The 230,686-nt window shown below is 43.8% G+C and carries 170 protein-coding genes and 1 riboswitch; of the genes, 101 read left to right on the top strand and 69 right to left on the bottom strand.

Going from position 1 to position 230,686, the window contains the following annotated elements; all coding sequences use genetic code 11:
- The first annotated feature begins 261 nt into the window (after nt 1-261).
- The 3 genes from QE357_RS19460 to QE357_RS19450 all read left to right on the top strand — a co-directional run bounded on the left by QE357_RS19460 (nt 262) and on the right by QE357_RS19450 (nt 2,190).
- The gene (locus QE357_RS19460) at nt 262-1,383 is read left to right on the top strand and encodes an acyl-CoA desaturase (RefSeq protein ID WP_309710978.1); all 1,122 of its coding nucleotides are present in this window, start codon (nt 262-264) and stop codon (nt 1,381-1,383) included.
- Nucleotides 1,384-1,529: 146 nt separating this feature from the next.
- Nucleotides 1,530-1,787, top strand: coding sequence for a hypothetical protein (locus tag QE357_RS19455; protein WP_106636942.1), 258 nt, complete (start codon nt 1,530-1,532; stop codon nt 1,785-1,787).
- Nucleotides 1,788-1,932: 145 nt separating this feature from the next.
- The gene (locus QE357_RS19450; RefSeq protein WP_106636941.1) at nt 1,933-2,190 is read left to right on the top strand and encodes a hypothetical protein; all 258 of its coding nucleotides are present in this window, start codon (nt 1,933-1,935) and stop codon (nt 2,188-2,190) included.
- A gap of 65 nt (nt 2,191-2,255) precedes the next feature.
- Here QE357_RS19450 and QE357_RS19445 read toward each other — a convergent pair whose 3' ends face one another.
- A complete protein-coding gene (locus QE357_RS19445; RefSeq protein ID WP_307141461.1) occupies nt 2,256-3,965 on the bottom strand; it encodes a GMC oxidoreductase in 1,710 nt (569 codons plus the stop codon).
- Between the two features lie 75 nt (nt 3,966-4,040).
- Complete coding sequence (locus tag QE357_RS19440) at nt 4,041-4,613, bottom strand: gluconate 2-dehydrogenase subunit 3 family protein (protein WP_106636939.1); 573 nt, start codon at nt 4,611-4,613, stop codon at nt 4,041-4,043.
- A 789-nt stretch (nt 4,614-5,402) separates the two neighbouring features.
- Here QE357_RS19440 and QE357_RS19435 point away from each other — a divergent pair.
- Nucleotides 5,403-6,329, top strand: coding sequence for a hypothetical protein (locus QE357_RS19435; protein ID WP_106636938.1), 927 nt, complete (start codon nt 5,403-5,405; stop codon nt 6,327-6,329).
- A gap of 193 nt (nt 6,330-6,522) precedes the next feature.
- Nucleotides 6,523-8,676, top strand: a complete 2,154-nt coding sequence (locus QE357_RS19430) for a hypothetical protein (protein ID WP_309710970.1) — start codon at nt 6,523-6,525, stop codon at nt 8,674-8,676.
- 133 nt (nt 8,677-8,809) lie between these two features.
- On the opposite strand, the gene QE357_RS19425 is transcribed toward QE357_RS19430, so the two are convergent.
- The 7 genes from QE357_RS19425 to QE357_RS19395 all read right to left on the bottom strand — a co-directional run bounded on the left by QE357_RS19425 (nt 8,810) and on the right by QE357_RS19395 (nt 22,225).
- Nucleotides 8,810-10,732, bottom strand: coding sequence for a glycoside hydrolase family 97 catalytic domain-containing protein (locus QE357_RS19425; RefSeq protein WP_309710967.1), 1,923 nt, complete (start codon nt 10,730-10,732; stop codon nt 8,810-8,812).
- Nucleotides 10,733-11,601: 869 nt separating this feature from the next.
- Nucleotides 11,602-16,395 (bottom strand): LamG-like jellyroll fold domain-containing protein, encoded by a 4,794-nt coding sequence (locus tag QE357_RS19420; protein WP_309710962.1) that lies wholly within the window; start codon nt 16,393-16,395, stop codon nt 11,602-11,604.
- A gap of 810 nt (nt 16,396-17,205) precedes the next feature.
- A complete protein-coding gene (locus QE357_RS19415) occupies nt 17,206-17,652 on the bottom strand; it encodes a helix-turn-helix domain-containing protein (RefSeq protein WP_309710959.1) in 447 nt (148 codons plus the stop codon).
- A 12-nt stretch (nt 17,653-17,664) separates the two neighbouring features.
- Nucleotides 17,665-19,272 carry a hypothetical protein gene (locus tag QE357_RS19410; protein WP_309710956.1) on the bottom strand — a complete coding sequence of 536 codons (1,608 nt, stop codon included), beginning with the start codon at nt 19,270-19,272 and terminating at the stop codon, nt 17,665-17,667.
- Entirely contained in the window at nt 19,269-20,354 is a 1,086-nt protein-coding gene (locus QE357_RS19405; RefSeq protein ID WP_309710952.1) for an HlyD family secretion protein, read from the bottom strand. Before QE357_RS19405 ends, QE357_RS19410 begins: the two co-directional genes overlap by 4 nt.
- Before the next feature lie 19 nt (nt 20,355-20,373).
- On the bottom strand, nt 20,374-21,690 hold the full coding sequence (locus QE357_RS19400) for a TolC family protein (RefSeq protein ID WP_309710950.1): 1,317 nt from the start codon (nt 21,688-21,690) through the stop codon (nt 20,374-20,376).
- A 76-nt stretch (nt 21,691-21,766) separates the two neighbouring features.
- On the bottom strand, nt 21,767-22,225 hold the full coding sequence (locus QE357_RS19395; RefSeq protein ID WP_157830340.1) for a MarR family winged helix-turn-helix transcriptional regulator: 459 nt from the start codon (nt 22,223-22,225) through the stop codon (nt 21,767-21,769).
- Nucleotides 22,226-23,428: 1,203 nt separating this feature from the next.
- On the opposite strand from QE357_RS19395, the gene QE357_RS19390 reads away from it, so the two are divergent.
- Nucleotides 23,429-23,755, top strand: a complete 327-nt coding sequence (locus tag QE357_RS19390) for an ankyrin repeat domain-containing protein (RefSeq protein ID WP_307143535.1) — start codon at nt 23,429-23,431, stop codon at nt 23,753-23,755.
- 96 nt (nt 23,756-23,851) lie between these two features.
- Entirely contained in the window at nt 23,852-25,543 is a 1,692-nt protein-coding gene (locus tag QE357_RS19385) for a hypothetical protein (protein ID WP_309710945.1), read from the top strand.
- A gap of 58 nt (nt 25,544-25,601) precedes the next feature.
- Here QE357_RS19385 and QE357_RS19380 read toward each other — a convergent pair whose 3' ends face one another.
- The gene (locus tag QE357_RS19380) at nt 25,602-26,132 is read right to left on the bottom strand and encodes a transposase (RefSeq protein ID WP_309710943.1); all 531 of its coding nucleotides are present in this window, start codon (nt 26,130-26,132) and stop codon (nt 25,602-25,604) included.
- A gap of 689 nt (nt 26,133-26,821) precedes the next feature.
- Here QE357_RS19380 and QE357_RS19375 point away from each other — a divergent pair.
- Nucleotides 26,822-28,498, top strand: a complete 1,677-nt coding sequence (locus QE357_RS19375; RefSeq protein ID WP_309710940.1) for a T9SS type A sorting domain-containing protein — start codon at nt 26,822-26,824, stop codon at nt 28,496-28,498.
- A gap of 1,089 nt (nt 28,499-29,587) precedes the next feature.
- Here the strand turns inward: QE357_RS19375 and QE357_RS19370 are convergent.
- Both QE357_RS19370 and QE357_RS19365 read right to left on the bottom strand, forming a co-directional pair.
- Nucleotides 29,588-30,016 carry a hypothetical protein gene (locus QE357_RS19370; protein WP_106636927.1) on the bottom strand — a complete coding sequence of 143 codons (429 nt, stop codon included), beginning with the start codon at nt 30,014-30,016 and terminating at the stop codon, nt 29,588-29,590.
- A 405-nt stretch (nt 30,017-30,421) separates the two neighbouring features.
- Nucleotides 30,422-34,690 (bottom strand): two-component regulator propeller domain-containing protein, encoded by a 4,269-nt coding sequence (locus QE357_RS19365; RefSeq protein ID WP_309710937.1) that lies wholly within the window; start codon nt 34,688-34,690, stop codon nt 30,422-30,424.
- Nucleotides 34,691-35,349: 659 nt separating this feature from the next.
- On the opposite strand from QE357_RS19365, the gene QE357_RS19360 reads away from it, so the two are divergent.
- The 5 genes from QE357_RS19360 (at nt 35,350) to QE357_RS19340 (ending at nt 45,349) form a co-directional block, all read left to right on the top strand.
- A complete protein-coding gene (locus tag QE357_RS19360; protein ID WP_106636925.1) occupies nt 35,350-36,429 on the top strand; it encodes an RICIN domain-containing protein in 1,080 nt (359 codons plus the stop codon).
- Nucleotides 36,430-38,428: 1,999 nt separating this feature from the next.
- Complete coding sequence (locus tag QE357_RS19355; protein WP_309710933.1) at nt 38,429-39,040, top strand: thioredoxin fold domain-containing protein; 612 nt, start codon at nt 38,429-38,431, stop codon at nt 39,038-39,040.
- Nucleotides 39,041-39,279: 239 nt separating this feature from the next.
- Entirely contained in the window at nt 39,280-41,541 is a 2,262-nt protein-coding gene (locus QE357_RS19350; protein ID WP_309710929.1) for a response regulator, read from the top strand.
- Nucleotides 41,542-42,264: 723 nt separating this feature from the next.
- On the top strand, nt 42,265-44,379 hold the full coding sequence (locus tag QE357_RS19345) for a PAS domain-containing protein (protein ID WP_309710926.1): 2,115 nt from the start codon (nt 42,265-42,267) through the stop codon (nt 44,377-44,379).
- On the top strand, nt 44,342-45,349 hold the full coding sequence (locus tag QE357_RS19340) for a response regulator (RefSeq protein ID WP_309710923.1): 1,008 nt from the start codon (nt 44,342-44,344) through the stop codon (nt 45,347-45,349). Before QE357_RS19345 ends, QE357_RS19340 begins: the two co-directional genes overlap by 38 nt.
- A 421-nt stretch (nt 45,350-45,770) precedes the next feature.
- Here the strand turns inward: QE357_RS19340 and QE357_RS19335 are convergent, their stop codons facing one another.
- The 3 genes from QE357_RS19335 to QE357_RS19325 form a co-directional block, all read right to left on the bottom strand.
- The gene (locus tag QE357_RS19335; RefSeq protein WP_309710921.1) at nt 45,771-46,748 is read right to left on the bottom strand and encodes a ScyD/ScyE family protein; all 978 of its coding nucleotides are present in this window, start codon (nt 46,746-46,748) and stop codon (nt 45,771-45,773) included.
- 670 nt (nt 46,749-47,418) lie between these two features.
- Complete coding sequence (metX, locus tag QE357_RS19330; protein WP_309710918.1) at nt 47,419-48,789, bottom strand: homoserine O-acetyltransferase; 1,371 nt, start codon at nt 48,787-48,789, stop codon at nt 47,419-47,421.
- A gap of 88 nt (nt 48,790-48,877) precedes the next feature.
- Nucleotides 48,878-50,182 carry an O-acetylhomoserine aminocarboxypropyltransferase/cysteine synthase gene (locus QE357_RS19325; RefSeq protein ID WP_309710915.1) on the bottom strand — a complete coding sequence of 435 codons (1,305 nt, stop codon included), beginning with the start codon at nt 50,180-50,182 and terminating at the stop codon, nt 48,878-48,880.
- Nucleotides 50,183-50,384: 202 nt separating this feature from the next.
- Nucleotides 50,385-50,502, bottom strand: a riboswitch (SAM riboswitch).
- 220 nt (nt 50,503-50,722) lie between these two features.
- Between QE357_RS19325 and QE357_RS19320 the strand changes: the two genes are divergently transcribed.
- The 16 genes from QE357_RS19320 to QE357_RS19245 all read left to right on the top strand — a co-directional run bounded on the left by QE357_RS19320 (nt 50,723) and on the right by QE357_RS19245 (nt 69,154).
- Nucleotides 50,723-51,355 carry a NeuD/PglB/VioB family sugar acetyltransferase gene (locus QE357_RS19320; RefSeq protein ID WP_106636918.1) on the top strand — a complete coding sequence of 211 codons (633 nt, stop codon included), beginning with the start codon at nt 50,723-50,725 and terminating at the stop codon, nt 51,353-51,355.
- A 712-nt stretch (nt 51,356-52,067) separates the two neighbouring features.
- The gene (locus QE357_RS19315; RefSeq protein WP_232793699.1) at nt 52,068-52,985 is read left to right on the top strand and encodes a tyrosine-protein phosphatase; all 918 of its coding nucleotides are present in this window, start codon (nt 52,068-52,070) and stop codon (nt 52,983-52,985) included.
- 280 nt (nt 52,986-53,265) lie between these two features.
- A complete protein-coding gene (locus QE357_RS19310) occupies nt 53,266-54,093 on the top strand; it encodes a polysaccharide biosynthesis/export family protein (RefSeq protein WP_106637090.1) in 828 nt (275 codons plus the stop codon).
- A 51-nt stretch (nt 54,094-54,144) separates the two neighbouring features.
- On the top strand, nt 54,145-56,457 hold the full coding sequence (locus QE357_RS19305) for a polysaccharide biosynthesis tyrosine autokinase (protein WP_309710908.1): 2,313 nt from the start codon (nt 54,145-54,147) through the stop codon (nt 56,455-56,457).
- 352 nt (nt 56,458-56,809) lie between these two features.
- The gene (locus tag QE357_RS19300; RefSeq protein ID WP_106636917.1) at nt 56,810-57,508 is read left to right on the top strand and encodes a sugar transferase; all 699 of its coding nucleotides are present in this window, start codon (nt 56,810-56,812) and stop codon (nt 57,506-57,508) included.
- A gap of 46 nt (nt 57,509-57,554) precedes the next feature.
- Nucleotides 57,555-58,502 carry a GDP-L-fucose synthase gene (locus QE357_RS19295; protein ID WP_106636916.1) on the top strand — a complete coding sequence of 316 codons (948 nt, stop codon included), beginning with the start codon at nt 57,555-57,557 and terminating at the stop codon, nt 58,500-58,502.
- 111 nt (nt 58,503-58,613) lie between these two features.
- Entirely contained in the window at nt 58,614-59,711 is a 1,098-nt protein-coding gene (gene gmd / locus QE357_RS19290; protein ID WP_106636915.1) for a GDP-mannose 4,6-dehydratase, read from the top strand.
- Between the two features lie 133 nt (nt 59,712-59,844).
- On the top strand, nt 59,845-61,407 hold the full coding sequence (locus QE357_RS19285; RefSeq protein WP_232793698.1) for a hypothetical protein: 1,563 nt from the start codon (nt 59,845-59,847) through the stop codon (nt 61,405-61,407).
- Entirely contained in the window at nt 61,370-62,266 is an 897-nt protein-coding gene (locus tag QE357_RS19280) for a polysaccharide pyruvyl transferase family protein (RefSeq protein ID WP_309710896.1), read from the top strand. The genes QE357_RS19285 and QE357_RS19280 overlap by 38 nt, the downstream gene beginning before the upstream one ends.
- Before the next feature lie 7 nt (nt 62,267-62,273).
- Nucleotides 62,274-63,272 (top strand): glycosyltransferase, encoded by a 999-nt coding sequence (locus QE357_RS19275; RefSeq protein ID WP_309710893.1) that lies wholly within the window; start codon nt 62,274-62,276, stop codon nt 63,270-63,272.
- A gap of 60 nt (nt 63,273-63,332) precedes the next feature.
- Nucleotides 63,333-64,325 carry a glycosyltransferase gene (locus QE357_RS19270; protein ID WP_309710890.1) on the top strand — a complete coding sequence of 331 codons (993 nt, stop codon included), beginning with the start codon at nt 63,333-63,335 and terminating at the stop codon, nt 64,323-64,325.
- Complete coding sequence (locus tag QE357_RS19265; protein ID WP_309710887.1) at nt 64,326-65,594, top strand: O-antigen ligase family protein; 1,269 nt, start codon at nt 64,326-64,328, stop codon at nt 65,592-65,594.
- Nucleotides 65,551-66,057 (top strand): serine acetyltransferase, encoded by a 507-nt coding sequence (locus QE357_RS19260; protein ID WP_309710884.1) that lies wholly within the window; start codon nt 65,551-65,553, stop codon nt 66,055-66,057. Before QE357_RS19265 ends, QE357_RS19260 begins: the two co-directional genes overlap by 44 nt.
- A gap of 8 nt (nt 66,058-66,065) precedes the next feature.
- Nucleotides 66,066-67,151: a glycosyltransferase family 4 protein gene (locus tag QE357_RS19255; protein WP_309710883.1), complete on the top strand. Its 1,086-nt coding sequence runs from the start codon at nt 66,066-66,068 to the stop codon at nt 67,149-67,151.
- Nucleotides 67,148-68,146: an NAD(P)-dependent oxidoreductase gene (locus QE357_RS19250; protein ID WP_106636908.1), complete on the top strand. Its 999-nt coding sequence runs from the start codon at nt 67,148-67,150 to the stop codon at nt 68,144-68,146. Before QE357_RS19255 ends, QE357_RS19250 begins: the two co-directional genes overlap by 4 nt.
- Nucleotides 68,147-68,404: 258 nt before the next feature.
- Entirely contained in the window at nt 68,405-69,154 is a 750-nt protein-coding gene (locus QE357_RS19245; RefSeq protein WP_309710879.1) for a WecB/TagA/CpsF family glycosyltransferase, read from the top strand.
- A gap of 6 nt (nt 69,155-69,160) precedes the next feature.
- Here QE357_RS19245 and QE357_RS19240 read toward each other — a convergent pair whose 3' ends face one another.
- The 5 genes from QE357_RS19240 to QE357_RS19220 form a co-directional block, all read right to left on the bottom strand.
- Entirely contained in the window at nt 69,161-70,672 is a 1,512-nt protein-coding gene (locus QE357_RS19240) for a capsule assembly Wzi family protein (RefSeq protein WP_309710876.1), read from the bottom strand.
- A 109-nt stretch (nt 70,673-70,781) separates the two neighbouring features.
- Nucleotides 70,782-71,858, bottom strand: coding sequence for a mannose-1-phosphate guanylyltransferase (locus tag QE357_RS19235; protein WP_307141425.1), 1,077 nt, complete (start codon nt 71,856-71,858; stop codon nt 70,782-70,784).
- Nucleotides 71,859-72,503: 645 nt separating this feature from the next.
- Complete coding sequence (locus QE357_RS19230) at nt 72,504-72,926, bottom strand: response regulator (protein WP_309710873.1); 423 nt, start codon at nt 72,924-72,926, stop codon at nt 72,504-72,506.
- Between the two features lie 6 nt (nt 72,927-72,932).
- Nucleotides 72,933-74,060, bottom strand: a complete 1,128-nt coding sequence (locus tag QE357_RS19225; RefSeq protein ID WP_309710870.1) for an ATP-binding protein — start codon at nt 74,058-74,060, stop codon at nt 72,933-72,935.
- Between the two features lie 454 nt (nt 74,061-74,514).
- Complete coding sequence (locus QE357_RS19220) at nt 74,515-78,519, bottom strand: ATP-binding protein (protein WP_309710867.1); 4,005 nt, start codon at nt 78,517-78,519, stop codon at nt 74,515-74,517.
- A gap of 376 nt (nt 78,520-78,895) precedes the next feature.
- On the opposite strand from QE357_RS19220, the gene QE357_RS19215 reads away from it, so the two are divergent.
- A complete protein-coding gene (locus QE357_RS19215; protein ID WP_309710864.1) occupies nt 78,896-81,208 on the top strand; it encodes an FdhF/YdeP family oxidoreductase in 2,313 nt (770 codons plus the stop codon).
- A gap of 38 nt (nt 81,209-81,246) precedes the next feature.
- The gene (locus QE357_RS19210; protein WP_309710861.1) at nt 81,247-82,104 is read left to right on the top strand and encodes an alpha/beta hydrolase family protein; all 858 of its coding nucleotides are present in this window, start codon (nt 81,247-81,249) and stop codon (nt 82,102-82,104) included.
- A gap of 65 nt (nt 82,105-82,169) precedes the next feature.
- On the opposite strand, the gene QE357_RS19205 is transcribed toward QE357_RS19210, so the two are convergent.
- The 4 genes from QE357_RS19205 to QE357_RS19190 all read right to left on the bottom strand — a co-directional run bounded on the left by QE357_RS19205 (nt 82,170) and on the right by QE357_RS19190 (nt 88,466).
- Entirely contained in the window at nt 82,170-83,255 is a 1,086-nt protein-coding gene (locus tag QE357_RS19205; protein ID WP_309710858.1) for a hypothetical protein, read from the bottom strand.
- Nucleotides 83,256-83,573: 318 nt separating this feature from the next.
- Nucleotides 83,574-84,068, bottom strand: coding sequence for a hypothetical protein (locus tag QE357_RS19200; protein WP_309710855.1), 495 nt, complete (start codon nt 84,066-84,068; stop codon nt 83,574-83,576).
- Nucleotides 84,069-84,812: 744 nt separating this feature from the next.
- A complete protein-coding gene (locus tag QE357_RS19195; protein WP_309710852.1) occupies nt 84,813-86,513 on the bottom strand; it encodes a carboxypeptidase-like regulatory domain-containing protein in 1,701 nt (566 codons plus the stop codon).
- Between the two features lie 51 nt (nt 86,514-86,564).
- A complete protein-coding gene (locus QE357_RS19190) occupies nt 86,565-88,466 on the bottom strand; it encodes an AAA domain-containing protein (protein ID WP_106636895.1) in 1,902 nt (633 codons plus the stop codon).
- Between the two features lie 309 nt (nt 88,467-88,775).
- Between QE357_RS19190 and QE357_RS19185 the strand changes: the two genes are divergently transcribed.
- Nucleotides 88,776-90,665: a glycosyltransferase gene (locus QE357_RS19185; protein WP_309710846.1), complete on the top strand. Its 1,890-nt coding sequence runs from the start codon at nt 88,776-88,778 to the stop codon at nt 90,663-90,665.
- A 19-nt stretch (nt 90,666-90,684) separates the two neighbouring features.
- Entirely contained in the window at nt 90,685-91,449 is a 765-nt protein-coding gene (locus tag QE357_RS19180; RefSeq protein ID WP_309710843.1) for a DUF1080 domain-containing protein, read from the top strand.
- Between the two features lie 71 nt (nt 91,450-91,520).
- On the opposite strand, the gene QE357_RS19175 is transcribed toward QE357_RS19180, so the two are convergent.
- A complete protein-coding gene (locus tag QE357_RS19175) occupies nt 91,521-92,666 on the bottom strand; it encodes an ATP-binding protein (protein ID WP_309710841.1) in 1,146 nt (381 codons plus the stop codon).
- A 188-nt stretch (nt 92,667-92,854) separates the two neighbouring features.
- A complete protein-coding gene (locus QE357_RS19170; protein WP_309710838.1) occupies nt 92,855-94,366 on the bottom strand; it encodes a M28 family peptidase in 1,512 nt (503 codons plus the stop codon).
- A 271-nt stretch (nt 94,367-94,637) separates the two neighbouring features.
- Between QE357_RS19170 and QE357_RS19165 the strand changes: the two genes are divergently transcribed.
- Entirely contained in the window at nt 94,638-95,174 is a 537-nt protein-coding gene (locus tag QE357_RS19165) for a DUF2911 domain-containing protein (RefSeq protein ID WP_106637245.1), read from the top strand.
- Nucleotides 95,175-95,595: 421 nt separating this feature from the next.
- Here QE357_RS19165 and QE357_RS19160 read toward each other — a convergent pair whose 3' ends face one another.
- Nucleotides 95,596-96,219, bottom strand: a complete 624-nt coding sequence (locus QE357_RS19160) for a pyridoxamine 5'-phosphate oxidase family protein (protein WP_106637107.1) — start codon at nt 96,217-96,219, stop codon at nt 95,596-95,598.
- A gap of 205 nt (nt 96,220-96,424) precedes the next feature.
- Here QE357_RS19160 and QE357_RS19155 point away from each other — a divergent pair, with 205 nt between their 5' ends.
- Nucleotides 96,425-97,813, top strand: coding sequence for a serine hydrolase domain-containing protein (locus QE357_RS19155; RefSeq protein WP_309710833.1), 1,389 nt, complete (start codon nt 96,425-96,427; stop codon nt 97,811-97,813).
- A gap of 95 nt (nt 97,814-97,908) precedes the next feature.
- Nucleotides 97,909-99,348, top strand: coding sequence for a PLP-dependent aminotransferase family protein (locus tag QE357_RS19150; RefSeq protein ID WP_309710830.1), 1,440 nt, complete (start codon nt 97,909-97,911; stop codon nt 99,346-99,348).
- A 104-nt stretch (nt 99,349-99,452) separates the two neighbouring features.
- On the opposite strand, the gene QE357_RS19145 is transcribed toward QE357_RS19150, so the two are convergent.
- From QE357_RS19145 to QE357_RS19130, 4 genes are all read right to left on the bottom strand, one after another.
- The gene (locus tag QE357_RS19145) at nt 99,453-101,069 is read right to left on the bottom strand and encodes a M28 family metallopeptidase (RefSeq protein ID WP_309710827.1); all 1,617 of its coding nucleotides are present in this window, start codon (nt 101,067-101,069) and stop codon (nt 99,453-99,455) included.
- A 334-nt stretch (nt 101,070-101,403) separates the two neighbouring features.
- Nucleotides 101,404-102,111, bottom strand: coding sequence for an outer membrane beta-barrel protein (locus tag QE357_RS19140; protein ID WP_309710824.1), 708 nt, complete (start codon nt 102,109-102,111; stop codon nt 101,404-101,406).
- A 32-nt stretch (nt 102,112-102,143) separates the two neighbouring features.
- A complete protein-coding gene (locus QE357_RS19135) occupies nt 102,144-102,695 on the bottom strand; it encodes a hypothetical protein (protein WP_309710821.1) in 552 nt (183 codons plus the stop codon).
- Between the two features lie 27 nt (nt 102,696-102,722).
- Nucleotides 102,723-105,047 carry a TonB-dependent receptor domain-containing protein gene (locus tag QE357_RS19130; protein WP_309710818.1) on the bottom strand — a complete coding sequence of 775 codons (2,325 nt, stop codon included), beginning with the start codon at nt 105,045-105,047 and terminating at the stop codon, nt 102,723-102,725.
- Nucleotides 105,048-105,377: 330 nt separating this feature from the next.
- Here QE357_RS19130 and QE357_RS19125 point away from each other — a divergent pair, with 330 nt between their 5' ends.
- From QE357_RS19125 to fabF, 4 genes are all read left to right on the top strand, one after another.
- The gene (locus QE357_RS19125) at nt 105,378-106,523 is read left to right on the top strand and encodes a DUF5009 domain-containing protein (protein WP_309710816.1); all 1,146 of its coding nucleotides are present in this window, start codon (nt 105,378-105,380) and stop codon (nt 106,521-106,523) included.
- Between the two features lie 62 nt (nt 106,524-106,585).
- A complete protein-coding gene (locus tag QE357_RS19120) occupies nt 106,586-107,641 on the top strand; it encodes an isoaspartyl peptidase/L-asparaginase (protein ID WP_309710813.1) in 1,056 nt (351 codons plus the stop codon).
- Between the two features lie 150 nt (nt 107,642-107,791).
- Entirely contained in the window at nt 107,792-108,343 is a 552-nt protein-coding gene (locus QE357_RS19115; RefSeq protein ID WP_106637113.1) for a TetR/AcrR family transcriptional regulator, read from the top strand.
- A complete protein-coding gene (gene fabF, locus QE357_RS19110; RefSeq protein WP_309710807.1) occupies nt 108,340-109,587 on the top strand; it encodes a beta-ketoacyl-ACP synthase II in 1,248 nt (415 codons plus the stop codon). The genes QE357_RS19115 and fabF overlap by 4 nt, the downstream gene beginning before the upstream one ends.
- Nucleotides 109,588-109,617: 30 nt before the next feature.
- On the opposite strand, the gene QE357_RS19105 is transcribed toward fabF, so the two are convergent.
- The 3 genes from QE357_RS19105 to QE357_RS19095 form a co-directional block, all read right to left on the bottom strand.
- Nucleotides 109,618-110,196, bottom strand: coding sequence for a hypothetical protein (locus tag QE357_RS19105; protein WP_309710804.1), 579 nt, complete (start codon nt 110,194-110,196; stop codon nt 109,618-109,620).
- Nucleotides 110,197-110,269: 73 nt separating this feature from the next.
- Nucleotides 110,270-111,892, bottom strand: coding sequence for an NADP-dependent glyceraldehyde-3-phosphate dehydrogenase (locus tag QE357_RS19100; protein ID WP_309710801.1), 1,623 nt, complete (start codon nt 111,890-111,892; stop codon nt 110,270-110,272).
- A 169-nt stretch (nt 111,893-112,061) separates the two neighbouring features.
- The gene (locus QE357_RS19095; protein WP_106637117.1) at nt 112,062-112,367 is read right to left on the bottom strand and encodes a DUF4286 family protein; all 306 of its coding nucleotides are present in this window, start codon (nt 112,365-112,367) and stop codon (nt 112,062-112,064) included.
- Between the two features lie 296 nt (nt 112,368-112,663).
- On the opposite strand from QE357_RS19095, the gene QE357_RS19090 reads away from it, so the two are divergent.
- Entirely contained in the window at nt 112,664-113,971 is a 1,308-nt protein-coding gene (locus tag QE357_RS19090) for a deoxyribodipyrimidine photo-lyase (RefSeq protein ID WP_309710797.1), read from the top strand.
- Between the two features lie 3 nt (nt 113,972-113,974).
- Here QE357_RS19090 and cdaA read toward each other — a convergent pair whose 3' ends face one another.
- The 3 genes from cdaA to QE357_RS19075 all read right to left on the bottom strand — a co-directional run bounded on the left by cdaA (nt 113,975) and on the right by QE357_RS19075 (nt 116,671).
- On the bottom strand, nt 113,975-114,769 hold the full coding sequence (cdaA, locus tag QE357_RS19085; protein WP_106637119.1) for a diadenylate cyclase CdaA: 795 nt from the start codon (nt 114,767-114,769) through the stop codon (nt 113,975-113,977).
- Between the two features lie 184 nt (nt 114,770-114,953).
- Nucleotides 114,954-115,469, bottom strand: a complete 516-nt coding sequence (locus tag QE357_RS19080; protein WP_309710793.1) for a hypothetical protein — start codon at nt 115,467-115,469, stop codon at nt 114,954-114,956.
- Between the two features lie 266 nt (nt 115,470-115,735).
- On the bottom strand, nt 115,736-116,671 hold the full coding sequence (locus QE357_RS19075) for a hypothetical protein (RefSeq protein ID WP_309710790.1): 936 nt from the start codon (nt 116,669-116,671) through the stop codon (nt 115,736-115,738).
- A 207-nt stretch (nt 116,672-116,878) separates the two neighbouring features.
- Here QE357_RS19075 and dnaA point away from each other — a divergent pair, with 207 nt between their 5' ends.
- On the top strand, nt 116,879-118,321 hold the full coding sequence (dnaA, locus tag QE357_RS19070) for a chromosomal replication initiator protein DnaA (RefSeq protein WP_232793722.1): 1,443 nt from the start codon (nt 116,879-116,881) through the stop codon (nt 118,319-118,321).
- Between the two features lie 71 nt (nt 118,322-118,392).
- Entirely contained in the window at nt 118,393-119,349 is a 957-nt protein-coding gene (locus tag QE357_RS19065) for a GNAT family N-acetyltransferase (protein WP_309710787.1), read from the top strand.
- Here QE357_RS19065 and QE357_RS19060 read toward each other — a convergent pair whose 3' ends face one another.
- Nucleotides 119,350-120,162 (bottom strand): DUF3108 domain-containing protein, encoded by an 813-nt coding sequence (locus QE357_RS19060; protein WP_309710784.1) that lies wholly within the window; start codon nt 120,160-120,162, stop codon nt 119,350-119,352.
- A 46-nt stretch (nt 120,163-120,208) separates the two neighbouring features.
- Nucleotides 120,209-121,240: an aminopeptidase gene (locus QE357_RS19055; RefSeq protein WP_309710781.1), complete on the bottom strand. Its 1,032-nt coding sequence runs from the start codon at nt 121,238-121,240 to the stop codon at nt 120,209-120,211.
- Nucleotides 121,241-121,472: 232 nt separating this feature from the next.
- Here QE357_RS19055 and recA point away from each other — a divergent pair, with 232 nt between their 5' ends.
- Nucleotides 121,473-122,543: a recombinase RecA gene (gene recA / locus QE357_RS19050; RefSeq protein ID WP_106637124.1), complete on the top strand. Its 1,071-nt coding sequence runs from the start codon at nt 121,473-121,475 to the stop codon at nt 122,541-122,543.
- Nucleotides 122,544-122,749: 206 nt separating this feature from the next.
- The gene (locus QE357_RS19045) at nt 122,750-123,187 is read left to right on the top strand and encodes a hypothetical protein (protein WP_309710775.1); all 438 of its coding nucleotides are present in this window, start codon (nt 122,750-122,752) and stop codon (nt 123,185-123,187) included.
- A gap of 53 nt (nt 123,188-123,240) precedes the next feature.
- Here the strand turns inward: QE357_RS19045 and QE357_RS19040 are convergent, their stop codons facing one another.
- The 3 genes from QE357_RS19040 to QE357_RS19030 are packed head-to-tail and all read right to left on the bottom strand — an operon-like array spanning nt 123,241 to nt 125,687.
- Complete coding sequence (locus QE357_RS19040; protein WP_307141387.1) at nt 123,241-123,993, bottom strand: glucose 1-dehydrogenase; 753 nt, start codon at nt 123,991-123,993, stop codon at nt 123,241-123,243.
- 50 nt (nt 123,994-124,043) lie between these two features.
- Nucleotides 124,044-124,652 carry a DUF4230 domain-containing protein gene (locus tag QE357_RS19035; protein ID WP_309710772.1) on the bottom strand — a complete coding sequence of 203 codons (609 nt, stop codon included), beginning with the start codon at nt 124,650-124,652 and terminating at the stop codon, nt 124,044-124,046.
- A 15-nt stretch (nt 124,653-124,667) separates the two neighbouring features.
- Complete coding sequence (locus QE357_RS19030; protein WP_309710769.1) at nt 124,668-125,687, bottom strand: acyl transferase; 1,020 nt, start codon at nt 125,685-125,687, stop codon at nt 124,668-124,670.
- Between the two features lie 124 nt (nt 125,688-125,811).
- Between QE357_RS19030 and QE357_RS19025 the strand changes: the two genes are divergently transcribed.
- Entirely contained in the window at nt 125,812-126,339 is a 528-nt protein-coding gene (locus tag QE357_RS19025) for a hypothetical protein (RefSeq protein WP_157830364.1), read from the top strand.
- Nucleotides 126,340-126,397: 58 nt separating this feature from the next.
- On the opposite strand, the gene QE357_RS19020 is transcribed toward QE357_RS19025, so the two are convergent.
- Nucleotides 126,398-127,639: a PAS domain-containing sensor histidine kinase gene (locus tag QE357_RS19020; protein WP_232793724.1), complete on the bottom strand. Its 1,242-nt coding sequence runs from the start codon at nt 127,637-127,639 to the stop codon at nt 126,398-126,400.
- 303 nt (nt 127,640-127,942) lie between these two features.
- Between QE357_RS19020 and hemA the strand changes: the two genes are divergently transcribed.
- Nucleotides 127,943-129,211 carry a glutamyl-tRNA reductase gene (hemA, locus tag QE357_RS19015; protein WP_307141382.1) on the top strand — a complete coding sequence of 423 codons (1,269 nt, stop codon included), beginning with the start codon at nt 127,943-127,945 and terminating at the stop codon, nt 129,209-129,211.
- Between the two features lie 67 nt (nt 129,212-129,278).
- Here the strand turns inward: hemA and QE357_RS19010 are convergent, their stop codons facing one another.
- Nucleotides 129,279-130,142, bottom strand: a complete 864-nt coding sequence (locus QE357_RS19010; RefSeq protein ID WP_309710762.1) for an AraC family transcriptional regulator — start codon at nt 130,140-130,142, stop codon at nt 129,279-129,281.
- Nucleotides 130,143-130,304: 162 nt separating this feature from the next.
- Between QE357_RS19010 and QE357_RS19005 the strand changes: the two genes are divergently transcribed.
- The 3 genes from QE357_RS19005 (at nt 130,305) to QE357_RS18995 (ending at nt 136,148) form a co-directional block, all read left to right on the top strand.
- Nucleotides 130,305-131,153 carry a sugar phosphate isomerase/epimerase gene (locus tag QE357_RS19005; RefSeq protein WP_309710759.1) on the top strand — a complete coding sequence of 283 codons (849 nt, stop codon included), beginning with the start codon at nt 130,305-130,307 and terminating at the stop codon, nt 131,151-131,153.
- Between the two features lie 57 nt (nt 131,154-131,210).
- Nucleotides 131,211-132,335: a Gfo/Idh/MocA family oxidoreductase gene (locus tag QE357_RS19000; RefSeq protein ID WP_309710756.1), complete on the top strand. Its 1,125-nt coding sequence runs from the start codon at nt 131,211-131,213 to the stop codon at nt 132,333-132,335.
- Between the two features lie 66 nt (nt 132,336-132,401).
- A complete protein-coding gene (locus QE357_RS18995; RefSeq protein WP_309710752.1) occupies nt 132,402-136,148 on the top strand; it encodes a PVC-type heme-binding CxxCH protein in 3,747 nt (1,248 codons plus the stop codon).
- Nucleotides 136,149-136,221: 73 nt separating this feature from the next.
- Here QE357_RS18995 and QE357_RS18990 read toward each other — a convergent pair whose 3' ends face one another.
- From QE357_RS18990 to QE357_RS18980, 3 genes are all read right to left on the bottom strand, one after another.
- Nucleotides 136,222-136,815 carry a thymidine kinase gene (locus QE357_RS18990; RefSeq protein ID WP_309710749.1) on the bottom strand — a complete coding sequence of 198 codons (594 nt, stop codon included), beginning with the start codon at nt 136,813-136,815 and terminating at the stop codon, nt 136,222-136,224.
- A gap of 121 nt (nt 136,816-136,936) precedes the next feature.
- Nucleotides 136,937-138,052, bottom strand: a complete 1,116-nt coding sequence (gene gmd, locus QE357_RS18985) for a GDP-mannose 4,6-dehydratase (protein ID WP_309710746.1) — start codon at nt 138,050-138,052, stop codon at nt 136,937-136,939.
- A gap of 134 nt (nt 138,053-138,186) precedes the next feature.
- Nucleotides 138,187-138,771, bottom strand: a complete 585-nt coding sequence (locus QE357_RS18980) for an SPOR domain-containing protein (protein WP_309710744.1) — start codon at nt 138,769-138,771, stop codon at nt 138,187-138,189.
- A gap of 149 nt (nt 138,772-138,920) precedes the next feature.
- Between QE357_RS18980 and murB the strand changes: the two genes are divergently transcribed.
- Together murB and QE357_RS18970 are read left to right on the top strand one after the other, a co-directional pair.
- Nucleotides 138,921-139,937, top strand: coding sequence for a UDP-N-acetylmuramate dehydrogenase (gene murB, locus QE357_RS18975; protein ID WP_309710742.1), 1,017 nt, complete (start codon nt 138,921-138,923; stop codon nt 139,935-139,937).
- Between the two features lie 149 nt (nt 139,938-140,086).
- A complete protein-coding gene (locus tag QE357_RS18970; protein WP_309710738.1) occupies nt 140,087-140,239 on the top strand; it encodes a hypothetical protein in 153 nt (50 codons plus the stop codon).
- A 42-nt stretch (nt 140,240-140,281) separates the two neighbouring features.
- On the opposite strand, the gene QE357_RS18965 is transcribed toward QE357_RS18970, so the two are convergent.
- The 3 genes from QE357_RS18965 to QE357_RS18955 all read right to left on the bottom strand — a co-directional run bounded on the left by QE357_RS18965 (nt 140,282) and on the right by QE357_RS18955 (nt 145,274).
- On the bottom strand, nt 140,282-141,073 hold the full coding sequence (locus QE357_RS18965; protein ID WP_309710734.1) for a PhzF family phenazine biosynthesis protein: 792 nt from the start codon (nt 141,071-141,073) through the stop codon (nt 140,282-140,284).
- Between the two features lie 74 nt (nt 141,074-141,147).
- Nucleotides 141,148-143,154, bottom strand: a complete 2,007-nt coding sequence (locus QE357_RS18960) for a helix-hairpin-helix domain-containing protein (RefSeq protein WP_309710732.1) — start codon at nt 143,152-143,154, stop codon at nt 141,148-141,150.
- A 119-nt stretch (nt 143,155-143,273) separates the two neighbouring features.
- Nucleotides 143,274-145,274 carry an OmpA family protein gene (locus tag QE357_RS18955; protein ID WP_309710729.1) on the bottom strand — a complete coding sequence of 667 codons (2,001 nt, stop codon included), beginning with the start codon at nt 145,272-145,274 and terminating at the stop codon, nt 143,274-143,276.
- Nucleotides 145,275-145,705: 431 nt separating this feature from the next.
- Here QE357_RS18955 and QE357_RS18950 point away from each other — a divergent pair, with 431 nt between their 5' ends.
- On the top strand, nt 145,706-147,238 hold the full coding sequence (locus tag QE357_RS18950; RefSeq protein ID WP_309710726.1) for a pseudouridine synthase: 1,533 nt from the start codon (nt 145,706-145,708) through the stop codon (nt 147,236-147,238).
- A 61-nt stretch (nt 147,239-147,299) separates the two neighbouring features.
- Here QE357_RS18950 and QE357_RS18945 read toward each other — a convergent pair whose 3' ends face one another.
- Nucleotides 147,300-147,614: a DUF721 domain-containing protein gene (locus QE357_RS18945; RefSeq protein ID WP_106637141.1), complete on the bottom strand. Its 315-nt coding sequence runs from the start codon at nt 147,612-147,614 to the stop codon at nt 147,300-147,302.
- A gap of 227 nt (nt 147,615-147,841) precedes the next feature.
- Between QE357_RS18945 and QE357_RS18940 the strand changes: the two genes are divergently transcribed.
- The 6 genes from QE357_RS18940 to QE357_RS18915 all read left to right on the top strand — a co-directional run bounded on the left by QE357_RS18940 (nt 147,842) and on the right by QE357_RS18915 (nt 153,210).
- On the top strand, nt 147,842-149,056 hold the full coding sequence (locus tag QE357_RS18940; protein ID WP_309710719.1) for a glycosyltransferase family 4 protein: 1,215 nt from the start codon (nt 147,842-147,844) through the stop codon (nt 149,054-149,056).
- Between the two features lie 32 nt (nt 149,057-149,088).
- Entirely contained in the window at nt 149,089-149,622 is a 534-nt protein-coding gene (locus QE357_RS18935) for an AAA family ATPase (RefSeq protein WP_106637143.1), read from the top strand.
- A 118-nt stretch (nt 149,623-149,740) separates the two neighbouring features.
- Nucleotides 149,741-150,364, top strand: coding sequence for a DUF4136 domain-containing protein (locus QE357_RS18930; protein ID WP_309710716.1), 624 nt, complete (start codon nt 149,741-149,743; stop codon nt 150,362-150,364).
- Between the two features lie 21 nt (nt 150,365-150,385).
- Nucleotides 150,386-151,072, top strand: a complete 687-nt coding sequence (locus QE357_RS18925; protein ID WP_106637145.1) for an OmpA family protein — start codon at nt 150,386-150,388, stop codon at nt 151,070-151,072.
- Nucleotides 151,073-151,266: 194 nt separating this feature from the next.
- Complete coding sequence (locus QE357_RS18920; RefSeq protein ID WP_106637146.1) at nt 151,267-152,118, top strand: UDP-2,3-diacylglucosamine diphosphatase; 852 nt, start codon at nt 151,267-151,269, stop codon at nt 152,116-152,118.
- Between the two features lie 3 nt (nt 152,119-152,121).
- Nucleotides 152,122-153,210 carry a glycosyltransferase family protein gene (locus QE357_RS18915; protein WP_309710713.1) on the top strand — a complete coding sequence of 363 codons (1,089 nt, stop codon included), beginning with the start codon at nt 152,122-152,124 and terminating at the stop codon, nt 153,208-153,210.
- Here QE357_RS18915 and QE357_RS18910 read toward each other — a convergent pair.
- Nucleotides 153,190-154,092: a polyphosphate kinase 2 family protein gene (locus QE357_RS18910; RefSeq protein ID WP_106637148.1), complete on the bottom strand. Its 903-nt coding sequence runs from the start codon at nt 154,090-154,092 to the stop codon at nt 153,190-153,192. The genes QE357_RS18915 and QE357_RS18910 overlap by 21 nt on opposite strands.
- 101 nt (nt 154,093-154,193) lie before the next feature.
- Between QE357_RS18910 and msrA the strand changes: the two genes are divergently transcribed.
- The 3 genes from msrA (at nt 154,194) to QE357_RS18895 (ending at nt 156,175) form a co-directional block, all read left to right on the top strand.
- A complete protein-coding gene (gene msrA / locus QE357_RS18905; RefSeq protein WP_409050253.1) occupies nt 154,194-154,874 on the top strand; it encodes a peptide-methionine (S)-S-oxide reductase MsrA in 681 nt (226 codons plus the stop codon).
- Between the two features lie 245 nt (nt 154,875-155,119).
- Entirely contained in the window at nt 155,120-155,938 is an 819-nt protein-coding gene (panB, locus tag QE357_RS18900; RefSeq protein ID WP_106637149.1) for a 3-methyl-2-oxobutanoate hydroxymethyltransferase, read from the top strand.
- 12 nt (nt 155,939-155,950) lie between these two features.
- On the top strand, nt 155,951-156,175 hold the full coding sequence (locus QE357_RS18895) for a DUF2905 domain-containing protein (RefSeq protein WP_309710707.1): 225 nt from the start codon (nt 155,951-155,953) through the stop codon (nt 156,173-156,175).
- 411 nt (nt 156,176-156,586) lie between these two features.
- On the opposite strand, the gene QE357_RS18890 is transcribed toward QE357_RS18895, so the two are convergent.
- Nucleotides 156,587-158,896, bottom strand: coding sequence for a TonB-dependent receptor (locus QE357_RS18890; protein WP_309710704.1), 2,310 nt, complete (start codon nt 158,894-158,896; stop codon nt 156,587-156,589).
- A 340-nt stretch (nt 158,897-159,236) separates the two neighbouring features.
- Here QE357_RS18890 and QE357_RS18885 point away from each other — a divergent pair, with 340 nt between their 5' ends.
- From QE357_RS18885 to QE357_RS18850, 8 genes are all read left to right on the top strand, one after another.
- Nucleotides 159,237-159,749: an RNA polymerase sigma factor gene (locus tag QE357_RS18885; protein ID WP_106637152.1), complete on the top strand. Its 513-nt coding sequence runs from the start codon at nt 159,237-159,239 to the stop codon at nt 159,747-159,749.
- Between the two features lie 113 nt (nt 159,750-159,862).
- Nucleotides 159,863-161,347, top strand: coding sequence for a phytoene desaturase family protein (locus QE357_RS18880; protein ID WP_309710701.1), 1,485 nt, complete (start codon nt 159,863-159,865; stop codon nt 161,345-161,347).
- A gap of 50 nt (nt 161,348-161,397) precedes the next feature.
- Nucleotides 161,398-162,228, top strand: a complete 831-nt coding sequence (locus tag QE357_RS18875) for a phytoene/squalene synthase family protein (protein WP_307141359.1) — start codon at nt 161,398-161,400, stop codon at nt 162,226-162,228.
- Between the two features lie 592 nt (nt 162,229-162,820).
- Nucleotides 162,821-164,365, top strand: a complete 1,545-nt coding sequence (locus QE357_RS18870) for a SusC/RagA family TonB-linked outer membrane protein (RefSeq protein ID WP_309710697.1) — start codon at nt 162,821-162,823, stop codon at nt 164,363-164,365.
- Nucleotides 164,328-166,106: a SusC/RagA family TonB-linked outer membrane protein gene (locus tag QE357_RS18865; protein WP_309710694.1), complete on the top strand. Its 1,779-nt coding sequence runs from the start codon at nt 164,328-164,330 to the stop codon at nt 166,104-166,106. The genes QE357_RS18870 and QE357_RS18865 overlap by 38 nt, the downstream gene beginning before the upstream one ends.
- Before the next feature lie 34 nt (nt 166,107-166,140).
- Nucleotides 166,141-167,604, top strand: a complete 1,464-nt coding sequence (locus QE357_RS18860; protein WP_309710691.1) for a RagB/SusD family nutrient uptake outer membrane protein — start codon at nt 166,141-166,143, stop codon at nt 167,602-167,604.
- 177 nt (nt 167,605-167,781) lie between these two features.
- The gene (locus QE357_RS18855) at nt 167,782-168,387 is read left to right on the top strand and encodes a Crp/Fnr family transcriptional regulator (protein WP_106637155.1); all 606 of its coding nucleotides are present in this window, start codon (nt 167,782-167,784) and stop codon (nt 168,385-168,387) included.
- 83 nt (nt 168,388-168,470) lie between these two features.
- Nucleotides 168,471-168,830, top strand: a complete 360-nt coding sequence (locus QE357_RS18850) for a DUF4260 domain-containing protein (protein ID WP_106637156.1) — start codon at nt 168,471-168,473, stop codon at nt 168,828-168,830.
- 61 nt (nt 168,831-168,891) lie between these two features.
- Here QE357_RS18850 and QE357_RS18845 read toward each other — a convergent pair whose 3' ends face one another.
- Nucleotides 168,892-169,560: a hypothetical protein gene (locus QE357_RS18845; RefSeq protein ID WP_309710684.1), complete on the bottom strand. Its 669-nt coding sequence runs from the start codon at nt 169,558-169,560 to the stop codon at nt 168,892-168,894.
- Between the two features lie 298 nt (nt 169,561-169,858).
- On the opposite strand from QE357_RS18845, the gene QE357_RS18840 reads away from it, so the two are divergent.
- A complete protein-coding gene (locus tag QE357_RS18840; protein ID WP_157830365.1) occupies nt 169,859-170,329 on the top strand; it encodes a bacteriocin fulvocin C-related protein in 471 nt (156 codons plus the stop codon).
- Nucleotides 170,330-170,460: 131 nt separating this feature from the next.
- On the opposite strand, the gene gcvP is transcribed toward QE357_RS18840, so the two are convergent.
- Nucleotides 170,461-173,346 (bottom strand): aminomethyl-transferring glycine dehydrogenase, encoded by a 2,886-nt coding sequence (gene gcvP, locus QE357_RS18835; protein ID WP_307141349.1) that lies wholly within the window; start codon nt 173,344-173,346, stop codon nt 170,461-170,463.
- A 285-nt stretch (nt 173,347-173,631) separates the two neighbouring features.
- On the opposite strand from gcvP, the gene QE357_RS18830 reads away from it, so the two are divergent.
- Nucleotides 173,632-173,955 carry a DUF3467 domain-containing protein gene (locus QE357_RS18830; protein ID WP_106637161.1) on the top strand — a complete coding sequence of 108 codons (324 nt, stop codon included), beginning with the start codon at nt 173,632-173,634 and terminating at the stop codon, nt 173,953-173,955.
- 353 nt (nt 173,956-174,308) lie between these two features.
- Here QE357_RS18830 and QE357_RS18825 read toward each other — a convergent pair whose 3' ends face one another.
- Nucleotides 174,309-174,593, bottom strand: a complete 285-nt coding sequence (locus QE357_RS18825; RefSeq protein WP_309710678.1) for a hypothetical protein — start codon at nt 174,591-174,593, stop codon at nt 174,309-174,311.
- A gap of 251 nt (nt 174,594-174,844) precedes the next feature.
- Between QE357_RS18825 and QE357_RS18820 the strand changes: the two genes are divergently transcribed.
- The 4 genes from QE357_RS18820 to QE357_RS18805 all read left to right on the top strand — a co-directional run bounded on the left by QE357_RS18820 (nt 174,845) and on the right by QE357_RS18805 (nt 177,632).
- A complete protein-coding gene (locus QE357_RS18820; RefSeq protein WP_106637163.1) occupies nt 174,845-175,978 on the top strand; it encodes a 5-(carboxyamino)imidazole ribonucleotide synthase in 1,134 nt (377 codons plus the stop codon).
- Nucleotides 175,979-176,078: 100 nt separating this feature from the next.
- Nucleotides 176,079-176,573, top strand: coding sequence for a 5-(carboxyamino)imidazole ribonucleotide mutase (gene purE, locus QE357_RS18815; protein WP_106637164.1), 495 nt, complete (start codon nt 176,079-176,081; stop codon nt 176,571-176,573).
- A 57-nt stretch (nt 176,574-176,630) separates the two neighbouring features.
- A complete protein-coding gene (locus QE357_RS18810; protein WP_307141346.1) occupies nt 176,631-177,320 on the top strand; it encodes a LysM peptidoglycan-binding domain-containing protein in 690 nt (229 codons plus the stop codon).
- A gap of 27 nt (nt 177,321-177,347) precedes the next feature.
- Nucleotides 177,348-177,632, top strand: a complete 285-nt coding sequence (locus QE357_RS18805) for a hypothetical protein (protein WP_309710670.1) — start codon at nt 177,348-177,350, stop codon at nt 177,630-177,632.
- A gap of 169 nt (nt 177,633-177,801) precedes the next feature.
- Here QE357_RS18805 and QE357_RS18800 read toward each other — a convergent pair whose 3' ends face one another.
- From QE357_RS18800 to QE357_RS18775, 6 genes are all read right to left on the bottom strand, one after another.
- Complete coding sequence (locus tag QE357_RS18800) at nt 177,802-178,221, bottom strand: hypothetical protein (RefSeq protein ID WP_309710668.1); 420 nt, start codon at nt 178,219-178,221, stop codon at nt 177,802-177,804.
- Between the two features lie 428 nt (nt 178,222-178,649).
- Entirely contained in the window at nt 178,650-180,185 is a 1,536-nt protein-coding gene (locus QE357_RS18795) for a SusD/RagB family nutrient-binding outer membrane lipoprotein (protein ID WP_307141344.1), read from the bottom strand.
- Nucleotides 180,186-180,190: 5 nt separating this feature from the next.
- A complete protein-coding gene (locus QE357_RS18790) occupies nt 180,191-183,637 on the bottom strand; it encodes a SusC/RagA family TonB-linked outer membrane protein (RefSeq protein WP_309710664.1) in 3,447 nt (1,148 codons plus the stop codon).
- A 303-nt stretch (nt 183,638-183,940) separates the two neighbouring features.
- Nucleotides 183,941-185,032 carry a FecR domain-containing protein gene (locus tag QE357_RS18785; protein WP_309710661.1) on the bottom strand — a complete coding sequence of 364 codons (1,092 nt, stop codon included), beginning with the start codon at nt 185,030-185,032 and terminating at the stop codon, nt 183,941-183,943.
- A gap of 474 nt (nt 185,033-185,506) precedes the next feature.
- Nucleotides 185,507-186,706, bottom strand: coding sequence for an L-2-hydroxyglutarate oxidase (lhgO, locus tag QE357_RS18780; protein ID WP_106637170.1), 1,200 nt, complete (start codon nt 186,704-186,706; stop codon nt 185,507-185,509).
- Between the two features lie 90 nt (nt 186,707-186,796).
- Nucleotides 186,797-187,444 (bottom strand): histidine phosphatase family protein, encoded by a 648-nt coding sequence (locus QE357_RS18775; RefSeq protein ID WP_309710658.1) that lies wholly within the window; start codon nt 187,442-187,444, stop codon nt 186,797-186,799.
- 271 nt (nt 187,445-187,715) lie between these two features.
- Between QE357_RS18775 and QE357_RS18770 the strand changes: the two genes are divergently transcribed.
- Nucleotides 187,716-188,138, top strand: a complete 423-nt coding sequence (locus QE357_RS18770; protein ID WP_307143533.1) for a hotdog fold thioesterase — start codon at nt 187,716-187,718, stop codon at nt 188,136-188,138.
- A 198-nt stretch (nt 188,139-188,336) separates the two neighbouring features.
- Here the strand turns inward: QE357_RS18770 and QE357_RS18765 are convergent, their stop codons facing one another.
- The gene (locus QE357_RS18765; RefSeq protein WP_106637171.1) at nt 188,337-189,257 is read right to left on the bottom strand and encodes an RraA family protein; all 921 of its coding nucleotides are present in this window, start codon (nt 189,255-189,257) and stop codon (nt 188,337-188,339) included.
- A gap of 42 nt (nt 189,258-189,299) precedes the next feature.
- Complete coding sequence (locus QE357_RS18760) at nt 189,300-190,598, bottom strand: bile acid:sodium symporter family protein (protein WP_309710652.1); 1,299 nt, start codon at nt 190,596-190,598, stop codon at nt 189,300-189,302.
- A gap of 152 nt (nt 190,599-190,750) precedes the next feature.
- Between QE357_RS18760 and QE357_RS18755 the strand changes: the two genes are divergently transcribed.
- The 23 genes from QE357_RS18755 to QE357_RS18645 all read left to right on the top strand — a co-directional run bounded on the left by QE357_RS18755 (nt 190,751) and on the right by QE357_RS18645 (nt 222,399).
- Nucleotides 190,751-192,208, top strand: coding sequence for a mandelate racemase/muconate lactonizing enzyme family protein (locus QE357_RS18755; RefSeq protein ID WP_409050252.1), 1,458 nt, complete (start codon nt 190,751-190,753; stop codon nt 192,206-192,208).
- Between the two features lie 75 nt (nt 192,209-192,283).
- Nucleotides 192,284-192,871 carry an RNA polymerase sigma factor gene (locus QE357_RS18750; protein WP_307141339.1) on the top strand — a complete coding sequence of 196 codons (588 nt, stop codon included), beginning with the start codon at nt 192,284-192,286 and terminating at the stop codon, nt 192,869-192,871.
- Between the two features lie 899 nt (nt 192,872-193,770).
- Nucleotides 193,771-195,462, top strand: a complete 1,692-nt coding sequence (ilvD, locus tag QE357_RS18745) for a dihydroxy-acid dehydratase (protein ID WP_106637175.1) — start codon at nt 193,771-193,773, stop codon at nt 195,460-195,462.
- Nucleotides 195,463-195,549: 87 nt separating this feature from the next.
- Nucleotides 195,550-197,283: a biosynthetic-type acetolactate synthase large subunit gene (gene ilvB / locus QE357_RS18740; protein ID WP_309711418.1), complete on the top strand. Its 1,734-nt coding sequence runs from the start codon at nt 195,550-195,552 to the stop codon at nt 197,281-197,283.
- 83 nt (nt 197,284-197,366) lie between these two features.
- Entirely contained in the window at nt 197,367-197,900 is a 534-nt protein-coding gene (ilvN, locus tag QE357_RS18735) for an acetolactate synthase small subunit (protein WP_106637177.1), read from the top strand.
- 106 nt (nt 197,901-198,006) lie between these two features.
- Nucleotides 198,007-199,053, top strand: coding sequence for a ketol-acid reductoisomerase (gene ilvC, locus QE357_RS18730; protein ID WP_106637178.1), 1,047 nt, complete (start codon nt 198,007-198,009; stop codon nt 199,051-199,053).
- A 305-nt stretch (nt 199,054-199,358) separates the two neighbouring features.
- Nucleotides 199,359-200,627 (top strand): threonine ammonia-lyase IlvA, encoded by a 1,269-nt coding sequence (ilvA, locus tag QE357_RS18725; protein WP_307143531.1) that lies wholly within the window; start codon nt 199,359-199,361, stop codon nt 200,625-200,627.
- A gap of 60 nt (nt 200,628-200,687) precedes the next feature.
- On the top strand, nt 200,688-201,809 hold the full coding sequence (locus QE357_RS18720; RefSeq protein ID WP_309710643.1) for a hypothetical protein: 1,122 nt from the start codon (nt 200,688-200,690) through the stop codon (nt 201,807-201,809).
- A 121-nt stretch (nt 201,810-201,930) separates the two neighbouring features.
- On the top strand, nt 201,931-203,082 hold the full coding sequence (locus QE357_RS18715; protein ID WP_309710637.1) for a hypothetical protein: 1,152 nt from the start codon (nt 201,931-201,933) through the stop codon (nt 203,080-203,082).
- A gap of 57 nt (nt 203,083-203,139) precedes the next feature.
- Complete coding sequence (locus QE357_RS18710; RefSeq protein ID WP_307141335.1) at nt 203,140-203,361, top strand: hypothetical protein; 222 nt, start codon at nt 203,140-203,142, stop codon at nt 203,359-203,361.
- Nucleotides 203,362-203,471: 110 nt separating this feature from the next.
- The gene (locus QE357_RS18705; RefSeq protein ID WP_106637183.1) at nt 203,472-204,341 is read left to right on the top strand and encodes an AraC family transcriptional regulator; all 870 of its coding nucleotides are present in this window, start codon (nt 203,472-203,474) and stop codon (nt 204,339-204,341) included.
- A 69-nt stretch (nt 204,342-204,410) separates the two neighbouring features.
- Complete coding sequence (leuC, locus tag QE357_RS18700; protein ID WP_106637184.1) at nt 204,411-205,817, top strand: 3-isopropylmalate dehydratase large subunit; 1,407 nt, start codon at nt 204,411-204,413, stop codon at nt 205,815-205,817.
- An 83-nt stretch (nt 205,818-205,900) separates the two neighbouring features.
- Nucleotides 205,901-206,290 (top strand): four helix bundle protein, encoded by a 390-nt coding sequence (locus QE357_RS18695; protein WP_309710632.1) that lies wholly within the window; start codon nt 205,901-205,903, stop codon nt 206,288-206,290.
- 7 nt (nt 206,291-206,297) lie between these two features.
- A complete protein-coding gene (gene leuD, locus QE357_RS18690) occupies nt 206,298-206,885 on the top strand; it encodes a 3-isopropylmalate dehydratase small subunit (RefSeq protein ID WP_309710629.1) in 588 nt (195 codons plus the stop codon).
- A 40-nt stretch (nt 206,886-206,925) separates the two neighbouring features.
- Nucleotides 206,926-207,321 carry a GxxExxY protein gene (locus tag QE357_RS18685; RefSeq protein WP_309710626.1) on the top strand — a complete coding sequence of 132 codons (396 nt, stop codon included), beginning with the start codon at nt 206,926-206,928 and terminating at the stop codon, nt 207,319-207,321.
- A 46-nt stretch (nt 207,322-207,367) separates the two neighbouring features.
- On the top strand, nt 207,368-208,441 hold the full coding sequence (gene leuB, locus QE357_RS18680) for a 3-isopropylmalate dehydrogenase (protein ID WP_309710623.1): 1,074 nt from the start codon (nt 207,368-207,370) through the stop codon (nt 208,439-208,441).
- A 323-nt stretch (nt 208,442-208,764) separates the two neighbouring features.
- Complete coding sequence (locus QE357_RS18675) at nt 208,765-209,904, top strand: 2-isopropylmalate synthase (protein ID WP_106637189.1); 1,140 nt, start codon at nt 208,765-208,767, stop codon at nt 209,902-209,904.
- Nucleotides 209,905-210,089: 185 nt separating this feature from the next.
- Nucleotides 210,090-210,716 carry an RNA polymerase sigma factor gene (locus QE357_RS18670; protein ID WP_106637190.1) on the top strand — a complete coding sequence of 209 codons (627 nt, stop codon included), beginning with the start codon at nt 210,090-210,092 and terminating at the stop codon, nt 210,714-210,716.
- Between the two features lie 121 nt (nt 210,717-210,837).
- Nucleotides 210,838-211,965 carry a FecR domain-containing protein gene (locus tag QE357_RS18665; RefSeq protein ID WP_309710617.1) on the top strand — a complete coding sequence of 376 codons (1,128 nt, stop codon included), beginning with the start codon at nt 210,838-210,840 and terminating at the stop codon, nt 211,963-211,965.
- A 191-nt stretch (nt 211,966-212,156) separates the two neighbouring features.
- On the top strand, nt 212,157-215,678 hold the full coding sequence (locus QE357_RS18660; protein WP_309710614.1) for a TonB-dependent receptor: 3,522 nt from the start codon (nt 212,157-212,159) through the stop codon (nt 215,676-215,678).
- Nucleotides 215,679-215,747: 69 nt separating this feature from the next.
- Entirely contained in the window at nt 215,748-217,601 is a 1,854-nt protein-coding gene (locus tag QE357_RS18655) for a RagB/SusD family nutrient uptake outer membrane protein (protein ID WP_106637192.1), read from the top strand.
- Between the two features lie 140 nt (nt 217,602-217,741).
- Nucleotides 217,742-221,053 carry a VCBS repeat-containing protein gene (locus QE357_RS18650; protein ID WP_309710611.1) on the top strand — a complete coding sequence of 1,104 codons (3,312 nt, stop codon included), beginning with the start codon at nt 217,742-217,744 and terminating at the stop codon, nt 221,051-221,053.
- Nucleotides 221,050-222,399, top strand: a complete 1,350-nt coding sequence (locus tag QE357_RS18645) for a vanadium-dependent haloperoxidase (RefSeq protein WP_309710609.1) — start codon at nt 221,050-221,052, stop codon at nt 222,397-222,399. The genes QE357_RS18650 and QE357_RS18645 overlap by 4 nt, the downstream gene beginning before the upstream one ends.
- Before the next feature lie 63 nt (nt 222,400-222,462).
- On the opposite strand, the gene QE357_RS18640 is transcribed toward QE357_RS18645, so the two are convergent.
- A complete protein-coding gene (locus QE357_RS18640; RefSeq protein WP_309710606.1) occupies nt 222,463-224,166 on the bottom strand; it encodes a hypothetical protein in 1,704 nt (567 codons plus the stop codon).
- Between the two features lie 12 nt (nt 224,167-224,178).
- Complete coding sequence (locus QE357_RS18635; protein ID WP_106637196.1) at nt 224,179-224,880, bottom strand: hypothetical protein; 702 nt, start codon at nt 224,878-224,880, stop codon at nt 224,179-224,181.
- A 1,015-nt stretch (nt 224,881-225,895) separates the two neighbouring features.
- On the opposite strand from QE357_RS18635, the gene QE357_RS18630 reads away from it, so the two are divergent.
- Nucleotides 225,896-227,167, top strand: coding sequence for an amidohydrolase family protein (locus QE357_RS18630; protein WP_106637197.1), 1,272 nt, complete (start codon nt 225,896-225,898; stop codon nt 227,165-227,167).
- 63 nt (nt 227,168-227,230) lie between these two features.
- Here the strand turns inward: QE357_RS18630 and QE357_RS18625 are convergent, their stop codons facing one another.
- From QE357_RS18625 to QE357_RS18615, 3 genes are all read right to left on the bottom strand, one after another.
- A complete protein-coding gene (locus QE357_RS18625) occupies nt 227,231-227,761 on the bottom strand; it encodes a DUF6563 family protein (RefSeq protein WP_106637198.1) in 531 nt (176 codons plus the stop codon).
- 888 nt (nt 227,762-228,649) lie between these two features.
- The gene (locus QE357_RS18620; protein ID WP_309710602.1) at nt 228,650-229,606 is read right to left on the bottom strand and encodes a hypothetical protein; all 957 of its coding nucleotides are present in this window, start codon (nt 229,604-229,606) and stop codon (nt 228,650-228,652) included.
- 59 nt (nt 229,607-229,665) lie between these two features.
- The gene (locus QE357_RS18615) at nt 229,666-230,307 is read right to left on the bottom strand and encodes a Fic family protein (RefSeq protein WP_309710600.1); all 642 of its coding nucleotides are present in this window, start codon (nt 230,305-230,307) and stop codon (nt 229,666-229,668) included.
- Nucleotides 230,308-230,686 lie beyond the last annotated feature (379 nt).

Raw genomic sequence — 230,686 nt, 5'->3', positions numbered from 1 at the left:
AGAACGGGCAGATTAAATAAGTGCGTGTAGAATGGGGTAAACGGGAAAGAAAAACAGGTTTGATCGCTCTTTATTCATTCTTCAGGGAGGGAGGACTAGCCAATTTGGCGAATAATGACCGCTAATTTTTTTTTCATAAAAAAAATTAGCGGTCATAGGGGGAAAGGTAATGTGGGCTGTCTTCAGCTAGTAAACCATATATCACCTTAACCGACGGTTCAGCTTTACGGGTCATTGCCAGGTAGAGAGGCTGTTAGCTCTATGTCAACAAAAGTCAAATTTGTCAACAGTGATCGCTCTACCTTTTTTGTTACAGCCCGTCAGCGGGTAGATGCCTATTTCAAAGAGAATAACCTCAGCACACACGCCAACGGGGCCATGTGGTTCAAAGCTTTATTCTTTCTAGGCGGTTACGTAGCTCTCTACACGCTAATTATTTCCAATCAGTTTTCTACTTCAGCAATGCTGGGTATGGTAGTTTTGTTGGGAATGTTTGCTGCCTTTATTGGCTTTAATGTATCCCACGATGCCTTGCACGGAGCTTTTTCTTCAAAAGCCTGGGTTAATCGTTTATTAGGGAATAGCTTTTATTTACTGGGAGCGAATCCGTATGTCTGGAAGGTAACCCATAACATTGTTCACCATACGTACACCAATATCCCGGGTCACGATGAAGACATTGAAATTGCCCCAGGGTTGGTTCGCCTCGATGCCGATGAGCCGCTACGCTCCTGGCACAAGTATCAGCATTTCTATACCATTCCGCTTTATTCACTGGCTTCGCTTTCCTGGGTTTTCCGAAAGGACTACGTGAAGTTTTTCAAGAAAAACATCGGTTCGTCTCACGATAACTCTCAGCACCCCCGCTCGGAGTATTACAAACTCTTTATTTCCAAAGCAGTGTATTACCTGCTTTTCCTAGTTATTCCTTATCTGGTGCTGGATTTGGCTTGGTATGAAATCGCTCTGGGCTTTTTAATCATGCATATTGCCGAAGGGTTGGTGTTAGGTCTGGTTTTTCAACTGGCTCACGTCGTGGAAGGAACTGATTTTCCCGTGCCTGACCAAAAGGGGAATGTACTTAATGCCTGGGCCGTGCATCAGATGTATACCACAGCTAATTTCTCTCCCCGAAGCGGACTGGCTGCTTTTCTTTGTGGCGGGTTAAATCGTCAGATTGAACACCATTTGTTTCCCAAGGTGTGCCATATTCATTATCCTGCTGTCTCGGCCATTGTGAAGCAGACCGCCCTTGAACACGGCTTACCTTACCTGGAAAATGAAACGTTTGCAGGAGCTCTGGCTTCTCACTACCAGGTCCTGAAGAAAATGGGAACGACTGAAGTAAAGGTTAATGTAGCCAAGGAAGAGTTCGCTTTTTAAGTTGATTGGATGTTTACACAAAGCCCTTGGTAATCGCCGAGGGCTTTTTTGGTAGGTGCAAATTATTGATAATCAAAAGGTTTATTAGGTATTGTCAGGAATTATTCGTAACTTCAAAAAAATCCAGTCAGACAGAACAAAAGCCTATGAAGCCATCCCCCCTTGAGATACAGCGAACGATTACATTGATTGCCCGCAAACTTGCCACACCTGCCATTCAGTTAGAACGGAATTATTCCCAAAAAGAAGGATTTGAGGAAGCCTACCGCATTCTGGAAGAAAATTGCACCAGCTATAACCTCATTAAAGTATTGGAAACCCGCCATGCCCGGGCCATTGCTATCTTGGCTGTTGATTACATGAATGGCTCCTGTGAGCAGAGTAAGCTAGTGAATCTTCAATAAAGGGCTCTTCATCTTTCGCCCGGAATTAATGCCCTAACCAGTAAGTAAATGACCTGAACCGAGCCACTCTACCGAGCTCGGGCAGGCACGTATTTTTTAATATCCATCACTCCTTAGATAATACTAAGATTAACGATATATTTTCATGAAACCCACGAAATATCAGATTAATAAAACGATTGCAGAAGTAGTTAATAAACTCGAACGCCTGGGAGAAAATCCAGTTGACAATTTTCCAGAGAAAGAAGGTCTTCAGGAAGTTCAGGCTATTTTAAAAGAAGGTCGTACGCGTTATTCATCCATTAGTAAATTAAAAACCCGGCAAGCCCGGGCTATGGCCCTTCTGGCCGTTGATTACGTAAATGGAGGCTGTTCGGCTCATAGCTTAATGAGCTTTAAGTAATACTAGTACCAATGAAAAGGGCCGTCAGGATTTCTCCCGACGGCCCTTTTCATTTTAAAAACACCTTAGATATTCTTCTTTTTCAATTCTTTAACTGCAAAATCAACCGCACGAGCCGTGAAGGCCATGTACGTGAGTGAGGGGTTCTGGCAACCTGCTGAAGCCATGAACGAACCATCAGTTACGAATACGTTTTTAGCATCCCACACCTGATTGTGTCCATTCAATACGCTCGTTTTAGGATCTTTACCCATGCGGGCCGTACCCATTTCGTGAATCGCCATACCCAGGTAAGAACCGTTATCGAACGTGCGAATGTTTTTCACGCCTGCTGCTTCCAGCATTTCAGCGGCATCGTTCATCATGTCCTTACGCATTTTGTGCTCGTTTTCGCGTAAATCCGCATCAAACACAACCGTAGGCAGACCCCACTTATCTTTCTTGCTACGATCCAGGAACATCCGGTTTTCGTAAGCGGGTAAAGTTTCACCAAAACCACCCAGGTTCATCGACCACGGACCGGGCTTGGCTGCTTTTTCTTTCAGCTCGGCTCCAAAGCCCATTTCTGCCACTAGGCCATTCCAGCCCTGACGGCTACCGCCACCTTGATAACCGAATCCACGCAGGTAATCACGTTTGTCGTTACCAATATTGCGGTAACGAGGAATATAAATTCCGTTAGCCCGGCGACCGAAGTAATATTTATCTTCCATTCCCTCAACAATACCACTGGCACCCGTGCGGAAGTGGTGATCCATCAGGTTATGACCTAACTGACCCGAATCGTTGCCAAATCCATTAGGGAAACGATCTGAAATCGAGTTGAGTAATAGGGCTGTTGAGCCAATGGCTCCACCGCAAACGAATACGACTTTCGAGAAGTATTCCATCACGGCATTCGTTTCTGAATCAATAATGCGAACGCCTTTCGCTTTTTTCGTCTGAGGATCATAAATGATTTCAGAAGCGATGCTATTAGGACGAATCGTCAAACGACCCGTAGCCTGAGCGGCTGGAATCGTAGCTGAAGGGCTGCTGAAGTAACCGCCGTAGGGGCAACCCAGCGAGCAAAGGTTACGGTATTGACAGGGGCCACGGCCTACTTTCTGCTGAGCAGGACCCGCCTGAGTTAAGTTAGCTACCCGGCCAATCGTCATTTTACGATTGGGGAATTTAGCTTCAATACCCTGCTTCACTGCCGTTTCAGCACAGTTCATCTGCATAGGAGGCAGGAACTCGCCATCGGGAAGTTGAGACAGGCCATCTTTACTACCCGATACACCAACGAATTTCTCAACGTAGCTATACCAGGGAGCAATTTCAGCATATCGAACGGGCCAGTCCGTACCAATGCCTTCTTTGGCGTTGGCTTCAAAATCTAAATCTGAAAGACGGTAACTCTGACGGCCCCACATGATGGATTTACCACCCACAATGTTTGGACGGTACCAGTCAAAGCGTTTGAGCTCTTCGTAAGGAGCATCTTTATCGTTAAACCAGTAATTTTTATTGGCTTCACCGTAGGGGTAATCCCGGCTCAGGAAGGGGTGAGAGGCCCGCTCTTCGTTTGTAATCCGGCCCCGGTGAGTAAGTTCCCAGGGTTTTTTCAGAGCGTTTTCATAATCCGTTACGTGTTCGAATTTATGTCCTCGTTCCAGTACCAGCGTTTTAAGGCCTTTTTCGGTTAATTCTTTGGCAGCCCAGCCACCCGAAATACCCGAACCTATAACGATGGCATCATATGTATTTTGCTCGTTTGCTCGAAGAATGTTCATTGGATTAGTAGTTCTGTTGCTAAACTTCAGGGGCTCAGCATAAGTAATAGGGTAACAAGAGGGAGGTAAAACAACCTAGGTTGCCCAGGTTTTCTGACCGGGCTTCAAAGGAATACATCCTTCGTAACGACCGGGTACATATTCGTAACTCAGGGCCTGGGTAGCTCCGATTTCGGAAGTGAAATACCCAAACATGCTGAGTTCTTTAATCGTAAACCAAAAAGGAACTTCTTTGACTCCGGCTTTGCGATCTGCAAAGGCGTTGGCTTCTTCCAGTTTCAAAATATTCGTCTTTTCCTGAATAGAAGCATCCTTGAAAGCCTTTCCGTAAACGGCTTTGGTTTCGCGGTCTACTCGGGCCAGCCCCTGCTGCAAACGATCCTGATATTCTTTGGGGTAGCAATCAGAAACGAGAACATTCAGGAATGGACCTACGCCAGCAGCTTTAGCTCCCGGAGAATCGGCTGTGGTCGGTAGGATCACATCGGCAATTTCAGCAATGAGGTCTTCGGTAGGCTGATCAAAGATCAGTTTAGAGGCAGTTGTAGGCAATGCCCGGCGGCCTTCAACGATGTCGGCCAGGGCTGGAGTCACCAGCAGACCACCCATCATAACCCCTACCATTTGTAGTGCTTCTCGGCGTTTCATGCAAAAAAGTAACGTGTTAAGTAAAAAATGTTAGGCAATTCAGGGAACCATAAGTGGACTGAATAAGCAGGGAAAGGTACTAAATAAACATGGATAGACAAAAAGATATCGCTGAAATGTCCTATTTATAAGATTAACTTTTACATGAAAGAAGGAAGAGAAAAAAGGAACGATCAGCAGGATGTCAGAGAAGAATGATTCAAGTACCTATGCCTGGTTTAAGTACTTAAGCTATTATCAAACATTTATTACTATTGGTAGAATGAGTTGAATTACGTGCCTGTAAGCTATGAAGGGTTTTGTAGACTCCAGATTGTAATAACCTTAGCTTATAAAAGTACGGATATTTAGATTAGGTAATTATATAGGTATTAAATGGAATAAAAAGTTATGTGTATTTTTTTTCAATTACATCTCTGGTTTTTTGAGGGACAATCCCTGAACTTATGTATATTAGTTAACCACAGCAAGCGAGAACATGCGGTTAAAAGGCATAATGCTTTATTTCTGAGTAAGTTGCTAGGCATGAACAAGAAAACCTGAGGCTATTCTGGAAACCCATACTGTTCCTTGTTTTGGTAGTAAATGTTTATAGTAATGCGATTTGTTAGTTCATCTACGCAAAGCCACCTTAACCCATGAAACACACCGCCTGAAGTCGCAGGTATTACCGTAAGTTAGTAAACTAAGAATGACTCAGGAAATTTATTTATAATTCTTCTCCGGTCTACCCGGAAGGAGTGGTTTTGAATTAATTCACTAGGTCCAAGGAGTTAATTAAATTGACCCATGCAAACTTTTTTCAATGTTACCATGCTAGCCGCCTCTGGTGAAGGTAAGACTACGTTTTTGTCTTCCATGGATGAAAACATACGAAACGATTTGTCCAGTAACATCGGATTGAATTTGAGTTTAAATCCTGAACTAGCCGCCAAGTTAGATCAAAACAAAGAAAGGCTGAAGGCATCTCTTTCTAAAGGAACCATCACCTGTTTTGATGGAATTCAATCCACGGCTGATGCTTCTTCGTATCCGTTAGAAATCTCTCATAAAGATTCGGATCCCTTCTTAGTAGTTTCTTTCACTGACATTCCCGGTAACTGGATTACGGATGATTCGGAAAAGGTTATTTCCTATCTAAAGAATTCCTCAGTAATTGTGATTCCTGTCGATGCCAGTGCGATTATGAACGATCTCACTGAGCAGAAAACGAATGCTGAAAATTTATTCCGTGTATTGAAGCCCGGTTTGGAGCAATCCAGTGAACCGCGTTTGATTTTATTCATTCCTACCAAGTGCGAAACATATATAAATAATGAAGCCGCTTCCGCTCGCTTGGTGAATAAAATTAAAATGGTTTATAAGGAAATCTTTGACCATATCACCTGGACGTCCCACGTGAAATCGGCCATTATTCCTATTCAAACCCTGGGGAATTGCTCGTTGATGTATCATAAGAAGGTGAAGATTGATAATGAAGAAGTCTGGAAACCGATCTTCAGCGTCACCCAGCGGAATCAGTACAATCCTCAGGCGATTGAGTATCCTTACATGTATCTGCTTTCTTTCATTTTAGAGCAACATTACCTGAACCGTAAAAAGGGTTTTATGGGCTTTTTCAGGAATCTGTTCCGGGAACTGAATTACCTTAAACTGACCAACGAAAAACTTAATTCTCAGTGCAAGTCCTATAGCCAGTTGAAAGTAATTAGTTAGGCTAGGGGTCGGGATGTTAACCCTCATAATCAGTGCCTTGGGCAGCTGGAAGGGTTGGCTTATACACGGCTTTTTGAAAGCTTCTTTAGAGTTAGAAGCGTTTAGCCTTTTCAGATGCTTCACGTATAGGCTTCAGGGTTTAATTTACTGGTACCAGAGGCTTTTGATTAAAATTTTTGAGATATACATCCCCATGCCTAATCTTATTGCAGCGAGTATCCAACAAATTGTCAACCAGCGTACGCAGTTTGCCGAACGGATTTCGGATGATATTCAGCGACTTTCGTTAATGAGTCATTCCATTTCGGTGCTGGAAAATGTCAAGCAAAAAGTAAGTGATCACGCGTCGCCTCATTTGCTTGAAGCCATCCGGCGGGCTGACCTACCTGCTTTACTGAACCGCATCGAAAGCGAGCAGCAGTATTTGTCTCAGCTTAACCAACGCTTTTCCAGAAAAGGGATCAGCATTGGCGTGATTGGGCGGGCCCGGCAGGGAAAAAGCCGTTTGCTGCAAAGCCTGTCAGGGCTGGATCATACGATCATTCCAGATGGCAATGGTTCGCATTGCACAGGTGTATTGAGCGTGATTGCCAACAGCGATCAGAAAATAAGAGCACGGGTGGAATTTTACAGCCGAACGGATTTTTTCCAAAGTAAAATTCTGCCTTATTTTAAAGAATTACCGCTGAGTCTAGCTCCTGCGAACCTGGCTGAATTTGTTTCTCAGGAATTACCTGAGCCACCCGCACAGGCTAGTACCGTGACGGTGGCCCGATATAAAAAACTTCAGGAAATTCATGAGAATTTTACGCTATATCATCATTTACTAACGGGCTTAACCCTGGAAATTCCCGCCGGGCAAATCCGTCAGTACGTAGCTCAGGTAAATGAAAGTCGGGAGCCGATTTTTTATTACCTGGCGGTAAAACAGGTACATATTCAAAATTCATTTCCCCTGGCTCAGGCCGGCCCCATTACCCTGATTGACATGCCGGGACTGGGTGATACCGGACTGGTAAACGAGGAAAACCTCATCCGTTCGCTGGCCAGTGATATTGACTTCATTCTCTTTGTACGCAAGCCAGACCCCCTGGGTGCTACCTGGGAACCCGCCGATTTGGATTTGTATCAATTCTGCGAGCAGGCCATTACGCAAACGCCGGGCGTGAGCCTGCCAGCCTGTTCTTTCCTGGTACTCAATCACACGAAAGGTAGTACGGATAACGCTAAAAACTGTCAGGATTTATTCATGACTGCCGAGCGAAACGGGCTCCATTTTAGTCAGATGGTTACCGTGGACTGTTCGAGTGCCGAGGAGGTGGAAGAGAAAGTTTTTAAAGAAGTATTGAAGGATTTACAGGATAAACTCAAACACTGGGATCAGCAATACGAACAGAATTACCAGCGTAAAATGAATCAACTGGATCAGTCTATTAACCAGGCGATCGATTACTTTAACGGAATTGTTACCCCCACTGATGACATGAAGGATTTTCCTATTTTTAAAGGCTTATTCAACAGCCTGTGGCAGGACTTGACCAATGCCTGTGAGAATGAATTAAAGCAACTGGAAGCTTTACGGGACTCCCCCAATCAGAAAATTCAGGATAAATTTGATTCGATTAAAGAAGACTGTCTCCGCAATTTATCGACGCTGACGGTAGCTAATATTGAAATCAGCCGGAATGCTTTGGGGTCGTACAACAAGACCTACGAAGAATTCCTGAACGAAAACCGAACGTACATTACCAAGCAATTTTTGAAGCTGGGTGATACCCTAAACGAAGTGCTTCAACAGGTGAAGCACCGGATGTACGATATTCTAAAAAATCAGGGCAAACTCCAGGGGATTATTGAGGAAGGCGAAAGCTTTGAAGTAACCTTATTGAGAGAGACCCAATTGCTGGAGGAACTTCACACGCCCGTACAATCTTTCATTCACTTCCAGTTATCGTACTTGGGCTTTTTACACTTTAGAATCCGCGAGCACCTCGATACGTTAACGCCCGATTACATCTCCGTGCGACTTTCACGGGAAGATACCGCCGAAGATATTCTGAACTACATTACGAATTCAGTGGAAGCCAGTCTTTACAAAATTCAGAATGAGTTTAATGACTGGGCTAAGGATTTAAATAAAATGTCTTTTGCTCTGGTGGAAGAACTGATTGATCAGATTTTTAGAGCAAAAAATGCCAAAGACAACTGGGAGATTTTCTATCAGCATCACCGCATGAGAATCTGGGTAGAAACCTATCAGGAGCTCAATTTTAATCAAAATGTATTAAAGCAAAGCAGCGAACAGGTGGATAAACTCAGAAGCTTTTTACCTGGTATGTCGAACTAAGATAAAGTCCTTATAATAAGAAAATGCCCCCAAGAGGTTAGACACTTCCTGGGGGCATTTTCTGTTTTTCTGATTCTATTCAGAAGTTTGCTAGAATCGTACACGGTATTGTCTTGCAGGAATAAAGCAATCGTTATTCCGTTACCAGCACAAAACCACCGTTTGCTTTCACCGTAACGAGAGTGGCTTGGGACGGGGTAATAGACTGCTGGGTAAACATGGGTTCGCCATCAGTTATCAGGGTCGCTTTTGTCTTGGCAAGGAAAGAAAGATTCAACTTGAGTTGTTTTTCTTTGGCTTCTCCATTGATACCCGCCACGTACCAACGCTTGCCTGAACGGCGGGCTACTACGCAGAGTTTTCCGGGATATCCGTCAATGAATTTTACCTCGTCCCAGTGATTAGGTAGTTGTCGAAGGAAATCCTGAGCAAAAGCAGGCACGTGCTCCATGCCTTCGGGAGATTCGGCGTAATGCTGAATACCCGACAAAAACACGATGCTGGTAGCCAGTTCAAAAGCACTGGTGGTTTTACGCTTGACGGAAGTATAAATTTTATAAAGATTCATGGGCGTAAAGTCCATGGGGTCAAAGGCATTTCGCGTGAAAGGTAACATGGCCGCGTGCGTGGGCTGATTATCCGCAGCTTTCTGATCGAAGGTAACCATTTCAAAACCCTTGACGGCTTCTGTCGTCATTAAATGAGGATAGGTGCGAGCCCAGCCGCGTGGCAACGTAGCTCCGTGAAAATTAACCAGTAGGTGATATTTGGCCGCATCGAGAAGAATGTCGTGATAATATTTAATTACCGACTGACCATCGCCGCCAAAGAAGTCGATTTTAACACCTTTGATGCCCATTTTTTCCAATCTCGCAAATTCATCCCGACGGGATTGGTCTTCCACTAATTTACCTTTGGGAGTGTACTTCACGGTGTTCCAGTCCCCCGCGGAGTTGTACCATAGGAGCAGTCCTACGTTTTTAGTTTTGGCGTACTGAGCTAATTCCTGAACTTTCTCATAACCGATTTTACGATCCCAGTCGGCGTCAATTAAACAGTAAGGCCAGTGCATGTAAGCGGCGAAGTCAATGTACTTTTTCTGCTCATCGTAGACGATGAAGTCATCCTTAGAGTTAATCCAGCTCCACGACGCCCGGCCAGGTTTTATAAAAGCAGCATCTACTTTCAGGGCAGGTAGAGCCAGATCGGTTCCTGCGGTGGATTCGATAAGGGTTGCCAGACTTCCGATGGTGAGTACTCGCCAGGGAGATTGGAAGGTGCCTCTGGCTCTGGGATTTAAATTTTTATCTTTAATAACTTCGCGGGCATCAGGAAAACCGATGAAGTACTCGCCTCTGGGAGATTTATCCTGCAGACGAGTAGCACAATAGGTGCTGTCCAGGTCAGCTTCAGTGATCAAAACCCAGGTATCATTGGTTTTAAAAAGGGCTGGATATACCCATCCTGCTCCCATTTTGGAAGGGGTACCCACGGCAATATCCTGCTCATAATTTTCTTCATAGGAGGGGTTTGTGGCTTCCCAGCCCGTTTTGGCAACGGCCATGGGTTGAAGCCAAGCCCGGGTTTGGGCGGGAAAAGCAAAACTTGTCGATTCGGATTCTACGTTAGAGATAGCTTCTTTCTTCCGCTTAACCCGATAACGGAAAGCGACGGCATCATTGCTGACCTGGAAAATGATTTCGAGTTGTTCTCCCGTAGGTGTTGCCAGAAGCCAACTGCGTTGCTTAGCCTGGTAATGAATAGTAGATTTTTTGGCATTACGCATGGCGTAATCCTGAGTGATGGTCTTCTCAGGGCTTTTGGATACTTCTTTTAAGTGTTTACTTAAATCCACATCAGCCAGTACCAGACCCAAAGCCGAAGACTCTAGAACGGGCTGATTGTCTTTAAAAATCTGATAACGAGCCGATCCATCTTTCAAAGTTACTTTAACCGAGAGGTGTTTATCGGGGCTTGCAACAAATGCAGCAGGCACCTGAGCAGGAGCGAGGTAGGCAAACAGACCCAGGAGAATGACTAGAGAAGCAATTTTCATAGTAAGGAATAAGGTTTAAAAAACATAATGTGTTTAAACGACACAATATGAGTTGTGCTCATTAAGCGTACCAAGATATTAATTATGTAACGCAGTTAAAAGCCAGCGATAAATAGCAGTTAGACAAAACAATGAAAGAGGGCAAAAATGAGGTGATTTTAAAAGCTGTCTAAAATCTATAATCGAAGACCCATGGTTGCAAGCATGTTTGGGTTAGGAAAGGTTTTCTCTGACCTGATATGAATTCGCATCCTAGGGTTAGAGGCCTAGGGTTAGGTAGTCACTCGGCTAGAGCCAAGCGACTGCGTGAGATAAGTTATCATTACCAACCCTGTCTCTGGATTTCATCCGGGGCTATCCCTATCCAGCCTGGGCCCATTCGTATTGAACCCCTCTCGGGTTATTGTCGTAATGTCATTGTAACAATGTTAAAAACAACCCCAGTGGGGTTCAATATAGGTAGCCCCGGATGAAATCCGGGGAAGTAGCATTCCCAATGCCAAATAGGCTACTCCGCTTCTCTCTCAATGACAGATCGGAGTCATACACACTCTCTCCAACGATTCTCCCGAAGTGGAGAGGCTTAACTTGTTTTTAGACAGTCTTTTAGAGAAGAGGGGGGATACTATTAACCTTCTCGAATTGCGATATGTCCGCGTTTGTAACGCTTAGCGTCTCAGGCGTCCGCGATGCAGTAGCGGACGAACAGTGCTACTTTTACCCAGCTATTACTATCTCCTTCCTCTGCCACTGTTGGGTTTCAGATATCATCACTACTGACGTTTTCAGACACGCATAAAAAAACGCTACGTACAGTCTCAATCAGAGACCGCACGTAGCGTTTCATTTACTTGGAATAAAGGTATTATCTACCTCTTGATAACGGTCAATCCGTAATTTTCTATTGGATGAGTAATGACTACCCGGTATACGCCTACGGGCAGACTACTCATCTGGATTTGTACATCACCGTTGACAGGGATATAATTTTTATCCTCGTAAACGACGTGTCCGGTGGTGTTCAGCACGCGGAGATGTACAGATGAGAATTCACGATCAGGTAACTCAATGGTTAATTGTGAGGATACCGGGTTAGGGAAGCCATTGAGAACGCGTAAAGTACGGTTGTCCATAGAGATGATTCGGCTGGGTTCCTTTTTACCGTCCTTGTCTACCTGTATCAAGCGGTAATACGCCAAACGTCCCTGAGCTTGTGGATCGATGAACTGATAGCTACTAGGCAGTCGGGTCGTACCGTTTCCTTTGATCTGGGCAATGGCTTTGAAGTTAGAAGGGGTGTTCAAGGCCCGTTCCAGAACGAAGTGATCGTTGTTTAACTCCTGAGCTGTTTTCCAGGAAAGGTAATTGCCCTCGCTGATGGCTTTTCCTTCGAAGGAAACTAACTGGACGGGCAGGGAACTCGCATTAACCAGGGTAGTAACCGTGTTGTCAGCCAGGGCGTAGTTGTAGATGCGGAAATCACCAAAGGTTAAGTCAGTATAGGGATCACCTGCCCACATGGAGCGGCCTAAATAGTTTAGCGTCGTTACACCCATGTCCGAAGGCTTGAAGGTAGCTTTCTGATCGGTGTAGACTACTTGGCCATTCACAAAGAACTTGAAGGTCGTGTCTTTTTGTGAAATAGCCAGGTGAACCCACTGATCGGTCGGAATAGTATAGGGAATCGAAAGGCGATAATTCACTCCAGGACGAGTGATCTCGTAGTATAAACTCTGACCAGCCTTGGGGGACAGGGCCATGTAAGTATTAGTACTATTGCCAAAATCGAATATCCGACTATTATCACCGATGTTTTGGGGGACTTTTACCCAGGTAGCAATGGTGAAATCAGATAAAGTGCTGACTACCCCCGAAGGCAATTGTATGTAAGAGGATGCCGTGGTGGAAAGAGCAACAGCACGATCATTTTGATCAGAAGTTGACGTAGTTGCCGTTTCAGAAAAGGTTGTTAATTCAACGTCGTTAGTGCCGTTTGCACCCGCTGTCCAGGTCGCACCGTTTTTCAATTGAGCGTGATAGCCACCCCAGTCGTCGTGGGCAGTAGTCCCGGTATTTTCATCGAAGGAAAGGTGCAGGTGCTGTCCTTGTACTGGTGTTCCAGAAAGGACGGCAGACGCCGGGCTGGTACCGAGTTCATTGTGAGCAACCATTTTGTAATAGTACGTAGTCCCGTTTGACGCGGTTGCATCTTCATACCTGCCAGAAGTTAGGTCCGTGGCAATGCTGGTGTACGTGCCATTTGCGGTCTGTGAACGTAATACATCATAAGCCGTACTAAAACCAGGATCCCAGGTTAAGATAGTCTTGGCATCACCCGAAGCAACGTACATATTTTTTACTCCCGTCGGAGCTACCAGCAAGGAATCAAATGATTTCACATTATCCGCAGTAAAGATCAACCAGCGTTGAGTGGTAGCCGCATCTGTGAGATCAAACGATACGGTACTGACAGCTTCCGGGGAACTGGCCGCTAACGTAGGCGATGAATAGTTACCCTTGGGAGAGATAATCCAGTACGCTTTTGCTTGGAAGTTCTTTTCATCGGTACCAATCTTCGTATTATAACGAGCACCCAGCAGCTGGAATGACTCCGCTGGTGTCAGTGAAGAGGTGGCCGATAGCCCAATGCCAGAGCCATCCTGCTGCGTGAAATACTTACCCGTAGATACGTTGCGTAATTGATAAAGAGCCGTAGCAGGATCGAACTCCAGATACCAGGCTGCCCGATCGTCATTGAGCACATTCGAAGCGGAGATTTTCTTATTGATGAGTTGTCCGGATTCGTTTTCTGCCAGGAACGAGGTATTAAGCCCTGTTTTGCTATCTTCTACCTTGAGGTAATACTTCTTGGAAGGAGTGTGTTCGAAGGTATAGGCAGGGGTAATGAAGCCACGTCCAGGATTAGCCAGACCATCTTCACCTAAGGCCTGGGTAATAAGTGAGTGACCGATATATAGAAATTCACTGCCGTTGTCTTCGTGAGCACCATTGATTCCGAAAGGCCACATGTGTATCGCGTCACCCGTCATTGAAGCATTCGGGTCGTTCTGCAGAAACTGTACTACTTTGCTAGCTCGTTCCCCCAGCCATTGGCCTCTGCTACCTTCCTTCCGAAGAGGTGAGTTCGGTCCATACCAAATCCAGTGCTGCCCAACTCCAATGGTGTGGTTCATTTCGTGCATGGCCGTTCCTGTTCGCTGATAGCTTGGATTGGCACCAAACTGCATATAGCCCCCATAACTAGCTTCGGCAGTAGGCGTACCTTCATGGTAATTAACCCACAGATTATGATTGGTAACACTGGTTAAGTTATTGTAATAATACACCCCAGACTCAACCGCTGCCTTGATTCGCGGAGCGTTTTCTCCACTATTCTCTACACTTCCTGAAAAAGCATACGTAACGGTACCTTTAGGAATCGTGATTACTTTCAATACTTTACCATAGCCCACCGCGAAATTGGAGCCTACTGCATACGCCCGCATGTAATAAACCGTTGAAGGTTGCAGATTCTCGAGTCGGTAAATAGCTCCATTGCTCCAGAAGGATTTGGTGGTTCTATTGTCGAACAGGGTAGGTTCAGGTGTCGTGCTCCAGCAGAAGCCTTGTTCGCGAATATCCTTTGGATCGACGCCGGAAACTGTGCTACGGCCAAAGGCCATCGTAGCTCCGCGAGCAAAGCGTGGATCCGTTACGACTGTCGGAGCGGGGCCGGTTGCGTTGGCGACTCTGAACATGAGCATAGCTTCGTAGATCTCAGCAGGAGCTTTCTGTACATTGCTCAACTCTGCGTCAAGGTTATTAGAAAGCGTCGTATTCTGATCAATTACCGCTTTGAAAGCAGCGGCTCCCTGACCACTACCATTGCCATAAACTCCCTGGGCAGAATCGAGAGCGGTTTGCAATTTCGCATACGCGTCAATCGATATCCGGGCCGCTTTCAGGTCTATTTCTAGTTGGGAGATTCGCTGGGCTACGTCATTTCCATTCTGAGCCAGTGTTTGCTGGCCAGCATTGATGGACGCTTCAAGGGCAGTATGATTGGAATTCCGCATCTTTTGATTTACTGCGACCGTTGCGGAATCAAGCAGGCTTTGCAGTCTTTCTTTCAAAGCATCCTTAGCAGCACCCTTATACTGAAGCCGGAAGTTATCGCAGGCGGCCCAGTTACCCTTAGAGTTTTGGGTTTTGAAACCAATCGTGGCTGTACTGTCTACGACCAGAAAGTCAACGGAGTACTCGCCTTTCGCTTTTACTTCCGCTTGGGAGATGTTCCCAAATACGTAAGCTCCCGTTTGTCCCGCCAATGGACTTTGGGTAATGTTTTGTCCACCAATCGTCACCGTATATTTACCATTGGGTAAATTAGTGATTTTCTGAGAGACGCTGACGTCAGGAACGGGGGGAGTACTTACCCAGCGTTCGATATAAGTATTGCCCGCTTTCTGAGGATTGAAATCGTTATTTCCCTGCGTATATAAGCCATTGCTGTTCCAGCCTGTAAAACCCGATTCAAAGCTGGGATTAACAACACGGGACGTCATGTCCAGAGGCGTGCCATTGGATGCGTTGGCATAACGGTACGCTAAGATGGCTGCGTCGATGTCACTGGGGGCCTTTTGTAGATCGTCTAGCGTTGCATTAAAATTATTCGAGAGATCCGTTTTTTGATTAATGACTGCTAGCAAGGTAGATGCCTCCTGGCCACTTCCATCGCCATATACCGCTGTTGCTTTATCAATAGCCGCTTGTAATTGATTGTAAGCATCGACAGATACCAAGGCCGATGGCAGGCTCGTTTGCACCTGCTTGATTCGCTCGGCCAGTTCACTAGCTGCACTGTTGTTAGACAAACTTTGCTGAGCCGCGTTGACAGCATTTTGAAGTGGCGTCCGAATCGCGTTTTGCATTTTTTTAGCCAACAGGACATTAGCTGAATCCACTAGACCCTGTAGCTTATCTTTCATCGCTTGCTGAGCAACGCCCTTGTACTGAAGCCGGAAGTTATCACAGCCAGTCCAGTTACCTTTGGAGTTTTGAGTTTTGAACCCAATGGTTAACGTGCTGTCTACGACGATAATGTCAACCGAGTATTCGCCTTTTGCTGTTACTTCCTTCTGGCTATCGTTTCCGTACACAAAAGCACCGGGTTGTCCAACGTCTGGATTCTGTGAGAGGTTCTGTGCTCCAATAGTCAGCGTGTATTTACCATTAGGCAAACCCGTTAGGGTCTGGGATATGCTTACGTTTGGCAACGGTGGTGATCCCTGCCAACGCTCCACATAAGTATTGCCCTGCTTGTACGGATTTAAACCGTCATTTCCTTGCGTAAAAAAGCCATTATTGTTCCAGCCGTCAAAACCCGATTCAAAACTGGGGTTAACGATCTTTTGGGTAACATCCACCGGATTGGCATCAGAAGCATCATCCAGAACCGCATTTGAGATGTTTTTTGCTGGAGAGGGGTTTCTCTTTGCATACGTCGCTTGGCCTTTGTTAATACTAGATAAGCCCTTGACGAACGAAGGCTGGCTGGAAGCGGCTTTAGGAAAGACTCGCGGTGCCTGAGCCGTAGCTTGAAAGCTCCATAGGCTAACAAGCAAGCTAAAGAGAAAAAGATAAAGAGGTCTAGAATGCATCATACGTGAAGAGGTTTAAAATACAGGTTTTACAGAATACGTTTTGGAGAGAGAGGTAATACGTTTTGTCTATAAGACCAGATCAGATGGATCAGCGGGATGGGGTGGTTAGGTGGAGATTTCATAACATGAAGAGATAGTTTTGGCGATGGTATTGAAATCATTAAAGCGTAACTTCTTATTGTACAAAATAAGAAAATGTAAAAGACTTGTAGAGGAGCTTTTTCGGTCAAAAGAGAGGCCCATTTTGGGAAAGAGGTCATTCTAAATCTCGTCAGGAAAGAAATTTCAATGGAAGTGGAGGGTTGTAGCTAAATCGGCAGAGGATTCTTTACTGATCTGGCTATACGATGATACTCAGGAGCGGTATCTAAAAAAGGAATGTACGAACAGTTGCTTGCTTCGTTTCCAGTTGTGATTTTCACTAATTCCGCAATACTTCGGGATGAAGAACAAGGGTGAATTCGCTTATCTAGTTAATCCGGCTTACTGAAGAAAAGACGTATGAATTGGTTGTGAAGGGTAATGGCGAAGCAGCTAGGATTTAATTCGTAAGGGTTTATTTTTGAATGGATTATGTCCTAGAATCATGAGGATACAGGCCATAATCATAGGCATGGTATAAAGATCGTTGGACTTGTAGAGAAGGAATTCTTCTGCCGTTTATTTCGTCGGTGTATTCGCAGATGGTAGAATCACCAATAGGATGGCAACGCAGTAGAGGATCGGCTTAGTTCAACAAATCATTCATTGGAGAATTTTACCGAATGCTACATCAGAATTAATGAACCATTACTAAGACATTCTAAAAACTTACTTCCAATTATTAATCGTTATCAAAAGTTGTATAATCTGCTGGTAGACGTGTTCGTCACATTGAGTTGAAAGCAGCTCGTTTAACTCGTTTAATTTGTTAAAGCCTGCTCGCACGGCTCTACGTCCTTTGATAGTGAATTTAATTTGCAGGACTCTGGCATCGGTAGGGGCTGGCTTTAAACAAAGGTAAGCCCGTTGAGCCAGCTCTTCACAGATTTTACTGGCTGCCTGTTTGGATATGCCCCTGCTGGCAGCTAATTCCTTCACACTCATGCCTTCATCAATCGAAATTAACGTAAGCCATTGCCGAATTTTTATGTTTTCATGGCCTTTTTCGGCAAGGCTTCTTTCCAATTGATGGATTAAATTCTGTTTTGCTCTTCCCAATACAAACAGAAAGGCCCACATTTCTTTGTCACTTTTCGTGAAGGAATTAACTACCATAGGAGTATGCATTTAAGGAATCGGATAGGGAATGAGAGCCAGTCGCCGCCACCTCCTTCTGAGATTCACGAGCCGACGTTTATTGACAGGTTGGAAACTTCTGAGGCTTACGAAGGCCAGCGTGACGAATCCCGCTATGGAAATAAAGCCCATCCATTCTTTAACGGTTACCAGAATTGCCTGCACCTGAACGCTGCCGGACAAGGCTCTGGCTCCCATGATCTGGGCTACTTCCGTTCCCTGACTCAAACCCGATTGAGGGGCGGCCATATAGCGAGCTGTTACCTGGGGATCTAAAGCATCCATTTTACCGGCCAGATCAACCAGATGTTGCTGTTGGCCCTGATAAAGAGCAAAGGCATAGACGGCAGAGAATAAGGCGGGGCCCACGAAGGAACGAATCGCAATCATCAAAGCTCCGCTATTAATCATACCGACCATGGTCATTTTATTGGCCTGATAAAGCCCTAAACCTACAAACAGAAGAATCATACCTAGACCCTTAGCAATCAGAGCTATATGGAAGTCCTGTAATCCCATGTCTGGACTGACTGTAAGATATAAGATGACGTGATACAAGGTAAAGGCTGCGAACCCCAGAAGAATAATGCCTTTAAAACCTCCCTGATAGTTAAACCAGATAAAGCAGATAACGCCGCCCAGAAATACGCCCGGTAACATCCATAAATTGAGCTGAGCCGAAGTCATCGCATCGTAGCGAAGAATTCCACTGGTAATCGCACTTTGCAAACTGCTACTGGCAAAAAAGATTCCCATCACGAAAATGAGAAACAAAGCCAGACGTACATTTTTACTCTTTAAAACGGATAAGTCTAAAAGGGGATGCGTGAGGGAATTCTGCCGGCTGACGAACCCCAGAAGTGTAATGATAAATCCAATACTGGCCCCCTGAATCAGCAGCGAGTCACTCCAGTTCTCATAACGGGCAAAACAAAGCACGTAGTTAGCCAGCATGAGGCTGACACTTAATAGCAATAGGCTTAAACCGTCTATGTTTTCGATGGGAATTTGCTTTTCTAAGGGATCATTGTGATACAGCAAAAGCGTAAATGCCAGACAAACCAGACTCGCAATGACCATCACGTAATAGACGTAAGACCAGCCATACTCATATGAAATGAAGGCGGTTACATACGCAGAAACCTGGCCGATACCAATGGAAATGGGGTAAAAGAAGGTATAAAATCGGGCCCGATCTCCGCCGGGGCTAATCATAAACATGATCGGAATGATGAGCTCAATCATCGCAAACATCTTAAAAAATCCGATCAGCAGACTCGCCGCTACGATGACTTCGGGATAAGTCGTTTCCGCACATACGACGCTCAACAGAAGCGTAGCAGTAAAGGAAACAAGTAAGATGGTTCTTGAATTCCAATACCCTTTTACTTTAAGCATGATGGGATAGGCACAAAACATTCCAATGGTGGCCGCGTAATTAGCCATCATGAAATATTCACTCAAGGTTCCTAATCCTCCCACCATATCCGCCGTATTCGCAGGGTATACGCCGCTTAGAGCCAGGGTAGGCATCAAAAGGATGAGGACTCCCAGGGGAATCAATGGTTTAGGAAGCCACGCATGAAAGGGACTTTTCATAATTTTTTCGCTTCAACTTCTACGTTCATGCCCGCCCTTAGTAATTTTAGGTCTTCGGATGAATTTCCTTCTAAATCAATTCGCACGGGAATTCGCTGTTGCACCTTCACAAAATTGCCCGTTGAATTATCCGTAGGTACCAGTGAGAATTTAGAACCCGTAGCCTGAGCAATGGCTGTTACGGTACCCTTAAAGTTCTTTCCCTCCAGAGCATCAACTTTTATATTAACGGATTGTCCTATACGTAGATGACTCATCTGCGTTTCCTTGTAATTGGCAGTGATCCATTTCTGATCGTCGCGAACGATGGAAACCAGAGCTTGCCCCGGCTGAATCAGTTGGCCCTCCTGAAGCGTACGGCGACCTACGTACCCGTCGTAAGGAGCAGTAATAACGGTATAGCTTAGGTTCAACCGAGCCATGTCCAGAGCGGCCTGAGCCCGTTTGATGCCTGCGGCATTTACGGTTAAGCGTTTACTTACTTCCGAAGTGGCCAGCTCAGTACTTTGTCGTTGCGTAAGCAGAGCTTTGTACTTCGCTTTCATGGCTTCATATTCCGTGCTTACCATTTCAAATTGCTGGCGGCTTACCGATTCATCTTTTAACAGATTAACGTAGCGATTGTAGTTTTGCTCGGCATTGGCCAGCCGAACTTTCATTTCAGCCAGGTTCGCATCGGCTACAGAGGTATTATTACGAACCGTGTTGATGCTGGAATTAGTGACACCCTGGCCAGCCTGAGCCTCCAGATAGGCCGCTTCCGCCTGAGCAACCTGAATCTTAAGTTCCCGATCATCAATGACTACGAGTGTATCGCCTTTTTTAACGGCCTGGTGCTCCGTAAAGCGGATGGATTTAATGTATCCGCCGATTCGGGAATTGATGGGATTGATAAATTCTTCTACCTGAGCATCGTTAGTCACTTCATTAGCTTCAAAGCGGACAAAATGATCGTAGGCCCAGTAGGCTCCCCCGCCAATGCAGGCCACGAGAATAACGTTCGTTAGTAGTTGGCCTACCTTCACTTTCCTGGTTTTTTTATGGGTATGGCCCTCCGTAGGGGCCGTTGTTTTAGTGCTCATGAATGCTATTGAAATAGGATTATTGGATGGGATTGCCTAAGGCTTTCTGGAGTTTGTAATAATTAAGCTGGGCGTCTACCCGGCTACTCAGTAAGTTGAGCTGAGACTGAAGCAGGAGCGACTGGGCTTCGAGCAGGTCACTGGAAAGTAACAGGCCATTTCTAAACTTGGAATCCGTTAACTGGTAGCTCCGATCCGCCTGAGCCAGGGCCTTTTCCGAAACGTGTACTTTTTCCAGAGCTGTTTCATTCGCGGTATAAAGTCCAAAGACTTCATTTCGAATCTGTTCCTGCTGGATTTGATTGCCGTGTTGAGCCTGAGCAATATTGAGTTTAGCTTCCTGAATACGGCCCTTCGAGGCATACAGGGAGGAAATACTGTACTTAACCGAAACCCCCAGATTAAGAGCCTGTAAGAAGGTATGGGAAGCCGGAATTACGTTTTTATTGGGATTTAGGTAAATGTACATGGCCGATGCATCTACGTGGGGATAAAGGATACTTCTGGTCTGAATGAGGGCGTTCTCGGCAACTTTCATGCGAACGGCATTCGCTTTGAGTTCTGGCCGGGTAGTCTGAGCTTGTTCGATCAGTTCCAGAGCTTTTCCATGCACTTGTTTGCCCAAAGCTAACGTGGTATCAACGGCAACTTCTTCGGATAGGCCCAGAAGGGTCGCCAGATTGAAAAGGGCCGTTTTCTGAGCATTCGCCACATCTACCTTCGAGAGTTCGAGGTTACTTTTTTGTAATTGAATCTTGAGTAATTCATTAGAAGTCAGTACCCCTTCCCGAAGCATGTTTTGAACTTCCTGTTCTTTTCGATCCAGTAGTTTCATATTCTCTTCAAGAATCTGAGCGGACTTCATGATCTTATAGATGTTGTAATAGGAAGCAACAACTCCGTATTCAATTTCCCGGCGATCTTTTTCGGCATCCAGACGGGTCGCTTCGGTGAGAAGTTCAGCGGATTTATGGGCTGATTTTTCCGCAAAACCGCTGAATATTTCTTTACTGGCCGAAACCAGGCCGATGGTAGCCCAGAAGGAAGAAGGGGGCAGAGCAAAGGCGGGTTCGGGTCCACCCATCGAAAGCTCAAAGGGAGAGAGGACGGATAAACGGCTTACTTGCAGGGAAGAACCAATCTGAGGTAAGGACTTCTCCTTTACTTGCCTGAATTTAGCATCAGCGAGAGCAATGCGGTCGGTCGAGAGTCGAAGGGTCGCATTGTTTTGGAGAGCCAACAGAACGGCTTCCTGAAGCGGAATTACCCGCTGAGCCTGCGAATGAAGAGAAAGCAAAACGAACGCCGCTCCACAAAAATATCGGTAAAGGGTCATGAGTATGAATGGAAAGTAAAGAACTAAATATTTTAGATATATACTGTAAAGTATTTAACTATTATGTCAAAAAAAACTACTCTGATAAATTACGAGTAATTTTTGACAAAACGTTGATAACCAGTTGGATTTCATAGGCCGAAACGTCTTTCATAGCAATGGAATACATTTCTTCTGACCAGGGGATAATCGTTGAATTCAAAAGTTCGCTTCCCTGAGCGGTCAGGTAGATACGCTTATTTCTACGATCCTGTTCGTCTTCCTGGCGATGCACCAAACCACGCTTTACCAGATTATCAATGAGATAGGTTAAACTGGCTTTATCCTTTACGGTAGCATTGGCGATCTCTTGCTGATTAGAGCCTTCATTCTCGTTTAAATGATACAATACTTGCAGCATTTCAAAAGTGAGATCCTTCTGTTCCTTCTTAAACTTCTGCTGAATGAAATTGCGAAAAGCCATCGTAGCCAGCGAGGACGTCTTAAAGTAGTGCCGGGCTAAATCAATGGATTCTTCAGTTGTAACCTCTTTCATGGCTGTCGTCATCAAACTTAATCAGGCTAGTGTGATTAAGAACGGCACAAAGGTAAAGAATGGTTAAATACTTGACAAATAATTTTAAAACTATTTTTACGATAGGTTTGAACCATACCTAGGGGCTCGGAGTGTATAATATAAGATGTTCTCTGTGAGATGAGGCATGAATGTTAGGAGCATTGCTCTGGAGAAAGCATGTAGTGAATTTCGTCCAAACCTCATTTTTTGCCGGGCAAAACATCTACTCGCTTCATCCATGCGATTCCTAACTAACAGCCCGGTATTGGCTGCAAAGCCAGCGGATGGCTTTCTTTGGGAGTACCTTCAATTTCAGGAAGTTTCTGGTCAATAAAGGGATTCTGATTTTAAGTTGAGAAAGGGCTAATGAAATGATCCGCAGTTCTTTCCGGTTAAACAGTAACTTCTGAATACAAGTACCCTTACTTCCAACCCATTAAGAATAGGTTTACAAAACGTTATGCTCCTCTGGATGTACAGGCAAAAGTTATGTATCTTTGCCAGACAAGCAGCACATTTCATATCGAACCTATTTCATTGGATACTGGCGGGTATCTTCCTGAAATAGGTTTTTTTATTTTGGATGTAATATGCATGGATGGAACAGAGTCCCATAGGATATTTGACTATAAAACAGTTGGAAACAATAATACTTCTTTTGGTAATAGCTACAGCAGGAGCTTTGTGGGTATGGACAGTGACTCTAATACCTGATAAAAAGACTTTCTGGAAATATTTTCTCATCCACAGTCTCATATTTACATTCTGTTCATTGGTATGGAGGAAATACTCTGAATTTATTACTGGCCATGATGAATATGGTTTAGGGCAGCTCATGGGATATATAATCTTGCTAGTTTTTCAAAGCTTGATAGGGTTTATTGTTCTTAAGTTTGAGCTTAACAGACTGAAACGTAGCCATTAGTTAAGTAAACGAATCTCAGCTATGTTCTGGCCATTGATTAATGGTGCATTTGAAATTTGTTTAGTAACATAATGATTGATTATGCAATAAGAAAATGACAATAGTTAGAAAGAATCGGATTACTGATGATATTATAAGTAGAATATATTCATCTGATTCACTCACCTTTGATTTCGACGTCTTCAGTGAGTCCATAAATCTAATTGATACAGATGGAAGAACGCTTTTAATCCATGCAGTACTGACTAAAAACTTAGATCTGGTTAGTTGCTAAAGGAGCTTCGATTGAACATCAGGATAAATTAGGATGGACGGCCTTACATTATGTAGTTCAGACGGGACAATCTTCAATTTTAAAGGTATTGTTATCAGTGCATTCAGCCATTGATTTACAAGATAAATATGGAAATACTCCGCTTTGGCGAGCAACTTTTGAGTCAAAGGGGCGAGAAGACTTGATTAGGCCGTTGTTACAAGCTGGGGCTAACCCTTATGTGAAAAATCATTCAGGAATCAGTCCCTATGATTTGGCTTTAGCTATTGCCAACTACGATGTAAAGTCTTTTTTTATTGACTTTATTTAACATCAAAGCACTTATACAACAGATGACTTGATCTCTTCACTAGCATTGTTTAACTTAAGGATTAGATTATACCCATTCTAATCCCTAACCAAGGCTATGTTCCAATCTTTTCTTTCCTTCATTATCCTGGGATTTCTGCTGATCTGTCCAACAGCCTACGGCCAGGTTCCCCACGTTTCCGGTAACATTTATGTGTCACTCATTGAAGGTACTTTTAAGGCTGATCTGGACGTTTCAAACCTACCTAAAACCAATAACTATTGCATTCAGCTCAATAGTGGTTTAAACGTGAAGTTTTTTCGAGACAGTTCTGATCGTTTTTCTTATTCGGTTGAAAGAGAGTATCATCCTGAAAAATCGTATGAGAGTATGCAGTACTGGTTTCCCAGCAATGGTAGTAAGGACCGTTACTTACCCTCGCATTTTAAAATCAGTTACGTGGGGGCCTTTCCCATTTATGCGGATTCCATAAAGCGAAGCGAATGGGGCGATTGGAAAGGAAACATTGCTTTTAATGGAAAGACGATTAGAGCCAGTGAACAATCCGTTTGGTATCCGATTCTCTATGACATCTCTGAAGATAAGACCTATAGTAGTGTCACGTATGACTTGACTATTCATGTACCTGGAGCCAAAGCCATTTATTTAAACGGTTACCCGCCCCAGAAAGGCGATAAAGCTCATTTACAGTCCAATAAGCCTTTTCCATTACTCCTTTTTGCGGGGGATTTCGACTTCAAGAAAGAGCAAAATACTTATCTGGTCAATACCTCATTAAGTACAGGCCAGGCTCAGGTGCTGGATGGGTGGTTTACCCGCATTAAAGAATATTATCAGACTCATTTAGACATTCCTTATGGGATAGATGTTACTTTATTGACAAGTACCCCTATTTCCAAGCGGAATGATTGGATGTTTGTAACGTATCCCACTATTGCTTCCGTTAGCCCAATAAATCGCTTAAATACCTTGGTCCATCCGCAAAGCCTGACTATGGTAGATTCCAGCCAACTGTCTATGCTCTCACACGAGCTGGGGCATTACTATTTTGGTACCGTTTTCCGGCCCAATTCTACTCTATACTGGGCCTTCCTGGAGGGAATGACCGAGTATATTTCTTTACAGTCCACGCGGGATTTGATCGGGGAAAAGTACTATAAACATTTAATCAATCACTATGTAAATGCCAGCCGGGGATTAAAGCAATTTAAACCCTTAAAGGAAATTACTAAGCCTGATCAGATAAATGAGACCTATCGGTATGAGTACGTTCCTCTCTTACTGACGGCTTTAGAGGCTAAAATCGGTCGTCCTCAGATGTGGAAATGGATTCGTTATATCCTGCAAGCCCACCAGCCTCTTACAAATTATGCATTCTTCAAAGAGAATCTGCTTCAAAGTGGGGTAGATGAACGCACTTTTGAAGCATTAGAAAAGCAATATTTAAGCTCGGAGACAAGTTTAGCAAACTTATTGGCGGAATTTACAAAAACACCTCATCCATCCGAATTGAAATACTATTGGGCTAATGTAGGGCAACGACAGGCTTCCAATGAAACAACAAAACCACAAGTTATATATACTAGTATCAAACGTGTCAAAGCTGGTGAAGATATGGATAAAATAGCCCATCAATATTTTGAACGCGTAAAGGCCAAGTATCCTGATCAACAAAACACCTTCAGTAATTTCAATACGTACGAAACACTGGAACAGGCACGGGAAGCTCAGAAAAAATCAATAAAAAAATTGGAGTCTACTCACGAAATTAAGCAGGAAGATATTTAGATAGGTATAATAAATTTACTACTCTACCCTGCTAAAATAGTTGTAGATTTTTAGCTATTTATGCTTTTAACCAGCCAAAAATCCGTTGGAGAAGCGGCCAGAGTAAAACCGTTTGCTGCCACTCACCCCGTAACAAAGCCCACAGTTGATTCAGACCATAATGGGCGAAGCTGTTATCCTTGTAGCCATGTTTCTTTAGCTTGATAGGTTGTACTTTTTGAGCGTAGCATACGTCTACACTCCCACAAAAATCATACGCCAAACTCACCAAAGCAACCAATTTGCTGAGTTTTGACAGACGGCCAAGATACGTTGACTCCAGATGAAAACCTCGCTGTTTAAGGTTCTGAAAAAAGGCTTCGATGCACCACCGTTTGCGGTAGAGTTGGCCAAATAAAGCCAGTTCCACCGTGCCAAACAAATACAGATACTCGGCTTCATCCAGTTGTTTCACCCAAACCCAGCCCCAGCAGCCATCTACTTGACACGTTTCAAAACGACACGCCTCACCAAGGCCTAAGGCCAGATCGTTTATCCAAATAACATCCCCGCTTTCAAGACTGATAGAGTGGTGTTTGGGCATACGCATGAGGAAACTTAATTTTTTGTCTTTTAGGTATTTAATCTACTTGTGGCCCACAAACTCCCGGTCGCCAATAACTAATACTAATCCAACTCAATTTAGATCAACCACTGTAAAGCATTTTTCTAACAAATCAATCCAATCCTGACTGTTGGAATTGCCACTTTTGTTGTCAAGCAATTCCCAATAGAGGGGTAATTGCAGGTTGCCGCATCCAATTAAAACCATCAATATACTCAACTGGCATTTGCCGAAGTCCCACTCGGTTCGGTCAATCGTTAAGAGAAGTTTAGCTTTCTTAGGCAATAAGGGCATCATGAGTTGTGCGACGGCCTGAAAGTTGATTTGAACTTCGCGAAAGAAGTTTTCAATTCGGTTTTGATTAGAGCTAATCTTGGCGTCATCATTGAGTCCTACAGCCCATTGTTAAATTGTACCTTTCTAAGTTGAATTTGTGCTAGTATGAACAGGGAGACGAAGTTTTTCGAGCTAAATTGGTAACGATGGGTGCTCAATCAAGAATTGCCATAATTTCGCTTTTGAGGCTTTGCTTCATGGGGAATTGGTCGTATTTGGAGCTTGAGAACTACAAATATCCAATTCCCTTTTTATTGTTGACCTATTTTAGTAGGGCAGTATATTAACTTACGATAATTATTGGTAGTATTGTATTGAAATTTATCTATTAGATAAGTATGGTAAGATCTTTTACATTGATCCTTTTTCTTTTTCTCTCTTTACCACTAAGGGCACAATGCTGGAAGAAAGCTTCGGCGTCCAAAGACAGTTATTATAATCCGGGGCATACTTTAGCCATTCAAAGCGACGGATCGCTATGGGCCTTTGGCGATAATTCTTCGGGACAGCTAGGCGATGGCACAACAACCAATCAACGAACCCCAATTCAGATTGGCTCTGATCGAAACTGGGCCGAAGTCTTCGCTATACAGGGAGTATCGTACGGTCTCAAAATGGATGGTACACTTTGGTCTTGGGGTAAAAATGATGCGTATCAACTAGGCGACGGTACTACCAACAGTAGCCTAACTCCCAAAAAGGTAGGCACGGATTCGAATTGGAAAACGATGGATGGCGAATTAGGGGCAATTGTAGGTCTTAAAACTGACGGGACCCTATGGAGATGGGGAAATGATAGCCATATTGCCGGAGGTGGAGTCTTTCATGTACCCACTCAGATAGGCACGGATATGGACTGGGTAGAAATAATGAAGGGGGCTTACACTACGATGGCCCTTAAATCTGATGGCAGTCGCTGGGCTTATGGTACTAATAATTTCGGAGCTTTGGGTAGTGGGGAGCAATATAGTGCTTTCCCTTCTTTAACCAAAGTAGACGGAAATCTATGGAAAGATCTGGCAGGCGGTGTACACATGATTGGTATAAGAGCAGACGGAAGCATATACGGCTGGGGGTCTAACGACGCTGGACAAACCGGCACTGGCTCTAATACTTCAGTTTTATTTAGTCCCACACTGATCGATAATACTTATGCCTGGAAGATGATTACTACGGGTAACAACGGAAGTAATCAAAGCTCTTTTTCACTAGCTATTCGGGATGATAATACCCTTTGGGCTTGGGGCGGTGGAACGTATGAACAGCTCACCCTTGGTACAGGTAATAAAACCCCAACCAATCTACCAGTTCAGGTAGGTGCTGAAACAGACTGGGTTTCAGTAAGTGCGGGTGGTAAGCACTCGGCTGGCATTCGTAGTAACAATACTCTTTGGACTTGGGGGATTGCAGAGAATGGGCAGTTAGGTGTACCCGTGTCTGGTTTATACACCTTAGATCCCGTGCAGGTGGGATGCCCTACGGCTTTACCCGTTACCCTACAGCGATTCTCAGCTGTAGCCTCAGACGCATCAATAAATATTGCCTGGACAACGGCAACGGAAAAAAATACGAATCGTTTTGAGATTCAGCGTAGCTGTGATGGAGAAAGCTGGACGGTAGTGGGTACTCAAAAAGCAAAGGGACAAAGTAATACTCTGCTTAGCTATCATTTTACCGATCAATATCCATCCGCAGGCATTAACTATTACCGTCTGAATATGATCGACAATGATGGAACATTTAACTATAGCCGTACGCAAAGCGTAATCGTCAAGTACGGTACTCCGATACTTTACCCTAATCCAACAAATAAAGTACTTTTTGTTAGCAATATAGATGTATTGTCTGTCAAAGAAATATCTATTACAAATGCTCAAGGCTTAACTGTATATCGGTCCCCAAACTTAACCGTTTCAGGTATCGACGTTAGTACTTTACAAACGGGTTTATATTTTTTGAATATTATACGGATAGATGGATATATTAAGACCCATAAAGTCATAGTGAGCAAATAATAAATCTATGAGCTTCAAACAGCTTTATCTATTTGGAGCTTGGCGACTTATTGTAATCATATATAGTCTGTTGGTGGTTTTCCATAACCCACTTTACAAACTTATCGTACTATTTATATACTTCCAATTCATAGAACTCATTCCAGGTGAGAACTGTATACCAGCCCATTCCGACAAGCATCATAGTGCATACATCAGCAAAGATAAATGCCCATGTAAATAATGGAAAATTCTTCTAGATATATTCCAGAGAGATTTCTTATAAATATCAATTTCTAAATTTAGCATGAAACAGACTTATTTGTGGTAAATCCTTTTTAATAGACTAAATTTTTAGATTCGAAAATTGCAATAACTCATATCAAGTACGCTTTAATTTAACTTCTCCTTTGATACATGCATGGGCCTGTTTGACTAAGTTTGCTGACGGTGAAACAAGCCCGCTACTATAAAGAAAAACTCAGCGGATAATCTAATAGCTATAATTACCAGTGACAGTAATCATAGCTACGCTTATCAGACCAAATCCAATAAAACTTAAGATGGCATTTTTCATGAGTGACAAAGCTTTTAAAGATTGAGGAGTAAGTGTTAAGGCAAAATTCATCCTGTTCCTGGTTTATCAAAAATAACCCATATACTAGAGTTTGCCAAATACCGCTTTGGGAGTTGATTTCAAACGATTGCCACCCAAAGGACCAGACTTTACTTTTCAAACGTAAATATGTAAGTAAGGAGATGGCTGTAAGAGGCAGATTTAATAGAACTACTCGGACCTGATACAAATCTGCTTAAAATAACAATCATATATATGTAAATGCCGGGCACCCAGCTTTGTGCTCAAATGGGCGGTTTTTGTTACTGCTAGCAATCAATTAAACAAGGGCCATACACATCTTTGCTGTGAGCTTAATGGGTAACTATCACTTGGCGTGTAATGACACCGTTCCATGCTAGGAATTGGTTAGTTAAAGAATTACCTGCTCTCTTTATTATCGTTAGACGATCTTTAAATGACAGAAATAAATTTTATAGATTTATTTCCAATAGAAAATTGATATACGTTGACCGTAAGGGCAGGAATCAAGCTTAATAAATACGCACGGTTCGGCTATCACGCCAGACAATTTTGATATTAATTTTTCCGTAACGTCGGCCTAGCAGGTTGTAGGATAGTAATAGCGGAATCCCCATCAGGCTAATGAAAGCCCCCAGGTAGCAGAGTGTTTTCACCCAGGTAAGTTTACGTTCTTCAGGAAGAAAGCTCTTATTATAGCTTTTAATGGAATAATGATGAGATTTAAGCCAGCTTCTTACTTCCTGATCGATTCTTGCATCCAAGTGATGGTAACAACTATATCTGCCTTGTTGAATGGCGGATGAAATGGAATCCTGAAGTTTTAAAAACTCCTCATGAAGCAACTCTTCTTTTTTGAAAGGATCAAGGAAGGGGGGCTTTTTTTTTCGTAGAGAATTAATCTTTTTGGTTTGCAGAAGTGCTTCTTGGGCGGTAAGCATTAGATAACTTTTAGGGAGATAAAGGGTAATGTGCAGGACAACACTCTGCAAGTATAGCACATCTTCCAATGCAACGTATAGTCTTTTAACTATTTATTATTGCCTATAGGTGAGTAAGTTAAGCTAATCTTAACTACTTAAATAAGGAGCTAAAAAAGATCAATAATTTGATGTAATAAAATCCAGGTACCTAAAAATTACTCATTAGCGAGAATACTTGATACCTGTCATATACAAGGATTCTGGTAACTGTTTAGGGGGTAATTATTGACTGGCTTTGACTACCCATTGGGGTAGAATTCAACGATTGATAAGCGATTTATGACAGCAGGGGACTTCACCCTAAAGACTCTACATAAAACAGGAAGGCGGTAGAAAAATGATTCATTTCTACCGCCTTTTCAATTAACTATCCTGAAAATCCTCGTTTAAAACGTTAGCTCGGTGATGTTTGGCATACTCCAGTGGAGACATGCCATAGATTTGGTGAAACGCTTTACGGAAATACTTAGGACTTTCAAAGCCGACCTGCATCATTACTTCGCCAATTCGTACATCATCCATAAGCAAGAGCTGAGCAGCTTTTTTTAGCCGGACATCACGGACAAACTCCACGGCAGTTTTTCCCGTAATGGTCTTGATTTGGCGGTAAAAGGAAGATTGGCTCATACCCAACTCCCGAACCAAAACCGGAATGGTAAAGTCGGAATCGGTTAGGTTAGCTTCAATGGTAGCCGTAGCTTTTTCCAGTAACGATTTGTGTTCACTTGGAATAATCAGATCCGTTGGCTTCAGTAAAAGCTGTCGGTGGTAATATTCCCGGAGCAGAAAGCGGTTGCGGAGCATAACCGTTATTTTCGCTTGTAACAAGTCGACGTTAAACGGCTTGGTCATGTATTCATCAGCACCGGTTTCTAAGCCTTCCAGTTGGTGCATAGCTGTGGCCCGGGCCGTTAGTAAAAATACCGGGATATGTAACGTTTTGGGATGTTTCTTGATTTGCTGACACAACTCAAGTCCACTACTACGGGGCATCATGACATCACTAATAACTAAATCGGGTAGTAACTCTAAGGTCTTTTCCCATCCATCTACTCCGTCTACTGCGGTACTAACGCGGTAGGTTTTGGCCAATGAATCGTAGAGATAGTTACGAAGTGCTTCATTGTCCTCTACAATTAAAAGATGAGCAGCTTCCGTCAAGTCCGCTTCAGGCGTATGTTGTTCGGCATGGGCTAGCCGAACGGATTGCTTAACTTCCTCAAGAGTGGGTTGAGTAGTAGCGGGTATCTGGCACCGTAAGTCTGGAGATATATGCTCTTTGCCAAAGGGTAATCGCAGAATGAACGTAGTACCCATACCTGGTTGACTGTTTACGAGTACTTCTCCCTGATGAGCGTCTACGTATTTTTTTACCAGTGATAAGCCAATGCCCGTTCCCGTCACTTTAATGGATTCGCTTTGAGTCGCCTGGAAATAGGGATCAAAAATTCGATTTATTTCCGCCTCGTTCATGCCCACTCCCTGATCTTTAATAGTAATCTCAAGGTAATGATCGAGCAAGTGCTGATCTTTATAAAGGGCAGCTTGATTGGGTTCACCAACGGTGTTCACCACAATTTCAACAGACCCACCTTCCGAAGAATACTTAAAGGCGTTGGAAAGTAAATTGACAACGATAGACTCGAGCTTAACCCGGTCCACGTAAAGCGTGATATCCTGCGGAGGAACATCAATGGTATAGTTGAGTTGCAGGGCTTCGGCTTTGAGCTTAAATACCAGAAATATTTCCGTTAAGAACGGAATAATGTTGGTGGGAGTAATTTTTAGCTGAACAGAACCCGTTTCGACTTTTCTAAAGTCCAAGAGCTGATTGACCAGGTCGAGCAGCTTACGAGTTTGCTGGTGCATGAGCATAATCTTGTCTTTGACCTGGTGAATCGGTTCATGACTCATGCCCACTAACTCCTCGACTGGTCCGAGAATCAGGGTAAGGGGTGTCCGAAGCTCGTGAGAAACGTTCGTGAAAAACTGTAGTTTCCCATCAGTTAATTCCTGGTCTTTTTCAATCTTGTACTGTTTGAGAGCTAGTTCGTTTTTCAGGCGTTGTTGCACTACACTATTATGGTGATAGAGCCAAAAGGCAATTCCAGCCGCAGTTAGATATAACAAATAAGCCCACCAGGTTTTCCACCAGGGTGGTAAAATCGTGATGTATAAAACCGTGGGTTGCTCCAGCCAGACGCCGTCATCGTTGCTGGATTTTACCTGAAACGTATAATCTCCGGCCGGTAAATTAGAAAAAGTAACAGTTCGTTGCTGAGCATTGACTCGTACCCAGTCCTTATTATAGCCAACTAACTGGTAAGCATATTGCTGTTTACGGGGATTAGCGTAGTGAAGCCCTACAAATTCAATGGAAAAGTCGTTCTCCGTTGAGCGAAGTTCAATGGAAGATTGATTTGCCAATGGAGAGGTCATGAGAACCCTACCATTGAGCGTATCTCCCACGGCTACGGGCCGATTGTGAATACGCAATTCCGTAATCTGAACTCGCGGCAGCGACGGGTTAACTTGAATGGCCTGCGGTTGGAAATAGGTGATGCCATTGGTTCCTCCCATAAACAGGGTATGGTCGTTAGCCCGGTAAGCAGCTCCGATTTTGAAAGAATTGCTTTGCAAACCGTCAGTTACATCGTAGTGCAAAAACTTTTTAGTTCGGGGATTTAGTTGATAAATACCAGACCCTCCGATCCAAAGGTTCCCTGATTCATCGATCAGTAAACTTTCTATATCCGTTTCTGGTAACCATTTTTTCCAACGCTCGATGCGATCTTCACCAGTGGGCGTTTGGGTCAGGCTGTGCAGGCCACCACCGATGGTTCCAATCCAAAGACGTCCCTGGTTATCCTGTACCAAAGGCCAGGTGTAATTAGTGCTGAGACTATTAGGGTTATCAGGCTCGTGTTTAAATTGCTTAATTAAGCGAATGGAATGAGGAGTTACCGCCAGTTTCAGTAACCCCGCATTGCGGGTACTGGCCCATAGAATGGAGTGTTTCCCATCATAATAAAGCTGGGTGAAGTCATTGGTAGGGAGTTTGTGGTTCTGTACCGAATAGGTTACGCCGTGCGTTCCGTTGGCCTCCATCCGGTAGAGGCCACCTGTAAACGTAGAAATCCAGATAAATCCATAGGAATCCTCTGTAATGCTTTCAATACTTAAACTGTACCAGTCTGCTGTCCCGGGAATGCCTGCCACGGGCTGGATGGTATTGGTACGAAGATCAAGCTTGAATAAACCTGCATACCGGGTGCCTATCCACAGTGTACCCTGCGAGGTGAGATGAAGGGCCGATACATCTACACTGTTTACACTGCCGTAGTACGCGTGCACCAGAAAATTTGTATACGATTTTGTGTTCAGATCATAACTAGCCAGTCCATTTTGCGTCCCTATCCACAGGCGATTACGAGATTCGTCCTTGCATATGGCATTGATGTAGTTGGTCGCCGGATTGGCAGAACCCTCATTTTGCCGTCGAATGAGGCCAAAGGGTTTTGTATAAGGTTTTAAAATGTTGAGTCCTCCCGCAGAACTGGCCATCCAGATGTTATGAAAGGAATCCTCCAGGATGTCGTGAACCCGAATGGAATTAATACTGAAAGGATCTGTATCGGAAGGAAGAAAACGTTGAATATCCTCCTGTTGAATGGGCAGTTGGGGACTTGGGGTCTTCACATTCCAGAGTAACAAACCGGACTTGGTACTGATCCATAAGCGTTGAGAAAAATCCCGGTAGAGGTGTTCAATCTCTGCAAAACCTCTTCCTAGGGACTGAAAGCAAATGGAAGCAGGTTGCGGCACGTTCCGACAATTACCCCAATAAATCTGGCCGTCCGTACCAACCCACAAATTACCTTGCCGATCCGCATGTAAGGCCCGGATGTTGACTTCACCCATCAAGGGTACGAACTGAGCTTTGGTTTGCTGGTTTTGAGGGTTCAGTACATACAATCCGCTGCCCAGCGTACCAATCCACAAATGATTAGAGCCATCAACCGTGAGTTCATCAATAAAAGGCTGAATAACGTCTGCTGGCTTGAGCTTAAGGTGGCTAACGTAATTGACTACACCTTGTGAGTCAAATTGCAGCATGAATAAACCGCTTTGACTGGTGCCTATCCATAGCCGTCCTTTGTGGTCGCTGGTAAGGCTAGGCACATCCGCAAGGGCTATCTTTTGAATCAGGGGTTGGTAGTTAGCGGCTACGGCTCGTTGAAGGATACTTTCGAAACGATCCCGGCTGGCATTGTAATAAAACAGCCCGGCTCCATCAATGCCCACCCATAACGTACCCTGATGATCGACGTGTAAAGCACGAATGCGGTTATTGATCACTCCACTGCCATTACTAACGGGCAAATGGTACGTTTTAAGCTGATAACCATCGTAACGGTCAATTCCCTTGTGCGTACCAATCCAGATAAATCCCTGGTGGTCCTGAGCCAGGCATAAGGCATCGCTGTGGGATAAGCCTTCATTAACCGTGAGATGATCAAATCTCAATTGCGTAGGCTCTCGTTGGGCAAAGCTGGTTTGGGTACTTAGGACAAGTAATACCGCCAATAGGCAGTACGTAAAGGCCCAGATGGATCGAGTTAGGGAAAGCATCAGCAAGTGGATACGTTTTATACGGTTAGCGGAACCAAGACTGTCTCTCAAAAGCAAATATACTTAGACAACCCTTACTGTAATAGCGACCTAACTAAGTAAAATACCCTTCAGACTTATACTTTTTTAAAATTAAATTATACTATTTAATCATGGAATTATTAAATAAAATAGATAGGTAAGAATAGATATGCACAAAGTGAATAGTGTAAATAAAAGGAATTTACAGCTAAATATAAGAAGAACAGACCAAAACGAGCCGCCAATTTGCCGAAAATAGGGGTGTCCTCTTTACTTTTCATTGGTTAATTTTGAACTATTCAAGTTTTTTATTTTCCTAAAACAATAATTAGTAGATCAGACCTATGGCTATTGAAATTTTAGGGCTTGGAAAACCTTACTTATAAAGTAGGGTACTCAATAGTTAAGCAAAGCACTTATTAGGTAAAACTAGAAATTACAAACAAGTTTTAGGAGAGCATAGGCTAGAGGTCGCCTGCTCGCCCAAGACGTTACTTCGCATTAGTCAGCAGACCGTCTGGCTTCAGGTACTCCCCCCATCTTAAATGCTTTATTCATGACAAGATGCCCATACGCTCTTATGATTTAACCAAGTGCATTAGGTATGGCGATGCACTTATTTTCTAAATCTCTACATTATGAAAACAAGATTAAGTATTTCTCATTGGGCAACTGCGTGCAGTTTTGCTTTACTGACGCTGGTGACGGGTTGTCAGAAGGAAACCATTGAAGAGAAAGTCTCTCCTCAGTCGGGCTCGGTTAAATCCAGAGGAGCCAGGGCTTTGCCATCTTCTGAACCTCTTCAGTCGGTAGGCAACGGCACGTTCTATTTAGTTAGCCGTAAAAGTGGTAAAATGATTGATGTGGAAGGGTTTCAGACTTCTAACGGTGCTAACATCATCCAGTATGGAGGCACGGGCGGTACTAACCAAAGGTGGACGTTGCAGTCACTGGCGGGAGGGTATTATTCCATCATTGGCGTTCAAAGCAATAAAGCTTTACAGATCAGCCAAGCTTCAGTGGACGATGGCGGCGACGTAACGATAGGCGACTACACGGGGGCTAATCATCAGCAGTGGCAATTTATTCCCACAAATAATGGCTACTACCGTATTGTAAACCGCAATAGTGGCAAGGATCTGGATGTATTTAATCAATCCATCGATGATCTGGCTGAGATCAAGCAGTGGGGTTACTGGGGAGGCGAAAATCAGGAGTGGGGTCTTGTTACTATCCAAGCCAACGGTCAGCTAGGCTGGACGCTAACTACATCTGACGTACCTACCGATGTGAGAGAACGGATTACGGCAGCAATGAACGATGCCTGTGCCCGTTATAATGCGGGAGCTGCCTGGCCGGCTCGAACATTGACCGTTGAGTACAATCCGGGCGTAAATACAGCAGATGGTAATACCAACGGTAATATTCGGTTTGGTTCTAATGCCAGTTACCAAAATACGCGTACAGCGATGCACGAAATAGCTCATACCTGGGGCGTGGGAATTTCGGGAGGCTGGTATGCCAATACGTCTACAGGCCCTTTCACCGGTGCTAATGCCGTAGCCCTTATCAAAACTTACGATGGGCCTGATGCTGTTATTAATACGGGCGGCTCGCATTTCTGGCCTTATGGACTTAACTATGACAATGAATGGTCTGAGATTGCGGCTTTCCGTCACGTGAAAATGGTGAACGCCATGAGAGCGGACGGCATGTAAGAATATGTCTATCTGGTAACCTTTGGCTTAAATGGTTACCAGATAGACATTAGTAGAAAATGCTACTGCATTGCTTGGGATCGGTGAAAGCAGACAGGTTCGGTCCGATAAGTTCAAGTAATGTGCCGCTTCCAAGAAACGACGACAGGTGGTTTCTTTCTAGGCTTGATAAAGGTGGTTGAGTCATCAGTGTTTACCAAATCGACACCCTTCAGTTAGAAGAGGGTGACGGTTAGGAAGAAACAAGTAACAGAACTAAAGTAAAAGCTCTAGGTCTTTTGGGTAAAATCAGAAGATATGGAGCTTTTACTTTTTCTTACTCAATGTGCAACGTTCCTGGGCGTACGAAGGCTTTTAAATGAAGCAGTAATTCAGCAATTTTAAGAGCTATATTTTTACGTATGTCGCCTGCCATAATTAGCCATGAATGACCGCCTCCTTTTTGCTGAGCAATGGTAGAGGCTGCAAAGGTCAGAAAGATGCTCGCCTCTTCTCTATCTTTGATGATGCTAGTGTAGATAAATCCCCAATATAGCTATTCGTTCCCCCATCATTCTACTAATTAAAAAAGATAAGTTTAAATTTCTTTCAATGGATTATAGTTAATTAGGTTAAGTTTAGTTTTAAAGATAATAAATAGATAATCTATAAAAACTACTAATACTAAATTTGGTATAATTATATTTCTTGTCAAGGTGATCAACAAAACTCTAGTGGAGGTCTTGCAAACGTATAATAATAGTACATACGCATAGCTTACTTTTAAACCACTTATAATTAAATAATATAAATAAATGTTTGAATTATTATATTATTTAAACGTGTTTTGATGCTCCCCATAGAAGGCATATGGTTATGAACTGACGTTATTTAAGGATCTATACGTTCAACTTTAATTTATAGAAAAACCATCCATTATGGCTATACTAAGTTCATTTTCAATGAATTTAGTATAGCCATAACTTTAACACAGCTATTACTTTTTATTTATAAATAAAGAAAATAAGTAACCTTATTTTGTACATAATTAGAGGCTTATAGGCGTATATGAACCATTATTTACAAATAAGACATATGTAAATAAAATCGAGCATAGGTAAATTCATTTTACAGAGGTTAAAAGAGTTTAAATTTTGTATCTTTCTAAATATCATCAAGATTATTTCTGACCAAAAGCTTTTGGAAGTAGCACGGTTTAAAGCTATACGTAGGTAAAATATTACCCATGAAATCTCTTTTAATACGCCGCTAGTAATCTCTTTATTGATTAAACAATTAATTAGATCAAGTTATATGTGAAGAAATCGTTTTTTAGAAAAATAAAAAAATCTGCTTATGAGTATTTAAACGGATAAAACGAAAAAATAGATAGTGAATTTTTAGGTTAATTACCATTATAGGTCGTCTCTATACTCATCATTTGGCTGTTTTACCAGGTATTTGATTATTATTACTTAATAATACCTTTTATTAATACCAGTTTAATCGATAAAACAAGAAGAGTGGCATCGACTTTTTAAGTATGATCCTCCAGATGTATCGCTCGACTTTTAAGCAATACGTAGTAGAGGTTTAAAGTTAAAAATGAGTATTGTTAAGTTAAATAAATACGAGTTTCCTGCTTTAAATGTTATGGTTAACAAAAATAACTCTACTAGTACTAAGCTTTTATAGTGGTTATAAAATACTATATTGTGACTTATGTTAGTATTGAAACCCAGATGAATATTACGTTCTAAACTTATTAGAAGAAAACATAAAAGCTCTCTGATTAGTATAGATAGTAGTATATACAGGTAATTACTGTAATTAGGGTAATATTTTGACATTTGTCATTATTTTTAAATAATTATAGCACGCCAATGAGTAATCTGTTATTCTGGCTAAGTCTTGATGAGGCCAGCCCTTAGAGGCATAAGCATCGGGGTAGTGCTTGCCTATGCTTTGTGCTTAAAGAAAAATGAATAAACATTAAACGCTCTATTATGTGCTCAACTATATGAAGACATCTTTACCAAGAAAAACATTAGTTAGTTTATGGCTGCTAGGCATCCTAATCGGAATTGGCTCTCTGTTTTGGTACCAATCCTGGATTTATCTGCTGCCAACACCACTTCCCCCGGATTACCACGAAGTAGCTTTGGGCTCCACCTTAGCCAGTGAACTACTTCAGACACGTAAGTGCAACAAACCCTTGTTTCTGCATTTCTACAATCCAGATTGTGCCTGCTCCAGATTTAATCGTCGGCATTTTCAAAGTTTGGTAAAACTCTATCAAGCCCAGGTGGATTTTGTCGTTGTTCTCTTGAGCCAGAAAAATTATTCAGAAGCTTTTATTCAAAAAGATTTGAATCTACATCTACCCGTGCTACACAACGACCAACTGGCTTCAATCTGTGGAGTTTACTCAACCCCGCAGGCCGTGTTGATCGACACTAACGAGAAACTTTTCTACCGGGGTAACTATAACCGGAGCCGCTATTGTAGCGATGAGCAGACTAGTTATGCTAAACAGGCCTTAGGCCGCTTGTTACGTCAAAGTCAACTCGGAGCTTTTGATGAATTAGCCTTTAAGGCTTATGGTTGTAAACTTCCTTCCTGTAAAAACTAACAGTATCTAGCGGCAGATTTGATATGCAGCAACCAGTTTGAAAATCAGCGGGTTTTGATGGTATATCGTTTGGTTTTGATTCTATTTAAAATAAGCTTTTGGAAGCTATTTTAAATCATACTTCTGTATATAGGAACGGGCGAAACGCTAATAAAAATCTTTTGGTGATTGGACTTGGGTTAGTTGCACTAGCAATCCTGTGTTGGCATGCTTTATCAATCTTAATTTCAAATTAGCCCATGATTCCTTTTACTATTTATTTGACTGGTGACGCAGAGAAGCCTTCCTTTTTTTCGAATGTGAAAGAAAGTTCGGATCGGCTGATGGACGTCTTTCTTTTAGGCTATTTTGTTACTGGCCTAGTGTTGGCCAGTTTTTACGATACCTATGTAATTGCCATAAGTGTAGGCGGTTTGTGCCTGTTAGCTTATTATTCGACCAAATGGGCTCTGCCTGACTCAGATTGGTATCAATATGTATTGAGTGGAGTTTTAGGAGTCTTTATGGCTCAGTATATCTACCAAATGCATGGTTTGTTTGAAATGCATTTTTTCGCATTTATTGGCAGTGCAATTCTCATTACCTATCAAAAATGGCAATTACAGATTCCCATGATGATTGTGGTATTGACTCACCATGCTCTCTTTGGTTATTTTCAAAATCTGGGTTACGCTCAAATCTATTTTACGCGGCTCGACTACTTTGATTTGCTCACTTTTGTTATTCACATTCTATTGGCAGCCGTTATTTTTTTCATCTGTGGATTATGGGCTTATATGATGAAAAGGTACAGTGAGAATGTATTCATCCAGACTCAGAAGATGAATGAGTTAGAAAAGGAAGCAGCTCTCTCGCAAGAAAGACATCGCAATGAATTAATTCAAAAGAAAATAAACACACTTCTGAGAAAATCCAATGTTCAACTAGAAGCCGCTCGTTGGGAAGCGGAAAAAGCGAACCAGGCCAAAAGTGTTTTTCTGGCAACGATGAGTCATGAGATACGCACGCCCATGAACGGAGTCATTGGAATGGCCGCTTTGCTACAGGAAACCAATCTGACTATTGAACAGCGAATGTTTGCCGATACGATTGTGAATTCGGGCGATGCTCTGTTGAGTGTTATTAATAATATTCTTGATTTTTCTAAAATAGAATCGGGAAGTATTGAGCTTGAAAGAGAGGAATTTAATTTACGGGAGTGCATTGAAGTTGTCTTTGATCTCTTTGGGGCGAAAGCTACACAAACAGGGGTAGATCTCATTTATCACATTGAGGAGGATATACCCTTACAGGTAGTCGGCGATTCCCTACGCCTACGGCAAGTACTTATTAACCTTATTGGCAACGCCGTCAAATTTACTGAAGTAGGCGAAGTGTGCTTATGGGTGAGTCTACAGGAATTAAAAGAAAACGAGCTATGCCTTAATTTTTCGGTTCGGGACACGGGCATTGGCATCGCTGCTCATCAGATTGGTAAACTGTTTCAGTCCTTTTCTCAAGTGGATTCAACCACTACGCGTAAGTACGGAGGCTCCGGTTTAGGGCTAGTGATCTCAGCTCGCTTGGTAGAATTAATGGGAGGAAAAATACTGGTTGATAGCCAACTAGGTCAGGGTTCTACCTTCTGCTTCACCATCCGAATCCAGCCAGGGAAAAAGCAAATTCAGGCTTATTCCCAGCAAAGCCTGGAAGCTTATGCACAGAAACGGGTATTGATAGTGGACGATAATGCGACGAATTTAACCATCTTGCAACGCCAGCTTAGCAATTGGGGCTTGCAAACTCTTTTGGCTAACTCAGCTGCTTCAGCCCTTGAGCAGCTGGAGCGGGACGCCGCTATTGATTTGGTTATCACCGATATGCAAATGCCCGCCATGGATGGGGTGATGTTAGCCGGAGAAATTAAGAAGGCATACTCGGAGATTCCTGTTATTTTACTAAGTTCCATTGGCCATGAGTTGAAACCTCATCAGCGAGAATTTTTTGTTTCTATTCTCAATAAACCTACCCGTCAGAAGCAGCTCAACAAACAGGTACTTTATGCTTTGCAGGGAGAGCAGCCCTTGGTCCAGGAATACTCAAAATCTGGGCAGTTAACTACGAGCATGAGTAGCCAATATCCTTTACAAATACTCATTGCCGAAGACAACCAGGTTAATCAACGCGTCATTAAGACCATCTTAACGAAGCTGGGTTATGAGCCAGACTTAGCGGAAAACGGAGAACAGGCCTTAACGGCAGCTTTAACCCATCCCTATGATCTGATTTTAATGGATATGCAAATGCCCGTTCTGGATGGTTTGGAAGCTACTCAGCAAATTCGTCAGTTGTTACCCAAACAACCCGTTATTATCGCCTTAACGGCTAATGTGGTGGCCGGTACGGAGGATATTTGTATGGAAGCAGGCATGGACGACTACTTAACCAAGCCCGTGAAAATTGAAGAGTTAATGCAAATGCTTAAAAAATGGCATCTTCAGGCTTCTAGTGTGTGTGGATAAATAAAGACAATGGTTATCGTGTCATGGCCTTTATTTAGAAAGCGGCTTTTCCAGTTCAGAGACAACTGAAAAATGATAAAGCCTACGATACGTTTAATAATTCTCATTAAACGTATCGTAGGCTTTAATGCGGATATATTGCATGTTAGCTGGGATAGTCTTTTGCTATCCCAGCTAACATGCTCAACTAAACATTTGTTAGAATGCATAGATTTTAAGCATTCCTATCTTTTTAAGGTATTGATCTTCTATCAATAATAGGCTATTTTTAGAAGTTAAAGCATGTAATGTAACTCATTAAAAGATAAGACTTAGAGCCTATTACTTAACATGGCTAACGTATACTTCTTATAGTGAGCTGAAGTAGTAGCCTAAAAAGGCCAGTCAAACCTATTGGTTAGGGGCACTCTCAAAACACATACTAAAGGGAAGTGATTGGGAAGCAAACTCTTCTTTTAAAGGAGATGTAAGTTTTTAAACAATCTATCTAGGCGTTTAGAAAATATGCGTAGTTGCCCTCATGCCAGAGTAACTCGCAAGGGTGTTCATACTTAAACAGAGATGATTTACGTAGATAGTACTAAAGGCTTAATGGATTTTGAGGACCTAAGTGCTTTTCTTAAGCCCCTTAAGAATAAGTCTTTAGTTAAGTAGCATGATTTTTTAAATTTCTTCTTTGATAGCCACAATTACGAGTTGATTCCTGCATAGACCGCCATCCGTATGCATTACTTAAAAAAAGAGCTTCTTCATTTGTTAGAGAGCAATACTCATTTCTTTTCTTTTTTCCAGGAGTCAGGCCTGTGGATTTGGGACGTACAACACCCTGAAAACTACTGGATAAGTCCTAATTTCTGGGTCAAACTAGGCTATGAAACGCACGAAATTCCAGATCTTCTTTTAGACTGGAAAAAGTTGATTCATCCCGATGATATTGCTTTACTGGAAAAAGAGTTAAGCTCGAATCTAGCCAGCCCCGAAAGCAGCTTCGATACGCCCATCCGCTACCTTCATAAACAGGGTTACATCATGTGGTTGCGATGCCGGGGCATGGCTCTGCGAAACGAAGAGGGCCAGGTTCAGCTAATAACCGTCAGTCACATTGATATTACCAATGAGAAAGAGTCCGAGCTTAAAGCTCGTCAGCAGTCGCTGCTGTACGAATACATTTTAAATAGTCAGGTTCTATACGTAGCTAAAATAGATTTGGAAGGTCGTTATACCTTCATTAGTGAGAATTACGCTAATGCCTTAGGTGAACCCGTAGAAAACCTGCTAGATACATTAGCGACTACCTATATGGTTGCCGAAGACATAGATGTCTTTAGGCAAGGCGTTGAATTCTGCCGAAAGAATCCTTTGGTGTCTTATACCATCCAGATAAAAAAACGCTTACCTGGAAAGGCCCTACAGGCCTATGAATGGAGTATGACAGGACTGGAAGATAGCTTTGGGCAAGTCAATGAAATTCTAGGTCTTGGGCGGGACGTAACTCAAACGATGCGAACGGAAATCAACTTATCCGTTTTGCTTTCTTCCATGAGTGATATTCTCTCTATGACTACCCCTGAAGGAGTCGTTACCTATCTATCGCCCGCCTGGACTAAAATTCTGGGTTACCCGGTAGAGGATTGCCTGGGGAAAACAATGGAAGACTTCATACATCCCGATGATTTGCCCGCTGCCTTTGAAATGATTGGTAAGGTTAATGAAGAGCTACCCGCCTGCTTTGAGCACCGCATCAAACATCAGAAGGGGCATTACTTGTGGATGGAAACCAAAGCCAACCGTCAGGAAGTAAGTGAAGAAATTGTATGGACCAGTCACGATATTGATAAGCGTAAGAAGGCCGAAGAAGAATTACTTAAGACCAAGGTCTTACTCGAAGAAACCAGTCGGATGGCTAAAGTAGGGGCTTGGGAATATAACATTGATCAGCAGCGGTTGTACTGGTCAGATGTAACCAAAGAAATTCATGAGATTCCTCTGGACGAAAATCCCGACATGAGGCACGGAATTAGTTTCTATGCAACCACTCAAGCCAAAGAACGATTGGCCAGAGTGGTTGCCGAAGGCATTAAAAACGGGACGGCCTGGGATTTGGAAGAGCAGATTATTACGGCTAAGGGTAATCTTCGCTGGGTACGTACCATTGGGCAGGTCGAACAGATCAATGGAAGATCTGTACGTCTATTTGGGACCTTTCAGGATATTGATGATTTGAAAACGGCTCAGGGGCAAATCGAAAAAGCCCGTCAGCAGGCTGAATATGCCAGCAGTGCTAAATCTGAGTTTCTGGCTAATATGAGTCACGAAATCCGAACACCGCTCAATGGAGTAATTGGCTTTACTGAACTGTTGTTAAAAACCCCTCTTGACGAAACGCAACAGCTCTACCAAAAAACAGTTTACGAATCGGCTCACTCGCTATTGGGCATTATCAATGATATTTTGGAGTTTTCAAAAATTGAAGCCGGTAAATTGTCGCTGGTAATAGAGAAAACAGAACTCGAGCTGCTCTGCCATCAGTCCCTGGCTTTAGTAACTACGCAGGCACAAAACAAAGGGCTGGAAGTATTGCTGAATATTGAGCCCAACGTTCCCCGCTGGATTTGGGTCGATGAGCTTCGGTTGAGACAGATTCTGGTTAATTTACTAAGCAATGCCGCCAAGTTTACTCTCCAGGGCGAAATCGAATTAAAGGTAGAGTGTCTGGCCCTAGAGTCTGAGCAGGCTCGTCTTCGTTTTACAGTACGGGATACGGGTATTGGTATTGAAAAAGAGAATCAACGTAAAATATTTGAAGCCTTTTACCCAGGAGGATCTTTCAACTACTAAAAAATTTGGAGGAACGGGCTTAGGCCTTACCATTTCAAGCCGCTTGTTGCGACTCATGAACAGCCAGTTTGAGCTTTCAAGTAAGCTAGGAAAAGGGAGTTGTTTCAGTTTTGAGTTATCCGTGCCCGCCGCTAGCGAAGACTTGGCATCTAGTAAAGATTGGCCCCACTTAAACCGGATTCATTCGGCCTTAGTAGTGGACGATAATAAAGTTAGTCGGAGCATTCTCAAGCAAATACTCGCCCAGCAAAACATCGCCTGTTATCTGGCTAAAAATGGAATCGAGGCCCTGGAAGTGACTCAGGAGCAGATATTTGATGTGATTCTCATGGATTATCACATGCCCTTTTTAAATGGGGTAGAAACGTTGGAGAAAATGCGAGCTTCCAGCGACCAGGCTTTACCACCCGTATTAATAATGAATACGATTTATGAAGGTCTGGAATTAGAAAAGAGTGGAAAGGCCCTGCTGCCGAAACCTGTGAAAAGAACGGAGCTTCTCACGGCTCTTTCCAACCTTTTTGAAGAGGAGCAATCCATAACCCCCGAACCCCCCGCTGAGCCAGTAAGTGATACTCCTCTGCAAACCCTAGCTTCCATTTTAGTAGTAGAGGACAATGCCGTCAATCGGTTATTAGCTAAAAAGCTCATCGCCTCACTTCGGCCTGAACTCACTATTTACGAAGCTCATAATGGAATTGAAGGGGTAGAAGCGTTTACCCGCTACCGACCAGATCTGATTCTAATGGATATTCAAATGCCAGAAATGAATGGCTACGAAGCTACCCAACAGATTCGTCAGATTGAAACGGGGCATATTCCTATACTAGCCCTGACGGCCAGTATTCTACCTTTGGAAAGAGAGCGGTGTTTAGCTGCTGGAATGGATGATTACTTAACCAAGCCCATTGCAAGAACGGTGCTGGAGCAGGCCCTTGAACAGTGGTTACCTTTGCCCAATTCTAATTAATATTTAGGGCTGGGTTTTGATCTTTGCAAAGCGATTCATCGGCGTACATTTAGCGGTGGAGATGACGGGCTGAGCCTGGTATGGTAATTTATTGTTATTAGTTAAGAAACAATGATTTAATGGGTAAATATTTACGATTTTAGGCTTACTAGCGTTAACCCTACGCTTTACAGACGCCGCCACCTGTAATAAAAGGGAAGGGCAATGCCGGTATTGCCTAAACCGACTCCCCAGGAGCCGGTTTTTTTATGAAAATCGGGTAGAATGTAGAAAAAAAATAGCCCACCGCTTAAGAGGTGAGCTAGGATACGATTCAGGTACAATACTCCATCAAATTGGCGGTTTATCTAAAAGCGTTAAAGGGTGATTTATAAGGATTGTCGTTTATACTAAGAGATCCTGAATGAAGAAATGGTTACTCTTACCAAGTGAAACGTTCGAGTAGACCTTGGCTTACACTGGTAACGTAATAGCTATTACCCTGTCTTTCGATGGCAGAAGGACCTCGCAAATCGCCTACTAAGGTTTTGCCCAGTGTGTTGGCAATGCGACCCGAAGGAAGGCTGGGGTTAAAAATGCCATCGGATACGAATTCAATTACCACTGGTTTGTTTCCTTCTGAAAGCGTCAGATCCATCAGGGTGGTATAATTAGACTGATAAATGCTGACTACTCCTTGCGGGCTAACTTGGTAAATCACGGCTGAGCCTTTAGTGAATGGTCCACCCGAAAGCGTAGTTACCAGGAAGTTAGTACCATCAAAGACAATTCCCGTGGGCACTGCTTCCTGAGCGGGAGTTACATTCGGTAAATGAGCCAGTAACTGGAGTTTTCCCGTGCCTTTTTGCCGTTTGATTACCGCGTTGGTACCCGCGTCTGCAATGACGATATTACCACTAGCATCCGATGTCAGATTATAGGCATTTGAATTCAAGGGGGTTACTAATTTCAGACTATCTATAAAAGGCCGCAATGCCTGGCTGGTTAGATTAGCCTGGCTTAAGGGCTGGTTAGGGTTTAGTTGAGAGGTTTTTACGCTAAAGAGCGTTCCCAGAGCTCCGTGCAAGAAGTAAAGCGAATCGTTAGCAAAAAGCATGTGGGTAATGCCAATAAAGAAAGCGGGACCATCAGGCATGGAAGGTAATCCCTGAATGACGGGTTTGGCCTGGTTGTTTTCGACCAGCGAAATCTGGCTATTGTTTTGCCCGGTTCCCACTTCCGAAACAAATAAGCGACCCTGAGGATCAAAGGTTAGACCCGTAGGGCCATTTAAACCGCTTACCAGAATTTCTCGCTGAACGGTGCCCGCTGCTGGCCCTTCATGGTCGGTACAACTCAGTGTAAAAAGCCCAAGGCTAACGAATAAGAGTACTTTTGAAAATAGAGAAAGCGTTTTCATAGATTTAATGGATTGGATATGAATGAATAGGATTGAGGTGAAGTTCTGACCTTGTTAGTGGCAAGAAAAAACTTCAAAACTAGTTTGAAATAGAAGTATTGTATTAGGAGAATTCCAGTCTATAAGCCCTTATGGCATGCTCTAGAATTGGAATGTAACGCTCACCTAAGACTCAGAACCCGTATAAAGATAAACTTCAGCTAGTTCTAAGGAAGTATGATTGATGATAAGCCAGAAAGGCTTAGGAGTCGTTTGTTAAGGGGCAAGTAAAGATGTCTGTAAATATCTGAAATACAAGACTAATGTATGTGAACCGTATCTTTTTAGCAGTGAAATAACCTTCTTTGTTTGTAAGGCATCATCACCATCTTTTTTTATAAAAATGCAAAATCAGGCGTATATAAAGAACGCTTCGAACGCAGAAAGGGCCAAATGCACCATTCCCTTATGTTATTCAGAAGTCATTTTAGAGCGTCTCGGACAGGCTCTTTATTTAAAAGCAGATACCTTAAAGTTTATATTCTATCAATGAAGGATACGAAAGCCTTTTCAAGCTGGGTTACGCTCACGCAACCCTAGCTTCTAAAGAAGCCTCTAAAAAATTGAGCAATCTTACGATAAACATGATTTAACGTTTCAAGCAGGATGCTGGTAAAACGAAGGTATAGATTTATTTGGCTTTTTTTAGAGGAAACTCCGGGGGCAAAGTTTGGCTTCTACCGTCGCTTAAATAAATACGGTTATTTTTTTCGTCGAAGCTTTTAATGTGTCGGGTATTAACTAGAATGTGCGGTAGATGCGGACTCAGTAAGGTAAAATCGTAGTTTTCCTGTAAAGCCAAACTCACTTTATCCAGCACCGTATCTGACTCAATTCGGTTGCCGTTGATGAGATGAATGGTGTAGGGAGTAGCCAGGAACGAAATATTCTCCACGGCAATGTATTCACGGACACCTTTGCGAACATCCACCTGTACACGATCCCGAACGATAAGTTCTTCTTCTTCTACTTCAGGTTCCAATCGGTTCGATAATTCCCAGGTACGAATGGTTTTAGTCATGAGTTCATTTTCCACAAGAAATCCATCATGACCATACAAAGAATCAATTTCAGTCAATTCAGCCTGGGGAATGTACCGAGCTAAAAACCGCTGTTCTTCCACCGGAAACAAGACATCCGATTGAATACCAATGATTAGTGTCTGGGCTTTAATTCGGTTAAGAGCCGCCATAGCTCCGCCTCGGTTTCTTCCCACATCGTGCGAATCCATCATTCGCGACAAACTATAGTAAGAGAAAGCGTTGAATCGTGAGGCAATTTTTTCGCCCTGATATCGCTGGTAAGAGCTAGCCCGGTAGTGATCAATTACCGATTCTTCGCGGGCTTGCGTATACTCGTACATCACCGCACTGCGGTAACTCAGCAAGGCCGTAGCCCGGGCGGCTTTCATGCCCGCAGTACCTGCGTCGGCCCGGCGTTCCTGCCAGGTCTGATCGGCCTCAATAGCCATCCGTTGGGATTCATTGAAGGCAATACCCCAGGGTGACATCCGGGCGTTAGTAGCAATAAGAATCAGTTGCTTGAAAAGCTCGGGTTTCTGAATGGCCCATTCCAGAGCCTGCTGTCCGCCAAGCGATCCACCTACGAGCATGCAAAGCTGCTGAATCTGCAAATGCTCCCGTAGTAAATCCAGACTTTTAACAACATCACGAATGGTTACGAGCGGAAAATCCTGATAATAAGGTTCCTGCGTAAGCGGATTAACTGATAAGGCCGAGGTAGAACCATAAGCCGAACTCAGCACATTCGCACAAATAATGAAATACTGTCGGGTATCTAATAGCTTTCCTTCGCCCACTAATCCGCTCCACCACTCAGTAACGTCTGAATTTCCCGTGAGGGCATGACAAATCCAGACGGCATTATCGGCCCGGTCATTAAGCTTTCCAAAGGTATGATAAGCTACCTGAATTTCGGGTAGGGTCTGTCCGCATTCTAAGTCAAAAGGATGCGGGTAATGAAATAGTTGTAACTCAGACAAAGCGTAAGCAATCAGTTAAGGACTTTCAAGTAAGTCAGTATGCAAATCGAGTGAAATAAGGTCGGAGCCAAAGCCCCGACCCTGGAGGCTAGGAACCTGAAACGGCCTGAATGGCCTGCTCTAGGTCCGCCTTAATGTCTTCAATGTGTTCAAAACCCAGCGAAATTCGGAGTAATCCCGGTTCTACGCCCGCCGTAGCTTGCTCGGCGGCTGAAAGCTGGGAGTGCGTCGTGCTGGCGGGGTGGATGATGAGCGTTTTCGCATCGCCCACATTAGCCAGGTGACTAATCAGTTTTAAGGAATTAACTAACTGATCTGCCGCTTCTTTTCCCGCTTTAAGCTTGAAGGTCAACACGCCGCCAAAGCCACGGGTTAAGTACTTCTGAGCCAGGGCGTGGTAGGGACTACTCGCCAAACCGGGGTAATTCACATATTCTACTGCCGGATGGTTTTCCAGCCAGGTCGCCAGAGCCAGAGCATTTTCGTTCGTCCGCTCTACGCGAAGCGAAAGCGTTTCGAGTCCCTGCAATAGTAAGAAGCTGTTGAAAGGAGCTTGAGAAGGTCCCCAATCCCGAAGTCCTTCTACCCGGGCCCGAATGATGAACTGAATATTACCGAAAGGACCATTAAAGCCGAATACATCATTTAATACCAGACCGTGGTAACTTGGTGAGGGTTCGGTAAACTGAGGGTACTTTCCATTGCCCCAGTTATAGGTGCCGCCGTCGATAATAACCCCTCCCATAGAAGTACCGTGACCGCCGATCCACTTCGTAGCCGAGCTAACAACCACGTGGGCTCCGTGCTTAAGAGGCTGAGCAATGGCCCCGCCTGCTCCGAATGTATTATCTACGATAATGGGCAGATCATACTTCTTAGCCAGGGCTGCGAAGGCTTCAAAATCGGGAATGTTAAATCCAGGGTTACCAATAGTTTCCAGATACAGGAACTTGGTGCGATCGTCAATGAGCCGTTCGAATGATTCGACTTTATCGCCTTCAGCAAAACGGGCTTCAACGCCAATATTTTTAAAGGAATTCTTAAACTGGTTATAGCTGCCGCCGTATAAATAGGAAGTCGTTACAAAGTTATCGCCAACGGTAGTAATGTTATTGATGGCAATAAACTGAGCCGCATGCCCCGAAGCCACCGAAAGGGCTGCCACGCCGCCTTCCAATGCCGCTATGCGTTTTTCAAACACATCGTGGGTGGGGTTCATAATGCGTGAATAAATGTTCCCAAATTCCTGAAGGGCAAAAAGCCGGGCTCCGTGAGCGGAATCATCGAACTGATAAGCCGTGGTTTGATAAATAGGAACGGCCCGGGCCTTAGTGGTTGGGTCAATCTCTTGGCCAGCGTGTAACTGGAGCGTTTCAAAACGTAATTCAGACATGTTGTTGCAGAATTAATGCGTGAATAAAAGATAGAGTTTAGAGTAAGTGTTTGAAACGAATCGTTTCTGCATGCAATCCACAACAAGAAGAAGTGCCCCCTGCGTAGGCGGATGAACTAAGAGTCAGGAAATCTGAGATGGAAAAAGAGGGCAGAATAGCAGCCCCCAATAAAAGGGTCGTCCGGTGCATGAAAGTTCGCTTTACTTATCTCTCCCCGGAGACCTTCCCCAGGGCAGGAATTAGCACCTTGTTTTCACCTCGTTGAAAATAGGTTGCCAGCGGTTCACAGAGCCCGTCTCTCCCCGCTTCTCGATAAGTCAGCATCTGGAACGGGCTGACTTTTCAAAGGCAAACTTAAAAAGGAATAGGCAAATGTGGAAAGAGCCGGATCGTTTTTTGTTCATTGGGGGTTATAATTACTTTGATTCACGCAAAATCAGTAACGAAAAGGCAGGGGATAATTATCAGGAGTGAACTTTCCCATGCTGATCTGCTACTTTTGTAAAAAACGTCAGTTGATGTACTGACACGCATACGTTATGGAAAACCCCGTCCTTATTTTTGGAGCCAAAGCTTTGGGTAAAACGGCTCTTGATATTTTTAATCGCAACGGCGTCATTGTGTACGGGTTTCTAGAAGACGAAACGAGCCTGCACGGAACCGAAATTGGTGAGGTATCAGTCTTTTCAGCGACTGACGATGAAGGATTTACTGAACTCATTGGAAATAAATGTGAAGCTTTTATAGCAGTAGAAGATCGGACCGAACGCAAAACACTGGTTGAGTACCTGCACGAAACTCGCCAGACGCAGCCTGTTAATGCTGTACATCCCTCGGCCATTATCTCGGAAGATGCTCACATCGGCCACGGAAATCTGATTGCGGCTGGCGTTATTGTTCAGACGTTTTCCAAAGTGAGTAACCACTGTATTCTCCACGCCGGAGTTATCATTGATACCGAAACTGTCCTGGAAGACTTTGTTCAGGTAGGAGCGGGGAGTGTAATCGGAATGGGAGCTAAAGTGGGAGAAAACACTTTCATTGGTTCTGGCGTAACGATTGTAGGCGGCGTCGAAATTGGGAAAAATGCCCGAATCGGAGCGGGGTCTGTCGTCATTGAAAACGTCGCGGCGGGTGCTACGGTCTTCGGTAATCCGGCTAAAAAGGTATAAAGTACGATCTCGATTTTATCAAAAGGGGTCCGGTTTAACGCATGTAACCGGGCCCCTTTTTGTTGCTACATGTATTAATAGACAGCTTCACTATTCTAGGTATAGTGCAAAACTGGGTTTATAGATTCTTCGTTCTACCACCTCTATGAGCTTAACATAAGTTATAAGAGTTATAGAAATTAAAAGAAGCGAATAAAGAAGTCTTGAAATATAAAAAATATAATTGAACTATTTTGCTAATATTTGGTAATGTTTATGAAAATATGGGTGCTTTAAGCTAATTAATGAATTGTTAATGAGTGTTTTTACTCTTAAAATTAGTGTAGTTAACATTTCGTATGGTATAATTTTTTGAAGACTTATTTAGCTTTGCTACTATAAAAAAAATGAATTATAAGAATGTAATTTTTTTCGATGAAACGTTTGAAATGACATCCATCTAGTAGATTTTCTCGTATTTATCTTTTGGAATTTCGTTCAGCAATTCTAAACAAAGTTGAATTATCCTTGTATATATTCTTTATAGACTCTAATTTAGGTAGAATTGGTTTCGAAAAGATTATTAGTTCTGTTCTAATAGAATTGATAAGTGTTTGAAACCTATCAGCGTGATAGTCAAAACTGATCTTGCTTTTTGTTGAACAGGTAGCTCAGTTTAGGGTAACAGGTCGATTTTACCGAGACTATTCCACCTTAATACACCGCTACAATTATGAATACGGAATTTGATGAAGTAGTTTCGCTATCTGAAAAAAACGAAGTTCGTTTGCGTGCGGGTGCTCAGATAGAAGCTAAAATGGCTCCTGAGACTCCTAATACAAGTGTGCCCCCCGTCCCCACTACTGAAAAGTCAATGAGTTCTACGAGTATATGGCAGCGTTTGAAAAACCGCTTTTTTACAGGGCAACAGCCCGATCTGGAAGAGCCCATTAAAGACTGCTTTTGGAAAGTTGATATACATTCACACCTTCTGCCAGGAGTAGATGACGGAGTTTCATCCTGGGAGGAAACCCTGGCCTGTTTAAAACAACTTTCCGAATGGGGTATAACTAAAGTAGTAACTACGCCCCACGTCAGCCGAGATTGGTTTCCTAACAAATACCATCATTTACTTGAGGGTCAGGAGCAATTGCAGTCCCTGGTACGGGAGCATAACCTCCCCCTAACGATTGAAGTAGCCGCCGAATACCTTCTTGATGATTTTTTCCTTGATTTATTAAAAAGCCGGGAAGTGTTAACCTTTGGCCCAGAAAAGTATATATTAGTAGAAACGGCCTGGTCTTCGGCTCCGCTGCATCTCTCAGATTTAATTTTTCGCATTCAGTCGGCGGGATACACGCCCATCCTGGCCCATCCGGAGCGGTATAAATATTATAAAAATTTTGAAGCCGAACTAGCCCATCACCGAGAGGCTGGTTGTTTGCTACAACTCAATGCAATGTCACTTACGGGCAAGTATGGAGAGCAGGCCCGTCGACAAGGAAAAATCCTATTGCAAAAAGGCTGGGTAGACTTTATAGGTAGTGATCTGCATCGGCCAGCGGATTTACCCCGATTCGAGAAGATTTTTTCCTTGCCAGAATTCAAGCAATTAACTCAGCAACCATTGCAGAATTCTAAGTTGTTATGATTATAACAAGAAATAGGATTTTACCAAGTTAGTACTATTCCTAGCTTGGCCATAGGACCGGATTGTTATGTAAATGTTGTGTTATCATTATATTTATTTTGAAGAATTCTGAAAAAATAGTTGAAAATACTGAGTAATTAGCGATTTTAATTGATTTTTGATAGTAAATTATATTTTTTTCAGGTTTACCCCTTCTAAAATTAGTTGTTCACGAAAAATTGTATTTTCTTTGAAAAAGAGTTCAGAGTTCGCCGCCATTTTGCACTATTTTAAGCTTTATATGTCTACCAGATCAATCCGCCGGGATCGGGTATCTTTAGTGAAGAATCTTGCTTCATTATCCGTCCTTGCCCTACTGCTTTCCGGTTGTGTATCCTCGAAAAACCTAGCTCTTTTTCAGGACGGCCCTAATACAACCGTTGATAGCTTAAGTATAGCGAAGCAATATACTCCAACCATACAGGTAGGAGACGTTCTTAATATCTCTGTAAATAGTTTAAATCCAGAAGCCTCTGCCATTTTCAATTTGCCCGAAAACATGGCTATGGTACAAGGTCAAGGATTGATGTCCTCTGCTAATCCATTAGCCTACCAGCCCGGGTATGTAGTTAGCAAAGAAGGATCGATTGATTTTCCAATGTTGGGTAAAATTACCGTAGCAGGGCAGTCATCCGCTCAAGTTGCTGCTCATATAAAGGAAAAACTTAAATCTTATTTGAAAGAAGCTTCCGTAAATGTTCGGAATGTAAACTTCCGTATTTCAGTGCTGGGTGAGGTAAATCATCCTTCATTGTTTCTAATTAATAATGAACAGGTAACCATTCTTCAGGCTTTGAGTATGGCGAGTGATCTGACCATTTTCGGAAAGCGGGAAAATGTATTAGTGATTCGGGAAGAGAATGGTAAAAAGACCTTTGCTCGTTTGGATCTGACCAAGCGGGATGTGTTCAGCTCGCCCTATTATTATTTACATCCGAATGACGTAGTATACGTAGAACCTAATCAGGCCCGGGCCGCTTCTACGGATAATACCTATCGGATAGCACCCATTGTCATTAGTGCGGCTTCGGCCGTACTGGTTTTAGTAAGTGTTCTGGTTCGAAGATAAGTACTAGTTAATCACGAAATCTAATTATTGGCAATCCACTCTATTTAATTTATGGCAACGAATAATCCTTATACCTCATATGTACCTTACCAGGTCGTAGAGACGGATCAGACAAACATTCGGGCAATCCTTCTTCGTTACCTTCGCAACTGGCCCTGGTTTCTGGGATCATTGGCAGTAGCGTTAGCAGCTGCTTATGTATACCTGCTTTATCAGCAACCCATTTACCGAACCCAAGCAAGCCTTTTAATCAAGGATGAAAAAAAAGGTGTAGATACGGGCGAGCTGATGAAACAGCTGGACATTTTTGGTCAGCAAAAGCTGGTAGATAACGAAATTGAAATTTTGAAGTCTTACACGTTAATGAATAAGGTGGTAAACGACCTAAATCTTGACGTTAAGTTCTTTGCTCCTACTACGTTTGGTAAGCGGGAAGTATACGGAGACATGCCAGTGAAAATGCTCATTGAACAAGCTAAGCCTGACTTGTATAAACAAAAACTGACACTTAGCTTTCCTGAGAACAATATCGTTCGTGTAAATGACCGTAATTATCAAGTAAATCAAAGCGTAGAAACCCCTTATGGTCGTCTTCGTTTCTTTGCTTCTAAACCCGTCATTAAAAGTGATGAGCAATACATTGCTCAAGTTGCCTCCCGAGCTCAGACTGTTGAAGCATATCTAAAGAATCTAAAAACGGAAACGACTAGTAAGCAGTCTACGGTTATTCAATTAACTTTAGAAGATGCAGTTCCAGCTAAGGCAGAAGCCATTTTAAATAAACTGATTGATGAGTATAACTCAGCAGCAGTAGAAGATAAAAATAAAACGGCTGCTAATACACTGAAATTTCTGGAAGAACGTCTGGGATTGGTTTCCAGTGAATTACAGAACGTAGAAAAAAACGTCGCTCAATATAAAACAGCTCAAGGGATTACTGATTTAAGTGCTCAAGCTCAAAGCTTTCTGCAAACGGTTCAGCAGAACGATGCTCAGTTGAGCCAAGTAAACATACAATTGGGAGCTATTGGGGACGTAGAAAGATACATTAACTCGCGTAGTGCTGAACGGACGGGGGCACCTTCCGCTGCTGCATTAAATGATCCTGTTCTACTGGGGCTTATTACAAAAGTATCTGAGCTAGAACTAGAACGCGAACGCCTAGCCCGTACTACTTCTGAACAAAACCCGATGCTGCAAACGCTGGAAAGTCAGATCAAGTCCATTAAGTCTAATATTCGTGAAAACGTGCAGTCGACTAAGGAAATTCTAAATACTTCCAGAAATCAGTTGATGGCTACGAACCGGAAAATGGAAGGTGTGATTCGCAGCATTCCTCAAAAAGAACGTTCGCTTATTGATATCTCACGTCAACAGGCAATCAAAAATGATCAGTATACTTTCCTGCTACAGAAACGTGAAGAAACGGCTGTTTCCTACGCTTCTACCATTGCAGATAGCCGTACGGTTGACGCTGCTCGAAGTTCTAATGACCCCGTTAAACCTGTAGGTAAAATGATTTTTGCTTTATTTGGTTTGGTCGGTTTAGTTATTCCGGTGGCAGCTATGACTGCTCGCGATGCGATGAATAATCGAGTGATGCGTCGGACAGATGTAGAAGAGCTGACTAATGTACCTATTCTGGGTGAGGTAGTGAAGAGTAAAGATGCGGACCGATTGATTATGGCTCCTCAAAATCGCTCGGTGATTTCAGAACAGATTCGTACCATCCGTACCAATCTCCAATTTCTTAAGGCTGCCTCTGATAGTCAGGTGCTTCTGTTTACTTCTAGTATATCAGGCGAAGGAAAATCTTTCGTATCACTTAATCTTGGGGCTAGTTTGGCACTGGTGGATCGTCCGACGGTTATTCTAGAAATGGACTTACGTAAGCCTAAACTTCGTGAATCTTTAGGAATGCCTAATGGTATTGGAATTAGCAATTACCTAATTGGTGAGTGTACTCTGGAAGAGGCTTTACAACCCATCCCTGGTTACGATAATTATTACCTGATGCCGAGTGGTCCAGTTCCACCAAATCCTTCGGAGTTATTAAGCAGCCCACGTCTGGAGCAATTGATGAAAGAATTACGGGAACGCTTCAGTTATGTTTTGGTGGATTCACCGCCGATTGGTTTGGTTACGGATGCTCAATTAGTAGCCCCCTTTGCTGATACTACGATGTATTTGGTACGTCACGATGTAACACCCAAACATTACCTGAAAATGATCGATACGCTCTATAAGGAGCAACGTTTTCAGAAACTAAATATCATCCTTAATGGCGTAGGCGAAGGAGAAGCTTACTACTATAGCTATAGCTATGGCTATTATGGAGAGGACGAAAAGAAAAAATTAAATTAAAATACAGGTAGGGGAGTAGTTGCCCATTGCTCCCCTGCCCCAGTTGCTGAGTTCGTAATTAACCCGTTTAGTAAAATGCTGATTACTAAACCACCTGAAACTTATATTTTTAATCGAAACCGCCACACGATTATGAACCTTCGGTTGAGTAAATCGCCACCCCACCAGTTATGATTTTATGAGAATTAGTCCTGTTAAAAGACTAATTCACTAGCCCTGATATTTAATAATTATTGAGTTTACTATCAGTTTGATTGATAGTCAGGGTATAGTATGCCAAAAGCAAGGGAGTTTGCTTCCATCATGCTGGTCATTTCCCAACCATACAAAATCATAAAATCCGCCTGTAATCATGAAATACTCAACAGATACTCTTCGACTGGATACTACGTATTTTGAATCAGAAGAAGCTTCATCATACGTAACTAGAAAATCTACTCTACTCCTTTCAAAACCATCTTCTACTCCTTTAGGTAAACGCTGTTTTGACGTAGTGATGTCCAGCTTTGTTATCCTAACTGTATTGGTATGGTTAATTCCCATTATTGGTATTCTTATTAAACTGTCTTCACCCGGACCTGTTTTCTTTGTCCAGTGGAGAACGGGTCGCAATGGTCGCCGTTTCCGGTGTTTGAAGTTCCGCACCATGCGAACAAATCAGGTTGCTCCTTTCAAGCAAGCTTCGGCGAATGACCCTCGCATTACGAAAATAGGAGCCTTTCTTCGCAAGACTAATCTAGATGAGATGCCTCAGTTCTTGAATGTTCTCTGGGGTGATATGAGCATTGTAGGACCACGTCCTCATGCCGTTGAACACGATGCTCAGTATTGGAGTGTCGTTCCCAATTTCCCTGCCCGTTACTTAGTAAAACCGGGCATTACGGGGCTAGCTCAAACGCGAGGTTTACGTGGCGAAGCAGGTCTTAGAGATATGGAACAGCGATTGAAAATGGATCAGTGGTATATCAGAAGAAGATCGGCCGTACTAGACGCTAAAATCTGCTGGTGGACGGTTGAAAAGATGATTAAAGGTGACGAAAAAGCCTATTAGTCTAGCTTTACTTATCCATTCCCCATTCTAATAGAAACCAATATTCATGAATAATTCCAGCAAGATTTACATTGCCGGTCACCGCGGCATGGTGGGCGGAGCTATCAAGCGTTACCTGGAAAATCAGGGCTATACTAATATTCTGGTTCGTACTTCCAAAGAACTGGACTTGCGTAATCAACAGGCCGTTGCTGATTTTTTCGAAACCGAAAAACCAGAATATGTTTTTCTGGCCGCGGCTAAAGTAGGAGGGATTGTAGCAAACAATACATATCGGGCCGAGTTTCTTTATGATAACCTAATGATTGAAAGCAATATCATTCATTCGGCTTATCAAAACGGAGTCACCAAATTGCTCTTCTTGGGTAGCAGCTGTATTTATCCCAAAATGGCTCCACAGCCCCTCAAAGAAGAATACCTGCTAACAGGAGAGCTGGAGCCTACCAACGAGCCATACGCTATTGCCAAGATCGCCGGAATCAAACTATGCGAAGCATATCGCGATCAATACGGAGCTAACTTCATTTCGGCGATGCCTACTAATCTTTACGGCATTGGAGATAATTACCACCCTCAAAATTCTCACGTTTTACCAGCTCTAATTCGCAAGTTTCACGAAGCGAAAGAAGCAGGGACACCCAGCGTAACCATCTGGGGTACGGGTTCACCGATGCGTGAATTCCTGTATGCTGATGATTTGGCAGAAGCTTGTGTTTTCCTAATGAACGAATACGAAGGCCGGGAGCTGGTAAATATTGGCACGGGCGAAGATCTGACCATTAAAGAACTGGCTCATATTGTCCAGAAAGTGGTGGGTTTTGAAGGGAATCTGGAATTTGATACTTCCAAACCTGATGGTACACCTCGTAAACTCATGGATGTTAGTAAACTACACAGTTTGGGCTGGAAACATACCGTCGAGCTAACCGAAGGTATAACGAAAGCTTATGCAGATTTCCTTTCGAAAGAAGAAGTCGTAGCGGCTCATAACTAAGTATATAATACCCTTCTATAAATCTTACCAAATCCAGTGGACTAGTATTCGGCCTGGAAAACTGAAAACTGAAAACCGCAACAGCGGCCGCTGAAAACAAAAAACTAAAAGATGAAAACGGCATTAATTACCGGCGTCAATGGTCAGGACGGAGCCTATCTGTCAGAGTTATTATTAGAAAAAGGCTACATGGTACACGGCGTAAAACGCCGGGCATCCTTAATTAATACCGAGCGGATTGACCATCTTTACCAGGATCCCCACGAAAAAGACGTTCGTTTCAAGTTGCACTACGGTGATATGACGGATTCGACGAACCTGATTCGTATCATCCAGGAAACACAACCTGACGAGATTTATAACTTGGCGGCTATGTCTCACGTAAAGGTGAGCTTCGATACGCCTGAGTATACCGCCAATGCCGATGGAATTGGTACGCTTCGCATCCTTGAAGCGGTTCGTATTCTGGGACTAGAAAAAAAGACTAAAATCTACCAGGCGTCAACTTCTGAATTATACGGTTTAGTACAGGCCGTTCCTCAGAAAGAAGATACTCCTTTCTATCCTCGTTCTCCTTATGCGGTTGCTAAACTTTACGGTTACTGGATTACAGTAAACTATCGTGAAGCTTATGGTATGTATGCCTGCAATGGTATCCTGTTTAACCATGAGTCTCCTTTACGTGGCGAAACCTTCGTTACGCGTAAAATTACCCGTGCAGTGGCAGCGATTGGTTTAGGATTACAGAACTGCTTATATCTGGGTAACCTGGATGCACAGCGGGACTGGGGCCACGCTAAAGATTACGTAGAGGCGATGTGGAGAATTTTGCAACAAGAGCAACCTGAAGATTATGTAATCGCTACGGGTGTAACTACTCGTGTACGTGAATTCGTGAAAATGGCTTTTGCAGAAATTGGAGTAACTGTAGAATTCAAAGGAGAAGGCGTAGAAGAAAAGGGTTATGTGGTAAGCTGTGCCAACTCAGAATTCCAATTGGAAGAAGGGAAATGTGTGGTTGCAGTAGATCCGGCATATTTCCGTCCCACAGAAGTAGAATTATTAATTGGTGATCCTACGAAATCGAAAACCAAATTAGGTTGGGAGCCTAAGTATGATTTGCCAATGTTGGTAAAGGAAATGGTAGAGAAAGATGTAGAAGTATTTAAACGTTCAGGTAAAACGCAGTTTGAACATTTAATTGGATAAAATTAAATAGGGTATTGGATTAATGTATTTCAAAAATCTAATACCCTATTTATTCTAAATAAATAATAAAAGAGAATAGCTAATATAATTCTGAATCATAGGAAAGTAATATAACTATATTATTATTTTTTTAATGGAAAAAGAAAATTCTCAGGGACGTGTAATAAAAAATACTATCATTCTATACGGAAGGATGGTGATTACAATTGGTGTTTCCCTATATTCAACAAGATTAGTATTAAATGCATTAGGTGCTGTTGATTTTGGGATATATAATTTGATTGCTGGAATTATAGTGATGTTGTCATTTCTTAATTCAGCAATGTCTACATCAACCCAGAGGTATTTGTCTTATTATCAAGGTAAGAAAGATGAGAGCATGCAAAGGAAAGTATTCAGTAATAGCTTGATTTTGCATATTATTATTGGACTAAGTATAGTAGGTATGCTAGAATTAGGTTCATTGTTTATTTTTGATGGGATTTTAAATATACCTCTAAATAGATTAGAGGCGGCCAAAAATATATATCACTTCATGTCAGTTGCTGTCTTTTTTACGATAGTAGCGGTACCCTTTTCTGGATTATTGATATCTCACGAAAATATAGTATGGGTGGCATTGATAAATATAATTGAGACACTGATTAAACTTGGTATTGCTATAGGGTTATACTATATAAGTAAAGATAAATTGATTACTTATGGTTGTAGTATGGCACTTATAAGTGCAATCTCTTTAGTGATATATTTAATAATATGTTTAAATAAATACAAAGAATGTACTATCAAAGTTTATAAAGATTACGATAAGCCTATTATAAAAGAATTAGGATTTTTCGCCAGTTGGAATTTATTTGGAGCCCTATGTAGTGTAGGTAAAACCCAAGGACTTGCCATTATACTAAATGTTTTTCTTGGAACCTTAGTAAATGCTGCGTATGGTATAGCTAATCAGGTTTCAGCACAGATGAATTTTTTCTCATCGGCTATGCTGCAAGCTCTGAATCCACAAATAATGAAGAGTGAGGGAGCAGGTGATCGTAGTAAAATGCTGAAGCTGTCAATGGCAGGAAGTAAGTTTGCTTTCTTTTTACTGGCTTTCATAGCTATTCCTGCAATTTTCGAAATCAAGAATATCTTAGAACTTTGGTTGAAAAATGTACCTCCGTATACGGTAACCTTTTGTCAGTTAATATTGATTGGAATCATGACTAATCAATTAACTATTGGCCTGCAATCAGCTTTACAAGCAACCGGTAAAATCAAAACTTATCAAACTGTAGTTGGAGGTGTGCAATTGCTTACTATCCCATTAGCTTTTTTATTATTGAAATTAGGTTTACCAGATTATTCAGTATTAGTAGGACTGATTGTTATAGAGTTTATAGCTTGTATACTTAGAATTTATTTTTTACACAAAATTGCTGGGTTATCAATCAGTGAGTATTTATATAAAGTAATACTAAAAGAAGTTATACCTGTAATTGTCAGTGTAAGCATTTGCTGGTTAATAGTACAGTATATACAAGTTGAATACAGGTTTTTACTCACTTTTGCTGTCTCTATATTTTTCTTTTTTGTAGCCGTGTATTTTTTCGGTCTGAGTAATGAAGAAAAAAATCAAGTTAAAACATTAATAAAAAACAAATTACTATCTAATGGGAAAGTTAAAAGTATTCTGGTGGAAACACGTTGATAACTTTGGTGATGCTCTTAATCCTTACTTGGTTGAAAAAGTAGGTACAAAAAAGGTTCAATATTTTAGTCTGACCCCTACAGATGAAGCGATTAAGGACATCGCTAAATCAATCCTTAGATTTAAGAAGCTTAACGAGCATGCATTAGTCTCTTTTACAAGTTTCGGACATAGAATGTTAGTAATTGGCTCAGTAATTTCTAAGTCAAATAGTAATACTACGGTTTGGGGAGCGGGATTCATGAATGAGAACGAAACGTGTAAAGGAGGTAAATTTTATGCAGTAAGAGGCAAAGAAACGATCAGAAAGCTAAAAGAGTTAGGTTTCAAAGATGATCCAGCTATAGGTGATCCAGCTTTGTTGCTACCATTGATATATAAGCCGAAAGTTACAAAAAAGGTTAAGCTTGGGATTATACCACACTGGACCGAAGTAGAATCATTTAGAACTAGATATGCTGCTAAGTATAAATTAATTGACTTGGTAACGAAGGACATTGAAGGTGTAGTAGATCAAATAGCTTCGTGTGATTATATTTTGTCTACATCATTGCACGGAGTAATTGTTGCTCATGCCTATGGTATTCCAGCTATATGGGTGAAAGAAGGATACATTCATACGGATGGCTTTAAATTTAATGATTATTTTTCTTCTATAAATATTCCTTACTATGATGGATTTAATATAGAAGAGATTCTTAATAACCATACTATCGAAGAATTTTTTGAGATCCATAAAGATATAGCTACTGCTAATATTAATCTATTTGAACTTCAAAAATCATTGTTAAAGGCAGCTCCTTTTGAATTAAAAGAAGAATTTAAGAAAATAGTTGCTACTAAAGAAGTAAAAATTTAATAGAGCTGTGAACAAGGAAAACCCTGAAGTTTCAGTTATTGTTCCCGTTTATAATGTTGAGTCTGTTTTAGAAAAATGCATCGAAAGTATCTTAGCTCAAACTTATAGAAACTTTGAGCTAATATTGATAAACGATGGTAGTACAGATAATTCATTTACTATTTGCGAAAAATATTCGAGAATTGATTCTAGGATAACAGTTTTGCATAAGCTCAATGGCGGTGCTAGTTCCGCGAGGAACATGGGGATCGCTCATGCTAAGGGTAAGTGGATTACTTTTGCAGATAGTGACGATTCAGTTGAAGAAATTTGGTTGGATACTTTTATACAAAATGCTAACCATGTAGACTTGGTCGTACAAGGTTTTAAAGTATTCTACGATTCATCTATTAAAAGTAGTGCCAGAATAGACGGTGATAATGTTGCTATTGGCATGGATGATGAACGTGGGGTGACAAAGAAGGACCTGAAAATATTTATTCATAAGTTAAAGTCTAAAGGAATATTTGGATACTTATGGTGCAAAATGTTCAGGAAAAGTATAATACAAGATAATAAACTAAAGTTTAATGAGTCTTATAAAATTCAGGAAGATGAGGATTTTATACTTAGATATATTTTATTAATTAATACTTATTCAAATGTAAAAGAAGGGTATTACAAGTATAACCATCCTGATTATTCTAAGAAATACGTTGAAGATAAAAATTGTATAATTAATCTATGGGCATTAGCTAAAATATTTTATGAGTCTGATGCCCATATAGACATTTTTGCGAAAGTTTATGGCAATCAACTTGTTAGATCCATAACAAGAATGTACGTAAGGAAAGAAGAAAAAGTGAACCGCCTGGAAAGTATAAAATTTTATATCGATGAATTTAATGATTTCAATATAAAGCCATCAGGAATCCGTTCTGTTATCTTTTTAAACATAGTTAATAGATTTTCACTTTCTAATGCAGATAGATTATATGAAATCATATTTGGTAGTATTTTAAAATAGTGTTCTTTAATTGTTGCCAAATCGAGATAAATATATGTTTACCATCTTAAATTTAAGAGTATGCCTTTAGTTAGTGTAATATTGCCTGTCTACAATGGAGAAAAATACATTCATGAAGCTGTTATGAGTGTATTAAACCAAACATTTAAAGACTTTACTTTGTTTGTTTTAGATGACGGATCAACAGATGCAACTATTGAACAATTGGAAACAATTGATGATAGCAGGATGATTATACATAGAAATATTACCAATAAAGGTTTGATATATACTTTGAATAAAGGGTTGGATTTGTCCAAAGATTATAAGTATATCGCTCGTATGGATGCAGATGATATAAGTTTAGAAGATAGATTCGAAAAACAAATTAATTTCTTAGAGAGAAATCCTAAAATAGGACTTATAGGAAGTGCTATGCAGCAATTTGGAAGTGATAAATCTGATAGTAAAAAAATTTATAGACCCGACACGGCAGAAAAAATTACATCTACCTTTCTTTTCTATAATCCTATTTCTCACCCAACTGTAATGATGAGAAGCAAGGTAGTTTTCAATGAGTACTCTTATGATTTTCCTAAATATGAGGACTATCATTTATGGATTGAATTATATTCTAAAACTAAATTTCATAATCTAAAAGATATTTTAGTTAAGTATAGGCGACATAATACAAATGTGACTTCAACTTACCAAGAGGATATAGAAAGTGATCATGATTATATTAAGAAATTGATCAAACTATTTTGTGATTATTCATCACTAAATCTTACCGAAGAAGAAATTAACGTTATAAGTATAATATCTAGCAAAGTGAGATACAGCTTGAACAATAATTTTGATGTTCAATATCTATTCAAAGTTAAGAATGATATCTTGAGCAAACTAAATCATCTATTTGATAAAGAATATTTTAATTATTTATTTCTAGAAAGATTATTTTCATACTTTTTGTTTTTTAAAAAATATGATTGTGCTATAGAAACATTTATTAAGATGAGTTTTTACGGAAAAAAGAAACTAGTTTATTCGATTTTGAATTTAAATAAAAACTAAATGGCCAAAAATAGTTATATAAAAACGAGCTCTAATGATAACCTTTACTTGGAAGGTAATTTTAGGGACAAGAACGATTTATTCTTATTAGTGTTAAATATATATTTTATTTTATCGTATATATCTATTTTTATTTCAGATATACGTTATGCAAAATATGCTTTACCTATAGTAGTTAGTTTTTTAGTTTTGCAGAACAAAAAAAATAGAATTGTATATGAGCTAGAAATGGCCAAATTATATTTAAAATATTTTCTGTATTTCTATGTTATTTTATATTTAGTTTATTTTTTCTTTCAAGGAGTATTTGGCAATAATTTGTCTTTCAGATCAATTGCGAATGCTTTATTTGTAATACTTCCAATACTAACAGTGTACTTATTAGCTCCACTAATTAAAGTTCATAGGATTGACTATTATTTTAAATATATAACATTTTTAACTATTGGAGGATATGTATTAGAAAAAAGAGAGTCCTTATTAAATTCTATTTTAGAGTGGCGTCAAATATTCTCTGCTATTGAAGATTCTTCAGTATCGAGTGAGAGTAATCTATATCCATTTCTATTGTCGCTACTTCTGCTTTACAGTTTTTATTATAAAATAGGTTGGAAATATAGCCTACTTATACTGATTTTTGTAATATTAGGATTTAAGAGAATTGTTCTTCTTTCTATCTTAGTAGCTTATTGTTTATATAAACTGCCATTTTTATATAGAATTATATTATCTAATATTAAGTTTTTTTCATCCTTATTTTCTTTAATTGCTGTTGTTATAATTCTATTCTATTATAATATAGCTGATGGCCAATATGATGACTATTTATTTAATAATTTTGGTATTTACACTAATGCATTTATGCAAGGACGTCAAAATTTATATGCTTTAGTTATTAAAGAATTAGAAAAAGATAATTTGATTTTTGGCTCTGGAGTTGGAAGTGTCGATAATATTCTAATTCAGTATGGGAACGAAATAAATAACGTAACTAACCTTCACTCTGAATTGCTTAGATGGTTTTTAGAGTTAGGAATTATTGGTTATACTATATGGTTATTTATGTTTTTTAAAAGTGTAGAATATAGTAGATACATATTTATTATGTTTATATTCCTTTTTATATTATTAATAACTGATAATGTGATGATTTACTTTGATTATATGATGTATTATTATATATTATCTGTTTTTTCAATTTTAAAGGAAAAGAAATATAGTTCTCATGAATATTTTTCAAGATTACAAACGGAACAAAAAAAATATTAAAGGGCAGATTATATTAATTCTGTTCAGAATTTCGCACATTCCGTATAATAATAAATTTCTATTTATTATATGGGTGCCATATCTAATCGCCTATAGGGTATTTGTGGAATGGATTCTAGGAATAGAGATACCCTACAAAACTGAAATAGGTAAAGGACTAGTTGTTTTTCATGGACATGCCTTAGTTGTTAATGATGGTACTGTTATTGGAGAAAATTGTGTTCTGAGACATTGTACAACGATAGGGAATAAGCAATTACCAGATGGCTCTTATTCTACTTGCCCTAGAATAGGTAATAACGTTGATGTAGGTGCTAATGTTTGCATAATCGGGCCAATATCGATTGGAAATAATGTTACTATTGGTGCAGGATCTACCGTGGTAAAAGATGTTCCTGCTAATTGTATAGTAGTTGGAAATCCAGCTCGAATTATCAAATATTTAAATGTTGATAGCTTATAAATACTATTATGAAATTTTTGATTGTGGGTCAAACTCCTCCCCCCTATGGAGGCCAGAGTATTAATATTGCAAGAATGATTGATACGCTGAAAAAAAACTCGATAAATTATAAGTTTATCAGGATGAATTTCAGTGAAGAAATGAGTGAAAATGGATCTGTTAGTTTTAAAAAAATTATAAAGTTATTTCAATTATTTATTAATATAAATTATAATATCATTTTTAATAGACCGGATTTTTTATATTATCCACCATCTGGTTCTGAACGTGTACCTGTTATTAGAGATATTGTTCTTTTGTTTTTTGCGAGATTATTTAAAGTAAAAATAATATTTCATTTCCATGCTGGTGGAATAGCTAGCCTATATCCTGAACTCAAGGGTACTATTAGACTCATGTTTGAAAAAGCGTTTTTTTTTCCTGAGTATTCTATATGCCTTAGTTCTTTGGGAAAAAGTGATCCAATTTTCTTGAAGTCTCATAATATAAGCGTTATTCCCAATGGTGTAGAAAATATTTATAGGGACTCCTTACAAAGAAACCTCTCAGATAAATTTATTGTTCTATTTATTGGTGTATGCCGAGAAACGAAGGGGATATTAGACTTTTTGGAAGTTGTTAAGCAATGCAATTCAATTAACCCATTAATAATAGGAAGAATAATTGGAAAAACCTTTTCTGCTATTGAAGAAAAAGCTATTGAAGAGGCTGTCAAAGAAGGTTATATTGAATATTACGGAGTTAAGACAGGGAATGATAAAGATGCTCTTATGTTTAGTTCAAATGTATTATTATTTCCTACATTTTTTGAACATGAGAATTTTCCCACTGTTATACTTGAGGCATTTTCTTGTGGTATTCCTGCTATATCAACTAATTGGAGAGGTGTTCCTGATCAAATTACGAATGATTATAATGGGTATGTCCATGAAATTCATGATTATGAAGGTATGAAAAAGTCAATATTGTATCTTTTTGAGAATCCCACTAGATACGAAGAAATTTGTTTAAATGCCCGTAATAGCTATTTGATGAATTACTCTCTTGAAAAATTCGAGAATAATATTGTTAATTTTTTTAATTCACTGAAATGAAATCAATTCTGATTACTGGTGCTTCAGGCTTTATAGGGACAAACCTAGTTGACTTTTTATTAGAAAAAGGATATGATAAAATAATTAACCTGGATAAAAAGAATCCATTAAAAGACAGCCACAACTCCTATTGGGTTAAGGGTAATATAATGAATGAAGACGAAGTACTAGCTATATTCAATGACTATAGACCAGATACTGTCATTCATTTAGCCGCTAGAACGGATACTTTGAGTGACAAACTTGAAGATTATCTGGAAAATCATGAAGGAACTCGCCGATTACTCAATGTTGTTAAAAAGTGTAATTTTATTGAGAGAATAATAGTTACTTCTACTCAGTACGTTTATAAATCTAAAAGTAAGATATTTCCCTCTGATATGTATGACTTTGAGCCTCATACCGTCTATGGTCAAAGTAAAGTTCTTACAGAAAAGTATACGCATTCTGCAGATCTAAAATGCTTGTGGACAATTATTAGACCTGCTAATATTTGGGGCCCTTGGCATATGCGTTACCCTGTTGAATTGTGGCGAATGATAGATAAAGGGTTATATTCTCATCCTACGAATAATCAAGTTATTAGAACTTATGGGTATGTGAAAAATATTGTACATCAAATCTATAATATTTTAATTGCACCTTCTGAAGTAGTAGATAAGAAAACATTTTATGTGGGAGATTTACCTATAGATTCTTATTCATGGCTCAATGAAATTTCTATGCAGTTGAATGGTAAAGAAGTTAAAAGAGCTCCTTACGTACTTTTTAAAAGTGTGGCATTAGTGGGGGACGTTCTTAGAACTTTTAAAGTTCCATTCCCATTATATTCTCAACGTTTAGATAATATGATTGAGGATTATCCTGCTCCGACAAAGTTAACTGTCGATACTTTTGGTCAATATAATCCTGATTTATCTAATAACGTAAAGGAAACCATTAATTGGTTGAAAGGCGAAGGCAAAGTACATTTTGAATATTGGAATAGTAAGTAGCGTTGTACTAATACTAGTTTTAATTAATTTAATTACATCATTTCTAACGTAATTAAATTAATTAAAACTAATTGTTTATACATCAATAGCAATGTCCTTTAACCTATTTTTCATAAAAGTATTGATTATGCTCTAATCTGTTAATTCAATATGATGGAATTTCAGATGTAGAATATATATAATAAGGCGTTTATGCTGAGTTGAGAATGGCAAAAAGCATTAAAACACACTTAAATAGAGGCATTAAATTGTAAATACATGCAACTCATTAGCATTAAAATTAGCTCGGGCCCTTATCAAAGCTTTATTGATAAGCTTGTATATATGGCATGCAACCAAATTCCTGCTTACTGTTGCGTTGCTAATGTACATATGCTAGTAGAAGCTTACAATAATGAGGCCTTTGCGTCGGTAGTCAATAACGCAGATTTAGTGACTCCAGATGGAATGCCTTTAACTTGGGGATTGAAGCTTGTGCATGGAATTCAGCAAGACCGTGTTGCAGGGATGGATCTGCTACCTGATTTATTGACAGAAGCATCTAAATTACAGCTGCCTGTTTATTTCTATGGAGGAACTCAGGCCATGTTGGATCAAACAGATGCGTATATTAGAAAAGTATACCCTTCCTTGCAAGTAGCAGGCATGTATAGTCCGCCATTTAGACCTTTAACTGCCGAAGAAGATCAGCAAATAGTGGATAAAATTAATGCTAGTGGGGCTAGAATGATCTTTGTAGCTCTAGGATGTCCTAAACAGGAAAAATGGATGGCTTCCATGAAAGGGCGGATTCAGGCAACAATGATTGGTATTGGAGGAGCTTTACCAGTAATGGTGGGCATGCAGAAAAGAGCTCCAGAATGGATGCAAAAAGCAAGTCTGGAATGGTTGTATCGACTGGTTCAGGAACCCAAACGTTTATTTAAACGCTATGCAGTTACAAATACTACTTATTTGTGGTTATTAACTAAAGAGCTATTTACTAAAAAGCGGCTGAAAACAACTTAAGCGGGTTTAAAACCAGCCTGTTTTCCGTAAAGTGAGCATGCCAGCTACTGATGGAGTAAGCCATTGGCCTGCATCTGCGGCTAGACTGCCTTTCCATTCCAATCCTCCCCACAAGCCACTTGGTACGACTACTTCTAGTAGACCAGAAAATTGCTTAACTCCCCCTGGTATGGGTTCTGGACTAAAGGGACGACCTCGGTTCCAGCTCTGAGAGAGCAAAGCATGAAATTTAACGCCATTGGCCAGCTGCCCTATGGCTCCAATATGAATTACCTGAATACGATTATTAACAATCATCGAGAAGTTCCGGTAAGGACCCCGCAAATTGTACCATTTGGGAGCAGTATCCATCCATCGAGTGATGAAGGGAGTCCCAATAATACGTCGTTCGTTTGTCCATCCATTGATGTACTGATAGTTATGGAAATAATCATCATTACCTTTGGGATACTTAGGACCGCTTTGATTAAGGGTTGTGACAAACTCAGCCGTTATATTGGTTAATCGAAAACTACGTATGGGCTCTGTAGTGCGGTTTTGCCAACGTACTCCGTATGTTCCATCTGGTAAATTACCAAAAACTACCCCAGACATGTCTTCCCAGGGTCGTTGAATATAAAACAGAAAATTGGAGCGTCGAAGACTAAGCTCTAGAGCTATATCCACGGATCCTAAGTGGTTACCTGAACGGTTGGCGGTATCGAAAGCAGTAAAACCACTCCCTCCTTTTTCTTCTATCTTACTCGGCCAGAAGGCTCTTTTATAAGCTCCCCAGCCAGAAGGTAAATATCCATTATTAGATAAGCTATTATTTAAATACCTGGAGTATCCGCCCCACTGAACAAAGTGATTCATTCCTCCGTAAAAACGTACTTTCCAGGTAGGTTTACCAATGCGTACAAATAAAGCTTTCGCATGTAAATAGACATTCTGCATAGAGTCGGTATTGGTAAACCATCCATGACTGATGAATGCATTCAAAGAAATAACACCCTTAGTGAATTTTAAAGGAGCGTAATCTTTAGTACCGATGCGAACTTGAGTAATTGGAACCGCATTACCTGACCATGCATAGGAACCAGAAGTAAGGAGCGTATCAGTGATGCCATTGATTTCCTTGCGACGTCCTACATACAACTCGGCATGACCTAGCCTAACCGCCGCGTACGCTTCAGGTAAGATCAAGCGGGAAGAGCGATTCAGGTTTCCTACGGCTTCTACACCTGCTTTTAGATAAGGTTTTCGATTCTGTGTTGCGTCTCCCCATAAGCCCGTAGCTCCTAAGGTAATCAGGGCTGATGGGGATTCAAATGGAACAGTACCAAACTGATTGGACCGTAGCCAAAAGGGGGTACGGGAACTCGTAGAAACCAATCCACCCAACTCAGCTTTATAGCGAATACCCCGCGTTACCGTGGTGTCGTAGACGGGACGATTGAATTGACTGTAGGCAGGGAAATGACAGAGGAAACAGAGAAGGCACCCAAGGGAGTAACCCAAAAGTCGATAAAGCTGCATATGGCGGTAGTTCAAAAAGAATATACTCTTTACTAAAGACAAACCCGGAAAACCAGAAGAAGGTTTTCCGGGTTTGTCTTAGATGATATGAAGAATATCATTCAAAGGGTTACACAAACTCAACCCCACGAGTGGTGGCATCGGCCACGAAGCTTTTTACTTTCTGTTCCTGATCTTTAGGACAGATCATTAGTACGTTGTCAAACTCAGCAACGATGAAGTCCTGGAGGCCTTCAACCACTACCAATCGCTCTTTAGGTGTTTTGATGATGGAACCTGTCGTGTTATGTGTCACAATGTGTCCATCCATCACATTGCCGTTTTCGTCTTTTTCGCTTACCTCATAAAGAGACTTCCACGTACCTAAGTCCGACCAGCCAATGTCACTTAATACGACGTGCACATTCTGGGCTTTTTCCATCACACCATTGTCAATGGAAATGCTTTGGCAAAGAGGATAGTGCTGGAGCAGGTCTTCAGCTTCTTTTTCGGTATAGTAATGATTTTCCAACTTTTCGAAGACCTCGTGAAGCTCGGGCAGGTAGGATTCAAAAGCTTTTCGGATTGAATTGGCATTCCAGACAAAAATACCGGCATTCCAAACGTAGTCGCCACTTTCCAAGAAAGCTTGAGCCAGCTGTAAATGAGGCTTTTCGGTGAAAGTTTTCACGCGTTTTACCTCTCCTTCGGCTTGGTCATCAAACTGAATGTAGCCGTAACCCGTATCGGGGCGAGTAGGGGTAATACCCAGCGTAACCAACAAGTCTGAATTCTCAGTAGCATCGAGAGCCACTTTAATCCGGTCAACGAATTCTTGTTCTTTAAGAATTAAATGATCGGCGGGCGTAACGACGATATTGGCTTGAGGGTCACGGGCGGCAATTTTATAACAGGCATACCCAATGCAGGGAGCCGTGTTGCGACGGGAGGGTTCCAAAAGAATTTGGTGATCCGAAAGCTGGGGTAACTGCTGTTTGGTTAAATCGTAATATTCCTGAGAAGTAACAATGTAGACGTTTTCAGGAGGACAGATTTCTGCCAGTCGATCGAAGGTCATTTGCAGCATGGTGCGGCCAACGCCTAATACATCGTGAAATTGTTTGGGGTAACTCTGACGGGAGAAAGGCCAGAATCGGGTGCCTACGCCCCCGGCCATAATGACTACATAGGTATGGGGTGAACTCATTTTAAACGGGCGGATGCATTTAGAAGCAAAACAGAGGAAAGCCTCTTGTTCTACTTAGGTCTAAGTTCAGGAAAAAGTATAGCCCCTGGAGGGCTCAGGTGGGGTAATGAAATTTAAAAAGGCTGGCTGTCCGGCATGGGCAAATCACGAACAGGTATAATTAACAAAGCATTCATAAAAATATGGCGGTTTAAATCGTTGGCGGAATGCAGATGGCGATCTTGCATACAACAAAAATAGGATTTATCAGGGAATAAAAAAGTTTGTTGAGCCTATTTTTACATTATAAAATTGTAAATTCTAAAAGCATATCTCTGGTTTTTATCGAATGATATGTTTTATACTGGGCTGATGGTGAGAAATATATACGAAGAAAGGTATAATTCAGATTATTAAATGCGGCAGACCTAGAAGATAAAAGGGGATAGCCGCTGCTTCAGTTCTGCTGGATAAATTGTATATTTTTTATAATAATTTAGCTGAGTATCTTTACCAGTCAGGAAGGAAGCAGGAGGAATAGGGGTAAAAAACGCGGGATATAACGTAACAAAGGGATTGATACTCAGGAGAATGTTTATGAAAAAAGGAGCGACCTATTTATGAAAAAATGGTTCGCTCCTTTGGGGTATTGGGTCTTTCTATGCTTTAATCCTCTTTTTCAAAATACTCTTCCACCAATTGGGAGAATATCTCGGGGCGAAGAGGTTTGTGTAGAAAACTTACAATCTGATTGTCGAGTTTAGCCCGGTTTTCGTCATCGGGATTCAGGGAAGTGGTGAGCATTGTAACGATCACTTTCACTTTGTATTTTTCTTCAAGCTGATGGTAGGCAGTCATGAAATCCCAACCGCTCAGGCCGGGCATGTTAATGTCAAGCAGAATAATACCGGGACGAACCGAATCGGCAAGTTGCTGGCTAGTCAGAAAATCCAGAGCATCCTTTACGTTCGATACCGCTTTTACCTGCACATCGATACCCGTACGTTCGATGGCTTTGGTGTGAATGAGATTCGTAAACTTATCATCATCTACCAGTAATACGCCGTGTAGATCTTTATACTTCTTCATAAAACATTAGAGGCTAAGAAAAGGAAGAGTAACCCAAAAGGTACTACCTTGATTAGTGACGGACTCTACCTGAATAGTTCCGCCGTGCATTTCTACAATTTTTTTGCAGTGAGCCAGCCCAATGCCGTTGCCTTCGTATGCCTCTCGCTCGTGCAGACGCTGGAAAATGAGAAAGATTTTTTCCTTGAATTCCGGAGCAATGCCAATGCCATTATCCGAAACGGCAAAACGCCATCCTTCAGCGGTTTGTTCGGCAGTGATGCGGATGTCGGGAGAAACGCCAGGCTTTCGGAATTTGATAGCATTACTCAGTAAATTCTGAAATAACTGGTGAAGCTCGGTCGCGTATCCCACCAGAATAGGCAGGTTTTCGAAGTGAATCTCTGCTCCAGAAGCTTTAATGGGAACGGATAAGTCGCTGATAACCGTCTCCACTAACTGCTGACAATCCACCCGGACTAACTTGGCTTGCTGACCGAGTCGGGAATAATCCAACAGGCAGCGAATGAGGTTTCGCATCCGGCTTGCTCCCTGGCTGATGACGTCGAAGTACAGATTCGCCGTTTCATCAAATAAAGAACCGTATTCGTATTGCAGCAATTCAACAAAATTCGTCAGGTTCAAAAGTGGCTCCTGCAAATCGTGGGAAGCGATGTAGACGAACTGTTCGAGTTCTTTGTTTTTGCGTTCAATTTGCTGGGCGTGCTGAAGAATGATTTTTTCTGCCAGTTGTCGATCGGTAAGATCCCGGGTAATTTTGGCAAAACCAATGACTTCTGCCTTTTCATTGTACAGGGCTTTAATACTTATGGAAGCCCAGAACGTAGTCTTATCTTTTTTCACACGCCAACCTTCCCGCTGAACACTTCCCTTCGAAGCAGCCTCCAAGAGCAACTGGCCGGGTGTGTCAAGCAGAAGATCGGTTTCGGAGTAGAACACTCTGAAATTCTTGCCAATGATTTCCTGGGCGGAGTAACCCTTGATGCGTTCAGCTCCTTTGTTCCACGATTGAATATAGCCTTTGTTGTCCAGAAGTATAATGGCGTAATCTTCTACTTCTTCCATCATTTGAAGTAGCTTAAGCTTCGTAGGATCCGAAAGCAGGGAGGTAGAAGCTAAAGGGGGGGTATGCATGGGAATCAGCGATGTATGAATTCTTACTCATCTGAAACAAACGAGCAAGAGTGATATAAAATGAACCAGATTTTACCGACAAAGTTTTTTTGCTGGGTTTAAAGCACTTGTCATTCAATGCTCTTCAGTACCAGGTAAAGGCTCTTCATAACCTGGCTCTGATAAGTAAACATAATTTAGCTACAAAAAAGTCAATTTTATAATAAAAAGTCTAAATTATTTATTATAAAATAAGTAGAAATACATTTAAGTGCCGACTGTGTTTGGTTTGTAAATGATTAAATTTCAGTATTTTAGATAGGCTTAGCTTGACAGGATTTTAGTAAACTTTGTTTAATGGGACGCCTAATTTTCTCTATTATTCTATATAGTAAGATGATCGGGAGTCCTTTTCTTGTAGATGGATAAATCAGCTCATGCAGTAAAGAACTGGCTCATCCAGCAAGGAAACACCTTACTGGGATGAGCCACTAGCCTGTTTTAAATACTCAGACGGCGTTATTTGATAAAGGTCTTTAAAGCACTTGGTGAAATATGCCGGACTTTCAAAACCTACCCGATAAGCTGTTTGCGAACTGTTATAGCCCTCTTCCAGAAAAACAATGGCTCGTTTGAGTCGATAGTTGCGAATGACTTCGCTGATGGGCAGACCCGTGAGGGCTTTGATCTTGCGGTGCAGACTCACCCGGCTCATGCCAATAAGTTGAGCGAACTCTTCAACACCCAGTGAGGAATCATCCAGTCGCTCTTCCAGCAGGGTATAACAGCGGGTAAGGAAGGGATCTTCAACCGTCGAAGGCTGGGCGTTTGGTTCGGTAAGGGCCTGCAAGGCATACTGCTGAATCATTCGCTGCTGGTCGAGCAGATTTCGGACTTGCAACTGAAGCTCCTGGATATGAAAAGGCTTGGTAATATAGGCGTTAGCTCCGTAGTTGAGTCCTTCAATGCGGTTTTGATAACCTGATTTAGCCGTTAATAGAATGATAGGAATATGACTAGTCTGCTCGTCTTTTTTTAAGGCTTGGCATAACTCCAATCCCGTCATAATGGGCATCATGACATCACTAATGATTAAATCAGGGCCTAGGGCCAAGGCTTGTTTGAGTCCCTCCGAACCGTTGGCAGCCCAGCTTACCCGATAGGATTGTGAAAGGCTATCGGTAATAAATTCAGCTAGTTCGGCATTGTCTTCTACCACCAATAACAGCGGCATCTGGAAATCTTCTTCTTTCTCTATTTTGACGGTCGGAATGACTTCGGTAACAGCCTGTTGATAAGGCAACCAAATGACAAACGTAGTACCAATGTTTAACTTGCTTTCCACGTGAATATGACCTTGCTGAATATCCACGAGCTCTTTTACTAATGATAGACCAATGCCGGTTCCCTGCCGGTAATGGCTTTCATCGACCTGATAAAAGCGATCAAAAATGTGTGGTAAAGCTTCGGGGGCAATGCCAATGGCGGAATCCTGAACGCTGAGGTATACCCCGCCGGATAAAGATTTCCAGAACTCGGGAAGCTGGATTTCTGTAGGCGGCGTTTGGGAAATGACCAGCCGTACCTGATCGCCGGATTTAGAAAATTTCAGGGCATTGGAAAGCAGGTTATACGTGATACGTTCAAGCTTGTCAATATCAAACCAGTATTCCTGAGAGGGGCCATGTAGCTGGGTTTTGAACTGAATGCCCTTTCGTTCCGCTTCCATCTGAAACGAGGCCGTCAAATTCGTAATCACTTCGCTGAGGTGACCCCGCACTAAAGATAGTTGCATGAGTCCTGACTCAAGCTTGGCCAGGTCCATGAGCTGGTTAATGAGTCGTAGTAACTGGTGAGCGTTGCGTTCAATACTGTCGATCCAGCGTTGCTGGTGAGGTAACTCTACTTCCTGTCGAAGCCGTTCGGCGGGGGTCAGAATCAACGTGAGTGGCGTTCTGAATTCGTGGGTAATGTTAGAGAAAAAACGGGTTTTCAATTCATCGAGCAGGCGAAGCTGAGCGGCCTCTTTTTCCTTCAGAGAAATGGCTTGTTTATACCGATCCTGGTTAATGCGGTACTGAATAAAAGCCCATAATAATCCGCCGCCCAGCAGCAAGTATAGCCCGTAAGCCCACCAGGTGCGGTAAAAAGGGGGCTCGATGGTTAATGTTAACTGATAGATATGCGGACTCCATTGCCCGGTAGTGTTCGTAGCGTTAATCTGAAGGACATAATTGCCGGGCGGGAGTTTGGTGTAATGAGCTAGCGAAGCATGCCCCGTGTAGTTCCATTCTTCGTCATAACCCAACAGTTGGTAACGATACTTGAGTTTATGTGGCTGGTTATACTGCAAACCCGAGAAGTCGAAAGTCAACGAGTTTTGATCATAGGGTAGCGTTAACGCCTTTAAACCCGAAACCGCCTGAGCGAAGGGGGTTTGAGCAATGGGGATGTTGTTAATGTTAATACTGGTAAGGGCCGACCGAGGTTGGTACCAATCCACGAAAGACCGGGTAGGCATAAAAAGAGTCCAGCCTTCAATACCGCCAAAGGCAAGCCTGCCGTCGGGTAATCTAAGAAAATGAAAGCGGTTGAATTCTTCGCCGGGAAGTCCGTCGGAAGCCTGAAAAATGCGAATTTGATGCGTTTTAGGATGGAACTGGCAGAGTCCTTTGTTCGTCGCCAGCCACAGATTACCCGCCTGATCGGGTAAAATGGAGTAAATAGTGTTGTCGGGTAAGCCCTGAGCAACCGTATAGATTTTGCTGGTTTTAGTACTTTTCTGAAAGCAAATGAGTCCATCATAACTGCCGATCCAGAGCAAATCTGGATCAGAAGGGTCTTTTACAATCCCGATGAGCTGGTTCGTAGGAATGACCTGGGGATTTTTCTCGCGGGTGATGAATTCAATCCGATGACTTTTACGGTCAATAGCGATTAACCCGTCAAAGGCAGTGGTGAGCCAGATGGTTTGTGCATCGACGTATAAATCCACTGGAGTAATCGGACGGTGATCCTTTTTGGCAAAGGATAAATCTTGAAGAACCGAGGCTGAAAGCTGAGTGGTCCATTGACGGGTAAGGGCGTCAAAAGAAGCCAGATAACCGTCATTACCCATAATCCATAGTTGCCCTTGCGGATCAAAACTTAAGCCCCGAATGCCTTCGTAAAGGAAATTAGTCGTTCTTAAGCCCGGCGGCGAAGGAAGCAAGACCATACGTCGCTGCTGCTCGTCCCAGTACCCTATATTTTTCCATAAAGCGATCCAGAGCCGTTTCTGGGCATCGTATTGCGAACGTAGGGTATAACTTGATAACTGAAACTCAGGTTCATTTTTCGGCCAGCCGAACGTTTGGGCGAGGGAAAGACCAAATTCTTTCCGAAACAGATCTTCGTGAAAGGAATCTTTGTTTTCAAAAACATGAAAATAAGGAGCGTCAAGGTCAATTTGATGAATGCCCGCAGCGTTGGTGCCCAGCCAGATTAGACCTGACCGATCCACTAAAAAGGAGCAGGCTTCCCGCAGGTCTTCCAGAGCTGACTCACCCACATGCCGAATGCCCCGTCGGTCGGAATATTCATAGACACTGCCCTGGATTTCCCAGTATTGATGGCCATTAGGGCCCGTTCTAATCCATCGAATGGATTGATTCTGATCTTTCAGGAAAGGGACCTGCCGAAAGGTATTCCGCTCGGGGTTCAGGAAAATGAGCTTTCGGGCATCGCTGAACATGAGCTCGCCGTTGCGGCGTTCGATCATGGAAATCATGTCGGTAAGTATGGCAGGACTCGTGCCAAAATCCAGTGGAAAAGGCAGCGAAACTGGCGTGTATCGACCCGTGGTGGGATTAATAAAGCCGAGACCCTTCATGCTAATCACCCAGACGCGATGGCGACTGTCTTCCATAATTCCCCGAATACTATCAGAGGGTAAGTGATGCGAGTGCCTGGTAAAATGGGTGACTTTCTGGTGTTGCCGGTCGTAGTAATACAGCCCATTTTGTAGTTCAATGCCCCATACGTTACTGTTATGATCCACTAAGAGGCCCTGACTGATGAAGTAATGAGGGTTTTTACGAAAGAGGGGTTCCTGGGAAACGTGGGTAACTTGCTCAGTTTCGGGATCGAATACATCCAAAGCCGTACTTTCGTACTGAATCCAGATCTTGTTGTGAACATCGGGAATCAGATACGAAAGAACGTTCGAGTGCAGGCTCGTCGAATCATTTTTATCATGCTGGAAAACCTTGAAATGTGTACCATCGTAACGAGCCAGCCCGTTGCGGGTGGCGGCCCAGACAAAACCCGTACGATCCTGTACCAGACCAGATACGAAAGCCTGGGGTAATCCATCGCGGGGGGTAATGACGCGTTTGGGGCGGTTGATTTTCGAAAGTTCCTGAGCCGATCCCAGGTAAGGAATGAAAATCAATAAAATTAACCTCAGCCACTGGCGGAAGCTCTGGGTTAAGAAACTCATAAACTAATTAAAAGTATGGGCAAAAAGAGGGCAGTAAAAATACTTTACCTAACAATATTAAAAAATGAACGGCAAGAATAGCAGTAGTAGGTACGAGTATTTAACCATAAATGGTAAGAAAATATGATATGGTAAGAAGTTGTATAAGTGTTAAAATATGAAAAATAACAAATGTTTATAAGACATGACTTAAGATTGAAAACACTTGACGAAGGCTAGGGTTAAGTAGTCCAAAGCATGAGGCCAATATTGCCTGGAAAAACGAAGAAAGAAAATACCACACTGCTCGTGGAAACAGGTTCGTTAGTAGTACCTTGTTACTAAACATTAAATCTGAAGTGGGTTACAGCCAGAAGCTCATTTCCTACAAATAGCCATGAAAGACCATACCATATTAACCCAGCCTCCAGAGACCCTTACGGGGCTGAGTGTGAGCAAACCCTCTAAAATAGCTGCGGGTTTAAAAGCCGTGATTCAATCCATGGAATTTGCCTGGAGTGAGGGGGGAGTGGGCCGGGGTACGCAGGCTCTGTTGAATCTGAACCAGAAAGATGGCTTTGACTGCTCATCGTGTGCATGGCCCGATCCCGATGGGCATCGCTCAGTGGCTGAGTTCTGCGAAAACGGAGCCAAAGCCACCGCCTCTGATGCGGATACAAGGCGGGCTGATCCCGAGTTTTTTAGTAAACACAGTCTGGCCGAGTTATCCCGCATGACCGATCGGGATCTCAATAATGCGGGCCGATTAACGCATCCACTGATTCGCCGGCCCGGAGCCACGCATTATGCTCCCATTACCTGGCTGGAGGCTTTTGAGTTAATAGGACGGGAACTGAACGCTCTGGCTTCGCCGGATGAAGCTTTGTTTTATACTTCGGGGAAAGTACCCAACGAGCCCGCTTTTTTATACCAGCTTTTTGTTCGGCAGTTCGGCACTAATAATTTACCCGATTGTTCGAACATGTGTCACGAAAGTAGTGGAACCGCTCTGGCTCCAACGCTGGGCTTAGGCAAAGGGTCGACAACACTGCACGACATTCACGAAGCGGAAGTCATCCTCATCATGGGTCAAAATCCGGGCACGAATCATCCACGGATGCTGACGGCTCTTCAGATTGCCAAGAAAAAGGGAGCCAAGATTATTGCTATTAATCCTTTGCATGAAACGGGTCTAGATCACTTCAAAAATCCACAGGATTTCATGAATCCCATTAAAGCTGTGGGTACACTGGTGGGAAAAGGAACGCCCATTGCGGATGTATTCCTTCAAGTGAAGATCAATGGCGATATGGCAGTATTGAAAGGCATCATCAAGCATTTATTCGCCCTGGAAGAAAAGCATCCGGGGAAAGTAATAGATCAACGTTTTATCGAGGAATTCACGGCTGGTTACGAAGCCTTTCGCATTAATTCCCGCCAGGATTCCTGGGATGAGATTGAAGCCAGCAGTGGGCTCAGCCGTAAGGAAATAGAAGCCGCTGCCGAATTACTGGCTTTTAAAGATAAAATAGTAACCTGTTGGGCTATGGGTATTACCCAGCACAAAAACGGGGTAGATACGATTAAAGAAATCGTAAATATGCACCTACTTAAAGGTGCCATCGGCAAAATTGGAGCAGGCACCTGCCCCGTGCGGGGTCACTCCAACGTGCAGGGAGATCGCACGATGGGAATCTGGGAAAAACCCGAAGAGAAATTTCTCGATGCTTTGAAAAAGGAATACCGTTTTGAGCCACCCCGCAAGCACGGTTTGGATACCATTGATGGAGTCAAAGCCATGCACGAAGGCAAACTTAAGGTATTTATAAGTATGGGGGGGAACTTGCTTTCGGCTTCTTCGGATACTGAATTTGTGGCCGAGGGGATTCGTCAGTTGAAATTAAGTGTGTACGTCAGTACCAAACTGAATCGCGGGCATCTGACGACGGGAGAAACCGCCCTGATTCTACCTTGTTACGCTCACCTGGATAAAGACATGCAACGTTCGGGCCAGCAGTTTACTTCCTGTGAAAACTCCATGGGTGTGGTTAGTCAAAGCAAAGGGGTGCTTGATCCACTAGAAGGCGAGATGCTCAGCGAAGTAGCCATCATTTCAGGCATGGCTCTAGCTACGCTGGGTGAAAAATCGACGGTAGATTGGGTAGGGTACACCGAGAATTATGATACCATTCGTGATTCGATTGCCCGGATTGTGCCGGGTTTTGAAAACTTCAATGAAAAAATTCGCAAGCCCGGTGGTTTTTACCTTCCCAATGGCCCTCGTCATCGGCAATTTAATACTTCAAACGGACGGGCTAATTTTTCAGTAACTCAGATCGAAGCTCATGAACTGGAAAAAGATCAATTGGTGTTAATGACCATTCGGAGTCACGATCAGTTTAACACTACAATTTACGATTATAATGATCGCTACCGGGGCGTGTTTGGCGAGCGGCGGGTGATTTTTATGAATGCCGAAGACATGGCTGAACGGAACATCAAACATGAGCAGTTGGTAAACATTACCAGTCATTTTAACGGGCAGCAGCGTCGGATTGAGCGATTCATTGCATTGTCCTATGACATTCCGAAAGGAAATACCGCCGCGTATTACCCCGAAGCAAATCCGCTTGTACCGATTGATAGCGTGGCTAAAGAAAGTAATACGCCTACGTCTAAATTTGTAGTGGTAAGCATCGAAGCTGCCTGATGAAGTCCTATCACTAAAATCACCCGTATTTCGAGCGTATGAAAATAGTTATTATCCTGTTTTTACTCATCAGCAGTCCTGCTGTTTTCGGACAAAAAGGGCATTTACAGGAAAGTCTACCCCTTAAAAGTAGCATTTTAGGCAAAGTGGTCAATTACAGCATTCTTTTGCCTGAGGGTTATGAAACCACCAATCGTCGCTACCCCGTGCTGTATTTATTGCACGGATTTGGCGATGACGAAACTGGCTGGACTCAGATGGGAGAGGTAGAAAGAATAGTGGAGGAAACCAAAGCCGTTCCCATGATTATTGTGATGCCCAATGCGGAGAAAACCTGGTACATGAACAGTGCCGACGGCAAAATTCGCTACGAGGATTTCTTTATAAAAGAACTCATTCCCTACATCGATTCAACCTACCGTAGTCGATCGCAGAAAAACTACCGGGCCATTGCGGGGCTTTCCATGGGTGGTTACGGAACGCTATTACTGGCCACCAAACATCCTGAATATTTTGCCGCTGCCGCTCCGCTGAGTGCGGCTGTGTTTACCGATGAAGAAATCGTAACCATGAAACCGGAAGATTACCAGCGAAGATTTGGAAAAGTGATGCCGACCGAGCTAAAGGGTAAAAACCGACTGAGCGATCACTGGCAACAGTTCTCAATTTTTAATCTGGTGCAGAAACAGCCCGTCGAGTCACTGAAATCGGTTCGTTATTACATCGATTGCGGTGATGACGACCATCTCATACGGGCCAACATGGCCCTGCACACTACGCTGCTGGATAAGGCTATTCCACACGAATTTCGGGTTCACGATGGCGGCCATACCTGGACCTACTGGCGGGAAGCCCTGCCAAAAGTCCTCGGATTTGTCTCGCAAAGCTTTCATTAACGAGCCAGAAAAACAGGCGTAGTAAAGAGTCCACGGGTATCATTACTAGTGGACTCTTTACTTGATTAGAGTTTAAACTGAACGCCGCCCGTGAGGCCCAGGTATAGGCCGTAGGTTTGTCGGGAGGTTACTTTTTCCCAGAGCTGCAAGCCATGTAAATCCGGGCCGTTTTCATTTTTGAAATGCACCTGATTGAGGGAAGGGCCGGCGAAAATTTCCCAGCGATCCTGAAGTTTGAACGTGGGTAATAGCCGTAGTGCATAGCGATAGTACTCGCGGTTTTTGAAATCAGTTAAGGTTAAGCTCGCCACTTCCAGATTAAGTCGAAAGGCAGGCGTATCCATCAAATGAGCTCCCAGACCTCCTTCGAAGGCGAGTAACGAAGGAGTCTGTAAATGATAGCCCAGCCCTAAAATGCCATACAAAACGCGTCCGCCGGAGCGGAAGGTGAGTAAGGTGTTCAGAATTTCGTCGGTGCTGAGGCTAAAGGATTTTTCTCCACTCTTAACAAAATTGAGCAGGGCAATGGGATAATCACTCGTATCGGCAATATTGATAAGTCCGGCCAGTTGAATGCTCCGAACTTTTTTCGCTACATTAACCAGACCCCCAATTTGATTATTGGCCTGATTGCTCCGGTTGAAAACCCCACTGATCTGAGTTACCTGCGAGCTTCCCCGGCTGGTATTACCCAGTCCCGCTAGTTGCAGGCCATCCGTTTTTCCGGCTACGTTTACAACGCCCGCCAGTTGAACCCCCGTAAACTCCTGACTCACTACGTTAGTAACACCCGCCAGTTGCAGAGCTTTGGCCGAATGAGCCGTATTAACTACGCCCGTTAGTTGCGTTCCCTGAACGTGACCTCCCGTTTGATTATAAACGCCAGAGAGTTGTAAGCCTCGAGCATTTCCGCGAATATTCAAACCAACGCCCGCCAGAGCTACGCCTGTTTCCGCTCCCGAAACGCCAATCAGGCCGTGCAGGGAAAAAGGATTGCTGTATTCGGCGGCAAGGAGGCCATTACTACTTAAAGGGTAAATCAGACCGATGTGGGCCACGCTGGTTTTGCTGGGCTGATGTTGAGCAGAAAGGAGCAAACTATGAAAAGGGAGACTATAAAGTAAGGCACGAAAAATGAATGCAATCTTCATTGGTTTGGCTAAAAAGATAGATGAAGGACAAGCCTTTTTCTTTTGAAGTCATGCATGAACCTTCAAGTCAAAAAGCGATCCTATGACAGCCTGAGCCAAAATACCCCTACGAGAAGAATAAAATTTTTTAATTAAGACAAGAAAAAAGGGAAGAAGAGAAAAGGGATTCCGCTCTGGTTGGTGTCCTTGCCAAACACTAGGCTTTTAGTAAGGCTGGTGAAGACCTCCGCCAGGGTAGGAGGAAAATTGTTTTTCTGATTATCAGTAGATTACAAAATACTCATCCCGACATTTAAGCCACACAATGTTTTTTTATTACTAAAAAGAAAATTCCCCAATTTGACCTGATTTAGCTTTAAATATTATCTTATCATCTTTGTTTATCAATTCTATCTCCCCCCTAACCCTGGCCTTTGACCTTGATATTAAACACCAGTTTGATTTATTTTCTCTAAAAACATAAATATTCTGACATGGTATTCCTGAACATCCTACAGAAATAACAACAAAATATTGGTCATTCTTTATATTCAGGATTTTAGAATTAACAATTACCATACTTGATTCATTACTAGGCCATATCATTCTCCACTCATCCTCATTTTTATTTTTATCAGAAATAACAAAAGGAATTTGGTGTTCACACCATTCTAATAGCTTTTCTTTTTCATTAAAAGACAACTTGCAGGTGGAAGAATCATAATAAACCCAATGCAATTCCGTTGTATACAATTTTTGAGAATATAAATAATTGCAACTAATCGACAGTGCATAAAAAAAAATAATAGGCAGGATTCTTAACGCTTTATCCATAATAAAATACCTCCACTTTTATAGTTATTGTGATTTGCATTTGCTGGATTATAAATAAAATGCCCTGAGCCATCTATATTATTGATAGGAGTAATGCCTGGTTTATGCGACTACATCCCTCCTTTATACTACCTATCTTAACCTGAATTCGGGACAAAAATTTAGCTGGTATGCTATAAAACAGGAGACCTATTAGGTATCTAACATTTTAATAGTTAGCCACTATAACGCCATATTTTCAAAGGGTAAAGTTATTGAAATATTTTGTACCGTAGATGATTTTTTGAAGGAGTTCGAGCTACGCATCAAAGAATTAAAGCAAGTTCAGGTTAGTGGAGAAAAGCGGTATATAGGCAGAGCATTATTAATGTCTAACTCTGAAAATCTAACCATTTTAATCTGTTTTCATTTAGGCTCGTACAAAACTTTTAAACATTACTATCAGCAGATCGTACAAGATCATTAGGTGGATTTATTTCCCAAAAATCTGTCTTACATCCACCGTGGCTGGTGTCCTCACCAACCACTAGGCTTGGGCTGGTGAAGACCCCAGTCAGGGTAGGAGTAACCGAGACCACCTCTTACCCAGACGCGATAAAGTCGCGTCTCTACCTTTTCAAAACCAAAATTTGGGGTCAAACTACGTTTTACTACATTACAGATTCCCACGCAGTTGCTCAACTCTGGCCAAGCAACTGCGTGTTTTCGCTTTTAGTAACAGTCTCTTAAATATGAAAAGGGGGATTACCAGCTAAATTCTATCGCAAACTGTCCCCCCAACCAGACGCGGCCCATACCCACTTTGGCACTGGGTAAATGCTGGGCGGGGTCGGCTAAATAAGGAGCAGCAAAAACGGTTTGCCCGGAATGATACAGCGAAGCGGTCGGGCCGGTAACAAAGGCGAGATGTTTGGATTTTCTCCAGCGAAGTATGGGCTGGAGTCGGTACAAATTACCGAGTTGTGACCAACTGCCCTGATACGTACTTTGAGAACTGAATTCAACGGCAAAGTCAAAATGGTCGGATAGCGTAAATTCAGAGCCAATGCCCAGCCCAAAAGTAAATAGTTTTCGCTGATAAGCAGGAGAATAACCGGCAATTAATACGGTATAAAAATGAGGGGTGCCACTCTTGAATTCCAACTGAAGAGGCACGAGTTCATTGGCTGAAAGTGAGAAGGTTTTCTTCCCATTCTTAGTTAAATTGACTAATCCAATGCTGGCTCCCGAAGAGCTATCGGCCTGGTTAATAATTCCGATTTGAAAGCCTTTGAGGTGACGGGCATAGTTATAAAGTCCGGCAATCTGAATGCGGGCATTTTCGCCGGAATGGCTATTGAAAAGTCCGGCGATTTGGAGTACGCTCGAACCCCTTTTAATATGATTGCTAAGGCCGGCTATTTGAAGCGAATGTTCTGCCTGGCGGGTCACATTCATAACTCCTCCCAGTTGCAGGGCTCCCAAATTACGCTGCGAAAAATTATGGACGCCTGACAACTGCAAACCCTTCAACGTATCCATAATGTTGTTGTGAAGACCCGCAATCTGTACGCCCCGAACGCTGCCGCCCACCAGATTAAACAATCCCGCTACTTGCAGGGAACGAACGTTGTTTTTAGTAATGTTGAAGACGCCCGCCACTTCAACGCCATTAACGCCCGCATTATAACCACCGAGCAGGTTTATGGAAACGGTATTAACGATCTGCGTACTTAGTCGGCCTCGGCTGCTTAATCCCGGTGTTAAGGCCACCTGATAGGGGAGATTGACAAAAAACTGACTTAGGTTTTGGCTCTGACTTCGCAGCCGCCGTGAAAGTAATCGCCGACCTAACCAGCTATTTTCCCCGCCTGAATGCTGATTAACGGTAACTTCCTGTAGATAAACTGATTTGGGTTTAATGCGAATGGTTGCGTTCTCATCCGGTGGAATAACGAGGGTGGTATCATGATAACCCAGCCGGCTAACAGTAAAAAGGGGGGTAGTTTTCTGAGCTTTTAAACGCAGGCGAAAATGGCCCTGATCATTACTTGAAGTAGCAAGTAGGCGGGTTTTGTCGTAAATACTGGCCAGCTCTACTTTTTCTCCCGTTTCTTGATCGAGAATAGTGCCACTGACATTGTAAAACTTTTCGGTGATATTCAACTGGATAATCAGGTAATTACCCGTTTGCTTATACAAAAACCGATCGCCCAGAAGCTGATGCAACACGTAATTAACCGTTTGCCGATGGACCCGGATACTCACCAAACTATCCTGATTGAATAAGTGGCTGTTATACGAAAATGAAAACCCGCCCTGCTGGCCCACGCGTTGCAATACCTGAGCTAGGCGTTGTTGCTGGACGGAAATACTAACGGTTTTAGAAAGTAGATCCTGACCCAGACACCTCTGACTGACAAGCGTAAGCAAGTATAAAAAAAAGGCGAAGCAGATATGTTTCATATGGCGGGTGATCGGTTTCTTGAAAAAGCTGGGTAGGGCTAGTCTCAACGATTAATTCATGAATTCCCAAGCACTTTGATACGCCTGATGCTGCTCGGCGTAGGCAATGAAATTGGCATAAAAGGGAAACTGAGAAAGCGTAGCACTGTCTCCTACAATAACCAGCTTTTTACGAGCCCGAGTCATGGCTACGTTCATGCGGCGAATATCAGACAGGAACCCAATTTGCCCTTCCGGGTTGCTGCGGGTCATACTGATGTAGACGATATCGCGTTCCTGTCCCTGAAAACTATCAATGGTATTTACCGAAATACGGTGTTGATATGGTTGCAATTCGGGCGAGTGTTCTACCTGTTCCTGAAGTAAATGAATCTGTTGCTTGTAAGGCGAAATAACGGCAATGCTGGGAAAATGCTCAGGACTATAGCGGTGCCGCAGGTCTTCCACCAGCAGACTCAGGTGCTTGATGGTAAATGCTGCCTCTTCGGGATTGGTGGAAGAAGTACCTTCGAGTTTTTCCTCAAATCCGCAGCCCGCCGTGTCAATAAAAGCCAGCGGAGCATCTTCAGCAAACAGACGGTGACTAGCTACTGAAGGGTGAGCTTTGAGCTTGCCTTCATAAAACACCTGAGACGAATAACCCATGATAAGCTCGTTCATGCGGTACTGCTGTTGCAATAGTGTCACGGCCTCGGGATAAGCTTCTACGCATTTTTCCAGTAATGTTTTACTAAGTCCTTTGGCGGCAGCTTCACTGGATTTGATTGTAGGCGAAAGCTGGAAATGGTCTCCGGCCAGAATTACTTTTTTAGCTTTTAAAATCGGAATCCAGCAGGCGGGCTCTAAGGCCTGCCCGGCTTCGTCGATAATAACGGTCTGAAAGGTTAAATTACGCACCGTGTAATGATTTGAGCCAACCAGCGTGGCCGTAATGACCTGAGCTTTATTAACCAGATCGTCAATGGTATACTCTTCCAATGCTGCTACTTCCTTCATAATCCGGTGGGCTTCATCGAAGAGGGCTTTTCGCTGCTGCCGTTCCGCTGGACCAAAGTTTCGCTTGTACTTATGAGCCATGTTTTTAAATTCATGAGCTCGTTTTTTTAACTCCTTTACCTCTTTGGTTCGGGTATGATCAGCCATTTTATGATCGAGCGTCAGGGCCATTAACCGCGAAGACACCCGGGCCGGATTCCCAACTCGCAGTACATTTAGTCCCTGATCCGAAAGCTTTTCGCTGAGTAAGTCAACAGCTGTATTACTGGGGGCTACCACCAATACTTTTTCATTGTGATGTTTGACCAGGGTTTTAATGGCCTGCACCAGCGTAGTCGTCTTCCCCGTACCCGGAGGGCCATGAACAATGGCCAGGTCATTAGCCTGTTGAATTTTAACGACGGCTTCGGCCTGCGAAGCATTCAAATCCGGCTGAGGAACGGTAAAAATATCGGTATGGAACGTAGGAGTATGCTCCCCCGTCAGGATGCGAATGAGTCGCCCCTCGGGCTGCGTTATTTTCTGAGCCGCCGTGTTTAAAGCTGCCTGCATTTCATCGTAGGCATTATCGTCAAAAAGCACATCCACGCCTAGTTTGCCATCCCGCGACCATTCGGGCAGCTCATCCGTTCTCAGCGTCAGGCGAAGTCGATTCCCGCTTTGATGGGCAATTACACCCTCTACTCGATCCTGCTTGGGATCATGATTGGAAAATAATACGGCGGGCATGCCAAACCGAAGCTGGTGGGGTAAGTCCTGATGCGTCGTACGTTCAATCTCTACCGTCAGGTAATCTCCACGACTCATTTCCGTGCCCCGAATGGCGATGGGATACCAGCTTAATCCGTTAGCTCTGCGGTCCGCCACCGAAGACGTTTCCGTTAAACGCAAGTACGACTGCCGATCTTCCTCCCGCTCAATTTTGAGCAGTTCTGTGAGTTTTTTAAAGTAATCCATGCCCAAAGGTAAGGCTCTTTTTACTTGCCTGCATGGCTTTCAAATCAGCAATTTCGATTAATTGATGGAACCTTTCCAGCCTTTGCGTAGGTAGGCCACTGGATAGATTTGTTTGGGTCAGAAGATAAATTTATTCATTTTTGTAGGCAGGTCGAGTTGGCATCAGGAAGATAAATGATCTTTTGGTCAAAGATCTGCTGATCAAAAAGAGAGATAAAATTGAGTATTTACTTTTCATCTGTCTCAAAACTAAGCCTATTACTTCCCCACTTTTAGCTTAGAATTGAAATAAGATCGCGTTACAACAAAATGGATTCTAAAAAAAGATTCTTGCTAATAGCTCCCTGGGATTATCAATTATATGAAGTAATTGAAAAAAATCTGATTCATTTAGGCTATGAAGTAATCGTATTGCATAACAATATTTATCCTTTTGTTTATAAAGACAAACGCGAGCGGACGACGAACTTCTTACGGAGAACCTTCCTTAATGACAAAGGCTATAAGCATAGGTTAATACAAACGTATTCGGATTACAAGCGATTATCGGTCGTTCAGAGTTACGATCATTTTGACATTACGCTGGTGATTCGGGCTGATTTTTTCGATACGGCATTATTACTGGAAGCCAAGAAAAAAAGTGATAAGTTCATCTCTTTTCATTACGATGGTATCTCCCGGAACCTGATGATTCTGCCCCGGATTCACATTTTTGACCACTTCTATGTCTTTGATCGTCAGGATGTAATCACTTATAAAAAATACGGCGTTGAGTACGCTCCTAATTTTTATTTTGATTATCCCGAAGAAGCCACGGACTTATTCCAAGGAGAAGTTCAGAATAAGATTTATTACATCAGTTCATACCATCCTTCCCGGCTGGATATTATTCAGTCTTTTTACAAGTTCATCAGTAGTAAAATTAGCCCAGTCCAGTTTGATTTTGTCTATAATCACTACGATGAACACCATATTCCAGATTTTGTAAAAGAAAATTTTACGTGTCATCACCGGGTACTTCCTTATGAGTATCAACTACGGATGATTAAAAACAGTGAAATTATTCTGGACTTCTGTATTGATGAACATTCGGGGTTTTCTTTCCGCATTTTTGATGGAATTAAACTAGAAAAGAAAGTCATTACCACCAATCCTTATGTGGTGAATGAAGACTTTTATCATCCCAATAATTTCTTTGTTTTAACGGAAGAGAATAAAGAAGAGTTGGATGCGTTTCTTAAGTTGCCTTTCGTTAAACTTGATGAGGCCATTCGCAGTAAATACTACCTGGGGAACTGGATCAAAACGGTAACTGATTATCCAACGCCTGCTTCCAAAGCCCTGGCTGAGCCATTAATTAGCGTGATTATTCCCTGTTATAATAATGAACGGGTGATTATCGAGGCCATCCAGTCGGTAGAAAATCAGACGTATTCCAACGTTGAAATTATCGTTGTTGACGATGGATCAACGGATAATTCTGTGGCCGTTATCGAGGAATATCGTCAAGGCAAAAACATCCAGTTGTATAGTAAACCCAACGGCGGCCCAGCTTCCACCCGTAACTACGGATTTGATCGTTCCAATGGTCAGTTTATTGTTTTTCTCGATGGGGATGATAAGCTGCATCCTGATTTTGTCAAGGAGCATTTTGAGATATTCAGAAAGCATATTCACGTGAGTCTGGTGTATTCGGATGCTGAATTTTTCGAAGGTAAAACCGGGCCCTGGAAGATTATTGATTACGACCGCGACGAGTTTTTAATTTCGAATGCCATTCCCATTTTTGCCATGGTGAGTGCGGCGGCTTTCGATCAGGCGGGTAAATTTGATGAAAATCTCAAAGGGCTGGAAGACTGGGAGTTATGGATCCGAATTTTAACCAAAAACAGCCACGTTCATAAAATTAAACAGCCGCTGTATTATTACCGCAAAAGGCTAGAGCAAAACTCTTTAACCGACGACGCGGACTTTCATGTGAACTCCGTGCAGTATTACCACTATATCTACAACAAACATATGCAGGCCTACCGGGCCAGACATCTGGATTTATTGCATTTACTGGAAAGTCATCGCAATAACAAAGCTGTATATCAGGATTTTGTTAAATATCGACGTAAGTATTATTCCGTCTGGTATCGCAAGTGGTTCTATTACTTTTTCAGACGAGATAAATACAACGAGATTTTTTCCAATTAACTAGTTAATTAATATGCCAATGACTGAGTGGTTAAAGTCTTTGTCTATCCTGCTGGGGATTTCTATAATCACCCTGAGTGCCTGTGATTCTGGTGCTTCCAAAGAGGGAGAACATCAGAATAAGACGGCCCACAATACCTTAAGTGAGGCGGAAATAAAAGACGGCTGGAAGCTTCTTTTCGATGGAAAAACCACCAAAGGTTGGCACGTCTATAATCACGGCGATACGACCTCGAAATGGTCGGTAGAAAACGGGGAGCTCTGGTGTAATCCGAAGTCCCAGGCGGGTGATTTCGGTGATTTGGTAAGTGACAGCACTTATCAGAATTTTGAGATGACCTACGACTGGAAAATTGCCAAAGGGGGTAATGGCGGCGTATTTATCAACGTGCAGGAAAGCCCGAAGAATCCTACGGCTTACATGACGGGGCTAGAAATGCAACTCCTCGATAATGAGAATGGAGAGGAGCGGCACAAGATCAACCCCACACACTGGGCGGGTTGTTTGTATGACATTAGCGGAAAAGCCGAAAACTCAAAACCTAAGCCCTTTGGCGAATGGAATCACTCCAGAATTGTACACCGCGATGGAAGAGTAATCTTCTTTCTGAACGGTCTGAAAACCGCTGATGCTACAATCACCGCTCCCGATTGGAAGACCAAAGTGCAGAAAAGTAATCTTAGGAACTTCCCCGATTTTGCGAAAGCCATCAGCGGGAAAATCGCTCTTCAGGACCATACGGATGCCGTCTGGTTTCGAAATATGAAGATTCGGGAGTTGTAACCTCCAGATTATGGTTAGTTATTAGGATAGGAAATGATTATTTATGCCTAACGATGGTTTATACACAATCGTTAGGAAATAATGGAATTGATTTGATGCATCGGATAAATTGTACAGTCGCTTCTTTTCTGTAATTCATTACCATTGTAAACTAAATTCAAGTCAGCGTCAGGAACTAGTTTGTGGAAGTAGTTTAGTCCCTTAAAAAATTCACTATTAATCGTTTTCCCTGCCTTAATTTCTATTGCTTTCAGTTGTAAACCTTGCTGAATCAGTAAGTCTACTTCATTTTGATTACTGTCTCTCCAGTAATAAAGTTGCGGACGCTTCCCTTGGTTAAGTAGTTCCTTCATGATCTCAAGAATAACAAAGTTTTCGTAGATGGCTCCGCGGGCAAAATGTAGTTGTAAGTCAGTTTCGGATCGTATACCTAATAGATGACTAAGTAAACCCGTATCATAGAAGTAAAGCTTGGGTGATTTGGTAATACGCTTATTGAAATTTTTGAAATAAGGTTGTAAGCGAAAAACAATGTAGGAAGCTTCCAGGACGGACATCCAGGATTCAACGGTCTGGCCAGAAACACCAAGTTCATTACCTAGGCTAGAAGCATTAAAAACCTGACCTGCTCGGCCTGCGAGTAGATACAGAAAGTTTTGAAACAAAGTTAAGTTCTGAATCTGAAGTAACTGACGTACGTCCCGTTCTACATAGGTCTGAATGTAAGTTGGGAAAAAATCTTCTGGAGCAATTCCTGTATTAATCAGACGTGGATAGCCACCCGAGTATATAAAATTTTCAACAGAGGGCTTCTTCGGTAATTCAAAATAGGAAAGGGGCAATAAGGTTAATAAGGCTACTCTACCTGCTAAGGATTGGGTGATTTTTTCCATAAGCAGAAAATTTTGAGAGCCAGTAAGAATGTATTGACCGGGTTGATTTCTTTCATCGGTATGTACTTGTAAATACGAAAATAACTCCGGTACATTCTGTACTTCATCTAGTATAACCCGATTGGAATAGCTATCAAGAAAACTTCTGGGGTCTGAAGAGGCAAATCTGCGGATATCGGGTAATTCTAGGTTTACATAGTTGTATTGAGAAGCAAACAGCTTGGAAAAGGTAGTTTTCCCGGACTGACGGGGGCCCGAAATGGATACTATAGGGTACTGTTGTAATAAAGATTGGGCCTTTAGAGATAGCGTTCTTTCAATCATTTATGTAAATTTACAATTTGATTGTAAATTTACATAAATATAGCAATCGTTTATAATCTACTATCGTACCAGAGAAACGAGTAATCGTTAACAGCCATTAGCATATAGCAGAATTCTTATTTGTAATCATTAGGCATAGGCTTTAGCAACTAAGAGAGGCATCGAAATTTTCCGATGCCTCTCTTTTGTTACTTCGAATACAACTGGTTACCAGCCGCTTCGTATTTATCCCCTTTTACCCACTGGGGCCGCTGAGGCATGTTAGCAATCAGTCGAGCTGCGTAGGCGTAGGTTTGACAGAATTTAAGTAAATAGGTGTAACTAATCGTCTCAGGGTTATCGGCTACCTGATGGTAGAACTTGAAGAGAGACGCGTCAAATTTAGTAAAACCGGGTGTAAACGTAGGAGCAGGAATACCTTTGGCAGCAAAGCTCACGTTGTCCGAGCGGTCAAAAAGTCCCTGCTCAGGAGCGGGATCTGCATTGACCTTCAGGCCGAAGGCTTTAGCTGCAGTTTCAATTTGCGTCTGCGTTCCGGTACGTTCCAGACCAATCACCGTTACCAGCGTTGTATCATTATAACCCGCTCCGTCATTATTCAGGTTGTATACGCAATCTTTTAACGGAATTAATGGATGCTCGGCATAATACTTACTGCCCAGCAGGCCCAGTTCTTCCCCCGTGAAATTCAAAAACAGAATCGAGCGTTTGGGCTTTACTTTCGAAAGCGTTTGAGCCGCTTCCAACACTGCCGCTGTTCCCATGGCATTATCGCGGGTTCCGTTAAAGATGCTGTCGGCTTCCGTGTATGGACCGCCGCCCAGCTTACCCGTTCCTACGTGATCAAAGTGAGCGGAAAGGATGACGTATTCGCTTTTCAGTGTTGGATCAGAGCCTTCTAACACGGCGGCTACGTTATAGGCCCGGAGGGGTTTAACGGTCATGGATGCCGTTTTTCCGGTGATTTGTTTAACCTGATCGCGGTTAAAACCTTTGGCCGAAGGGCCACCCAGCCAGATGTGGGGTAGTTTGTTTTGCTCAGCGTTGCTGGATTTCACCCGAACGCTTTCTTTACCAAAGTAATTAGCCACCGTTACCCAGGGAAGTTGCGGAGGCAATACTTCGATTAGGGCCAGGGCTCCGTGCTCAACGGCAAGTTTGGTTTTTCTTTCAATAGACTCAAAGCCTTCCATAGGCGATTTAGCATCGGCTGAACCAAATTGGGCAACGACGATTTTGCCTTTTACGTCCAGTCCCTGGTAATCATTTTCATTACCATAGGCTGCAAAAACGACGGGCGTATTGGTAAACGTAGTCGGCTCGCCAGAAAGGACAATAAAATTTTGTTTCACCTTCAGCGTATCGGTTCCAAAGAAAAGGAACCCATCCTTGCCCGGCTTGACACTTTCCAGTGATACGGGTTGCAGATAATCCGTCTGGCCCGAAACGGGTTTGAGTCCCAGCAGACGATACTGCTCGGCGATATAACGGGCCGCCACATTGTTGGTGATTTCACCAGTGCGACGTCCTAGCATTTCATCGGCTGCTAAAAAGCGAACGTGAGCGGCGGGTTGCTCGAGCTTCATCTGAAACTCGGGCAGAGAAGCGGGAACCACCGTCTTTTTTGGTTTTTGAGCCTGAGCCAGTGCCGTGCCCAGAACGCAGCCCATCAAAAGAGCCGATTGAAAAAATGATTTCATGAATGTGGAAAACAAGGTACGTGTAACGTTTGAAAAGCTTAAACAGGGTTAATCACTTCTCAAACTGAAACGAAATAAATGATACGATGAACGCAAGATACAGTTTTGTTGCCTTTTTAAAATAGATTTAGCCGTTAACGGCTCATACCTGAAGTGAACGGATTAAAGGCCGTAGTAAAATGGGATAATTCTGCGTCAAATTTTTAATGGCTTCTTTAAGAACAATTAAGCAGAAAGACCGTTTTTTGTATGTCTTAACTTTATGCATCACATGAAAAAAGCATTGCTTACCTTCTTTGTAACCTTCCTGGCTTTCACGACTGCTGTTTTTGCTCAGAATACGAAAGCTCCTGAAGACAAATCTAAACGCCCTAGTCCTCCAGCCGTGGCTATGGGAAAAGTAAATGGTAAAACTATTACGATTAACTACTCTCAGCCTTCAGTAAAAGGCCGTAACGTATGGGATGCGAACGATAAAATTGCTCCTTACGGAAAAGTATGGCGTACGGGTGCCAACGAAGCAACCACCTTTGAAACGTCAGGCGATCTGAAAGTAGAAGGTAAAGACCTGCCCGCTGGTAAATACGCTTTATTTACCATTCCTGGTGAAAAAGAATGGACGATTATTTTCAACAAGACGGCTGAACAGTGGGGAGCTTATAAGTATCAGGAAGCGGATGACGTGCTTCGTGTGAAAGTGCCCGCTAAATCAGGTAAAATGACCGAAAAATTCATGATCAACGTTGCGAACTCAGGAACCATTTCTATGGCTTGGGACAAAACGCGGGTGGATTTCAAAGTGAAATAACACTTTAGATTTATTACGTGAAGAGCCGTTTCTCTAATGCAGAGAAACGGCTCTTTTGGTTTTTAAGGCTTTGAAAATAGTGGTAGCCGTCATTCAGAGGAGATAGAAGAAGCTTTATATTTATAAGGGATTAGATGTCAATCATTGGAGGTTAGAAGAATGATGCCAGCTTTTGGCTGGCATCGGCTAGGCTGAAGTATATGCGTTTGTCACCTTTGCTGTCATTTGGAGCAAAGCGAAGGACCTTACTTAAGATTGGATACCACTTCTTGGGTGGGAGTTCATTAGCTTTTCGTAAACTTCGGCCCATTTTTACGGGAGGTCTCTCTTCGTTCAAGATGACAAGCTGAATAATGAAACGTTTATTATTCAGCTTGTAGTTAGTCGGATGACAAACCAACACCGAGCATTGACTCACTTCTTATCGCAAATGTTCAGGTAGCGGAATATGCTGCGAAAGATCATCGGCAATGGGAGTCAGGCGTTTGTGTTGCAGGGGGATAATCCCCGACCAGATGTCAAGCGGTAGATCTTCTTCTTCATTATTGGGCATGCCCGTCCGGGATTTGGCCGAAGCCTGATCGAGAGAAAAGGCTAAAACGGTAGTTTTACGCACTTCGCTTTCAGTCATGGGCCGCAGGTAATTCCAACTGCCTGGAACGATCTTCTCTGTTAACCATTGCAAAGAATCCCACTTGAGTTGAGGCGATTCAATTTTTTCCGCCTCGGCAAAAACAATGACGGATTTATAGTTTACCGAATGGCTAAAAGCTGATCGGGCTACTACCAAAGCATCTACCAGCATAATGGTAATGCAAACGGGAATTCCCGTTTCAAGACTTCGAATAAAATGACTACCTACCGAGCCGTGGATGTATAGTTTGTCTTCGTAACGCACGAAAGACGTAGGAATGGAAAAAGGCAGACCGTCCTGCACGTAACTAATGGTGCAGAATAAAGCTTCGTCCAAAATAGGGTAGATTACCTCTTTTTCTAAACTGGCTTTTTTAGGGGCTCGGCTGGGAAGTAAAGGCTGTGGTTTCATTGCTTTTTTTCACAAAACTCTAGTTTTATTGGATGGGTATAATCGTCCATTTTTTATATTTTGAGTAGTCCAATTCTCTTTTACTATCTTATTATAACCCTTCAGAATTAGCTTCCAGATGATTTTAAATGCTGCTCATGCAGCGACTCTAGATAAATAGACGTCATTACTTATAATTTATAGACAGCCACCTTATCGTTCTGGTATGAAACAGCTCAACCTTACCTTTTTACTGCTAGTTACCTTTTGCTATTCCACCACCGCTCAAACTAAAGTTGAACTTCTCGACAGCCTCTTCACTAATTTATATAATCATGGGAAGTTCAATGGAAATGTACTCGTGGCAGAAGAGGGAAAACCCATCTTTGAAAAAAGTTACGGCAAGGCTGAAGAACAATCAGGGCGATTATTAACCACTGAATCGGTTTTTGAGCTGGCGTCGGTTTCCAAGCAGTTTACAGCCATGGGAATTGTCCTTTTGCAAAAGCAGGGAAAACTCAAGTACGACGATTTGCTTTCCAAGTATATTCCAGAACTTCATTTTTATGGCCCCGTTACGATCCGCCACTTGCTACATCATACGGCAGGATTACCCGATTACATGGATGTCATGGATGAGCATTGGGACAAAACGAAAATCGCTACTAACGATGATGTCATTAAGACTTTTGCCCGGCTTCAGCCTAAAGTAGTATTTGCCCCTAATGAAAAGTACGAATACAGCAATACGGGTTACATGCTATTGGGCAGTATCATTGAACGAGTCTCTAAAAAAACGTATGGCGTATATCTGGATAAGTTTATTTTCAAACCCTTGCAAATGAACCATACGCTGGTATATCGAAGTCGTTTTCAACCTCAAAAAATAGAAAACTATGCCTTAGGCTATGAGCAGGATAGTACGGGTAAAAAAGTATTACCCGATAGCTACGGCAAAGCGTATTACTCCTATTTTCTCGACGGAATCGTAGGAGATGGAATGGTCAATTCGAACCTGGAAGATTTGCTCCGATGGGATCAGGCCCTTTACACCGACAAGCTGGTGAACCAGACGGACAAAGAGCAAATTTTCAATGGAACTACTACCCTGGATGGCAAGAAAACGACCTACGGCTTTGGATGGATGATCAAAAATTCTGACAAGTACGGTAAGATCGTAAATCATTCGGGTAGCTGGGCGGGTTACGTCACCTTCATTGAAAGGCATTTGGATCATCAAAAAACCTTCATCGCCTTACAGAACAACTACATGCGGAGGACCAAGATCCCATCGGCTGAAGTAAGAAAAATTCTTTACGGGGAAAAGGTTGAAATTGAAAGCTATAAACCCATTCAGATGACGAGCCAGAGCCTGGAAAAGTATGAAGGCGTATATACGTCTGCTGACCTACCTTTTAAAATTAAAATATACATCAAAGACGGCTCTTTATACGGTCACGCTCAGACCGAAAAGCAAAGGCCATTCAAACTAGATGCCTTTGAAAATCAGGTGTTCCTTTTTGAAGACGCCAATATAAAAATGATATTTAATCCAGAAAGCCATACCATGGACTATACACAGGGGGCTAAAAAACTGCTCTTTACGAAAGATTAATGCCCGAGTGGTAAGGTTAGTCGAAAGTCATTTGCTTTTTTTACTGTTCTTATCACCTAAGGTGCGGTAATCAAAGCAGTACATTTTTTCTTACGATGTGGACGTTCACCCTTACCCTGGATCGGACCAGTTCTCAGCCTTTATATCTTCAGCTTTCTACTCAGCTGATGGATCACATTCGAAGCGGTCAATTGCTTTGTGGTCAACAGTTACCGAGCAGTAGAAAGCTTGCGGAACGACTACAGGTTCATCGGAAAACTATTGTGCAGGCGTATGATGAATTACTGGCTCAGGGCTGGCTGGAAAGTCGGCAGGGGAGTGGCACTTTCGTCACCACGCATTTTCCGGAAAGTAAACCCTCGCTTCAAACAAGTTTTGACCCTTTGAAAACGGCAGGCTTTTCCTTTGAGTCCAAGCCTTTTTTAGAGCGGCCCCCTTTGCTGGCCCAGGGACCTTACCATTTGGATGATGGATTTCCCGACGTTCGGTTAGCCCCTTTGCTGGATCTTTCCCGGGCGTATCGCAATCAACTGCTTCGCTCAAATGCGTATAGCCGTTTGGGTTATAATGACCCTATGGGCTCGGGCTGGCTTCGCGAGCAGTTATCCCTGTATCTGAATGAAACCAGAGGGCTGCATACCACGGCTGCTAATGTGCTCATTGTTCGGGGAACGATGATGGGGTTTTTCTTAACCAGTACCGCTTTTGTGAAACCCGGCGATTACGTAGCCCTGGACTCGATGAGCTGGTCGGGTTCGACGCTTAATCTGGAGCAGACCGGAGCTCGAATGCTAAGTGTGCCCGTAGATGAGCATGGCCTTCAGGTTGAGGTTTTAGCTGAACTTTGCCAGCAGTACCCGATTCGCATGCTTTACCTCACCTCGCACCATCATTATCCGACGACCGTGGCTTTGAAAGCCGAGCGTCGGATGAAGCTGATGAGTCTGTCGCGGCAGTATGGTTTTCTCATCTTCGAAGATGATTATGACTTTGATTTTCATTACGAGCAAAAGCCCCTTTTTCCCCTGGCCAGTGTGGATACAAGCGGAATGGTTATGTACTGCGGCTCGTTTACGAAGACCATTGCTCCAGCCTTCCGCGTAGGATATTTAGTGGGGCCTGAAGATGCCATTCGCCATTTATCCCGTCTGAGAAGAATCATTGACCGACAGGGTGATATGATGCTGGAAAACGCACTGGCTCAATTACTCGAAGAAGGCCTGATTCAGCGGCATTTACGAAAAGCTTTGAGAATCTACAAAAAGCGGCGGGATTATTTTGCTCAGGCTTTATCCCACGAATTAGCCGATAACATTCACTTTCAAACGCCCGAAGGCGGCCTTGCTTTCTGGACCCAGTTCAAAGAAGGGACTAATCTGGTAGAAGTGGCCAGCAAGGCTTTAAAAAAGGGACTCTATTTCTCGAATGGCATTCAGCATGGTCCTTTAACTTTTCCCTCTACCCGGTTAGGCTTTGCTTCTTCGAATGAAGAGGAATTGAGCCACTGCGTTAAAATTCTTAAGTCCTGTTTATAAAAAAAGGGGTTCAGACTATCAGATCTGAAACCCTTTTTGGGTTATGAGCCGTTGAGTATAAATTTGTAAACGGATAACCGCAGCCGCTAAAAACGATCCACTACTTATTTACGGGTAATATTTTTAAACTCTGAATCCTTTTTCCAGCCGGGGTAAACGGGTTCGGTTGTGAGCTTATAGCCGATGTTAAACAGAAGTCGCATGTCTTCAATGATACCTGATAAATCCCAGTTAGGATCGTACTCGTCGGAGGGTTTGTGGTAATGATTGGTATTATAATCTTCCTTTTTCTTCCGGCCCCAGGCCTCCCCATGTTCGATGGAAACCACGCCGTTTTCTAAATACATGGAAGGCACGCCGACTTTGGCAAAATTGAAGTGATCTGATCGGAAGTACCAACCGCCAGCGGGGTTGAATTCGGGGCGGGTAAAGCGACCCTGTCGGCGGGCGGCTTCTTCCACTATATCATCTAAATCCGACTGCCCTTTCCCTACAATAATCACATCCTTCATCCGACCAAAGGGCTGCAAAATATCCAGATTGATGTTAGCGATGGTTTTGGAAAGCGGATACACGGGATGCGTAGCATAATACTCCGAGCCCAAAAGACCCTGCTCTTCGCCCGTCACGCTCATGAACAAAAGCGAGCGGGATGGTTTTTTCTTAAGTTGGGTAAAGGCTTTGGCCAGTTCCATAATGGCGGCAACGCCCGTACCATTATCCGCCGCTCCGTTGTAAATCGAATCGCCGTTGATGGGCTCTCCTTTGCCAAAGTGATCCCAGTGAGCAGTATAAATGACCACTTCTTCCGCCCGATCTGTTCCGGGAAGGTAGGCTAGTACGTTTTTTGAAACGGAAGTTTTGACCTGATTATCCAAAGCAATCGAAGCCTTCACGCCCAGAGGAACGGGCTTAAAGCCGCGTTTAGCCGCCTGCTGATACAAATCCGTGCTTTTTCCGGCCATTGCTAGTAACTTTTCCGTCGTTTCCTTCGAAAGCCAGCCTTCTACTTTGGCTCGGCTATGGTTATTATCTGGACTTTGCAGGTAGAGCTTGGATTTCGACCAGCCGCTTCTCACAACGTCCCAGGGGTAACTGGCCGCTTTGGTATCATGAATAAGCAAAACACCGGCGGCTCCCTGCCGGGCCGCTTCTTCAAATTTATAGGTCCAGCGACCATAATAAGTCATGGTCTTACCTTTAAAAAGTGTCGAATCAGCCAGACCCGGATCGTTCACTAATACCAAAACCGTTTTGCCCTTGACATTAAGGCCCTGGTAATCGTTCCAGCCAAATTCGGGAGCGACAATGCCGTACCCTACGAAAACCATCTCCGAATTCTCCAGAGTGACTTTGGCATCCGTCCAGCGACTGGCTGCCACAAAATCAGTCAGGTAATTAAGTTTAAGCTCTTTATTGTTAGTCGCCAGTTTTAAAGGAACCGAAGGTTTGGATAAAATATCAACTAAAGGCACGTCCTGAAAGTAGCTCTGATTATTACCAGGCTTAAGACCCATTTTCTTGAATTCAGTCTCCAGATACTTAACCGTCACTTCTTCTCCGTGGCTAAAGGGCTTACGTCCTTCAAAGGCATCAGAAGACAGGTGTTTGACATATTCGGTAAAGGGCCGAGCCGTAATGAGACTGTCAATAGAAGTGGGTTTCTGGGCCCATACACTTAGCGTACTTAGTAAAAAAAGGAGAGTAACTCGCGTGAACATGGTATAATTCGGATGGACTAATAACCGAAGATAGGATTTCTCTGTACTCAAATGGAAACAGAAAGAAATTTTAAATGCGTTTATCTAACTAAAAAGGAACCAACTCATCCGCAGGAATAATTCAAAGGCTCTTTTGTTGTAATTATAAGCTATTGAAAATCAATCATTCGAAGAGTTGTGGCTTTCCTAAGCATTCATGAACTAGAACCCTTCTCCGTACGACGTTCGATGGACATCTGTCTGTATTCCTGGTAACGGCATGTTGCCCGCATTCCGGACGTATGGGGAAAGCTTTCGGGTTATGCTTTCCCCGTACATTCGGAAAGAACAGATATTAGAATTGATACGAAAGACCTAGGGTACCGTTAACGCCACTTATTTTCTCGTGGTACGACGAAATCGTACGACCAGACGTATTGTTGATGTTGGTATAAGAAACGGAAAAATCTGGCTTTGTACTGGCGTAATCAGCTCGTAAGGATAAGCCAAAATGAGGAAGGAAAGCCCAGCGAACACCAGCCCCCAGTTGATAAGCAAAACTGGTAGCGGTTGATTTATTCTGGGTAAACACGGATTCGTCTTCCAGGGCTACACGCAAGAGGGGTAATGTGGCGGTAGAAAAACCCGCCAGTCCCCTTAGATCCAGAGTGAATTTGTTAAAAACAAATGAATAGTACGGCCCCGCCAGAAACGAATGGAGCCTGTAATGTTTGCTGGTAACGATGGCCTGATCAACGTCAAAATCTTCCCGGTAACCTTCCGCTAACGGTTGGGTTCGAACGCCGTAGTCAGCCTGGCTAATACTGAGGCCCAGTCCGAAATGTTTACCCCAAAACCAGGCTCCCTGAATACCTCCGACGGAACCGGAGCGGGCAAAACCGGAGCGAGGATTAGCGTAATTGCTTTGGGAAAAATTGCCGGAAATCCCCGACCAGCCTCCAAAGACTTCCACGAACGAACGGGGGTTGGGGTTGGTCTGGGCAAATGTAAGGGTAGGTACGAATAGGATCAAACTAAACAGAAATGGCAGAATACGTTTCATAATGCTGGATGTAAATAGATGAAAGACTATACTCATTGAATCACAACGTCGAAATTGGTATCGAGATCCGAAGAACCCGCAGTAGCGGTACCGTCTTTAGTATTAGGTTGGTGACGTAAGACCACATGCAGTTTGCCCGTGCTAGCAGCTCCCGTGCGTACATCGTACGTCAGACCAACCGGGTAGGGACCTGGAGCGGGATTCGTATCTTTATCCGTAATGGTGACAGCCATATTCAAACCACTGGCGGGGGTATAAACAAAGAGGTGAATATTCTGACGTTCCTTGATTTCCGCACTAACATCCGCGACGGGGGAGCTGGTTTTGTCCAAAAGCAGTATGACTCCGCTGTAGGAAGCATTAGCCTTGAGTCGAAGCGTGTCTTTGCTAAAATCGACAGTTCCGTTAAGGCCATCCACGGTAGCAGTCACTACCTCTGTAGGGTTCGCTTTATTGGTGAGCTGAAGCGTCGCTGTTGTCAGGGCTTCGTTATCAATCGTTGGAGCAACGGATTGTTCTTCTTTGTTACAGCTTGCCAGAAAAAAGACGGATAAGAAGCCTAACACTGAAAGGATTCGTTTCATGGTCATTGATTGTTTAATATAGAAAAATTAGAAAGGGATTTTAATCTTAAGGTTGATGCTTCGACCGGGTTCAGCAGCGAAGTAGCGGAAGCGGTTTAGGTAATCCCGATAGACTACATTCGTCAGGTTAGTACCGCTGAGAATAATCCCGATTGATTGTTTGGCAAGGGCAAGGGTGGTAGCCATTTCGGCACCGAAAAGAAAATATCCCGGCGGTGGTGAGGCAAAATCTCCCGTATAGACAAAATGCCCATTTTCCAGTCGACTGGTAACAGTGGGGGCTCGGGTTTGTCGAGCCACGTACAAACCCGAAATTTTCAGGTAGGTACGGGTCATTTTTTTCCAGTCTTTCAACGTATAGGTTATACTGTTGTCGGTTCGGTTAGGCGTAATAAACACCAGGTAATCCTGATGCGTATGATCGTAGGCGTACAGCAGGGATGTTTTGGAGATAAAACTCAGGTGGGTCGTAAAAGCATAGCTAAAAGTCAGGTCAACGCCTTTGAAGGTTGCTCGTACCTGATTGTAACTGTAGGAGGGGAAAACGCCACGTTGCCGTACGAGAGGCAATGAGTCTGGGTTTAAGTAGATATAGTTTGAAATCAGGTTAGAATAAAGCCCCAATTCTGCTGTAAACGATTGGTGGGAATAATGAAGAGCAATCGAGGCATTGTAGGCCTGTTCCGGTCTCAGATTGGCATTGCCATGCTCATAGGCTACGGCACTTTGGTGTAACCCATTGGAGTAGAGTTCGGCGACGTTTGGAGCTCGCCAGGCTGTACTTACATTCGTAGTTAAGTCTAGATTCGGCCGAAGCTGGTATGAAATGCCCAGCGAGGCGTTCGTATTGAACCAGTTGTGCGTTTTATAATAGATAGTATTGGTTGGCTCATCGAGAAAGTAAGCCCTGAGCCAGCGGTAATCGTATCGCAGCCCCATTTCTGCCGACCATTGTTTGCGACTGAAGCGTTCCAGTGCAAAAACTCCACCCGTGTAAGTACGAAAATTAGGAATGAGGAATAAATACTTTCGGACGTTTCCCTGGGTGAAGCCCGTAAAGCCTGCCGTACTGGACCACTGCCCGGAAGTAGCGTTTTTGGATTTTTCCCAGATTAGATCTGCAGTATGAGTAATAAGTTTTAAGTAAAGTTCAGGATTGAGGGAACCACTAAAGGATACGTAATCGTATTCCTGTCGCAGATTTTGCTGGCGGGCCAAAGTGGCGGTGAACGTTCCCAGTCGCTCTGACCGCACATACGTTCGAAGTTTCACCAAGTCGTGCTGAATGTCCTGGTAAGGACGGTTCAATTCATACGAAAATCTGGGTTGTACCAGCGGTTCAGAACGATGGATAGCCGCGTATAAATCAGACAGACTACCAATCTGGGCCCCGGTAAACAGGCCTATTTTGGTGGCAAAACGACTATAGAAAACCTCTAATCCCGCATTCTTTCGGTCATAATGGACGTCACCAGAAAAGTTGCGTTCCTGATAACTTGTGTTTTCCAGATAGTATCGTGGCGTTTGAATGTACCCCGATTTTTTCAGCGTACCCTGGATACGCCAGCTTAGTCCCTGTATCCAGCGGGAGGGTACCCCTTCCAGCATGCCCGATACAACGTCCATTCGTCCATTGCTGGCTCCCACTACATAAGCCTCGCCGCCAATGCCTGGTTGGGTGGGCATGTTTTTAGGTTCCAGCAGAATTACGCCGCCAATGGCATCCGAGCCATAGCGAATGCTGGCCGCTCCTTTGATAACGGTTATCTGGGAAGCCAGGAAGGCATCAATTTCTGGAGCATGTTCACTGCCCCATTGCTGTCCTTCCTGCCGTACGCCGTTGGTAAGAATTAAAATACGATTGCTATGTAACCCGTGGATGACAGGCTTGGAAATGGACGGACCCGTTTGAATGGAGTACATACCCGTCAGAGCTTTCAGGCTTTCACCTAGAGACTGGCCCCGAGATTCATCCATGCCCTGACCGGATAGTTCGGCCTGCACTTGCAAAAGCTGCTGTCCTTCAGATCGGTGCTGGATAATTGTGACGGCCTTTAAATCCGTTGCCTGGGAGACCATCTGAATGCTCAGCAGGGAAGAAAAAGGGATGGTAACCTTTCTGATTACGGGCTGATATCCCATGAACTGGCAACGGAGGGTATAGATCCCTTCACATAAGTCCGTACATGTAAAATGACCCGTGCTGTCGGCTTGAATGTTCCGATGAATTTCCTCAATCCAGATACTTGCTCCGGGTATAGGTAATCCATCAGTACGCTGTACGAGGCCTTGCAAGTGGTATCGACAAACGGGCTGAGTTTGTGCAGTAGAAATGAAGGAATACCACCACATGCTACAGCCTAAAAGAGGTATTATTATACATTTCCGCATCTGACTTTCGCTAGAAGGAGCAAAAGTAGTTGCATGTGCAACAATGTTGCATTAATATGAATTAAACCCCTGTTAAAGTTTAGCAGACGGTTTTTTCCCGTAGCGATAGCCAGCGTAAGTATGGTGTGGTAGATTAGTAAAAACTTGACAAGTTGTCGTAGACTAGCCTACGAAAGCAGCAGTCTCAGTACGATTCATGGGATTATTAAGATCGGTATTAAAAGCTTTTTGAGCATATTTAACAATTCATTTTAACAAATACGTTTTCAGACTCTATACCGCTTACTCGCAATGTCTTTAACTTCTACTGTCCCTGAGCCCGAAGTGGCTCAGCCTGTACCCATCAAAAGGCTTTTATCGCTGGATACACTCCGGGGCTTCGATATGTTCTGGATTATGGGTGGAGATGAAATTTTCTACGCTCTGGCCAAAACCACAAGCTGGAGCTGGGCCTTATTCATGGCCGATCAGTTGACGCATCCCGCCTGGAACGGTTTCCGCTTTTACGATCTAATTTTTCCACTTTTTCTTTTCATGGCGGGCGTATCCACGCCTTTTTCACTGGATGGCCGAATTGCCCGGGGAGAAGAAAAAAGTAAACTGGCCCGCAAAATTGTGAGTCGTGGGATTACGCTGGTTATTTTAGGAATCATCCTTAACAACGGAATTTTCCAAAAACCCCTGGCCGAAATGCGTTTTGGTAGCGTATTAGGTCGAATCGGGCTAGCGGGTATGTTTGCTCAACTCATCTACCTTTACGCGGGAAAACGGGCGAGTTATGTCTGGTTTTTCGTGATTTTACTAGGGTATTGGGCTGCTATGATGCTCATTCCGGTGCCGGGTTGTGGAGCGGGAGTATTAACAATGGAATGCAGTCTGGCGGGTTATTTAGATCGGTTACTAATGCCGGGGAAACTCTACCTAACCGTACACGATCCCGAAGGATTACTCTCCACAATTCCCGCGATTTGTAATGCCTTGTTAGGAATTTATGCAGGCACGGTACTGAAAAACCAGAGCAAAACCGCTTCAAGAAAAATCATTCATTTAGTTGGATTAGGTTTGGCGTTCATTGGCCTCTCCCTGCTGTGGGATGTGGTTTTTCCCATTAATAAAAACCTCTGGACCAGCTCCTTCGTCTGCGTGACGGGCGGTTGTAGTCTGTTACTACTCTCCATCTTTTACTGGATTATCGATGTCAAAGGCTATAAAAAATGGACGATACTTTTTACCGTCATTGGTATGAATTCCATTTTAATTTACATGAGTGGATTAGTCGTCAGCTTTGAACACGCCAGTGAATTCTTCTTCGGCGGCTTAATCAAGCATCTGGATTCGGTACCCCTGAAAGCCGTATTGACGGTGCTGGGCATGCTTTTCATGAAATGGCTTTTCCTGTATTTTCTCTATACTAAAAAAGTCTTTTTGCGGGTATAAGTCCTGCTTTCCCGTAGCGGCAGTTACGGATGGTTTTTCGCGTTTCAAGAATCCCATTTATTATGAAAAAGTTACTCTTTCTTTTATTAAGCACTTCGGCGTTTGCTCAAAACCCGGATCCTTCAAAAATTACACTGGTATTACACGGAGGAGCGGGTACGATTACCCGGCAAAACATGACTCCCGAAAAAGAAAAAGCTTACCGCGAAACCCTGAATCTGGCTTTACAAACAGGTTATGACGTATTAAAAAAAGGAGGTACGAGTCTGGATGCGGTGGAAGCTACCATTCACGTCATGGAAGATTCGCCTTTGTTTAATGCTGGTAAGGGAGCTGTCTTTACTCACGAAGGAAAAAATGAGCTAGACGCAGCGGTAATGGATGGAAAAACGCTCAAAGCGGGAGCCGTCGCCGGAGTAACTACTGTTCGCAACCCGATTTCAGCGGCTCGGGCGGTCATGGAGAAATCCGAGCACGTGATGATGATTGGCAAGGGAGCCGAAACTTTTGCTAAAGAAAAAGGCCTCACTATCGTAGATCCGAGTTACTTCTACACTGAAAACCGTTGGCAGGGACTTCAGAAAGCCCTAAAAGAAGAAAAGGTAAAGCTGGATCATTCGGAAGAAAAACCAGCTAAACCGACCAAAGCTCCCAAAAATGCCAGTAGCCGGGCAGAAGAGCTCATCTTTTCGGAAGGCAAAAAATTTGGTACCGTCGGCTGCGTGGCTTTGGACCAATACGGTAATCTGGCCGCGGGTACTTCTACGGGTGGAATGACGAATAAACGGTATGGACGGGTAGGTGATGCTCCCATTATTGGAGCCGGAACCTATGCCGATAACGAAACCTGTGCGGTATCCGCCACAGGTCACGGCGAATACTTCATTCGTTCCGTAGTTGCCTATGACATTGCTGCTTTAATGAGGTACAAAGGGTTTTCCGTAGAAGAGGCAGCGAAGGAAGTGGTGAATAAAAAATTGGTGGAACGAGGCGGAGAAGGCGGCGTGATTGCCTTGGACGCCAAGGGTAATTTTTCCATGCCATTTAATTCGGAAGGCATGTATCGCGGCTTTATCACAGCGGATGGGAAGAAGACGGTTGAAATCTATAAGGATTAATGATTTTCTTGCCCCAGGGTAAGTTATGGATAGGAAGTGTTTGGGAAGCGGTTCGATGGAATTCGAACCGCTTTTGTTTTAGGGGTAATAGACAATCGAAATTCTTATTTGTATATTTACTTACTAGTAAGTAAGTTTGCCAAAATTTCTATGGAAACAAAAGATAAAATCAGAAATCTGGCGGAGGAGTTGATTCGTACCAAAGGCTATAATGCCTTTAGTTACGCGGACTTGTCGGCTCCACTAAAAATAAAGAACGCGGCCATTCATTATCATTTTCCAAGTAAAGAAGTACTGGGAGCGAGCGTGATTGAAGAAATGGTATTGGGCTTTCAGCAATTAAGCAGTAGCTGGAGTGATCAATCGGAAAAGGAGCAGATTGAATGGTTCATGGACATTTACCGAAACTCTTACGAAAAGGGAATGGTATGTCTGATGGGATCACTAGCCCCCGATTTTGAAACGCTTTCTCCCGCCATGCAGGCCCAAATTCAACGGATGAGCCGGGTCATTCTTGACTGGTTAACTGCTTGCCTGGAACAGGGTCGAACCAAACAGGTATTTCAGTTCAAAGGGGAAGCCTCCGACCGGGCTTTAGTGCTGATTTCTAGTCTGATTTCTTCCTTATCACTTTCCCGTGTGCAGCAAACAGATCTCTACAGCCGCATACGTCAACAATTATTGTCTGATATACTAGCATGAAACGAGTAGTCATTACGGGTTTGGGAGCTTTGACTCCGCTGGGAAATAACGTAACCACTTTCTGGAATAACGTCACCCAGGGCAAAAGTGGAGCAGGCCGGATTACCCGGTTCAATCCCGAAAAATTTAAAACCCAGATTGCCTGCGAATTAAAGAATTATCAGGCTTCCGATTACCTGGATAAAAGTGACATTCGTCGCAATGATCCTTTCACGCACTATGCCCTTATTGCGGCCGACCAGGCCATTGCTGATTCAGGTCTGGATTTTAACCAGATGAACCCCTTCGATGCGGGAGTGATCTGGGGTTCGGGTCAGGGTGGAATGGAAACCTTTGAAGAGCAGGTTCGGGAATATACACTTGCTGACAACACGCCGCTGTTTAGTCCTTTCTTTATTCCCAAACTCATCGTCAATATGGCTTCGGGAATGATTTCTATTCGCCACGGGTTAATGGGCATCAATTATACCACGGTATCCGCCTGTGCCACTTCTAACACGGCTATTATGGATGCTTTTAACTACATCCGTTGGGGCAAAGCGAAAGTAATGGTTACGGGCGGATGTGAAGCACCGATTACACCCGCATCGGTAGGGGGATTTAGTGCTCTGAAAGCCATGTCTACCCGCAACGATGATCCGCTCACGGCTTCGCGGCCTTTTGATGTCAACCGCGATGGTTTTGTTATGGCGGAAGGAGCGGGAGCTTTGATTTTGGAAGAATACGAGCACGCAAAAGTCAGGGGAGCGTACATCTACGCCGAATTGGCCGGAGCAGCCATGACGGCTGATGCTTATCACATGACGGCCACGCATCCTGAGGGACTCGGAGCTTATCAGGCCATGAAACTGGCTTTGCAGGATGGCGAATTGAATGAAGCTGACCTGGATTATCTGAATATGCATGCGACTTCTACACCCGTAGGAGACGTAAGTGAAATCGCGGCTATTACCAAACTTTTTGGCTCTCACCCCGATCACTTACAAATTAGTGCTACCAAATCCATGACGGGTCATTTGTTGGGAGCAGCGGGAGCGGCAGAAGCCATCATTTCCATTCTATCGATTCGCGACGGCTTAATTCCGCCGACAATTAATACACAGGAACTGGACCCCCGGATTCCTTCTCAGTTAAACATCGTTCTGGGTCAGACCAAAGAATACCCCGTGAAAGTAGCCATGAGTAATGCCTTTGGCTTTGGTGGGCATAACGGAACTGTGGTGTTTAAGAAGTTTGAAGGGTAAGATTAAGGCGGTTAATAAAGCATTGTGGGCTCATTTGATCGCTGAAGGCTCCGAGTGACCGGGCCTGATCAGAACACTGGTGGTAGTAGATAATATACCCTGGTCACTATACGGAAGGCTTAGTAAAAGCTTGTAGTTAGCAAAATGATTTTGCTGAGAAGCATAACCTCGGTTTGGACAACCCGAATAATTTTCTCTGATGAACATATAGAACGGATAAGTAAACCAGCACTCGTTTTGAGGCGAAGAATCAGTAGGAACTGTCCATCGACCGGCGGTTTCTCTGATTCGGGTGACAATTCGTTGATTGTAAGAATCAGGAAGATTACCCATTACCTGAATACTATCTACCAAACCCTCATAATTAACTCTAAATTTAAATTCTCCGTATCTGGTTTCACACTGGGGCGAGCCTTCATTAGAACTTATTCCGGCCCACTGAAGAAAATACGATACATCGTCCCGACTCGTATGGAGTTTTAAGTAATCACGAAAATTAAGTTTAAACGCAGGAATCCATTTCTTTTGCTGAGCCTGTAATGCAGATATACCAAAAAAGAAAAACAGTAGAAGAGTTAATACCTGTGTTTTTAGGAAAACGTGATTCATAGCGTGGAAGGGTCTAGAACAGACATTATACAAAAAAGGCAGAATTTCTGCCTTTTTTGTATAAAATCAGTATCTACAAAATATACCGCGTCGAAAGAAAATTCGATTCGTTCTTTTGCAGAATCTCATTAACAATCGCTTTGTTTTCACTGGTTTCTTTCGTGGCGACAATCGTTCGAATGGAGAAAGAGCGAAGGGCATCATTTACTGATAAGGTACCTTCGGCGGAATCCTTACGACCCGTAAAAGGGAACATATCCGGTCCACGTTGGCATTGGGCGTTAATGTTAACCCGCGAAACCTGATTTACTAACTGATCCACCAGATTAGCAATTTCCACGGGATCGTTACCAAAAATACTAACCTGCTGTCCGTGCTGAGAATCAATTAAATATTGGATGGGTTCTTCTTCACTCGTAAAAGTAGCCACTGGGATAATGGGGCCGAACTGCTCTTCCCGATACACCTTCATGCCTTCAGCCACGGGATAAAGAATGGCTGGATACACAAAAGATTTGAAGTTTTCACCGCCGTGTGGATTGATTACACGAGCACCTTTGAGTTTGGCGTCTTCAATGCATTCAATCAAATAAGCGGGCTTATTAGGCTCGGGCAGAGGCGTTAGGTTCACGCCTTTTTGCCAGGGCATACCCAGTTGCAGTTTGGCTACGGCTTCGCTGAGTTTAGAGAGAAACTCTTCAGCCCGGTTTTTATGAACCCAGAGAATTTTCAGGGCCGTACACCGTTGTCCATTAAAAGATAACGCACCCAGTACCGATTCTTTTACGGCTAAATCCAGATCCGCATTTTCAAGAATAATACCTGCATTTTTGGCATCCAGTCCTAAAATGGCCCGCAAACGGTTGGTTTTCGGGTGCATTTTCTTAAGATCCGACGCGACACGGCTGGAGCCAATGAGCCCTAATACATCAATTTTACCCGATTGCATTAATCCCGGAATGACGGTATTACCGCGTCCGTACAGTGTATTAACTACGCCGTGAGGGAAACTTTCTTTAAAGGCTTCCAGCAGTGGGTAATGCAGCAGAGTTCCGTGTTTGGGAGGTTTGAATAACACCACGTTACCCATCAGAATTGCCGGAATGAGCATCGTATAGGTTTCATTCAAAGGATAATTGAACGGTCCCATGCAAAGCACTACGCCCAGTGGCGAGCGGCGAACCTGCCCAATGATACCTTCCTCGATGATGAATTTGGAATTCTCGCGGTCAATGCGTTTGAGCTCATCGAGGGTGTCGTGAATGTACTGCACGGTGCGGTCAAATTCCTTTTCCGAGTCGGCCAGCGATTTACCAATTTCCCACATGAGCAGCTTCACCACCTCGGCTTTCTTTTGCAGCATTTTCTGGGTGAAGGTTTCCATGCAGGCAATTCGGCCCGCAACAGACATGGTCGGCCATTCACCGCGACCGTTATCGTACGCTTTCAAAGCGGCATATAATACTTCCATGCCGTCGGCAGCATCCACTACGGGGTAACTACCGATGCGAACGGGTTCCCAACCGTCGGCGGTGCGTTGATGAATGGGCGAATACACATCCTGGGTTTTACCTTGCCAGGATTTCATGGTTCCTCCAATCAGATATTCCCGCTGCTCTAGGGGGGCTGAAAGGGCGTGTTCGGCGGGAATTTCTTCCGCTAGGGGAAAGAGAGACTCAAGTCGTAGCGTACTCATGATGAAAAGAAATTTATGTAATCTTCTATAAATCAGAGTTGAATGAAGCGTTGTAAAGCCTTATGGAAAAGACGGAGAAGATTCTGCCAGACCCGATAAATGTAGTAGATTTTTCATCCGCTTCCTTCACCATGAAAAGGAAGCGGAAAAAGAAAGAGCTAGAAAAATCCTAGATGATTTCTTGAAGAAGTGTTCTGAAATGAACGAATTGCAAACCGTAACGACGGTCAATTTCAGATTCTAAACGGGCCGAATAATCATTAACGTAGGTATTATAATCGTCCATATCGGCAAAAAAGAACTGGAACGTATAGGTTACCCCACCCTGATCAATTTCCGTGAGTAGTTTAAAAATGCGATTACCAATGGGAAGATTAGTTGCCAGGACAGCCGGAACGTGGGTGTTTTTCATCCATTCAATCCATTCATCATGGGCGGCGTGTTCAATATTATACGTGACGTTATAAAGCAGCATAGTGTTATGATAAGGGTTCGGGAATGCGTGATTTCCCTTTCTAAAATGGTTTTTACTGATTTGTTGCCTGGTAACAAACCTAAACCAAGAATTAAGGATGGCAATACCTTGAGGTAAGAAATTTATTTCTTTTCCAGATTTTATCCTTGTCTTTGATTAAAAAACATGGTGCCATTCCGCCCTCTTCTGTAAAACAAGTAGCATGCGGTCGGGTTATTGCTGGCAATACTTTTTGCTAGTGAAGAAGCGGGAGATAAAACAGGTAAGCCCCAAAGAGACCTGCTATACGAATACGGATGGAAAAAATTTCAATTTGCTGGTTGCGGCGGGATCTTCGTCTGCACGACCAGGCTGCTTTATATCACGCCTTACGCGGAACGTATCCCGTATTGGTCTTTTTTATTTTTGATCGTGAAATTCTTGATGACCTGGAAGATCGCCGGGATCGTCGGGTAGAGTTTATTTATGAGCAAATTCTTTCCCTTGATAAAAAGCTTCAAAAGCATAAGTCGGGGCTACTGGTGAAATACGGTTCGGCCTTACCCGTCTGGAAAGAGGTTTTGAAGGAATATGACATTGCCGAAGTCTACACGAATAATGATTATGAACAGTATGCTCTAGAACGGGACAAAGCCGTAGCTGACTTGCTGGCAACTAAACAAATTCCCCTGCATAGTTTTAAAGATCAGGTTATTTTCGAAAAAGACGAAGTGTTGAGTAAGGCCGGAAAACCTTACTCTGTTTTCACGCCCTATAGTAAAGCCTGGAAAACTAAAGTCAATGACTTTTACGTAAAGTCGTATCCAACCGAGAAATACTTTAAAAACTTTTTTAAGGCCAAACTTCCCGCTATTCCCAGTTTGCAGGAGATGAATTTTGAGGCCGTAGGCGAGCCCTTCCCTTCGTCAGAAATTAATGAAGAACTCATTAAAGACTACGACAAAACCCGTGATTTCCCAAATCTGGAAGGCACAAGCCGCATGTCGATTCACTTGCGGTTTGGTACTGTTTCCATTCGGGAACTGGTTCGGGTGGCTCAAAAACTCAACGCTACGTATCTCAATGAGCTCATGTGGCGGGACTTTTATTTTCAGGTACTTTATCACTTCCCGCATATTAACTCAGGCCACGCGTTTCGGCCTGAATACGACCGAATTCAGTGGCGTAATGATGAGAAAGATTTTGAAGCCTGGTGTGAAGGACAAACGGGTTATCCCATCGTGGATGCGGGCATGCGGCAGATGAATGCAACAGGCTTTATGCATAATCGGGTTCGGATGATTACGGCAAGTTTTCTGGCTAAGCATCTGTTAATCGACTGGCGGTGGGGCGAAGCTTATTTTGCCAAAAAACTTCTGGATTACGATTTTTCGGCTAATAACGGTGGCTGGCAGTGGGCAGCAGGTAGTGGCTGTGATGCCTCTCCTTATTTCCGGGTGTTTAATCCAGCTTTGCAGGCTAAGAAATTCGATGCCAAACAGGAATACGTTCGGCATTGGATACCCGAGGTAAGTGAAGCTCATTACCCCGACCCGATTGTAGAACACGAAACGGCTCGGGAACGGGCCATTACCACCTATCGAAAAGCGGTAAAGAAAAAATGATTCTTACTGAGAAAGGTATTCAGTAAGGTGGTTCTGAAGTTCCTGTACGAGAATGTGGCGTTGAATTCGACCGCCTTCTGTGACGAGCGTGATTTCGCCCCGCTCTTCTGAAACAACGATAATAGCGGCGTCCGAATGCTCGGATAATCCAATAGCGGCCCGGTGACGAAAACCCAGGATGGGTGAAATATGAGGACTTTCAGAAACGGGTAACATACATCGGGCTGCTTTAATACGGCCATCAGAGATAATGACGGCTCCGTCGTGCAGAGGGCCGTTTTTCTGAAAAATTGCCAGCAGAATAGCCTTGGAAAGTTCCGCATCAATACTATCGCCGGATTCAATGTATCGTTTAAGCGAATCTTCTTTTTTAATGGCAATCAGGGCTCCGGTCCGGCTGGCGGCTAGTTTTTTAACGGCGTCTATCACGGGGGCTAATTCCCAAGTGTTATGATTTTCGGACTTCTGTTGAAAAATACGGTTTAAAATGGGGTACTGCTGAAGGTTGGTGGAACGGCCTACAAAGATGAGAAATCGCCTGATTTCGGGTTGAAAGATAATCACCAGAGCCAGTACGCCAATTTCCATGAACTGACCTAAAATCGTGGAGAGTAACTCCATGTTTAAGGCTTTGACAATCAGGTAAAAACCGTATACAAGAAGGTAACCCAGAAAAACCCGGCTTGCAATGCTGCCTTTGATCAGAAAATAAATCTGATACATCAGAAAAGCGACCAATATCACGTCGATAAGGTCAGAAAAGGCAACGTCTAAAAAGCCAAGACTATAGAGCAACATTCGCCAATGATTAACAAATAGGATTGAAAGGGCTAGTCGTTTGACGAGCGAAAAACCAAAAATAAAAATTTTGAAGCTAATATCCGCGTATTATTTTCATGTATTTTGTATTAATCAAATTTAAAATATAATTAAAATATTAAAATTGAGTAGTATTGACGGGTTTTTACCCAAAGCAGCCAAATTAATGCTTTGGGCCTGCTTCGAGGTGTAGCTGATTAGTGTGGATCCAGCCATCCTGAATCAGGCGTTTGAAAATGGTTCGAGCCGGCACCAGATTTGTTCCTTCCGAACGAATGGAGGCTTTCCAGAAAGCCTGTTGATCAGGTAAGGTTTGTAATTCGACGCTGTATTCGTTACCCGTGACACGAGTGGCTCCGTAACTGTTTTGCTGAATGATATCGCCCGTACGTTTGACAATCATCACTACATCGGCTTGACAGACTTTATTTTCTTTGGTAATGAAGCTATCCACGGAGTCAAAAGCTAGCTCCTGCGAACGAGAAACCGTACACAGTGAATAGCCTTCCGGGCAAAATTTCAAGAAACGCTGGGAGTCTCTAACATCATGGGAAGAATCCAGCAGGAGTACTAAAATCTTACGAAAAGAAGCCTCCTGATGCGTTTTCGAGCTGGAACGAACGGAAACGCAGCTAGTTAGAAAGGCGAAGACAAGGAAAAAAGCAGTGGACTTGATCATAGGTTTGGTAGAAAAATACCAATTATATGAAATTAGCTTTAATCTTACCTGAAAAAGTGAATAAACTGCCTTTTTTAATGTACTTACTAATTTGTTAGAAACCTTACTCAGGCCGTATATCCCAGTAATAGTAAGTTCCTTCGCTTCGCTCTGGATGACAGATTAAAGTATCTGCCAGCTTTACTTAAGAGGCATCTATGAAAGAAGGGAGAAGCTAGCTTAAGATTCTCCTTTCTTTATACGAAAAAGCCATTTTAGACAGCCTTTTACTGTTCAGAAACGAATAAATTCCAGACCTGCTGAGCCAGACTCCAGCTAACCAAATCCAGTAAGTCGGTAGAAGGGACATCCGCAGTTAATACCTCCGCATTTTTTTCTGTAAAAGCATACGAATCAAAAGCGGAAAGTACCCAGTGAGCCGTACTCTGATGACTATACGCATAAATAAAGACCGACACTGGGGGCTGAATAGACTGCACAAGCTGGAAATGATGAAGCAAAAAACGTAGTGTTCGGATCATGACAGCATCTAGTAAATTCTGGCCCGTCAGCTCTAGGCAAACCTCCACTTTCGTAAGTAAGGTTTCTGCCGAATGACCCTGGTCAGTTAATGACCTCAGCCAGCGTTGCAGCGTATGCAGTACATGGCTTAATCGTCTGGCGATGTTCTCTTCTACTGGAGAAATAGGAGAAATAAGGCGGAAAGGTTTGAAGGAGGTCGAAAAAGAAGTTTTACGAAGAAGCCCTTCTTCAAAACCAGGTAGGTCAGGATTGAGTTTACTACCAAAGCCCCCTTCAAGGGCCGTGGAAAAATGACGCTGCAGGGTATCGGCCAAAGCCAAGTAATCCACTGATCCTGAGAAGTAGATTTTCTGATCAGTGGGGTTGAGGCGAGTGGCTAGTAAATCGTAATCCAATTCTGGGCTTTCAATTACTAATTCAGTAGCCTTGCTCTGGGGCAGAGAGGTTGGTAGGGATGGATCGGTAATAAAAACCAGTGATCGGGCTAAAAGCTCAGGTTGTAATCGCTGGCTTTCAGAGATGGAGTGGCCGGGAAAGGAAGATGCAAAATCTTCTAGCTCCAGGTTCCATTCCTTCAACAAAGCCAGAGCCGCTTCTCGTAGTCCTTGCGGAATAAACTGCGTATGATTAGGGTAATAAAATTCAGCTAAAGGAGTAGTAAAGTTGTCGGTAAAAGTCATGGTTGGGGTCGTTTGAAAGTGACGTATTTACAAAAAGGCAGCTAGGGGGTAACGGTTTCTTAACTGAAAATGCATAATTTGGGAATGCTTTTCTCTAAAAAGAGCGTACTCAAAAAAATTTGAGGAATTTGCTTAAATACTTTTTACGGGGCCATTCTGTTTATTTATCTTTGCACCCCTTGTGAAAAATCCAGCCTGAAAAGAGCCTTGCAGACTGCCATCAGAGATGCCAAATCCGTTTGGCAAGAGTGTTTAAAGATCATACGTGAGTACGTGCCCGACCAGAGCTTTAAGACCTGGTTCGAGCCGATCGTGCCCGCACGTCTGTCTGGAAACACCTTGACCATTCAGGTACCAAGCGAATTCTTCTATGAATGGCTGGAGGAAAATTACGTGCACGTGCTGCGAAGGGCCATTGACCATGCCATTGGCCGTCAGGGCATGTTGGAATACGCAGTGATTGTGGATAAAGGCGACGATAAGAAGCCGCCGATGGGTTATACCGTTCCGAACCAGCGACCTGCTCCTCAAAATGCACCCGCTCCGCAGAAGAAGGCAAATGCGGAACCCGAGCAACTTCGAAATCCTTTTGAATTACCCGATTTAGATGGGCTGGAATTAACGTCCTATCTGAATCCCATTTATACCTTCGAGAATTACGTTGAAGGGGACTTTAACCGGCTGGCCCGCTCGGCGGGACATGCCGTTGCTACCAAACCCGGAGTTACCTCCTTTAATCCACTGCTGATTTACGGCGGGGTAGGTTTGGGGAAAACGCACCTCGCTCAAGCCATTGGTAATCAGATCAAAGCGTCTGACGCGGGGAAATTTGTGTTATTTGTTTCCACCGAAAAATTCATGAATCAATTCGTGATGGCGGTGCGGAATAACTCCATTCAGAACTTCACTAATTTCTACCTGCAAATTGACGTACTCATCCTGGATGACGTACAGTTCCTGGCAGGTAAGGAACGAACTCAGGAGACATTTTTCCATATTTTTAATCACCTTCATCAAACTGGTAAGCAGATTATTATGACGTCCGATCGTCCCCCAAAAGATTTACAGGGGCTTCAGGATCGTTTGCTTTCGCGTTTCAAATGGGGGCTTTCCGCCGATTTACAGATGCCCGATCTGGAATCGCGAATTGCCATCATCATGAAGAAACTACACGGCGATGGGGTGGATATTGATTACGAAGTCATTGAATACCTGGCTCACTCCATTGATACCAACGTGCGGGAGCTTGAAGGTGTCGTGGTTTCTCTGATTGCTCAGGCTACCCTGTTACGTCGGGAGATTGATATGAATCTGGCCCGGCAGGTGCTTCGAAATATCGTTCAGGACTCAGAGCGGGAGGTTACCATTGAAACCATTATGGAAACCATTTGCCAGCATTATAAAACTACGCTTCAGGATATGAAGGGAAAGAGTCGCAAGAAAGAACTCGTTTTCCCTCGTCAAGTAGCGATGTACTTTGCCAAGGAATACACGGATTTATCGCTTAAGTCCATTGGTTACCACTTTGGAGGCCGCGATCACTCGACGGTGATCCACGCCATTCAAACCATTTCCGAGTTAAAGGAGCATAACAAAGACGTAAAAGCTCAACTGCTCGAACTTCAGAAAAACTTCGGGAAGCGAAATTAGAAATACGTTGGGTTTGGAGTTATGGAGGGGAAATTCTTATTTCAGCTCACACACTACTTCAGTCCAACCGTATGATTACTTGCCTTCGTCGCTCTCAGCTTAATACTGTCGCCTATGATGCCTGCGTAGAAGCCAGTGAGTGGGGTACGATTTACGGCCTTTCCTGGTGGTTAGATCTGGTTTCTCCGCAATGGGAATGTCTGGTCTGGAAAAGTACGAAGGGTCAATACCGGGCCGTTCTCCCCGTTCCCGTGCAGCAGCGTTATGGTTTCCGTTTCGTACATCAACCGCTCTTCTGTCAGTTTCTGGCTTTATACGCTGGTGAAAGTCTTAGTCTTGATGATCAAAAGCTATTTCTGGATGCTTTATTCCGCCAATACCGCTTCATTGCCAGTTTCTCCCTTAGCTTTCCTGCTCTGTCTTTATTAAATACCTATTCTTTCGCCCGCATTACTACTTTTCAAACCCATGTGCTTTCACTCGGCCAATCCTATGAGTCGATTCGTGAAGCGTATAAACGGGATCGGAAAATGAACGTAAAGCGGGCTGAAAAAGCTCAATGGACGATTTCCGTAGGGAATCAAATCACGTCATTAGCCGACTTATTCCGGTACTACCACGAGCATCAGATTCAGGGCGGAGCTCATCCCAGGACGTATGAATTACTGAACTCCTTGTTTGAAGCAAGTCAGAAAAGGGGCTTTTCCGAGTTATGGTATGCGGAGAAGGCAGGCGAAATCCAAGCCGGAGCCTGGTTTGTTACCTGGAAAAAACGTACGCTGTATTTGTTCAATGCAGCCAATGAGGAAGGCCGCCGGGGTAATGCCCGCACTTATCTTATTGATCGTTACCTAAACGAAAAAGCCGGAACTTCCGGCTTATTTGACTTTGAAAGTGCTCAGGTTACCGATATTGCTAACTTCTATGCTAGTTTCGGAAGCAGGGTAATGTCCTTTTACGAACTCCGAGCCAATCAGTTACCCGGATGGGTGAATACCCTCTGGGAACTGCGTAATCGCATGCGGTAACTATTGCCACTGGAATTCTTCCCGCATGCCTCTGTAGTTTTTAAGATCCATCGCTACAGCACCTACCATCAGATCAAATTCTACCTTGACCGGTACTTTATTCGCATCATCCGAAACCCAGATACGGATGGCTTCCTTGCCGTCAAAAAGTTTATTTTGAGGCATGATGGGAATGATGCGGTGCGTGTTGAGCTTACCAAATTTGGTTTTCACCACTTCTTTGCCAACGTAGCGAATCTGGAGGTTAATAAAATCGTTGTCATAAAAGGTTTTGACCGTTGTAATCTGGCCTTCTTTCATGCGGTTAAAATCCACCGTTCTCAGAAAAAAATAGCCACTAATGACATCATAGATCGAGCCAGGAGCTTTAAATTCCTTCACTTCTTCCTTTGAATCCTTGCCCTTACTTACCGAAACGATCTTGTCGCTTTCCTGATCGAAGCTAACCTTTTGCTCTTTCTGATAACGTCCTTCCTGCTGCCGCATGGAAAATTCCATAGGCAACAGCGTTTGCGGATCAATGTAGGACTGCCAGGAGTCCCGAACTTTCGTTACCAAATCAAATGCTCCTGTGGTTCTGCCCGTGGCCGTCACGCGGTAACAGGCTTTTCCCTTCACACGGTGAAATTTATCGCTGACATCCACGGTGGCTTCGGCAGCATTAATAAAACCATAGTGAACGCGGTACTCCAGATGTTCGCCGGGCGTTGCCTGAAAAGTGGTCCTTGGAGTTAGCTCCTGAAGTGAAATAAATCCTAATCCAACAAAACCACTTAGGAAAAACACTAGTAAAGAGAAGCGGGACATTCGCATGTAAAAGGGGAGTAAATGATCGTAATGAATCCGGTTGTAAAGGATATTAAGAGTCGTATTTAGTTTTTAAATAGGATAGGTATCGTTTGAAATCACCCCGAAACTTTTCCTTAAATTCAATTTCAAACTCATTTCGCCGAGAATTATACGTGGCAAACCCTACAAAGAAAGCATTATTTGGTAATTCATCAGCTTTCCAGCTTCGCCGCCGCACCTGAGTAAGGCCTTTATATAACGTATCAGCCTGTTGAATAATATAACGAATCTGCTGGTGTTTCAACTGATCTTTTCGTTGATTCGACCACTGGGGCAAAAAAGTTGCGTATAGACTATCTAGTGATAGTTTACCCCGATTGAAGTGCTGTACATAGCGATCTCTGAATACTTTACCCTGCAAATAGGTTTGGTAAACCGGGGAGCTAGTGCCAAAACGCTGTGCCAAAAATCGGACGGCTCCATAATCGCCGATGAAGTTAGCCAGATTCTCATTGAACTCATGTTGATTTTTAATAAAGACAGTGGCGTGAGTCATTTCATGCATGATCAGACTGGCCAATCGTCCTTCAGGCAATGAAAGCATGCCTGACAGAATAGGATCGTTGAAGTAACCCAAGGTACTATAGGCCGAAACCGGGCTGATTTCGGTATCGTAACCTGAACAGAGCTTCTCTTCTTTTTGGGCTCGTTGCAAATCAAAAAAACCTTTATAGGTAAAAGAACCGATGATGGGAAAAGAAAATTCAATGGCTTTGACCTGGTAGGGCTCTGCTACGGTCAGAACGTAACAAATGGGTTTATTGTGCTGATCGTAATAAGACTGATATAAGGGGGTGTCGTTGAGACCCAGTGAATCAATGGCAAACTGCCGGATTTCTTCAATAAAGCGAAGTTTGCTTTTAATGGAATCGGGCACGGAAGAATCCTGAAGTACTTCACTAACGGGTTTAGCTTCCAGCAGGACTCTGGCCCCGCCGCTGAGTTGCCCGTAGCTGTAACTTACCCAGTCCCACTGCCAGATGCCTACTACCAGCACTAGCAAACCGATGGACAGGGCAATTTTTTTTATGATATGTTTCATGGTTGACTTTAAACAATAACCTGGACTTCAATAAAAACGCTTTTTTTGTAAACGGCAACCAGATATATCCATTTTCCTCGTAAATATGTTTTAAAATCAATCCGGGACGGAACGTTTCGGTGTTCAAATTGATTAAAAAAATAGAACAAATATTTAGGGGTGATTAGGATATTTGGCCCCTAATGTGTAATTTTAGGTCAAATTCTTCACTCAATAGCTCGTTTTTTTAAACATGGCAGAAGCAAAAGGTACGGACGCAGGGCAAAAGTTAAAAGCTTTGCAAACCACCATTGAAAAATTAGACAAAGCCTACGGTAAAGGTACGGTCATGCGTCTTTCAGATGCGAAAGTTCTGGATATTCCTGTTATTTCAACGGGTTCTTTAGGACTGGATCTGGCCTTGGGCATTGGCGGGGTTCCGCGTGGACGGGTGGTAGAGATTTACGGACCTGAATCTTCAGGTAAGACGACTATTGCCATGCATTGCATCGCTGAGGCTCAGAAAAAAGGAGGCTTAGCTGCATTTATTGATGCAGAGCACGCCTTTGATCGTAGTTACGCAGAAAAATTAGGCATCGATACAGGTAATCTTCTCATTGCTCAGCCTGATAACGGTGAGCAGGCTCTTGAAATTGCCGAGCATCTGATTTCCTCCGGTGCTATTGATATTATTGTGATTGACTCCGTCGCCGCTTTGGTTCCTAAAGCTGAGATCGAAGGCGATATGGGGGATTCGAAAGTAGGTTTGCAGGCTCGTTTGATGTCGCAGGCTTTACGTAAGATGACTGGTATCATTAACAAAACTTCCTGCTGCTGTATCTTCATTAACCAGTTACGGGAAAAAATTGGTGTGATGTTCGGTAACCCCGAAACCACTACGGGGGGTAATGCTCTGAAATTCTATGCATCGGTTCGTCTGGATATTCGTCGGGCGGGTCAGATCAAAGAAGGAGCGGACAGCATTACGGGTAACCGTACGCGGGTGAAAGTGGTTAAAAACAAATTAGCTCCTCCATTTAAAGTGGTTGAATTCGACATCATGTATGGCGAAGGAATCTCGAAAGTGGGCGAAGTGCTGGATTTAGCTGTTGAACTCGAAATCGTGAAAAAATCAGGTTCCTGGTTTAGCTACGGTACCAACCGTTTGGGCCAAGGTCGCGACGCAGTAAAAGAGATCCTCAAGGACAACCCCGAACTGCTGGACGAACTGGAAGCTAAAATCAAGGAAAAAGTAAAAGGTGATGATGAAGCTTTAGTGGACACACTCGAGCCTAACATTGTTGACGACGGTAAAGAAGAATAAGTATTTGTATTATCGTTTTCGAAGAACCCTACTGACTATTATAGTCGGTAGGGTTTTCTTTTATAGTTTATAAACATTCAATAATCAGTATACGTTTTAAGGCAGATTCAGCAGTCATTAGAATAAATTAATAGCGGACTGACTTTAATTATTACCAGTAAATCTTAGTATCTTTCCAAAGACAATGGAATTATCCCCGCCAACTCATGAAAAATATCCTGATTACCCTGTTACTACTGACAGGCTTTCCAGCCCTTCTTCGGGCTCAGCAACCCGATAGTCTTTTACTGGCTTCGGCCAAGTCTTCTACTCTGGTCGCAAAAGACACCTCCAAGGATTTATTTACCAAAGGAAGACAAGATGCTCAGCTGCATTATAAAAAGTACAAAGCGGCTCGCAATGCTACTTTTCTAAGCAGTGTGCTGGTTCCTTTCATTGGAATTATTCCTGCCGTGATAAGTTCAGACAAAGGCCCTAAACTAGAAAACTTGGGTTTTCCGAACGCTGATCTAATGAAGTCGCCCGATTATGCTTCGGGTTATAGGCAAAGAGCCAAACAAATCAAACAAAAGAAAATCTGGACTAGCTGGGGTTTAGCTTTCGGTATTAATGTCGCCGCTCTGGTTATTATCGCTAATCGATAGAAATAAGGCTATCACAAAAGCAGCAGGAATGGATCTCCCTGCTGCTTTTGCCTTTATACATAAATCATCTTTCGGCTCATGCCCCCATCAACGGTAAAGTTTTGACCTGTAATAAACGAATTAGCGGGATCACTTAAGAAGATAACCAGATTGGCAATATCGTCGGGGTTACCTACACGACCCGCTGGGTGCTGTTCGTGGTCGGCTTTACTGAGTTTTGCGGGTTTTTGATCCGAAGATTTTTGATAGGCCGTAACGTCAATCCATCCGGGAGAAATACAATTTACCCGAATGTCAGGACCCAGACTGATAGCCAGAGCATGTGTCAGAGCAAAAATTCCTCCCTTCGAGGCTGAATAAGCAAACGTGTCGGGCTCCGACTGAAAAGCCCGGGTGGAGCAGAGGTTAATAATGATTCCTTTACTTGCTTTCAGGTAAGGAGCACAAACCCTGCTACCCCAAAACGGACCCGAAAGGTTGACATTTATACCCTGAGCCCAATCTTCAAAACTCCAGTCTTCCAGCGGCTTATTTTCAAAAATGGCTGCATTATTTACGAGTATATCAATGCGGCCGAAAGCTTCAACGGTTTGCTCCAGAGCTTTTTCAATGGCTTTGGGCTGAGCAATATCACAGGGTAAAGCCAGTACGTGACCGAGTTTCTCGAATTCCTTCTGGATTTCACGTAACGCTTTTTCGTCCTGTTCCCAAATGGCTACTGAGCAACCTTTTTCGAGTAATCGCTGGCTAATGACCCGCCCAATTCCCTGAGCACCGCCGGTAATAATGGCTACTTTTCCCTGCATGATTTTCTTAAATGATCTGGAAAAGATCGCTTAAAAAAGCATACAAAGTCCTAACGGGGATCGTCAATCTGGCCCTTCATGCGGTAACGAAGTAATACTTTTTTACCGGACACTTTTTCAAGCATAGGCCGTAAAATTTTACTAGCATTCTCGCGGGTTTGTTCTAAGATCCCCTGATTAATAGCCGATTGGCTGACCTGCTCTTCGGCTTTCTTAAAGGCCTCATCAATCAGCAACGCTTCATCGGTAAAGGCATATTCGGTGTTATACACCTTGGATTTGGAATGATCAATTTTGGCAACGCAAATTTCGGGTTCGGGCAAACGCACGATGAGTGTATCCCGCATTTCACCAATATCGGCAACGGTCATTTTAGTTAAATCCAGACAGCCAATGGCTTCGCCCTGAATGATGAGCAGAGCTTTGCCGTCGGGCAGAAACTGACGGGTAATTTTTTGATCGACGACATCTCGGAAGTTATACTTGACTAACTCCAGTTTTCCCAGCGAGGTGATTTGCTGAAGAACGACGTTGTGATTGGTAACAACTTCGGAGCGGCCCGAGGGATCAAAAAACTTGCGGGCTTTGATTTGTTCCCAGCCGTAAATGATACCGACTACGAGCAGAACTAGGAAGAGCAAACGAAGAAGCAAACGCATAAGTCAGGGGTGGATTTATAGAACCATGAGATTACAGCCCCGAAGGTCTGAGTTATCAAAACGTCCCAACACCCGAAAAGTTTGAAGCTCCCTGCCGTAACTTCCTAAGTCTTTCGTTTCCAGAAAACTACAGGAATCAATGTTGGCCAAATCAATAATATTAATGCCGCCCGTGCTGCGGGTTTGCCGACCGGGCTGATACAGATGAAACGGATCATTCACATCCCGAAGGGTAATTTTCATACTGGCGGGCAAGTGAAACAAACCTTCGCCGAAAGAATAGCCCTGGGAGAGTAACTCCGTCATTCCGTATTCTGAATGAATCACAGGAACATGAAAAGCCTGGGTGAGAATTTCGTGTAACTGCTCGCGAAGTAACTCTTCTCTACGGCCTTTCATGCCCCCCGTTTCCATGACAATCAAATGATTCATTCCCTCTAGAAAAGATAAATCAGCAGTTTCGGCCAAATCTAAAAGGGCGAAAGTAACTCCGATAAGCAGGACTTTTTTCTCAGGTTTCTGCCTCAAAACAGAGAGTCGTTCCAGCAATTCGTCGGTATTATGCAGGTAAAAGCCCGAATAGTCGGATTGGGTTTTAGCAATGAAATGCCGAACCATGTGGACCAGCGATGAATTCGACCGTTCCAGGTACGAGGGCAGCAGAGCCAGGATATGAAAATCCTGAAGCGGACCGTAAAAAGCTTCGAAAATACGTTCACTCACCGCATCATAAAAATCAGGGTCCGTTACCAGATGCTGACTGGTGATCTGGCCCGTGGTGCCACTGCTGGCAAAGGTTGTTTTTACCGTTGCAGAAGTGCTTAATATGCGGTGCGATTTAAAAAACTCAATGGGTAAGTAAGGAATCTGCTCAAGCGAATGAACCTGCTCAGGCTTGATGGCTAAATGAGAAAGGTATTGCTGATAAATGGCATTCTGCCGGGCCTGAAGCCGGAAGACTTCCAGGCTCAGATCCTCAAAATGGTGGGGATTTAGCGATACTATTTTATCTTTAAGTTCTTCAGTAATAGGCATTTGTCTGTGACTTAAATAACCCTATAGGGTGAATTTTTACAAACTTACTTAATTTAGCAGGGGCTAATGTAACTTTAAGAGTGAATTGGTCGTTTATGACAGTGACTATAAAAATTAGGTTCCTATGATGCGGGTATTATTTACGTTTTTAATCCTTGGTGCGGGGCTATATCTAGCGAGTTGTACGACCGAGCCTGACTTTTCGAATGTGCCTAACTTGCTCGACGGAAGCACTACCATTAGTAAAACAACCAACACCGACCGCCTAGGTAATGCTCAGGATTCGCTGGTGATTGGCGTCAAATTTCAGGATGGAGATGGGGATTTGGGCTTATCCAGTAATATGTATCCTGATTCAGTGTTAATAAAAGAAGGGTATAATTATGAAGTAAAAACCCTCCGTCGCATTCGGGGCCAGTTTCAGGACGTGACGCAAAGCTTTGGCGTTTCCAACTCAGGTAACTTCCCCCGACTTCGTCAGGATAACAAAGTGGGACCCATTGAAGGTACGCTTTCGCGGTCTATTATGATTCCGCATTTAGCCGTTTCCCGAAACGATACCCTGAAATTTAGAATCAGAATCAAGGATCGGGCCCTCAATGTAAGTAATGAAGTAGAAACGCCTTCCGTTATTCTTCGGGTGCAGCAGTAAGCCATACAATTTTTCAATCATAAAAAAGAGAATGGCTTCACAGTCATTCTCTTTTTTGTTAGGTCTTTACGGGTAAGGTAATTCGGAAGGTAGTGCCTTTCCCCGGCTCGGAATTCTTGACGAATAACTTGCCTTTGTGATAGTTTTCGATGATGCGTTTAGCCAGCGTCAGGCCTAAACCCCAGCCACGTTTTTTGGTACTAAAACCGGGGTTAAACACTTGTTTCCAGTTGGATTTAGGAATGCCTTTGCCCGTATCACTGATGTCAATCACAATCTGACCGGGCTTTTCTGTCATTTGAATTCGCAACTCGCCCACGCCTTCCATGGCATCCACGGCATTCTTGCAGAGGTTTTCAATCACCCATTCAAAAAGATAGCGGTTGATGGGTATAAGCTTGCCCGCCGGAATTTGATTGGTAATCTGCCACTTGATTTTGGACGAAACCCGACGTTTGAGATAGTCCACAAACTTTTCAATGTGAGTATCCAGTGGTTCCGGCGAAAGGGTAGGCATGGAGCCAATGCTGGAGAACCGGGCCGTAATGGTTTCCAGCCGCTCAACGTCTTTTTCCAACTCCAGCACGTATTCTGTTTCGTAGCGATCGGGATCAGTCTTGAAGTATTCCACCCAGCCTTTCAAACCTGACAGGGGCGTACCTAACTGGTGAGCCGTTTCCTTAGCCAAGCCCACCCAGACCCGGTTTTGCTCGGAGCGGCGGGAAGAACTAAAGGCCAGGTATGCCAGGTAACCAAACACTAAAAGCCCCAGGAACATTACTAGGGGGTAATACTGAAGCTGCGTAAAAAGAAAGGAGTGGCTAAAGTAGATGTATCCCTTGCCAAAACCTCCGTCGTATTCTATTGGAGCATTATCTGTTTGGAATTCAGCGGCTTTCTGTTTTAAGAAATCATGAACTTCATCTGGATTCTCGGGTAAGATAATATTTCGAGGCGTGTATGTATTTTGATACTCAACGATAACCGGAATTTCGGTATTAACCTTTACAATGTTATCAAAGAAGAAGTTAAGATCGGTCTCGGCAGAACTGGTATAAGCATATTCCAGACTTTTGGCGTAGAGGCGTACTTCTTCAAGCTCATGAGCTTCTAGTCGGGAAATCAGGGAATTTGTATAGTAAAACCATCCGATGGAAAAGGCCATCAAAGTCAGGAGAATACCGATTTTAACCTGGTTTTTCTGCTGGTATAAATCACCCGACCGCATCCGGGCGGCTAAGTTACCCCGGCGGTTGTCGGCTGATGGTTTCAATGGAGGATTAGCAACGCTTTGTTTCATTTCTTTTCAACCAACGCCAAAGGCTTTTGGATTTATATACAGCCAATAAAATAATTCCAGCCTAAGTGATCCCATCATTTAGCAATGGCTTGACGATTGGGGCAAGCCTGAGTCTAATGCTCTGGATGAGCGGATTAGGAAATGACAAATGTCATAGATTAAGTTGAAAAGTTGCCTTAATCTTGCTCAGGAGTCAGGAAAAAGACCGATGTAGTTTTGATTCATTCTAAATAGAACAGAATGGGATTTATTACATCCGTCGGAAGGTTATCCTGACGTATTTTTGTGTTTTTAGTGAAGGAAATGACTACTACGTTTCGAGCAATCAGTTTATCGTACAAAACTGCTCCCTTGGCCATAAGAGAGCAGGTGGCACTGGATGAAAGCGAGGCCAAGACTTTTTCCCTGAAACTGAAAGAGCATTTTGGATTTCAGGACATTCTGGTGGTTTCCACGTGTAATCGTACGGAAATATATTATACGGCGTCAGCAAACTACGCCGAGTCAATTATTAAGTTATTAGCCATTGAAAAAGGTCTGGAAAAGCCCTCAGACCTGCCCGATTACTTTGTAGTACTGGACGATCAGCTTCAAGCCATTCGTCATTTATTTGAGGTAGCTACGGGTCTTCATTCGCAGGTAGTAGGTGATCTTCAGATTCCTAACCAGGTCAAGCATTCGTACCAGTGGTCAGTGGATGTAGATGCAGCAAGTCCTTTTCTGCACCGATTGATGCACACGATTTTCTTTTCCAGCAAGCGGGTTAATCAGGAAACCAGTTTCCGGGATGGAGCTGCTTCGGTTTCGTATGCAACGGTAGATCTAATTGCTGATTTAACGCAAAACCATGCTCAGCCTCGCGTGCTGGTAGTGGGTTTGGGTGAAATTGGAACGGATGTGGTAAAGAACCTGGCCGATAAGGAATTTGCTCAGATTACGCTCGTTAACCGTACGTATGCTAAGTCGGTTAGCCTGGCGGAAGGAACCAATTTCCGGGTGGCTGACTGGGAAAACCTGGAAGCTGAAGTGCGTCAGGCGGATGTAATTGTTTCCTCTCTGCGGGTAACAACGCCGCTGTTTACCAAAGCTTTTGTAGAGAGTCTGGACATTCTGACCTTTAAGTACTTCATTGATTTATCAGTGCCTCGCAGCATTGAAGCTCAGGTAGAAGAAGTTCCGGGAGCTCTAGTGTACTCCATCGACGATATTCAGGCGAAAGCCAACGCCGCATTGCAGCGAAGACTGGAGTCTGTACCAGCCGTACACCGGATTCTGGATGAAGCCATGGCCGGATTCCAGGACTGGTCGAAAGAAATGGTGGTATCACCTACGATTCAGAAATTCAAGCAGGCTCTGGATCAGATTCGTAAAGAAGAACTGGCCCGTCAGCTTAAACACCTGACGCCTGCCGAAGCCGATAAATTTGATAAGCTCACGGCAAATATTGTGAACCGCATTCTGCGTTCACCCGCTGTGAATCTTAAAAACGCCTGCCGTCGCGGAGATGCCGACCAACTGGCGGATGTTCTGGTGGAGCTCTTTGATTTAGAGCGTCAGCCCGAACACAAATAAAGACTATACAACAACGAGTGTATTGAAACGATGTAGAGCAAGGCTTAGGCCTTGCTCTTTTTTGTTTCTATTGATACGCCTTTTGGTATTGGGCGGGCGTTAATGTAGTAATTTCCTTGAACTGCCGATTAAAGTTAGAAATGGTATTAAAGCCGCTTTCGTAACAAATCTGGGTTATGGTAAATTTCCCTTCTATTAATAATTTGCAGGCATAACCGATGCGAACTTCACTGACAAATTCAGAAAAAGTCCGGTTGGTTCTTGTTTTAAAATACCGGCAAAATGCCGAAGGGCTCATCCCTGCTAGTGATGCCATTTCATCAAGTCTGATTTCCTGTCGAAAATGATCGAGTACGTAATCGTGTACTTTTTGCATCCGTTCGGTTTCTGATACTTTGTGCGTATTGACGTAACCCAGACTAGCAATAGGCTGGCATTCTTCGGCGTGAGCTAATTCGTCTAAAATGGCTAGTAATTGCAAAATGGCCTGAAACCCACTCGCCTGCAAAAGCTTGTGCATTCGCTCCCGAATCTGACTCTTCAACACTCCGGTAATTTCATAGCCCCGCGTAGCGTCCGTAAAAAAACTTTGTAAGCCGTGCATTTCGGGCCGTTTGAAAAAGTCATTACCCAGAAAATCTTCGGTAAAGTACACCACAATTCCCTTGGTGGAAAGCCCGGAGGGGGTCTGAAAGTAGGCCGGATCACTTCGCCAGAGGTGTGGAATATTCGGCCCTAAAAAAACGGTGTCTCCTGGTTCAAAAGGCTGAATGTTATCGCCAATGAAACGGGTTCCAGTGCCTTCTTCAACCGTAAAAAGTTGGTAATGCGGATGAAAGTGCCAGTTGGGATCAAAATGAGGAGCCGTGAGTTCCTGCATGGTAAAGGAAGCCACTTGGTTTTCAATGGATTTACGCAGAGCTAATTTCATAGTGGAAAAGATTCGACGATATATTAAAAATCGACAATATTCTGTATTTTGATGCTTAATTAAGTTGATTCTGCAATATAGGTCAAAATACAGTAGGACATGGTCAATGCGGAGACAGTATTTATCATTTTTCCATCATAAAATTGCATAATGATTTACAGCATGAATCTGCTCCTGTGGGGTGGTAATCTCGATGAATCTTTTTTTCCAACGCTCGAATTAATCCAGTCTATTGGTTTCGGTGGGGTCGAAGTGCCCTTGTCTACGAGCGATCGTCAGCACTGGAAGCCCTGGGCTCGAAAACTGGATGAGCTGGGCCTTCAGCGGCAGGCCGACGTAATCTGCGGACCCGAAGCCAACCTGATTAGTGCGGATGCAGGGATGCGTAAAGCTACGCTGGAGCATTTGCTTCGCAGCGTAGATTGTGCTGTAGAACTGGGAGCTGAAAAACTCATGGGTCCTTATCATTCTGCTTTGGGCGTTTTTACGGGACAACCTGCTACTGCGGATGAATGGAAATGGGGCGTGGAGGGCATTCAAATTCTGGCCGAATATGCCCAAAGCCAGGGGATTACTCTAGGATTGGAATACCTCAATCGTTTTGAAATGTATCTGACGAGTTGTGGAGCCGAGCTAGCCCGCTTTGTCGATGAGGTGAACCATCCCAATTGTCAGATCATGTTCGATACATTTCATGCCAATATTGAAGAAAAGAACATTGGCGAAACCATTCGGCAGTTAGGAGACCGCATCACCTTCATACAGCTTTCAGAGAACGATCGTTCTACTCCTGGTAAGGGTAATGTGGATTGGAAAGGAGTATTTGCGGGCCTTCGCGACATTGATTACCAGGGCTGGTTGAGCATCGAAGCTTTCAGTCCCAAACTCAGTGTAGCCAATATCTGGCGACAGATGTTCGATTCAGAAGAACAACTCATGCGGGATGGTCTGTCGTTCATTAAAAGTCAGTGGGAGTCGGTTCCCCAAGTAGTCAGTAACGGTCAGTTTTAACGATTTGTCTTAATTTATTAACCTTACTATTTTCAATCAGGCTTAACCTCTAATTACATGTCTTCACCCCTCAATATTGCCATTGTTGGCCTGGGATTCGGAGCCGAATTCATTCCCATTTATCAGCGTCACCCTTTAGCTAACATGTACGCCATTTGCCAGCGTACACCTGAGAAACTCAACGCCGTGGGAGATGCCTTCGGAATCGAGGTTCGTTACACGGATTTTGACGAGTTACTCAAAGATCCTAAGGTAGATGCCGTTCACATCAATTCACCCATTCCCAATCATGCCGAGCAGAGCCTGAAAGCTCTTCGGGCGGGCAAGCACGTAGCCTGTACGGTTCCGATGGCTACGAGTGTAGAAGATTGCCTGGAAATCGTAAGGGTTTCGAAAGAAACGGGCAAGAAGTACATGATGATGGAAACAGTGGTCTATAGCCGCGAATTCCTCTTTGTCAAGGACTTATACGAAAAAGGTGAACTGGGTAAAGTACAGTTTTTAAAAGCTAGCCATCAGCAGGACATGGAAGGCTGGCCAGACTATTGGCCTGGACTTCCCCCCATGCATTATGCAACCCACTGCGTAGGTCCGGTGGCTGGTTTACTGAAGTCTAGTCCTGAGTACGTTTCCTGCTTTGGTTCGGGTACGATCAGCGAAGATCTGGCGAAAATTCACAATTCGCCTTTTGCCATTGAATCAGCACACATTAAATTCAAAGACAGCGATTTAGCTGCTTATGTCTACCGTTCACTCTTTGATACTGCCCGTCAGTACCGGGAAAGTTTTGAAGTATACGGTTCGAAAAAATCTTTTGAGTGGCCGTTGATTGAGGGCGAAGAGGCCGTCATCCATACCGCTAAAAAAGAAGAACACGAAATTCCTGAGCGGGTTACTGTTCCCGATTTTGCTCATTACTTACCCGAAGAAATTCAGGCGTTCACCACCCAAGGCGTTTACGACGTAGCTGATAACACGCACCTGAGCTTTACACAAGGCAGCGGTCACGGAGGATCACACCCGCATTTAGTGCATGAATTTCTTTCGGCACTCGTGGAAAATCGCGAGCCTTTCCCAAATGCTGTACAGTCAGCCGAATGGACGAGTGTAGGCATTTTGGCCCATGAATCAGCTCTACAGGGCGGGAAGTTGATGTACTTACCCGATTTTGAGAATGCATAACGATTTAATGCTGGTAGCCGTACTCTGCGGCTACCAGTTAAGCCTGAGCATGCTAAATCCACTTAAATGATGAAAAAAATTCTGGCCGGACTAGTCGCTTTGAGTCTGTTGACGCTTACCTACTGTACGCGGCAACCCCAGACCAAGAAAGTTGAATCCAAAGGCCGACGCATCGAAATTCTTTTCCTGGGCGATAAGGGACATCACCGCCCGATTCAGATGGCTCCGTTGTTAATGGCTGGGTTGGGAGATAAGGGAATTAACCTGAGCTATACCGATAAACTGGAAGACCTTAATCCAGAGAACTTAAGCAAGTACGATGGGTTACTGGTATTTGCCAACTGGGACAGCATTCCGGCTGCCCCCGAAAAAGCCATGATTGACTTTGTTAAGAATGGCAAGGGACTCATCGCCGTGCATTGTGCTTCCTGGTGTTTTCGCAATTCGAATGTTTTCGTCAATGAAATGGTGGGTGGACAGTTCTGGAAACATGGCTGGGACACCATTCAACCCGTATGGACGAAGCCCGATCATCCGGCCATTTTTGGTGCCAAAAAGTTCAAGACGGTTGATGAAACCTACTTGCATAAAAAACTGGCGGCTGACAATGTGGTCTTAACCGAGCGGTTGATCAATGAAAAACAGGCCCAAGACAAGCCCGGACAGAAAACCGAACCTTATACGTGGGTGCGGAATTTCGGTAAAGGCCGTGTATTCTATACTGCTTATGGTCATGATGAAATTACCTGGAAACAGCCCGATTTTCATACCTTAATGGAAAAGGGAATCAAATGGGCTGTGGGAGATAAAGTCGTTGAGGAGCTTAAAAAACTCAATGTTCCCACGCTGGTGTATAAGGAAGCCAAGTTGCCTAATTACGAAGGACGTCCGGGGCCTCAGTTGAAGCCTGATCCGCTTTCGCCGGAAGAGTCGATGAAATTTTTACAGGTTAATCCTGATTTTACGCTGGGATTATTCGCCCACGAACCCAACGTGCAGCACCCCATTGCTCTGAGCTGGGATGAAAAAGGCCGCATGTTTGTGATCGTAACGCTGGATTATCCCAACGAACGTAAGGAAACCGGCGGTCGGGACTACATCCTTATGCTGGAAGATACCGACAAAGATGGCAAGGCCGACAAGTTTACCAAGTTTGCTGAAGATCTGAGCATTCCCACTAGTTTAGTGGCATACGATGGCGGATTTATTGTGTCTCAGGCACCGGATATGCTCTTTTTGAAAGATACCGATGGTGATGGAAAAGCGGATGTTCGTAAGGTATTGATCAAAGGATTTGGTACGACGGATACCCATGCCGGGCCTAGTAACCTGCACTACGGCTTTGATAACTGGATTTACGGTGCCATTGGTTATGCGGGCTTTAACGGTACCGTGGGTGGCAAGAAGCATCAATTTGGTCAGGGCTTTTTCCGATTTAAGCCGGATGGTTCCGAAATGGAATTCTTAACTAATACGTCGAATAACACCTGGGGATTGGCTTTTGATGAAACGGGTAACCTGTTTGGATCGACGGCTAATAACGATCACGGCTGGTACATGGCTATTCCTAACCGCTATATACTGGGCTGGGATAAACTTCGCATTCGCGGCGGTCGTAGCACGGATACACACAAGGATATGAAAGTACTTACCCGCATTCGTCAGGTAGACGTGTTTGGCGGATATACATCTGCGGCGGGTCATAACTTCTATACGGCCCGCAGCTTTCCAAAATCATACTGGAATCGCGTTGCTTTTGTAAACGAACCTACGGGGCACATCATCCACCAGAATACCCTAGAAAAAGAAGGTACTGACTTCCATGATATTAATGACTTTAATTTAGTAGCTGGAGCAGATGAATGGTTTTCGCCCGTTTTTTCCGAAGTGGGTCCCGATGGAGCGGTTTGGTTTGCAGACTGGTATAGCTTCATTATTCAGCATAATCCAACGCCCAGAGGTTTCGAAACTGGCGAAGGTAATGCCTACGTAACGGATCTTCGCGATAACTCACACGGAAGAATCTACCGCGTCGCTTACAAAAAGGCTCCTGCGTATCAGCCCCTGGCTTTATCGAAAGATCGGCCTGATGAGCTGGTAGCAGCCTTAAGTAATAACAATATGTTCTGGCGACAAACCGCTCAGCGATTACTAGTTGAACGGGGTAATAAAGACGTCGTAAGTAAGCTACTAGGATTAATTCAGAATCCATCGCTGGATGAAATCGGATCAAACCCCGGAGCGATTCATGCCCTCTGGACTTTGCATGGACTGGGTGTTTTGGATGGATCGAATGCGGAAGCTTTAAAAGTAGCACAGGCTGCCCTGAAACATCCGGCGGCAAGTGTTCGTAAGACGGCTGTTCAGGTACTACCAGCTTCTGCTCAAACAGCCGAAGCCCTACTGGCTGCTAATTCACTCAACGACTCCGAGCCACTAGTGGCTTTGCACACATTATTAGCGTTTACGCAGATTCCGCTCAGCCCGGCTGTTGAAAAGGCGGTATTAGCGGCTTTGTCTAATCCTAATTTTGTTTCGGATCGCTGGATGCCGGACGCCTTTACCACCGTATTTAATGCCCGTGGTTCAGAGTTACTGAAAAAGTATCTAGCCAAAGCCCCCCGTAAGTCGTCAACGACTTCTACTGCGAATGCTTCAACTGGGATGAATCATGATCATCACGGAATGAACCACGGCGAAGCTAAAAAGACGGAATCAACTGGACCTAAGGCGGATTTGGTGGTGACCCAGGTAAAGTCTTCGACGGCCATTCCTACCATACGGGAAGGGGTGACATTATCCGTAGAAGTTGAAAACCGGGGCTCTAAAGCCATTCCCGAAGGAACACCTATTACCTTGAAAATTAACGTTGCCGGGCCTAACATGACCCGGGACTGGGTAAGTTATACGTTCGTGAAAGGTCTTGCCGCTGGCGAAAAAGCCCTGATTTCAGAAGTAAATAACGGCCCCTGGGTAGGAAATATGAGCATGAACTCGGACGTTCCTGGCAATTTCACCATTGCCGTTACCGTGGATCCAGATAATAAAATTCCAGAGAATAACGAAAATAACAATGCTTATCGCCATGTTCTCAAATACCAGCCTCTGAGTAATCTGACTGGATTTGTGGTTGAAAATGCCAGCCGGGCCTATGCGGCCACGGCGACAGATGAGGAAATTCTATCTCTGGTAAGCGAGTTGAAAGAAGTTGATGACGCAGATACCAGAGCAGTACTAGCAGGTCTGAGACGTGGCTGGGATCCCAAGCGAAAAATGAGTCCGGAGGCTTCTTCACAGCAATTACTGGCCAGTCTTGAAAAGGAATTTTCGACCGATAATAAGAAAAGCTTAATCCTTTGGGCGGAAGCGGCAGGTTTGAAAAAATCAGATGAGGTATCGGATGATCCGAATCTTCAGGTAATCAAGTTGAAAACGGTGACTGAAAAACTGCAATTCAATTTGAAAGAGTTTAGCGTGAAAGCTGGTCAGCCCGTAGAGATCATCATTGATAACCCCGATCAGATGCAGCATAACTTCGTGATTGGTAAACCTAAATCATTGGAAATCATCGGTAAAGCCGCCGATGCCATGATTACTCGCCCTGATGCCGTGTATAAGAGTTACGTGCCTGAAATTCCGCAGGTAATCATTGCGACTAAGCTCATCAATCCCGACGAAAACGTCCATCTAAAGTTTGTCGCTCCCAAAGAAGCTGGTGATTATCCATTTGTATGTACCTTCCCCGGCCACTGGCGAATCATGAATGGTGTTATGCGGGTAGTGAAAGAGTCCGCATCAAATACTTCCAAATAAGGTAAATTCTTTTGCAAAAAGCCTCGGTAAGTTTTCTGCTTACCGAGGCTTTCTTGTAAAAGAACGTAAAGTTCTACTGTAACTTTTTTCCCTCCAGAAAATGCTTCCGGCATCGGGCTTCGTAGCTATCCGTTTCTCCGAGTAATACTTGTCCTGGAGTAGCTACTTTACGAAATGAGTAATTAGCCAGTTCTCCACAAACCACGCAAATGGCCTGCACTTTGGTTACATATTCTGCTACGGCCATTAAGGCGGGCATGGGGCCAAAGGGGTTACCGTCCGAGTCCATATCCAGGCCCGCAATAATAACCCGCTTGCCTCTGTTGGCTAGTTCATTGCACACTTCAACAATTTCCGCATCAAAAAACTGAGCTTCGTCGATAGCTACAATGTCGCACTTACCCACTAGCTCTAAAATATCGCGGGCATAGGTAACAGGGCGGGAGCGAACGGAAGCCGAATTATGAGAAACTACGTCTTCAATGTGATAACGGGTATCAATCGCGGGTTTGAAAATTTCCACTTTTTGCCGGGCAATCAGAGCCCGGTTGATTCGGCGGATAAGTTCTTCCGTTTTCCCTGAAAACATAGAGCCGCAGACCACTTCCATCCAGCCCGCGTGTTTCTCATCACCTGCCCGCAGACCACTCGTACGTTCAATAAACATAAGCCTTAGATTCTGCCTCGGATCACCCTTAGCGTTCTTCTCAATTACCCTACAAAATAACAAAGCAGCGATGGGATCATCGCTGCTTTGAAAAAAAGAGTACGGATTTTCGTACCAATTTTTACGACTCGAAATAATTAAGTGTCCGGAAACCACCCTGGTTGAGGTGAAGATCCTTTTTAAAGAGAGCTAAATCTGAAGTCATCATATCGTTTACCAGAGCGGGTAAGTCGTACTTAGGCTCCCAGCCCAGAACGGTTTTTGCCTTAGTAGGATCGCCGTGCAGTAAATCTACTTCCGTCGGACGGAAATAACGGGGATCAATGGCAACCACTTCTTTGCCAATTTCTAATTGATACTCTGCATTGTGACAAGCCTTCACATATCCTTTTTCATCCACGCCTTCACCTTTGAATTCCAGCTCAATGCCTACCTCATTGAAGGACATGCGAATAAAGTCACGCACTTTAGTAGTTACGCCCGTAGCAATAACAAAATCTTCGGCTTTATCCTGCTGAAGGATTAACCACATGGCCTCTACATAGTCCTTGGCATGACCCCAATCCCGCAGGGAATCCAGATTACCCATGTGAATTTTATCGAGCAGACCTAAGGCAATACGCGAGACGCCACGGGTAATTTTACGAGTTACGAAGGTTTCTCCGCGAAGGGGAGATTCGTGATTAAAGAGAATACCGTTAACGGCAAACATATCGTAAGCTTCACGGTAGTTAACCGTAATCCAGTACCCATATAACTTAGCCACGGCGTAAGGAGAGCGAGGGTAAAAAGGCGTCGTTTCCGATTGGGGAACGGCCTGAACCAAGCCGTATAACTCTGAAGTAGAAGCTTGATAAATCTTGGTTTTTTTCGTCAATCCTAACAAGCGTACGGCTTCCAGAATGCGAAGGGTACCTAAACCGTCTACTTGTGCGGTATACTCAGGTTCATCAAAACTCACCCGAACGTGAGACTGAGCTCCCAGGTTGTAAATTTCGTCGGGTTGAACTTCCTGAATCAGGCGAATGACGTTAGTAGAATCCGTTAAATCACCGTAATGCAAGTGAAAGCGAACATCCTGCTCATGCGGGTCCTGATACAGGTGGTCGATACGTTCAGTATTAATCAGCGAGCTGCGTCTTTTCACGCCGTGAACTTCGTATCCTTTTTCCAGTAATAATTCTGCCAGATAGGCACCATCCTGACCGGTAATGCCGGTGATAAGGGCTTTTTTCATGTGGTTGTATAAGAATAATGATTGGCCTGGCCACTCTTTCTATACCTTTAGGGGGAATAGAAAGTTGCCTTTTGCTAATAATCATTACAAAGATACCACAATATGAAACCAAAATGATCAATGATAAGAAAGGATTAAGGCTCATACAGCTCGTCTTTATCCGCTGCCCGATTGTCCATGATTTTTAAAGCATCCCGAAGTGTTACCCGATCTGTAATAATGGTAGCAGTTGGGTAATCATCCTTGATTTTATTGAAGTAGCGTTCTACATCCAGTCGGGTAGCAAAATCACCCACGCGGAGGCGATACGTTGGATGATTGTAGGCAATATACGTATTGAGATCAGCGAATCGCTGATAGATAAAGAGTTTGGCTGCTTCGAGCTCGTTGCGTTTGGTTCCGGTGTAGAGTTGAATTCGGTAACCTGCGATGTACTTGGCTGCTTTATTCCGCTGAGCCATCGTATCGAGGATCGTATCAAGCTTTTTATTAATATTCAGGGGCTGCGTACTGACTGGAATCGCTGGCGTAACAGGCGTATTTTTTTCCTGAGCTGCCGTTTTTTCTATTTCCTTGACATCGCTCAGGTTATAAGTGGGGCGATACGTATTCAAATCCAGAGTGTAGGCCTTGGAAGAGCTGCTGGGCAATACTTTAGAAGCACAGCCTGACAGAATAATCACTAACAAAAAACACAGGTACTTTACGCTTGATTTCATACGCAATCATGGATTCGCGATGATTGGAAGAAAAAATACATCGCATTTTTGAACAGGGCTACAAATTTTCAGGTAAAATCCCAGAATTCAAACGCATTTGTGCGTCATCTTTACCAAAGTTTGCTTTCTCTTTAGTTAATAATCAGCTTATGCATATTCAGGAATATATCTCTCTAAAGCCTTATACCACGTTTGGAATTGAAGCTACGGCCCGTTACTTCGTGGAAGTCGATTCATTGGAAAGCTTACGACAAGTATTGGCAGAACCCGCTTTCGCTGCTACCGAAAAACTGATTCTGGGTGGTGGAAGTAACGTGTTATTAACGAAAGATTTTGACGGATTAGTCATTCGCATGGCTATTACTGGTATCAGCGTTTCGGCGGAAGACGAACTGTACACGTATGTAAGAGCCGGAGCCGGAGTGGTTTGGCACGAGTTAGTTCTGGAAAGTCTGGAAAAAGGCCTGTCAGGACTGGAAAATCTATCTCTCATTCCCGGTTCGGTAGGGGCTTCGCCCATGCAAAACATTGGAGCGTATGGCGTCGAAATCAAGGATGTGTTTCATTCGCTGGAAGCCATTGACCGTCAAACCGGTGAGCTTCGCATTTTTAGTCACCAGGAATGTCAGTTCGGATATCGGGAAAGCGTCTTTAAGCATGAACTCAAAAATCAGTTTGTTATCGTTGCGGTTACCTTCAAGCTTTCAAAAACACCACATTATCAGATTAGTTACGGAGATATTCAGAAAACGCTAGAGGCCAGGGGTGTTACCGAACTAAGTAGCAAGGCCATTAGCGAAGCAGTGATTGAAATCCGTCGCTCGAAACTGCCTGATCCGGCGGAGTTGGGTAATGCGGGGAGTTTCTTTAAGAACCCGGAAATTCCTGCGGGGCAGTACGAAGCCCTCAAAAGCCGTTTCCCCAATATACCCGGTTATCTAACTACGCCCGGACAAATCAAGGTGCCGGCGGGCTGGCTCATTGAACAGGCGGGCTGGAAAGGGTATCGGGAAGGCTCTGTGGGGGTACACGCCAAACAGGCTCTGGTACTAGTCAATTACGGTCAGGGAACGGGTCCTGAAATCAAAGCTTTATCCGAAAAAGTACAGGCTTCGGTGCTGGAAAAATATGGCATTCAGCTCTCGGCTGAGGTGAATTTCATTTAGCTTCTGATTGATAATAGTTCTTTGAGGAAAGCACTAGCAATTTATGGTATTTGGCTACCGCAGTCGCTTGGTTCTAGCCGAGTAACTGCGGTGGCTTCCCGAAACTAAGTCCGTTCGCATAACCAACAAGTTCCTTTGCTTGGCTCTGGATGACAAGCTACTTTCCCTTAATTGGAATTTTACTCGTAAAACAGCTTGATCAGGGCGAGTATTACTATTCCTCTTTACTGAATCAACTGTTAACGGCCTTGCTTTTCCTGACCATTGTCTTGTTATTAATATACGTCATTAAAACCACCTGAGCAGTAACTTCCGGTGGTTTTAAGGCATGGGGTTGGTTCGTATTAAGGTAAGAAAATCTCTCCTTTTAAATACATCACGGCTTCGCCTGACATCTCCACTCGATTGCCTAGGAGTTTCACCCATAACTCACCACCCCGCTTGGAAATTTGCCGGGCGAATAGTTCGGATTTGCCGAGTTTTTCAGCCCAGTAAGGCACTAATACCGTATGTGCCGAACCCGTTACGGGATCTTCATCTACGCCAACGGCAGGACCAAAAAATCGGCTAACGAAATCAGCTTCATCGCCTTTGGCGGTTACAATGATGCCACGGGCATTCACTGATTTCAGAGCTCTAAAATCGGGTGTTAACGCAGCTACTTCGGCTTCGCTTTCCAGTACTACCAGGTAATCATTCGTGCGGCCTTTTAGTACCTCTAGGGCTTTCCCAACTCCCAAGTATTCCAGTAATCCTTCTGGCGTCGATTCGGCGTAAGGGACGTTAGCGGGGAAGTTGAGTGTGTATTTTTTCCCGTCTTTACGAACGGTCAATAAACCCGAATTCGTCTGAAAGCGGATCTCGCTTTCGCTGTATCCCAGATGATCGTAAAGGACTTTTGCCGTAGCGACTGTGGCGTGTCCGCAAAGATCAATCTCTACCAGTGGCGTAAACCACTTTAATTCATAATCCACGCCAGACTTTACGAAAAAGGCCGTTTCGGCCAGATTATTTTCAGCGGCGATGTGTAACATTTCTTCTTTACTCAGCCAGCTTTCCAGCGGAACGACAGCGGCGGGGTTGCCTTTGAAAAGTTGAGCGGTAAAGGCATCTACCTGATAAATGGGAAGAGTCATGGCTTCGATTAATAAGGTGGTAAACCACTAATTTGAGCTTTCCTGACGAGTTTATAAAATGCTTTTACATAAAATTACCATTGGTAACGCAATTGAACTTTCACATCCGTACGGTGCGGATGCGGGATCTCGTCTAAGCCTGAACCTACCGTGGGCTGATTGAATAACTGCGTTCGGGAAATCCGGCACCAGGCATCGAGGTGTTTGGAAAACGAATACCGAAACAAAGCATACGTACGAATCCCTACGTCGGCGTAGGCAGGAATGGAAAACGCCGCCAGTACATCGTCTTCGTAGACGTAGATACGGCTGTCGTAATCGTTGGTGTGGAAATAGGCCAAACGGCCTGTGAGGGTTACCTTTTTCATCTTCAGGCGAGCATCCTGAATCAACGCGAAACCGTGCGAAGGAGCATAGTCTCGGTAACTGAATCGGGCATAATAGATTCGACTATGAAGCGACCAACGGGCCGTAACATCCCGGCTGTAGCCAGCCCAGACCCCGCTTCTTTCAGTAGGGGTAACAAAAGAGGTTTTAGAAAGTCGCGAGGGAATATTCTTTTCTTTACGCTCAAAAAAAGCCTGTAGCGTCCAGGCTCTGGTTTTACTGGGACGATACGTGCCACGAAGCAGGTACCCATATCCCTGCGAAGGTTGATCAACCAAATATTTTAGGGAAGGAAAGCGGAAGTAGTCCAGGTAACCACCCACCTGCCAGCGTTTATTTGGCGTGTATTTCAGTCCTGCGTATAGACCCGTTTCGTTGATAGGGCGTGAATTTTCACTGAAGGAATTACCGTAAAACGTGTGAAAATTTCGATCATAGTGCCGAAAAATCAGGCTGGCGTCCCAGCGTTTACTGAGGCTGGTCAACACACCGCTTACCAGTCCAATTCCGCCGGAAGCTGAGCGGGCTATTTCTCCGAAACCGTTTAAATTTCGCCAGAGGTAACTATAATTCAGTGAAAGAAGCGTATTCGTTTTTCCCGAAAACTCGGATTGGTTATAGGCTCGATTCGCTTTTTGCAGGGTTTTGTCATAATTCGTTTGGAGATATGTGAACCCCAAACTCACCCGGCTGTTTTGCCAGCGAAGATGACCGCCATAATCCTGCGTTTGCAGACTGGCCTTGTCACTGATTTCTGCGGCTGTCCGGTGCAATCCCGACGTTTGTAAACTGCTGACGGTGTATTCGTCAACCAAGTTCGCATCCCGGCGAATTCGGGAATAAAAACCTGTGAACTCCAGCCGGGCACTTAGCTGAACCGTTGCCGCCAGCCCGCGAAAAAAACCGTATTCCGTTGAAGAAGTATAGGGCCGAATGCCCAGTTGGCTACGACGAACGGTAAGCACAGCTTCTGAGCCTTTACCCAGATAAAACCCTCCCGCCAACACTAACCCCTGACCGACTTGTAACTGGTAATCACCCACAGAGAGACTCTTGAGTCGGCCCCGGTTTTGTAGATGGGCCTGAAAAGAAAGATAATCCGTTCCGTAACTCCGTGTTGCCGGGTTCCAACGAAAGGGTTCTCCGGCGTCCTGCTTGGTGGTAACGCCAAGGCTAAAATTTCGGGCAGCGTACCCTTTGTACCGCATGAATAGCTGGTAAGAGCTTCCGAGGTATCGGGGGTTACCCTTGGCATCGGAGGTAAAGCCTTTGCGAAGTTCGAGGGAACGATCATACCGCAGGATTAACGTATGATTAGGGTTACCAGAAAGCCGTTGAACATCGACGTAAACAAAAGGGAGTAGGCGTTGGATGGTAACTAAATCAAAATCAGGAATGGACTGAAGTTCGTAAAGTGACACAAACGGCCCGGCCTGTTGACGGTACTGAAAGAAGTGGGTAAGCTGATGTTCGGAGAGAATATATAATCCCGTGAGTTCTTCGAGCGTGACTTCATTCAGATTGAGCGGCTGTTGATAAAGCTGATAGAGATTATCCAGCACCTCTTCGGATACATTTTCGGATTGATTCGGTAATAGTTGTTGTAAGAGGATGCCAGGATCTACCTCTGGCCGAACAGGCTCCTGGGCCCGGCTAATGCAGGGTAATAACAGAAAAACAAATAGCCATTTCATGGGTCGAAAAAATAATCAACCAATTTGAGTTATTTAACTTAAAAAATTGATAAATAGTTATTGAATGGAAACAAAAAATGCCGACGAGATCCGTCGGCATTTGATTACCTGAGCCAGGTTTAATCCAGGCTGATAATTTTGAATTCGGTACGACGGTTTAGCTGATGTTCTTCGTCGTTTTTCGCATTAGGGATTACTAACTGACGTTCTCCGTAGCCTTTAGCCGTAATACGATCAGGAGAAATACCTTTTGAAATAATGTAGTTAACGGCTGATTCGGCCCGTTGCTGAGACAAGCGTTCATTGTAAGCGTTTGAACCCTGAGCATCCGTGTGCGAACCTAGCTCCAGTTTAATATCAGGGTTATCCTGCAAAATCCGAACCACTTTATCCAGCTCAATCGAAGCATCGGCCCGGATGTTAAATTTATCGAAATCGTAATAGATCGTTTCAATTTTAAAGGCTTTGGAAAGTTCCGTTCCCACTTCTTTTTTGAGCATATCTACCGTTGCATACAGTGTGGTGTCGGTAATGGCCTTCGTAAGTCGATCCGTAGGAATGGCTTTCCCTTCCGTTTCGAATAACTCCTGCTTTTTGATGTATTCTGAGCGTTCAACTACGATGTTATAATCTCGACCAATGCGGATGGGATAAACGCCGAATTTACCATCGGTGTTGGTTACCGCTTCACCAATAGTTGTTTCATTTTCATCAACTACTATTACTTTCGCTCCGTCCAGCGGTTGCTGGGTTTTGGCATCAATAATGGTTCCGGCAATAAAGTAACGAACGGATTTACCCGGTTTATTATCCGGGTTTTTGGGTGTTAAAGGCGGTTGCTGAGCAATCTGAACGGGCTCATTACTGGACTCGAAGTAATAAATATCATCGTCGCCCTTACCACCGTCACGGTTCGAAGCAAAGTAACCCCGGGTGGAGTCGGCCCAAACCAGACCAAAGTCATCGGCTTTGGAGTTAAAAGGCTGTCCCAGGTTCTGCACCTGAATCACCCCTTCGTTACGGGTGGCTTCAAATAAATCAAGTCCGCCAAAACCGGGGTGCCCATCAGAGGCAAAATATAATTTGGCATCGGGCGAAACGTAGGGGAAAATCTCATTACCGGGGGTGTTGAGCTCACGTCCCATGTTAGCCGGACGACCAAAACGGCCCGATTTATCAATGTTCACTCGCCATAAATCCAGTCCGCCCGAACCACCAGCCCGATTGGAGCTAAAGTAAAGCGTTTTTCCATCGGCTGAAAACGCAGGCGAGCCATCCCAGGAAGCCGAATCACTAAAGGCCAGCCGCTCGGGTTCAGCCCAGCCCGTACCCGCATTACGACTGATGTAAAGATCCACGTCGGCAGATGTGTTCCCCTCGCCTTTGCTACGGCCCGTATTGCCCCGGGCAAATACCATCATTTTGCCATCGGCTGAAAACACGGGAGTGCCTTCGTTCATGTTCTCGCCAAAAATGCTCTGACTGAATAGTTCTGGCGTACTCACTTCGGTAGGAGAGGTTAACTTAGCCTTGTAAAGACCCAGCATGGGTTGACCGTTGGCTTTATAGATACGGTCTTTTCGGGAGGCAGTGAATACCAGCTCGTTTTGTACCAATACCGGAGCAAATTCTGAAGAAGCCGAGTTTAGGTTCGAAACGTTAGTAATCTTGAAAGGACTTACTTTCTGACTGATGGAATCAAGCAGGGTTAAGTTATCCAGCTCCCGGCGAGCCAGCGAAAGCAGGTTGCGGTTATTACCCTTTTGCTTGGTAAATCCCCGTAATTGATCGGCGGCTCCATTGTAATTTCCCTGAGCTTTCAGGGCATAGCCATAGTATAAACGTAATGTTGGTTCTTTACTGCCCGCTTCCAGAGCCTTCTGATAATAATCAGCCGATTGAGCAATGCGATTGGAACGGCGGTAACTTTCGGCAATGTATAGATTCGCTTTAGCGGCATCCTGAGGAATCGCTTTTTGAAATTGCTTGATGGCTAATTCATATTCACCGTTTTCGTAGTGACTTTCGCCCTTTTTAAAAGCCTGCATCGCCGAATTACAAGCGGCCAGACAGACGCTTAACAGGAGTAGAAAAATACGGGAAGTAGTAATCAACTTCATAGTGGCTGCGGTAGTTTGCGGGTTCAAGTTAGGTAAAATCCGACGATCAGTACTTATGGCTGAAAGGAAGGCTTTTCTTCTCTAAAAAAATTACCAGATAAAATTCAGACCTCCGGGAATGTTTCGGTACATTTTTCGTTACTAGAAACGGATAATTCCTGCCCAATCATCTAATGAAGCAAAGAATTTATTTTATCTTTGCCGCCCCTATTTACTGGTTTTTGTTAATTATTTAAAAATCAGTCAGTTACAGCAGGGATGTTGCAACACGAAGTTTTGGGTTTTCAGCATTTGGCTGCCCGGGTCCATTACCAGAGAATATAGCTATAAAAACGGCTGAAACCCGAGAAGGTTTTCGCAAGAAAAAGCTTTCAGGCCATATTCGAAGGGAGACCCTTTAACCCATACTTTCTTCAAATTTAACCATAGTTATGGCACAGCAAGAGGAGTCTTCACGTAGACCCCGCAAAACCAATTCAGAAGGCCGCACTTTTTCAGGTAGCCGCCCCGAACGTCGTACTGACGAATTCCGTCCTCGTCGCAGCAGCGAAGGAGACTCAGAAAACAGACCCCGCCGCTCATTTGATAAACCTCAGGGCGAACGTTCGTTTGACAAGCCCCGCAGTAGTGGTCGTTCCTTTGACCGTTCCAATGATCGTAACTCCGATTCTCGTCCTGAACGTAACTTTTCCCGTGGAGATCGTAACGCGGATTCACCCCGTAGTGAGCGTAGTTTCGATAAGCCTCGTGTAGGGGGGCGTTCTTTCGACCGCTCCAGTGATCGGAATTCGGATAATGCTCGTGGGGAGCGTTCGTTTGACAAATCCCGCAGTGGAGGCCGTTCGTTTGATCGCTCCAATGATCGTAATGCAGACGCACCTCGGGGTGAACGTTCGTTTGATAAACCCCGTGGCGAACGCAATTTCGACTCGAAGCCCGGTTTTTCCCGTGGCGATCGCCGATCAGACGCACCACGAGGGGAGCGTTCATTCGACAAACCACGCGGCGAACGTAACTTCGATGCTAAACCAGAGCGTAGCTTTGACAAGCCCCGCCGGGATGAAAACAAGGATCGCGAAACGCCCAATCGTTATGGCAAGCGGGCCGATCATGATCCTACTCGCAAGAAAGGCCGTTTTCAGCGTTCGGATGACGCCGAAAACATCAAAACGCCTACGTATAATTTAGACAAGTACAAAGAAAACGCTCCTGAGAAAATCCGTAAGAAAATTGATAAGACGGAGAAAGAAGGAAGAAATACTACGCGGCTGAACCGATACATCGCTCTTTCGGGAGTTTGTTCGCGTCGCGATGCAGATGCTTTGATTGAAGCCGGAGAAATTTCAGTAAACGGTAAAGTAGTCAAAGAACTCGGCTATCAGGTGAAAGCCGGCGAAGTGGTTCGTTACGGTCGTCGCACGCTCAATCCTGAGAAAATGGTGTACGTGTTACTCAACAAACCGAAAGATTTCATTACTACGGTGGAAGACGACATGGATCGTCGAACCGTGATGGAACTGGTAAAAGCCGCCGCTGGCGAACGCATTTATCCTGTAGGCCGTCTGGACCGCAACACAACGGGTTTATTACTGTTGACGAACGACGGAGAGCTAGCCGAAAAGCTGACGCACCCTTCTAACCAGATTGAGAAAATCTATCAGGTAGAGATTAATAAACCCATCACCACGGAAGATTTCGAGGCCATTAAAAATGGGGTGGAGTTGGAAGACGGTTTCATCAAGCCCGATGAAGTAAGCATCATTACGCCAGACGCTCAAGTGATAGGCATTCGGATTCACTCGGGTCGGAACCGCATTGTTCGCCGGATTTTTGAGAAATTCGGTTATGATGTAACCAAACTGGATCGCACGGTTATCGCGGGCCTCAATAAAAAAGAGTTACCCCGGGGACAGTGGAGATACCTGACTGAAAAAGAAGTAATTCGATTGAAATATCTGGTATAAAAAGTAAAGGGCGATTGATTAATTCAATCGCCCTTTTTTATGTGTAACCCTGACGGATAGCTTAAATAAAAATGACTTCCCGTACGACTTCTTCGCCCATTTCGCGGTTTAATAGTTCGATGAGCTTCGTTTTAGCCAACACTAATTCCTGTCGCAAAGGAGCCGAAACAATCTGCACGTAAAGCGTGCCTTCAGAAACGTACAAACGTCCAGTTCGGCTGGCGATAGACTTGCCCACCAGTTTTTCCCAAAACGCCACCAGATATGTTTCACTGTACTTATTTTTCAGTTCATAAGCCCGGAGCATCTCGTCGATGGCTGCTTTGATGGTCGTAGTGCCCGGTTTTCGGGAGATAGGCTCGCGGGTGATTGGCATATTCGTGGTGTTTGCGGGCAAAGGTACAGTGACTATCAGCTAAATTCAATGATTCATTTCTAAATGATGGCCTCAAAGAGAAAACAAAATCCATTTTTCTCATTTTATTTTGTTTCCCTAGTCAGTAATGCCTAATTTTTAGCTGGTCTTATTAATTCCCTGTGATAATCTAAAGTTTTGTTTATTATTTGTTAGTTTCGTGTTAGATATACAGAGGTAAATACTCAATGCTCCCCAAAAAGATCGTATACGTTTATCAGTTTTTCAGAACACCCGAAGAGGGCGGCATTATTCGCTCGTATTACCTCTCGCGGTCTCTGGTTGATGCCGGTTACGAGGTAGAAGTGATTACGAGTCATAACGAAAAACAATACGCCTGCAGGCAAATCGAAGGCCTTACCGTACATTACCTACCGTTACACTATGAGCAGCGTTATGGCACGTTTCGCCGGCTTTATGTGTATCTGGCTTTTGTATTAAAGGCCATTGGTTGTGCTCTACGCATCAGGAATGTGTATCGCTGTTACATTGCTTCGGTGCCGCTGAGTGTAGGTTTTATCGGATTGGCTATGAAGTGGTTCAAAGGCGTTCCTTACTACTTTGAAGTGGGCGATCTTTGGCCCCGCACGCCTATTGAAATGGGGTATTTCAAAAATCGTTTCCTGCAAAAATTTTTATACGGCTTAGAGCACCTGTTTTACGAACAGGCCGAAAAAGTCATTGGGCTTTCTCCGGCGATTCAGAGTGATATTGAAGAGCGGATTAACCGCCCTGTAGCTTATATTTCTAACATAGCCGACTGCGAATTTTACCAGCCTCGTTCAAAAGATCCGGCTTTGGAAAATCGCTGGAATGCCGCCGGAAAAACGGTTATTACTTACTTTGGTTCCATTGGAAAGGTCGTAGCTCTGGATGCTCTCCTTGACATTGCCCGGCTGGGTCAGAACCGTACCGATCTGAGTTTTCTTATCGTTGGTACAGGTTCGGAGCTGCCTCATCTCAAGCAGAAAGCCGTGGGCCTGGATCATGTTCAGTTTCTGGGTCATGTCAATAAAGGACAACTTCGGGACATTCTTAGCATCACTGATGTAGCGTATTTGTCTTACCTGGATGTGCCGGCGTTGGGTACCAACTCTCCCAATAAACTTTTTGAAGCCCTGGCGGCAGGAAAGCTATGCGTTATTAACATTCGAGGCTGGCACTGCGACATGATTGAAAGCGAAGGATGCGGGTTTTACGCCGATCAGAAGAATCCTCAGCAGTTTTACGATAAACTGAAACCTTACCTTCAGCAACCCGAATTTCTTCATCAGGCCAGTGAAAATGCCCGGCGACTGGCCGAAACTCAATTTTCCAGACAAAAACTGGGAGCAGATTTCGTAGCTTTGTTCAACGTTGAGCAGCCTTCCCTGCATCGAAATCACGTATTAGTGAACTCCTGAACCGTCATTAGTGTAAGTGTATTCTTCTTCGGATGATTAAAAAAGTAGTGTTAGTGGGCCCGGAATCTACGGGTAAAAGCACGCTGGCCCGCCGCCTGGCAGAGCATTTTAATACCGTTCTGGTGGAGGAATATGGCCGGATTTACTGCGAAAAATTTGGGAATGACTGTGATGCCATGGATCACTGCCATATTGCCGCCGGCCAACTTTTTCTCGAAGAGCAGGCGTTGCCTAATGCCCGGCATGGTCTTCTCATCTGTGATACAGATTTGTTGGTTACTCAAACTTTTGCAGAACTATATCTGGGGCAGTCGCCGGAGCTGATTCAAAAATGGGCGGCCAGTCAGTTTTATGATTTGTATCTATTGTTGAATACGGATGTGCCCTGGATCAACGACAGTATTCGTTTATTTGCAGATCGGCGGCAATGGCATTTTGATCGGCTAAAAGCCTTACTCGAAGAGCAACAACGGCCTTACGTCATCATTTCAGGCGATTATGAGCAACGTTTCAGGCAAGCGATTCGAGAAATTGAGGCAATTCTCAAACCAGAAACAATACTTTGAGGTATTAATAAAGAAGTTTCTTTTAAACCTGGACCATCCTATTGGTGTCTGGTATGAAAGTAAAATTTATCAGCGTTTTTTTCGTTAAAGTAGTTAGTATTTGAATTGTATAAAAGACATGAAACGTATCTCAAAATCGCTCCTGCTTTTGGTATGCAGCGTTGGACTTTTGGCAGCCTGCGAGCGTGATCCCGTCAATGACCTGGACCCTAAGGACTCTCAGGTATTTATTACCAACCACGCGACTACCAATTTTACGGGTTATAAAACCTTTTCGATCCCCGATTCGGTGTTGGTAGTAGAAAATGAAAAATCAACGAAAATGGTACGTACCCAGGATCTGATTTTCATTGACCGCATTATTACTAATTTGACTAATCGGGGCTTTACCCGCGTGGCTCATAACGCCAAGCCCGATCTGGAGGTAACTCCCGCTCAAATCAGCTACTCGCAGTCGGGGTATGTGCCTACGTATAACCCCTGGTATTATGATCCCTATTGGGGCTATGGGAATGGCTATGGGTATGGTTACGGCTACGGTTACGCTCCGTATTACAGCTATTACTCGTACAGCGAAAACTACTGGTACATTCGTATCGCCGACGTTAAAAATGTAAGCAACAATCAGGCTACGGTTGTTTGGGACGCCCAGATTCGCGGGGACGGAATTTATGATACTTCATCCGTAGGAACAGTGGTGGATGGCGTATTTGCTCAGTCTACTTACTTGAAAGCCAATTAATTGTATTAATCTAGTCTTCTTATGAAACGCCTATTATTGCTGGCTTTTGTTGGCTTGTCTTTCGGGGTAAGTGCTCAGCAAAACCCAGGACATTATAATAAACAGGATTACGAGTATCGCAGTGTTCCGACTCGTACAATGAAATCTCCTTTCGAACGGTATACGCACTATCAGATTACCGCCCGCTATGGCGTAGCCTCGCCGCTGGGAAGTTTGAAAGATTATGCCGGAGGAATGGCTAAGTATCATTACAATCTTTCAGGAGAGTTCGTAACGCCGAAGAATTACTCCTTCGGTTTGCAGTTCAATTATTCCTATTTCAAGGATCGATTGCCCCGCCGGATTTATACCTCGGGTAATCAGGACATTTCCTCTATTGAAACGCACTCGTTGGGAGCTACTTCGTTTCATGCTTTTGGGAAGTACCATTTCGCGTCACCGAATGCCCCCGTTCGGCCTTACGCCATGTTAGGTTTGGGAGCTACCGGTATGCGGAATTTGACTTATTACGGCTACCTGGAAGATGGAAAAAGCACGCTGGCGTTTAGTGGTCAGGCTGGGGTAGGAGCCCGTTTCCTGTTTGCTAAAAATGGAAACTTCGGAGCCGACGTTCAGGCTACTTATTTTTACTCGCCTTTCAAAAGTAGCTATGTATCTAATGTAGCGAATGTATCGGCTTCGGCTGGTTTGTTTTACCGCTGGTGGTAAGCTCATACACGTTCATAAAAAAGCCGCTGAGTTATTCAACTTAGCGGCTTTTTTATGGATAATTACTAGAATTTTGAGTGAAAAAGTTATCAGAATATCTAATGTGAAGTAATTGTTAACCAGTGAGTTATAACTTTATTGATATAGTAAAATGAAATTCAAGCGTGGGTCACAGATAGGCGGTAGTTTGCAGCATGGATGTACGCACGCATTTTCGCACCATTGTCCTGTCGGATATTCACCTAGGTTCGAAGGGAGCCAAGGCCCGGGAGGTCACCGCTTTTCTTAAGCAGTATACCTGCGATAAGCTAATTCTCAACGGCGATATTATTGATGGCTGGCAGCTAAAAAAATACGGCAATAGCTGGAAGAAAAAGCATACTTCGTTCTTTCGTCAGGTCCTTAAAATGATTGAGGCCTACGACACGAAAGTCATTTATCTGCGGGGTAATCACGATGATTTTCTGGATCATGTGTTACCCATCAAAGTTGGAAAGTACTTTTCCATCCGCCGGGATTATATCCTCAAAACCCAGAAAAACCAGCAATATTACGTCACCCACGGCGACATTTTTGACCGTATTACCACGCACCTGAAATGGCTGGCTTACGTAGGCGACGTAGGGTATAACCTGCTGCTGGGAATCAATAAGTTTTATAACCACTGGCGGGCCTGGCGTGGATTGCCTTATTACTCCCTTTCGCAGGAAATCAAGCATAAAGTCAAAGCGGCGGTTAATTACATCTCCGATTTTGAAGAGAAACTAGCTGATCTGGCCGAGTCCAAAGGATGCACTGGGATCATCTGTGGGCACATTCACCAACCCTCCATTCGCATGATCGGTTCTGTACAATATCTGAATTCCGGTGACTGGGTGGAATCACTTTCGGCTTTGGTGGAAGATCACGAAGGAAACTGGAACCTGCTTTATTATACGCCCATTTCTTCGAATTTACCCCTGGAAGAAGAAATATCTGAAGACGATCAGGAACAGGAAGATGACATTCTCAAAAGCCTTATATCTTTGAGTTCAGTCAAAGGCTAAGGTATGCGAATTCTTTTTTTTATTCAGGGCGAAGGTCGGGGCCATCAGACCCAGGCTATTGCGATGGCCGAGATCCTGCAAAAAGCCGGACATGAATTAGTAGGAGCAATTGTCGGCACAACCCAGGGCCGGGGCATTCCGGTCTTACTCGAAAAACACCTGTCGGTAGAAATGCGGGCTTTCCCCAGCCCGGCTTTGCTCTATAGCGAAAAAAGTAAATCACTAGCCGTCTGGAAAACCTTTTGGGAAAACCTCAAACAGGGTAGCGTTTATATGCAGCAGGCGGGTAAAGTAGAGGCCTATATTCAGGAAAAACGTCCTGATGTGATTATCAATTTTTACGAAATGCTTTGCGGCTTATGGCGATTACGGTATAAAACCAGTATTCCGGTGCTTTCCATTGCCCACCAGTATTTATTACAACATTCGCAGTTTAGACTTCCTACCAGTAGTTTTCTTCATCACCGCATTGTCAATACGGTTACCCGACTTTCAGCGTTGGGAACTACTCGTAAACTGGCTCTTTCCTTTTACGAAATGCCTGATGACACGAAGCAGGATATTTACGTCATCCCTCCTTTACTGCGAGCAGAGGTAAAGGATTTAGTCCCGCAAAAAGAGGATTTTATTCTGGCCTATATGACTCATTATAAGCTGGAAGATGACCTACGGGATTGGTGCCGTCGCCATCCAGAAACAACAGTAGTAGCTTTCTGGGCTCATCCGCAAGCTCAAAAACTTGAAACGCCCTTACCCAATTACAGATTGCATCGCGTGGATGCCCATTTATTTCTGGATGCCATGCGTCGTTGCCGGGGATTGGTGAGTACTTCGGGTTTTGAAGCCATTTGTGAAGCGATGTATCTGGGTAAGCCCGTGATGCTTTTTCCTACGCCCCAGCATTTTGAGCAGGCCGTTAATGCCATTGATGCCGCTCGGGCGGGAGCAGGAATTCAGGCCACTTCTTTCCTTGAAATGGATCGATTTCTCGATTACCTGCCTACTCACCAGCCCATTGAAGACACCTTTCGCCTTTGGCAGCATCAATTGGAAGAGAAGATCAGGCAGCAACTAGTCGCCGTTACTGGCTGATTGTTTTTTGATGATATTGATAAACTTAGAGAGTTCCTCCTGACGGGCTGGGCTAGATTCGGGATAACTCATAGGCAAAGTTTTGAGCTTTTCCAGAATAAGTTGACTAACAATGAGTCGCATGTTTTTCTTATCGTCCGCCGGAATAACGTACCAGGGAGCTTTGGGTGTAGAGGTCTGGTTGATGACTTCCTCGTAGGCCTCTTGATAGTCGTCCCAATATTCCCGTTCTTTTACGTCGTTTTCCTCAAACTTCCAGTTTTTAGAAACGTCTTCAATCCGGCTGATGAGGCGTTTGCCCTGCTCTTCTTTAGAAACATTGAGGAAGAATTTCATGATGTGAATGCCATTCCGCACCAGATACTTCTCATAATTGGCAATATCCTTATAACGATGTTTGAAGAGTTTGTCCAGGTCTTTGGTCAACTCTTCGGGTAATCGCTGGGTATCAAGAATGATCTCGGGATGAACTTTTGTCACCAGAACTTCTTCGTAATAACTCCGGTTGAAAATGCCAATGGTGCCCCGCTGTGGAGCCCGGAGGCTGGTTCGCCAGAGGAAGTCGTGTTCCAGTTCGAGCGTAGAAGGACGTTTGAAGTTATGAATCTCCACGCCGAAGGGATTCACTCCACTCATGACGTGCCCAATGGTGCCATCTTTACCCGCCGCGTCCATGGCCTGAAAGATGAGTAATAAACCAAAGCGGTTATGGGCGTACATGCGGCTTTGCAGCTCGTCAATCTCTTCGCGGTATTCTGCTAAAAGGCTTTCGTACTCTTCCTTCGTTTTGTAGAGATCCTTGATTTGAGTCGAATGGTCTTTGATTTTAAATTTGTCAGAACCCGTTATGCAAAACGGTTTGGTATCGAGATTTAATTTCATACAGATAGGGAATGTTGGACTGCTCTAAATTGCTTGAATTAAGGTAATAATATTCTTTTACTTAGGTAAACTATCCTGGTTCTGTTCCTGTTATCTATCTAATGAAAACAATATTTCGAACGCTCAAACTAAGTCTCCTGTCTGTGGCCACGCTCTTTGCGTGCCAGTCGCCGGCTCAGGAGCAGAAGAAAGCTATGACAACGGATAAACCTCTGCCTAAAACAACCGTACAAGTACCCGCTGGACTCGAAGTAGCCACCTTAGGATCGGGCTGTTTCTGGTGTACCGAAGCGGTCTTTCAACGGTTGGAGGGTGTAGTAAAAGTAGAATCAGGTTATTCCGGTGGTTTTGTGGAAAATCCTTCCTACAAAGACGTTTGCACCGGTCAAACCGGACACGCTGAAGTAACGAACATTACTTACGATCCGAAGAAAATCAGCTTTGCTGATCTGTTAGCCGTTTTCTGGCGGACGCACGACCCAACCACAGTTGACCGGCAGGGAAATGACGAAGGTCCTCAGTATCGTTCGGCCATTTTCTATCATAACGAAAAACAGAAAGAAGAAGCCGAACACTGGAAGAAAGAAGTAGACAAGGCCAAGATTTACCCCGATCCGCTGGTGACGGAAATTACGCCTTTTACTAATTTTTATAAAGCCGAAGCTTACCATCAGGATTATTACAACCAGAATGGCCGTCAGCCTTACTGTTTGTTTGTGGTAAGACCCAAGGTTGAAAAGTTTGAGAAAGTTTTCAAGGATAAACTCAAACAACATAACTAATCAGTTTCGTCTGATGGAAAAGTCCCTGCCTTCACCCGCAGGGATTTTTTGTTTACACCCTACAAAACCTAAATTCGCAGCTTATTTTATTTGTTTTCAGTTTGCGGAGGTCTGTTTTCAGTTGACGATAACCAGAAACGTACCAGGCGTAATACTTTGTGAAACGCTGTGTTGAGTCCTTGGGTCTTCAGGGTAAAATTGAAAACGATTAATCACAAACTGAAAATTGAAAACAGAAAACTACTATGTCTGTTCATAATCCTGATATTAAGCGGGTTACTACGCATACCCTGCAAGAATTAAAATCCAAAGGCGAACGAATCAGTTGTTTAACGGCCTATGATTACTCCATGGCCAAGCTTATCGATGCGGCTGGCGTGGAAGTTATTCTCGTAGGAGACTCCGCTTCGAACGTGATGGCGGGGCATGAAACCACCTTGCCTATTACCTTGGATCAGATGATTTACCACGCTCAGTCGGTGGTTCGAGCCGTGAAGCGAGCCCTGGTCGTAGTGGATTTACCCTTTGGCAATTACCAGGGAAACTCCGAAGAAGCCCTGCGTTCGGCTATTCGGATTATGAAAGAATCGGGAGCTCATGCCGTGAAACTGGAAGGCGGAGCCGAGATAAAAGAATCCATTGCTCGGGTGCTGAGTGCAGGTATTCCAGTAATGGGACATTTGGGATTGACCCCGCAATCTATTTACAAATTTGGCACTTATGCCGTGCGAGCAAAGGAAGAAGCAGAAGCTCAAAAACTGCGTGACGATGTTCGTTTGCTGGAGGAGTTAGGTTGTTTTTCTTACGTTCTCGAAAAGATTCCGGCTCAGTTGGCCGCTGAAGTTACGGCTTCGGTGCACATTCCTAGTATTGGAATTGGAGCTGGGGGCGGTTGCGATGGTCAAATTCTGGTCATGCACGACATGTTAGGAATTAATCAGGAGTTTAAACCGCGTTTTCTGCGTCGCTATGCCAATGTCGCCGAGGTGATTCAACAGGCAGTATCGAGCTACGTAGACGATGTGAAAACGAAAGACTTTCCTTCGGCAGCGGAGGAGTATTAATCAGCAAAAGGCATGAATCCAAACTTGGGCAAAGGACTGATCATTCTGGGTGGGATTGTAATGGTACTGGGAATCGTGATCTACTTTTTTCACGATAAACTGCACTGGATAGGACGATTACCCGGCGATCTACATCTGGAGCGGGAAAACGTTCGGATTTACATGCCCATTGCTACCTGCATCCTCGTAACCATCATTCTCAACGTAATCTTGTGGTTGATTCGTCGCTTGTTTTAGCTTTTAGAAACGGGCTAAAATTTATAATTGTCAGACTTCAATACACTGATTGGGAATCGGAGGGTAAGACAGATACATTCTTTCGTTCAAGCCTGTTCTCTCGAACGAAAGGAGAGCCCTTCTTTAAAACGGGTAGACTTCGAGGTCGATAAGAAATCACTTACGAAGGATAACATTGACTAGGAGTTTACAGAATAATTCTGTCGAGTTGCTGTTTGGTAATAAAATGAAGACATAATGTAACAAAAGCTCCCAATTTGTTCGATTTTTGTGGAATTATATTCCCATTAATGGGGAAAAGTGTTGAAAAGTGAAAGGTATATAGCTTAGCTTCGAAAGGTTAATGAATAGTTAATATACATAGCAAAGCCCCAGCACTTCAAAGAGCTGTGGCTTTGCTATGTACTGGTTTTAAAAGTTGAATTTCGTTCGAAGGCTGATATTTATTCCCTGTTCGTCAGCATAATACCGAAAACGGTCTAGGTAATCCCGGTAAGCAGTGTTGAATATATTTTGAACGCTCAAGCTCACATCCAGATTCTTTTTATGAAGTGGAATGGAAGTACCTAACGCCGCATTCCAGAGCCAGTAGGCTGCTGGTGGAGGAGCAAAGTCACTGTTTGGGGGGACCCTGATTTGCTTGGCTACGTAGGAATGGCCCGCCTGGAGGTAAAGTTTATCCAGTCCCCAACCGGGCTTTGTCCACGCATAACGAAGTGAGTTTTCCAGCCGATCAGGAGGAATTTGAACTAGCCGAACGTCGTTTCTAACATCCATTACCCGAACCATTGCATATTTACTTTGTATAGTTAAATGATTGGTTATCAAATAACTAAAGGAAAAGTCAATTCCCTGAAAAAGAGCATCTACCTGTGTATATTTAAAATACGGAAATGCCCCCCGGATGGTAAGGATAGGCGTAGCCTGGGGTTGCAGGTAAATAAAATTATGGATGTAATTACGGTAGAAAGAAACTTCAGCCGTCAAGCATTTGCTACTGTATTGAGTCGTCCAGTCAAGATTAAAAGCCGTTTCGGGTTGCAGGTTGGCGTCGCCTTCTTCATACGCTGCTGCTCCGTGGTGAACGCCTGCACTGTATAATTCATTGATGGAAGGAGGCCGCCAGGCCACCCCAGCATTCAGCCGTGTATTCCATGCTTTCCCGAAGCGACGCACAAGGCCCAAACTGCCCGATACGTTACCAAATCGCATATACTTATATTCCCGAACTCCGCGACGAGGAAAAAGAGTAACTCGCTGATAACGAAAGTCGTATCGTACGCCTGCCTCTAGATCCCATTGTTCACTGCTGTACTTTTCAAGCCAGAATAACCCCGCTGTTCCTTGTCTGAAATTAGGAATCAGGGGCCGGCCATAAACCAGATTTCTTTGGTATTGAAGACTTAATCCTGCTGATCCCGTGATTTTTTGGGCAATGGGTCGATGCTCGTAAACCAGATCTCCTGTATAGGTCGAGATTTCAAAGTTAAGTTCAGGTCGGTTTAAAGCCGCTAAACTATCATTTCGGGGTCGGTGAAGATCGTACTCTGCCCGTTTGTTTCGTTGACGAGCCAGCGTTAACGACCACAGGCCTTTTTCGGAGGGTGAATAACTGATTTTCAGTTTCTCAAGACTATGGGATACTTGCTGATAAGGACGCCCAATGGCATAACTAAAACCACTTTTTACGAACGGTTCTCCATTTTTAAGTACATTTTCCAGGTCACTAACACTGCCAATGTGCGAACCACTGAAAATACCTAGTTTAGTATCAAAATGGCTGGCGAATCCTTCCAGATTCCAGTTACCGTGACGGTAACCCACCGCCAGCGAATAGTTACCTTCGGCAATGCCCGTGTTATCTAAAAAATAATGAGGAGTTCGAATATTACCGCCCCTTTTGAGCGTTCCCTGTACCCGCCAGCCTAATCCGGGTAGTGCTTTTAAGCCCCCTTCTACCTGTAAAGAAGCTACGCCCTGACGACCATTAGAGAAGCCAACTAAATTTGCTTCGCCCTGTATATCAGTATGTTGTGGAATAGAGGCAGGCTCTACCAGCACCACTCCGGCAATTGCTTCAGGACCGTAGCGAACGCCAGCGGCTCCTTTTACCACCGTAAGTTGTTTGGCAACAAAAGGGTCAATTTCGGGAGCGTGTTCGCTGCCCCATTGCTGTCCTTCCTGACGAATGCCATTGTTCAAAATCAGGACTCGATTGGAGTGCATGCCGTGAATAATGGGCTTGCCAATGCTACTGCCCGTTTGAAGGGTTGATACACCCGTAACGTTTTTCAAAGCATCGGCCAGACTTTGCCCCCGGGTCTGATCCAGAGCTTCTCCCGATAACACCGAACGATTCAGCGTAGAATTCTCCAGCTTATGAGCCGTAACGGTTACGTTTTGCAGGTGAATGTCTTCTTCTTCCAGATGAAGATTTTGCTCTACTTCTTCATGAATAAGATTAACAGAAAGAGTATCAGACTGATAACCAATGAGTTTACAAATTAGAGTATACTTACCCTGGCACAAACCCCTAAGCACATATTTACCGGAACCGTCGGTAAGAGTCGTCCGATTTATTTCCGGTAAGAACAAAACAGCTCCGGCGACGGGTTTGCCGGTTTGATGCTCATTCACTTCTCCTTTCAGTACACAGTTACAATTCTGGGCTCGCACCGACCCCGTTAGTAACAGTCCCCCAATCAATAACCAACGCATCATGAATTCCATCGCTTGAATGTAACGACAAAAGTAACGTATGTGCAACACTATTGCAAAAAGACAGATTATGGAATGAATTTTGAGTGTATATGACCAGGTAGGTTGTTTAATAATTTATTAAAATCAATTAGTCAAAAGGCTGTGGCCCGGTTTTTTAATATTAATTCCCGATTGTTCAACCTAGAGTCCAGTTTTGTTAAACACCTGATTTGCTGGGTGAAACCTGATTTGAACCGTTCGATCAAAAATTCACGCAAGATTTTTTATTGCTAGGACATAAACATAATATTGTTTAACCTAATAAATAATTTCATTAAACAAACGTCGCCTTATTCAGCCCATGACTGCTCTTGAATTTACTCATCACGTTGGACACGTCTCGAAATCACTGCGGCCTTTTGCACTACGATTAACGAAGGATGTTGAAGAGGCCAATGATTTATTACAAGACACGTTACTCAAAGCTTTCACCAATCGTGATAAGTATGCGGACGGCACTAATATCAAAGCCTGGCTTTATACGATTATGAAAAACACGTTCATTACAAACTATCAGCGGATGGTGCGTAAGAACACGTTTATTGATACATCAGACGACTTATATTACTTAAACTCGCTGGAGAGTTCTACCGACAATCAAGCTTATTCAACCTTTGCTCTGGAAGACATTAATGCCGCCATTCACGTATTGGACGATTCTCACAAAACGCCCTTTATGATGTATTTTCAAGGCTACAAATACCACGAGATTGCTGATCGTCTGCAAATTCCCATCGGTACCGTGAAGAACCGAATTCACTTGGCCCGCAAGGAATTAAAAGATCAGTTGAGCATGTACGAATACGCGTACTAGGACCTTCATCTTGATTAGAATAACGAAGCCGGATTCTTCCGGCTTTTTTTGTGTCTACCCCCCAAACAATTTGACTTCGTCCCAGTTAGACTGGTAGTATTTTAAGTAATTTCATGGGCAAACGAGTAATTGTTATTGGTGCCGGTTTTTCGGGCTTAGCCGCCGCCACCGCTCTGGCGGATCAGGGGTATGAAGTAACCATACTAGAGAAAAATGAGTCGGCTGGAGGACGGGCCCGAAAGTTTGAAACCCAGGGTTTTGTCTTTGACATGGGCCCGAGTTGGTACTGGATGCCCGATGTGTTTGAAAAGTATTTTGCTCAATTCGGTAAAAAGCCTTCCGACTACTACCAGCTCATCCGTCTGGATCCTTCCTATTGCGTGGTTTTTGGCTCTAACGATGCCGTAGATCTTCCCGCCAGTTTGCCCAAACTTGAAGCTTTGTTTGAAAAGCTGGAAACCGGTGCCGCCCAAAACCTTCAAAAGTTTCTCAAGCAGGCAGCCTATAAGTATGACGTCGGAATGAATACATTCGTCTGGAAACCCAGCCGAAGCATTACCGAGTTCTTGAGCTTTAAATTACTGCTGGACGTGAGTCGTCTGGATGTGCTGCAATCGTTTCATTCCCACATTCGGAAATACTTCAGGCACGAGCGAATTCTCAAGCTCATGGAATTTCCGATTCTGTTTTTAGGAGCCCTTCCTGAAAACACACCGGCTATGTACAGTTTGATGAATTATGCGGAAATTGCTCTGGGTACTTGGTATCCCATGGGCGGCATGCACGAAATCGTCAAAGCGATGGTGGAACTGGCCCATGAGAAAGGCGTTCAGATTAATTACGAAGAAGAAGTGCAGGAATTGGTCATCAAGGATGAAAAGGTACGGCAAGTTGTCACCACGACGGGCACTTATCACGCCGATGCAGTGGTAGCGGGGGCCGATTATCATCACGTAGAAGATCGGTTGCTGAAACCCGAGTATCGGAATTATTCCGAAAGCTACTGGCAAAAGCGGATTCTGGCTCCGTCCTGTGTGCTATATTATTTAGGGGTAAATCGCCGGGTAGATAAGCTGATTCATCATAACTTATTCTTTGACGAAGACTTCGGGCTGCATTCGCACGAAATCTATACCGAGCCGAAATGGCCCAGTAAACCTTTGTTTTACGTATCCGCTCCCTCCAAAACCGATCCTTCGGTGGCTCCTGAGGGTTGTGAGAATTTATTCGTTCTCATTCCCGTGGCTCCCGACCTGGAAGGGGATACCGAAGCCACTCGTGACTATTATTATAATATGGTTATGGAGCGGCTGGAGCGTTACGTAGGTCACGACATTCGCAGTCATGTGGTTTATAAACGTAGTTACGCTCATTCGGATTTTATACAGGATTATCACGCCTTTAAGGGTAATGCTTACGGATTAGCTAATACGCTCAGCCAAACAGCTTTATTAAAACCTACGCTTAAAAGTTATAAGGTAAAAAATTTGTATTATACTGGTCAGTTAACGGTTCCTGGCCCCGGCGTACCGCCATCCCTGATTTCGGGACTAGTGGTAGCTCAGGAATTAGACCGCGAACAGAAAAAGAGAGTATAGTTTTTTTAGGGTTTTATCCTTACTAAACCTACGGCAAATTGATGAAAAATATGATGGCATTATACGAACAAACGACACTGGAGTGCAGTCGGCTCATTACCCAACGCTACAGCACGTCGTTTACTTTAGGCATTAAAACACTGGACCGAAAGTTCCACTGGGCCATTTATGCCATCTATGGATTCGTTCGATATGCGGACGAAATCGTGGACACTTTTCATGATTTTGATAAAAAAGACTTACTGCTGCGTTTTAAAAAAGATACCTATCAGGCCATTGAAGAAGGTATCAGCCTGAATCCGGTGCTGCATTCCTTTCAGAAAGTAGTCAATCAATTTGGCATCGAGCGAGAGCTTATTGAAGCCTTTCTGATTTCTATGGAAATGGACTTGGACGAAACCAGTTATACCAAAAATGGCTATGAAACGTACATCTACGGTTCTGCCGAAGTGGTTGGACTGATGTGTCTTCGGGTGTTTTGTGAAGGTGACTGTAACGAATATAACTCCCTGAGTGAACCCGCCCGCCGGCTGGGTTCGGCTTTTCAGAAAGTAAATTTCCTGCGGGATATTAAATCCGATTTTCACGACCGGGGTCGAGTATATTTTCCCGGTGTAGATTTCAATAGTTTTTCAGCCAAAGACAAACTCATCATCGAAGACGACATTCAACAGGATTTTGATGCGGCTCTTGTAGGTATTCGGCGATTGCCTCGTTCGGCCCGGATGGGAGTATATCTGGCCTATTGTTATTATTTGCGACTTTTTGCCAAAATCAAGGCCGTACCTTTTGCCCGAATTCAGGAAGAACGCATTCGGGTGCCAGATTTTCAAAAACTCATGATGCTGGCCAAAACCTACGTTTCCTATCGGACAATTTAATGGAGGTTGATAAATAAAAGAGCAGCTTTTTGTTTAGAGCAGAAAGCTGCTCTTTTATTTGCTATCCCGTAGGTATTCAAAATCAACTAAAGCCAAGTAAAAGCTTAATTTCTAGGCTTATAGCTGCATTTTACGTTAACATCCATTCGCAGGTGGTACCTCAAAGACCAAATAAAAATATAATTATTTACATAATATAGTTGACATATTCCGACTTAGGTAATATTCTGAGTTTATTAAAATAGGTTTATTATTAATCTAAGTTTTATAAAAAAACATAGTAAGTGTATTGACTATATTGAAAAACGACTAATTTTATTCCAGATTTTTAGTAAACGGTCAGTTTAGGTCCATTTTGAGGTTGAAGGTAGTCTTATAAAGAAATTGGATTTAAGTAATAGTTGCCCATTATCCGTTTACAATCTCCGCCCGGTATAGAAACATTCATTATCCTTATATAACAGAAATCGGTGACCTGCCAGGGTCACCGATTTCAAGTACTGGAAATTTCGTCTGTAACGCCAATCACTCGACGAAACTCCGGTTTTGATTTCCATGTGTCTGTTTACATGTACCAAAACAAAGCAAAAGTATGAAAAAAAAGTACCACACTCTCCTGGAGGTGGCTGGGCAAAGGAATTTTAAGAGTAAATTAATTCTCCCCGCACTGGTCCTGGGATTAAGCCCGATTGTTTCCGGGGTAAACTTGTCCGAAAAAGTAAAAGTGCCTACCAGTCTGACTATCAGTGCCCCTGTTGATCGCGTGATTACAGGAAAGGTAACAGACAAAGAATCAAAAGAAGGGTTACCGGGTGTGTCGGTTCAGGTCAAAGGAACCAGCATCGGTACTACGACGGATGCTCAGGGAAGATACAAACTGAGCGTTCCCGACCAGCAAAGTGTAGTGGTGTTTTCGTTCGTGGGCTACACGCCAATTGAACAACCCATTTCTTCACAAACTACACTGGACGTTGAATTAGCCACTAATTCAAAAGACTTAACGGAAGTATTAGTGGTGGGCTACGGTACGCAAACCAAGAAAGAGTTTACGGGTTCGGCAGCAAGTATCAATAGTGAGAAACTCAAAGAAATTCCCGTGCAAAGTTTTGACCAGGCTCTGGCGGGCCGGGCAGCCGGGGTGAATATTGCCGTAGCCAATGGCGTACTTAACAATGCTCCCGTAATTCGGATTCGGGGGATCAACTCGATTTCTCTAAGTTCCTATCCATTAATTGTAGTGGATGGTATCCCTTTAACCACTGGTAGTGTGGGTAACGGTAACGTCCCTAATAACCCGCTGGGGGATATTAACCCTTCGGATATTGAGTCCATTGATGTGTTGAAAGATGCTGCTTCCACGGCCATTTACGGTTCGCGGGCGGCAGCTGGGGTGTTGTTAATCACCACAAAAAGAGGGAAAGAAGGACGGGTGAAAGTGGGTTACGACGGCTGGGTCGGTGTGACGAGTCCCGTGCGTTTGCCTAAACTGCTCGGTGCGGAAGACTACATGATGATTAAGAACGAAGCGGTTAATAACAAGAAAATCATTGAAGGTAACGCTAATAATGCTAATGTTCCTTCCCAGTTATTTTTCCCTTCTTATAATGCCGACGGTTCACTGGTGCAAACCAACTGGTACGATCACATTTTCCAAACAGGAGTTTCGCAAAACCACGCTGTTAACGTAAGTGGTGGTAATAAAACAACGAGTTATTTCTTCTCGACTAACTATTCCGATCAGAACGGGATTTTGCGAACCAATAACTTTAAACGGAAAGGAATTCGCCTGAACCTGGATCATCAGGTTAATAAATGGCTGAAGCTAAGGGGAAGTATTAATTATACTAACTCTTTTAACAAGTCACCCAATTCTGGCTCACTGGAGGGTAATGCACAACTTATCGTGGGGGCTGCCCGGATGGCCTATACGTTGGCACCTAACGTAGCAGCTTATAAAGAGGATGGTACCCCTAACATCAGGGATGTAAACGCAGGATCTATCAATGACGGAGGACCTATCAATAATGATGGGAACAAAGTGGTTAGTGTTTATTTTAACCCTGTCGCACTTTTTAAGCTGGCGAGTTATACTTCTGAAAATGATCGTATCCTGGCTAATATCGGGTGCGACTTTTAGTCTTCTGAAAGGGCTTAGTTTTACAACTAATTACTCTATTGACCGTCTAAGAAATGAGAATATTACCTCATTAAGTGCTGTCCGGGGGAGTAGTTCTTCTACCAATGGCTCGGTAACTAATATTACCGGTCTTCGGAATAACTGGAATTTCACCAATACGCTGAATTATGACACTCGTTTTGGAAAAAGCCACCTAACTGCATTACTAGGTTATGATGCTCAGGTGTTTGATACTAACATATGGGGAGTGAACGTAACTCAGGCGGCTGACCCTTACTTTGATGATTACCAGGGAACATGGGGTAATATTACGCCTTCAGGAAACAGCCTCTTTAATCGATCCTTCCTGTCGATGTTCTCAAGGGTAACGTATGACTTTAATGACCGTTACTTTTTTACGATAAACTTTAGAAGGGATGGTAATTCTTCTTTAGGATCAGATAAGAAGTGGGGTAACTTCGGAGGTATCTCTGGTGGCTGGTCTTTGTCCGAAGAAGAATTCTACAAAGCTTCTTCGCTGAGCAAGGTCATGACCAGTGCTAAGCTGAGAGCTAGCTGGGGACGGGTAGGAAATGGGAACCTTAACAGCCCATATGCTTCTTTAAACCTATATTCTTCATCGCTTTACGGAACGGTGCCTACCTGGGCATATAATCAGGCGGGCAATGCCAATTTAGGTTGGGAGACTTCGCAACAGACCAACGTAGGAGCTGACCTGGATTTCTGGAATGGTAAGCTTCAGGTAGAATTAACGTATTTTAATAATAACGTTGATGGCTTGATTCTGAATGTTCCACAAGCCCCATCCAAGGGAATCCCTAATAACGCTATTTTATCTAACGTAGGATCCTTATCTAACAAAGGACTTGAATTAGGCATTAACTCGACGGTAATTCGTAAATCGGACTTCTCCTGGAATATCAGCTTCAACTATTCCCGTCTGAGTAACAAAGTGACCTCTTTGGCTAGTGATGGGAAGCCTATTTTAAGCACTACTGCCAGTTCAGCTAATATCTTCAATATCACACAGGTAGGTTCGTCGGTAGGGACGCTCTACGGTGCTATTACCGACGGTATTAACCCTGAAAACGGACAGCGTATTTTCATTAACGCTGCTGGAGAGCGGGTGCAGTATAGTTTGGCAGTTCCTACTGATGGAAATTCCTGGACATATCTGGATGGGAGAGCTGCCCCTGCTATTACAGCTAATGACTACAAACCTATGGGTAATGCTCTGCCTAAATGGTATGGTGGATTTAATAATACGTTCCGTTATAAGAACTTTGATCTGAATGTAAACTTTACCTACTCTGGTGGTAACTACATTTTAAACGGGAATACGGGTACCTGGCTGGATCAACGGATGTTTAATAACTCCAAAAAAGTACTCAATCGCTGGACAACTCCGGGTCAAGTTACGGATGTACCTCGTCTGGTTTATGGAGACAACTTTGCTGCGGCTAATATTCCAAACATTTCAGCTTATGTAGAGAAAGGAGATTTCCTTCGGTTGCAAAACCTGGTGTTAGGCTACAAACTACCTGCTGCTGTATTTGGACAATCGGGTATTAGCTCGCTTCGTGTGTATGCCCAGGCCTCTAATGTATTTCTTCTTACGAAGTACTCAGGCGTAGAACCTGAATCTTCCGTAAATGGCAATACTAATACTTCACCAGGTATTGAATATAACTCTTTGGGGAATGGCCGTACCATCACGTTTGGTGTGAATCTTAGCTTCTAGAAATGATCTTCTGAATGGATTAAGCAATCTTGGCATGAAAAATAAAATATTATCTACCGTAACTTACTTAATTACGGGAGGGCTTTTACTAATGGTATCTTCCTGTAATGAATCCAAATATCTGGATACCATTCCTCCTACTCAGGTAAACGCTAACGATATCTTTGACACCCCGAGTCGTATACTTGGGCTAGTCAACGGAACCTATAAATCTTTGAAGGATGCCAACTACTTCGGCGGACGTTTTCAGCTCTATCTGGATGTCCGTGGAGAGGATTTCATTAATACTACGGGTAATAGTTTTACGGGTTACGATAGCTGGGCAAACCGCTATAACTCGGGCTCGAATGATATTAATAACCTGTGGACGGCAGCCTATGCTACCATTAACCAGGCTAACATCATCATTGATGGTATTCCTAAAAATCCAGGGATTGTTTCAGATGAGTTAGGGAATCAATACATCGCTGAAGCTAAGTTTTTACGGGCCTTATCTTATTATAGCATTGTAACGGTATTTGGACAGCCTTACAATAAAAATAATGGAACGTCGCCGGGGGTACCCTTACGGTTACAGCCTGAAACGACAATGGAGAATAACGATTTAGCCCGTAGTACGGTAGCGGAAGTGTATGCCCAAGTCTTAAAAGATTTGAATGATGCCGAAGCAGGTTTACCGACAGATTACACCGGCTCAACGGCTCTAACCCTAAAAGTTACCAGAGCTCACCGAAATACAGCCATAGCACTGAAAACACGGGTGTATTTAAACATGGGGAATTACGCAAAAGTGGTAGAAGAAGCTAAGAAAATTGTGCCTCAAACAGTAGCTCCTTTCTCCGCTACTACCGGAGTGAAGCATGCTTTACAGTCTAATATTATTTCTGTGATTACTACAGATTATACAACTACTGAATCCATCCTTTCAGCTCCCTTTAGCACACTTGATATGTATAGTGGTCAGTCGGCTATTGGATATATCTATAATAACGTAGCTGAGTACTATCTGAACCCAACGGGGATTTTAGGTTCTTCTCAGTGGCCTACTACCGATGCCAGAAGAGGCTTTCTGAGAGCGAGTGGCTCTACTAATTATCTTTCTAAATTTGGCCGTACTGCCCCTTACCTAATTTACATGCCTTTGATTCGTTATTCCGAGGTACTGCTAAATTACGCTGAAGCAGCAGCAGAAACGGGAGATTTAACCTTGGCCACGAATTTACTTAAAGCCGTCCATGCTCGTTCAGATGCTTCCTACACCTTTCCGGCCTCTGCAACAGCTACGAAAGACGCTCTAATCAGTTCAATTCTTGTGGAAAGAAGAATTGAACTGTTGGGAGAAGGCTTCCGCTCCAATGATTTGCTACGTAGATTGCAAACTATTCCAGCAAAAACAGGTCCTACTGTAAGTGCTAATGCAGTATCTCCGGCTGCTGAGAACTATATCTGGCCAATCTCTAACAGTGAAATTGTAAATAATAGGCTTATTAATCAGTAGAAATCAGGATTACTTAAAACGGCCTGCTTCCTGTTTACATGGGGGGCAGGCCGTTTTTGTATGAATAATAAAGTAACAAACACTCTTTATATATACTGACAATGGTAATGAATCAGCGGTTACGGAAATATCCGTTAATTGCGGAAGTATAATGAGAAAGATAACCAGAGAATATTCATGTCAGTAAACAAGGATGAAATCAAGTTCCCTCTATTTCACTCTTACCTAAAACGATTTGTAGATTTAACGGATAACGAGTGGCTTGCTCTGGAGGAACAGCTACGGGTGAGGAAACTTCCCAAAAAACAACATCTCATTAGACAGGGTGAACAGGCTAAAGAGATTTTCTTCCTCATCAGTGGTTCTGCCCGGCTTTATTACGAGAAAGACGGTGACGAAAAAACGACTTACTTCTTTTTTGAAAATAACCTGGTTGGCGACTACTTGGGTTGCTTAACAAGTCAGCCGAGTACGATCAATATTCAGGCCCTGGAAGATTGCGAGCTGATGTATTTTAAGTATGAAACCCTAACCAAGCTATATGAGCAATTTCCCGTCTATCAGATTTTCGGGCGTAAGCTGGCGGAGTATTTATTCATGGGGCTGGACATACGACTAGCCGAGTTACTAACCCTAACTCCAGAAGAACGTTATCTGAAATTCATCAACACGTCAATTAAACGTAAGATTCTCGAACGCATTCCTCAGCAGTATATCGCTTCTTACCTGGGGATAACTCCCGTTTCACTAAGTCGCATTCGCCGCCGGATTGCCACTTCCTGATTTATTAACTTATGTAAAGAATTTTACCCTGTTCTCCATCGGACCTTTATAGCGAATCAAAAACCACAACAAATACTGTTGTTATGAAAACGCTCATAAAGTTTGAAGAAGCCGCTCAAGTTATTCTTTCCCTTGTCTTATTTGCCCAGTTACCGTTTGCCTGGTGGGTGTTTCCGGCTTTACTATTAGTTCCTGATGTAAGTATGGTGGGTTACGTCTTTAATAGTAAAACAGGAGCTTTTATTTATAATGTATTTCATCACAAAGCAGTAGCTATTTTGATCGGAGTCCTGGGTTTCTATCTTGGTAATGAATATGTATTGCTGGCAGGTATTATCTTATTCGGTCATTCTTCGATGGATCGGATGTTTGGGTATGGGTTGAAGTTTGATACGGGTTTTGGATATACGCATTTGGGAGAGATTGGGGATTTGAAGAAGTAATCGTTATTATGGCTCCAAATGCTCATTCGATCAGCTCTGTTGATTGATTGGGGAATGTCAATTAATTCATTGAAGAAAATAATCTAGATAAAAAGCTTTTAGTCTTATATGATTTATTGCTAGTACGCTTAATAAGAAACTTATAATAAGTTGTTGAGTTACCAATATCTTCTTTACCATCTTGATTGATAATAAAGAACAAAGAATTATTGTTTTCATAACTTGAAAATCGAACGTAAGAGTTATCACTCCATTCCTTTGTGGTTTCCCCCTCAAAATAGTGAAAATGGTAAGCTCCGTCCTGAAAGGCTACTATTATTTTATCATTGTCGAAATTTTGCATAGTTACATAATCATATTCTTTTTTCAGGAAACCAAATCCAGAATATCTTACCCCTAAACTTGCAAAATTTTTATAAAATGCATTGTATTCTTTTACTAAATATATTTTATCATACTTTTTTTCAATCCATACTTTTCCGCCTTTAGAATTCACTAATTCAAATATTTCCGTCTTTACACATTCATAAAAATAGTGAACAGATATTCCTTCATCCTTCAAATGATGACGTTGCCAATAGTTACCCACCCAGATACTTCGATTCAGAAGTGAATAATTTTGATTATCGATAATTATGTTTTCTCCGGGTTCTATAGGCTCAGTTGATTTATAGTTTACGTTATATACCTTGTTTTGATAGAAGGATTTTAATTTGTTGTTGACTACCATATGTACATGTTGACAGTACTTACAGTTTATAAAAGTAGAGGTAGATAAAATGCGATATATAGGTTGGTAGCAATTAAGACAATGAAAAAGCATAGATTATATGATTTTTCATTAAAGGTAATTTAGAATTTAAAGTCTACATTAAAATATTGATGAATGGTTATTTTGAAATTTAATAAAAGTTAAAATTTATTTAACTTTAGCTAGTTATTCGGCAGAGCCGAGCGACTGTGAAAATTATTAAATGAATTCGTATTATTCTATATCCCAAATTACATCATTAATATTAATTACGCTTATGAAAAAAGGTTTTTACCTTACCCTCGCTTCACTTACGTTACTACTGTCAGGATGCTCTAAGCATAATTATGAAAGCTCATTTAGGAATACTCTTCAGGAAAAAACATCAGAGCAGTATCTGAATCAGCTCAGAAATACTATTGACGAATCGAAACTAGACCAGATGCTAGTGTTAAAAAGCCTTCCTGCTAAAAAGAGCTTCTATATAAATACCTTGAACTCGGGAGAACGCTATTATTTCTGGGTTCGGAAGTTTAATCACTATGCATCTCTTTCAGACGCTACTGCTGAACAAAAAGCCTTACTTAAAGAACTTGTGAGTCATCTAAAACCAGAATTCTTTTCTAATCCTGCACAGGGAAACCAATTTGCAGAAGGTTATATGGCCGAATGGAATAAAAAAGCACTGACTGCCTTTGATAAAGGCAATTTGGCAACCCTCACAAGTACGCTGGAATACACGCGTTAGCTTTTTAGATTTTCCCGCAGTTGCCCAACTCTACCAGACAAAACAAGATACGGAAAACGAAAGTAATTCAATAAACAAAAAGCCCGCCGCAAAACTTTGCGGCGGGCTTTACTATTAATACCAGCTATGACTTATTCAGCCGTAGCATATTCTTCCAAAGGAGGACAGGCACAGATCAGGTTACGATCTCCGTAGGCTGAATCGATGCGGCTTACCGTAGGCCAGAATTTGCTGGCTTTTACGTAAGGCAGCGGGAATACCGCTTTTTCACGCGAGTAAGGACGATTCCAGGCATCTGAAAGAACCACAAACTGAGTGTGAGGAGCCATTTTCAAAACGTTAACCGTTTTATCCGCTTCGCCTTCTTCAATCTCTCTAATCTCGTTACGGATGGCAATCATGGCATCACAGAAACGATCCAGTTCTGCTTTAGACTCTGATTCGGTAGGCTCCACCATCAGCGTTCCGGCTACGGGGAACGAAAGGGTAGGAGCGTGGAAACCGTAATCCATTAAACGTTTAGCGATGTCTTCGGCTTCAATGCCTACTGATTGCTTGAACGGACGACAGTCGAGAATCATCTCGTGAGCACAGCGGCCTTGCGAACCTACGTACAGCACGGGGAAGTGTGATTCCAGACGAGCCTTGATGTAGTTGGCGTTCAGAATGGCCGTTTCTGTCGCGTGCGTCAGACCTTCGCCGCCCATCATCGCGATGTAGGCGTAAGAAATCGTCAGGATGCTCGCTGAACCATACGGAGCTGCCGAAACGGCTGAGATGGCCTGCTCGCCACCCACGCCTTCTACCACAGCGTGACCGGGCAGGAAGGGAGCCAGGTGAGCCGCTACACCGATGGGACCCATGCCAGGACCGCCACCACCGTGAGGAATACAGAACGTTTTATGCAGGTTCAGGTGGCAAACGTCTGCTCCAATCGTACCAGGAGAGGTAAGTCCTACCTGAGCGTTCATGTTTGCTCCATCCATATATACCTGACCACCGTGCTGGTGAATCAGATTACAAATTTCGATGATCGACTCTTCGAATACGCCGTGCGTCGAAGGGTAAGTAACCATCAGACAGGACAGGTTTTCACTGTACTGCTCGGCTTTGGCTTTTAAATCAGCCAGGTCGATGTTCCCGTTCTCGTCGGTTTTGGTAACGACTACCTTCATACCCGCCATAACGGCTGAGGCAGGGTTGGTTCCGTGAGCAGAAGCGGGAATCAGAGCGATGTTGCGATGGCTATTACCCTGAGCTTCGTGATACGCCCGAATCACCATCAGACCCGCGTATTCACCCTGGGCACCTGAGTTAGGTTGCAGAGACATGGCCGCAAAACCTGTGATTTCACAAAGCCAGTCGTTGAGGTTTTTAAATAACTGCTGGTAACCCGCCGCCTGAGCTTTAGGAGCAAAGGGGTGAAGTTTACCAAACTCAGGCCAGGTTACCGGAATCATTTCGGTTGTGGCGTTGAGCTTCATAGTACACGATCCCAGTGAGATCATGGAGTGTACCAGCGATAAGTCTTTATTTTCCAGCGATTTCAGATAACGTAACATTTCGTGCTCGGAATGATGCGTATTGAAAACGGGGTTTGTTAAGTAAGCAGATTCCCGGGTAAGAACTTCGTTAAACTCCCAGGTTAAGGCTGATTCAATTTCCGACAGGTTAACACTTTTGCTTACCAGTGTCGAGAAGATGTTGATCAGTTCAACGGCATCCTGATAGGTTTTTACTTCGTCAAACGAAATACCAACCAGATTATCTCCGAAGTAACGCAGGTTGATTTCAGCGGCTTCTGTGGCAGCTTTCACCACATTTTCATCCGAAACTTTTACCTGAATGGTGTCAAAGAAAGCTTCTGTTACTACTTCATAACCCAGTTCCTTAAGGGCCAGAGCCGTCAGTTGCGTTAAAGCATGCGTGCGGTGAGCAATTTTCTGCAAGCCTTCAGGGCCGTGGTATACGGCATAAGCCGCCGCCATTACCGAAAGAAGTACCTGAGCTGTACAAATATTAGAAGTGGCTTTCTCGCGGCGAATGTGCTGCTCACGAGTTTGCAGAGCCATGCGAAGGGCACGGTTTCCTTCCGCATCTACCGATACCCCGATGATACGACCGGGCATCTGGCGTTTGTAATCGTCTTTGGTAGCAAAGTAACCCGCGTGTGGTCCGCCGTAACCCATGGGTACGCCAAAACGCTGAGCAGAGCCTACTACTACGTCCGCACCCATTTCACCAGGAGCTTTCAGTAAAGTAAGAGCCAGTAGATCCGCCGCTACTACTACTTTGATATCTAAGTCGTGAGCAGAGGCAATCCAGTCACCGTAATCAAATACAGCTCCGTCGGTGGCGGGGTATTGTAATAAAGCACCGAAGATGCTTTCGTTGGTCAAATCAACCGTGCGGTGATCACCCACCATGATTTTGACCCCAATCGGAGTAGCCCTCGTATAAAGCAGGTCAATCGTTTGTGGGTGGCATCGATCTGAAACAAAGAACGTATCTGCTTTCGCCTTGGCTCCTTTTTTCAGGGCATGTAATAAATGCAGAGCTTCCGCAGCGGCTGTGGCTTCATCCAACAGAGAAGCATTGGCGATTTCCATGCCCGTTAATTCCAAAATCATGGTTTGGAAATTCAGCAGCATTTCCAGGCGTCCCTGCGAAATCTCGGCCTGATAAGGCGTATAGGCCGTGTACCAGGCGGGATTTTCCAGAATATTACGCAGAATTACATTAGGGGTATACGTATCGTAGTAACCCGTACCGATGTAGCTCTTGAAGACTTTATTTTGACTGGCAAGCTTCTTGAAATCGTCCAAAAATTGGAATTCCGTTTGAGCGGGAGGAAGATTCAAGGCATTAGCCCGGCGAATGGCCGAAGGTACTGTTTGGTTGATGAGTTCTTCAACCGAAGTTACGCCAATTTCAGCCAGCATAGCCTGACGATCGGCCTCATCTGCATTATTATGACGATTTTCGAAAAGTTCCTGGTAACGAAGAGCAACCTGCATGGAGCATTATTGTTGATGGAAACAAAGGACAAATATACACAGAAAAGACGGCCCTTGTGCAGAAGAAAGAACTAGGATTTTTACAAAATTCATAGTTAGGTAATAACCTGCTTAGACGATCGGATCACAAGGATTATCTTTGACTTTTTGCAAATCCGGTAGTCCATGAATTACCTTAGTTTTCTTCTAACCGTTCTAAAGTAAGAATTCGATTCATTTCCAGGAAGTTCGCTTGTCTGGATTAAATTTTTACTGGTAGAGATTATTTCATTAATGAACACAGCTATGTCAAAGCAACCAGCTGCAGAGCAGAACGATCAAATCGAAATCGAATTGTCCGAAGAAATGGCAGAGGGTACTTATTCGAATCTGGCCATTATCTCGCATTCCCAAAGCGAATTTGTTATTGATTTTGTACGATTAATGCCTAACGTTCCTAAAGCAAAAGTAAAATCACGTGTAATCATCACGCCCGACCATGCCTTGCGGTTGATGCATGCCTTGCAGGATAACCTGGCTAAATACGAAGAAAACTACGGCCCCATTAACGAAGGTGGCGGGCATTCCGGTTTTCAACTTCCCTACACGGGTCCCGTAGGAGAAGCTTAATCAAACGGCTGGCGATTGCTGGCCGTTTTTGTTTGGGGGGAAGATTGGTAGAACTTAATAAACCTCCAAAGTACTGGTAGATCATTCAATAACTTCATGCTGGGGTTGAAAGTACATCCTTATCCTGCCGTTGCCAGCTTTTTCGCTGGCAACAGGTGTTACTTGAAGGACTCCCTCGAATAGATCATTCAGTGCCAACCAGACCGGGCTCATCCATCAGGAAATCCCGGGTTGACACCCGGAGCTATTCATATGGAACCCCTCTGGGGTTTTAAGTTGAATGATTTGCAAGTCCAGAGGACTTGAATAACCCCAGTCTGGATAGCACCGTATGCCAATCCATAAAATAAAAATCATTTCAAAAACCGAAGAAAGGCCCCAAACCTGCGTTTGCTTAGGTATTCCAGATCTTCTTCAAAAGCATAGGCTTCCTTTTCAAAACTAATAGCCCGGTAAGCAGCGTGATGAGATTTACCTTTCAATCGATGGTAATAATACTCGCTAACGTACCAGAGATAAAAGGGCAAAATCAGCCACTCCGCCTGTTGACGAATATGAATGCGTTCATGATTCATCAGCGAGGCTGAGGGACGGGGCGTACTAACAATAATAAACGGCCAAAGGGTAATACCATTCACCCCAAGCCCCGGCCAATAAAGCGTTAATGGCCATCCGGTATACTTTAGAAATCTGATTTTCAGTGATTAGTTGTCCGTTTGCTATTGACAGTTTTCAATTAAGGAGAGTGAACGGGCTCGTAATTGTGAAGGTAAAGAGAAATACTAAAAAGGTTAATAGCAAGCAACAGAAAACTATAAACTGAAAACTCCAACTTATCTTTGCATCATCATCTGAGGGAAGCCTCTTCATTCATTTCTATTATTCTTACATGTTTAATCCCGGTGTTCGGTTTGGCCTATTGGGCGGCGGCCAGTTAGGTCGTATGCTCCTACAGGTTGCCATTGATTTTGACTTATCCATTAAAGTACTTGATCCTGATGCTCAGGCTTCCTGTGCGGAAATCGCCCCCGAATTTGTGGTAGGGTCTTTTCAGGATTTTGATACCGTCTATGCGTTTGGTAAAGACCTGGAAGTAATAACAATTGAAATTGAGGCAGTGAATCTCGATGCCCTGAAAAAGCTGCAAAGCGAAGGCGTTCGGGTATTTCCTCAGCCCGAAATTGTTGAGATTATTCAGGACAAACGCCTGCAAAAACAATTCTACCGCGATCATAACCTGCCTACTTCTGATTTTGTGTTAGTCGAAAATCAGGCAGATGCCCGTCGTCACGCAGATTTTCTGCCTGCTTTTAATAAGTTGGGGAAAGGCGGTTACGATGGTCGTGGCGTACAAAGAATTGCTACGGCTGCTGATTTCGACAAAGCATTCGATGCTCCGGGGTTATTGGAAAAAGCCGTTGATTTTGAAAAGGAATTAGCCGTCATCGTCGCTCGTAATGAGCGGGGAGACGTCAAGACATTCCCTACTGTAGAAATGGTTTTCCATCCCGAAGCCAACATGGTGGATTATCTGTTTGCTCCGGCCTCGATTCCCGCTGAAGTAGATGCCCGGGCTCAGTTTATTGCCAGCCGTACAGCCGAAGCTTTTGGCATTGTGGGTCTTCTCGCCGTTGAAATGTTCTTAACTAAAGACGGCGAAATTCTCATTAACGAAGTAGCTCCCCGTCCGCATAACAGTGGGCATCATACGCTGCGGGCTAACGACGTAAGTCAGTTTGAGCAGCACTTACGGGCTGTATTGAACTGGCCTTTGGGCGACACAAAAGCCCATTCCTATGCGGCTATGATTAACCTGTTGGGAGCTGAAGGCTACGAAGGCGAAGCTAAGTATGAAGGCATGGAGACCCTGCTGGAAACCCCCGGCGTGCATCCTTTCCTCTATGGCAAAAAAATTACCAAGCCTTTCCGCAAAATGGGCCATATTACCGTCGTAGACAAGGAACTTGAAACGTTGAAAAAGAAGGTAGAAGCCCTTAAAAACGCCGTTCGCATCATCTCATAAATCTAGTTTTTAGTTGTTTGTTAAGGGTTGTTAGGAAGAGTAAAGACTTTAACTTTCATCAGCTAACAACAAACAACCATCAACCGATAACTCAAATAAAATGGTAGGTATTATCATGGGCAGCATTTCTGATTTGAAAGTCATGCAGGAAGCTGTCGACGTATGTAATGAATTTGGAGTAGCTTACGAAATTGACATCGTTTCGGCTCACCGTACACCTCTGAAAATGATTGAGTACGCTCAGCAGGCCCGTCAACGGGGTGTAGAAGTGATTATTGCGGGTGCCGGCGGAGCTGCTCACTTGCCCGGCATGGTGGCTGCTGTGACGACTTTACCCGTTATCGGCGTTCCGGTGAAATCTTCCAATTCTATTGACGGTTGGGATTCAGTTCTTTCCATTTTGCAAATGCCCGGTGGCGTACCCGTCGCAACGGTGGCTTTAAATGGAGCAAAAAATGCCGGAATTCTGGCCGTTCAAATTATTGGTGTAGCAAATAAAGAAATCGCTGATAAATTACAGGCGTATAAAATTTCGTTAGAAGCCAAAGTGGCCGAAATGAGTCAGCAGGCCCGCGAAGGATTACCGCCGGTATAAAACAAAAAGGGTACTTCCGGGATTTACTAATTAATCATTCAGCCCCAATCTTAACGTATGGAAGAGCGAAACCAACGACCCAAAGAAGGTTCCAGTTTACCCACAATTACGCTGGGAGTATTGGCTATTATCGTAGCGGCTTTACTTTACATTGGTTATGCTTACTTTATGGATGAGGACGCCGTAACGCTAACGCCTCAGAAAGTAGAAAAGTCGGCGGTTACCGAAAACACTGCCGATAACATGGATTCGGACGTTCCCACGCCTACGGCTGTTGAGCCCGAGGCCATTGACGCTACACCTTCGGCAGCTACTACCAGTACGAGCTCGGAGGAAGCAGCTTCGGAATCCAAGCAAACGGCTAAAACTGCTGAGGTAAAAAAAGAGAAAGCTTCCGAAACGAAAGTAGCCAAGACCGAAGAAACTAAATCGGTTAGCTCCAGGGGTGGAAATATTTCTTATAAAGTAACCGGTGGCCAAACCTTCTATAGCGTGGCTACTAAATACGGATTATCCGCTAGTCAGCTTAAGTCAGCAAACCCCGATGTGGACCCTGACAAATTACAGGCAGGAAAAAGTCTGAAGATTCCCGTTTATGCCACACATACGGTAGGGAAGGGAGACATTTTGCGGGTAGTTGCTGAAAAATACGGCGTTTCTGTAGATGCCCTGATGAAGGCCAATGGAAAGACGAAAAACTACGTAGAGAAGGGTGAAAAGTTAATTATTCCGTATCCTAAAAAATAACCTAAGCTCTTCTAATTGTTCCAAAAAATGCGGCTTTACCCCGGTAACGCCGCATTTTTTATTACTAAAAAAGCAGATGGATTTATAAAAATTTTGAAAATAGGGGCTTTGGTGGTTTTGATTTTCCGAAAACTTAGCGTAAGTTTGAACATCATTTATTGTTTTCATGGCTTTTACGGGAAAGACTCGGTGGAATCCGCCGGGTTTTTTTATTTCCAAGGTTTTGCAAAATTTGCAAACTACTTTCACCTGCCGTCCGGATTTCTGCCTGCACTTCTCGTACCCCCTTCTACTAAGGTTAGCGTACCCTAAGCCATTTTCTTTCAGTCGCAAGCGTGGATGATTCCCCTAAAAAGCTTACCAGTCATTTCACTAGTAGCCATGGTTACCGCTGTTGGCTTTTCCACCAAGTGAACACCATAAAAAAACGGCAACCCTTTGCAGAGTTGCCGATGCATGGCGGTAAACTTTACTAGTTAGATTATTTGCGAGCGGCAGCTTCTTCTTCCGTCAGATAAATGTAACGAACAGAAGCAGCAGTCGTGATGCGAACGGGATGAACAACCATCCGATCTGCACTAGCAACGGTCAGGGAGTAATCGCCGTCGGGCAATTGGCTCAAGTCCATTTTCTGAGCTACGTGCGTTTCGTTTTTAGAAACATACTGCTCATTGATGATATTGTTTTTATGATCACGGACGGTAATCGTTAAACGCTGACCCGCTTGTTTATCAACGAAGCAGTAGAATTGCGTAGCGTTTTTACCCTTGAACACGTTCGTGTGAAAGGTAGCTTCCTTTGCTTCTTTATCTGTACCAGGATTCTTTTCGATGTCTGAAGCCTGAGCAACAAATGAACTTAAAGCGAATACTAAAGCGAGTGACTTGATGATGTTTTTCATGGCTATGATATGTAACAAAAATGGTCTTCGCGGCTAGAAGATGTTTTAATAGAAAATGTTGAAAGTAAAGTTTATTAGAACAAACAGGGCGACGAAATAATATTCTGTTAACATTGGCTCGTCTCCGGGCCTGCTGTATTCTTATAACGCTGGCAAAGGTAAGATTGTTAGCACGAAATGAACAAATATTTTTATATAAATTTTTGATTATCAGTAAGTTGAATAAGTAAAATACAATTTTCCCCAAAGCTGAGTGTAGCTGTTTACAAATTGCCGTATTTACGAATAACATCAAAAACGAAATTATATTCTGTTTTGACTGTTGCCGGGAATGGAGCTGTTGGGAAGACATTTGCTTTATCCACATAAAAATAAAGTCTTTAATCTTAGTAGATTAAAGACTTTATTAGTAGGAAAATTGTATTTTATTAAGGCTTGTCCCAGAAGACTCGGGTCTCTAAATCATCGGGTCCCTGACGGCTCACGGCTACATTATAATTCTCGGCATTTACAGACTGCTCTAAGATCGGGTAGGTAAGTCGCCGGATGAAATCTCCCGTAATGGTTCTGCCCGGATATTTATTGGGTGTTAAGACGGGAAAACCGCTTCTTCGCCAGTTGGCGAAAGCTTCCGGGCCGTTCAGGAAAGAAGCGACCCAGTACTGCGTATTAATCTGCTGAAGACCCGTCGCTGCCACGTAAGGTTGAGCCGCCAGGTAGGTATCAATGGCAGACTGAGGAATGGTCGCTGAGGCATCATAACTACTCATTTGGGCCATGTGAGCCGTAACGCCCGCCTGATAAAAATTAGCGGCACTGCCCGTAATCCAGCCCCGTTGAGCCGCTTCCGCTAGTAGTAACTGCGTTTGAGCGTGAGTAAGGTAAAAGTTAGGACCATCCACTTTTCCCAGCGTCCGCCGATTGACCTGCGAGTAATTCCATCCACCCGAGGGCACTCTTCCGGGAAAGTTGGGAGCCGTGGCAATCGAGCCGTCGTCGTAGCCGTAGGGCATGCCAATCTGATTGGCTGCCGTGCGATCCACCGTAGTTTGTTCGGGATTTTTACTGGGTTCTCCGTAACGAGCCGCAATGACCGTCAGGCGGGGGTCATTGGTTGTTTTCAGGAAATTCACGAAAGGAGCTCCCAAATAGAAATTGGCTTTTTCGGTATTATTCCAGAGGTTCCCCAGCGGATTGGTATAAATGCTGGTGTACTGAATTTTGACGTTGTCGTCGTTGGATTGAAAAACACCACCCTGAAAAGCTTTCTGGACGATACTTTGGGCTTTCGCCGCATCTACTTTAGTATAACGCATGCCAATTCTCAGCATGAGCGAATAGGCCAGTCTCCGCCATTGGGCAATATTCCCCTGATAAAACAAATCTCCGGTTTCAATTCGCTTGCTGGCGTTCAGTCCCGCAATAGCCTGGTCGAGTTCCTTCACCAGATCCGTGTAAATTTCCGCCTGAGGATCATACTTAGGTAACTTGTTTCCGCTAATAAAGGCTTTACCTGCATCGAAATAAGGTACATCCCCATACGTATCTACCAGCACCTGAAATACATAAACCCTCCAGATTCGGGACATGTGGTAGAGGTTGCTGCGGGTGCTATCGTTCTGGGTCTGGTTCATCACGGCGGTAAGTAGCTTGATGGGACCATTATTGCCATTATTGGTTCCGCTGTAGAGATAAAGCCAATTCACCCGCGTGTTGTCGCGGTTATCCTGATTGAAGTTAGCTCCGGTATTCAGACCTCCAAACGGGGTATTGGTCTGCTGAACAATAGCCGATTCATAGAACATGGTCTGAGAGGCCAGGGTCGTATTGAGCTGAGCATTGGAAAACAAATACAAAGGATCAATGCTGGTAGACTGAACCGGGTTTGTGTTAATACTTTCGAAGTTTTTATCGCAACTGATCAAACCAGTGGCCAGAGCGACAAGAGCCAGTATTTTTTTCATGGAGATTAGAATTTCAGGTTCAGATTCATGCCGTAACTGCGGGTAGTAGGCAGGGTGTGCGTTTCAATACCCTGAATGTTATCCGAGGCTCCGTTAACGGCTTCTGGATCGAGGTTAGGCAGGTGCTTTTTAATCAGCAGGACGTTATTACAAAGGGCAGAAAGGCTTAGGGACTTCACAAATCCTTTATTCAGGAAGCGGGAAAGATCATAACTCACCGAGAGCGAACGCCACCGAATGAAGCTGGCATTATACACGAAGCGTTCTGCATTATTGGTACTGCGGTAGCTGGAGTAAAAATCCTCGGCTTCTACCCGAGTGGTATTAGGAGCTCCTTCGGCGGTTACGCCTTCAAATAATACACCACCTTCCCGACCAACTAATGATTCTTTAGAAAGTCCGTGACGCAGGAAATTCAGGTTTGAATTCGAGATGATTTTATGACCGCCCTTAAAGTCAATTTGCGTGAAGATTTTAAAGCCCGCTACATTGAACGTATTAATCCAGCCGCCCGTGTATTTGGGGATGGCACTTCCAAAAGTGGTAATAGGGCCCGCCACGGGTTTACCGCCCGCGGTAATGATTCTTCCCTGATTGTCGCGTTTGTAAGCAATGCCTCGTAGCGATGCCATCGGCATGCCGACTTCGTGCCATACTTCGCCGAAGAAATCTCCCTGACCTACTTTTAAACGAGCCTGACCGTCGGCCAGAGCCAGTACTTCACTTTGGTTATAGGTAAAGTTAAAAGTCGTTTCCCAAGTGAACTTTTCCTTTTTCACCGGAACCAGCGTGAGTAAGACTTCAATTCCCTTGTTACGCAGCTGACCCACGTTCACTTTGGATTTGTTATAACCTGAAGCCGTCGAAATATCTACGTTGAGAATTTCATCAACTGTCTTTTTATTATAGTAAGCTACATCCAGATTGATCCGATTATCGAGTGTTCGGAACTCCAGCCCCAGTTCAGCTTCTTTTACCTTGAGTGGCATCAGGTTATTATTGGGACTAACATCGGTAGCAATATAGCCCAGAGCTTGCCCCTGGATGGAGTTGGCATTCAGGTTGTAATACAAATTGTTTTGATACGGATCGGTATCTCCGCCGACTTCAGCGTAAGCCGCCCGGACTTTCATGAAATTCATCCAGCGTGGGCGTTCTTTGAAGGCATCACTGAGCACAAAACTGGCACTCACACTAGGGTAGAGGTAACTATTCGATTGCGGGTTCAGGGTAGAAAACCAGTCGTTGCGGGCCGTAGCATTTAAAAACAGGAAGTTTTTATAGGAAAGCTCCGCTACGCCGTAGAGAGAATTGACCTGCTTGCGGGTATAGGCATACTGAGGTTCTTTATTCTGACCATTCATGATGGTGTATAGATCCCTAATGTAAAAGTTAGTGGCCGAAACGTTACTGTTGGTATAAATCTGCTGGAGCGAGTTGCCTCCCAGCGTTATATCCAGTCCGAAAACGCCTAGTTTATGCGTTGATCCAATCAGAAAGTCCAGATTTCGCTCACGGAAGGTAGAGATTTCCTGATAGAAGTAACCGTTAAAGCCAGTAGCCGCGGCGGCTAGGGATCGCGTACCCGTAGGGCGGTTAAAGTCATAAGGACGCGTGAAGTAATCCTGGCCAATCCGGCCCTGAGCGTAGAGCCAGTCCGTGAGTTGATAGCGAACGGAAGCATTACCAAAAATCCGATCCCGGCGTACGTGTTCAAAGCGGTCGTAAGCCACCCAGTAAGGGTTATTGCGGTTGGTAAAACGAGAGGTAGCCAGCTCAAACCCATTCGCATCGTATCGGTTATCCTCCAGCGTTTTCATCGCTACCGATGTGGCTGTGGTATAGACCGTAGTATTGGCGTTCAGATCCTGCAAACCAATCTGGGGCGGGTTATGATTGTATTCGTTGGAATAGTTAGCATTTAACTGCACCGAGAGTTTTGGGGTGAAGTTGTAATTAAGCCCCAGATTCAAGATCTTCTTATGGTAATCGGAGTTAGGCATGATCGAGTTGGCATCCATGTTGGAAAATGAAATGCGGAACCCGCCTTTTTCATTACCGCCCGATAAAGCCACGGAGTTATTCCAACTGGTTCCAGTCCGGTAAAAATCCCGAATGCGGTGTTGCTGGGCCAGATAGGGGCGTTGTACCCCGTCGAACTGGTAGGTCGGCTTGCCATCGAATCGTTCTCCGAAGCTAAACACGCCCGAGCTTTGAGCATCTCCCACGCTTTGGGGCCGTTTGCCGTATTCCCCCTGACCGTATTCATATTGAAAATCAGTATAGTCGAGGGCCCGTTCGGCAATAAAGTTGGAGTTGACTTCTACACCAATACCCTGGCCGGTTTGACCCGTTTTAGTGGTAATCACGATGGCTCCATCCTTGGCCCGAAAGCCGTACAATGCCGCTGCAGTTGAACCTTTTAAAACGGTAATGCTCTGAATATCATCCTGATTAATACTTTGTAATCCATCGCCGCCGTCGGAAGCTGAGCCACTTCGGTTCGTAGTGCCATCGCTATCCCCCTGACGGCTGGAAAAGTTAGAGTTGTTGATGGGAACGCCGTTGACGATGATTAAAGGAGAGTTATCGCCTTTAAACGAAGACTGCCCCCGAATTCGGATTTTAGAAGTTCCACCGGGGCCGCCCGCCGGAGCCGTCACGTTCACCCCCGCTACTTTTCCCTGCAAACTATTACCCAAATTGACAGTACGATTGGTAGTGATCTGATCGGTATTGACGGTGGAAGTAGAATAGCCCAGTTTTTTAGCCTCTTTTTTAATTCCCAAAGCCGTTACCACCACTTCAGAAAGCGAGGTCGTACCTGCTTTCAGGGTAATGTCCACTACGCTTTGGCTGGAAAGGCTTACTTCAGCGGGCAGATACCCAACGGAAGTAAACACCAGTACGCCAGTCGTGTTATCCGGCACGTTGAGTGAATACTGCCCTTCGGCGTTGGTGGTCGTACCAATGGAAGTATTTTCCTTTAAACGAACGTTAGCCCCGGGAATGGGCTGGCCGTTTTCATCACTGACTTTTCCGGTAATGATAACTTTGGGAATGCGTACCTGATTGGCCTGAGGCAAGGGGATAACGGCTTCGGTAGTGGTTTTTCTCTTGAGAATAATTTGATTACCAACGACTTCATAATTCAGTCGCAGGGGTTGAAGCAGCCGTTCCAGTACCAGTGTTAATTTTTCATCAATGACCGAAATAGAAACTTTTCGGCGGGCTCCGATGAGTTGTGGACTGTAGGAAAATTTGACATCCGCCAGTTTTTCCAGTTGCAAAAGCACCGAGCTAATGTCGTCCTGATCGGCTTTAAGAGTTACTTTCCGGTCAAGAATGTCCGCTCCTGGGCCAGCCAGTAAGGGCAGGTTAACTAGCAAACTCAGCATCAGGCAGCAGTAAAGCCACCATTGATTTCTCCTTGGAAGTAAGGATGAATTCATACGTTTTGGAGGTTTAGAAGTAAAAGTCCACAGCCCCATTGATCGGACATTCGCCGTCAGATAAAAGGCATGGGGTACGCGAGAACGAGTAATTAGGTTTTAACGAGTAATTAGGTTTTGTTGAGAACCTTTATGGCAACCTGGCGAAGGCAGCGTAGGGCAATAATTTTCAGGAATGGAAAGGAGAAGAAACCTAAACCCCCTTTCCACGAGGGAAAGGGGTTAGGACTGTTCATAGGTGCTTACGGAGTAAGCGGTTTAGAGGTTAAGCTACTGTACTGGTATTGAATAATAAGGCTTTAGTTAGAGGGAACAACCTTCGCCGGAGATGACAAACTGAGCGTCTACGACCTGATAGCGGGCTTCAATGCTTTTGGTAATAATCTCCATTTTCTGGTACAAAGGTTCATCACTTAAGTCGGCATTCAACTGGCAATGGCGGAAGGTATCTTCATCATAGATAATGTGTACACCGTACGCTTTTTCGATGGCCGAGAACACGTCTTTCACACTGGCATTTCGAAAAACGAAAGCGGAACTAGCGGATTTCGCCAAAACGGAGGGCTGAGTAACTAGTGATTTAACCATGCGAACCTGCTCGCGAGAGTAAACAATCTGTTGATTAGGCGTTAAGACCAGCCCTTCCAACTCGGTAGATTCGGCTTTCTCTTTGGCCTGCTGATCTGACTGAGCGTAAACAGAAACCCTTCCGGTCTGTACCATTACGGTAACTTTCTGATCTTTAGGAAAAGCACTGACTTTAAAACTGGTACCTAATACCTTGGTGACGATTTCATTAGCATAGACAAAAAAGGGCTGTTTAGGATTTTTAGCTACTTCGAAAAAAGCTTCGCCGGACAAAAAGACTTCCCGTTTGGAAGACTTGAATTGCTGAGGGTAACTCAGCCGACTGCCCGGATGTAAAAGCACAGAGCTGCCATCCTGGAGGGCAATAGTTTGGACGTGATCCGTAATATTTACCCATTCCTTTAAAGCCTGATCTGCATGGGCTACGTTGTGCTGATAGCTCTGATCCTGACGGGCATACCAATACCCGGCCCAACTAATCAAAAAAGCGAGGCAGGCAGCCGATGCCCATACCCAACGCTGACGATAGAAAGGTTTTACGCCAGTTACCGGATGAGTGATTCGATGATTGATTTCCTGCCAGCTATGTTCGATTTCTTCGGAGGGAGTTACCGGATTTTGCTCCCTGACCACTGTTGCTAGTTGCAGAATCATCTCTGCCGCCTGACGAATAGTTTCAGTCTGCTCGGGGTATTTCGTCAGGTAATCGTACCAGAACTGGCGAGTCAGTTCGTCGGGTTTTTGAACCCATTTGCGGAAGTACGAGTCTTTCACAAAATCCTCCCGACTAAAGTTCTGATAGTTCATCTGTTGAGCAATTTGACATCAAGAGGCAGCAAGGGTGGGTTTTAACTCAGTAAATAGGAAAAAAAATATAAAAAATTTACTTATTAGGCTTTTTGTGAATTTAAAATACTGATTTACAATGATTTAATAAAAGTGCTATTTTGAATTAAAAGCTGTCTAAAATTTATAATTAAAGAACTTAATACGAATCGGGCCTCTTTCAATTTTGACCAATTAGGTTTCCTCCCTTGGCTCTGGCCGATGTTAGCAGGTCTGTTTGGGTTGGGGAAAGTTGTTTTGTAACTAGTTATGGGTTCGCAGTCTACCGGCCAGAGGCCTAGAGCTAGGTAGTCACTCAGCTAGAGCCGAGCGACGGCAGGGAGGAAGTTTGCTATTAATAACAGTGTTCCCGGATGAAATTCGGGAACTTGTAATCAAGAAAAAGGCCGCTCAATTGAGCGGCCTGGGGCAATAAACAAGGATAATCCTAATTTATCAAAAACGTTTAAGTGCCATTTCAGATACGGTCAACCCAATGGATAAGGAGGAAGTGGCCGCCGGGGAAGGGGCATTGAGTACATTAATCACCTTAGCGTCTTCCAGAATTGAGAAATCATCGAGCAGACCACCCGTTCGGTCACAAGCCTGAGCTCGCACGCCCGCACCACCGGGAATGAGATCGTTTTCCTGAATATCGGGGATCAACTCCTGTAACGCTTTCGTGAAAGCCGCTTTCGAGAAGCTTCGATACATTTCTCCCAGGCCCGTTTGCCAGTATTTAGCGGCTACTTTCTGAAAGCCCGGCCAGGAAAAGGTTTCGTAGAGTTCCTTAAAATCAATATCTAACTTTTTATACCCTTCGCGGCGGAAAGCCAGCACGGCATTAGGCCCTGCTTCCACACCACCGCCAATCATGCGGGTAAAGTGAACGCCGAGGAAGGGGAAATTCGGATCAGGAACGGGGTAAATCAAATTACGCACCAAATGCTCGCGTTCGGGTTTTAACTGGTAATACTCACCACGAAAGGGGGTAATGCGAACGTTAACGGGCTGATCCTGACTAAACTGAGCGACTTTATCGGAATACAAACCTGCACAGTTAATGACGAGTTTGGTCTCGTAAGAAGCTTTTTCGGTCTTGACGATACTAATGGTTGAGCCCTTGGTGATACCAATTACTTTTTCACTGAGGTGAATTTGCCCGCCTAAGGCCTGAAATTTTTCGGCGTATTTTTCAGTAACTGTTTTATAATCAATAATTCCCGTGTAAGGAACTTCCATGGCTGCTACGCCGGAAACGTAAGGCTCAATTTCCTTCATTTCACCCAGACTGATCTTGCGAATCTTGGTGAGACCGTTCTGTTGCCCGCGATCATAAAGGTTGTTAAGCAAAGGGATTTGCTCATTTTTAGTCGCCACAACGATCTTTCCGCAGAGATCAAAGGGGATGCCTTCTTTGCGGACAAAATCCAGCAGCATATCATACCCCCGGATACAATTGGTAGCTTTCAAACTACCGGGTTTATAATACAATCCCGAGTGAATCACGCCCGAATTGTGGCCAGTCTGATGGGCGGCAACGTGATTTTCTTTCTCTAGGAGAAGAATATTCAGATCGTAGCGTTGGCGTTTGAGTTGCAAAGCCGTCGCCAGCCCCACAATCCCTCCACCAATCAAGGTTATGTCGTAAACCATGGGAGAAATGAGTTGTCAGTTTACGGTTTACAGTTGTCCGTTTTGTTCGTCAGTAATAACTGAAAACGGTAGACTGACAACAGTAAACTATTAAGAGTTGCTTACTTCAGGTTCCTTTTCGATTCCGGCCAGGTGACGGGTGTCGTTACCGAGTTCGAGGGTGAAATTACCCGTATTGTAATCGTACCGGATTTTATACAGACACAGATTAGAGTGTTCCCAATGATCCATCTCCGATAAAGGTTCCTTGAATAAATGCGTTAACAAAATCCGAATAGCCCGACCGTGCATACAAACCAACACCTGCTCCTCTTCAGGACGACTGATGATGTGTTCAATGACGGGAATCTGACGATTGAGAACGCTCAGCGGACTGTCGCCCCCAATGGCGGGGACATCGACGTTGCCAATCCGCCAGTTGTAGATCATGCTACGGTAATAGTCGTCTTCAGTGTAATGGGGCGTTTTGCCTTCCATATCTCCCCAGCCAAACTCATTCAAACCCGCATGTTGTTCGTAGGGAATGCCTGCGTCAATAAAGTCCTGAACCGACTGAACCGTACGTTTAAGAGCCGAAGTATAGATGCGTTGGAAAGGTACTTGCTGGTAAGCTTCATAAAAAGCATGAGCCTGAGCCCGACCGCGGTCGTTCAAATCAGAGTCAACGCCTGAGCCCTGAACAATTCCTAATCGGTTATATTCCGTTTCTCCGTGCCGTACCAGATAAATTATTTTCAAAGCTGTCAAGGGGGTGTAAGGCCTGAGCCCTAGTTTAAAGTAACGTGGAAATCACTTGCCCAATTGCTAACACTCTTGAGATGAGAACCATCTGCTTTGAGCAAAATTTCCGCAAAAGTACGGATTATCAAGCGAGTGTCTACCTATGGGCTTGTATAAAATGCTAGTATTTTCAGTGAACGGATGTATTTTTCACGAAAAACGGATCATCCTTATCCTGGAAAAGTGAACTCTGGTAGGAGTCTAAGCTTTTCATAAGCGTTTGTCTATGATGTTATTTCAAAAACAATTAACACCTGAAGCCCTTAATCGCCTCAATGCCAGCTCGGCTGCCGGTCACCTGGGGATTGAGTTTACGGAGGTCGGCCCTGATTACCTGATGGCTCGAATGCCGGTGGATCATCGTACCCGGCAACCCTTCGGCGTACTGCACGGAGGAGCCTCGGTATTACTAGCCGAGACGCTGGGAAGCGTAGCGGCCTATGCTAGTATAGGAGAAGGAAAAATAGCCGTAGGGTTGGACATCAATGCCAATCACCTGCGAGCAGTGAAAGAGGGCTTTGTGTATGCGAAAGCCCAACCCATTCACGTGGGACAAACCACACACGTCTGGGAGATTCGTATTACTAACGAAAAAGAGCAGCTCATTTGTATTAGCCGGATTACAATGGCGATTTTAGATCAAAAGGGCTAAGAAAACGTTTGCTTTATGACCTATTTTAACTCCGCATTGCATACGGGACTATTCATAATTTAACCCCAATGGGGTTATGCATGAAACAGCGAACTAAACTTTCCGAAAGTTTTAAACCTTCGGAAAGTTTGATAAACAACTAACAACTAACAACTAACAACTAACAACCGCAGCCACTAACAACAATAACTCCCTAACCTAAAGCTTCTTAATCCGTTCCTCCAGTTGATCGGGCGTCATTTTTACTTTATCGGGATGTTTTTTAAGCCAATCGCGGAAGGTTTGGATAATGGCAGCCGACCACTTCATATCGATTTCTCCGGGCGTGTATTTACCTTCCCGTAGCATCTGATGGCCAAAATCATCCTGAAGGGCAATCCACTCCGAGGAAGTAATGACCTTCTCGGCCAGGTGAGCGGGAATGAATATTACCCCTTCGGTTTTTCCTAAGATCAAATCGCCTGGTAATACGGTGGCCCGGCCAATGCGGATGGGATAATTGATGCCCGTCATGAGCATATCCTTAATGAACGAAGGATCAAACCCGCGAACAAAGCCAGTAAAACCCTGAATGGCCTCCAGTCCTTCCAGGTCCCGAACGCTGCCGTCGAATACGACGCCCGTTTTCGATTTAGCATAAATGGAGTTACCCAAATTATCACCAATGAGGGTTCCGTCCACTAGTTTTCCATACCCATCTGCTACGTATACATCATTCTCATTAAGCTGGTCGATGGGCCAGGAGTTAGGAGCCCCTTTCCGGTTTTCGGCTTTACCTTTTTCCTTGATAGGGTTTTCCATATCGGGGCGGGCGGGCATGTATTGAGCCGTTAATACCCGTCCGGCTAATACCTGACCAGCATTAATCCGCATCCAGCCCGCTTCGAATTGGTTGGTATAGCCTTCACTGCGAAGTACACCCCAGGCTTCTTCCAGAGAAATGGTTTTGAGTCGTTTCACCAGATCATCGGAGACTCTGGGCCTGCCATCGGGAAAGCGTTCGCCTTTGTACTGAGAGGTATAGGTTTGAATAAGCTCTTTGGGAGCATTAATCTGCTGGGCGGAAACCGCCAGGGTAACGGCCCAGAAGGCGGTTACCAGAAAGCTGACACGAATCATAAGTACGATAGAATTTAGAGGTATGTAAAAGGTAATCAGGCATTAAGAAGCAATAGGCGAAGGCTGGGATTCTACGGGTTCTTCTTCCCGGGGCGGCTTGGTTCGCCACCAGTTCGCCAGCATGGATCCCGTAGTGTTCATTAACGGACCAAACACGGCGGGAGCCAGTCCCGTAGTTGCCAGTTGGCCCATCTGAAGGGCCAAACCCGAGGCCATCCCTGCGTTTTGCATGCCAACTTCAAAAGCCACCGAACGGCTGGATTGCTCGCTAAGTCCCACGAGTCGGCAGCTCCAGTAACCCAGAAAATAACCCAGGGTATTATGCAGAAAACAGGCCAGTACCAGAATCAGCCCTACCTGCAAAAGACTTTGCTGACCAGCGGCGGTAATCACCACAATAATAGTGGTAATACCCGCCATGGAAAGTGAAGAAAGAACCCGATCCATGATTTCCCGTTTTCCACCCGCCAATCGCTGAAAAAGCCAGCCGCCCAATAGGGGCATTCCAATGAACCAGAAGCAATTCCAGCCTACGGTTTCGGCGAAATTGGTAGCTCCTTCCTGAAGGGCGATGGTGTTTTTCAGCAGAATAATTCCCAGATAAACTGCAGTCTGAATTATAATACTCCGCTGGCTTTGGCCGGGATAGGCCAGGGCATTAAACAAAAGACCCGCTACGATGGGGAGAATGGTAATATTAAAAATCTCCATTACCATTTTCCAGAAATCAACGGGTAAGAAAGCTCCCGCCAGCACTTGTAATAAAGCAGGCGTTAATACCGGAGAAAGCAGCGTAGAGAAAGCCGTTACCGTAACCGATAGAGGAACATTGGCTCGGGCAATATAAGCCATGACGTTGGAAGCCAGTCCACTGGGCGAGCAGCCTACCAGGATAATACCCGTTGCAATTTCGGGGGGTAATGGAAAGGAAATAGCCAGCAAAAAGCCTATGCTGGGCATAATCAGGTAATGACTGGCAATACCCACCAATACGCCTTTAGGGTTCTTGGCAATACCCGCAAAATCCTCCAGACTTGACTGTGACCCCATGCCGAACATAATGATTTGAAGCAGGGGAATGATGAGTCGTTTTAATTCAAAATCACCCCATTTCAAAAACCATTGCGGCTGATACATGGCTACGGAAACGGCTGATAGAATCAGAACGGTGTAACTAAGACTTGAGGTAGCGGGGGATCGTTTAACCCCCAACGCTAGCAGCAGCAGTCCCCCAACTACGGGCAGGGCCGTCAACTGGCCCGATCCCGTCAGAAATAAGCCCAAAGCAAGCAATAGGCTTATTCCGCTCAGGATCAGAGCGAAAGTGAATAACTTTTTCATAGATAATGTTTAGAGGTAAAAATCTTCCCTGAGCTTAGTAAGAATTAAGATTACACAGGAATTACTGCAAAAAAAAGACAATTTTTTCTTGGATAAGATGTATTGTGTGTAACTTTTCGTCGAAAAATTACCTCTAAACTTTATAAAGTACTATGAAAAACATTTTCGACCGCTTCAAGCAGCCGGCCCGGTCGGCTGTTTCCCCGCCTGAAACGTTACCAGGAGCCGACCGTCGGGGATTTATGAAAAAAGCAGCTCTCGGAGGATTAGCTCTAGGCTTACGTTTCGACAATCACATTGAAGAGGAGATGGAGTACATCACCCAGAAAGTCAAGCGGGCTTCTAAACCTTCGGAGCTAAAGATTACCGATTTACGCATTGCTCATTTGCAGGGGGTGCCTTTCAGTAGCCCTGTCATTCGTATCGAAACCAATCAGGGATTAGTAGGATGGGGAGAAGTTCGCGACGGCGGTAGCCCCAAATACGCTTTAATGCTAAAAAGCCGTCTGCTGGGTAAAAACCCCTGTAACGTCGAGCAACTGTTCAAGATGATTCGGCCCTTTGGCAATCATGGACGGGCGGCGGGCGGAGTTTGCGGAGTAGAAATGGCCCTTTGGGATTTGGCAGGCAAGGCTTATAACGTACCTGTCTATCAAATGCTGGGTGGAAAGTATCGCGATGAAATCCGGCTTTATGCGGATACCCCCGAAGTGGATGATCCAAAAGCTTTTGGCAAAAAACTCAAGGAAACTCGGCTGGATCGGGGTTATACCTGGCTAAAGATGGACTTCGGCATTGGACTGCTGGCCGATAAACCCGAAATGCTGATTGGAGCGGGTCTGTGGGATATTAAGAATCAGTACGGAAACAGTAAAATAGGTCGGGTAGGTAGTTATGGACTAACCAAACATCCCTTTACCCGGGTGCAGGTGACAGAAAAAGGCATTCAGTACATTGCTGATTACGTGGAAAAGGTGCGTAGTGTAGTAGGTTATGATATTCCTATCTCAGCCGATCACTTCGGTCATTTTGATGTAAATACAGCCATTCGCATTGGAAAAGCAGTGGAAAAATATCAACTGGCCTGGCTGGAAGATCTAGTTCCCTGGTTTTATCACGACCAGTGGCGGCAGATTACCGAAGCCATCGAAACGCCGACGCTCACGGGCGAGGATATTTTCGGTAAAGAAGAATTCATCAAGCTCATTGATGCCAAAGCCGTGGATATCATTCACCCGGATCTGGCGTCGTCAGGCGGCATTCTGGAAACCAAGAAAATTGGGGATTATGCTGAAGAACGCGGCATTCCTATGGCCATGCACTTTGCCGGAACACCCATTTGTATGATGGCTAATGTGCATTGTGCGGCAGCTACGCAGAATTTTATTGCTCTGGAGCACCACGGCGTAGATGTAGTGGGCTGGGAGGATCTGGTGACGGGTATTGATAAACCCTTTACCAATGGTTTCGTAAAAGTTCCTGACAAACCCGGATTGGGGGTGGAATTTAACGAGGACTTTGCCAAGAAGTTTCTCAAAAAAGGCGAGCAGTGGTTTGCCCCAACGGAGGCCTGGAATACTCCGGACTCCTGGGATCGGGACTGGAGTTAATGCGATGATTTAATCAACATTTCGTGGTCATCTTTTCTTTAAAGTTGACCACGAAATCTATCCAACTCAATATGTATGACCGTTTCTACTCAGTCTGACCTGGAGCTTTGGAATGCCTTTCGCCGGGGAGATCTCCAGGCGTATGAAGCCATCTATCGCCGCTACGCTCCAGCTCTTTTTTCCTACGGTAAACGCCTTACTTCGGATTACGATCTGGTCAGGGATGTGATTCAGGACGTATTCGTAGAAATCTGGCAGCGAAGAGAAACCCTTACCGATTTACAAACCATCAAGTTTTACTTATTTCGAGTCCTGAGAAATGCTCTTTCCAGAAATCGGAAGCATTTAATGGATGAAGAGCCGCTGGAATGGGGAGCTCTCTGGTCGCCGGAAACCTGGCTTCCTTCCGTAGAATACACCATTACCGAAGAGGAAGATCGCCAACAACAACTCAACCGGCTTCGGCAGGGGCTCAGTAAGCTTCCCGAACGACAACGCGAAGCGTTAATGCTGGCTTTTTTTGATAACCTTTCCAACGAGGAAATCGGCCACATCATGGGTATCCATGTGCAGTCCGTAACCAATCATATCAGTCGGGCTCTCCATTTTCTCAAAGATGTAGTGGTAAGTGGTATTCTGGCCGTATTGTTGGCGAGTTACTAAAAAAGCCCCCAAAAGAGGGGGCCTATGATTGAAGGTAGAATGATGAGCCTTTGGAAAGGCTGTTGCAAAAAAAAGAAAGGAAAAACAGAAATTTGTTAAATCGTGATAAACGGCATATTTCAGGTTTCTACTTAAGAATAAAAAGACTGACGGAATTACGCACGCCTGTAAATTTTGTTAATCCTTCTGGGGTAAACCTTCTACATGTACGGTAAATCCAGGAAGGATGGTTTTTCTGAATCTTAAAAAATTACATCTTTCCTCAGGGGCTATGAGCAGAAAGGCAATCCATTTTCTTACTTCTTTAGAGGTGATAAACGGACTGGCGGAAACTTCCAGTTTGACCTTAGACCCGGTTTTACATCAAACTCAGAAGTTTAGTGAGACTACTAAAAAGGTAGCGACGCCCTTCTCAATGCTGATGCAAAACTAATACTTAGTATTATCCTAGTGTAATGCGAATTTTATAAAATTGTGAAGCCGTTTTTAATAAAATGACAATAGAATGTGGTAAGCATAAATAAAGGCAAAATTTTGTTTCTTTTTTTTTTGGATTTGAAAAATAGAAGCCTTTACCTTTGCGATATGCCAACCCAAAAAGTGGCAAAATTCAATTCCTGATGATCCGATTTGTTTCAAATATTCTCGTGATTATTATTCTCGTACTCATCCGACAATCCGTGTGAGACAGGTTGATATTCACCTTGAAAGACCTTTCTCACATCCCGAGAAAGGTCTTTTTGTTATCTGGTCATCCCCGTCTTAGAATAAGGCAAGATTTGTTTGATTAGTACAATTTTTGGTCGATTTATATATCCCATCAACGGATGACTACAGAGGAGTTTAGCTCTGATTGCATGCTTGGCTCTTTTGCTGATTTCGCTTAACAACGAGTTGATATGGTAACGGAAAGTACCCCATTGAATAAGTACTCGCGTACGCTTACCCAGGAAGTAACCAATCCCGCTGCTCAGGCCATGCTGTATGGCGTAGGTTTGACAGAAGAGGATATGAGTAAAGCCCAAATTGGCATTGCCAGCACGGGCTATGAAGGGAACACCTGCAACATGCACCTGAATGGTCTTGCCGTTCATGTAAAAAAAGGAATTCAGGGTAATGGAATGGTTGGACTCATCTTTAATACCATTGGTGTTTCGGATGGGATGACCAATGGGAATGATGGCATGAGCTACTCTCTTCCCAGCCGCGATATTATTGCTGATTCCATTGAAGATGTAGTGGCAGGACAGTGGTACGATGGCGTCATTACGGTGGTGGGTTGTGATAAAAATATGCCCGGAGCCATTATGGCTATGGCTCGTCTGAACCGTCCCGGCATTATGGTGTACGGAGGGACGATCCGCACGGGTAGCTGGAAAGGTCAGAAGCTCGACATCGTATCTGCCTTTGAAGCCTTGGGTAAGAAATTTGCCGGAACCATTGCCGATGAAGATTATAAAGGAGTAATCCAGAATGCCATTCCCGGAGCTGGAGCCTGCGGCGGGATGTATACGGCTAATACCATGGCTTCCAGTATCGAAGCATTAGGTTTAAGCTTACCTAATTCCAGCTCTTACCCTGCTACGCACGAAGGCAAACAAGCAGAATGTCTGGCCATTGGGGCAGCCATGAAGAAATTGCTCGAACTGGATTTGAAACCCCGCGATATCATTACCCGTAAGTCACTGGAAAATGCCTTGACTTTGGTAATGGCGATGGGTGGTTCGACCAATGCCGTTCTGCATTATCTGGCGATTGCTCACGCCGCTGAAATTGAATTTACCCTGAAAGATATTCAGGACATTAGTGACCGTACTCCACTTATTGCTGATTTGAAGCCTTCTGGTAAGTATTTCATGGAAGATATGCTTGCCATTGGGGGCGTTCCGGCGGTCATGAAATACCTGCTCAAAGTAGGCTTATTACACGGCGATTGTATGACGATCACAGGTAAAACCATCGCTGAAAATCTGGCTGAAGAACCTGATCTGGATTTTGAAACTCAGAAAATCATTTTCCCGATTGAAACGCCGATCAAAGCTACGGGGCATTTACAGATTCTGTATGGTAACCTGGCTCCTACGGGTGCAGTAGCTAAAATTACGGGTAAAGAAGGGGAGCGTTTTGAAGGTGTTGCCAAAGTTTGTGACAAAGAAGAAACGCTCATGGCAGCTCTGGCCAACGGTGACATTAAACCCGGAATGGTGGTAGTAATTCGTTACGAAGGGCCCAAAGGCGGTCCCGGAATGCCCGAGATGTTAAAGCCTACTTCGGCTATTATCGGAGCAGGTCTGGGTAACTCGATTGCCATGATTACGGATGGACGTTTCTCGGGTGGTACGCACGGGTTTGTCGTGGGTCACGTAACGCCCGAAGCTTACGACGGCGGCCCCATTGCTCTTATTGAAGATGGCGATCTGATTACGATTGATGCCGTAAGCAATGTCCTTCAGGTGCATATTTCTGATGAAGAAATGGCCGCCCGGAAGGCTGCCTGGGTAGCTCCAGAGAACCCCTTCCAGCGTGGTATTCTTCGTAAGTATATCAAAAACGTTTCCTCGGCTAGTCTGGGTTGCGTGACGGATTTATAAGATTTGATTGTCAATAGAGTAACTACTTAAAAATAAACGCTTAACGACTCATCGTTAACAGAAAGGAAGAATCCTATGGCACACCAGATGCAAACCGCTGCCGAGGTTTTGGAAGAAGCCTCCCAACGTACAGTAACGGGCTCTCATGCCCTGATGCTGGGGTTACTGGCTGAAGGAGTAGATACCATTTTTGGATACCCCGGCGGAGCAATCATGCCTACTTATGACGCTCTTTTCGATTACCGGGAGGTCCTTCATCATATTCTGGTTCGTCACGAGCAGGGAGCGGGTCATGCCGCTCAGGGGTATGCCCGCATGCAAAATCGGGCGGGTGTTTGTATGGTAACCTCCGGTCCCGGAGCTACTAACCTGATGACGCCCATCTGCGATGAGGCTCTGCTGGATTCGACCCCCCTGGTATGCATCGTCGGTCAGGTATATAATAAACTTCTCGGAACGGATGCTTTTCAGGAAGCGGATGTAATCGGTATGACGATGCCCATTACCAAATGGAACTATCAGATTACCAATGCGGATGAAGTACCTGAAGTACTGGCCAAAGCCTTTTATATTGCTCAAACCGGTCGTCCCGGTCCAGTGGTGTTGGACTTTACACGGACGGCCCAGATGGAGCTGATGACGAAGCCATTTTCGTATAAAAAGTGCGAAACAATGGTGAGTTACAAGCCCCGGATGGTGCCTAAAGAAGATCAACTGAAGGCGGCAGCCGAACTGATTAACCGGGCTAAGAAACCTTATATTCTAGCTGGTCATGGTATTACCTTAGCGAAGGCCGAAGAAGAACTCAAGGCATTTACCGAAAAGACGGGTATTCCGGTGGCGGTTACGCTTTTAGGGATGTCAGCCATTGACGAAGACCACCCTAATTTCGTAGGCTGGCTGGGCATGCACGGTAACTACGGTACAAACGTATTAACGAACCAGTGCGATTTATTAATCGCCATCGGGATGCGTTTTGATGACCGGGTAACCGGCGATTTAAGCAAATACGCTACTCAGGCTAAAGTCGTTCACATCGAAATCGATCCCGCCGAAGTAGATAAAAATGTCAAAGCAACGGCCCCCGTTGTTGGGGATGCCAAAGAAGCTTTGAAAGCCTTATTACCGCTGGTGGAAGAACGTTCACACGAAGAATGGCGGAATGAATTCCGGGCGTACGATGCGATTGAAGACGAAAAAATCACCCGGGCGACGCTCTTCCACGAAGGCGATCAAATTAAAATGGGTGAAGTAGTCCATTTGATTTCGGAAAAAACCAAAGGTGAAGCGGTAGTCGTAACGGACGTTGGACAACATCAGATGCTTGCCAATCGGTATTACCGTTTTAAAAAGCACAATTCCGTAGTAACCTCTGGCGGGGCGGGAACGATGGGTTTTGCCTTACCCGCAGCCATTGGTGCCAAAAGAGGAGCGATGGATCGCGAAGTAATTACCTTCATTGGTGACGGCGGCTTCCAGATGACGCTCCAGGAATTGGCTACCATCTGGCAGGAAAACCTGAATATCAAGATCGTTATCCTCAATAATAACTTCCTGGGTATGGTGCGGCAGTGGCAGCAATTGTTCTTTGACAATCGCTACAGCTTTGTGGACATTAAGAACCCGGATTTCGTAACGATTGCCAAAGGATTCCACATTGAAGGACATACCTGCCGGGATCGGGCGGCTTTAAGTGACTCCCTCGATACCATGCTGAATCATGACGGACCTTACTTACTCGAAGTCATTTGCGAGAAAGAAGAAAACGTATTCCCCATGGTTCCAGCGGGGCAGGCGGTTGATAAAATCAGATTAGAGTAGGACTTAGTTGTTGTTGGTTGATCATTGCTCGTTGACAGTAAAAACAAACAAGATTAACCAATAACCATCAACCAAACACTACGATGACTAATTACACCATTTCCATATTTACCACGAATACGGTTGGTTTACTGAATCGTATTACGATTGTCTTTACGCGTCGCCGCTTGAATATCGAGTCGCTGACGGTTTGCGAAACCGAGCGTAAAGGCGTATCCCGCTTTACCATTGTACTCAAGTCCGAAAGCCGGGAATCGGTCGAGAAACTGGTTCGCCAGATTCGTAAACTGGTCGATGTGCTGGCTGTATACGGGTATCTGGATGAAGATATTGTCTTTAATGAGACAGCCCTGTTTAAAATCTCAACGCCGCTGGGAGGTCTTGCACTGGACATTGAGCGTGTAAACAAGGATTTCAACGCCTGGGTTGTGCATTGGGGAACGGATTCGGTCGTGATCGAAAAATCGGGAACCGAAGCGGAAATTATGGAATTTTACCATTACATCAAGCCCCACGGTATTCTGGAATTCGTTCGTTCAGGCCGTATCAGTGTATCAAAAGAAGAAAAAGGACTCGTAGAGTACCTGCCTTCCGAAGGCGTTTGGGAAATAGCATAAGAGTCTGGGGTTTTGAGTTTAAAGTTGTGAGTTGTTTTAACTCTAAACCCCAAACTCCAAACTAGAAAGAGCTTTTACAATTTTATTACCATCAAATCTAATCAAAATGGCAAAGTTGAACTTTGGCGGAGTCGAAGAAGAAGTAGTAACCCGGGAAGAGTTTCCCCTTGAGCAAGCTCGTGAGGTCCTCAAAGACGAAGTTATCGCGGTAATCGGATATGGCGTTCAAGGTCCTGGTCAGGGTCTGAACATGAAAGATAATGGCTTCAATGTAATCGTTGGACAGCGTAAAGATTCTAAGACCTGGGATAAAGCCGTTGCAGATGGCTGGGTTCCTGGCGAAACGCTTTTCGAAATCGAAGAAGCCCTGGAAAAAGGTACCATCATTTGCTACCTGCTTTCTGACGCTGCTCAGATCGCAGTATGGCCAACCGTAAAGGCTGCTCTGAAACCTGGTAAGTCTCTGTACTTCTCACACGGTTTTGGCGTAACTTACAAAGATCAGACGGGTATCGTTCCTCCTGCGGATGTTGACGTATTCTTAGTAGCTCCTAAAGGTTCAGGAACTTCACTGCGTCGTCTGTTCGTTGAAGGTAAAGGTTTGAACTCAAGCTTCGCTGTATACCAGGATGCTACGGGTAAAGCTCGTGAAAAATGTATCGCTATGGGTATCGGCGTAGGTTCAGGTTACCTCTTCGAAACGGATTTCTACAAAGAAGTAACTTCTGATTTAACGGGCGAGCGTGGTACGCTGATGGGTGCTATTCAGGGGATTTTCGCGGCTCAGTACGAAGTTCTTCGCGAGAACGGTCACTCTCCTTCTGAAGCATTCAACGAAACGGTAGAAGAGCTGACTCAGTCTCTGATGCCTTTAGTAGCTGAAAACGGAATGGACTGGATGTATGCCAACTGTTCTACTACAGCTCAGCGTGGTGCTCTGGATTGGTGGAAGCCTTTCAAAGAAGCTACGAAGCCTGTGTTCGAAAAATTATACAACTCGGTTAAATCAGGCGAGCAAGCTCAGATTTCCATCACTCGTAACTCACAGTCAGATTACCGTGAGAAACTGGAAGTAGAATTAGCTGAACTGCGTGAATCTGAAATGTGGAAAGCCGGTGCTACCGTACGTAGCCTGCGTCCCGAGCGTAGCTAGTAGCGTTTATATGTTTAGGGTTTGGAGTTTAGGGTTTAGAGTTAAAAAAATAACTCACAACGTTAAACTCAAAACCCCAAACTCAATTGGGGTGAATGAGTGAATGTGAATCCATTCGTTCATTCACCCTTATTAGTAAAGAGTGAAGAATAACAGCGTACAGTCAAGTGAACAGGGAAGAGAAACTGGAAACAGGAAACCGCAGCGGCGGCCGCTCAAAACTGTAAACTACTCCAGCCCAGCGTTAAAAGATATCTATAGTGACTACCCCGGCACAGACGTTAGCTCGTCGCATTGAAGAGAAGATGAAAGAAACCGTTGATTCCCCGACGCTATTCCCCCAGCTTGACGACATATTCCTTGCCGCCGAACGCTTGCGTAAAGTGGTTACGCACACCCCCCTTTCCCAAAATCTGAACTTATCAGCTAAGTTTGGAGCCAATGTATACCTCAAACGCGAGGATCAGCAGATTGTTCGTTCCTATAAATTAAGAGGAGCTTACAATTGCATGGCCAAGTTACCCCCCGAAGCTCTGGCTAACGGAGTAGCCTGTGCCAGTGCGGGTAACCACGCTCAGGGCGTGGCCTATGCCTGCCATAAAATGGGAGTAAAAGGGACGATTTTCATGCCCAGCACCACGCCCAACCAGAAAGTAAAGCAGGTAAAATTATTCGGTAAGGAAGAAGTAGAAGTAGTACTCACGGGCGATACTTTTGACGATGCTTACGTGGCTGCCCGTACCTTCGAACGCGAACAGGGAGCTACGTTCGTACACCCCTTTGATGATCTGGGCGTAATGGAAGGGCAGGGAACGGTAGGCCTTGAAATTTTCAAGGATGCCGATTTTAAAATTGATTACGTGCTCTTCGCCATCGGTGGGGGTGGGTTGGCTTCGGGCGTCGCTACGGTATTCAAGCATCTGTCTCCGCATACCAAGCTCATCGGCATTGAGCCAGCCGGAGCTGCTTCCATGCGTGAATCCATTAATCATGGCAAAATTGTAACGCTTGACGATATTGACAAATTTGTCGATGGAGCAGCCGTGAAGCGGGTGGGAGACATGACTTATGAAATCTGTAAAGAATTACTTGACGACGTAATAGTAGTGCCGGAAGGTAAAGTTTGTACAACGATTATGCAGTTATACAACGAAGAAGCCATTGTAGCTGAACCCGCCGGGGCTCTGAGTATTGCTGCTCTTGATTTTCTGAAAGATGAAATCAAGGGAAAAAACGTAGTGTGCCTGGTAAGTGGGGGTAATAATGACATTACCCGGATGGAAGAAATTAAAGAGCGTTCGCTTTTGTACGAAGGCTTGAAGCATTATTTCATCATCCGGTTTCCTCAGCGGGCAGGTGCATTCCGGGAATTTTTAAACGTATTAGGGCCTAATGATGACATTACTCGCTTTGAATATGTAAAGAAAACCAACCGCGAGCAGGGGCCCGCTATTGTAGGTATTGAATTGAAATCCAAGAGTGACTTTTCGTCTTTAATTCACCGCATGAATGAAGCAAAAATCACGTATGAATATTTGAATGACAAGCCGGATTTATTTGGGATATTAGTATAAGGATACAGATAAAATGGGAAAATCATTAATATTGTTTTCCCATTTTATCTACCTAATCTAATGTTCCGCTATTTTTTAATAAGTGCACTTTTGCTATTTTGGGCAGAGTGTGGATTTACTCAAAGCAATTTCCAAAAAGGATATATTGTAAAAACAGAAGGGGATACTTTATTCTGTTATATTGACTACCAGGATTGGTCCGATAGCCCATCTGAAGTCTACTTTAAAAGAGATCTTACCCAAAAAGAAGAACGTCTAGCGGCTTTAAGTAGTAAGGGTTTTTACATCGAAGGTAAAAATGAACACTATGAATCTCATTTGCTTAATCTTTTATACGTAGGCATTGAGGTATACGAAAGTCGCCCGGATCACTATTTTCAGCAAACGTTATTTCTTGAAAAACTTTGGAGTAATACAACCATTAGTCTGTATTACGGACAGAGTGAAAAAGACGGTAAACCCCGTTTTTTTATTAAAGATTCTACTTCCTTCTACGAGTTACTTAACTACAGCTACTATAAAGAAGTCAACGGTCAGAACTATCTGGTTAAGATTGAAGAATACAAAAAACAGCTCAGCCAGCTTACAAGCGATGCGGTAGGTTTTTCAATGCCTACACCATCTTATGCTGAGCGATATCTTATCAAATATTTGCAGGCCTATCATGAAAAACGCACCGGAGGGCAGTCGGTAAAGTTTAGAAAGGAAGATGAGCGTTCTTCCTTTTATGTAGGTTTGAGTGCAGGGTCAGAGCGGTTAAACATTACCAACATCCGGCAGAAGGAAAATAATCTAAGTCTGGGGCTGGCTCTGCGAATTAATTTCCCTAGGAATCATCAGAATACCTTTATTAAAACCGCCTTCTATGTCACACCCAAAATGATGATTTTTGACGAACTAAATCAAAAACAGGGTGCTGGTCGAGTAAATAACCTGGAATTAGTAGCTGGTCAATACATTGGTAGCGGCAAAATTCAGCCCTTCTACTCACTTGGAATGACGTATTTTGAAACCCCCGTCAAGTCTTTTGGGTTTATAACGCCGACCATAGGAATCGCTTATAAAAAACAGATGGAACTAGAAATAGCTCATTTTTCACCTCTGTTTTTTCAGATTCAGGATGAAACTCCTTCTTTAATTCCTACCCGGATTACTTTCAACTATTTCTTTAAGGCTAGATAAATAGAACTTAGATAGCTTCTATTCAGAATTGGAATGATAGCTCAGCTAGTCATTGCATTTAGCGAGAAGAGGCTTAACAAATGAAGTTTTATCTAGATGTAATACTTTTAAGATTTACCCTATGCTTTCCCGATCTCTATTAATCTTACCATTTGTTTTTATTTCATTTATTACAACGTTAGCCCAAACCCAATTTCAATCCGGCTATATTGTAGTCAATCCATCCGATACGTTGAGGGGTTACATCAATAATAAAGACTGGGATATCAGCCCTACTCAGATCGCTTTCAAAAAAGATCTTTCCCAGAAAGAACAAATTTTTACGGTTGAGCAGATTTCTGCTTTTTATATTGAAACGGATCAGTCGATTTTTGAATCCCGTCAATTAAAGCTTTTAATTGTTACTAGTGATCTCTATGCTTCTATACCTAATACCTACGTAGAGCAAAAGGAATTTATTGAACGAATCTGGACTAACGGGGCTATTAACCTGTATCGTGGAAAGAGCCCACGCGATGAGCGAGAACGTTTCTTCATTAGTCAGTCCAACCGTTTTTACGAATTGGTTAATTTCAAATACAATAAAATTAAAGATGGTCAACAATACAGTGTTACCATTGATGAATATAAGGATCAGCTTGCTCAATTAACGGCCGGAACATCGGGTTTTTCTGCTTCAGCACCTACGTATTTTTCTAGTCAAATTATTAAGTATCTCAATGCATATAATGAAAAATTAACGGGTCATAAACAGGTTAAGCAATCAACGGAGCGAAAAATGGCAATCTTCGTAGGATTAGGAGCCGGGATTGAACGATTAAATAGTTATGATCTAAATCGACGTGATAACGATTTCACTGCAGGACTTGCGGTAAGGGTGCACTTCCCACGTAATCATCAGCGGTCTTATCTAAAAGCCAGTTATTTTATGACTCCTAGTATGTATTACTATAATATATACACGGAGCAAGGTCAGCCTCAATGGGGAAGTGCAGCTGAAGTGTCAGTAGGAACCTATATTGGTTTAGCCAAGGTTCAGCCATTTATTAGCGTTGGTTTTGGACATTACTGGATATCTCCACCTTCGAGTAAAAGAATTCTGTACCCTACCTATAATTACACGATTTTACAGCCGAGTGCAGGCATCAGTTACAAGAAGCGTTTAGAGCTGGAAGTATCTCATTTTACTAGCCTCTTTTTCAAGAGCAGAGCAGACGCTACCTTTTTCGTTCAGCCAAGAATTTCTTTAAATTATTATATAAAAATCAAATAATAAACTATATTGACCCTCTTTTATGTTATAAAGTACAATTCAATAGAAGTACATATCATGAATACAGTATCCGAACTACGGGAGCTGGCTGCCAATTTAGCGGCTTTCCCAACCGAAGAAGAGAAACTAGAGTTTTTACATCGGCAATTAGCCGCATTTTCCAATCTTTCTCCCGAACATCAAACCCGCCAGCTTCTGGAATGGGAAGCTTTTCAGGAAAAAGACCATAAGATTGTAGCAAAACCCATTGCTAGTGCAGAAAGTAAAAACGCTGCTTAGTTTTTAGAATTTTAGTTTGAGCAGGTTTGACGGTGTTTGAAGTTTGAGAGATTATTTACTTTCAAACGGGTTCAAACGGTCAAACCTGCTTCTTTTAACCCCCGTTTGCTGTGCTCCGTGTCCCTGCCTTCATGCATGCCCATGAATTTGAATCCCTCAAGATTCAGGACATGACCTTTGTGGCCTATCGAAATCAGGACCCTCCGCTACGTAACGAAGTATTTTTTGAAGAACACGCCGTTATTTTCGTGCTGGAAGGAGAAAAGCGTTTTCTGGCTCCCGAAGGCGAAACCCGGGTAAAAAAAGGAGACGTCGTATTTATTCGAAGAGGTTATTACTTTATGCAGGAAGCCTTAGACCGGGCGTATCGAAGTCTGGTTTTTTTCTTTCATGAAAAGCTATTGAAATCCTTCGTTGAGCAAAATATTGAATTAATCTCCGGTCCACTGCAGAAACGGGAAATTGAAAACCCATTACTGGTGTTTGCTGGTAATGAAAGCCTAAGTGCATTTGCCGATTCGATTTTTCCTTATTTTCAGCGTCCTACACCGTTTTTAAATCAATTTCTACGACTGAAATCCCACGAGTTATTATTGCTTTTGATGGAAAATGACGAAACGGGTCAGTTAAAGGCTTTCCTTCATAGCTTGTATCAGGGAGAAAAACTTGATCTGGAATGGTTGCTGAAAAGTTATTACCTCAAACCGTTGTCCTTAAATGAGTTAGCTCGACTGTCGGGGCGGAGTCTTTCGGCTTTTAAACGGGATTTTGAAAAACAGTTTGCCAGTAGTCCCGCCGCGTGGATTCGAAAAAAGCGACTGGAACACGCTGTTTTTTTATTGGAAAACTCTGGAAAAAACGTCTCCGAAATCAGTTTGGAAATAGGGTATGAAAGCGTTTCCCATTTTATTAAAGCCTTTAAGGAACAATACGGCTCAACGCCCACTTTATATAATAGGACTAAAAACGCTATCGTTTGAACGTTTGACGATAGCATGAATTTAGATTGATCCCCCACTTTTGTAATCAATATTGATTTCCTGATCACAATGAGCAATACCCCTCAAACATTATTCGATAAAATCTGGGACAGTCACGTCGTGAAACGCCAGGAAGGATACCCCGATGTGGTATTTATCGACCGTCACTTCATTCACGAAGTAACCAGCCCTCAAGCATTTGATGGGCTGCGTAAACGCGGAGCCAAAGTTTTTAACATTAACCGTACGACGGCTACGGCTGACCATAACGTTCCTACCAAGGATCAGCACCTGCCCATCCGCGAAGCTCTTTCACGGCATCAGGTAGAAAAACTGCGGGAAAACTGCAAAGAGTTTGGCATTGAACTTTACGACTTGTTGCACCCCTTCCAGGGTATCGTACACGTCATCGGACCCGAGTTAGGTATTACGCAACCGGGGATGACCATCGTCTGCGGCGATTCTCATACTTCGACCCACGGAGCTTTCGGTAATGTAGCTTTCGGCATCGGTACGTCAGAAGTAGAGCAGGTCTTGACGACGCAGTGTATCATTCAGTCGAAGCCTAAGAAAATGCTTATCGAAGTCAACGGAACGCTGGAAAAAGGCGTGACGGCTAAAGACTTGATTTTATACATCATCGCTAAAATCTCAGCGGCAGGTGCGACGGGTTATTTCGTCGAATACGCGGGTGAAGCCATTCGCAACCTGACAATGGAAGGCCGAATGACGGTATGTAACATGAGTATTGAAATGGGAGCTCGCGGCGGAATGATTGCCCCCGACGAAGTAACGTTTGATTATATGCGAGGTCGCCGCTTTGCACCTCAAGGCGAAGACTTTGACCGCAAAGTAGAAGAGTGGAAGCAGTTGAAAACTGACGAAGGTGCTCAGTTTGATAAGGTATTAACCTTCGATGCTGCCGATATCAAGCCGATGATTACTTACGGAACGAATCCAGGTATGGGTATCGGTGTGACGGATCACGTGCCAACGCTGGAAGAGATTCCTGCTACGGAGCAACCTTCTTTTCAGAAGTCATTGAATTACATGGGTTTACAGCCCGGTGAAAGTCTGCTGGGAAAAGCTATTGATTACGTTTTCATTGGATCATGCACGAACGCCCGCATCGAGGATCTTCGCGAAGTAGCTGAGTTTGTGAAAGGCAAGCAAAAGGCTAATGGGGTAGAGGTGTGGATCGTACCCGGCTCTAATCAGGTAGCTGAACAGGCCAAAGCCGAAGGGCTCGATAAAGTTTTTGAAGGAGCCGGTTTCGAATTACGCGGTCCCGGTTGTTCGGCTTGTCTGGGTATGAACGAAGACAAGGTACCCGCAGGCAAATATGCCGTGAGTACGTCTAACCGAAACTTCGAAGGTCGGCAAGGACCTGGAGCTCGTACGTTGCTGGTTTCTCCTCTGACTGCCGCTGTAGCTGCTGTTACGGGGAAAGTGGGCGACATCCGGGAATTGGTGTAAGAGTAGTTGTTCGTTAATGGTTGTTTGTTGTTGGTAGAATTTACGGAATTTCGTTGTTCTACTACATTCAACCTAACGAAATAATGTCTTACTCTACTTATGCCGAACTAAAAGTTTGGAAGGAATGCCGAATGTTAACCGCTGAGGTGTATCGGGTTACTAGAGGGTTTCCTAAAGAAGAACTTTTCGGATTAACCAGCCAAATGCGTCGCTGTGCGGTGTCTATTCCTTCCAATATTGCGGAAGGTTGTGGTCGAAATCATTTTAGAGATTCTTTACAGTTTTTCTTCATTTCCAGAGGATCCCTGTATGAATTGGAAACGCAGATGTACATCGCCAGCGACCAGAATTATATTCTTGAAAGTGAGGTAAATACGTTGTTTTCTCAATTGTCAACTTGTAAAAAACTGCTTAACGGATTTATTAAATACTTTGAGCAACTGAAAGACAAACAACAGACAACGAATAACTAGTAACACAATGAAAGAAACAATAACCAAATTGACTTCACAGGCGGCTCCGCTGCCTATTGAAAATATAGATACGGATCAGATTATTCCCGCCCGTTTTTTAAAGGCAACTACTCGTGAGGGTTTTGGCGATAACTTATTCCGGGACTGGCGTTATAATTCAGATGATACGCTGAAGGCGGATTTCGTTTTGAATGATCCTACCTATAAAGCCGCCAGAATTCTGGTAGCGGGTAAGAACTTCGGTATGGGTTCCAGCCGTGAACACGCAGCCTGGGCGATTCACGATTACGGCTTCAGTGTCGTTATTTCTAGTTTCTTTGCGGATATTTTCCGTAATAACTCGCTCAATAACTTTGTATTACCCGTTCAGGTATCCGAAGAATTCTTGACCAAGACTTTCGCCGCCATCGAAGCGGATGCTCAGGCTCAGATTACTGTTGATTTAGAAAATCAGCAGGTAACTCTACCCGACGGAACGGCGACTTCTTTTGAGATTAATCCCTACAAGAAAAACTGTCTGATGAATGGCTATGATGATATCGATTATCTGATCTCATTACGCCCAGAAATCGAAGCGTTTCAGGCAGCTCTTTAATCTCGCCACGAAGGCACAACGGCACTAAGTTTCACAAAGAATGAACCATTACCAGCCTATTTCAGGGGAAGCAGAAAGAATTGGTAAAGCAATATTAGATGCCGCCTTCAAAATTCATACGTCACTCGGGCCTGGTATGCTGGAAAGAGTATATGAAGCTTGTCTGGAACATGAGCTAACAAAAAATGGATTTTCTGTTAGAAGGCAACAAGGAGTACCTATTATTTATGATGGGATTATTTTCGAGGAAGGGTTTAGACTGGACTTATTAATCAATGATCTGGTTATAATTGAAACGAAAGCCGTTGAACAATATCATCCAGTTTGGGAAGCCCAACTGATTAGTTACTTGAAATTAACAGGCAAACGCTTAGGTTATCTTATAAACTTCAACGTACCACTATTAAAACAAGGCGTCAAAAGGATTGTAGTATAAAACTTAGTGAACCTTTGTGTCTTAGAGTCTTAGTGGCAAAAAAAGAATGCAGAAGCACATTTTAGTAATTCCCGGTGATGGGATTGGTCAGGAAGTGACAGCCGTTTCCAAGCAAGTAGTAGAAGCCATTGGCCAGAAATTTGGTCATGAGTTTACGTTTGATTATGCCCTAATTGGTCACGCGGCCATCGAAGCCACGGGTCAGCCGCTCCCTGAAGAAACCATTGAAAAGTCGAAAGCTTCCGATGCCATTTTATTCGGTGCCGTAGGACACCCCAAATACGATAATGACCCTTCGGCGAAAGTACGTCCTGAGCAGGGGCTTTTAGGCATTCGCAAAGCTCTGGGACTGTACGCAAACCTTCGTCCCATCAAACTATTTGATGAGCTTTTGGAAGCGTCTAGCATCAAGGCAGAAATCCTTCGCGGAGCGGATATTCTCTTCTTCCGGGAATTAACCGGCGATATCTACTTTGGTGAGAAAGGACGCCAGGACGAAGGAGCTACCGCGTATGATATTGCAAAATACAGTAAATACGAAGTAGAACGCATTGCTCACAAAGCCTTCGAAGCTGCTCGGAGCCGTCGCGGAAAATTGTGTTCGGTTGATAAAGCCAACGTTTTGGAAACGAGCCGTCTGTGGCGTGAAGTTGTGCAGGAAATTGCAAAACAGTATCCTGACGTAGAAGTAGAGCACCAGTTTGTAGATTCGGCGGCCATGATGCTTATTAAGGATCCCCGTCGTTTTGACGTGGTGTTAACGGCTAATCTATTCGGGGATATCCTGACGGATGAAGCCAGTCAGATTGCGGGTTCCATGGGTATGCTGGCTTCGGCTTCGGTGGGAGATTCGGTAGGTCTTTACGAGCCCATTCACGGTTCAGCTCACGACATTACCGGAAAAGGCGTGGCCAATCCTCTGGCTTCTGTACTCTCGGCGGCTCTCATGTTGGATATTTCTTTTGGTATGAAAGCCGAAAGCGAAGCCATCATTGCAGCGGTAGATAGCGTATTGAAAGATGGGTTCCGTACGGGAGATATTGCTGACGCTACTACAGATGCTTCCAAAATCCTGGGAACGGATGCCATGGGGGCAGAACTGCTTAAGCGGATTGCTTAATCCTCAAAGCGAAAAAAGGTAATAAGAAAGTCCTCTTGTTACACAATAAATATTTGTCAGAATCAAATTTCCGGCTATTTTTGTCCTCACAATAGAAACCGCCTGTGTTATGTTTGCGAAGACTCTCAACCTTTCTCTTATTCTTCTCGGTCACACTGTCTGAGAACGGGAGCTGGTTGTAGCCATACTCAGCCCTTTCTCAGACTTCTGGGAAAGGGTTTTTTTATGAGGCGTTTTTATTGTTTTGACTTGATAAAGAAATCCCCGCTTGTTTATCAGGTTTAACCTAACCAAGCGTTAATTCACGATCACATTGTTTACTTATGAGCCAAAGAATTCAAATCTTCGACACCACCCTGCGGGACGGCGAGCAAGTGCCCGGCTGTCAATTAACTACCGAAGAAAAAGTAGTAATTGCCAAGGAACTTGAGCTTCTCGGAGTGGATGTTATTGAGGCGGGCTTTCCGATTTCAAGTCCCGGCGATTTTCGCTCCGTGGAAGAAATCTGCAAGGCAGTAACCGAGCCTACGGTTTGTGGACTTACCCGAGCCGTTGAGAAGGATATTGAAGTAGCCGCTGAAGCTCTCAAGCATGCCAAACGTCCCCGGATTCATACGGGTATCGGTTCCTCAGACGTACACATTCTTCATAAGTTCAATTCCACCCGTGACCAAATTCTGGAACGGGCCGTGAAGGCCGTGAAGTATGCCAAGAAATTCGTTGAAGACGTGGAATTCTTTGCCGAGGATTCGGGTAGAGCAGATCTCGAATTTTTGGCTCGACTGACCGAAGGCGTTATTAAAGCAGGTGCTACGGTAGTAAACCTTCCTGATACAACGGGTTATTTACTTCCCGAGCAGATGTACGAGCGTATTTCGTATTTGTTTGCCAACGTAACTAACATTCATCAGGCAACGATCTCTATGCACTGCCATAATGACTTAGGTCTGGCAACGGCGAATACCCTGGCTGGTATTCGGGCTGGAGCTCGTCAGGTGGAGGTAACCATCAACGGTATTGGTGAAAGAGCGGGTAATACTTCGTTGGAAGAAATTGCCATGGCTCTGAAAGTACATAAAGATCTGGGATTTGAAACGGGCATTGATTCTACACGTCTGTACCCCCTTTCGAAGCTGGTATCTGGCATGATGCGGATGCCCGTACAAGCTAACAAAGCCATCGTAGGCCGTAATGCTTTTGCTCACTCTTCGGGTATTCACCAGGATGGGCACTTGAAAAATTCATCTAACTACGAAATCATTAACCCTGAAGATGTAGGAGTGCCTAGCTCAGAAATCATTCTGACGGCTCGTAGCGGACGGGCTGCTTTGCGTCACCGTCTACAACTTTTAGGCTTTAAATCAGATAAGCTGGATATCGATAGTCTTTACGAACGATTTTTATTAATGGCCGATGAGCGTAAGATGATCCACGATCAGGATCTGATGGAGCTGGTAGGCTAAGCACATAACTTAATCAGGATGACAAAACGGTCTGTGGATTTTTCCCACAGACCGTTTTTCGTTTCTAACAAGCTGAATCTATGCGAATTGGTTAAAAATTCATTTAAATCGAATAAGATTATACATATAATAAATTATAATATTGCTGTAATTTATATATTTGGAATTGATTACTTCTAAACTCTATGAAAACGACTACTAATCGACTCGTGAGCGAAGAACCGCTCTTATGGAAAAAATTCATCAGAGGAGATCGTCAGGCTTTTCAGGAACTCATTCTTTCGCATTACAAGCCATTGCTTAATTACGGCATGCGATTTTGTCGCGATCAGGATTTCGTTGAGGACGTAATTCAGGACCTCTTTATTTACTTATGGGAGCATAAGGAAGATTTGACAGAGACACCGGCTTCCGTTAAAAACTACCTCTTTAAGGCCTTTCGCAACCGGGTTATCTTTGACCTGAAGCAACATCAGCGATTAACTGATTTCTCTGAAAAACATGAGGATCGGGATGATTTTCTAGAAGGGGGCATTCAGGATAGCTGGATCCATACGGAAACTGAAACGCATCTGAATTCCCATTTGGCTTCAATTGTCTCCCAACTGCCTGACCGCCAACGGGAAGCCTTATTTCTGAAATATTATCACGACTGCGATATTCAGCAGATTTCGGATATCATGGGTATTAACCGGCAATCCGTTTCCAATCATCTTCAGAAAGCCATTCATTACTTAAAAGGCCATGTTCAGAAACAGCAATTGTTTTTTAACATCATTGGCTGTTTACCTCTATTACTAACGGATTTTTAGTCTTACACCTCCGTTCCCTTCATACTTAATCTGCTATACAGGGCTTTACTCTCAGGAAAAGAGTAGAATCTGGTTTCATGGAAAATTATTTTAAGAAAATTTATTATCAAAGAGTATATCCATGATCCATTTTCCTAATCGTATTGAAGTAAGCTCTCTCTTTAATTATTTCATGGATAGTTATAATGATTTCAAGGTAGAGGATTTTCTGGAAAACCCGTCCTTTCGGCATTGGGTCTATGGAAAAGCAACACAATCAGAAGAAAATTTCTGGGTCGCTTTTCTATTAAGATATCCCGAAGCAGAAGACGCAATCAGCCAGGCAAAACATCTGCTTCAAGCCTTGACAGAGCAAGAGATTGAGCTTTCAGATGCTTATATCAAGGAAAGATCCAATGAAATTATAAGTCAGCTAGCTCCCGAAACGCCTGTTTATCAGTTACGCTGGTGGAGATGGAATATCGCGGTGGCTGTTTTTGTAGCTCTGGGAGCTATAGCCGTTAGCTGGATCTATTGGAAATCGCAACGGCCAGTAAAAGCCGAATGGGCACAAGTAACTACGCCGGTAGAAAAGGATAAAAAAGGTTGGGAAATCGTCAGAAATACAAGTCAGCGGACGAAGCTGGTGTTATTACCCGATGGCAGTTCACTGCTTTTGCAGCCTAAAAGTCAAATAGAATTTCCGACCATCTTTCAGGCAGATAAACGGGAGGTAACGCTAAAGGGAGAAGGCTTTTTTGAAGTTAAAAAGAATAAAAAGCAACCCTTCTATGTCTACGCTAACGAAGTAATTACGAAGGTAACCGGTACAAGTTTCAATATCCGGGCTTTTGATACGGACGAAGAAGTGAAAGTAACGGTCAAGACGGGGTCAGTGGCGGTTTATAAAAAAGAGCAGAGCCAAACGCCTTCGATGATCGTATTACCTAAACAGCAGGCCACCTTTGAGCGACAGGATTACAGTCTCCATCTCAAAAATATTACGTTGCCTGAACTATCAAGTCTCGAAAAAGAAACCTTTTCTTACGTTCATACACCGATCAAGGAAGTATTTGAAAAACTGAGTAAAACCTATGGAGTAGCTTTTCAGTACGATTCGGAGGCCTTGAAGTACTGCTCTCTAACGGCAGTATTGGATGATCGGCCCTTACAGGAAAAGCTAAACCTGATATGTACCGCTATTGAAGCCAAGTATGAATATCGTAATGGCGAAGTAGCTATTTACGGAAAAGGCTGTACTAAACCTTAATCAATTTCTAGTTTCTTCTTGACGATTTGCCTATGTAGAACTTTAACACCCCAATGAAAAAAAAGCCCCCGATGTTGCCGCATCGGAGGCCGAAAAATCTCCCCTTAAAAGCTTGCAAAAAAATGCACATCCTCTCAGAAAGGATGCAGGGGATCTGTTTGTCTAATTGGTTTATTAAACCTCCCAAATTTATGCAAAAAATTAGCTACTCAAACAAACTGCTGTACGACCTTATGAAAGTCAGTTTTGTGCAGTTTTTCATGGCAGTAGTTTTTGTTGGAGTCAGTCACGCACATGAGAGCTCCGGACAGGAAGTTCTCCGCCAACGAGTTACTATTGCCGTAAAAAATCAGGAACTGGAAGAAGTATTGGCTCAACTTTCGAAAATTGCCCACGTTCATTTTTTATATAGCCCTGAACTGGTGGCTTCTAATCGTAAAGTGAACCTGACTCTCCGCAACCAGCCCATTGGTTCGGCTTTACAGGAGTTGCTTAACCCTCTGGAATTAACCTACCAGATCATGGATGAGCAAATTGTAGTGAAGCGGAAACCCATGCTGGCCGCCCATACGGTGATGATTTCTGGTGAAAAAATCACTAAAACCGAAACGACCGAAACACCCGCTGATATTTCTATCAAAGGGGTAGTGCTTGGTGAGGATAACCTACCTCTGGTAGGTGTGAGTGTGCAGGTAAAAGGAACGACTATCGGAACAACAACTAAAGCCGATGGCTCCTATCAACTGACGGTGCCTAACAGCGAAGCCGTACTTATTTTCAGTTACGTGGGTTACCTCAAACAGGAAATTCCCGTAGGAACCAAGTCGACCGTTGATGTAATTCTACAAAGTGATACTCAGTCTTTGTCAGAGGTAGTCGTAGTAGGTTACGGTGAGCAGAAAAAAGAAACGGTAACGGGTGCGGTGACTACGGTAAAAGGTACGGATCTGGTGAAATCTCCCGCCGTTAACTTATCGAACTCTATTGCTGGACGGATGCCAGGTGTAATCGCCGTGCAACGCAGTGGTGAGCCAGGTTATGACGGAGCCGGTATTCGGATTCGTGGTACAAACACGTTGGGTAACAGCGATGCCTTGATCGTAGTAGATGGAATTCCGGCACGGGCGGGTGGTTTTGACCGCATTAACCCAGCCGATATCGAGACGATTTCTGTATTGAAAGATGCTTCGGCTGCCATTTACGGTGCCCGGGCCGCCAACGGGGTTATTTTGATTACAACTAAACGCGGAAAAACGGGTAAGCCTGAGTTATCCTATTCCTTTAATCAGGGTTTCTCGCAGCCAACGGTTATTCCTAAACTGGCGAATTCTTCTCAGTTTGCGGAAATGCGTAATGAGCTGGAAATCTTTAACTTACCTGCCAATGAATGGCGGGCAGCCACGGATGCGTTCCGCTCTACAGGTAGCTACACGCGTCCAGACGGAACGGTAAAAGCAGCTCCTTATAAACCCGAAGATTTCCAGAAATTTGCGGACGGTTCAGATCCCTGGTTCCACCCCAATACTGACTGGTTTAAAGATGCTTTGAAAACTTGGTCTCCGCAGTCGCGGCACAATGTGCAGCTTAGTGGAGGTACTGAAAATGTGAAGTATCTGACTTCTATCGGCTATCAAAACCAGGATGCGTATTACAAAAATTCAGCCACGGGTTACAAACAGTATGACCTTCGTTTGAATCTGGATGCGAATATCAATAAGTACGTACACGTGAGTTTGGGAAGTATTGCTCGTCAGGAAAACCGTCGCTTCCCTACGAAAGGAGCTGGAACCATTTTCCGGATGTTGATGCGTGGTCTGCCTACGCAGCCAGCTTACTGGCCTAATGGCATGCCTGGCCCTGACATTGAAAACGGTGAAAACCCTGTGGTAATCACGACAAATCAGACGGGATATGACCGCGATACGCGTTATTACTGGCAAACGAACGGTTCGATTGATATTAAAATTCCGGGTGTAGAAGGACTGAAATTTACCGGAACGGCTGCTCTGGATAAATACATCAGACAAACCAAACGCTGGGAAATCCCCTGGTATCTGTATACATTCCAGGGAGCGTACGAAAGTGATGGCGTAACGCCTGTTTTAGTACGAGGCAAACGTGGTCCTGCGGAACCCCGACTGACCCAGGGTAATGAAGATCAGTTGAACGTACTGTTAGGTGGAATCGGAACCTACGAACGTAAGTTTGGAAACCATGCCCTGACGGTTTTAGCGGGTGTGAACAAGGAAACCGTTCGTAACGATAACTTCAGTGCATACCGTCGTTACTTTATCTCTACCGCTATTGATCAGCTTTTCGCGGGTGGTGACCTGGAGCGTACGAACAACGGTGGTGCCTGGGAACGTGCTCGTTTGAACTACTTCGGTCGGGTGGCCTATAACTACAAAGAGAAGTATCTGGCTGAGTTCCTGTGGCGATACGATGGTTCTTACATGTTCCCCCAAGCAACCCGTTACGGATTCTTCCCCGGTATCATGGCTGGTTGGCAGATTTCAGAAGAAAACTTCTTCAAGAACAATGTCAACTTCGTGAATTACCTGAAACTGCGGGCTTCATACGGCCAAATGGGTAATGACCAGATCTATTATAACGGGTCCCTTCAGGAATATCAGTATTATTCGACGGCAGGTTTTGGTACGTACGTAATCAATAACCAGTTACAGAAAACGTTGTATGAGTCTCGCGTTCCTAACCCTAACATTACCTGGGAGGTAGCTAATAACTCAAACATCGGTCTGGAAGGTCAGTTGTTCAATGGAAAAATCAACTTCGAGTTTGAATATTTCTACAACAAACGGACGAGTATCCTCTGGCGTAAAAATGCTTCCATTCCTCAAACAACGGGTATGAACCTGCCTGCCGAGAACATCGGTAAAATGCAGAATACCGGTTTTGAATTCAAGGTTGGTCACAACGGACAGAAGGGTGATTTCCGCTATAACATTAGCTTCAACGGAGGTTACGCCAAAAACAAAGTTCTCTTCTGGGATGAAGCAGCAGGAGCCCCTGCCTGGCAGCGTACGACGGGTAAACCCCTGAATGCATTCATGTTCTATCAATACGACGGGGTATTCAAGGACCAAGCCGATATTGATGCCACGCTTGCCAAGGTGGATTACTCAGCCATTACGAATACCGTTCGTCCTGGAGATATGAAGTACAAAGACTACGATGGCAATGGAAAAATTAATCCAGATGATCGCGTTCGTGGTAACAAGAACACCATTCCTACGCTGCAAGGCGGTTTGAACGGCTCGTTCTACTACAAAAACTTCGATCTAACGGTGTTATTCCAGTACGCTACGGGTGCTCAGTTGTACGTTAGTACGGGTGAATCTGGAAGTATTGGTAACTACCTGCTGGACGTATACCAACACCGCTGGACAGTGGACAATCCAAGTGATAAACACCCCCGGATTGCGGACCGTAGTAACCAGTATTATTCTTACGACAACACGTACTGGCTGCGTAGCTCCGATTACATTCGTCTGAAAAACCTGGAGTTAGGCTATACCCTGCCTTCAACCATCAGCAAGCAGATTGGCATGAATGCAGTGCGTTTCTATGTAAATGGTCTGAACCTCTTTACAGTGGACAAACTGAAAGTGTACGATCCTGAAGCAGATAATACTACGGGTCAGTACTATCCCCCTGCTCGCATCATCAACACGGGCTTGTCTATCACATTCTAAGGAAGGTTAGTTTGGGTGCTATTGTTCTTACCTAAGGATAGCATCCAGGCTTGAAATGAAATACATACTATGAGAAAATCAATTCAAAAACTGGGTTTCGTTGCGGTGCTGGCGTTTATGGCTTCCTGTAATGGAGACTTTGTTAATAAGCAACCCCTGGGAGAAGTGGTTTTGTCAGGAGTCTGGCAGGATGGACCACTGGCGGAGGCGTTTGTGAGCGAAATCTACAACGGCTTTGGTCAGGGAGGTTTTGATGAACAGATGCTGGCTTCATTGACCGACGAGGCTCTATTTACCCACCCAGGTCGGGGCATTAACACCTTTACGGAAGCTCGCTCCAATCCGGCTGACATCGGATGGATCAATAATACCTACGAGTGGGGAGCCATGTACAGCCGGATTCGGGCTTGTAACCTGGCTATCGAGAACCTGAGTACCCCTCAGTTCAGCGATGCTACCTTGGCGACTCGATTATTGGGAGAAGCTAAATTTATGCGGGCGTATTTTTACCAGCAACTAACGCGATATTACGGTGGTGTACCCATCATTGATCGTGCCTACAAACTGGGAGAAGCCGATTATACGGTAAAACGGAATACCTACGAAGAATGCATCACTTTCATTACGAAAGACCTCGATGATGCCGCTACGGCTTTGAAAGGAAAGTCATTACTTCCCGGTCGGGCTACTGAAGCGGCTGCTCTGGCTCTTAAATCACGCGTGCTATTGTATGCCGCCAGTGATTTACATGATATCCCTACGGCTAAAACGAAATCAACCACTATTGCTGGCTTTTCCAATCCCGAAGTGTTAGGGTACACCAGTGGTAGCCGGGCTGATCGTTGGCAGAAGGCAAAAGCAGCGGCAAAAGCTGTCATAAGCCTGGGTTCGTATGGATATGAGTTGAACTTGTCGGCTCCCGTTTCCAAAGATCAGGGAACCACTAACTACATCAATGTATCCACTGCTAAGAACGGTGGAGAGAAAGACCTGATTCTGGGTCGTTATTTCACGGATCTTAAGGACGAAGCCGGAGCCTGGGTAGGCCGTAACAACGGACCCAACGGTTACCACAACTGGGCAGGTAATACTCCACTTCAGAATTTGGTGGATGATTATGAAATGATGGATGGTAGCAAGTTTGACTGGAGCGATGCTACGAAAGCGGCCACGCCTTACCAGAACCGCGATCCTCGCTTCTACGGTACAATCCTTTACGATGGAGCACCCTGGAAGCCCCGTCCTTCGGATGTAGCGGGTAAAGACCCCAACAACCAGATTCAGACTGGGCAGTATCAGGTAACCAACTCCAGTGGAGCCGTTGTTGCGGTGGCTGGTTTAGATACTCGTCAAAGTTCAGTAGAAGACTGGAACGGAAGTCGTACGGGTTATTACATGCGTAAGTTCATTGATCCGAACCCATCGATTGTTGATCAAAATACTCGTCAACAGGTTCCCTGGCCTTTGATCCGTTACACGGAAGCGGTACTTAACTACGTTGAGGCCTGTATCGAATTGGGAGAAGATGCCGAAGCAAAAACGTACCTTAACAAAATACGTTTCCGGGCCGGTATGCCTGCGATTACTGAAACGGGAAGTGCCCTCCGGGACCGCTATCGTAACGAACGTCGTATTGAAATGGCTTACGAAGAGCAACGCTATCACGATGCCCGTCGCTGGATGATTGCTCCAAACACACTCGGTCAGCAGGCTCGGATTGTCCAGATTACGGGTACGCTCAAATCGGGTAAGACGGTAAGTCTCTACAAATACGATCCAAACAGCTATACCTACAAATATCAGGTTACCAACATTGATCCCGGTATTGAGAATCGTAAGTGGCTGGATAAAATGTATTTTGTTCCTATCAATCGGGATGAAATGAACCGAAATAATAAACTGGTTCAAAACCCAGGTTACTAATCTCTTAGAAAGGATAAAATACTTTTACCAAATAATCTACGTCTGAAAGGGCGTAGATTATTTTCGTAAAATAGGCTAGGCACTGTTCTTCGCAACGTGAATACCTGGTTCTCGCGTGTCCCCCCAAACTGAAACTTTGCATGAATCGCTTTTTACCCCTGAGCCTTCTGGTTCTTATTCTGGCTTGTCAGGAAAAGGACAAAAAGGAAGGTCTTCCTGCCGATAATGGTCCCTCTCTTTTTAAAGAACTTTCTACGGATCAGACGCATATCGACTTTAGTAATACCTTATCTGAAGGGCTGAATACCAATATATTAATGTATGAATATTTCTACAACGGCGGGGGGGTAGCCGTTGGGGATCTGAATAATGATGGCCGGGATGATCTGTACTTTACGGCTAACATGACTCCCAACAAACTGTACCTAAATCAGGGCAATTTACAGTTTAAAGATATTACGGATGCTTCGGGAGCGGCAGGCCGACCCGGTCCCTGGAAAACGGGTGTAAGCATGGCCGATGTGAATGGCGACGGCAAGCTGGATATTTACGTGTGTTATTCGGGGAATGTATCTCCTGAGAACCGCACCAATCAGCTTTTTATTAATCAGGGTGTGAATGGAAATGGAATTCCGCAGTTTAAAGAATTGGCTCGGGAGTATGGGCTTGACCAGCCCGCTTATAGTACGCAGGGGTCTTTTTTCGATTATGATAAAGACGGCGATCTGGACCTTTTTTTACTAAATCATAATCCTAAATCGCTGCCTGTTCTGGATGAGGTTGCCACCAAAGAAATTCTCAAAAAGGAAGATCCCAGCGTTGGTTCCAGATTGTTTGAGAATACGGGTAATCACTTTAGGGACGTTACGGCAAAGGCGGGCATCCAGAGTGCTTCCCTGTCGTATGGACTTGGAATTGGAATTTCAGATATGAATGGTGACGGCTGGCCGGATCTTTACATTGGGAATGACTATGCCGTTCCAGACTTTCTATACATCAATAATCAGGACGGAACTTTCCGTAATCAAATTCAAAACTACTTACGGCATACGTCCCAATTTTCAATGGGTAATGATATCGCTGACATTAATAACGACGCTCTGCCTGACATTTTTACGCTGGATATGTTACCCGAAGATAACCGGAGGCAGAAACTGTTGATGAGTGCGGACAACTATGAAAAATTTGAGTTGAATCTGCGTTCGGGATTTTATTACCAGTACATGCGAAACATGCTTCAGGTAAATAATGGAGATGGGAGTTTCAGCGAAATCGGTCAACTCGCGGGTATTTCCAACACCGACTGGAGCTGGGCTGCTCTATTTGCGGATTATGACAATGACGGCTGGAAAGATCTCTTCATTTCTAACGGCTATCTGCGGGACTACACCAACATGGATTTCCTGAAATACATGGGCGATTTTATGAAAAATCGTCAGGGTAATATTCACCGGCAGGATGTACTGACGCTGGTTCAGCAGATTCCGTCCTCTAACGTAACCAATTATCTATTCAGAAATAATGGGAACCTGACCTTTAGTAATGTCAGTGCGGCCTGGGGAGTTAATCAGCCCCTGAATAGCAATGGAGCTGCTTATTCAGATCTGGACAACGACGGCGATCTGGACTTAATCGTCAATAATGTTAATCATGTCGCTAGTGTGTATGAAAACCAGTCGAGTCGGAAGAATCATTTTTTGAATGTAAAACTCGAAGGCAAGGCGGGGAATACCCAGGGAATTGGGGCCAAAGTAATGATTTCAGTAAATGGGCAACGCCAATTTCTTGAGCAGATGCCTACCCGAGGGTATCAATCGAGCGTGTCCTCTGTACTGCATTTTGGATTGAAATCAGCTACTCAGATTGATTCCCTGACTATTACCTGGCTGGACGGTTCACAGCAAACGAAAACGGCTGTCAAAGCTGATCAGTTACTGACGCTTAAACAGTCTGAAGCCTCTGCTGGCAAAAAGCCTGGAACTAGTGAAGCCCCCTGGTATCATTCCGTTAAGTCTCCCGTATTGGTTCAGGCAACGTCCAATTCCTTAAATGATTTCAAGCGACAACCTTTACTGGTTAATCCGCTGTCGTTTACGGGGCCTTGCATGGTAAAAGCCGATGTAAACGGGGATGGATTAGAAGATGTATTCGTGGGCGGCAGTAATGGAAAGGTAGGGGAGTTATTCCTCCAGCAAAAAGGAGGAAATTTCACTCGTAAACAGAGTTTCCAGACCTCCAGCGAAGACGCTGATGCCTTATTTGTCGATGTAAACAAAGATAATTTCCCGGATTTATACGTGGTGAGTGGCGGTTACGGTGACCTCATGCCTAACGATGCCCGGTTGTCGGATCATTTGTATTTGAATGATGGTAAAGGAAATTTCGCACTCAGTAAAGGAGCCTTACCCACTATGATCGCTAGCAAAAGTTGCGTTCGGGCCGCCGATGTGAACGGTGATGGAGCCATGGATTTGTTTGTGGGAGGAAGAGTAATACCCGGGCGGTATCCCGAAACACCACCGAGCTTCCTGTTAATCAACGACGGTAAAGGAAATTTCAGTGACCAGACGGCAAAGCTAGCCCCGGCGTTGGCTCGTATAGGAATGGTAAGTGATGCAGCCTGGCTGGATTTAAATCAGGATAAGAAACCGGATTTGGTAGTGGTAGGCGAGTGGATGCCCATTACGGCCTTTGTAAGTGGTGGGAATACCTGGACGGATCAGACGAGTAAATACTTCCCAAAATCTTATCGGGGGTGGTGGAACAAACTGCTGGTGGACGATGTAAACGGCGATGGACGAATGGACTTGTTGGGAGGTAATCAGGGCCTGAATACCCAATGCAAAGTTTCCGACCGTGAACCCGCTGAGCTAGTGTACAAGGATTTCGACGATAATGGTTCTGTGGACCCTATTCTTTGTTTTTACATTCAGGGAAAAAGCTATCCCTACGTCTCTCGCGATGAATTGCTTGATCAGATGAGTATCATGCGGACGCGATTCCCGGATTATAAAAGCTACGCCGAAGCCACGCTTACGGACATTTTCACCCCAGAAGAATTACAGGGCAGTACGAAGCTATCGGCGAATACCTTACAAACGACTTTATGGTTACAAACGCCTAAGGGGACCTTTCAGGAACAGGCCTTACCCATACAGGCTCAGCTGGCTCCGGTATTTACCGTGACCAGCCTCGACTTTGACCAAGACGGTAAAAAGGATCTGCTTCTTTGTGGAAATGTTAATAAAGCTCGACTGCGTTTCGGGAATTGCAATGCCAATGATGGGGTACTATTGAAAGGAGACGGCAAAGGACAATTTCAGTACATTCCTCAACGCAAATCCGGCTTCCTGTTACGCGGTGATGTGCGGAGCGTATTACCCCTGGAAAACCGTCTGCTTTTTGGAATCAATCAAAAACCCCTGGAAGCGTATCAACTCCGCAAGCCATGAAAAAATACAGTCTCTTTTTATTGCTGATTACTTTGTTTAGTTGTTCGAAAGAAAAGCAGCCCGAGGTATCTCCCGAAGCCCTAACCGGGGTTTTGAATGAGATGACGGAGATCATGATTCATGATGTAACCAATCCGCCGCTGGCTGCCCGCTTTTTTTCCTACGCCTGTTTGTCGGGGTATGAAGTCATGGCCCAGCATGACTCCTCCATTCACAGCATGTATGGGGTATTGAACGGTTGTCCCAAAATCGAGCAACCGCAGGGATTAGAATCGCACTCGGCTTCTCTGGCGGCAGTTTTGGCAGTCATGGAAACGTCAAAGAAAATGCAGCCTTCGGGCAGTCGCATGGCGGCTTATGAAAAGCATTTTCTTGATTCCTGCAAGGCCATTGGGTTTTCGGAACAAACGCTGGAGCATTCTCAAAAATATGCCGAGCAGATTAGTCAGCAGTTACTTAAATACGCAAAGAAAGATCGCTATAACCGCATTAGTAACTATCCGCGTTATCAGGCTAAAAATCAGGAAGGGAACTGGTATCCTACACCCCCGGGGTATTTTTCGCCCGTAGAACCTTATTTTGCCACGGTTCGTCCCTTTACCCTCGATACCTGTTCACAGTTTAAACCGGTTCCGCCGGTTGCCTTTTCAAAGGATAAAAACTCTGAATTTTATAAGCTGATGCTTATTAATGTTGAGGAAAAACTCCCGGACGATCATAAGGAAATTGCCGCTTTTTGGGACTGTAATCCCTTTGCTTTGGAAGATAATGGCCACCTGATGGTGGGCATGAAGAAAATTTCTCCGGGGGCTCACTGGCTGGGAATTACGGGCATAGCCTGCAAAAAAGCGGGTTTGAATTTAGCTCAAACGCTCAAGATGAGCACCATCGTTTCCATTACCCTAATGGATGGATTTATTTGTTGCTGGGATGAGAAATACCGCAGTAATCGCATCCGCCCCGAAACGGCCATTCGGCAGTTAGTCGATCCTAACTGGCGACCCTTTCTGCAAACGCCACCTTTCCCGGAGTACCTCAGCGGGCATTCCACTATTTCAACGGCTGTTGCTACGGTGTTAACGCATTATTTAGGGGACCATTTTGCTTATACCGATACGGTTGAAGAACCCTTTGGACTCAAAGCCCGCTCGTTTACTTCGTTTATGCAAGCCGCCGATGAGGCGGGGATGTCTCGTTTATACGGAGGTATTCACTTCATGGACGCTATTGTGAATGGCCGTACGCAGGGGGAGAAAGTAGGAGCCTGGGTGATTAAAAAACTGGAAAGAAAAGGCCTGGAGGAAAACTTCGTTATGAGCTTCAGCTGTATCAATTGGATTGCATAAAACTGATTAATAAAAAAGGTACTTCAACCCAGGTTGAAGTACCTTTTTTACTGTATATCTGTCCTATTTAATATCTGCTGTCAAGGCAATATCGATAGTATTGGTAGCTGAATTATAACTAGCCTTTCCTTTTAAAGTCTGCTCATTGATTGTTTGAGGCAGACTTGAGGGATCGAATTTGATGAGGGTATACTCCCATTTCCGATTGAAGTAGGCGTATACATAGTAGGTGCCATTTTTGATGACTTGAGTACTTCCTTGTCCATAATAGGAGTAGAGATACGCATAACTACCAGGTTCCCACCAATAGGAACCTCCCGTTCGGTAAAAATAGATCCAGCCAGATGGGCGGTAGCTGTACTTGCTCTTGGTATTCGTTGCAGTGAAATTAAGTTTGACATTCACAAATTCAGGGGGTGCTGGAGGAGTAACGGTTAAAGTTACCGTTCCACTGGAACAAGGATTACTTACGGTAGCCTGTCCAATGATTTTGGCTGAACCATAGCTAAAATAATTATCGTACACCTGAATTTTTAAGTTTGGAGAGGAAGGGTGGCGATAAAAGGAAGCAACCTCACCGTCTCGTACATACACATATCTGTAACTTAAAAGCCGCCCAGATTGATCCCGGAAGACAACGTAATAATACCGACCGACCGTAGAGGAAGAACTGAAGCGAAACTGAATGTTTAATACGTGATTAACACAGGCGGAAGTGTACCAGTCCAGATTGTAGCTAGAAAGGTGAGTAATATTAAATTTAGCCTGAAGTTTTCCATTGGCATCGGCATAAATCGTTGCCGTACCTTCTTCTTTCCATTGGCCAGTTTCTTCGTTCAAACTCCACAGTGGAACCGTTTCACCGGCTTTAATCGTCTGGCCTGTAGTAGGGTTAGTTAAGGTTTCATCCAGATCCATTGTAACTTCTACGGGCTTAGAGAATTTCTTCACACTGGTTCCGCCCGAGGTCATATTAATGGAAATGAATCCCGCCGTACTAAAAGTAATGGGACTCATGGGTTGACCACTGGCATTGAGCACGTTATCAGCAACAAATCCGCCGGGGAACGAGCTTAGCGATTGATCGGATGTCGTGGTATAATTCACTACCTCCATCCGAACCTGACCCGCTGCCAGAGCTTTGCCAGAGGCATCCTGCATCTGAGTCCCAGACGCAATAGTTAATGTAGCTTCATCTGCGGTAGCAGCGGTTTTGGGGGTAACAATGGTGACGGCAGCTGTGGTGTTTCCGTTTCCGTCTACCGTAGTGCTGGCTACGCGGGCCGAAGTCCCTTCGGCTGGATTGTTCAACTCAACGAGTGGAATCTGGATTTCGCTTTGCGAAGTATCCGTCAACATCACATTATAAGAAACGGGGCTGAAGCCAGAGACCGTTGCATGAATGGTAAACTTCAAAGGAGTACTGGCTGATGGAGTAACCTTTGATCGCATACCTAAAGGCAGTAGCCCCTGAGAGGCCTTAAAAGTTTTTGAACCATCTGCCATATAAACAACGTCCGCATTAGTACCCGAAACGCTTATGTCGAAAGCCCCCGGCTGGTTGGTTGCAGTAGGGTTTGCGTTAACAAACCGAATCATCACCGGAGCAGTAAATGGATTCGCATTAATTGAAAAATTTACATCTTCCAATGGATCCAGATTAGCAATATCCTTTAAGTCTTTACAGGCAAAGACAATTACGGCAAGAAAAGAACTCAGCAGAACTCCGCCAAGCATCCGTTTTTTAGAAAAAACAGTATCTTTCATGAAGGCAGTGGATTATTTATTTAAACGGTAGGAGACACCTAAATTCAAAACAGGATAATACTTGAGAGGCTTTAGGTTTCGCTCAATAATAGCGGCCTGGTCCTGCGAAGGCTCTAACATCTTGGTGGCGGTCAGGGATACTTTGGGCGACTGCTGATAAAAGAATCCTAAGTCAATGTTAAACTTAAGTCGATTGCGAAGAAAAGGCTGCCCAAACCCCAAGCCTATGTAGGGAGCTAGTTTATTAAATTCAGCTTTACCCGAAAGCGTGCCAATTTCATCCACTGTAAAGGTTAAATCTTCCAGTTTTACGTCACGGGTTGGCTTTCCGTCCAGAGTTACCTCATTCAGATTAAGCATTATTCCTCCCGTCAGACGAAATCCCATGCGTTTAAAAGGGTAATAATCGATCAGGGCGTTAACCGTTTTAATCTTGATATTTCCATCCAAACCGATTTGAACATCATCTGTACTAGATCCAGAAATGAACCGGGTTTTGTAATTGAAGAGTCCAAAACCTATTCTTCCGGTGAAGTGGCGATTAATAGAATGATACAGATCGAGCCCAAAGCCTGCGGTTCCAGCTTTCAAACCCAGAGCAAAACCTTCCGTATACGTTGGGAGCGGACGTTCCGACTTACTGGAGTCGACGTCTTGCCCAAAGCTCTGAAAAGTAATCCCCCACAATAGAGGTAGTAGTAAAACTTTTTTCATTAGACAAATAGTTAGGGTTTAAATTATAGATCAAGATTGCGGTTGAAAAGAATGTTTATAAAAATACTCAATTGAAATTTGTTAATTTTTGATTGTATATAGTGCCTATTATTGAAAAAATAGCTGGTTTTAGGGAGGAGTTTTAAGGCTTTAAATAAGATAGAGATAGAGGTTATACTTACTTGCAAATACTGGAATATCTGCCTAACAAATATATTGAATTTGAGCCTTTTGTATTGCTAACCATTAATGGTTATTAAAATTATTTTAATATTTATAAACACTCAATTAATAAAATTGAGTGTTTGGTATTAGTACATTGATTTTTGTAGGTTAATTGTAAATTTTGTACCTAACTATTTAACTTGTTACTCATAGTAGTTTCATTATAGATAATACGTTTTGTAAGAGGTAATGGACATTCTTTGTTGAATTATATCAAGTAGAGTAACTTTTGATAAGTAATGGTGCGGGATTAATAGATTAATTATATATCATTTAGTGATGCGTCAGGTATTGAGATAAGTTAAATATTGAGACGAATCAAGTTTTACATTTTATATAAATGAACACTTATTAGTAAGATTAAATAATAAGTTAACTTATAATATGGTGGGAAAAATTTATAATTAACGGAGCTATAGTTAGCGTTCAATGCACGCAACTTAAGATCAGTAGAAGAGAAAATAAGATGGGCTATGAATGCTTGTTAATCAGATGAAATGACGATTCAATTAAATAACTAATGTTTAATAACTGGAAAGAAGAGCTGGGGCAGGGCATTTTAAGCCTTCTTGAGTATTCTACCTGCCAAGCTTCTGGCAATACCTATATAATCTTTTGAGATTCAACCTCTAAGGTGAATCATAGGTGTGTTGAATTACTAGGAGTGATCTGATGTATGTTTTGATAATACTATGTTTGACAAAATTTTATATATAAAATAGATGCTATTTTAAAATTTTATATTTTTATAGGCTAAATACCGATCATCTTTCCATATCAAAATTAGTTTATGAAAAAACTTCTATTCTTCTGTCTGCTGCCAGGGGGTCTTTTTGCTCAGAATACACTCATTCATTGTGGTACCTTGATTGATGGCGTAGCAAACGAAGCCAAGAGCCAAATGACGATTGTCGTTGAGAAAAATAAAATCATTGGCATTGAAAAGGGCTATAAATCAGCCAAATCCGGGGAAAAGGTTATTGATCTGAAAAGTAAGACGGTAATGCCGGGGCTAATTGATTGCCACGTGCATCTGGAATCCGAGACTCGTCGTGGAGGGGCAATTGACCGCTTTACGCTTAACCCTGCCGACATTGCCTTTGAATCGACTCGAAACGCCAAGAATACCTTGCTGGCTGGTTTTACTACTGTGCGTGATCTGGGCGGGAGTGGCGTTAACGTGGCTTTACGAAACGCGATTAACAAAGGCTTGGTAGTAGGCCCAAGAATCTATACGTCAGGAAAATCCATTGCCACCACTGGAGGGCACGCTGACCCGACGAATGCGTATCGGAAAGACTTGATGGGTGACCCTGGGCCGCTGGAGGGAGTAGTAAATTCAAAAGAAGATGCCCGTAAAGCCGTTCGGCAGCGGTATAAAGATGGCTCCGATCTGATCAAAATCACAGCTACGGGTGGCGTGCTGAGTTTGGCTTCCAATTCACAAAACCCACAGTTTACCGAAGATGAAATTCGGGGAATCGTGGAAACAGCCCAGGATTACGGCTTTACGGTTGCCGCCCACGCTCACGGAGCCGAAGGCATGAAGCGGGCCATCCGGGCGGGGGTTACTAGTGTGGAGCACGGCACGTATATGGATGATGAAGCGATTGCTTTGTTTAAAAAGCATGGGACTTACTTAGTACCAACGATTCTGGCGGGAAAAACCGTAGCAGATTCAGCAAGAATCATGGGGTATTACACGCTGGTTCAAGCCCGAAAAGCCCTGGAAGTAGGGCCAAAGATTCAAAGTATGTTTGCGAAGGCTTATAAAGAAGGCGTGAAAATCGCTTTCGGCACCGATTCGGGCGTTTCCATTCACGGCGTTAATGCCAAGGAATTCGAATATATGGTAGAAGCCGGTATGCCCGCCATGGAGGCCATCAAAGCCGCCACAGCCAGTGCATCAGATTTGCTACGAATTAAAGAACAAATCGGCACCATCGAAACCGGAAAAATGGCTGACATTGTAGCTACCTCTGAAAATCCTTTACAGAACATTAAAACGATGATGAATGTCAAGTTTGTTATGAAGGATGGAGTGGTTTATAAGAATGAGTAGGCAATAAAAACGGAGGCCGAGTAAATAGCTCGGCCTCCGTTTTTTAAGTTTTAGATTAAATAACTAATTTTTACTTAATTTATTAAACTCATTTCGATTCAAATACATAATGCAGGAACGCCATACAGAAGCTGTTTTACGATCCTTTTTGTTTAAGTATCTTTCCCGAGCTTCTGGAAATTCTGTAAGAAGTTTCAATATTCCTTTATCGTTACATGTATAGGTTTGTCCAGTATACAAATCCACAATAAAGCCTAAGTCATTCCTATTAATGACGGTTGTTCTATCAACTCCTGAGATTGCCCCAGAAATGGCCAATCCAATTGATCCATAAGAATACAATATTCTCATATTACTAGCATCAAGTTCATCTTCAACTAAAAAGAACCGACCCGTTTCTCGAACCGGTGCAAAGTAAGTAGCCTTATTTCCCACTTTGTACTGATTCGCATATATATACAGACGCTTCCCATCCGAATAGGCGAATGCCTTTTTTCCTTCAGAAAGAGCCTTCAAGTTTTTTATAGCCAAATATTTGCCATCTAACCGTTTACTATCAATATAGTTAGGCAAAATGCTAGGTTTCTTATCCATAAGTTCAGGAATAGAAAAATATAGTCCTGCAGGAAATATAACTTGTTCAAATAAACTGGCTACTTTATCATTGGTTTGTGGTCCCAGCTCAAATAAGGTTCCGGCATTGTTTCTCCAGTTAGTTTTTGAGAATTCACTAAGACAAATATCAAATAATTTCCTAATTTTTTTTCCATAGCTTGCCTGACCACTCCAATCGCTTATTTCGGCTAAGTTTTCAACGTAATAAATATTCCATAGTTTACCTAAAGTGTCTTGACGACAGATAGTAAACGAAAGACCTACTTTTTTTTCACCAGTATTGTTATTTGATTTGTTACTAACCCATAAATCATTTATTACTAGAACTAGGCTGTCTCCACTAGAAGAAAGATTTCTTTTAAGGTAACTTTCTAAATACTCTGATACATCTGCTGGAAAATTGCATTCGATTAATTCATTTGTAATAGGCCTATATTATCCTTAAAAAGTCGGGCATCTATAACCTTTTTAAAATTAAATCCAAGATTATTAGTAGTTAAAGTGTGTTCTGGTAACTCGATAATATGCTGTCCTGAAACAGTAAAGTTTAAATAACTAAAAAAGTATATAACAAAAGTCAATCGAAAAAATAAGCTCATCGTAATAGATAGGAAGTTTATGGTGAAAGATTTCAAATATGCATAATAATTTATTAAATGCATAACTAAAGAGTTTACTATAAAATCCGTTATGGGTACTAAATGAAGATTTGATTATTTACAATAATTATCTATTAACTAGTTGACAAATTTTAAGACGGCATGGTTAAGAGACAATTAGAAGCCATAAAATGTTGTAGATACTCTAATCGTAACACTCCACTGATCATTCGTAGTTTTCATGAAATCAATCTGTATAATGGGTAATTTATTCATTTTCTGCTCGATACTTTTCTACCTGTAAAATGTTATCCTGAATATCCTGCATAATCCATCTGGCCCACCAGCTTGCATAGAAATTAAAGGTAGTTGTTAATTTAAAGTGACTATATAAATGCAATCGATACGTTTTGGAATTCAATTTTTCTAATTCATACGTTCCATTCAATACGTCAAAGTATTTACCTCCGATAACTACGTGTTCATCCAGCGTCGTTGATGGAATTTCGTGGGGATAAGCCTTAATTGAAAATACCATTTTCTTTTGAGGAATATACTCAGAAACAGTTTCATGGAAAACTAATCCATTCGTGAATATAGCTTCGCGATACGCTCCGACTCCTTCATAATTGAGGATGGCCTTGACGGGTCTAGGAAAGCCTAAGGCGTTGGTTAGCCAACCTGTATCTTGTTCTTTTTTGATTTCTTTAACTCTGGTAACATTACTCCATATTTTCTCGGCAGGAGCTTGAATATCGATAAAGGTATAAGCTTGATAGGTGCCTGGTATTGAGCCAACTGTCATTTCAAGTGGGGTAATGAGTAAAGGTACTAAGGGGATGGTAGATAAGTATACTCTTTTGTTCCGATTCCTATTTTTAAGTCTCCAGCCAATAAAGCCCCCTAGGGAAGCAGCTAGAAAAAAAAGCGGTAATACCATAAGCCAGCAGGCCCATCCTTCCCATCCCACTAGTAGAGTGAGTACGAAAAAAAACAGAATAGGAACCCAGGGAGCAAAAAAGCGATAAGAACGTTCTTTCGCTTTTTCTTCACTGGAAAAAAAGATGGTCAGGATGCCCATGATGGTTGGTAAGCAAACCAGAAACGTAAGGGACATGACAGAATACAGTCTTTGCCAATCCTCAACCCCAAATAGATAACGGAGTATTAATCCATAGGCAACGGGAATAGCTATGACCTTGAGGTAAGTAAATATTTTATTCATTTAGATTAGGTAAAAATGTATGTTAATGAAGCGGTAAGAATAGAAAATACTAAGGGGTATTATTTATACACCAAACTCAAGGGTAACATCCTCAAAAAAGGTAAAGCCTTGTCATAATCCAAAGCCTTATAAAATAACCCAACTCTTCCCAGATGGTTATAGTAGTCCTGCAAGTGAGTATAGTAATAAAATTCACTCCCGAGGTACCAGGCTTTTTCACCCAGCTTGCTGGCGAGAAACCACTTTTCTAGCAAGCGGGCCGTTCGTCCATTCCCATCGTTGAACGGATGGATTTTTACAAAAACCAGATGAATAAAAGCGGCATAATAAAAGGCTTCTTCAAGACTTAATTCCTGCTGAATCAGGGCGTTTACTTCGCTCCAGAAAATCTCAAATTCTTCTTTTACTACATTTCCTGAAGCAGCCTCGTAGCGAATACGATTACTCTGCTGATCCATAATTAGCATGTTTCGGTTTCTTACCTTTCCTCTAAAAGCTTCGGGTAATAAATGTTCAGTAGCTATGGAATGAGCTTGAAGAAAATGGTTAAGTGTTAGCGAATGATCCCGGGCAAATTCATAGGCCCGATACAAATCATTGGGTTTCTCGGTTAGCGTTGGTAAATATTCGATATCAAGCAACTTATGCTTAACGTAACTGTCAACCTCCAGGCTTTCACCTTCGATTCGGGAAGAAGCCATGACCGATACCGCGGTGTAAAACTTGAAATTATCAATCGTCCAGTCTTTGCTTTTTAGCTCAGCAAAAGCTGCAGAAATAAAGTAAGTAGAGAAGACAGATAATCGTCGTAATAAGTGTTCGAAAGGGTTGCATTCATAGCGTACCAGCCGTTGGCTTTGAATGACCTAAGGTAGTGGGAAATGATGGTAGATTAATGACTCTTGAGATGACACAAGAAAACAAGCCTGTCATCCAGAGCGAAGAAGGATCTTATTGATTTGACGAGCTTACTTGGCTTAGGGAAAGCTTTACTCCTCTAAATCCGTCTCCTTCTGTAGAAGTTCTCTCACGTCGTTCGAGATGACAGGCGAGGGGTTTAGCCGTCGCTTTACGCAGGAT

The organism is Siphonobacter sp. SORGH_AS_0500, assembly GCF_031453245.1.
GTDB lineage: Bacteria > Bacteroidota > Bacteroidia > Cytophagales > Spirosomataceae > Siphonobacter.
This window is presented reverse-complemented; position numbering and strand designations above follow the sequence as displayed.

Bases quoted from the DNA above. Each gene is read 5' to 3' on its own strand.
- QE357_RS19460 (WP_309710978.1), top strand. From the start codon at position 262: ATGTCAACAAAAGTCAAATTTGTCAACAGTGATCGCTCTACCTTTTTT.
- QE357_RS19455 (WP_106636942.1), top strand. From the start codon at position 1,530: ATGAAGCCATCCCCCCTTGAGATACAGCGAACGATTACATTGATTGCC.
- QE357_RS19450 (WP_106636941.1), top strand. From the start codon at position 1,933: ATGAAACCCACGAAATATCAGATTAATAAAACGATTGCAGAAGTAGTT.
- QE357_RS19445 (WP_307141461.1), bottom strand. From the start codon at position 3,965: ATGAACATTCTTCGAGCAAACGAGCAAAATACATATGATGCCATCGTT.
- QE357_RS19440 (WP_106636939.1), bottom strand. From the start codon at position 4,613: ATGAAACGCCGAGAAGCACTACAAATGGTAGGGGTTATGATGGGTGGT.
- QE357_RS19435 (WP_106636938.1), top strand. From the start codon at position 5,403: ATGCAAACTTTTTTCAATGTTACCATGCTAGCCGCCTCTGGTGAAGGT.
- QE357_RS19430 (WP_309710970.1), top strand. From the start codon at position 6,523: ATGCCTAATCTTATTGCAGCGAGTATCCAACAAATTGTCAACCAGCGT.
- QE357_RS19425 (WP_309710967.1), bottom strand. From the start codon at position 10,732: ATGAAAATTGCTTCTCTAGTCATTCTCCTGGGTCTGTTTGCCTACCTC.
- QE357_RS19420 (WP_309710962.1), bottom strand. From the start codon at position 16,395: ATGATGCATTCTAGACCTCTTTATCTTTTTCTCTTTAGCTTGCTTGTT.
- QE357_RS19415 (WP_309710959.1), bottom strand. From the start codon at position 17,652: ATGGTAGTTAATTCCTTCACGAAAAGTGACAAAGAAATGTGGGCCTTT.
- QE357_RS19410 (WP_309710956.1), bottom strand. From the start codon at position 19,272: ATGAAAAGTCCCTTTCATGCGTGGCTTCCTAAACCATTGATTCCCCTG.
- QE357_RS19405 (WP_309710952.1), bottom strand. From the start codon at position 20,354: ATGAGCACTAAAACAACGGCCCCTACGGAGGGCCATACCCATAAAAAA.
- QE357_RS19400 (WP_309710950.1), bottom strand. From the start codon at position 21,690: ATGACCCTTTACCGATATTTTTGTGGAGCGGCGTTCGTTTTGCTTTCT.
- QE357_RS19395 (WP_157830340.1), bottom strand. From the start codon at position 22,225: ATGAAAGAGGTTACAACTGAAGAATCCATTGATTTAGCCCGGCACTAC.
- QE357_RS19385 (WP_309710945.1), top strand. From the start codon at position 23,852: ATGTTCCAATCTTTTCTTTCCTTCATTATCCTGGGATTTCTGCTGATC.
- QE357_RS19380 (WP_309710943.1), bottom strand. From the start codon at position 26,132: ATGCGTATGCCCAAACACCACTCTATCAGTCTTGAAAGCGGGGATGTT.
- QE357_RS19375 (WP_309710940.1), top strand. From the start codon at position 26,822: ATGGTAAGATCTTTTACATTGATCCTTTTTCTTTTTCTCTCTTTACCA.
- QE357_RS19370 (WP_106636927.1), bottom strand. From the start codon at position 30,016: ATGCTTACCGCCCAAGAAGCACTTCTGCAAACCAAAAAGATTAATTCT.
- QE357_RS19365 (WP_309710937.1), bottom strand. From the start codon at position 34,690: ATGCTTTCCCTAACTCGATCCATCTGGGCCTTTACGTACTGCCTATTG.
- QE357_RS19360 (WP_106636925.1), top strand. From the start codon at position 35,350: ATGAAAACAAGATTAAGTATTTCTCATTGGGCAACTGCGTGCAGTTTT.
- QE357_RS19355 (WP_309710933.1), top strand. From the start codon at position 38,429: ATGAAGACATCTTTACCAAGAAAAACATTAGTTAGTTTATGGCTGCTA.
- QE357_RS19350 (WP_309710929.1), top strand. From the start codon at position 39,280: ATGATTCCTTTTACTATTTATTTGACTGGTGACGCAGAGAAGCCTTCC.
- QE357_RS19345 (WP_309710926.1), top strand. From the start codon at position 42,265: ATGCATTACTTAAAAAAAGAGCTTCTTCATTTGTTAGAGAGCAATACT.
- QE357_RS19335 (WP_309710921.1), bottom strand. From the start codon at position 46,748: ATGAAAACGCTTTCTCTATTTTCAAAAGTACTCTTATTCGTTAGCCTT.
- QE357_RS19325 (WP_309710915.1), bottom strand. From the start codon at position 50,182: ATGTCTGAATTACGTTTTGAAACGCTCCAGTTACACGCTGGCCAAGAG.
- QE357_RS19320 (WP_106636918.1), top strand. From the start codon at position 50,723: ATGGAAAACCCCGTCCTTATTTTTGGAGCCAAAGCTTTGGGTAAAACG.
- QE357_RS19315 (WP_232793699.1), top strand. From the start codon at position 52,068: ATGAATACGGAATTTGATGAAGTAGTTTCGCTATCTGAAAAAAACGAA.
- QE357_RS19310 (WP_106637090.1), top strand. From the start codon at position 53,266: ATGTCTACCAGATCAATCCGCCGGGATCGGGTATCTTTAGTGAAGAAT.
- QE357_RS19305 (WP_309710908.1), top strand. From the start codon at position 54,145: ATGGCAACGAATAATCCTTATACCTCATATGTACCTTACCAGGTCGTA.
- QE357_RS19300 (WP_106636917.1), top strand. From the start codon at position 56,810: ATGAAATACTCAACAGATACTCTTCGACTGGATACTACGTATTTTGAA.
- QE357_RS19295 (WP_106636916.1), top strand. From the start codon at position 57,555: ATGAATAATTCCAGCAAGATTTACATTGCCGGTCACCGCGGCATGGTG.
- gmd (WP_106636915.1), top strand. From the start codon at position 58,614: ATGAAAACGGCATTAATTACCGGCGTCAATGGTCAGGACGGAGCCTAT.
- QE357_RS19285 (WP_232793698.1), top strand. From the start codon at position 59,845: ATGGAAAAAGAAAATTCTCAGGGACGTGTAATAAAAAATACTATCATT.
- QE357_RS19280 (WP_309710896.1), top strand. From the start codon at position 61,370: ATGGGAAAGTTAAAAGTATTCTGGTGGAAACACGTTGATAACTTTGGT.
- QE357_RS19270 (WP_309710890.1), top strand. From the start codon at position 63,333: ATGCCTTTAGTTAGTGTAATATTGCCTGTCTACAATGGAGAAAAATAC.
- QE357_RS19265 (WP_309710887.1), top strand. From the start codon at position 64,326: ATGGCCAAAAATAGTTATATAAAAACGAGCTCTAATGATAACCTTTAC.
- QE357_RS19260 (WP_309710884.1), top strand. From the start codon at position 65,551: ATGAATATTTTTCAAGATTACAAACGGAACAAAAAAAATATTAAAGGG.
- QE357_RS19255 (WP_309710883.1), top strand. From the start codon at position 66,066: ATGAAATTTTTGATTGTGGGTCAAACTCCTCCCCCCTATGGAGGCCAG.
- QE357_RS19250 (WP_106636908.1), top strand. From the start codon at position 67,148: ATGAAATCAATTCTGATTACTGGTGCTTCAGGCTTTATAGGGACAAAC.
- QE357_RS19245 (WP_309710879.1), top strand. From the start codon at position 68,405: ATGCAACTCATTAGCATTAAAATTAGCTCGGGCCCTTATCAAAGCTTT.
- QE357_RS19240 (WP_309710876.1), bottom strand. From the start codon at position 70,672: ATGCAGCTTTATCGACTTTTGGGTTACTCCCTTGGGTGCCTTCTCTGT.
- QE357_RS19235 (WP_307141425.1), bottom strand. From the start codon at position 71,858: ATGAGTTCACCCCATACCTATGTAGTCATTATGGCCGGGGGCGTAGGC.
- QE357_RS19230 (WP_309710873.1), bottom strand. From the start codon at position 72,926: ATGAAGAAGTATAAAGATCTACACGGCGTATTACTGGTAGATGATGAT.
- QE357_RS19225 (WP_309710870.1), bottom strand. From the start codon at position 74,060: ATGCATACCCCCCCTTTAGCTTCTACCTCCCTGCTTTCGGATCCTACG.
- QE357_RS19220 (WP_309710867.1), bottom strand. From the start codon at position 78,519: ATGAGTTTCTTAACCCAGAGCTTCCGCCAGTGGCTGAGGTTAATTTTA.
- QE357_RS19215 (WP_309710864.1), top strand. From the start codon at position 78,896: ATGAAAGACCATACCATATTAACCCAGCCTCCAGAGACCCTTACGGGG.
- QE357_RS19210 (WP_309710861.1), top strand. From the start codon at position 81,247: ATGAAAATAGTTATTATCCTGTTTTTACTCATCAGCAGTCCTGCTGTT.
- QE357_RS19205 (WP_309710858.1), bottom strand. From the start codon at position 83,255: ATGAAGATTGCATTCATTTTTCGTGCCTTACTTTATAGTCTCCCTTTT.
- QE357_RS19200 (WP_309710855.1), bottom strand. From the start codon at position 84,068: ATGGATAAAGCGTTAAGAATCCTGCCTATTATTTTTTTTTATGCACTG.
- QE357_RS19195 (WP_309710852.1), bottom strand. From the start codon at position 86,513: ATGAAACATATCTGCTTCGCCTTTTTTTTATACTTGCTTACGCTTGTC.
- QE357_RS19190 (WP_106636895.1), bottom strand. From the start codon at position 88,466: ATGGATTACTTTAAAAAACTCACAGAACTGCTCAAAATTGAGCGGGAG.
- QE357_RS19185 (WP_309710846.1), top strand. From the start codon at position 88,776: ATGGATTCTAAAAAAAGATTCTTGCTAATAGCTCCCTGGGATTATCAA.
- QE357_RS19180 (WP_309710843.1), top strand. From the start codon at position 90,685: ATGACTGAGTGGTTAAAGTCTTTGTCTATCCTGCTGGGGATTTCTATA.
- QE357_RS19175 (WP_309710841.1), bottom strand. From the start codon at position 92,666: ATGATTGAAAGAACGCTATCTCTAAAGGCCCAATCTTTATTACAACAG.
- QE357_RS19170 (WP_309710838.1), bottom strand. From the start codon at position 94,366: ATGAAATCATTTTTTCAATCGGCTCTTTTGATGGGCTGCGTTCTGGGC.
- QE357_RS19165 (WP_106637245.1), top strand. From the start codon at position 94,638: ATGAAAAAAGCATTGCTTACCTTCTTTGTAACCTTCCTGGCTTTCACG.
- QE357_RS19160 (WP_106637107.1), bottom strand. From the start codon at position 96,219: ATGAAACCACAGCCTTTACTTCCCAGCCGAGCCCCTAAAAAAGCCAGT.
- QE357_RS19155 (WP_309710833.1), top strand. From the start codon at position 96,425: ATGAAACAGCTCAACCTTACCTTTTTACTGCTAGTTACCTTTTGCTAT.
- QE357_RS19150 (WP_309710830.1), top strand. From the start codon at position 97,909: ATGTGGACGTTCACCCTTACCCTGGATCGGACCAGTTCTCAGCCTTTA.
- QE357_RS19145 (WP_309710827.1), bottom strand. From the start codon at position 101,069: ATGTTCACGCGAGTTACTCTCCTTTTTTTACTAAGTACGCTAAGTGTA.
- QE357_RS19140 (WP_309710824.1), bottom strand. From the start codon at position 102,111: ATGAAACGTATTCTGCCATTTCTGTTTAGTTTGATCCTATTCGTACCT.
- QE357_RS19135 (WP_309710821.1), bottom strand. From the start codon at position 102,695: ATGAAACGAATCCTTTCAGTGTTAGGCTTCTTATCCGTCTTTTTTCTG.
- QE357_RS19130 (WP_309710818.1), bottom strand. From the start codon at position 105,047: ATGTGGTGGTATTCCTTCATTTCTACTGCACAAACTCAGCCCGTTTGT.
- QE357_RS19125 (WP_309710816.1), top strand. From the start codon at position 105,378: ATGTCTTTAACTTCTACTGTCCCTGAGCCCGAAGTGGCTCAGCCTGTA.
- QE357_RS19120 (WP_309710813.1), top strand. From the start codon at position 106,586: ATGAAAAAGTTACTCTTTCTTTTATTAAGCACTTCGGCGTTTGCTCAA.
- QE357_RS19115 (WP_106637113.1), top strand. From the start codon at position 107,792: ATGGAAACAAAAGATAAAATCAGAAATCTGGCGGAGGAGTTGATTCGT.
- fabF (WP_309710807.1), top strand. From the start codon at position 108,340: ATGAAACGAGTAGTCATTACGGGTTTGGGAGCTTTGACTCCGCTGGGA.
- QE357_RS19105 (WP_309710804.1), bottom strand. From the start codon at position 110,196: ATGAATCACGTTTTCCTAAAAACACAGGTATTAACTCTTCTACTGTTT.
- QE357_RS19100 (WP_309710801.1), bottom strand. From the start codon at position 111,892: ATGAGTACGCTACGACTTGAGTCTCTCTTTCCCCTAGCGGAAGAAATT.
- QE357_RS19095 (WP_106637117.1), bottom strand. From the start codon at position 112,367: ATGCTGCTTTATAACGTCACGTATAATATTGAACACGCCGCCCATGAT.
- QE357_RS19090 (WP_309710797.1), top strand. From the start codon at position 112,664: ATGGAAAAAATTTCAATTTGCTGGTTGCGGCGGGATCTTCGTCTGCAC.
- cdaA (WP_106637119.1), bottom strand. From the start codon at position 114,769: ATGTTGCTCTATAGTCTTGGCTTTTTAGACGTTGCCTTTTCTGACCTT.
- QE357_RS19080 (WP_309710793.1), bottom strand. From the start codon at position 115,469: ATGATCAAGTCCACTGCTTTTTTCCTTGTCTTCGCCTTTCTAACTAGC.
- QE357_RS19075 (WP_309710790.1), bottom strand. From the start codon at position 116,671: ATGACTTTTACCGACAACTTTACTACTCCTTTAGCTGAATTTTATTAC.
- QE357_RS19065 (WP_309710787.1), top strand. From the start codon at position 118,393: ATGATTACTTGCCTTCGTCGCTCTCAGCTTAATACTGTCGCCTATGAT.
- QE357_RS19060 (WP_309710784.1), bottom strand. From the start codon at position 120,162: ATGCGAATGTCCCGCTTCTCTTTACTAGTGTTTTTCCTAAGTGGTTTT.
- QE357_RS19055 (WP_309710781.1), bottom strand. From the start codon at position 121,240: ATGAAACATATCATAAAAAAAATTGCCCTGTCCATCGGTTTGCTAGTG.
- recA (WP_106637124.1), top strand. From the start codon at position 121,473: ATGGCAGAAGCAAAAGGTACGGACGCAGGGCAAAAGTTAAAAGCTTTG.
- QE357_RS19045 (WP_309710775.1), top strand. From the start codon at position 122,750: ATGAAAAATATCCTGATTACCCTGTTACTACTGACAGGCTTTCCAGCC.
- QE357_RS19040 (WP_307141387.1), bottom strand. From the start codon at position 123,993: ATGCAGGGAAAAGTAGCCATTATTACCGGCGGTGCTCAGGGAATTGGG.
- QE357_RS19035 (WP_309710772.1), bottom strand. From the start codon at position 124,652: ATGCGTTTGCTTCTTCGTTTGCTCTTCCTAGTTCTGCTCGTAGTCGGT.
- QE357_RS19030 (WP_309710769.1), bottom strand. From the start codon at position 125,687: ATGCCTATTACTGAAGAACTTAAAGATAAAATAGTATCGCTAAATCCC.
- QE357_RS19025 (WP_157830364.1), top strand. From the start codon at position 125,812: ATGATGCGGGTATTATTTACGTTTTTAATCCTTGGTGCGGGGCTATAT.
- QE357_RS19020 (WP_232793724.1), bottom strand. From the start codon at position 127,639: ATGAAACAAAGCGTTGCTAATCCTCCATTGAAACCATCAGCCGACAAC.
- hemA (WP_307141382.1), top strand. From the start codon at position 127,943: ATGACTACTACGTTTCGAGCAATCAGTTTATCGTACAAAACTGCTCCC.
- QE357_RS19010 (WP_309710762.1), bottom strand. From the start codon at position 130,142: ATGAAATTAGCTCTGCGTAAATCCATTGAAAACCAAGTGGCTTCCTTT.
- QE357_RS19005 (WP_309710759.1), top strand. From the start codon at position 130,305: ATGAATCTGCTCCTGTGGGGTGGTAATCTCGATGAATCTTTTTTTCCA.
- QE357_RS19000 (WP_309710756.1), top strand. From the start codon at position 131,211: ATGTCTTCACCCCTCAATATTGCCATTGTTGGCCTGGGATTCGGAGCC.
- QE357_RS18995 (WP_309710752.1), top strand. From the start codon at position 132,402: ATGATGAAAAAAATTCTGGCCGGACTAGTCGCTTTGAGTCTGTTGACG.
- QE357_RS18990 (WP_309710749.1), bottom strand. From the start codon at position 136,815: ATGTTTATTGAACGTACGAGTGGTCTGCGGGCAGGTGATGAGAAACAC.
- gmd (WP_309710746.1), bottom strand. From the start codon at position 138,052: ATGAAAAAAGCCCTTATCACCGGCATTACCGGTCAGGATGGTGCCTAT.
- QE357_RS18980 (WP_309710744.1), bottom strand. From the start codon at position 138,771: ATGAAATCAAGCGTAAAGTACCTGTGTTTTTTGTTAGTGATTATTCTG.
- murB (WP_309710742.1), top strand. From the start codon at position 138,921: ATGCATATTCAGGAATATATCTCTCTAAAGCCTTATACCACGTTTGGA.
- QE357_RS18970 (WP_309710738.1), top strand. From the start codon at position 140,087: ATGACAAGCTACTTTCCCTTAATTGGAATTTTACTCGTAAAACAGCTT.
- QE357_RS18965 (WP_309710734.1), bottom strand. From the start codon at position 141,073: ATGACTCTTCCCATTTATCAGGTAGATGCCTTTACCGCTCAACTTTTC.
- QE357_RS18960 (WP_309710732.1), bottom strand. From the start codon at position 143,154: ATGAAATGGCTATTTGTTTTTCTGTTATTACCCTGCATTAGCCGGGCC.
- QE357_RS18955 (WP_309710729.1), bottom strand. From the start codon at position 145,274: ATGAAGTTGATTACTACTTCCCGTATTTTTCTACTCCTGTTAAGCGTC.
- QE357_RS18950 (WP_309710726.1), top strand. From the start codon at position 145,706: ATGGCACAGCAAGAGGAGTCTTCACGTAGACCCCGCAAAACCAATTCA.
- QE357_RS18945 (WP_106637141.1), bottom strand. From the start codon at position 147,614: ATGCCAATCACCCGCGAGCCTATCTCCCGAAAACCGGGCACTACGACC.
- QE357_RS18940 (WP_309710719.1), top strand. From the start codon at position 147,842: ATGCTCCCCAAAAAGATCGTATACGTTTATCAGTTTTTCAGAACACCC.
- QE357_RS18935 (WP_106637143.1), top strand. From the start codon at position 149,089: ATGATTAAAAAAGTAGTGTTAGTGGGCCCGGAATCTACGGGTAAAAGC.
- QE357_RS18930 (WP_309710716.1), top strand. From the start codon at position 149,741: ATGAAACGTATCTCAAAATCGCTCCTGCTTTTGGTATGCAGCGTTGGA.
- QE357_RS18925 (WP_106637145.1), top strand. From the start codon at position 150,386: ATGAAACGCCTATTATTGCTGGCTTTTGTTGGCTTGTCTTTCGGGGTA.
- QE357_RS18920 (WP_106637146.1), top strand. From the start codon at position 151,267: ATGGATGTACGCACGCATTTTCGCACCATTGTCCTGTCGGATATTCAC.
- QE357_RS18915 (WP_309710713.1), top strand. From the start codon at position 152,122: ATGCGAATTCTTTTTTTTATTCAGGGCGAAGGTCGGGGCCATCAGACC.
- QE357_RS18910 (WP_106637148.1), bottom strand. From the start codon at position 154,092: ATGAAATTAAATCTCGATACCAAACCGTTTTGCATAACGGGTTCTGAC.
- msrA (WP_409050253.1), top strand. From the start codon at position 154,194: ATGAAAACAATATTTCGAACGCTCAAACTAAGTCTCCTGTCTGTGGCC.
- panB (WP_106637149.1), top strand. From the start codon at position 155,120: ATGTCTGTTCATAATCCTGATATTAAGCGGGTTACTACGCATACCCTG.
- QE357_RS18895 (WP_309710707.1), top strand. From the start codon at position 155,951: ATGAATCCAAACTTGGGCAAAGGACTGATCATTCTGGGTGGGATTGTA.
- QE357_RS18890 (WP_309710704.1), bottom strand. From the start codon at position 158,896: ATGATGCGTTGGTTATTGATTGGGGGACTGTTACTAACGGGGTCGGTG.
- QE357_RS18885 (WP_106637152.1), top strand. From the start codon at position 159,237: ATGACTGCTCTTGAATTTACTCATCACGTTGGACACGTCTCGAAATCA.
- QE357_RS18880 (WP_309710701.1), top strand. From the start codon at position 159,863: ATGGGCAAACGAGTAATTGTTATTGGTGCCGGTTTTTCGGGCTTAGCC.
- QE357_RS18875 (WP_307141359.1), top strand. From the start codon at position 161,398: ATGATGGCATTATACGAACAAACGACACTGGAGTGCAGTCGGCTCATT.
- QE357_RS18870 (WP_309710697.1), top strand. From the start codon at position 162,821: ATGAAAAAAAAGTACCACACTCTCCTGGAGGTGGCTGGGCAAAGGAAT.
- QE357_RS18865 (WP_309710694.1), top strand. From the start codon at position 164,328: ATGATCGTATCCTGGCTAATATCGGGTGCGACTTTTAGTCTTCTGAAA.
- QE357_RS18860 (WP_309710691.1), top strand. From the start codon at position 166,141: ATGAAAAATAAAATATTATCTACCGTAACTTACTTAATTACGGGAGGG.
- QE357_RS18855 (WP_106637155.1), top strand. From the start codon at position 167,782: ATGTCAGTAAACAAGGATGAAATCAAGTTCCCTCTATTTCACTCTTAC.
- QE357_RS18850 (WP_106637156.1), top strand. From the start codon at position 168,471: ATGAAAACGCTCATAAAGTTTGAAGAAGCCGCTCAAGTTATTCTTTCC.
- QE357_RS18845 (WP_309710684.1), bottom strand. From the start codon at position 169,560: ATGGTAGTCAACAACAAATTAAAATCCTTCTATCAAAACAAGGTATAT.
- QE357_RS18840 (WP_157830365.1), top strand. From the start codon at position 169,859: ATGAAAAAAGGTTTTTACCTTACCCTCGCTTCACTTACGTTACTACTG.
- gcvP (WP_307141349.1), bottom strand. From the start codon at position 173,346: ATGCAGGTTGCTCTTCGTTACCAGGAACTTTTCGAAAATCGTCATAAT.
- QE357_RS18830 (WP_106637161.1), top strand. From the start codon at position 173,632: ATGTCAAAGCAACCAGCTGCAGAGCAGAACGATCAAATCGAAATCGAA.
- QE357_RS18820 (WP_106637163.1), top strand. From the start codon at position 174,845: ATGTTTAATCCCGGTGTTCGGTTTGGCCTATTGGGCGGCGGCCAGTTA.
- purE (WP_106637164.1), top strand. From the start codon at position 176,079: ATGGTAGGTATTATCATGGGCAGCATTTCTGATTTGAAAGTCATGCAG.
- QE357_RS18810 (WP_307141346.1), top strand. From the start codon at position 176,631: ATGGAAGAGCGAAACCAACGACCCAAAGAAGGTTCCAGTTTACCCACA.
- QE357_RS18805 (WP_309710670.1), top strand. From the start codon at position 177,348: ATGCGGCTTTACCCCGGTAACGCCGCATTTTTTATTACTAAAAAAGCA.
- QE357_RS18800 (WP_309710668.1), bottom strand. From the start codon at position 178,221: ATGAAAAACATCATCAAGTCACTCGCTTTAGTATTCGCTTTAAGTTCA.
- QE357_RS18795 (WP_307141344.1), bottom strand. From the start codon at position 180,185: ATGAAAAAAATACTGGCTCTTGTCGCTCTGGCCACTGGTTTGATCAGT.
- QE357_RS18790 (WP_309710664.1), bottom strand. From the start codon at position 183,637: ATGAATTCATCCTTACTTCCAAGGAGAAATCAATGGTGGCTTTACTGC.
- QE357_RS18785 (WP_309710661.1), bottom strand. From the start codon at position 185,032: ATGAACTATCAGAACTTTAGTCGGGAGGATTTTGTGAAAGACTCGTAC.
- lhgO (WP_106637170.1), bottom strand. From the start codon at position 186,706: ATGGTTTACGACATAACCTTGATTGGTGGAGGGATTGTGGGGCTGGCG.
- QE357_RS18770 (WP_307143533.1), top strand. From the start codon at position 187,716: ATGTTATTTCAAAAACAATTAACACCTGAAGCCCTTAATCGCCTCAAT.
- QE357_RS18765 (WP_106637171.1), bottom strand. From the start codon at position 189,257: ATGATTCGTGTCAGCTTTCTGGTAACCGCCTTCTGGGCCGTTACCCTG.
- QE357_RS18760 (WP_309710652.1), bottom strand. From the start codon at position 190,598: ATGAAAAAGTTATTCACTTTCGCTCTGATCCTGAGCGGAATAAGCCTA.
- QE357_RS18755 (WP_409050252.1), top strand. From the start codon at position 190,751: ATGAAAAACATTTTCGACCGCTTCAAGCAGCCGGCCCGGTCGGCTGTT.
- QE357_RS18750 (WP_307141339.1), top strand. From the start codon at position 192,284: ATGACCGTTTCTACTCAGTCTGACCTGGAGCTTTGGAATGCCTTTCGC.
- ilvD (WP_106637175.1), top strand. From the start codon at position 193,771: ATGGTAACGGAAAGTACCCCATTGAATAAGTACTCGCGTACGCTTACC.
- ilvB (WP_309711418.1), top strand. From the start codon at position 195,550: ATGCAAACCGCTGCCGAGGTTTTGGAAGAAGCCTCCCAACGTACAGTA.
- ilvN (WP_106637177.1), top strand. From the start codon at position 197,367: ATGACTAATTACACCATTTCCATATTTACCACGAATACGGTTGGTTTA.
- ilvC (WP_106637178.1), top strand. From the start codon at position 198,007: ATGGCAAAGTTGAACTTTGGCGGAGTCGAAGAAGAAGTAGTAACCCGG.
- ilvA (WP_307143531.1), top strand. From the start codon at position 199,359: ATGAAAGAAACCGTTGATTCCCCGACGCTATTCCCCCAGCTTGACGAC.
- QE357_RS18720 (WP_309710643.1), top strand. From the start codon at position 200,688: ATGTTCCGCTATTTTTTAATAAGTGCACTTTTGCTATTTTGGGCAGAG.
- QE357_RS18715 (WP_309710637.1), top strand. From the start codon at position 201,931: ATGCTTTCCCGATCTCTATTAATCTTACCATTTGTTTTTATTTCATTT.
- QE357_RS18710 (WP_307141335.1), top strand. From the start codon at position 203,140: ATGAATACAGTATCCGAACTACGGGAGCTGGCTGCCAATTTAGCGGCT.
- leuC (WP_106637184.1), top strand. From the start codon at position 204,411: ATGAGCAATACCCCTCAAACATTATTCGATAAAATCTGGGACAGTCAC.
- QE357_RS18695 (WP_309710632.1), top strand. From the start codon at position 205,901: ATGTCTTACTCTACTTATGCCGAACTAAAAGTTTGGAAGGAATGCCGA.
- leuD (WP_309710629.1), top strand. From the start codon at position 206,298: ATGAAAGAAACAATAACCAAATTGACTTCACAGGCGGCTCCGCTGCCT.
- QE357_RS18685 (WP_309710626.1), top strand. From the start codon at position 206,926: ATGAACCATTACCAGCCTATTTCAGGGGAAGCAGAAAGAATTGGTAAA.
- leuB (WP_309710623.1), top strand. From the start codon at position 207,368: ATGCAGAAGCACATTTTAGTAATTCCCGGTGATGGGATTGGTCAGGAA.
- QE357_RS18675 (WP_106637189.1), top strand. From the start codon at position 208,765: ATGAGCCAAAGAATTCAAATCTTCGACACCACCCTGCGGGACGGCGAG.
- QE357_RS18670 (WP_106637190.1), top strand. From the start codon at position 210,090: ATGAAAACGACTACTAATCGACTCGTGAGCGAAGAACCGCTCTTATGG.
- QE357_RS18665 (WP_309710617.1), top strand. From the start codon at position 210,838: ATGATCCATTTTCCTAATCGTATTGAAGTAAGCTCTCTCTTTAATTAT.
- QE357_RS18660 (WP_309710614.1), top strand. From the start codon at position 212,157: ATGCAAAAAATTAGCTACTCAAACAAACTGCTGTACGACCTTATGAAA.
- QE357_RS18655 (WP_106637192.1), top strand. From the start codon at position 215,748: ATGAGAAAATCAATTCAAAAACTGGGTTTCGTTGCGGTGCTGGCGTTT.
- QE357_RS18650 (WP_309710611.1), top strand. From the start codon at position 217,742: ATGAATCGCTTTTTACCCCTGAGCCTTCTGGTTCTTATTCTGGCTTGT.
- QE357_RS18645 (WP_309710609.1), top strand. From the start codon at position 221,050: ATGAAAAAATACAGTCTCTTTTTATTGCTGATTACTTTGTTTAGTTGT.
- QE357_RS18640 (WP_309710606.1), bottom strand. From the start codon at position 224,166: ATGAAAGATACTGTTTTTTCTAAAAAACGGATGCTTGGCGGAGTTCTG.
- QE357_RS18635 (WP_106637196.1), bottom strand. From the start codon at position 224,880: ATGAAAAAAGTTTTACTACTACCTCTATTGTGGGGGATTACTTTTCAG.
- QE357_RS18630 (WP_106637197.1), top strand. From the start codon at position 225,896: ATGAAAAAACTTCTATTCTTCTGTCTGCTGCCAGGGGGTCTTTTTGCT.
- QE357_RS18625 (WP_106637198.1), bottom strand. From the start codon at position 227,761: ATGGATAAGAAACCTAGCATTTTGCCTAACTATATTGATAGTAAACGG.
- QE357_RS18620 (WP_309710602.1), bottom strand. From the start codon at position 229,606: ATGAATAAAATATTTACTTACCTCAAGGTCATAGCTATTCCCGTTGCC.
- QE357_RS18615 (WP_309710600.1), bottom strand. From the start codon at position 230,307: ATGGCTTCTTCCCGAATCGAAGGTGAAAGCCTGGAGGTTGACAGTTAC.